General features: G+C 66.5%; 219 protein-coding genes and 2 tRNA genes (2 of these 221 only partly in view). 105 read left to right on the top strand and 116 right to left on the bottom strand.

From position 1 onward, the window contains the following. Positions 1-551: the 5' portion of an isoaspartyl peptidase/L-asparaginase family protein gene (locus tag JX001_RS04610; protein WP_205682482.1), read on the bottom strand. 505 nt of this gene lie to the left of the window's left edge; 551 of the gene's 1056 nt are visible here — the first part of the coding sequence; it begins with the start codon at positions 549-551; the stop codon falls past the left edge of the window. Positions 552-808: 257 nt separating this feature from the next. On the opposite strand from JX001_RS04610, the gene JX001_RS04615 reads away from it, so the two are divergent. Then, positions 809-2473 carry an FAD/NAD(P)-binding protein gene (locus JX001_RS04615; RefSeq protein WP_205682483.1) on the top strand — a complete coding sequence of 555 codons (1665 nt, stop codon included), beginning with the start codon at positions 809-811 and terminating at the stop codon, positions 2471-2473. A gap of 11 nt (positions 2474-2484) precedes the next feature. Then, a complete protein-coding gene (locus JX001_RS04620; RefSeq protein ID WP_205682484.1) occupies positions 2485-2988 on the top strand; it encodes a DUF1543 domain-containing protein in 504 nt (167 codons plus the stop codon). Positions 2989-3004: 16 nt separating this feature from the next. On the opposite strand, the gene JX001_RS04625 is transcribed toward JX001_RS04620, so the two are convergent. The 4 genes from JX001_RS04625 to JX001_RS04640 form a co-directional block, all read right to left on the bottom strand. After that, the gene (locus JX001_RS04625; protein WP_205682485.1) at positions 3005-3190 is read right to left on the bottom strand and encodes a hypothetical protein; all 186 of its coding nucleotides are present in this window, start codon (positions 3188-3190) and stop codon (positions 3005-3007) included. After that, positions 3191-4303, bottom strand: a complete 1113-nt coding sequence (hppD, locus tag JX001_RS04630) for a 4-hydroxyphenylpyruvate dioxygenase (RefSeq protein ID WP_434082628.1) — start codon at positions 4301-4303, stop codon at positions 3191-3193. 155 nt (positions 4304-4458) lie between these two features. Then, positions 4459-5568, bottom strand: coding sequence for a DUF5694 domain-containing protein (locus JX001_RS04635; RefSeq protein ID WP_241004756.1), 1110 nt, complete (start codon positions 5566-5568; stop codon positions 4459-4461). Between the two features lie 134 nt (positions 5569-5702). Continuing rightward, a complete protein-coding gene (locus JX001_RS04640; protein ID WP_205682486.1) occupies positions 5703-6347 on the bottom strand; it encodes an exopolysaccharide biosynthesis protein in 645 nt (214 codons plus the stop codon). A gap of 87 nt (positions 6348-6434) precedes the next feature. On the opposite strand from JX001_RS04640, the gene JX001_RS04645 reads away from it, so the two are divergent. From JX001_RS04645 to JX001_RS04655, 3 genes are read left to right on the top strand one after another with little or no spacing between them, the layout of a single operon-like run. Next, positions 6435-7010 (top strand): YqaA family protein, encoded by a 576-nt coding sequence (locus tag JX001_RS04645; RefSeq protein WP_205682487.1) that lies wholly within the window; start codon positions 6435-6437, stop codon positions 7008-7010. Positions 7011-7049: 39 nt separating this feature from the next. Further along, positions 7050-7595, top strand: a complete 546-nt coding sequence (locus JX001_RS04650; RefSeq protein ID WP_205682488.1) for a disulfide bond formation protein B — start codon at positions 7050-7052, stop codon at positions 7593-7595. A 4-nt stretch (positions 7596-7599) separates the two neighbouring features. Further along, positions 7600-8163, top strand: coding sequence for a demethoxyubiquinone hydroxylase family protein (locus JX001_RS04655; protein WP_205682489.1), 564 nt, complete (start codon positions 7600-7602; stop codon positions 8161-8163). A 159-nt stretch (positions 8164-8322) separates the two neighbouring features. On the opposite strand, the gene JX001_RS04660 is transcribed toward JX001_RS04655, so the two are convergent. Then, positions 8323-9525: an acetyl-CoA C-acyltransferase gene (locus tag JX001_RS04660; protein WP_205682490.1), complete on the bottom strand. Its 1203-nt coding sequence runs from the start codon at positions 9523-9525 to the stop codon at positions 8323-8325. 143 nt (positions 9526-9668) lie between these two features. After that, on the bottom strand, positions 9669-10577 hold the full coding sequence (locus tag JX001_RS04665; RefSeq protein WP_205682491.1) for an SDR family NAD(P)-dependent oxidoreductase: 909 nt from the start codon (positions 10575-10577) through the stop codon (positions 9669-9671). 154 nt (positions 10578-10731) lie between these two features. Here JX001_RS04665 and JX001_RS04670 point away from each other — a divergent pair, with 154 nt between their 5' ends. From JX001_RS04670 to aguB, 6 genes are all read left to right on the top strand, one after another. Beyond that, positions 10732-11886, top strand: coding sequence for an OmpA family protein (locus tag JX001_RS04670; RefSeq protein WP_205682492.1), 1155 nt, complete (start codon positions 10732-10734; stop codon positions 11884-11886). Between the two features lie 48 nt (positions 11887-11934). Then, a complete protein-coding gene (locus JX001_RS04675; RefSeq protein ID WP_205682493.1) occupies positions 11935-12174 on the top strand; it encodes a hypothetical protein in 240 nt (79 codons plus the stop codon). A gap of 239 nt (positions 12175-12413) precedes the next feature. After that, positions 12414-13535, top strand: a complete 1122-nt coding sequence (locus JX001_RS04680; protein ID WP_241004757.1) for a capsular biosynthesis protein — start codon at positions 12414-12416, stop codon at positions 13533-13535. Between the two features lie 172 nt (positions 13536-13707). Further along, positions 13708-16068, top strand: coding sequence for a TonB-dependent receptor domain-containing protein (locus tag JX001_RS04685; RefSeq protein ID WP_205682495.1), 2361 nt, complete (start codon positions 13708-13710; stop codon positions 16066-16068). A 132-nt stretch (positions 16069-16200) separates the two neighbouring features. Continuing rightward, complete coding sequence (locus tag JX001_RS04690) at positions 16201-17220, top strand: agmatine deiminase family protein (protein WP_205682496.1); 1020 nt, start codon at positions 16201-16203, stop codon at positions 17218-17220. Continuing rightward, entirely contained in the window at positions 17217-18080 is an 864-nt protein-coding gene (gene aguB / locus JX001_RS04695) for an N-carbamoylputrescine amidase (protein WP_205682497.1), read from the top strand. The genes JX001_RS04690 and aguB overlap by 4 nt, the downstream gene beginning before the upstream one ends. Before the next feature lie 150 nt (positions 18081-18230). Here the strand turns inward: aguB and JX001_RS04700 are convergent, their stop codons facing one another. Further along, on the bottom strand, positions 18231-18971 hold the full coding sequence (locus JX001_RS04700) for an alpha/beta fold hydrolase (protein ID WP_205682498.1): 741 nt from the start codon (positions 18969-18971) through the stop codon (positions 18231-18233). A 71-nt stretch (positions 18972-19042) separates the two neighbouring features. On the opposite strand from JX001_RS04700, the gene JX001_RS04705 reads away from it, so the two are divergent. The 5 genes from JX001_RS04705 (at position 19043) to rplT (ending at position 22825) form a co-directional block, all read left to right on the top strand. Beyond that, positions 19043-20020, top strand: coding sequence for a glycosyltransferase family 9 protein (locus JX001_RS04705; protein WP_205682499.1), 978 nt, complete (start codon positions 19043-19045; stop codon positions 20018-20020). 125 nt (positions 20021-20145) lie between these two features. Further along, entirely contained in the window at positions 20146-20667 is a 522-nt protein-coding gene (gene infC, locus JX001_RS04710) for a translation initiation factor IF-3 (RefSeq protein ID WP_055752751.1), read from the top strand. Between the two features lie 84 nt (positions 20668-20751). Then, complete coding sequence (locus tag JX001_RS04715; RefSeq protein ID WP_205682500.1) at positions 20752-22056, top strand: MFS transporter; 1305 nt, start codon at positions 20752-20754, stop codon at positions 22054-22056. Between the two features lie 162 nt (positions 22057-22218). Beyond that, entirely contained in the window at positions 22219-22416 is a 198-nt protein-coding gene (gene rpmI / locus JX001_RS04720) for a 50S ribosomal protein L35 (RefSeq protein ID WP_003166435.1), read from the top strand. A gap of 55 nt (positions 22417-22471) precedes the next feature. Continuing rightward, complete coding sequence (gene rplT / locus JX001_RS04725) at positions 22472-22825, top strand: 50S ribosomal protein L20 (RefSeq protein WP_017506327.1); 354 nt, start codon at positions 22472-22474, stop codon at positions 22823-22825. Positions 22826-22916: 91 nt separating this feature from the next. Here rplT and JX001_RS04730 read toward each other — a convergent pair whose 3' ends face one another. Continuing rightward, a complete protein-coding gene (locus tag JX001_RS04730; protein WP_205682501.1) occupies positions 22917-24512 on the bottom strand; it encodes an ATP-binding protein in 1596 nt (531 codons plus the stop codon). Between the two features lie 168 nt (positions 24513-24680). Here JX001_RS04730 and JX001_RS04735 point away from each other — a divergent pair, with 168 nt between their 5' ends. The 6 genes from JX001_RS04735 to JX001_RS04760 all read left to right on the top strand — a co-directional run bounded on the left by JX001_RS04735 (position 24681) and on the right by JX001_RS04760 (position 31840). Continuing rightward, positions 24681-25655, top strand: a complete 975-nt coding sequence (locus JX001_RS04735) for a polysaccharide deacetylase family protein (RefSeq protein WP_205682502.1) — start codon at positions 24681-24683, stop codon at positions 25653-25655. A gap of 175 nt (positions 25656-25830) precedes the next feature. Next, positions 25831-26907, top strand: a complete 1077-nt coding sequence (gene pheS / locus JX001_RS04740) for a phenylalanine--tRNA ligase subunit alpha (RefSeq protein ID WP_091748933.1) — start codon at positions 25831-25833, stop codon at positions 26905-26907. A gap of 4 nt (positions 26908-26911) precedes the next feature. Further along, positions 26912-27298, top strand: coding sequence for a hypothetical protein (locus tag JX001_RS04745; RefSeq protein ID WP_112863480.1), 387 nt, complete (start codon positions 26912-26914; stop codon positions 27296-27298). After that, on the top strand, positions 27295-29718 hold the full coding sequence (pheT, locus tag JX001_RS04750; protein WP_205682503.1) for a phenylalanine--tRNA ligase subunit beta: 2424 nt from the start codon (positions 27295-27297) through the stop codon (positions 29716-29718). The genes JX001_RS04745 and pheT overlap by 4 nt, the downstream gene beginning before the upstream one ends. A gap of 44 nt (positions 29719-29762) precedes the next feature. Then, positions 29763-31103 (top strand): APC family permease, encoded by a 1341-nt coding sequence (locus tag JX001_RS04755; RefSeq protein WP_205682504.1) that lies wholly within the window; start codon positions 29763-29765, stop codon positions 31101-31103. A gap of 125 nt (positions 31104-31228) precedes the next feature. After that, positions 31229-31840, top strand: coding sequence for a DUF1134 domain-containing protein (locus JX001_RS04760; RefSeq protein WP_112863483.1), 612 nt, complete (start codon positions 31229-31231; stop codon positions 31838-31840). 128 nt (positions 31841-31968) lie between these two features. Here the strand turns inward: JX001_RS04760 and JX001_RS04765 are convergent, their stop codons facing one another. Together JX001_RS04765 and JX001_RS04770 are read right to left on the bottom strand one after the other, a co-directional pair. Then, a complete protein-coding gene (locus JX001_RS04765) occupies positions 31969-32862 on the bottom strand; it encodes a Rossmann-fold NAD(P)-binding domain-containing protein (RefSeq protein ID WP_205682505.1) in 894 nt (297 codons plus the stop codon). Positions 32863-32870: 8 nt separating this feature from the next. Beyond that, positions 32871-34103: an NAD-dependent epimerase/dehydratase family protein gene (locus JX001_RS04770; RefSeq protein ID WP_205682506.1), complete on the bottom strand. Its 1233-nt coding sequence runs from the start codon at positions 34101-34103 to the stop codon at positions 32871-32873. A gap of 353 nt (positions 34104-34456) precedes the next feature. Here JX001_RS04770 and JX001_RS04775 point away from each other — a divergent pair, with 353 nt between their 5' ends. The 4 genes from JX001_RS04775 to JX001_RS04790 all read left to right on the top strand — a co-directional run bounded on the left by JX001_RS04775 (position 34457) and on the right by JX001_RS04790 (position 38391). Further along, a complete protein-coding gene (locus JX001_RS04775) occupies positions 34457-35476 on the top strand; it encodes a DUF4167 domain-containing protein (RefSeq protein ID WP_205682507.1) in 1020 nt (339 codons plus the stop codon). 71 nt (positions 35477-35547) lie between these two features. Continuing rightward, on the top strand, positions 35548-36870 hold the full coding sequence (locus tag JX001_RS04780; protein ID WP_205682508.1) for a hybrid sensor histidine kinase/response regulator: 1323 nt from the start codon (positions 35548-35550) through the stop codon (positions 36868-36870). A 45-nt stretch (positions 36871-36915) separates the two neighbouring features. Then, a complete protein-coding gene (locus JX001_RS04785) occupies positions 36916-37590 on the top strand; it encodes a DUF4893 domain-containing protein (protein ID WP_205682509.1) in 675 nt (224 codons plus the stop codon). Between the two features lie 60 nt (positions 37591-37650). Continuing rightward, positions 37651-38391 carry a DUF4893 domain-containing protein gene (locus JX001_RS04790; RefSeq protein WP_205682510.1) on the top strand — a complete coding sequence of 247 codons (741 nt, stop codon included), beginning with the start codon at positions 37651-37653 and terminating at the stop codon, positions 38389-38391. Here the strand turns inward: JX001_RS04790 and JX001_RS04795 are convergent. Further along, positions 38388-38864: a hypothetical protein gene (locus tag JX001_RS04795; protein WP_205682511.1), complete on the bottom strand. Its 477-nt coding sequence runs from the start codon at positions 38862-38864 to the stop codon at positions 38388-38390. The two genes, JX001_RS04790 and JX001_RS04795, sit on opposite strands and share 4 nt — an antisense overlap. An 89-nt stretch (positions 38865-38953) precedes the next feature. Next, complete coding sequence (locus JX001_RS04800) at positions 38954-40594, bottom strand: serine hydrolase (RefSeq protein ID WP_205682512.1); 1641 nt, start codon at positions 40592-40594, stop codon at positions 38954-38956. Between the two features lie 143 nt (positions 40595-40737). Between JX001_RS04800 and JX001_RS04805 the strand changes: the two genes are divergently transcribed. Together JX001_RS04805 and JX001_RS04810 are read left to right on the top strand one after the other, a co-directional pair. Further along, positions 40738-41181: a MarR family winged helix-turn-helix transcriptional regulator gene (locus tag JX001_RS04805; RefSeq protein ID WP_241004758.1), complete on the top strand. Its 444-nt coding sequence runs from the start codon at positions 40738-40740 to the stop codon at positions 41179-41181. A gap of 27 nt (positions 41182-41208) precedes the next feature. Beyond that, positions 41209-42564 carry a S41 family peptidase gene (locus tag JX001_RS04810; RefSeq protein WP_205682514.1) on the top strand — a complete coding sequence of 452 codons (1356 nt, stop codon included), beginning with the start codon at positions 41209-41211 and terminating at the stop codon, positions 42562-42564. Positions 42565-42570: 6 nt separating this feature from the next. Here JX001_RS04810 and JX001_RS04815 read toward each other — a convergent pair whose 3' ends face one another. Further along, entirely contained in the window at positions 42571-44472 is a 1902-nt protein-coding gene (locus tag JX001_RS04815; RefSeq protein ID WP_205682515.1) for a BCCT family transporter, read from the bottom strand. 160 nt (positions 44473-44632) lie between these two features. Here JX001_RS04815 and JX001_RS04820 point away from each other — a divergent pair, with 160 nt between their 5' ends. Then, positions 44633-46924: a TonB-dependent receptor domain-containing protein gene (locus tag JX001_RS04820; protein ID WP_205682516.1), complete on the top strand. Its 2292-nt coding sequence runs from the start codon at positions 44633-44635 to the stop codon at positions 46922-46924. A gap of 22 nt (positions 46925-46946) precedes the next feature. Here JX001_RS04820 and JX001_RS04825 read toward each other — a convergent pair whose 3' ends face one another. Next, positions 46947-47588, bottom strand: coding sequence for a LysE family translocator (locus JX001_RS04825; RefSeq protein WP_241004759.1), 642 nt, complete (start codon positions 47586-47588; stop codon positions 46947-46949). 173 nt (positions 47589-47761) lie between these two features. Here JX001_RS04825 and clpB point away from each other — a divergent pair, with 173 nt between their 5' ends. Continuing rightward, positions 47762-50362, top strand: coding sequence for an ATP-dependent chaperone ClpB (clpB, locus tag JX001_RS04830; RefSeq protein WP_205682517.1), 2601 nt, complete (start codon positions 47762-47764; stop codon positions 50360-50362). Between the two features lie 117 nt (positions 50363-50479). Further along, positions 50480-50956, top strand: coding sequence for a hypothetical protein (locus tag JX001_RS04835; RefSeq protein WP_205682518.1), 477 nt, complete (start codon positions 50480-50482; stop codon positions 50954-50956). A 1152-nt stretch (positions 50957-52108) separates the two neighbouring features. Here the strand turns inward: JX001_RS04835 and JX001_RS04840 are convergent. Together JX001_RS04840 and prmC are read right to left on the bottom strand one after the other, a co-directional pair. After that, the gene (locus tag JX001_RS04840) at positions 52109-52465 is read right to left on the bottom strand and encodes an endonuclease domain-containing protein (RefSeq protein WP_205682519.1); all 357 of its coding nucleotides are present in this window, start codon (positions 52463-52465) and stop codon (positions 52109-52111) included. A 266-nt stretch (positions 52466-52731) separates the two neighbouring features. After that, entirely contained in the window at positions 52732-53643 is a 912-nt protein-coding gene (gene prmC, locus JX001_RS04845; RefSeq protein WP_205682520.1) for a peptide chain release factor N(5)-glutamine methyltransferase, read from the bottom strand. A gap of 62 nt (positions 53644-53705) precedes the next feature. Between prmC and JX001_RS04850 the strand changes: the two genes are divergently transcribed. Continuing rightward, entirely contained in the window at positions 53706-55022 is a 1317-nt protein-coding gene (locus JX001_RS04850; RefSeq protein ID WP_241004760.1) for a YihY/virulence factor BrkB family protein, read from the top strand. On the opposite strand, the gene hslU is transcribed toward JX001_RS04850, so the two are convergent. Together hslU and JX001_RS04860 are read right to left on the bottom strand one after the other, a co-directional pair. Further along, the gene (hslU, locus tag JX001_RS04855) at positions 55012-56313 is read right to left on the bottom strand and encodes an ATP-dependent protease ATPase subunit HslU (RefSeq protein WP_205682521.1); all 1302 of its coding nucleotides are present in this window, start codon (positions 56311-56313) and stop codon (positions 55012-55014) included. The genes JX001_RS04850 and hslU overlap by 11 nt on opposite strands. A gap of 90 nt (positions 56314-56403) precedes the next feature. After that, positions 56404-57387 carry a DUF2268 domain-containing putative Zn-dependent protease gene (locus JX001_RS04860; protein WP_205682522.1) on the bottom strand — a complete coding sequence of 328 codons (984 nt, stop codon included), beginning with the start codon at positions 57385-57387 and terminating at the stop codon, positions 56404-56406. Positions 57388-57525: 138 nt separating this feature from the next. Here JX001_RS04860 and JX001_RS04865 point away from each other — a divergent pair, with 138 nt between their 5' ends. Beyond that, complete coding sequence (locus JX001_RS04865; RefSeq protein ID WP_205682523.1) at positions 57526-58077, top strand: GNAT family N-acetyltransferase; 552 nt, start codon at positions 57526-57528, stop codon at positions 58075-58077. Between the two features lie 65 nt (positions 58078-58142). Here the strand turns inward: JX001_RS04865 and ppa are convergent, their stop codons facing one another. Further along, positions 58143-58703 (bottom strand): inorganic diphosphatase, encoded by a 561-nt coding sequence (gene ppa / locus JX001_RS04870; RefSeq protein ID WP_205682524.1) that lies wholly within the window; start codon positions 58701-58703, stop codon positions 58143-58145. Between the two features lie 139 nt (positions 58704-58842). Between ppa and JX001_RS04875 the strand changes: the two genes are divergently transcribed. Then, complete coding sequence (locus JX001_RS04875; protein WP_205682525.1) at positions 58843-59526, top strand: DUF599 domain-containing protein; 684 nt, start codon at positions 58843-58845, stop codon at positions 59524-59526. 261 nt (positions 59527-59787) lie between these two features. Here the strand turns inward: JX001_RS04875 and JX001_RS04880 are convergent, their stop codons facing one another. Further along, positions 59788-60612, bottom strand: coding sequence for an N-formylglutamate amidohydrolase (locus JX001_RS04880; RefSeq protein WP_205682526.1), 825 nt, complete (start codon positions 60610-60612; stop codon positions 59788-59790). Between the two features lie 112 nt (positions 60613-60724). Between JX001_RS04880 and cpdR the strand changes: the two genes are divergently transcribed. Both cpdR and JX001_RS04890 read left to right on the top strand, forming a co-directional pair. Next, complete coding sequence (gene cpdR / locus JX001_RS04885) at positions 60725-61081, top strand: cell cycle two-component system response regulator CpdR (protein ID WP_017506825.1); 357 nt, start codon at positions 60725-60727, stop codon at positions 61079-61081. 136 nt (positions 61082-61217) lie between these two features. Beyond that, positions 61218-61292, top strand: a tRNA-Val gene (locus tag JX001_RS04890). A gap of 52 nt (positions 61293-61344) precedes the next feature. On the opposite strand, the gene JX001_RS04895 is transcribed toward JX001_RS04890, so the two are convergent. Beyond that, positions 61345-62133 carry a DNA polymerase III subunit epsilon gene (locus tag JX001_RS04895; protein ID WP_241004761.1) on the bottom strand — a complete coding sequence of 263 codons (789 nt, stop codon included), beginning with the start codon at positions 62131-62133 and terminating at the stop codon, positions 61345-61347. Between the two features lie 64 nt (positions 62134-62197). Continuing rightward, complete coding sequence (locus JX001_RS04900; protein ID WP_205682527.1) at positions 62198-62341, bottom strand: hypothetical protein; 144 nt, start codon at positions 62339-62341, stop codon at positions 62198-62200. Between JX001_RS04900 and JX001_RS04905 the strand changes: the two genes are divergently transcribed. After that, positions 62325-63143 (top strand): DUF1345 domain-containing protein, encoded by an 819-nt coding sequence (locus JX001_RS04905; RefSeq protein ID WP_241004762.1) that lies wholly within the window; start codon positions 62325-62327, stop codon positions 63141-63143. The genes JX001_RS04900 and JX001_RS04905 overlap by 17 nt on opposite strands. An 18-nt stretch (positions 63144-63161) precedes the next feature. On the opposite strand, the gene JX001_RS04910 is transcribed toward JX001_RS04905, so the two are convergent. Then, the gene (locus tag JX001_RS04910; RefSeq protein ID WP_055805252.1) at positions 63162-63413 is read right to left on the bottom strand and encodes a DUF2171 domain-containing protein; all 252 of its coding nucleotides are present in this window, start codon (positions 63411-63413) and stop codon (positions 63162-63164) included. Positions 63414-63591: 178 nt separating this feature from the next. On the opposite strand from JX001_RS04910, the gene rsgA reads away from it, so the two are divergent. The 3 genes from rsgA (at position 63592) to JX001_RS04925 (ending at position 66766) form a co-directional block, all read left to right on the top strand. Next, positions 63592-64668 (top strand): ribosome small subunit-dependent GTPase A, encoded by a 1077-nt coding sequence (gene rsgA, locus JX001_RS04915; protein ID WP_205682529.1) that lies wholly within the window; start codon positions 63592-63594, stop codon positions 64666-64668. An 80-nt stretch (positions 64669-64748) separates the two neighbouring features. After that, on the top strand, positions 64749-65072 hold the full coding sequence (locus JX001_RS04920) for a hypothetical protein (RefSeq protein ID WP_055803275.1): 324 nt from the start codon (positions 64749-64751) through the stop codon (positions 65070-65072). Between the two features lie 362 nt (positions 65073-65434). After that, positions 65435-66766, top strand: coding sequence for a site-specific integrase (locus tag JX001_RS04925; protein ID WP_205682530.1), 1332 nt, complete (start codon positions 65435-65437; stop codon positions 66764-66766). Positions 66767-66918: 152 nt separating this feature from the next. Here the strand turns inward: JX001_RS04925 and JX001_RS04930 are convergent, their stop codons facing one another. After that, positions 66919-67569, bottom strand: coding sequence for a YoaK family protein (locus JX001_RS04930; protein ID WP_205682531.1), 651 nt, complete (start codon positions 67567-67569; stop codon positions 66919-66921). Between the two features lie 150 nt (positions 67570-67719). Here JX001_RS04930 and JX001_RS04935 point away from each other — a divergent pair, with 150 nt between their 5' ends. Continuing rightward, positions 67720-68382: a spermidine synthase gene (locus JX001_RS04935; protein WP_205682532.1), complete on the top strand. Its 663-nt coding sequence runs from the start codon at positions 67720-67722 to the stop codon at positions 68380-68382. Positions 68383-68384: 2 nt separating this feature from the next. Here JX001_RS04935 and JX001_RS04940 read toward each other — a convergent pair whose 3' ends face one another. Beyond that, on the bottom strand, positions 68385-68636 hold the full coding sequence (locus JX001_RS04940) for a helix-turn-helix domain-containing protein (protein WP_241004763.1): 252 nt from the start codon (positions 68634-68636) through the stop codon (positions 68385-68387). A gap of 38 nt (positions 68637-68674) precedes the next feature. Beyond that, the gene (locus JX001_RS04945; RefSeq protein WP_205682533.1) at positions 68675-69217 is read right to left on the bottom strand and encodes a hypothetical protein; all 543 of its coding nucleotides are present in this window, start codon (positions 69215-69217) and stop codon (positions 68675-68677) included. Positions 69218-69310: 93 nt separating this feature from the next. Here JX001_RS04945 and JX001_RS04950 point away from each other — a divergent pair, with 93 nt between their 5' ends. The 4 genes from JX001_RS04950 (at position 69311) to JX001_RS04965 (ending at position 72751) form a co-directional block, all read left to right on the top strand. After that, on the top strand, positions 69311-69682 hold the full coding sequence (locus JX001_RS04950) for a DUF983 domain-containing protein (protein ID WP_205682534.1): 372 nt from the start codon (positions 69311-69313) through the stop codon (positions 69680-69682). Positions 69683-69739: 57 nt separating this feature from the next. Continuing rightward, positions 69740-69928 (top strand): helix-turn-helix domain-containing protein, encoded by a 189-nt coding sequence (locus tag JX001_RS16450; RefSeq protein WP_205682535.1) that lies wholly within the window; start codon positions 69740-69742, stop codon positions 69926-69928. 169 nt (positions 69929-70097) lie between these two features. Next, on the top strand, positions 70098-70478 hold the full coding sequence (locus tag JX001_RS04960) for a DUF983 domain-containing protein (protein WP_205682536.1): 381 nt from the start codon (positions 70098-70100) through the stop codon (positions 70476-70478). Beyond that, complete coding sequence (locus JX001_RS04965) at positions 70475-72751, top strand: NADP-dependent malic enzyme (RefSeq protein WP_205682537.1); 2277 nt, start codon at positions 70475-70477, stop codon at positions 72749-72751. Before JX001_RS04960 ends, JX001_RS04965 begins: the two co-directional genes overlap by 4 nt. A 507-nt stretch (positions 72752-73258) precedes the next feature. Here the strand turns inward: JX001_RS04965 and JX001_RS04970 are convergent. The 16 genes from JX001_RS04970 to JX001_RS05040 form a co-directional block, all read right to left on the bottom strand. Continuing rightward, the gene (locus tag JX001_RS04970) at positions 73259-75409 is read right to left on the bottom strand and encodes a heavy metal translocating P-type ATPase (RefSeq protein WP_205682538.1); all 2151 of its coding nucleotides are present in this window, start codon (positions 75407-75409) and stop codon (positions 73259-73261) included. Beyond that, on the bottom strand, positions 75406-76431 hold the full coding sequence (locus JX001_RS04975) for a c-type cytochrome (RefSeq protein ID WP_241004764.1): 1026 nt from the start codon (positions 76429-76431) through the stop codon (positions 75406-75408). Before JX001_RS04975 ends, JX001_RS04970 begins: the two co-directional genes overlap by 4 nt. Positions 76432-76433: 2 nt before the next feature. Next, positions 76434-77666, bottom strand: coding sequence for a c-type cytochrome (locus JX001_RS04980; RefSeq protein WP_205682540.1), 1233 nt, complete (start codon positions 77664-77666; stop codon positions 76434-76436). Further along, positions 77663-78283: a cbb3-type cytochrome c oxidase subunit II gene (locus JX001_RS04985; RefSeq protein ID WP_205682541.1), complete on the bottom strand. Its 621-nt coding sequence runs from the start codon at positions 78281-78283 to the stop codon at positions 77663-77665. The genes JX001_RS04980 and JX001_RS04985 overlap by 4 nt, the downstream gene beginning before the upstream one ends. Next, positions 78280-79884: a cbb3-type cytochrome c oxidase subunit I gene (locus tag JX001_RS04990; RefSeq protein ID WP_205682542.1), complete on the bottom strand. Its 1605-nt coding sequence runs from the start codon at positions 79882-79884 to the stop codon at positions 78280-78282. The genes JX001_RS04985 and JX001_RS04990 overlap by 4 nt, the downstream gene beginning before the upstream one ends. A 15-nt stretch (positions 79885-79899) precedes the next feature. Beyond that, positions 79900-81213: an alginate export family protein gene (locus JX001_RS04995; protein WP_205682543.1), complete on the bottom strand. Its 1314-nt coding sequence runs from the start codon at positions 81211-81213 to the stop codon at positions 79900-79902. 101 nt (positions 81214-81314) lie between these two features. Beyond that, on the bottom strand, positions 81315-81800 hold the full coding sequence (locus tag JX001_RS05000; protein WP_205682544.1) for a methyltransferase family protein: 486 nt from the start codon (positions 81798-81800) through the stop codon (positions 81315-81317). Then, complete coding sequence (locus JX001_RS16370; RefSeq protein WP_255413955.1) at positions 81797-81925, bottom strand: hypothetical protein; 129 nt, start codon at positions 81923-81925, stop codon at positions 81797-81799. The genes JX001_RS05000 and JX001_RS16370 overlap by 4 nt, the downstream gene beginning before the upstream one ends. Beyond that, a complete protein-coding gene (cydB, locus tag JX001_RS05005) occupies positions 81925-82926 on the bottom strand; it encodes a cytochrome d ubiquinol oxidase subunit II (RefSeq protein ID WP_205682545.1) in 1002 nt (333 codons plus the stop codon). Before cydB ends, JX001_RS16370 begins: the two co-directional genes overlap by 1 nt. After that, entirely contained in the window at positions 82916-84343 is a 1428-nt protein-coding gene (locus tag JX001_RS05010; protein WP_205682546.1) for a cytochrome ubiquinol oxidase subunit I, read from the bottom strand. Before JX001_RS05010 ends, cydB begins: the two co-directional genes overlap by 11 nt. A gap of 9 nt (positions 84344-84352) precedes the next feature. After that, entirely contained in the window at positions 84353-85147 is a 795-nt protein-coding gene (locus tag JX001_RS05015; protein ID WP_054764183.1) for a sulfite exporter TauE/SafE family protein, read from the bottom strand. A gap of 8 nt (positions 85148-85155) precedes the next feature. Next, on the bottom strand, positions 85156-86433 hold the full coding sequence (locus tag JX001_RS05020; RefSeq protein ID WP_205682547.1) for an NAD(P)/FAD-dependent oxidoreductase: 1278 nt from the start codon (positions 86431-86433) through the stop codon (positions 85156-85158). Beyond that, on the bottom strand, positions 86430-86852 hold the full coding sequence (locus tag JX001_RS05025; protein WP_205682548.1) for a protein tyrosine phosphatase family protein: 423 nt from the start codon (positions 86850-86852) through the stop codon (positions 86430-86432). Before JX001_RS05025 ends, JX001_RS05020 begins: the two co-directional genes overlap by 4 nt. A 29-nt stretch (positions 86853-86881) precedes the next feature. Then, on the bottom strand, positions 86882-87301 hold the full coding sequence (locus JX001_RS05030) for a DUF6691 family protein (RefSeq protein ID WP_205682549.1): 420 nt from the start codon (positions 87299-87301) through the stop codon (positions 86882-86884). Further along, entirely contained in the window at positions 87298-87732 is a 435-nt protein-coding gene (locus JX001_RS05035) for a YeeE/YedE family protein (RefSeq protein WP_205682550.1), read from the bottom strand. The genes JX001_RS05030 and JX001_RS05035 overlap by 4 nt, the downstream gene beginning before the upstream one ends. A gap of 9 nt (positions 87733-87741) precedes the next feature. Then, positions 87742-88680 (bottom strand): MBL fold metallo-hydrolase, encoded by a 939-nt coding sequence (locus JX001_RS05040; RefSeq protein WP_205682551.1) that lies wholly within the window; start codon positions 88678-88680, stop codon positions 87742-87744. Between the two features lie 104 nt (positions 88681-88784). Between JX001_RS05040 and JX001_RS05045 the strand changes: the two genes are divergently transcribed. Genes JX001_RS05045 through JX001_RS05055 form a run of 3 tightly spaced genes read left to right on the top strand, consistent with a single transcriptional unit; the run spans position 88785 to position 90290 of the window. Then, positions 88785-89444 carry a peroxiredoxin gene (locus JX001_RS05045; RefSeq protein WP_241004765.1) on the top strand — a complete coding sequence of 220 codons (660 nt, stop codon included), beginning with the start codon at positions 88785-88787 and terminating at the stop codon, positions 89442-89444. Next, positions 89441-89869 carry an ArsR/SmtB family transcription factor gene (locus JX001_RS05050; protein WP_205682552.1) on the top strand — a complete coding sequence of 143 codons (429 nt, stop codon included), beginning with the start codon at positions 89441-89443 and terminating at the stop codon, positions 89867-89869. The genes JX001_RS05045 and JX001_RS05050 overlap by 4 nt, the downstream gene beginning before the upstream one ends. Before the next feature lie 25 nt (positions 89870-89894). Continuing rightward, entirely contained in the window at positions 89895-90290 is a 396-nt protein-coding gene (locus JX001_RS05055; RefSeq protein WP_205682553.1) for a cupin domain-containing protein, read from the top strand. Positions 90291-90293: 3 nt separating this feature from the next. Here the strand turns inward: JX001_RS05055 and JX001_RS05060 are convergent, their stop codons facing one another. The 10 genes from JX001_RS05060 to dsbD all read right to left on the bottom strand — a co-directional run bounded on the left by JX001_RS05060 (position 90294) and on the right by dsbD (position 100302). Next, positions 90294-91781: a L,D-transpeptidase family protein gene (locus JX001_RS05060; protein ID WP_205682554.1), complete on the bottom strand. Its 1488-nt coding sequence runs from the start codon at positions 91779-91781 to the stop codon at positions 90294-90296. A gap of 35 nt (positions 91782-91816) precedes the next feature. Further along, entirely contained in the window at positions 91817-92590 is a 774-nt protein-coding gene (locus JX001_RS05065; RefSeq protein WP_205682555.1) for a substrate-binding domain-containing protein, read from the bottom strand. Continuing rightward, the gene (locus tag JX001_RS05070) at positions 92590-93489 is read right to left on the bottom strand and encodes an MBL fold metallo-hydrolase (RefSeq protein WP_205682556.1); all 900 of its coding nucleotides are present in this window, start codon (positions 93487-93489) and stop codon (positions 92590-92592) included. Before JX001_RS05070 ends, JX001_RS05065 begins: the two co-directional genes overlap by 1 nt. A gap of 65 nt (positions 93490-93554) precedes the next feature. Then, on the bottom strand, positions 93555-94205 hold the full coding sequence (locus JX001_RS05075) for a peroxiredoxin (RefSeq protein ID WP_205682557.1): 651 nt from the start codon (positions 94203-94205) through the stop codon (positions 93555-93557). Between the two features lie 99 nt (positions 94206-94304). Then, positions 94305-94829, bottom strand: coding sequence for a DsrE family protein (locus JX001_RS05080; protein WP_205682558.1), 525 nt, complete (start codon positions 94827-94829; stop codon positions 94305-94307). Between the two features lie 26 nt (positions 94830-94855). Beyond that, positions 94856-95473: an SAM-dependent methyltransferase gene (locus tag JX001_RS05085; RefSeq protein ID WP_241004766.1), complete on the bottom strand. Its 618-nt coding sequence runs from the start codon at positions 95471-95473 to the stop codon at positions 94856-94858. An 11-nt stretch (positions 95474-95484) separates the two neighbouring features. Continuing rightward, the gene (locus JX001_RS05090; protein WP_205682559.1) at positions 95485-96912 is read right to left on the bottom strand and encodes a bifunctional metallophosphatase/5'-nucleotidase; all 1428 of its coding nucleotides are present in this window, start codon (positions 96910-96912) and stop codon (positions 95485-95487) included. An 8-nt stretch (positions 96913-96920) separates the two neighbouring features. Next, a complete protein-coding gene (locus JX001_RS05095) occupies positions 96921-97595 on the bottom strand; it encodes a DsbA family protein (protein WP_205682560.1) in 675 nt (224 codons plus the stop codon). A 23-nt stretch (positions 97596-97618) separates the two neighbouring features. Further along, positions 97619-98413 carry a TlpA disulfide reductase family protein gene (locus tag JX001_RS05100; RefSeq protein ID WP_205682561.1) on the bottom strand — a complete coding sequence of 265 codons (795 nt, stop codon included), beginning with the start codon at positions 98411-98413 and terminating at the stop codon, positions 97619-97621. Next, positions 98410-100302, bottom strand: coding sequence for a protein-disulfide reductase DsbD (gene dsbD, locus JX001_RS05105; protein ID WP_241004767.1), 1893 nt, complete (start codon positions 100300-100302; stop codon positions 98410-98412). Before dsbD ends, JX001_RS05100 begins: the two co-directional genes overlap by 4 nt. A gap of 62 nt (positions 100303-100364) precedes the next feature. Between dsbD and JX001_RS05110 the strand changes: the two genes are divergently transcribed. Both JX001_RS05110 and JX001_RS05115 read left to right on the top strand, forming a co-directional pair. Then, a complete protein-coding gene (locus JX001_RS05110; RefSeq protein WP_205682563.1) occupies positions 100365-101018 on the top strand; it encodes a response regulator in 654 nt (217 codons plus the stop codon). Then, complete coding sequence (locus JX001_RS05115) at positions 101015-102346, top strand: ATP-binding protein (protein WP_205682564.1); 1332 nt, start codon at positions 101015-101017, stop codon at positions 102344-102346. Before JX001_RS05110 ends, JX001_RS05115 begins: the two co-directional genes overlap by 4 nt. Before the next feature lie 237 nt (positions 102347-102583). Here the strand turns inward: JX001_RS05115 and JX001_RS05120 are convergent, their stop codons facing one another. After that, complete coding sequence (locus tag JX001_RS05120; protein ID WP_205682565.1) at positions 102584-103429, bottom strand: hypothetical protein; 846 nt, start codon at positions 103427-103429, stop codon at positions 102584-102586. Positions 103430-103792: 363 nt separating this feature from the next. Here JX001_RS05120 and JX001_RS05125 point away from each other — a divergent pair, with 363 nt between their 5' ends. Then, positions 103793-104395, top strand: coding sequence for a GntR family transcriptional regulator (locus tag JX001_RS05125; protein ID WP_205682566.1), 603 nt, complete (start codon positions 103793-103795; stop codon positions 104393-104395). On the opposite strand, the gene JX001_RS05130 is transcribed toward JX001_RS05125, so the two are convergent. Then, on the bottom strand, positions 104344-105051 hold the full coding sequence (locus JX001_RS05130) for a GntR family transcriptional regulator (protein WP_205682567.1): 708 nt from the start codon (positions 105049-105051) through the stop codon (positions 104344-104346). The two genes, JX001_RS05125 and JX001_RS05130, sit on opposite strands and share 52 nt — an antisense overlap. A 245-nt stretch (positions 105052-105296) precedes the next feature. On the opposite strand from JX001_RS05130, the gene JX001_RS05135 reads away from it, so the two are divergent. The 3 genes from JX001_RS05135 to JX001_RS05145 all read left to right on the top strand — a co-directional run bounded on the left by JX001_RS05135 (position 105297) and on the right by JX001_RS05145 (position 108852). Continuing rightward, a complete protein-coding gene (locus JX001_RS05135) occupies positions 105297-105785 on the top strand; it encodes a helix-turn-helix domain-containing protein (protein WP_205682568.1) in 489 nt (162 codons plus the stop codon). A 624-nt stretch (positions 105786-106409) separates the two neighbouring features. After that, the gene (locus tag JX001_RS05140) at positions 106410-107090 is read left to right on the top strand and encodes a lasso peptide biosynthesis B2 protein (protein WP_205682569.1); all 681 of its coding nucleotides are present in this window, start codon (positions 106410-106412) and stop codon (positions 107088-107090) included. Position 107091: 1 nt separating this feature from the next. Then, complete coding sequence (locus JX001_RS05145; RefSeq protein WP_205682570.1) at positions 107092-108852, top strand: asparagine synthase-related protein; 1761 nt, start codon at positions 107092-107094, stop codon at positions 108850-108852. Here JX001_RS05145 and JX001_RS05150 read toward each other — a convergent pair. The 5 genes from JX001_RS05150 to JX001_RS05170 form a co-directional block, all read right to left on the bottom strand. Continuing rightward, on the bottom strand, positions 108788-111265 hold the full coding sequence (locus JX001_RS05150) for a S9 family peptidase (RefSeq protein WP_205682571.1): 2478 nt from the start codon (positions 111263-111265) through the stop codon (positions 108788-108790). The two genes, JX001_RS05145 and JX001_RS05150, sit on opposite strands and share 65 nt — an antisense overlap. A gap of 138 nt (positions 111266-111403) precedes the next feature. Further along, complete coding sequence (locus JX001_RS05155) at positions 111404-114400, bottom strand: TonB-dependent receptor (protein ID WP_205682572.1); 2997 nt, start codon at positions 114398-114400, stop codon at positions 111404-111406. Between the two features lie 82 nt (positions 114401-114482). Next, the gene (locus JX001_RS05160) at positions 114483-115466 is read right to left on the bottom strand and encodes a FecR family protein (protein WP_205682573.1); all 984 of its coding nucleotides are present in this window, start codon (positions 115464-115466) and stop codon (positions 114483-114485) included. A 15-nt stretch (positions 115467-115481) separates the two neighbouring features. Then, positions 115482-115982: an RNA polymerase sigma factor gene (locus JX001_RS05165; RefSeq protein WP_241004768.1), complete on the bottom strand. Its 501-nt coding sequence runs from the start codon at positions 115980-115982 to the stop codon at positions 115482-115484. A gap of 833 nt (positions 115983-116815) precedes the next feature. Continuing rightward, positions 116816-117730 (bottom strand): HEPN domain-containing protein, encoded by a 915-nt coding sequence (locus tag JX001_RS05170; protein ID WP_205682575.1) that lies wholly within the window; start codon positions 117728-117730, stop codon positions 116816-116818. A 256-nt stretch (positions 117731-117986) separates the two neighbouring features. Here JX001_RS05170 and JX001_RS05175 point away from each other — a divergent pair, with 256 nt between their 5' ends. Next, positions 117987-119000, top strand: a complete 1014-nt coding sequence (locus tag JX001_RS05175; protein ID WP_205681960.1) for an IS110 family RNA-guided transposase — start codon at positions 117987-117989, stop codon at positions 118998-119000. Positions 119001-119273: 273 nt separating this feature from the next. On the opposite strand, the gene JX001_RS05180 is transcribed toward JX001_RS05175, so the two are convergent. From JX001_RS05180 to JX001_RS05215, 8 genes are all read right to left on the bottom strand, one after another. After that, a protein-coding gene (locus JX001_RS05180) for an IS3 family transposase (protein WP_205682576.1) occupies positions 119274-120463 on the bottom strand; the annotation gives its coding sequence in 2 pieces (ribosomal slippage) (positions 119274-120211 and positions 120211-120463; 1191 coding nt in all). Positions 120464-120519: 56 nt separating this feature from the next. Continuing rightward, positions 120520-120804: a hypothetical protein gene (locus JX001_RS05185; RefSeq protein ID WP_205682577.1), complete on the bottom strand. Its 285-nt coding sequence runs from the start codon at positions 120802-120804 to the stop codon at positions 120520-120522. Further along, positions 120801-121211 carry a hypothetical protein gene (locus JX001_RS05190; protein ID WP_205682578.1) on the bottom strand — a complete coding sequence of 137 codons (411 nt, stop codon included), beginning with the start codon at positions 121209-121211 and terminating at the stop codon, positions 120801-120803. Before JX001_RS05190 ends, JX001_RS05185 begins: the two co-directional genes overlap by 4 nt. 40 nt (positions 121212-121251) lie before the next feature. Continuing rightward, positions 121252-122109, bottom strand: a complete 858-nt coding sequence (locus JX001_RS05195) for a hypothetical protein (protein WP_205682579.1) — start codon at positions 122107-122109, stop codon at positions 121252-121254. Then, complete coding sequence (locus JX001_RS05200) at positions 122106-122567, bottom strand: Ros/MucR family transcriptional regulator (protein WP_205682580.1); 462 nt, start codon at positions 122565-122567, stop codon at positions 122106-122108. Before JX001_RS05200 ends, JX001_RS05195 begins: the two co-directional genes overlap by 4 nt. A gap of 594 nt (positions 122568-123161) precedes the next feature. Next, the gene (locus tag JX001_RS05205) at positions 123162-124793 is read right to left on the bottom strand and encodes a UvrD-helicase domain-containing protein (RefSeq protein WP_350354492.1); all 1632 of its coding nucleotides are present in this window, start codon (positions 124791-124793) and stop codon (positions 123162-123164) included. Positions 124794-124963: 170 nt separating this feature from the next. Beyond that, on the bottom strand, positions 124964-127099 hold the full coding sequence (locus tag JX001_RS05210; protein WP_205682582.1) for an ATP-dependent nuclease: 2136 nt from the start codon (positions 127097-127099) through the stop codon (positions 124964-124966). 465 nt (positions 127100-127564) lie between these two features. Beyond that, the gene (locus tag JX001_RS05215; protein ID WP_205682583.1) at positions 127565-129325 is read right to left on the bottom strand and encodes a type II toxin-antitoxin system HipA family toxin; all 1761 of its coding nucleotides are present in this window, start codon (positions 129323-129325) and stop codon (positions 127565-127567) included. Positions 129326-129625: 300 nt separating this feature from the next. On the opposite strand from JX001_RS05215, the gene JX001_RS05220 reads away from it, so the two are divergent. Then, on the top strand, positions 129626-131662 hold the full coding sequence (locus JX001_RS05220; protein ID WP_205682584.1) for a hypothetical protein: 2037 nt from the start codon (positions 129626-129628) through the stop codon (positions 131660-131662). Positions 131663-131780: 118 nt separating this feature from the next. On the opposite strand, the gene JX001_RS05225 is transcribed toward JX001_RS05220, so the two are convergent. The 13 genes from JX001_RS05225 to JX001_RS05285 form a co-directional block, all read right to left on the bottom strand. Then, positions 131781-132146, bottom strand: a complete 366-nt coding sequence (locus JX001_RS05225) for a helix-turn-helix transcriptional regulator (RefSeq protein WP_205682585.1) — start codon at positions 132144-132146, stop codon at positions 131781-131783. After that, positions 132136-132321 (bottom strand): hypothetical protein, encoded by a 186-nt coding sequence (locus JX001_RS05230; protein WP_205682586.1) that lies wholly within the window; start codon positions 132319-132321, stop codon positions 132136-132138. The genes JX001_RS05225 and JX001_RS05230 overlap by 11 nt, the downstream gene beginning before the upstream one ends. After that, complete coding sequence (locus JX001_RS05235; RefSeq protein WP_241004769.1) at positions 132318-132623, bottom strand: hypothetical protein; 306 nt, start codon at positions 132621-132623, stop codon at positions 132318-132320. The genes JX001_RS05230 and JX001_RS05235 overlap by 4 nt, the downstream gene beginning before the upstream one ends. Beyond that, on the bottom strand, positions 132620-133231 hold the full coding sequence (locus tag JX001_RS05240; RefSeq protein ID WP_205682587.1) for a lytic transglycosylase domain-containing protein: 612 nt from the start codon (positions 133229-133231) through the stop codon (positions 132620-132622). The genes JX001_RS05235 and JX001_RS05240 overlap by 4 nt, the downstream gene beginning before the upstream one ends. Then, positions 133225-133728, bottom strand: a complete 504-nt coding sequence (locus JX001_RS05245) for a S26 family signal peptidase (RefSeq protein ID WP_205682588.1) — start codon at positions 133726-133728, stop codon at positions 133225-133227. Before JX001_RS05245 ends, JX001_RS05240 begins: the two co-directional genes overlap by 7 nt. Next, positions 133725-134906, bottom strand: coding sequence for a TraB/TrbI/VirB10 family type IV secretion system protein (locus JX001_RS05250; RefSeq protein ID WP_205682589.1), 1182 nt, complete (start codon positions 134904-134906; stop codon positions 133725-133727). The genes JX001_RS05245 and JX001_RS05250 overlap by 4 nt, the downstream gene beginning before the upstream one ends. 163 nt (positions 134907-135069) lie before the next feature. Then, positions 135070-135753 carry a conjugal transfer protein TrbF gene (trbF, locus tag JX001_RS05255; RefSeq protein WP_205682590.1) on the bottom strand — a complete coding sequence of 228 codons (684 nt, stop codon included), beginning with the start codon at positions 135751-135753 and terminating at the stop codon, positions 135070-135072. 2 nt (positions 135754-135755) lie between these two features. Beyond that, on the bottom strand, positions 135756-137123 hold the full coding sequence (trbL, locus tag JX001_RS05260; protein ID WP_241004770.1) for a P-type conjugative transfer protein TrbL: 1368 nt from the start codon (positions 137121-137123) through the stop codon (positions 135756-135758). Positions 137124-137134: 11 nt separating this feature from the next. After that, positions 137135-137299: a hypothetical protein gene (locus JX001_RS05265; protein WP_205682591.1), complete on the bottom strand. Its 165-nt coding sequence runs from the start codon at positions 137297-137299 to the stop codon at positions 137135-137137. After that, positions 137266-138942, bottom strand: a complete 1677-nt coding sequence (locus JX001_RS05270; protein ID WP_205682592.1) for a VirB4 family type IV secretion/conjugal transfer ATPase — start codon at positions 138940-138942, stop codon at positions 137266-137268. The genes JX001_RS05265 and JX001_RS05270 overlap by 34 nt, the downstream gene beginning before the upstream one ends. Before the next feature lie 8 nt (positions 138943-138950). Then, a complete protein-coding gene (locus tag JX001_RS05275; protein WP_205682593.1) occupies positions 138951-139229 on the bottom strand; it encodes a VirB3 family type IV secretion system protein in 279 nt (92 codons plus the stop codon). Then, positions 139229-139549, bottom strand: coding sequence for a TrbC/VirB2 family type IV secretion system protein (locus JX001_RS05280; RefSeq protein WP_205682594.1), 321 nt, complete (start codon positions 139547-139549; stop codon positions 139229-139231). Before JX001_RS05280 ends, JX001_RS05275 begins: the two co-directional genes overlap by 1 nt. Positions 139550-139908: 359 nt before the next feature. Then, the gene (locus JX001_RS05285; protein WP_205682595.1) at positions 139909-142947 is read right to left on the bottom strand and encodes an NACHT domain-containing protein; all 3039 of its coding nucleotides are present in this window, start codon (positions 142945-142947) and stop codon (positions 139909-139911) included. Between the two features lie 132 nt (positions 142948-143079). Here JX001_RS05285 and JX001_RS05290 point away from each other — a divergent pair, with 132 nt between their 5' ends. Then, a complete protein-coding gene (locus JX001_RS05290; RefSeq protein WP_241004771.1) occupies positions 143080-144015 on the top strand; it encodes a hypothetical protein in 936 nt (311 codons plus the stop codon). 17 nt (positions 144016-144032) lie between these two features. Here JX001_RS05290 and JX001_RS05295 read toward each other — a convergent pair whose 3' ends face one another. Next, a complete protein-coding gene (locus JX001_RS05295; RefSeq protein WP_205682596.1) occupies positions 144033-144698 on the bottom strand; it encodes a hypothetical protein in 666 nt (221 codons plus the stop codon). A 200-nt stretch (positions 144699-144898) separates the two neighbouring features. Between JX001_RS05295 and JX001_RS05300 the strand changes: the two genes are divergently transcribed. Next, positions 144899-145252 (top strand): hypothetical protein, encoded by a 354-nt coding sequence (locus tag JX001_RS05300; protein WP_205682597.1) that lies wholly within the window; start codon positions 144899-144901, stop codon positions 145250-145252. Between the two features lie 34 nt (positions 145253-145286). After that, on the top strand, positions 145287-145562 hold the full coding sequence (locus tag JX001_RS05305) for a single-stranded DNA-binding protein (protein ID WP_241004772.1): 276 nt from the start codon (positions 145287-145289) through the stop codon (positions 145560-145562). Between the two features lie 349 nt (positions 145563-145911). On the opposite strand, the gene JX001_RS05310 is transcribed toward JX001_RS05305, so the two are convergent. The 4 genes from JX001_RS05310 to JX001_RS05325 all read right to left on the bottom strand — a co-directional run bounded on the left by JX001_RS05310 (position 145912) and on the right by JX001_RS05325 (position 148864). Next, the gene (locus tag JX001_RS05310; protein ID WP_205682598.1) at positions 145912-147003 is read right to left on the bottom strand and encodes a hypothetical protein; all 1092 of its coding nucleotides are present in this window, start codon (positions 147001-147003) and stop codon (positions 145912-145914) included. Continuing rightward, positions 147000-147770 (bottom strand): hypothetical protein, encoded by a 771-nt coding sequence (locus tag JX001_RS05315; RefSeq protein ID WP_205682599.1) that lies wholly within the window; start codon positions 147768-147770, stop codon positions 147000-147002. Before JX001_RS05315 ends, JX001_RS05310 begins: the two co-directional genes overlap by 4 nt. A 270-nt stretch (positions 147771-148040) precedes the next feature. Further along, a tRNA-Ala gene (locus JX001_RS05320) sits at positions 148041-148116 on the bottom strand. A 286-nt stretch (positions 148117-148402) separates the two neighbouring features. Then, positions 148403-148864 (bottom strand): TIGR02300 family protein, encoded by a 462-nt coding sequence (locus tag JX001_RS05325; RefSeq protein ID WP_055752793.1) that lies wholly within the window; start codon positions 148862-148864, stop codon positions 148403-148405. A 122-nt stretch (positions 148865-148986) separates the two neighbouring features. On the opposite strand from JX001_RS05325, the gene aroA reads away from it, so the two are divergent. The 7 genes from aroA (at position 148987) to mscL (ending at position 154517) form a co-directional block, all read left to right on the top strand. Continuing rightward, positions 148987-150309, top strand: coding sequence for a 3-phosphoshikimate 1-carboxyvinyltransferase (gene aroA / locus JX001_RS05330; RefSeq protein ID WP_434082638.1), 1323 nt, complete (start codon positions 148987-148989; stop codon positions 150307-150309). A gap of 5 nt (positions 150310-150314) precedes the next feature. Continuing rightward, positions 150315-150575 carry a hypothetical protein gene (locus tag JX001_RS05335; protein ID WP_146756771.1) on the top strand — a complete coding sequence of 87 codons (261 nt, stop codon included), beginning with the start codon at positions 150315-150317 and terminating at the stop codon, positions 150573-150575. Further along, on the top strand, positions 150572-150853 hold the full coding sequence (locus JX001_RS05340) for a hypothetical protein (protein ID WP_205682601.1): 282 nt from the start codon (positions 150572-150574) through the stop codon (positions 150851-150853). Before JX001_RS05335 ends, JX001_RS05340 begins: the two co-directional genes overlap by 4 nt. A gap of 100 nt (positions 150854-150953) precedes the next feature. Beyond that, positions 150954-151598 carry a (d)CMP kinase gene (gene cmk, locus JX001_RS05345; RefSeq protein WP_091748855.1) on the top strand — a complete coding sequence of 215 codons (645 nt, stop codon included), beginning with the start codon at positions 150954-150956 and terminating at the stop codon, positions 151596-151598. Between the two features lie 199 nt (positions 151599-151797). Next, entirely contained in the window at positions 151798-153501 is a 1704-nt protein-coding gene (rpsA, locus tag JX001_RS05350) for a 30S ribosomal protein S1 (RefSeq protein ID WP_066552585.1), read from the top strand. A gap of 282 nt (positions 153502-153783) precedes the next feature. Next, complete coding sequence (locus tag JX001_RS05355; protein ID WP_017504364.1) at positions 153784-154074, top strand: integration host factor subunit beta; 291 nt, start codon at positions 153784-153786, stop codon at positions 154072-154074. Between the two features lie 20 nt (positions 154075-154094). Continuing rightward, entirely contained in the window at positions 154095-154517 is a 423-nt protein-coding gene (gene mscL, locus JX001_RS05360) for a large-conductance mechanosensitive channel protein MscL (protein ID WP_112863514.1), read from the top strand. Here the strand turns inward: mscL and JX001_RS05365 are convergent, their stop codons facing one another. After that, positions 154518-155669 (bottom strand): ATP-binding cassette domain-containing protein, encoded by a 1152-nt coding sequence (locus tag JX001_RS05365; RefSeq protein ID WP_205682602.1) that lies wholly within the window; start codon positions 155667-155669, stop codon positions 154518-154520. A gap of 281 nt (positions 155670-155950) precedes the next feature. Here JX001_RS05365 and JX001_RS05370 point away from each other — a divergent pair, with 281 nt between their 5' ends. Then, positions 155951-157885, top strand: a complete 1935-nt coding sequence (locus tag JX001_RS05370) for a peptide MFS transporter (protein ID WP_205682603.1) — start codon at positions 155951-155953, stop codon at positions 157883-157885. A 70-nt stretch (positions 157886-157955) separates the two neighbouring features. Here the strand turns inward: JX001_RS05370 and JX001_RS05375 are convergent, their stop codons facing one another. Next, the gene (locus tag JX001_RS05375; RefSeq protein ID WP_205682604.1) at positions 157956-160025 is read right to left on the bottom strand and encodes a TonB-dependent receptor plug domain-containing protein; all 2070 of its coding nucleotides are present in this window, start codon (positions 160023-160025) and stop codon (positions 157956-157958) included. Between the two features lie 187 nt (positions 160026-160212). Between JX001_RS05375 and JX001_RS05380 the strand changes: the two genes are divergently transcribed. Next, entirely contained in the window at positions 160213-161124 is a 912-nt protein-coding gene (locus JX001_RS05380) for a TraB/GumN family protein (RefSeq protein ID WP_205682605.1), read from the top strand. A gap of 3 nt (positions 161125-161127) precedes the next feature. On the opposite strand, the gene JX001_RS05385 is transcribed toward JX001_RS05380, so the two are convergent. Genes JX001_RS05385 through JX001_RS05405 form a run of 5 tightly spaced genes read right to left on the bottom strand, consistent with a single transcriptional unit; the run spans position 161128 to position 165767 of the window. After that, on the bottom strand, positions 161128-161418 hold the full coding sequence (locus JX001_RS05385; protein WP_205682606.1) for a hypothetical protein: 291 nt from the start codon (positions 161416-161418) through the stop codon (positions 161128-161130). 60 nt (positions 161419-161478) lie between these two features. Then, positions 161479-162909, bottom strand: coding sequence for a metalloprotease TldD (gene tldD / locus JX001_RS05390; RefSeq protein ID WP_205682607.1), 1431 nt, complete (start codon positions 162907-162909; stop codon positions 161479-161481). Positions 162910-162969: 60 nt separating this feature from the next. Continuing rightward, entirely contained in the window at positions 162970-164028 is a 1059-nt protein-coding gene (locus JX001_RS05395) for a flagellar basal body-associated FliL family protein (protein ID WP_205682608.1), read from the bottom strand. 42 nt (positions 164029-164070) lie between these two features. Next, positions 164071-164838: an ABC transporter permease gene (locus JX001_RS05400; RefSeq protein ID WP_205682609.1), complete on the bottom strand. Its 768-nt coding sequence runs from the start codon at positions 164836-164838 to the stop codon at positions 164071-164073. Beyond that, positions 164835-165767, bottom strand: coding sequence for an ABC transporter ATP-binding protein (locus JX001_RS05405; RefSeq protein WP_091748833.1), 933 nt, complete (start codon positions 165765-165767; stop codon positions 164835-164837). Before JX001_RS05405 ends, JX001_RS05400 begins: the two co-directional genes overlap by 4 nt. 164 nt (positions 165768-165931) lie before the next feature. On the opposite strand from JX001_RS05405, the gene JX001_RS05410 reads away from it, so the two are divergent. From JX001_RS05410 to JX001_RS05470, 13 genes are all read left to right on the top strand, one after another. Beyond that, a complete protein-coding gene (locus tag JX001_RS05410) occupies positions 165932-167287 on the top strand; it encodes a hypothetical protein (protein WP_205682610.1) in 1356 nt (451 codons plus the stop codon). Positions 167288-167331: 44 nt separating this feature from the next. Next, a complete protein-coding gene (gene ccmI, locus JX001_RS05415; RefSeq protein WP_205682611.1) occupies positions 167332-168150 on the top strand; it encodes a c-type cytochrome biogenesis protein CcmI in 819 nt (272 codons plus the stop codon). A gap of 70 nt (positions 168151-168220) precedes the next feature. Next, positions 168221-168706: a cytochrome c maturation protein CcmE gene (ccmE, locus tag JX001_RS05420; protein ID WP_205682612.1), complete on the top strand. Its 486-nt coding sequence runs from the start codon at positions 168221-168223 to the stop codon at positions 168704-168706. Continuing rightward, the gene (locus tag JX001_RS05425) at positions 168703-170691 is read left to right on the top strand and encodes a heme lyase CcmF/NrfE family subunit (protein WP_205682613.1); all 1989 of its coding nucleotides are present in this window, start codon (positions 168703-168705) and stop codon (positions 170689-170691) included. Before ccmE ends, JX001_RS05425 begins: the two co-directional genes overlap by 4 nt. After that, entirely contained in the window at positions 170688-171194 is a 507-nt protein-coding gene (locus JX001_RS05430; RefSeq protein ID WP_205682614.1) for a cytochrome c-type biogenesis protein, read from the top strand. The genes JX001_RS05425 and JX001_RS05430 overlap by 4 nt, the downstream gene beginning before the upstream one ends. 108 nt (positions 171195-171302) lie before the next feature. Continuing rightward, positions 171303-172850 carry a trypsin-like peptidase domain-containing protein gene (locus tag JX001_RS05435; protein WP_205682615.1) on the top strand — a complete coding sequence of 516 codons (1548 nt, stop codon included), beginning with the start codon at positions 171303-171305 and terminating at the stop codon, positions 172848-172850. Positions 172851-173208: 358 nt separating this feature from the next. Beyond that, positions 173209-173880, top strand: coding sequence for a response regulator transcription factor (locus JX001_RS05440; RefSeq protein ID WP_017504381.1), 672 nt, complete (start codon positions 173209-173211; stop codon positions 173878-173880). Between the two features lie 139 nt (positions 173881-174019). Then, positions 174020-175447 carry a sensor histidine kinase gene (locus JX001_RS05445; protein WP_205682616.1) on the top strand — a complete coding sequence of 476 codons (1428 nt, stop codon included), beginning with the start codon at positions 174020-174022 and terminating at the stop codon, positions 175445-175447. 4 nt (positions 175448-175451) lie between these two features. Beyond that, a complete protein-coding gene (locus tag JX001_RS05450) occupies positions 175452-178376 on the top strand; it encodes a bifunctional [glutamine synthetase] adenylyltransferase/[glutamine synthetase]-adenylyl-L-tyrosine phosphorylase (protein ID WP_205682617.1) in 2925 nt (974 codons plus the stop codon). A 47-nt stretch (positions 178377-178423) separates the two neighbouring features. After that, a complete protein-coding gene (locus JX001_RS05455; RefSeq protein WP_205682618.1) occupies positions 178424-179053 on the top strand; it encodes an EF-hand domain-containing protein in 630 nt (209 codons plus the stop codon). Positions 179054-179118: 65 nt separating this feature from the next. Continuing rightward, positions 179119-179691, top strand: coding sequence for an RNA polymerase sigma factor (locus JX001_RS05460; protein WP_055752815.1), 573 nt, complete (start codon positions 179119-179121; stop codon positions 179689-179691). Beyond that, positions 179688-180089 carry a hypothetical protein gene (locus tag JX001_RS05465; RefSeq protein ID WP_205682619.1) on the top strand — a complete coding sequence of 134 codons (402 nt, stop codon included), beginning with the start codon at positions 179688-179690 and terminating at the stop codon, positions 180087-180089. The genes JX001_RS05460 and JX001_RS05465 overlap by 4 nt, the downstream gene beginning before the upstream one ends. Further along, positions 180086-180598 carry a periplasmic heavy metal sensor gene (locus JX001_RS05470; RefSeq protein ID WP_205682620.1) on the top strand — a complete coding sequence of 171 codons (513 nt, stop codon included), beginning with the start codon at positions 180086-180088 and terminating at the stop codon, positions 180596-180598. Before JX001_RS05465 ends, JX001_RS05470 begins: the two co-directional genes overlap by 4 nt. A gap of 14 nt (positions 180599-180612) precedes the next feature. Here the strand turns inward: JX001_RS05470 and JX001_RS05475 are convergent, their stop codons facing one another. Then, positions 180613-181293, bottom strand: a complete 681-nt coding sequence (locus JX001_RS05475) for a bifunctional 4-hydroxy-2-oxoglutarate aldolase/2-dehydro-3-deoxy-phosphogluconate aldolase (protein WP_205682621.1) — start codon at positions 181291-181293, stop codon at positions 180613-180615. Positions 181294-181495: 202 nt separating this feature from the next. Between JX001_RS05475 and JX001_RS05480 the strand changes: the two genes are divergently transcribed. After that, positions 181496-182008, top strand: a complete 513-nt coding sequence (locus tag JX001_RS05480; protein ID WP_205682622.1) for a GNAT family N-acetyltransferase — start codon at positions 181496-181498, stop codon at positions 182006-182008. A gap of 73 nt (positions 182009-182081) precedes the next feature. Continuing rightward, positions 182082-182339: an Lrp/AsnC ligand binding domain-containing protein gene (locus tag JX001_RS05485; protein WP_205682623.1), complete on the top strand. Its 258-nt coding sequence runs from the start codon at positions 182082-182084 to the stop codon at positions 182337-182339. On the opposite strand, the gene JX001_RS05490 is transcribed toward JX001_RS05485, so the two are convergent. Then, complete coding sequence (locus JX001_RS05490; RefSeq protein ID WP_205682624.1) at positions 182336-182848, bottom strand: GNAT family acetyltransferase; 513 nt, start codon at positions 182846-182848, stop codon at positions 182336-182338. The two genes, JX001_RS05485 and JX001_RS05490, sit on opposite strands and share 4 nt — an antisense overlap. Before the next feature lie 115 nt (positions 182849-182963). Here JX001_RS05490 and hmgA point away from each other — a divergent pair, with 115 nt between their 5' ends. Further along, positions 182964-184259, top strand: a complete 1296-nt coding sequence (gene hmgA / locus JX001_RS05495; protein ID WP_205682625.1) for a homogentisate 1,2-dioxygenase — start codon at positions 182964-182966, stop codon at positions 184257-184259. Further along, positions 184256-184618 carry a hypothetical protein gene (locus JX001_RS05500; protein WP_205682626.1) on the top strand — a complete coding sequence of 121 codons (363 nt, stop codon included), beginning with the start codon at positions 184256-184258 and terminating at the stop codon, positions 184616-184618. The genes hmgA and JX001_RS05500 overlap by 4 nt, the downstream gene beginning before the upstream one ends. An 80-nt stretch (positions 184619-184698) precedes the next feature. On the opposite strand, the gene JX001_RS05505 is transcribed toward JX001_RS05500, so the two are convergent. The 13 genes from JX001_RS05505 to JX001_RS05565 form a co-directional block, all read right to left on the bottom strand. Further along, entirely contained in the window at positions 184699-185004 is a 306-nt protein-coding gene (locus tag JX001_RS05505) for a hypothetical protein (RefSeq protein WP_017504395.1), read from the bottom strand. Positions 185005-185094: 90 nt separating this feature from the next. Continuing rightward, positions 185095-186066: a glucokinase gene (gene glk / locus JX001_RS05510; protein WP_205682627.1), complete on the bottom strand. Its 972-nt coding sequence runs from the start codon at positions 186064-186066 to the stop codon at positions 185095-185097. A 30-nt stretch (positions 186067-186096) separates the two neighbouring features. Continuing rightward, positions 186097-187998: a phosphogluconate dehydratase gene (gene edd / locus JX001_RS05515; protein WP_205682628.1), complete on the bottom strand. Its 1902-nt coding sequence runs from the start codon at positions 187996-187998 to the stop codon at positions 186097-186099. Position 187999: 1 nt separating this feature from the next. Then, complete coding sequence (pgl, locus tag JX001_RS05520) at positions 188000-188716, bottom strand: 6-phosphogluconolactonase (RefSeq protein ID WP_205682629.1); 717 nt, start codon at positions 188714-188716, stop codon at positions 188000-188002. Further along, positions 188709-190169: a glucose-6-phosphate dehydrogenase gene (gene zwf / locus JX001_RS05525; protein WP_205682630.1), complete on the bottom strand. Its 1461-nt coding sequence runs from the start codon at positions 190167-190169 to the stop codon at positions 188709-188711. The genes pgl and zwf overlap by 8 nt, the downstream gene beginning before the upstream one ends. 48 nt (positions 190170-190217) lie before the next feature. Next, entirely contained in the window at positions 190218-190841 is a 624-nt protein-coding gene (gene hisIE, locus JX001_RS05530; protein ID WP_205682631.1) for a bifunctional phosphoribosyl-AMP cyclohydrolase/phosphoribosyl-ATP diphosphatase HisIE, read from the bottom strand. Between the two features lie 172 nt (positions 190842-191013). After that, on the bottom strand, positions 191014-191781 hold the full coding sequence (gene hisF, locus JX001_RS05535) for an imidazole glycerol phosphate synthase subunit HisF (RefSeq protein ID WP_205682632.1): 768 nt from the start codon (positions 191779-191781) through the stop codon (positions 191014-191016). Continuing rightward, positions 191778-192515 carry a 1-(5-phosphoribosyl)-5-[(5-phosphoribosylamino)methylideneamino]imidazole-4-carboxamide isomerase gene (gene hisA, locus JX001_RS05540; protein WP_205682633.1) on the bottom strand — a complete coding sequence of 246 codons (738 nt, stop codon included), beginning with the start codon at positions 192513-192515 and terminating at the stop codon, positions 191778-191780. Before hisA ends, hisF begins: the two co-directional genes overlap by 4 nt. Beyond that, entirely contained in the window at positions 192509-193111 is a 603-nt protein-coding gene (gene hisH / locus JX001_RS05545) for an imidazole glycerol phosphate synthase subunit HisH (protein WP_205682634.1), read from the bottom strand. The genes hisA and hisH overlap by 7 nt, the downstream gene beginning before the upstream one ends. Beyond that, a complete protein-coding gene (gene hisB, locus JX001_RS05550; protein ID WP_205682635.1) occupies positions 193108-194544 on the bottom strand; it encodes an imidazoleglycerol-phosphate dehydratase HisB in 1437 nt (478 codons plus the stop codon). The genes hisH and hisB overlap by 4 nt, the downstream gene beginning before the upstream one ends. Beyond that, the gene (hisD, locus tag JX001_RS05555) at positions 194541-195848 is read right to left on the bottom strand and encodes a histidinol dehydrogenase (RefSeq protein WP_205682636.1); all 1308 of its coding nucleotides are present in this window, start codon (positions 195846-195848) and stop codon (positions 194541-194543) included. The genes hisB and hisD overlap by 4 nt, the downstream gene beginning before the upstream one ends. Then, positions 195848-196729 carry an ATP phosphoribosyltransferase gene (gene hisG / locus JX001_RS05560; protein ID WP_055752833.1) on the bottom strand — a complete coding sequence of 294 codons (882 nt, stop codon included), beginning with the start codon at positions 196727-196729 and terminating at the stop codon, positions 195848-195850. Before hisG ends, hisD begins: the two co-directional genes overlap by 1 nt. 10 nt (positions 196730-196739) lie before the next feature. Then, positions 196740-197030, bottom strand: a complete 291-nt coding sequence (locus tag JX001_RS05565; RefSeq protein ID WP_017504407.1) for a YerC/YecD family TrpR-related protein — start codon at positions 197028-197030, stop codon at positions 196740-196742. Positions 197031-197256: 226 nt separating this feature from the next. Here JX001_RS05565 and JX001_RS05570 point away from each other — a divergent pair, with 226 nt between their 5' ends. The 12 genes from JX001_RS05570 to JX001_RS05625 all read left to right on the top strand — a co-directional run bounded on the left by JX001_RS05570 (position 197257) and on the right by JX001_RS05625 (position 210412). Continuing rightward, positions 197257-198465, top strand: a complete 1209-nt coding sequence (locus JX001_RS05570) for an NAD(P)/FAD-dependent oxidoreductase (RefSeq protein WP_205682637.1) — start codon at positions 197257-197259, stop codon at positions 198463-198465. 227 nt (positions 198466-198692) lie between these two features. After that, a complete protein-coding gene (locus JX001_RS05575) occupies positions 198693-200114 on the top strand; it encodes a circularly permuted type 2 ATP-grasp protein (protein WP_017504409.1) in 1422 nt (473 codons plus the stop codon). Beyond that, positions 200114-201052, top strand: coding sequence for an alpha-E domain-containing protein (locus JX001_RS05580; RefSeq protein WP_039244207.1), 939 nt, complete (start codon positions 200114-200116; stop codon positions 201050-201052). Before JX001_RS05575 ends, JX001_RS05580 begins: the two co-directional genes overlap by 1 nt. 2 nt (positions 201053-201054) lie before the next feature. Next, the gene (locus tag JX001_RS05585) at positions 201055-201897 is read left to right on the top strand and encodes a transglutaminase family protein (RefSeq protein ID WP_205682638.1); all 843 of its coding nucleotides are present in this window, start codon (positions 201055-201057) and stop codon (positions 201895-201897) included. 79 nt (positions 201898-201976) lie between these two features. Next, the gene (locus JX001_RS05590; protein WP_241004773.1) at positions 201977-202744 is read left to right on the top strand and encodes a proteasome-type protease; all 768 of its coding nucleotides are present in this window, start codon (positions 201977-201979) and stop codon (positions 202742-202744) included. A 95-nt stretch (positions 202745-202839) separates the two neighbouring features. Further along, on the top strand, positions 202840-205113 hold the full coding sequence (locus tag JX001_RS05595) for a TonB-dependent receptor (protein WP_205682640.1): 2274 nt from the start codon (positions 202840-202842) through the stop codon (positions 205111-205113). Positions 205114-205187: 74 nt separating this feature from the next. Further along, entirely contained in the window at positions 205188-205874 is a 687-nt protein-coding gene (locus tag JX001_RS05600; protein WP_205682641.1) for a Fe2+-dependent dioxygenase, read from the top strand. 67 nt (positions 205875-205941) lie between these two features. Beyond that, positions 205942-206619 (top strand): PepSY-associated TM helix domain-containing protein, encoded by a 678-nt coding sequence (locus JX001_RS05605; protein WP_434082629.1) that lies wholly within the window; start codon positions 205942-205944, stop codon positions 206617-206619. A 10-nt stretch (positions 206620-206629) separates the two neighbouring features. Next, positions 206630-207142 carry a DUF2271 domain-containing protein gene (locus JX001_RS05610; protein WP_055752840.1) on the top strand — a complete coding sequence of 171 codons (513 nt, stop codon included), beginning with the start codon at positions 206630-206632 and terminating at the stop codon, positions 207140-207142. A gap of 9 nt (positions 207143-207151) precedes the next feature. Beyond that, entirely contained in the window at positions 207152-207952 is an 801-nt protein-coding gene (locus tag JX001_RS05615; protein WP_205682642.1) for a DUF4198 domain-containing protein, read from the top strand. A gap of 10 nt (positions 207953-207962) precedes the next feature. Then, a complete protein-coding gene (locus tag JX001_RS05620; protein ID WP_205682643.1) occupies positions 207963-209051 on the top strand; it encodes an FAD:protein FMN transferase in 1089 nt (362 codons plus the stop codon). Beyond that, the gene (locus JX001_RS05625; RefSeq protein ID WP_205682644.1) at positions 209048-210412 is read left to right on the top strand and encodes a sulfite reductase subunit alpha; all 1365 of its coding nucleotides are present in this window, start codon (positions 209048-209050) and stop codon (positions 210410-210412) included. The genes JX001_RS05620 and JX001_RS05625 overlap by 4 nt, the downstream gene beginning before the upstream one ends. A 22-nt stretch (positions 210413-210434) precedes the next feature. Here JX001_RS05625 and JX001_RS05630 read toward each other — a convergent pair whose 3' ends face one another. Further along, positions 210435-211832 carry a UDP-N-acetylmuramate--L-alanine ligase gene (locus tag JX001_RS05630; RefSeq protein WP_205682646.1) on the bottom strand — a complete coding sequence of 466 codons (1398 nt, stop codon included), beginning with the start codon at positions 211830-211832 and terminating at the stop codon, positions 210435-210437. A gap of 69 nt (positions 211833-211901) precedes the next feature. Between JX001_RS05630 and JX001_RS05635 the strand changes: the two genes are divergently transcribed. From JX001_RS05635 to ligD, 6 genes are all read left to right on the top strand, one after another. Then, on the top strand, positions 211902-212738 hold the full coding sequence (locus JX001_RS05635; protein WP_205682647.1) for an LD-carboxypeptidase: 837 nt from the start codon (positions 211902-211904) through the stop codon (positions 212736-212738). 265 nt (positions 212739-213003) lie between these two features. After that, entirely contained in the window at positions 213004-214863 is a 1860-nt protein-coding gene (gene dnaG, locus JX001_RS05640; RefSeq protein ID WP_205682649.1) for a DNA primase, read from the top strand. A gap of 74 nt (positions 214864-214937) precedes the next feature. Beyond that, on the top strand, positions 214938-216884 hold the full coding sequence (rpoD, locus tag JX001_RS05645) for an RNA polymerase sigma factor RpoD (protein ID WP_055752847.1): 1947 nt from the start codon (positions 214938-214940) through the stop codon (positions 216882-216884). A gap of 49 nt (positions 216885-216933) precedes the next feature. Beyond that, positions 216934-217113 (top strand): DUF2256 domain-containing protein, encoded by a 180-nt coding sequence (locus JX001_RS05650; protein ID WP_205682652.1) that lies wholly within the window; start codon positions 216934-216936, stop codon positions 217111-217113. A 56-nt stretch (positions 217114-217169) separates the two neighbouring features. Then, the gene (locus JX001_RS05655) at positions 217170-217910 is read left to right on the top strand and encodes an extensin-like domain-containing protein (RefSeq protein ID WP_205682653.1); all 741 of its coding nucleotides are present in this window, start codon (positions 217170-217172) and stop codon (positions 217908-217910) included. A 34-nt stretch (positions 217911-217944) separates the two neighbouring features. Beyond that, positions 217945-220506, top strand: a complete 2562-nt coding sequence (gene ligD / locus JX001_RS05660) for a DNA ligase D (protein WP_205682654.1) — start codon at positions 217945-217947, stop codon at positions 220504-220506. Here ligD and ku read toward each other — a convergent pair. The 6 genes from ku to JX001_RS05690 all read right to left on the bottom strand — a co-directional run bounded on the left by ku (position 220503) and on the right by JX001_RS05690 (position 223662). Next, positions 220503-221369, bottom strand: a complete 867-nt coding sequence (ku, locus tag JX001_RS05665) for a non-homologous end joining protein Ku (protein WP_205682655.1) — start codon at positions 221367-221369, stop codon at positions 220503-220505. The genes ligD and ku overlap by 4 nt on opposite strands. A gap of 69 nt (positions 221370-221438) precedes the next feature. Further along, complete coding sequence (locus tag JX001_RS05670; RefSeq protein WP_017506381.1) at positions 221439-221792, bottom strand: DUF1428 domain-containing protein; 354 nt, start codon at positions 221790-221792, stop codon at positions 221439-221441. A gap of 22 nt (positions 221793-221814) precedes the next feature. Next, positions 221815-222300 (bottom strand): VOC family protein, encoded by a 486-nt coding sequence (locus JX001_RS05675; RefSeq protein ID WP_350354485.1) that lies wholly within the window; start codon positions 222298-222300, stop codon positions 221815-221817. Next, on the bottom strand, positions 222297-222746 hold the full coding sequence (locus JX001_RS05680; protein WP_205682656.1) for a VOC family protein: 450 nt from the start codon (positions 222744-222746) through the stop codon (positions 222297-222299). Before JX001_RS05680 ends, JX001_RS05675 begins: the two co-directional genes overlap by 4 nt. Next, complete coding sequence (locus tag JX001_RS05685) at positions 222743-223219, bottom strand: SRPBCC family protein (RefSeq protein ID WP_205682657.1); 477 nt, start codon at positions 223217-223219, stop codon at positions 222743-222745. The genes JX001_RS05680 and JX001_RS05685 overlap by 4 nt, the downstream gene beginning before the upstream one ends. Then, entirely contained in the window at positions 223219-223662 is a 444-nt protein-coding gene (locus JX001_RS05690; RefSeq protein WP_205682658.1) for a VOC family protein, read from the bottom strand. Before JX001_RS05690 ends, JX001_RS05685 begins: the two co-directional genes overlap by 1 nt. A gap of 58 nt (positions 223663-223720) precedes the next feature. On the opposite strand from JX001_RS05690, the gene JX001_RS05695 reads away from it, so the two are divergent. Continuing rightward, complete coding sequence (locus tag JX001_RS05695) at positions 223721-224404, top strand: winged helix-turn-helix transcriptional regulator (RefSeq protein ID WP_205682660.1); 684 nt, start codon at positions 223721-223723, stop codon at positions 224402-224404. Positions 224405-224408: 4 nt separating this feature from the next. Here the strand turns inward: JX001_RS05695 and JX001_RS05700 are convergent, their stop codons facing one another. Next, positions 224409-224618, bottom strand: coding sequence for a flagellar basal body rod C-terminal domain-containing protein (locus tag JX001_RS05700; RefSeq protein ID WP_161638373.1), 210 nt, complete (start codon positions 224616-224618; stop codon positions 224409-224411). 206 nt (positions 224619-224824) lie between these two features. Here JX001_RS05700 and JX001_RS05705 point away from each other — a divergent pair, with 206 nt between their 5' ends. Further along, a protein-coding gene (locus JX001_RS05705; protein ID WP_205682661.1) for a DEAD/DEAH box helicase crosses the window boundary here: on the top strand, positions 224825-225594 show its 5' end (the start). The gene runs 1129 nt beyond the window's last position; only the first 770 of its 1899 coding nucleotides appear in the window; its start codon is at positions 224825-224827; the stop codon falls past the right edge of the window.

Raw genomic sequence — 225594 nt, forward strand, 5'->3', positions numbered from 1 at the left:
TCGGTCAGGGCCTTGACCAGCCCCTGCCAGCGGCGCTCGGTGAAGAAGAAGGCCGGATCGACCTGCTCCAGCCCGACCGAGGCGGCGAAGGCGTCGGCGCCGGGGCCGATCAGCATGACGTGGGGCGATCGCTCCATCACTGCGCGAGCGGCGGCGACAGGATGACGGGTGGTGGTCAGGCCGGCGACGGACCCGGCGGTCAGGTCCGATCCGTTCATGACGGCGGCGTCCAGCTCGTTACGGCCAGCCGCAGTGAAGACCGCCCCGCGCCCGGCGTTGAACAGGGGATCGTCCTCCATGACCTGAACGGCGGCCTGGACCGCATCCAGCGCCGAGCCGCCGCTTTTCAGCACGGCCGAACCGGCGTCCAGCGCGCCTTTCAGCGCCGCGCGATAGGCCGCGTCCTGCTCGGGCGTCAGGCTGGCCCGCTCGATCACGCCCGCCCCGCCGTGGATCGCCAGCGACCATTGAGGTGCGGCGTCCTGGGCGTGCGCCGAGGACAAAGACAGTGCAAAGAGTGCAATCAGTGCCGAACAGGCGATGCGCATCATGAAATTCCTCCCGGCGCCGGATCAGCCTGACACGACCCCGTCGGCAGGACGTCGGCGCCCGCCACTGTAACCCATGACGGGGTCGTGTCAGGCTGATCGATCAAAGAAAACGAAGCTCATAATCAAGTCGGGCGAATCTCGGCGGTCCTGTGTGCGAAATCGCGCAGATCGAACGTGTTCAGTAGCGTACAGGTGGCTGTTTCGATTGAAAAAACACTCGACATGGCGCCTTTTTGCGCGTCGCGCATTGTGGGCGCATGACTGCATCGATCGCCTTTGTCGGAGCGGGGCCAACCACTCTCTATGCGCTTCACGCCCTGCTGTCCCAAGGCGAGCTGCCGGCGCGCATCACCGTGATCGAGGCGCGCGGCGCTGCGGGATCGGGCAGCCCCTACAGCGCCGAGTGGAACGACCGGGCGATGCTGTCGAACATCGCCAGCGTGGAAATCCCGCCGGTCACGCAAACCCTGGCGGAATGGCTGGCGGCACGGACCTCGGCGGAGTTGCACGCGCTGGACGTCGACCCTGCCGCGCTGGACGAGCGTAGTTTCGTGCCGCGTCTCGCTTTGGGGCGCTATTTCGAGGACCAGTTCAGAGCCCTTGTGGAACGGGCGAGGGCCGGTGGCGTCTCAATCCAGGTGATGACCGACTGTCGCGTCGTCGACGCTGCGAACACGCCGAACGGCATCGAACTGACCTACGTCTCGCCGCCCTCGCTGCGCGCAAGCAAAGCGATCTTCGATCATGTGGTCCTGGCCACGGGCCACCAATGGCCGTCGCGCCAGCAGAGCCGTCCCGGCTATTACCTCAGTCCGTGGCCAGCCTCAGCGCTATCGGAGATTCCCGCGACGGATATCGGCATCCGCGGCTCGTCCTTGACGGCGATTGATGCGGCGGTCGCCTTGGCGGGTTCACATGGCGCCTTCGTCCGTCAAGGCGACCGACTGGTGTACGAACCTGCGCCGGCAACCGAGGCGTTTCGCCTGACCATGATGTCGCGCAAGGGCATCCTGCCGGAAGCGGACTTCTATTTTCCGCTGCCCCACGCGCCGCTGGACATCTGCACGCCGGAAGCGGTCGCAGCCTTGATCGCGCAGGAGACAGGCGGTCTTCTGGATGAGGTGTTCGACCTCTTCCGGCGCGAGCTGATCCAAGCCGATTCGGCTTACGCGGCAGAAACGGCGTTGGGCGAGGCGACGCTGGAGACGTTCGCCCAGGCCTTTTTCGCCCGACGTGCGGCGAGCGATCCGTTCGTCTGGGCCGCGGCGAACCTGGAAGAAGCACGAACCAATCACGCCGCCAGGGTCACGGTGGCGTGGCGCGACGCCATCCTTCGCATGCATGAAGTCGTCGCCGCGATCGTGCCGCATCTGGACGCCGCGCAGTTCGAGCGCTTCAGCCGGGTGTTCAAGCCGATCTTTGTCGATGTCTACGCCGGGGTGCCGCATGAATCGATCGAGCGGATGCTGGCCTTGCACGAGGCCGGCAAGCTGAAGGTTCTGGCGCTCGGCGAGGACCACGCGGTCGATACGCAAAGTCCGGAAGTTGGGGCCAACGTGACGATCGCCGGACGGACAAGACATTTCCCGGTCTTCATCGAGGCGACCGGCCAGCAGGCCTTGGCCGCGATCCAGTTTCCGTTCCTGTCGCTGCTGGAGCAGGGCATCGTTCGCGACGAGGTCGCCAACGACGCCCCCGACGTAGTGCGCGGCATCGCTGTCGATGAGCTGTTTCGACCCGTCGATGCGCCCCTGCCGCCGGACCGGCTGTTTTGTCTGACGCTGCCGTTCCTGATGGGCCGCCACCCCTTTGCGCAGGGCATCACCAGTTCCTTTGAAATGGGAGGGATCGTCGGGCGCAGGCTGGCGTTGGTGGTCAAAGGCGAGGAGAACCCGACCCATCCCGCCGCCTCGGCGGCCTGAAGCGAGACCTAATGAAGCTGTTTGCGATCTACATCGGCGGCGAGCACCCCGGCGCCAACATCGAAGTGCATGATATGCGCTTCATCGCCGCGCCCTCGATCGAGGGCACCTACGACGCTCTGCGTGAACAGTGGTGGGGCAAGACGGGCAGTCTGCACATCGATTGCTGGTCGGAGATTTCACACGCGGACGGCTATGACGTCAGCCTGCGTCCCGAGCCCTACACCGGCCAGGAGAAGCTCTATTATGTGAACCTCGGCGGCTATGACGGGGTGGCCTTCGCCGAGCAGCACCGCAACGTCTTCGTCGTCGCCGAAACCCTTCAGGCCGCCAAGGCGCGCGCCATCAAGCTGGCCTCGGGCTGGAGCGACGCCCACCGCGACGAGATGTATGAGGCCGAACAGGCCTTTGCGCTTCAAGACGCCGCCCAGGCCCAGCGGATGCATATCCATCTGACGCCCCGTCCGATGTCCGGCGACCCGAGCTTCACCTGCCGCTACATGCCGCTTCGCTGAGGCAAGGGGGGCGCCCTCACCCCCGGTGGTGCAGGCGCTTCCACACCTGATAGCCGACGATGGGGGCGAAGCCGCAGAGGAGGGCGGCGATCAGGACCATCCAGAAGCCGCCGCCCAGCCAGTATTCGCCGGCCAGGGCCCCGGCGCCGGCCGCCAGGACCGGGCCGAGCCAAGGCAGCCATGCAGGCGGCCGCATCTTCATTCAGGCGTCGACCTTGATGACGCCGCGACGGATCTGGTCCAGCTCGATGGAGTCGAACAGGGCCTGGAAGTTGCCGTTGCCGAAGCCTTCGTTGCCCTTGCGCTGAATGATTTCGAAGAAGATCGGGCCGAAGGTGTCCTGGGTGAAGATTTGCAGCAGCAGGCCTTCCTCGTCCGAACCGTCGATCAGGATGCGGTTCTTGCGCATCCGCTCCACGTCCTCGCCATGGTTGGGCAGGCGTTTGTCGATCAGTTCGAAATAGGTCTCGATGGTGTCTTGGAAAGCGACGCCGCGTTCCTTCATCGCCTCGACCGTCTCGAAGATGTTCTCGGTCGTCAGGGCGATGTGCTGGATGCCTTCGCCGTTGTAGCGACGGATGAACTCCTCGATCTGGGAGTTTTCGTCCTGGCTTTCGTTCAGCGGGATGCGGATGGCGCGGTCGGGCGCGATCATGGCCTGCGAGAACAGGCCCGTCGCCTTGCCCTTGATGTCGAAATACTTCTGCTCTTCGAAGTTGAAGATCGAGTTGTAGAAGCCCGACCAGGTGCGCATCTGGCCGCGACGGACATTGTGGGTCAGGTGGTCCAGGATCTCCAGGCCCATCGAGTTCTTGCGCTCGGCTTCTTCCCAGCCCTCGATCTCGTCCCAGGCGTCATAGAGCGAGCCGGCGTCGCCGTACTGGTCGATGACATAGAGCAGCGAGCCGCCGATGCCTTGCAGGATGTAAGGATAGTCGTCGCCCAGCGCGCCGCCGGCGGCGTCCGTTGCGGCGACGGCGCCGCGGGCCAGGGCGCCCTCATAGGCGGCCTTGGCGTCGGTGGTGCGGAAGGCCATGCCGTTGGCGGATGGGCCGTGATCCTTGGCGAAGGCCTCGGCCTGACCCTTGGGCGAGCGTTGCACCAGGAAGCTGATATCGCCCTGTTTCAGGCGCACCACGTCGGTTTTGGGGTTCACGTGCGTCTGGGTGAAGCCCATCAGCTCCAAGCGCGAAATCATCGCCTCGGGCTCGGGGCCGGTGAATTCGACGAACTCGAAACCGTCGACGCCGAGGGGGTTTTCGAGGTCCATCTGTTCCGGCGTAGCCAGATCCTGGGGCTGGGTCATGTCGTTCATGGCGCGTCTCCCGCGTAGCTTTTGAGGCGGGCTTAACCGAAAGGGGCCGCCGATTGGCGCGGAACCTAGTCACAGAAGACGACGGAGCCAAGACGAAGCCACGGGGTCGTGATAACGGGCGACCCCGTAAGCCCCCGTTTGCCGTCCTTAGGCGATCAGCGCAGCACGGGCTCGGGATCGACCAGCCGGACGTCGTGCATCTGGTCCAGATAGGCCTCGTAGTAGCCCTTGTGCGAGGCGCCGACGATGGTCAGCATCCGCGTGCCCGGATAGAGGCCCAGGACATCGCGCATATTGGCGACCATGCGCAGGTTGCGGGTCTCCCAGAAGCCGAGGTAGCGGCGGCCGAAGGCCTGCGGCGACGGCTCGACCAGATTGGCGCCGAAATCGGACTGATAGGCCATGGCCGGGACGGTCGGCGCATTGTAGGCGCGGTACATCTGAAGAAGGCCGTCCGGCTGATTCAGGGCGGCGCTCAGCCGTTCGTCTTCCGCCCGACGGGCCGTGCTGGCGGGATTGTCCCAGGCGGCCATGACGGCGTCCTGTGACGCCTTTTTCTCCACGGGGTCCGTCGGGTCCGGCGAATCGGCGGAGTGGTCGTCGACGCTCCACAGCCGTTCCAGTCCCAGGCGCGCGGCCAGGGGGGCGGAAATCAGGAAGGTCTCGTTGGCCTGTTCCTCGATCTGGTTCAGCACGCCGACCAAGGCGTCGTTCAGGCCGTCCCCGGCGATGCGGTCCTGGGCGGCCAGGCGAAGCCACTGGACCAGGGCCGATCCCCGTTCGCCAGCCGCCAGGAAGACCGCCGCCAGATGACGCCGCTGGGCCGCCGTGGGCTGATCGGGCCACTCGGCTAGCAGCCGCTCGGCCTCGGCGTTGGCGGCCGGTACGTCCAGGCCGGTCGCCAGGGCGGCGGGAGCGGGATCCCAGCAATAGGTTTCGACCGTCTCGGCATACCGCGACGGATAGCGACGCAGGCTGTCGCATTGCAGGCCCGACAGGTCCTCCGTCGCGATGGCGGTCGGCTTCCACGCCGCCAGCCGATCCAGCAGCGGCGACAGGCTTTCGACCTTGAAGCCGTCGCCCATGTTCGACAGGTGCGGCGTGCCCAGAACCAGAACCTCGTTCAGCGCGCCGGCGGGCGGTCCCTTCAGTTGATCGGGATGGAAAGGCTGGCGGTAGTCCTGCGCCGCTGCGGGCAGGGCGGTGGCCAGCAGCGCGCCGACGGCGACGAACAGGATGCGGGAGGAACGAAGAGGCAGAGCCATGACACGCCGTGAAAGAAGATTGGGAATGATCGACCGTCGGCCGGTCACGACACCTTCCACGGATCACCGCCCGGGCGCCCGTTAATTCTTGGACATCTAAGGCTACGCTTGCAGGGCTGGAATCGCTGGCTGCGTCAGCCCGGCAGCCAGCGCGTGGCCCATTCGGCGCCCATCAGAAGGCCGGTCCCGAGCGCGCCCAGGATGGTCAGCCACACGGTGGTTACGGCGCAGCCCGCGAGGACGAACAGGCCGTCGCGCTGGATCAGGCCGACCGACAGCAAGGCCAGGGCGATGGACGGGATGGTGTTGGTCAGGGGCATGACGATGGTGACGGTCGCCAGAATCATGAAGACGGCGGCCAGCTTTTCGCCCGGCCCATCGGCGAAGCCGCGAAGACGGGGGCGCGACAGCCGGTCGATCCAGCCCAGTTTGGTCTCGGCGAAATCGGCCATGGCCTTCAGCCACGATCCCTTGCACCGCAGGTTCAGAAACCAGCGCGGCAGCCACGGCTCCTCGCGCCCGACCAGCATCTGGCCGGCCAGCAGGATGACGATCAGCCCGACTACTTGCGGCACGCCGTAAAGGCCCGGCACCAGACAAGGGATGGAGAGCAGCAGGATCAACAGGCCATAGGCGCGCTCGTCCAGCCGGTCGCGGATCTCATGCAGGGTCAGCCCGGCGTCGCCGCCGTCGTCGGCCAGCCGCCGCAGCAGCCGGGTGACGTTGTGGCTGACGTCGTCCTGCTGGACCTTGGACGGGGAAGCGGCGGGGGTCGTCATTAAGGCGCTCTAGCAGGTGGACGTGACGGCCGAGGATGACGCAACGCCGCAGGGGTGCTAACGCGCCGTGCCGCCTTAAGGATCGCCATGCTGCGCAAACTCTATGACCGCGTCTTCGACCTAGCGCGCAGCCGCCATGCGACTAAGGCCCTGGCGGTCGTCTCCTTCGCCGAGAGTTCGTTCTTTCCGATCCCGCCCGATGTGATGCTGGCGCCCATGATCCTGGCGCAGCCGCAGAAGGCGTATTTCTACGCCGCCGTCTGCACTGCAGCGTCGGTGCTGGGCGGGATTCTCGGTTATGCGATCGGCTATTTCCTGACCGATCTGGGCCTGGCGATCATGCGGGTGTTGGGCCATTCGGACGGGCTGGAGCAGTTCCGCGCCTGGTTCGATCAGTGGGGCCTGTGGGTCATTCTGATCAAGGGGCTGACGCCCATTCCCTACAAGCTGGTGACCATCGCCTCGGGCCTGGCGGCGTTCAGCTTTCCGGTCTTCATGGCCGCGTCGGTCGTGACGCGGGGCGGACGGTTCTTTCTGGAAGCGTGGATCCTGAAACGTTGGGGGCCGGCCATGCTGGCGCAGGTCGAAAAGCGGCTGGCGATGTGGAGCGTGATCGGCCTGGTCGCGCTGGTCGGGTTGATCGTCGTCCTGAAGCTTCTGTAAGTCGACGCGGCCGCAGGGGCGGGGTAAGACCGTTTCAAGATGATCGATGTCTATCGCCTTCTGACCCGTTGGTGGACCGCCTTCGCCCTGGCCGCGTCGCTGGCCATGCTGGGCGCGGCCCATGCGTTCGAACGGTTCGCCGGCCTTGCGCCCTGCAACCTGTGTCTGAAGCAGCGCGAGGTCTATTGGGGCGCCGTCGTCGTCGCTGTGCTGGCCACGGGTTGGACCCTGTTCAGCGGCGGACGCCGGGGCACGCCGCGCATCGCCGCCTTCCTGCTGGCGGCCGTGTTCGCGACAGGCGCCATCACGGCCATCTTCCACATGGGCGGCGAATACAAATGGTGGGCGCTGCCTGCGACCTGTTCGTCCGTCGGCGGCTCGGTCGATATGGACAGCCTGACAGCGCTGGCCATGGGCACGGGGCCGGTGACCAAGGTGATCGGCTGCGGCGATGTGGCCTGGAGCTGGCTGGGTCTGTCGATGGCAGGATGGAACGCGATCATCGCCTCGGCGCTTGCGGTGTTCAGCCTGTTGGCGGCGAAACGTCCAAAGGACGCCCGCGCGCCCCGGATCGAAAAGGCCTGATGCGATGAGCCACTCCATTCCCCTCCCTCGTCCCGGCCAAGGCGCTGACAAGGCGCGGATGGACGAAATCCTGCGTGTCGATCATGCCGGGGAATATGCGGCCGTCCTGATTTATCGCGCCCAGAAGGCGGTGTTCGAAGGGCGAAAGGGGCGTGACGGCATCGCCCGTGACCTGTCGGAGATGCAGGACCAGGAGGCGGTGCATCTGGCGCGCTTCGAGCGGCTGCTGAACGACCGGCGGGTGCGACCCACGGTCATGACCCCGCTGTGGCGCATCGCCGCCTCGGCCCTGGGCGCGGGCACGGCCCTGATGGGTGAAAAGGCGGCGCACGCCTGCACCGAGGCGGTCGAGAGCGTGATCGAGAAACACTATGCCGACCAGATCGCCGAGATCGGCGACCGCGATCCGGCCTTGGCCGCCGAGCTGAAACAGTTCCGCGACGAGGAACTGGCCCACCATGACCACGCCATCGAACACGGCAGCCGTGAAGCGCCGGCCTATCGGCTGCTGTCCGGCGTGATCAAGGTCGGCTGCAAGGCGGCGATCAAGATCAGCGAGCGGGTCTGACGCATCTCCTCCCCACCTGTGGGGAGGGGGACCGCGAAGCGGTGGAGGGGCTCTTGAAGTCCCACTGTCTCCTGTAGTCGTCGCAGAACCCCTCCGTCGCGGCGCTAAAGGACCGCCGCGCCACCTCCCCATCGCTGCGCGACAGGGAGGAGATGAAATTCAATAAATCTCGAACAGCCCGGCCGCGCCCATGCCGCCGCCGATGCACATGGTGACGACGCCGTATTTGGCTCCGCGACGCTTGCCTTCGATCAGGACGTGGCCGGTCATGCGGGCGCCGGACATGCCGTAGGGGTGGCCGACGGAGATGGCGCCGCCCGAGACGTTCAGGCGGTCGTCGGGAATGCCCAGAGTGTCCTGGCAATACAGAACCTGGGCGGCGAAGGCCTCGTTCAGCTCCCAGATGCCGATGTCGTCGATGGTCAGGCCGTGGCGCTTCAGCAGTTTGGGCACGGCATAGACCGGGCCGATGCCCATTTCGTCCGGCTCGCAGCCGGCGACCGCCATGCCGCGATAGGCGCCGAGCGGTTGCAGATTGCGCTTCACCGCCTCGCCGGCCTCCATGACGACGCAGGCTGAGGCGCCGTCCGAAAGCTGCGAGGCGTTGCCGGCGGTGACGAACTCGCCCGTCTGGATCTCCTCGCCGCCGCTGAATACGGGCTTCAGGGCCTTCAGGCCTTCCAGCGTCGTATCGGGACGGTTGCCCTCATCCTTGGACAGGGTGACCTCTTTCGATGAGGTCTGGCCGGTGGCCTTGTCCATGACCAGCATGGTGGTGGTCATGGGCACGATCTCGGCGTCGAACCGACCGGCGTCCTGGGCGGCGGCGGTGCGCTGCTGGGATTTCAGCGCATATTCGTCCTGGCGGTCGCGGCTGACGCCGTAGCGGCGCGACACAACCTCGGCCGTCTCCAGCATCGACATATAGATGTGGGGCGACAGCTTCAGCAGCGCCTCGTCCTTCATCCGGTACAGGTTCATATTCTGGTTCTGCACCAGGGAGATGCTTTCCAGCCCGCCGCCGACCGCCATCTTCTGCTGATCGAAGACGACCTGTTTCGCCGCCGTGGCGATGCCCATCAGGCCCGAGGCGCACTGGCGATCCAGGCTCATGCCGGGAACGGAGGAGGGCAGGCCGGCAGCGAGCGCGATCTGGCGCGCGACGTTGGTGCCGGTCGAACCCTGCTGCAGGGCCGCGCCCATGATGACGTCCTCGATCTCTGCCGGATCGACGCCCGCGCGCTGGACCGCATGTTTCACCGCATGGGCGCCGAGGCTTTGCGCCTGGGTGTCGTTGAAGGCGCCGCGATAGGCGCGACCGATGGGGGTGCGGGCGGTGGAGACGATGACGGCTTCGCGCATGAGCTTTCCTCCTGGGCTATCGCCCTTCGGGCTGCTTGAGCCCATTATTGTTTGGCCTACGCGCGTTCGCGCTGCTTGAGGCCGGTTTCCTCTGAAGCGAAGTTAGGCGCCTCACGTCGCGTCAACGCAAGGCGCCTTGTTGTTCAACCGCCGTGGGCCTTCTGGGCCTTAGTCAGTTCGATCATGCCCTGGGCGGCGCCCATGTCCGGCACGATCTCGCCGCTGCGGTCCGAGATGGCGTCGAAGCGGGCGGCGACCTGTTCGGGCGCATCGTCGCCGGTGACGAAATCGCCTTGCGTCAGGGTGACATAGGCGCGCTCGAACCCGCCGGCGCCGGCGGCCAGGATGGCGCGGCTCGGCGCGTCCTTGCTGACCAGGTAAAGCAGGCCGGGGGTCACGAGGGCCGGCGACAGCGCCTCCAGCGGCAGGGCGGCGCCCAGATCCTCGGTCATACGGGTGTGGGCGGTCGGCGCCAGGCAGTTGACGCGGATGTCGTTCTTGGCCCCTTCGATCGACAGGGTCTGCATCAGGCCGACCAAGGCCATCTTGGCTGCGCCATAGTTCGACTGGCCGAAGTTGCCGTACAGGCCAGACGACGAGGTCGTCATCACGATCCGGCCGTAGTTCTGCCCTCGCATGATCTCCCACACCGCCTTGGTGCAGTTGACCGCCCCCATCAGGTGGACATCGACGACGAAGCGGAAGTCCTCGATCTCCATCTTGGCGAATGTCTTGTCGCGCAGGACGCCGGCGTTGTTCACCAGAATGTCGATCCGGCCCCATTTCGCCATGGCCTGATCGACCACGGCCTGGACTGCGGCATAGTCCGTCACGGAGGCCGCATTGGCCATCGCTTCCCCGCCGGCCGCCTCAATTTCCGCCACGACCGATTCCGCCGCCGTCGCCGAACCGCCTGAACCGTCGCGGGCGCCGCCCAGGTCATTGACCACAACCTTGGCCCCCCGCGCCGCCAGCGCCAGAGCGTGTTCGCGCCCCAGCCCGCCGCCGGCGCCCGTCACGACCGCCACCTGTCCGTCAAATCGCATCGTCATAATCGTTTCCTTTCGCAGCCGCCCAATGTGTTGAAACGGCGCCACAGTCGACACAATCGTATCTCAAGCACGGAACCGTGCGCCAGCCACGCCGTTCGGTCGAGTGAATGCTGTGCTATTGCGCAGCTTCGCGCATTCACACAGTGAGGAAGCTATGAAGCTCAAACTTCTCGCCTCCGTTGCCGCCGCCGGACTGTTCGCAGCCGGCGCCGCATCGGCGGAACCCAATGGTTGGTACGGCGCCATCGACGCCGGCTACCACATGATCGACGATATCAACGCTGAATCGTCCACGACCGGCGCCAACTGGAACTGGGAAGTGAACGACGGCTGGGCGGCGTTCGCTCGCCTCGGCTATCGCTTCAACCCGAACTGGCGCGTTGAACTGGAAGGCGGTTATCGCTCGGGCGACATCGGCCGCGTTCGCGCCGTGTCGGGCACGCAGGGCCTGTGCAACCTGACCCCGGCGACGGGCGGCTGCTTCTCGCCCGAAGGCGACATCGAATCCGCCACCCTGATGGCCAACGTCATCTATGACTTCGGTTTCGAATACTGGGGCGTGCGTCCGTTCGTCGGCCTCGGCGCCGGTGTGAACCGCGTTTCGACCGACACCATCGGCGCTCTGCGCGCCAACCGCAGCGCCACCTTCACCGCCGACGACAGCTCGACCAAGTTTGCCGCTCAGGCGATCGCCGGTCTGGCCTGGGCCATCAGCGACCGCGCCAACATCGACCTGACCTACCGGTATCTGACGGGCGACGCCAACTTCGCCTCGACGACGGTCGGCACCGGTCCTGGCGCCGGGCAGTTCGGCGAATGGGACGGCGACTACGACCAGTCGCACACCGTGACCCTGGGTCTGCGCTACAGCTTCGGTGCGGAAGACGCTCCCCCGCCCCCGCCGCCCCCGCCGCCCCCGCCGCCGCCGCCTCCTCCGCCCCCGCCGCCTCCGCCGCCGGTCGCTCAGACCCCGGTCGCTCGCCAGTTCGTCGTCTACTTCGACTGGGATCGCTCGGACCTGACCGCGGAAGCCCGTTCGGTGGTGACGCAGGCCGCCAACTACGCCAAGTCGGGTCGTCCGACGCGCGTCCTGATCGTCGGCTACACCGACACCTCGGGTTCGGCCGCCTATAACCTGGGTCTGTCCAACCGTCGTTCGCGCACCGTCGCGGACGCCCTGGTCGCTCAAGGCGTCAACGGCGGCGTGATCGCCCTCGACGGCAAGGGTGAAACCAACCTGGCCAAGCCGACCGCCGACGGCGTGCGCGAACCGCTCAACCGCCGCGCGACCATCGACATCAACTTCTAAGACTTTCGGGGAGCTGGTTGGGATCACCCAACCAGCGACCTGCGAAGCATGGAAGTCGTCATCTCAAAGACATCGAGCCGTCGTCGCCCTCCGGGCGGCGGCGGCTTTGATGCTAAAAAACAACGTCGAACGCGCCATGTCTCAAAACCCCAGAACTTTGGCCGATTTCGATTGATCGCAAAAGGTGGTCGCGACAAAAGAGCGAAGATGCGCTTTGTTGACGAACCCTTCGGTTGTAATGGCCAAGCCGACCCGGTTTATGTGACGTCATTGGACCGCTGGATGTGATGGTGGACGTGCGTGCGTCTTCTCGAGTTCTGTCGGCGCGTCGTCGTCGGCGCTACCGCTTGCGGGCGGATGGCGTGCGGCCGGGGGTGTCGCTGCGACTGCGTTCAGCGGCACCTGCTCAGACAACGGTAATCTCTGCATGTCCCGCGACACGACAGGGCGGACGGCACGCGCTACCGGGTCGCCGCTTCCTGATCGTTTCCGCCCCCTTCGGATCGTTCGGATCCGCACTGGCCTCGGTGCTCGAATCGCGCGGGGCGGCCGTCAACCGCATGATCTTCAACGCCGGCGATGCGATGAACTGGCGCAGGCCGGGCGGGTTGGTGTTCAAGGACACGGCAAAATCGTGGACCGATGATCTCGCCCGTATCGTCGCGGATTTCAGTGACATCATCGTTTTTGGCGAGGCCGGCGCCTACAACCGCGCGGTTCTGGCCGCATCGGAAAGCCTGAAGGCTCGCGTCTGGGTCTTGGAGAACGGCTATTTCCGTCCTGATTGGATCACCGTCGAACGCAACGGCGTGAACGGCTCAAGCGCCCTGCCACGCTTCCGCGACGGATATCCCGAGCCAGCACCGCAATTGCCCGAGCCTGTCGCAGTCGGAAAAATCCTGCCGCACCATGTCGCCAATATCAGCGCCTATCATACGGTGCAGGTGGCGGGAAAAGCGTTCTTCCCAAACTATACCGCGCCCTATGTGTTCTCCCCGTTGAAGCAGTGCCTGGGCCATGTTCGACGCTACATCAGCCTGGCCTTCCGTCGACCCGAGAATTGCGATGCCGACATCATCCGGGACAGAGGCGAGTTCTTCATCGCGTGTCTGCAGCGGGAGGGCGATGCGCAGCTGCTGCGCTATTCCCGATACGCCGACAATCGCGCCTTCCTGACGGCTGTTATCACCAGCTTCGCCGCAAACGCGGCGCCTGAGATGCGGCTTGTGGTCAAGAACCATCCGCTGGATCCTGGCCTGGTCAATCTTCGCGCGGTCACGATGCGGCTTGCTCAGGAGCATGGGCTGGCGGGACGTGTCGATTTCATCGACGGCGGCAATCTGGCCGCGCTTTGCCGTGCGTCGCGAGGCATGGTCGTCAACAACTCCAGCGCCGCCTTGTCGGCGCTGGGTTTCCATACGCCGGTCAAGGTTCTGGGAGACGCCTTCTTTGACTTCGAGGGGCTGACCGACCAGAAGCCGCTGGACGCTTTCTGGTGCGCGCCGGAGGCTCCCGACAGCGCCTTGTTCACGCGGTTCCGCGCGCATGTAATCGCCCAGAGCCAGGTCAACGGCAACTATCACGAGCCGCATGCGATCCTGCCTACAGCCAATGGGATTGCGGACGTCCTCGAACGGGCGGCTGACTAGCGCTAGTCCTGCGCAGTGTGGCGCCGACACCACCCTCTGGCGCTGTCATATTGCTGTTACATAACTGTCGTCCAAGATTTCAACATGCGCCCTAGAGGGGGCTGGATTGCGACAGGCGATGGACGTCTGCCGCCAAAAGGCCATTGGCGCCGTCCATCTGGGGATAGATGTAATGATTTCTCGCAAAAGCCTGATCTGGGCGACCACCGCCCTCGCCGGCTCGCTGGCCTTCGCCGGCGCCGCCTCCGCGCAATCGACCGGCACGGAAGCGACCGAACTGGACCAAGTCGTTGTCACCGGCCAGCGTGGACCGCGCTCGATCGACGGCGCGATCGTCGCGGAGACGGTGGCGAAGTCGCGGGCCTCGATCACCGAAGAGTACATCTCGACCCAGGCGCCGGGACAGACGATCCTGAACTCGATCAATCTGCTGCCGGGCGTGAACTTCACCAACAATGACGCCTTCGGTTCTTCGGGCGGCGATCTGACGATCCGCGGCTTCGACTCGGCGCGTATCTCTCTTACGCAGGACGGCGTTCCGCTGAACGACACCGGCAACTACGCCATCTATTCCAACCAGCAGCTGGACCCGGAACTGATCAGCCGGGCCACCGTCAACCTTGGAACCACCGACGTCGATAGCCCGACCGCTTCGGCGACCGGTGGTACGGTCAACTATTCCACGCGCCGTCCGGAGCAGGAGTTCGGCGTCATCCTGCAGCCTTCGATCGGGGAGACCGGCTACCGCCGCTTCTTCGGCCTGGTCGACACCGGCGCCTTCGGCCCCTGGGGCACGACCGCCTGGTTCTCGGCTTCGAAGACCGCATATGACCACTTCATCGGCGCCGGCGGCGTCGACAAAACCCAATACAACGCGCGCATCTATCAGCCGCTCGGCGACAACGGCGACTTCCTCTCGCTGACCGCCAACTACAACGAAAACCGTAACAGCTTCATCGCTCGCAAAACGCTCGCTCAGTTTAATGCCGGGACGGCCTACGAGTCGGGCAATACGCTTCCGTCCGCTCTGACGAACATCAACCCCTCGAACACGGGCAACATCCGTGGCGCTTCGCGCTTCACTCTGCGCGACAATCTGGTCCTGACCATCGACCCGTCCTTCCAGTACGTCCTGGCGCACGGCGGCGGCACTCAGACCATGAGCGAAACCGACCCGCAACTGATCGGAAACTCCACCGCAGCCGGCGTCGATCTGAATCGCGACGGCGTGATCAATGGCGCCACGCGGGTCACCCTGTTCCGCCCCAACATCACCAACACCCACCGTTACGCTCTGACCAGCTCGCTGATCTGGGACATCAACGACGACAACCGCCTGCGCCTCGCCTACACCTACGACAATGGTCGTCACCGTCAGACGGGCCAGTTCGGATACATCGACGCTAACGGCAAGCCGGAAGATCCCTTCGCCGGCCGTAACGGAACGCCGATCAATCTGCCGGACGGCACCATTCTGCGCCGCCGCGATCGCCTGTCCTACGCCAAGCTGAACCAGATCGCCGCCGAATACCGCGGCAACTTCTTCAACGACGCGATCAGCCTGGACCTGGGCGTTCGTGCGCCGTACTTCGACCGCGAACTGACCAACTACTGCTACCAGCGCGACACCTTTAACGCCTACTGCACCACCCAGGTGGGCACGCCGGTCGCCGGAACGGACCTCGTCACGTTCCCGGCGTCGTCGATGAACAGCAGTGCGGCGAATCGCTACGGCAAGCCGCGTTCGTTCGAGAAGAAGTATGACGCTGTTCTGCCGAACGGTGGCGTGACCTGGCGCTTCGCCGACCACAACTCGGTCTATGCCAGCTACGCCGAAGGCTTCTCCGCGCCGCGTACCGACGACCTCTACGATGTGGTCGATGTGAACCCGGAACCGGAACGTACCAAGTCCTACGACCTCGGCTACCGCTATCAAGCCGCCGGCTTGATCGGCTCGATCGCCGCCTGGAAGACGGATTACTCCAACCGCATCGTCCGCACCTTCGACGAAGCCGCCGGCCTGTTCCTGACCCGCAACGTGGGCGACGTGACGCTTCAAGGCTTCGACGGCCAACTGGGCTGGTCGCCGTTCGACAAGTTCAACATCACCGGCTCCGTGACCTATACGGACAGCGAAGTGAAGAACAACCTGCCTAACGGCGTGGTGAACGGGGTTCCGGTCTTCATCCAGACCGCCGGCAACCGACTGGTGGAAACGCCGGAGTGGCAATACGGCATGCGGGTCGCCTACTCGGTCGGTCCGTTCGACCTGGGCCTGCAGGGCAAATATGTTGGCGAGCGGTTCTCCAACGACATCAACACCGAAGTCGCGCCGGATTACACGACGTTTGATCTCGACGTTCGTTACAACCTGGCCAGCCTCGGCAATGGCGGTTCGTATATCCAGTTCAACGTGATCAATCTGTTCGACGAAGAATACCTCGCGGACATCTCGACCTCGACCACCGGTTCGGCCAGCTATCAGCTGGGCGCCCCCCGCACGGCGATGGTCACCCTGCGCGCTTCCTTCTAAGGCTCAGCCAGACTGAAATGACGAAGGGCGGTCCGTTCGCGGGCCGCCCTTTTTCGTGGCTGACGTTGAAGTCGGGGGCGCTTGGGGCCATATGGCGCGGCTCCGAGTTCGGCCCTTCTTGAGGACGCCCGCATGACCGATCCGACTGCTGCCGCCATCCCCGCAGAATGGGCGCCGCACCGCGCCATGTGGGTGGGTTGGCCCAGCCATGCGGAATATTGGTTCGAGGCGCTGGAGCAGGCGCAGGACGAGGTCGAGGGTCTGGTGCGGGCTCTGGCCGGACCGGGTCGCGAGAAGGTCAAGCTGATGGTCGGCAAGGCCGAGGTCTTGGCCGACGCCCAGGCGCGCTTTGCGGGCGTGGCGAATGTCGAGGTCGTGCCCGGCGAGTTCGGAGACGTCTGGCTGCGCGACACCGGACCAATCTTCGGCGCGGGATCCAAGACGGCCGCCGCGTTCAAGTTCAACGGCTGGGGCGGCAAATACGACATGCCAGGAGACGACCTGGTGGCGGGCCAGATCGGCCGACATGCGGGCGTGGACCTGACCTGGAACGACTTTGTCATGGAGGGCGGGTCGCTGGATCACGACGGGGAGGGGACCGTCCTGACCACGCGCCAATGCCTGCTGAACCCGAACCGCAATCCGGCCTGGAACCAGGATGAGGCCGTCGCGGCGGGGGCGCTGGAAACGGCGGTCGGCGCCAAGGTGGTGGTGTGGCTGGGCGACGGTCTGCTGAACGATCACACCGACGGGCACGTCGATAACCTGGCGCGGTTCGTCGCGCCGGGCGTGGTCGCCTGCCCGGTCGCCTGGGGGACGAACGACGTCAACGCCGACGTCTATGACGCGACGGCGCGCGATCTGGCCGCCGTGACCGATGCGGCGGGCCGTCGGCTGAAGGTCGTGCGCATCCCGTCTCCGGGGCTGGTGCTGGACGAGGACGAACGCCCGATCCCGGCCAGTCACATGAACTTCCTGATCGCCAACGGCGCGGTGATCGTTCCCACCTATGGCGATGCGCGTGCGTCCGACATGGCCTGTCAGGCGTTGAAGGACGCCTTCCCCGATCGCGAGATCATTCCGCTGCCGTCCAACGCCATCCTGACCGGCGGCGGCTCGTTCCACTGCATCTCCCAGCAGGAGCCCGCATGAGCCGCAACATCACCGTCGCCGGCATCCAGACCTCGTATGGCGAGGACATGCAGGCGAACATCTACAAGACCATCGCCTTCGTGCGCGAGGCGGCGGGGCGGGGCGCGCAGGTGATCCTGCCGTCGGAGCTGTTCCAGGGGCCGTATTTCTGCGTCTCACAGGAAGAGCACTGGTTCGCCCACGCCTATGAGTGGCGCGAGCATCCGTGTGTTGTGGCCATGGCGCCGGTGGCCAAGGACCTGGGCGTCGCCATTCCCGTCTCGATCTTCGAGAAGGACGGGCCGCAATATTACAACTCGCTGGTCATGCTGGACGCCGACGGCGAGGCCTTGGGCGTCTATCGCAAGAGCCATATCCCCGACGGCCCCGGCTATCAGGAAAAATACTATTTCCGGCCGGGCGACACGGGCTTCAAGGTCTGGAAGACGCGCTTCGGCAAGGTCGGGGTCGGCATCTGCTGGGACCAGTGGTTCCCGGAAGCGGCGCGGGCGATGATGCTGAAGGGCGCCGATGTCCTGATGTACCCGACCGCCATCGGCACCGAGCCGCATGATGCGACCCTGCACACGGCCGAGCCCTGGCGGCGGGCCATGCAGGGACACGCGGTGTCCAACGCCGTGCCGGTCGTCGGCGCCAACCGGATCGGTCATGAGCGCGTGACCGAGGTCGGCCAGACCTTCTACGGCCATTCCTTCATCGCCGATCAGCAGGGCGAACTGGTCGAGCAACTGGACGCCGAGGAGGAGGGGGTGTTGGTGCACCGCTTCGATCTGGACGAGCTGGACAAATACCGCGCGGCCTGGGGCTTCTTCCGCGATCGCCGGACGGACCTGTATGGGGCGCTGACGGGGGGCCGCTGACACAATCCTCCCCTGCGTCAGCGGGGGAGGGGGACCATGCGCAGCATGGTGGAGGGGGCGGAGCGCGCAAGGTGCGAGCCGTTCGAAACGAAGATGCGTTCGCCCCCTCCACCGCTTCGCGGTCCCCCTCCCCCGTGAACGGGAGAGGATCTAGGTTCGCATCGCCTCGACCGCCGCGACCAGTCGGTCGAGGTCCGCCGGCGACGAAAGCCGGTGATCGCCCCCCTCGATCAGGTCCAGGCGCACGTCGCCGCCCGTCAGACGTTCGACCAGTTCGACCTGATGTCGCCACGGCACGACGTCGTCGGCGCGACCTTGCAGGACATGAACCGGGGCGGCGATCTCGATCACGCCGTCCAGCAGCAGCCATTTGCGCGCTTCCTCGAACATGCGCCGCGTCAGGACATATTCGCCCAGACCCTCCTCGACGATCAGGGTTTCGCCCTCGCGCAGGATGGCCTGACGCTCGTGGTCCGCCAGGCCGGGCCACATCAGCCGCTCGGTGAAGTCCTGGGCCGGATTGACCAGAACCAGGCCCTTGATCCGATCCGGCCGCGCCAGGGTCGCCAGCAGCGAGACCCAGCCGCCCATCGAGGAGCCGACCGGAATGACCGGGCCGGAAAGACTGTCGATCAGGGCGACGGCGTCCTCGCGCCAGCGGCCGATGGTGGCCTGTCTCCAGTCGCCGGTGGACTGGCCATGGGCGAAATGGTCGTAGCGGACGAAGTTCCAGCCGCGTTCGCGCGCGGCGACGTCCAGGGCCAGGGCCTTGGTCCCCTCCATGTCCGAACGAAAGCCGCCGACCCAGATCACGGTCGGGCCGTCGCCGTCGAGGCGTTTGAAGGCCAGGGTTTCGCCATCGGGGCGGGGCAGGTGCTGGATGTCGGTCATGGCGCCGTTCTGCCCGGACTTTCCGCCGTCGTCACCCTTGACCGCGACGCGCGATGGCGGAACACAGACCCATGCCCGCACCCCAGGTCCTGTTCGTCACCTCCAACCGCATCGGCGACTGCGTCATCTCGTCGGGCGTGATCCGCGAGATCGCGCGTCAGGTCTCTGGGGCCGAGATCACCGTCGCCTGCGGCCGGCCGCCCGCGCCCTTCTTCCGCAATGCGCCCGGCGTGGTGCGCACCATCGTGCTCGACAAGAAGAAGCTGTCCGGCCACTGGCTCGATCTGTGGAAACAGGTCGTCGGCACGCGCTGGGACCTGGTGATCGACATCCGGGGTTCGGCGCTCAGCTATCTGATCCCCGCCAAGCGGCGCATCGTCTATAACCGCTCGTGGGAGACGGGCCTGCGCAAGGTCGAGATGGTGTCGCGCCTGATGGGTTCGCCGACGCCGCTGGATCCCGAAATCTTCCTGGACGATCAGGCGCGGGCCGAGGCCGCCGCCGTGATCGATCCGCAGCTGGCGGGCGGCGCGGGTCCCGGCCCGATCATCGCCCTCGCCCCCATCGCACATCAGCCGGGCAAGAGCTGGCCCGCCGATCGTTGGGGCGCGCTGGTCGAGAAGCTGAAAGCCGAGCCGCGCTTCGACGGCTGGCGCTTCATGCCGGTGGGCGGACCGGGCGACCGGCCGCCCGCGACCCCGGCTCTGGAAGCTGCTGGCCACACCGAGCAAGGAGGGCGCGGCATCGACTTCGTCGGCAAGGGCGACATCTTGGCCTCGGCGGCCGCCATCGACCGGGCCGATCTGTTCGTCGGCAACGATTCGGGTCTGATGCACGTCTCCGCCGCGCTGGGCCGGCCGACCCTGGGTCTGTTCGGTCCGACGGAGTGGTGGCTGTACGGTCCCTGGGGACCCAAGACGCGCACGGCGGCGTCCAACGAGACGCGCGGCCAGTTCGCGCCGATCGAGGACCTGACAGTGGATCACGTCTTCGACGCGGTGCTGGCGCTACATGACGCCTACATCGTCGAAACGCCTGCGAACCCTTGAAAAATCGGGGCTCGCGGCGCATATTGCCGGCCTTGAGGGGAACGTGGCGATCGCCGCGTGCATTCGCTCATCACGACATACGCCTTCTCTGACCACATAAGGAAACGACGCCCATTCGCCGTCCCATGCAAGCGCCACCCGTGAAAGACGGGCCGCGTATGAACCAGGATATCCGCGCCCCTCGCGTTCTGCTCATCGACCAGAACGGCGAAAAACAGGGCGTCATGCCCACCTCTGCTGCTCTGGAAGCCGCCGAGGAAGCCGGGATGGACCTGGTCGAGATCGTCTCCACCTCCGAGCCGCCGGTGGCCAAGATCCTCGATTACGGCAAGCACCGTTTCCAGGAACAGAAGAAGAAGGCCGAGCAGCGCAAGCGCCAGAAGGTCGTCGAGTTGAAGGAGATCAAACTCCGTCCGAACATCGACACCCACGACTATGAGGTGAAGGCCAAGGCCATGCACCGCTTCTTCGAGGAAGGCGACAAGGTCAAGGTCACCCTGCGCTTCCGCGGTCGCGAAATGGCGCACCCCGAACTGGGCATGAAGCTGCTGAACAAGGTCCAGGCCGACTTCGACGAAGTCGCCAAGGTCGAGTTCTCGCCCAAGATGGAAGGCCGCCAGATGATCATGATCCTGGCCCCGCGCTGATCGCGATCCATCGCTGAATACCAAACGCCCCGGTCCCGAGACCGGGGCGTTTTTCTTTGCTGGAGAAACGGCTAAGCGTTGGGAATGACGAACGCCGATACGGTCGCTGCGCGCACCCCGCCGCCCAAGCTTAAGACACCGGCGCTGGCCGTGTTGTTCGCGACGGTGTTCATCAATCTGGTCGGGTTTGGGCTGGTGGTGCCGTTGCTGCCGTTCTTCGCTCAGAGCCTGAAGGCCGACGCGTGGCAGATCACGCTGATGTTTTCGGCCTATTCGCTGGGTCAGTTCTTCGCCGAGCCGTTCTGGGGGCGGTTGTCGGATCGGATCGGGCGAAAGCCCGTGCTGTTGATGACCCTGATCGCCAATGCGTTGGGCTATCTGATGCTGGCCTTCGTGCCCAACATCTGGTTGGCGATCGCGGTCAGGCTGTTCACCGGCCTGGGCGCGGGCAATATCTCGACGGTTCAAGGGTATGTCGCCGATGTGACCCCGCCTGAGCAGCGGGCCGGGCGAATGGGTCTGATCGGGGCGGCGTTCGGCCTGGGCTTCATCGTCGGTCCGGGCTTAGGTGGATTGCTGACGCAGCCGCAGCTGGGACGGTTGGGCTATCAGCTGCCGATCTTCCTGGCGGCGGCGCTGGCGGCGGTTGCGGCGGTCGGCGTGGTCGTCTTCCTGCGCGAAAGCCGGGCCAAGGCCGATCCCGCCGCGCCGCGTCCGGCCTTCCTGGCGGGGCTGAAGGATGCGCGTGACAACGCGGTGGTTTCGCGCGTGCTGGTCGTGACGCTGATCTATATGGCCGGGTTTTCGGCGATGGAGAGCGTGTTCGGCCTGTGGTCCGAGAGCCGCTATCAATGGGGCGCGCGCGAGGTGGGGCTCAGCTTCATGATCGTGGGCATCGTCTCGACGCTGAACCAGGGGTTCTTCGCCGGGCGGCTGGCGCGACGCTTCGGCGAATCGCGCGTGCTGGCCACCGGCATGCTGCTGTTTGGAACCTCGCTGGTGTTGCAGGTGCTGGCGCCGGTCGCGTGGTTTCCCGCGACGCGACTCGAGCTGGGTGCCCTGACGATCCCGGTCGTCCAGGGCTGGATCATTCCGATCGTAATGGCGATTGGCGCGTGCGGCATGTCGCTGGCCATGCCCAACATTTCGGCCATGATCAGCCGCGCCTCGCCGCCTGATCGGCAGGGGGCCATGCTGGGCCTGAACATGGCCTCCAGCTCGGTGGCGCGCATCTTCGGGCCGATGATCGCGGGCGCGCTGTTCTCGGGGCTGGGCCATGACTGGCCCTTCGTGATCGGGGCGCTGCTGACCCTCCCGGCGGCCCTGATGGCGATCAACGCCGGGCGCGTCATTCGCAGCGGCGAGGGCGGCGTCAAAGCCCCGGCCTGACTCGTCTTGCAATGACGGCGCTCTTCACGTAGAAGCCGCGCCTTCGCGTACCGAACCGCCAGGCGAACAGGCATGCCTGGGCGGTTCCTAAACTCTGGAGAGACACCTCCCCACGGGCTCAAGTAGTCCGAAGGACGGTAGCCCTCCAAAAAGGAGACTGAAATGCCGAAACTGAAGACGAAGTCGGGCGCCAAGAAGCGCTTCAAATTCACGGCCACTGGCAAGGTTAAGGCCGGCGTTGCGGGCAAGCGTCACCGCTTGATCAGCCACAACTCGAAATACATCCGCCAGAACCGCGGCACCTCGGTCATGGCCGACGCCGACGCCAAGAAGATCAAATCCTACATGCCGTACGCCTGATCGGCGCGCGCTGTACGACTGATCTCCATCCCAAAGAATTTGAAGGAATAGCGACATGGCTCGCGTTAAACGTGGCGTAACCTCGCACGCCAAGCACAAGAAGGTTCTGGAGCAGGCCAAGGGCTTCTCCGGCCGCCGCAAGAATACCATCCGTACGGCCAAGGCCGCCGTCGACCGCGCCGGGCAATACGCCTATCGCGACCGTCGCGCAAAGAAGCGCAACTTCCGCGCCCTGTGGATCCAGCGCATCAACGCCGCCGCCCGTCTGGAAGGCTTCACCTACAGCCAGTTCATCAACGGTCTGAACAAGGCCGGCATCGAACTGGACCGCAAGGTTCTGGCCGCGATCGCCGCTGACGCGACCGGCTTCAAGGCTGTCGCCGACAAGGTCCGCGCCGCCCTGGCTTAAGGGCCGCGCTCAAGTCGCGAGCGATCGCGTCGCGAGCGTAGCGCAACAAGAATGACGCCCGCTCCGGTTTCCGGGGCGGGCGTTCTTCGTTTCAGGCGGCCTCTGCGACCTCGGCCACACGGCTCTGCGCCAGCACCATGCGGATGGCGTTCAGAAGGGCGTCGGGCTGGATCGGCTTTTGCGCCACGCCGTTCATGCCGGCGGCGATATAGTCCAGCTCGTCGCGCTCGTCGGCGTTCGCCGTCAGGGCCAGGATCGGCAGGTCGCCGGCCGGGCCGGGCAGGGCGCGGATAGCCCGCGTCGCGGCGACCCCGTCCATCACCGGCATCTTGATGTCCATCACGGCCAGGTCGAACGGTCGAGCCCTGACGGCGTCCACCGCCTCTCGCCCGTTCTCGGCCATCTCGCAGGTGCAGCCGAACATCTCCAGCAGTTTGCCGGCGACGAAGCGGTTGGTGGCGTTGTCGTCCACCACCAGCACATGCAGGGTCTCGTGCGGCGTCGGCTCGGCCATGGCCGGGGCAGGCGCCGCGCTCTCGGTCGCGACACGCAGCGGCAGGCGCACCTGAAAGCGCGCGCCGCCCTGGGGCGAGGCGCCCAGCGAGATCGCGCCGCCCATCCGTTCGGCGATCTGTCGGCAGATGGCCAGGCCCAGGCCCGCGCCCGCCCCCTCGCGCCCGGCCTTTCCGGTGTTGAAGGGATCAAAGATGGTCGCGGCCGCCGCCTCGGGCACGCCGGGTCCGCTGTCGTCCACGGTGAAGATCACCTCGCCGTCGGATCGGCTCTCGATCAGGGCGACGACCTCGCCCGTCAGGGTGAACTTCAGCGCATTGCCGATCAGATTGTTCAGCAGCTGCTTCAACCGCATCCCGTCGGCCCGAACGCAAGGAACGGTCAGGTCGGTGCGGATGGTCAGACCGAGCGACTTCTCCTCGGCCCGTGCGCGCCACAGGGCGTCGATGTCGAAGGCGACGGCCGATAGGTCCAGCGGCTCCTCCTCCAGCGTCAGCATGCCGGCCGAGGCGCGCGACATGTCGAGCGCGTCGGTCAGCAGCCGCAGCAGGCTCTGGCCCGAATCGATCACGGTGCGGACGTAGGGACGCAGCTCTTCCTGCTCCAGCTTCTTGTCCATCAGGGCCGCGACGCCCAGCACCCCGTTCAGGGGTGTGCGGATCTCGTGGCTCATCACCGCCAGGAACTCGGACTTGGCCCGGCTGGAGGCGACGGCCTCGGCCTCGGCCAGCGCCAGGTCGCGGGCCAGGGCGCTCATTTCCTCGGCCCGCTGGCGGTGCAGGGCCGCGCCGGCCTGCACCACCTGCAGCGCCGTGCCGACGCCGACGTAGCGGCCGTCCGCCACCACGATGAAGCCCGTCAGCAAGGCGCCCAGTTCCGCCGCGTCATAGGCGTGGAAGAAGGCCTCGGCGCTGGTCGCCGCCTCCGCCACCGGCGCATTGCGATCCATCAGGCTTTCTGCGGGCTTTCGGGCATACAGGGCGCGTCCGAACTCGGCCGCCATCCTCAGGGTGAAGGCGTTGCGTTCGATGATGCCGAGGGGGCGGCCATCGTCATCGACGACAGCCAGGGCCAGGGTGTTCGGCTCGGTCTGGAACCGTTCGAACACATCGGCGCCCGGCGTGGACGGAGCCACAGGCGCGATCAAGTCGACGAAATCACCGATCAGCGGCATCAAGGTCCTCGCAAGTCCGGAGGCCTGATTAGACGGTGATATTTAACGCCAGCTTTGCCGTTCATGAACCTTTCGCGGCGGGTTTTCGACAGTCGATCCGTAGGCGGATGGAAAGTCCGGACTGCGAGCGATATTCCCTCGCGCACGCGACTTCGATAGCCTCGCCGTATGATGCGCACCCTGATCTGCGGCTTGGTTGCCGCCCTCGTTCTTGTCACTCCCGCCGCCGCGCAGGACCGACGCGTGGCCGTGACCTTCGACGACCTGCCGTTCCAGACGGATGCGGCGACCCTATGCGATCCGGCGCGCCTGATGACGATCACCCAGGATTTCGTCGCCATGCTGAAGCCGCTGGACACGCACGGCACAGCCTTCGTCAATGCGGGCAAGGTGTGCGAGGCCGAGCGCGCCACGATCCTGCCGCGCGTGCTGAACGTCTGGCTGGACGCTGGTCTGGACCTGGGCAACCACACCAACACCCATCTGAACATCCACTCGACGACGGTTGAGGCCTATCTGGCCGACGTGGACGCCGGGGCGCCGATCGTTCGGCAGGCGCTTGAGGCGCGCGGCCAGACCCTGCGTTGGTTCCGCCACCCCTATCTGTTCACCGGCGAGACGCAGGAAAAGCACGACGCCATCGCCGCCGGCCTGGCCCAGCGCGGCTATACGGTCGCGCCTGTGACCCTCGACAACAACGACTGGATGTTCGCCGACGTCTATCGCAAGGCCGAGCAGATCGGCGACCAAGCGCTGATGCAGCGCATCGGTCAGGCCTATGTGGCGCATATGGCGACGGTGCTGGACTTCTACGAACCCTACAGCGCAGAGGTGGCGGGCGGGCGTGAACCGGCGCAGGTGCTGCTGCTGCACGCCAACAGCCTGAACCAGGCCTATTATCCGCAGATCCACGCCCTGTATCTGGCGCGCGGCTATCGCTTCGTGCCGCTGGAAGAGGCGCTGGCCGATCCGATCTACGGCCATGCCGACACCTATGTCCGCGCCAACGGAATCTCGTGGCTGCATCGCTGGATGCAGACCGACGGCCGGCCCATCCGCTGGGAGCCGGAACCGCCTGCCTGGATCGTGGCGGCCAACAAGGCGCCGGCGTCGGAACTTCAGGCCATCGCATCGGCCCCTTGAAGGGTGACGAAACGGCTTCCACCCGTCAGGCCTGATCGGCTGAGGGGAAATCGCTTCGCGATTTCGCTGATGCCGTGAATCAGGCCTTTATTTTCACCGTGAGCATGATTCACGCTCCTGTCGGAACCGCGAGGCGGTTCCGTCCGAACCGATCATGCTCTAAGGCACGGGGCAAATGACCGATCTCGCCACACTCGAACTCGACCTGATCAACGCCATCGGCGGCGCGGAAACCGTCGCCGCCCTGGAGGAGGTGCGCGTCGCCGCCCTGGGCAAGTCCGGCTCCGTCTCCGGCCTGCTGAAGGGCATGGGCGCCATGAGCCCCGACGAACGCCGTGAACAGGGGCCGATGATCAACGGCCTGCGCGACCGCGTCGCCGCCGCCATCGCCGCGAAGAAGACCGCGCTGGAAGCCGCCGAACTGGACGCCCGCCTGCTGTCGGAACGCATCGACCTGACCCTGCCGGCGCGTCCGCGCAGGAAGGGCGGAGTCCATCCGACCATGCAGGTGATGGACGAGATGATCGCCCTGTTCGCCGAGATGGGCTTCGCCGTGGCCGAAGGTCCGGACATCGAGGACGACTTCCACAACTTCACCGCCCTGAACTTCCCGCCCAAACACCCGGCGCGGGAAATGCACGACACTTTCTTCCTGAAGCCGGACCCCGAGACGGGCGAGCGGAAGGTCCTGCGCACCCACACCTCGCCGGTGCAGGTCCGCACCATGATGAGCCAGAAGCCGCCGATCCGCATCGTCGCCCCGGGCCGCACCTTCCGCAAGGATTCGGACGCCACCCACACGCCGATGTTCCACCAGATCGAAGGCCTGGTGATCGACCGCGACATCCACATGGGTCACCTGAAGACGACGCTTCAGACCTTCATCGCCCGCTTCTTCGAGCTGGACGCGGTCCAGGCGCGCTTCCGCCCGCATCACTTCCCCTTCACCGAACCCTCGGCTGAAATGGACATCCGCTGCGACCGTTCGGGCGGGAAACTGGTCTTCAACACCGGCGACGACTGGCTGGAAATCCTGGGCTGCGGGATGGTGCATCCCAATGTGCTGAGGAACTGCGGCATCGACCCGGACGAATATCAGGGCTTCGCCTTCGGCATGGGCGTGGATCGGCTGGCCATGCTGAAATACGGCGTGCCGGACCTGCGCCCCATGTTCGACGCCGACACCCGCTGGCTGTCCCATTACGGCTTCTCGGCCTTCGCCGCCCCCAACCCGGCCTCGGGCCTGAGCTGAACCCATGACCACAGTAAACCTGCCTTTCCCGCCCGAATTCGCCCGTCAGCAAGTCTTCGAGGATATCCAGATCCCTTTGGCGGTCTTTTTCCGTCAGTTGGCGATGAGCAATGTCTCCATCGTCGAGGGGCGTGCGTTTCGACGTTGCAAGATCGAGGGACCGGCCGTGATGCTCGTCCTCGACGGCGTGGCTTTCGACGGCTGCAACATGGGGTTCGACGGAGGCGATGTTCGCAATCTGCTGCTTCGTCCGATGGGCAAGAAGGTGATCGGATCCGTGCCGTTCGCCATGTGCCTGTTCGAAAACTGTTCATTCAACGCCGTCGGCTTCACGGGTGAAGACCGTCATCTTGAAGCGTTCCAGTCGGCCTTGAGCGGCGTCCAGCAATGAAGTTCACCCTGTCCTGGCTGAAGGACCATCTCGAAACCGAGGCGGATGTCCATCAGATCGCCGAGGCCATGACCATGGCCGGGCTGGAGGTCGAGGAGGTGCTCGACCCCGCCGCCAAACTGGCGCCCTTCACCGTGGCCAAGATCGTCTCGGCCGAGCGTCATCCCAACGCCGACCGGTTGCAGGTCTGCCAGGTCGAGACGGTCGACGGGATGAAGGAGATCGTCTGCGGCGCACCGAACGCGCGGGCGGGCCTGACAACCATCTACGCCCCCATCGGCGCCTATGTGCCGGGCCTGGGCGTGACCCTGGTCGAGAAGCCGGTGCGCGGCGTGGTGTCGAACGGCATGCTGTGCTCGGCTTCCGAGCTTGAGCTGTCGGACGAGAGCGACGGCATTCAGGAACTGCCGCCGGAGATCCCCGTCGGCACGCCGGTCGCCGGCCTGTTCGGCGCCGAGCCGGTCATCGATTTCGAGGTCACGCCGAACCGGCCTGACTGGCTGGGCGTCGCCGGCATCGCCCGCGATCTGGCCGCCGCCAGCGTCGGCAAGCTGAAGCATTTCGACATCGCCGTGGTGCGCGGGGCCTTCGCCTCGCCGATCAGCGTGCGGCTGGAGGCGCCCGAGATGTGCCCGGTCTTCGCCGGTCGCGTCATTCGCGGCGTCAAGAACGGCCCGTCGCCGGCCTGGCTGCAGAAGCGTCTGACGGCTATCGGCCTGCGCTCGATCAACCGTCTGGTCGATGTAACCAATCTGATCGCCTATGACCGCGCCCGGCCGCTGCACGTCTATGACGTCGCCAAACTGTCGGGAACGGAGATCGTGGTGCGGGCGGGGCAGGTTTCGGCCGCGACCGGCGAGCACGAACATCTGATCGCCTTGGACGGCAAGACCTACGCCGCATCCGCGGCCGACTGCGTCATCGCCGACGCCGGGGGCGAGCGCCCCATCGGCCTGGGCGGCGTCATGGGCGGCGAGAGCACCGGCTGCGACGAGACCACCACCGACGTCTTCCTGGAAAGCGCCTGGTTCGACCCGCTTGTGATCGCCCAGACCGGCCGTGCGCTCGGCATCCATTCCGACGCCCAGTACCGGTTTGCGCGCGGCGTCGATCCGGTCTCGGTCACGCCGGGTCTGGAACTGGCCACGCGCCTGATCCTTGACCTGTGCGGCGGCGAGCCGTCGGAAATCGTCTCCGTCGGCGAACCGCCGGCGAGCCCGGCGCCCTTCGCCTTCGACCCCGCCTATGTGAAGCGCCTCAGCGGCATGGATCTGGCCGACGACCGGATCGGGACCATCCTGGGCCAACTGGGTTTCCTGGTTCAGGCCGCGCCCGCCGGTCAGGCCGAGCCCTGGCTCGTCACCCCGCCCTCGTGGCGTCGCGACGTCGAAGGTCCGGCCGATCTGGTGGAAGAGGTCGCGCGGATCGAGGGCTTCGACAGCCTGCCCGACACGCCCCTGCCCGAGGTCGCCCGCCCCGCCGGCGGCGTGCTGAGCCCCCGCCAGGCCCGCGTCCGCACCGCGCGTCGCGCCCTCGCGGCCCTCGGTTACGCCGAGGCCGTCACCTGGTCCTTCACCAAACAATCGACCGCAGCCCTGTTCGGCGGCGGGGATGATCGGCTGGTGCTGGAGAACCCGATCGCGGCCGATCTGGACTGCATGCGGCCCTCGGCCCTGCCGAACCTGATCCAGGCGGCGGCGCGCAACGCCGCGCGCGGTTTCGCCGACGCCGCCCTGTTCGAGATCGGCCCCATCTATCTGAGCGACGGTCCGACGGATCAGCGCACGGTCATCGCCGGCCTGGTCGCCCCGCACGCCGCCCGTCACTGGGCCGGCGCCGGAGAAGACGCTCTGTTCGCGCTGAAAGCCGACCTGAACACCCTGCTGGAAGAGATCGGCGCCCCGGTCGCCTCGCTGCAACTGGTCCAGGGCCAGAACCGCGACTGGTGGCATCCCGGCCGTTCGGCCCGGCTGCAACTCGGCCCCAAGAATGTGATGGTCGAGTTCGGCGAACTGCATCCGCGCGTGTTGAAGGCGCTGGACGCCGACGGCCCCATGCTGGGCTTCGAAATCGTGCTGGACAACGTGCCGGAGCCACGCGGAAAATCGGGCAAGGCGCGGGGAACCGCCGATCTGTCGGCCCTCATGCCCCTGACGCGCGACTTCGCCTTCGTGGTCGAGGACGCCAAGCCGGTCGGCGATCTGGTCCGGGCCACGACGGGCGCCGACAAGGCCCTGATCGCCGACGTGCGCGTCTTCGACGTCTATCGCGGCAAGGGCGTGGACGAGGGTTTCAAGTCCGTCGCCCTGGAGGTCGTCATCCAGCCGCGCGAGGCCACCCTGACCGAAGCCGAGATCGAGGCCTTGACCGTCAAGGTCGTCGGGGCGGTCGAAAAGCAGGGCGGCAAGCTGCGGGCTTGAGGGGGCGCAGCGCCGTCTTTCGGGCGGCGCGGGGGACATAGGCGATGACGACGGAACCTCAGGCTGCCCAACCGGATCGCGGCCATCTGCTGCGCGTCCTGGGCGTGACGTTCGGCGTCGCCGTCGTGGTCGGCGGCGTCGTCGGTCAGGGCATATTGCGCACGCCGGGCGTGGTCGCCGAGGGGGTTCAGAACCCCACGATCATCATCGCCCTGTGGTGCGTCGCCGGTCTGGTCGCCTGGATCGACGCCATGTCGACGGTCGAACTGGCCGCCTCGATCCGCAAGACGGGCGGCCCCTATATCTTCGCCCGGCGCGCCTTCGGGTCGTTGACCGGCCTCGCCGTCGGCGTCTGCGACTGGCTGGGCAATATGGGCGGCATCGCCTTCATCGCCGTGGTCTTTGGCGAATATCTGCACCGGTTGGGCGTCGCGACCAGCGTGCCCGTCGGCGTCCTCGCCCTGTTGATCGTGGTCGTGGTGGGCAGCGTGCAATGGCTGGGCACCAGGGTCGGCGGTCGGTCGCAGGAGGTCGGCAGCGCGGTAAAGGCGGCCTTGTTCACCGTGCTGATCATCGGCCTTTTCCTGGCGCCGCGCGGCGCGCCCGTGGCGACCGAGATCGCGCCGGCGACGGCGGCGGCCCTGACCTTCGGCGGCATCGTCATGGCCCTGCGGGCGATCTCGGGCACCTATTACGGTTGGAACAGCGCCTCCTACTTCTGCGAAGAGGTGGTGGATCCGGGCCGGACGATCGCGCGGGCCACCTTCTCGGGCATCGCCGTGGTGACGGTGATCTATGTGCTGGCCAACCTGGCCTATCTGAACGTCCTGACGCCGGCCGAGATGGCGGGCTCGAACCTCGTCGCCGCGGATGCGGCCGGTCGGGTGTTCGGCGATGTCGCCGGCCCCATCGTCACGGCCATTTCGCTGGTGTCGCTGGTGACGATCATCAATGCGATGGTCATGGTGTTCCCGCGCGTCCTGTTCGCCATGGCGCGCGAGTATCAGATCTCGGCCCTGACCCGGGTCGCCGCCAACGGCACGCCGCGTCTGGCCCTGATCGCGACCGTGCTGGCCGGCGGGCTACTGGCCACCATCGGGGTCTATGAGACCTTGCTGACCTTTTCGACGTCGCTGCTGGCGCTGATGAGCGTGCTGGTCAACGCGGCCGTCATTGTCCTGAGGGTGCGCGAGCCAAATCTGGAACGGCCGTGGAAAATGCCGCTCTATCCCCTGCCGGCGATCATCGCCTTGGCGATCAATACGACCCTGTTCGTGATCTTCGTGGTCGAGGATCCTTTGACGGCTGGAAAGGCCTTCGGAATGCTGGCGGTCCTGATAGGCCTCGCCTGGCTGCTGGTCCGGCGAAAGCGCGCTCCGGCCTGATCGGCGCACCCTGGTAAGACCCCGTTAACCTTGAAGCCGCAAGGCTGCCGCAAAGGTCGGGGACGGTGAGGCCAAGACCGGCGCGCCAGCCGGCCGTCCTCTCGTCGCCTTTCGGAGCGCCCTCCATGCATCGTCGCCAACTGATCCTTTCGGGCCTCGCCACCGCCGCCGGCGCCTCGTCTCTGGGCGCCTGCGCCTCGGCGCCGCCGCGTGATCCCGCCTATCCGATCCGCTCGGACCAGACGGCCCAGGCCTACAGCTTCGACGAACTGGTTTCGGCCGGCTCGCGCGAGCTGGGCATCGCGGCCGAGGTCGTGGGCGGCGCGATCGAGCGCGTCTTCGCCGACCAGGGCGACCGCCCGACCGCATATATCGCGGGCGAGGAAGGCTCAGGCGCCGTCGTTGTCGGCGCCCGCTACGGCCGCGGCGCCCTGCACATGAAGGATCTGTCGGCCTCCCAGGAAGTGTTCTGGCAGGGCGCGTCTGTGGGTTGGGACTGGGGTGGCAACGCCAGCCGCGTCTTCACCCTGGTCTATGGCCTGTACCATCCCGACATGATCTATCGCCGCTATCCCGGCATTGAGGGCTCGGCCTATCTGGTCGCGGGCCTGGGCGTGAACTATCAGCGCGCAGACGGCATCGTCCTGGCCCCCATCCGCACCGGCGTCGGCCTGCGCCTGGGCGCCAACGTTGGCACCATGAGCTACAGCCGCCAGCGCAATCTGCTGCCGTTCTAGGCCCCTCACCGTTCGTCATCCTCGGGCTTGACCCGAGGACCGGATGATCCGCCGCTTTTGCGAACGGGCGACGCACAGTGCGAAGAACTCCCGGTCCTCGGGTCAAGCCCGAGGATGACGGGGTGTAATCAGCTCACCAATCGCAGCGGCGGCGGCGCGTCCATCAGCGTCGTCAGCCCTTCGCGCCAGCTGGGATAGGCGGGCCGCCAGCCGAGTTCGGCCTTGGCCAGGGCGTTCGAGACGCGCTTGGAATCCAGATAGAAGCGGCGCATCGCCTCGCTGACGCTGTCGTCGGTCCAGTCCACCTGGGGCGGGCGGGGCAGGCCCATCCGATCCGCGGCCCATTCCATCACCACATCGGCGGGCGACGGTTCGTCGTCGGTCAGATTGTAGGCGGCGCCCGGTCGCGGCTGCGCCATCGACGCGAACAGGCCCGAGACGATGTCGTCCACATGGATGCGGTTGAAGACCTGGCCGGGCTTTCTGACCAGCTTCGCCGTGCCTTCTTTCAGCCGCTCGACCACGCTACGCCCCGGCCCGTAGAAACCGGGCAGGCGGAAGATCTGGACCGTCAGCCCCATCCCTTGCGCCCCATCCATCCAATCGCGCTCGGCCCGAACGCGGCGTGCGCCCTCCAGATTGGCGGCGTTCAGCGGCCCGTCCTCGAACACCCATCCGCCGGCCCGGTCGCCATAGACGGAGGTGGACGAGACATAGCCAATCCAGTCGGGCCAGGCATCGCCCGCCAGAGGCCCCAGGGCCCGCAGACCGGGACACCCTTGGGCGTCCGGCGCGGCGGTGATCAGCACGGCCGTCGCCGCCTCCAGCGCCGTCTTTAAGGCCGCCGCATCGCTGGGATCGATGGCCATGATCCCGTCGGCCGCCAGGGCGCGGCGCCGCTCGGGGTCGCGCGAGGTGGCGGTCGCCCGCCCGCCGCGCCGTATGGCCTCCAGCGCCGCCGCCCGCCCCAGATAGCCGCCGCCGAAGACCAGCAGATCGAGGGGAGGGGAGGCGATAGGCATTACGAAACTCAGGCCGTCAGAACTTGGGAAGGTGGAGCGTCGGCTGCCGGCCGCGCCTCATTTTCCAGCGCCTCCGCCCGGCGTTGGTTCCAGGCGGAGACGCACGGCACCCGACCCAGATCGGCCCGGTCGGCATAGCGGCGGGCGATATCCGTGACCTCGTCCATTAGACCCTGCGCCAGGGTGATCGGCTTCAACCCTAGATCCCGGAACTGGTCGTTGGCGACGACCAGATCGTTCTCGTCGGCTTCCTGACGCGGATTGGCGACATTGTGGATTTCGGCGCCGGTCTTGTCGGCGATCATGGCCGCCAGATCGCGCACGCGGCGGCTCTCGGTCATCTGGTTCAGGATCTTGACCCGGTCGCCGCGTTTGGGCGGGTTCTTCAGCGCCAGTTCGACGCAGCGCACCGTGTCCTGAATATGGATGAAGGCCCGCGTCTGGCCGCCCGATCCATGCACCGTCAGCGGATAGCCGACCGCCGCCTGCATCAAAAAGCGGTTCAGCACCGTGCCGTAATCGCCGTCATAATCGAAGCGGTTGATCAGCCGTTCGTCCTGTTTGGTCTGTTCGGTCTGGGTGCCCCAGACGATGCCCTGGTGCAGGTCGGTGATGCGCAGATTGTCGTTACGGGCGTAGAACTGGAACAGCAGGGCGTCCTGCGTCTTGGTCATGTGATAGATGCTGCCCGGATTGGGCGGGAACAGGATTTCCTGCTCGGCGGGGCCGTTGTCGGTCTCCACCGTCACCTTCAGATAGCCCTCGGGAATGCGCAGGCCCGCGGTGCCGTAGCCATAGACCCCCATCGTCCCCAGGTGCGCCAGGTGGACGTCCAGGCCGCTTTCGACGATGGCGGCCAGCAGGTGGTTGGTGGCGTTGATGTTGTTGTCGACGGTGTACAGCTTGTGCCGCGCCGACTTCATCGAATAAGGGGCGGCCCGCTGCTCGGCGAAATGCACCACGCTGTCGGGGGCCAGGTCGCGGATCAGGGCGACCAGACGGTCCAATTCCTTGCCCACCGTCATGTTGACGAAGCCGATGTCGCCGCCGGACACGTCTTTCCACGCCTTGATCCGCTCGCCCATCGTGCGGATCGGCGTCAGGGACTGGACCTCCAACTCGTTGTCGATGTTCCGGCGGCTCAGGTTGTCGACGATGGTCACGTCCCACCCTTCGGCCGACAGATGCAGGGCCGTGGGCCAGCCGCAAAAACCGTCGCCGCCCAGAACCAGCACGCGCATGGGATAGCCTCGTCGTCGTCTCAAAGGTCATGCCTAGCCCAGCCGTCGCGCTTGGCAAAGCGGCGCTGTGCACGGTTCGGTGCGACGCATTGACGAATATCGCTTGGAAAGGCCGCGCACTCGGGTTAAGTCTCTGCCGTCTCCCACTCAATCGCAGCTTTACGGGCGCATACCCGGCTGTTCGCGGCTTGAGCCGGCCATGACGGTCGGTCCCGAAAGGACCGGCGCACCATGCGGGCGACAAGGCATTCCGACAGTTCGACAATCGGGGATCGGCCCCGAGCGAGACGGAACCACGAAACGGACGGAACCGGCCTTCAGGCTTTGGTCCGCCCCTGCACACGGTAGCGCGAATGAGAGATTTCAAGGGCATGAAGCGTCAGCGCGGACGCAATCGGAACAAGGCGGGCGCCAATAACGCCAACAACGCCAATCCGAATCGTTCGTGGGATTCGCAAGGCCCCGAGAACATCAAGGTCCGGGGCAACGCCCAGACGGTGTATGAGCGCTATCAGCAGCTGGCCCGCGATGCGGCCTCCAGCGGCGACCGGGTGCTGGCCGAAAACTATCAGCAGCACGCCGAACACTATTACCGCGTCCTGCGCGCGCTCCAGCCGCAGCGGTCCTTCTCGGACATCGCCGCGCGCGAACAGTCCAATCAGGGCTTCGACATCGACTTCGAGGACGAATCCGGAGCCCAGGCCGCCGCCTTCGTCGCCGCTCAGCAGGCCGCCGACCGTCAGGCCGCGGAGGCTGCAGAGCGCGCCGAGCAGAACCAGAACCGCGATCAGAACCGCGACCGCGACTACAATCGCGACCGGGACCGGGACCGGGACCGTGACAACCGCGACCGCGATCGCGATCAGAACCGTGATCGTGACCGTGACCAGAACCGCGACGGCCAGCAGCCGCGCGAACCCCGCGAGCCGCGCGAGGGCGACGAGGTCCGCGCCGAAGGCGAGGGCGGCGGTCGTCGCGAAAGCCGTCGCGAACGCTGGGAGCGTCGCCGCGAGGAACGCAATCGCCGCTTCGACAATCAGGACGGCGCCCAAGACGGCGCTGAGGGGGCCGCCCCTGCCTACGCCGAGGCCGACCGCGCCGAAGCCGTAAACGAAACGCCCGCCGCTGAAGCCCCTGTCCCTGAAACGCCGAGCGTCGAGGCGTCGGCCGCAGACGAACGTCCCGCACGCCGTCCGCGCCGCACCGCCGCCGCTGTTGCGGCTGACGAGGGCGACGCCCCGACCGCCCTGCCGGGCTTTCTGACCCGCGCGCCGGTGTCGTCGGCCGCGGCCGAGCAAGCCGAAGGCGAGGCGGCCCCGCGTCGCCGTGCACCGCGTCGCAAGCCCGAAGCCGCCACGGCCAGCGAAGACTGACAACAACCCAAGCGGGCGTGTTTACCTGAACGCAACTCCTGCGCGTCATCCTGGTGCGTCGGAGGGGCGTCATGGATTTCGTCTTGCTGGTCCTGTCCCTGGCGCTTGCCGGGACCTGTTCGGGCGTGTGGCTGTGGCTGCGCGCGGATGAGGCGGCGACACGGCTGAAGCGTGAGAACGCCAGGCTCGAGACCCGCCTGGGCCGACAGACGCAAGGGCTGCGCCGGGCCCTGTCGACCGCCGAAGCCGAGGTCGAACGTCTGACCGCCGCCCTGCGCACGCGAGGCGAGGTGATGCAGGCCCTGGGCCGCGAACTGCGCACCCCCCTGACCACCGTCCTGGGCTTCACCCAGCTTCTCCGCCTAAACGATCAGATCGATCCCCTGTCGACACGACAGGATCAGGCCGTCGCTCAGATCGAGGCGGCGGGCGGGGTTCTGCTGGCGCTGATCGAAGAGACGGACGCCTTCATGACGTGCGAAGACGGCGGCGGCGCTCAGGCGACCCACCGCGTCGATCTGCGTCTGGCGCTGCGTCAGGTCTGCGACGGGCTGCAATCCCAGGCGCGAGACGCCGGCGTCGCTCTGGCCTGCCCGCCGGCCGCCCACGGCCTGTGCGTCGTGGGCAATCCCGGCCAGGTCCGCCGGATCCTGCGTCGACTGGTCGAGAACGCCCTTCGTCATTCGTCGCCCGGCGGGACCGTGCGAATGGAGCTGTCGCGTGTCGACGACGACATCCGCCTCGCCATCCACGACGCGAAATCAGGGCCGCAGGGCCAAGGGGCGGAGCGGCTGTTTCGCCCTCTGGACGGCCGTGACGCGCGCGGCGGCACGGGTCTGGGCGTCGCCTCGGCCCAGCGCCTGGCCGAACGGATGGGCGGGACGTTGGCGATGCAGAATGATCCATCAGGCGGCGCCGTCTTCTCGCTCAAGGTGCCTGCCGCGCCGTCCCCCGGCGTGACGCCGGTCGTCGCGCTCTCGAAACCGGCTGTCGCACTCTATATCGAGGACAACGCCGCCAACATCGCGTTGATGCGTCAGGTCGCGCGCGGTCTCGGCCTGACCCTGCATGCCGCGACCACCGGCGCCGAGGGGCTGGATCTGGCGCGCGCGCTCGGCCCCGACTTCATCCTGCTCGACATCGGTTTGCCTGACATGGACGGCTATGAGGTCAAGGCGCGACTGGACGTCGATCCCCTGACGCGGCACGTCCCCGTGCTGGCGTTGACGGCCGCCGCCTCGCCTCGGGACAGCGCGCGTGGGCGCGCTGCGGGCTTCGACGCCTGGCTGGCCAAGCCGCTGGATCTCGCTGCATTGGGCGCGGCGCTGAACGATGTGCTGGACGACGGTTCGGCCTGTCCCGGCCTTGACGACGAGGGGCGCCAGAGGGCCTAAGAGGCTTGAGTTCGCCCGTAAGGTCGCCCCCCAAGGGAAGCGTTGATGCGTCTGTTCATTTCGTCCCGCGCGCTCGTGCGCCGCCTGGCGCCGCTAGCGGCCCTGTGCGCCGTCGCCGCCTGCGCTTCGACCCCGCCGCCGCCACCCCCGCCGCCGCCCGGTGCGGCCGGCGCGCTGATGGACTGGCGCGGCGTCATCACCTCGGCCGACCGGGATCGCTATCGCCGCGTCGACGCCGCCTGGACCCTGGCCCTGCAACAGGCAAAACGTCAGCGCGGCTCCGGCGATCTGAACAGCCTGGGCGATCTGATCGACCCCAAGGCCGACCGTCCCGGCGTCGCGCCGCCGCCCGGCGACTATCGCTGCCGCACCGTCAAACTGGGCACCCAGGGAGGCGAGGACGGGCTGGGCTATGTCGTCTACGGCTGGTTCGCCTGCCGCATCGAACAGACGCCGAAAGGCTTGAAGTTCTCCAAGCTGACCGGCTCGCAGCGCCCCTCCGGTCTGCTCTTTCCCGAAGACGACCGTCATATGGTGATGCTCGGCTCGCTGGCCCTGGCGCAGGAGCCCGCCGCCAACACCTATGGCCGCAACCCCGACCGCGATTTGGTGGCCATCTTGCAACGCATCGGCGAGGCGCGCTGGCGGCTGGTCCTGCCGTGGCCCAACACCGAATCCAATCTGGACCTGATCGAGCTGGCCCCGGCGCCGCGCGGCTAAGGTTCGGCTGAACCTCGGGCGCCCTGTCACGTTCGGTCATGACAACCGATGGAGACGCTGATGCGCCGCACCCCTCTGGCCGTTCTGGCCCTGATGACCACCACGGCCCTGGCGGCCTGTGGCGACAACAGTCCCGCCGCCCCGACCGAGGCCTCGCCCGCCGTCACCACGCCCGCGCCCGGCGTGCCGGCCCAGGCCGCGCCTGAGGCGACGGCGACGCCGCAATCTCAGACGACCCCAGCCGAGGGGATGCAGGGCGGAACCGACGATTGGCGCAAGGTCGCCAACACAGCCGACGCCAGCTTGCTGGGCCGGCTGGACCAGGCCTGGCGGATGGCTCGCGCCGAGGCCGAGGAGGGTGGCTTCTCGCGTCAGGTCGAGGCCTTGGGACCGCTCGCCGACCCCAATGCGGGGCAAAGCGGCCGCGTCCAACCCGGTCAGGGGAACTATCGCTGCCGCACCATCAAGATGGGCAGCCGCAACGGCTCGGGGCTGGCCTATGTCGAATATCCCTGGTTCCGCTGCACGGTCGAACTGACGGCGGGCGGCGACCTGATCCTGACCAAGCTGACGGGCTCGCAGCGGACCCGGGGTCTGATCTACCCCGACACCGACCGCCGCGGCGTCTACATCGGCGCCCAGGCCTGGGGCGCCGACGAGAATCGGTATCCGGCCTACGGCGACAGCGCCGAGCGGGATCAGGTCGGCGTCATCGAACGCATAGGCCAGAACCGCTGGCGCCTGGTCCTGCCCTGGCCCAAGCAGGAAGCCAAGCTGGAGCTGCTCGAGATCACCGGCTAGCGCGCGCCGGTCGAGCGGGCGATCGCGGCGCGCATGCCCTCGGCGTGAAGCGCGCCTGACGGGGCGATTTTGGTGTTCGGCGTTTCGCTGGGCCCCAGATCGGCGGTGCGATCGTCCGGCCCGGTCCAGGTCGGGCTTTCGGCCTTGCGACGGACGGCCTCGCGCAGATTGTCGGTCGCCGTGGCGGACGCCCCGCCGGATTTAGGGCCGGATTTACGCCGGTCCATCTCATCGGCGACGCGAGCGATGGCGTCCGTCAGCAGCGCCTTCTTCTCGCGCGCGCCCGCATCCGGGCCGCTCTCTCCCTCACGAACGCGTCCCCGGATCTGACGCTGCACCCGGTCACGCCGCGCGCGCAGCCGCCCGATCAGGTCGCGCAGTTCCGAGGGCGAGCGCTCGGCCAACGCCTTCGTCTGTTCGACCATATCCGCCTCGTCGCGATCCAGCGCGCGCGGGTTTGGGGTCTTGGACATGACGGTCTCCCTTTCGATTGATGGGAAGACAGCGTCAGGACGCCAGGGCCGTTCCGGTTTGCGACCCTGGGTCACAGGGTCGTCCGAGGTCACACGCGCGTCAGTCTCAGGTCCTGATAGTCGTAGCTGAAGTCGATGTCGGGGCTGACCCCCTTCACCGTCGCCGTCGCCGGTTTGGCCGTCAGGATCGAGAAGGTGACGAAGGCGTCCTCCTCGCGCTTGTCCGGGAAACGGGTGCGGAAGGTCTCGCCGTCGTACGGCTCCAACCAGCCTTGCAGGGCGGGCGTGTGGGTGAAGCTCAGCCACAGGCCGCTCCTCCTGTTTCGGCCGCGTCCCTCGGTCTTGGGCGCAATGACGATGTCGCCGTACCACGGATCGCGCCAGGTCCCCGCGTAGGATTCCAGCGGCATGGACGGGGGCGCGCCGGCCGCCTGTTTGGCGTCGATTTCGGCGGCGGCGGCGATGGATTTCGCATTGCCCTCGGCTTCCAGCTTCTTGGAGTCTGAGATCCAGTCCACATCGACCTTGCCCATGCAGATGTCCGTGATGCCGGACCGCAAGGCGCGCAGCAGGAAGCTCTCCTCGGCGTTGGAGAAGATGCTGAAGCCGGTCTTGCGGCCGGGGATCAGCACCGTGGCGGAAATGCCGCCGGGCGAGCCGCCGCCGTGGCTGGCGATCCGCTCGCCGCGATAGTCCTGAACCTGCAGCCCCATCGCATAGGTCGAGGCGATGGATCGGTTGGGCAGTTCCGCCGTCGGTCCGGCCGACGAGCCGACGATGATGTTGGGGCGATACATCTCGCGCGCCGCATCTTCGGAATAGAGCCGCGTCCCGTCGGGCAGCTTGCCGTCGTTCAGCCGCACGGCGATCCATTTGGCCCAGTCGGTCGGGGTGGTGCAGATGCCCCCCGCCGCCGCCGCCGAATCCCAGTTCCACACCTCGACGATGGACTTGGCGATGGGCGTCATCGCCCCCTGATAGCGCAGCGGCGGGCCGACCCGGCCGTGGGGCAGGGCGGACTTGGACGCATCGGCCAGACGCGCCAGGGGCACGGTCTCGGTCATCCCAACCTTGTCCAGGATGCGCGTCTGGATAAAGGCCTCCCAACTCAGGCCCGATACCGCCTCCAGCACTGCGCCCGCGACCACGAACATCAGGTTGCAATAGTGATAGCGCGCGCGGAATCCGTCCTCGATCGGCACGAAGGCGGCCTGGGCCAGCACCTCGGCGCGGGTGCGATCCGAGTTGGGCCAGAACAGCAGGTCGCCGGCGCCCAGGCCGAACCCGGCCCGGTGGCTCAGCGTATCGCGCACCGTGATGTGTTCGCCGATATAGGGATCGGACAGGGTGAAGCCGGGCAGATAGGTCCGAACCGGCGCGTCCCACTTCACCTTGCCTTCGTCGACCAGGATGGCCAGGGCGGCGGCGGTGACGTTCTTGGTGTTGGAGGCGATGGCGAACAGGGTGTGCTCATCGGCCCGCGCCGGCTTGCCCTGAACCTTGACGCCGTATCCCCGCGCCAGAACGGTCGCCCCGTCCTTGACCACTGCGACGCCCAGCGCCGGCTGATCCGGCCATGCCGCCATGCACTTGGCCACATAAGCGTCCACCGCCGCCGCCAGCGACGCATCATCGTTCGCCGGCGCGCTCTGGGCGAACACGGGTCCCGCCGCCAGCGCCGCCGCGCCTCCGGAAGCGAACAGGGTGCGGCGCGACAGACGAAGGGACATGGCGAACTCCAGCGAAGACCGCCGGACGCTAGCGCCCCGCTAGCCCGAGGCCAAGCGCTGCTGACAAAAGGGGATTGACGATAAATATAAGTGCTTATATATAAGCCCTGATGTTGTCTGCATCTCCAACCCTTGGAACGCTCTTGCGCCATCTGATCGATCTGCTGGACGGAGAGGTCGAGGCGGCCTATGCGGCCTCCAACCTGACCTGGCGTCCCCGCTACACCCCGATCCTGCGCGTCTTGATGCGCGACGGGGGGCAGTCGATCAAGACCATCGCACAGCAGATCGGCATCAGCCATTCGGCCGTCAGTCAGACCGTGACCCAGATGGTCAAGGACGAGCTGGTTCTGCTGAAGCCCGGCGCCGACGCACGCGAGCGGATCGTGATGCTGACCGCCAAGACCGAAGCGATGATCCCCCGCCTGCAACGTCAGTGGACGGCCGTGAACCAGGCGGCCGAGACATTGGATCAGGAGCTGTCGGCGCCCCTCTCCGGCGTGGTCAAGGAGGCCATCGCCGCCCTGACGGATCAACCCTTCGGCCAACGCATACAGGCGGCTGCAAAGACGCAGTCGGCCGTCTAACCTCAACCCCCTCCACCGGAATCTATCATGCAATCTAAGCTGCTCAGCGCCGCTGCGATGGCGCTCGCCCTGATGGGCGGCCAAGGCGTCGTTCCCGACAAGGCCCACGCTCAGGCCCGCCCTCCCGTCGCTTCGTCCGCCGCGGTCGAACTGTCCGCGACCCAGCGCGCTGCGGTCCTGAGCGCGATCCGACAGGCGGTTCGGTCCTCCTACGTCTTTCCCGACCGGGCCCCGGCGATCCTTGCTCGGTTGGACGCCGCCCAGACGTCCGGCCGCTACGACGTGTCCTCGCCCAACGAACTGGCGGGGCTGATCAGCGGCGACCTGCGCGACGCCAGTCAAGACGGTCACGTCTATCTGGAATATGCGCCCGATCGCTTCGCCGCCGCCTCGGCCGGCGCCGACGCGACCCAAGCCCTCTCAGAGATCGACGCCGCGGCCGCCCGTCGCGACAACCATGGTCTCAGCGCCCTGGAAATCCTGCCCGGCAACGTCCGCTATCTGAAGATCGACGCCTTCCATTGGGTCTCGGACGAAACAGGCCGCGCCTATGACGACGCCATGCGGTTCCTGAAGGGCGGCGACGCGGTCATCATCGACCTGCGGGGCAACGGCGGCGGAGCGTCCGAGGCGGTCCAGTATCTGGTCAGCCACTTCCTAAGGGCCGGGACGCTGGAAATCACCTTCCTGAAGGCCGGGCAAGAGCCGGTGCAGACGCGCGCGCTCGACAATCTGCCCGCCGGTCGACTGACCGGCACGCCCCTGTATGTGCTGATCGACCAGGCCTCGGCCTCTGCGGCGGAATCCTTCGCCTATGACGTTCAGCAGTTCAAACTCGGCCGGCTGGTGGGAGCCAACACGGCGGGCGCCGCCAACAACAATGACTTCTTCCCCATCGCGCCGGGCTTCATGCTCAGCCTGTCGGTCGGCCGACCCGTTCACGCGGTCAGCGGCGGCAACTGGGAGGGCGTCGGCGTGGCGCCGGACACCCCGACTTCCTCTGTCCAGGCGCTGGACGCCGCCCAGGCCGAGGCCCTGCGCGCCTTGCTCTCGACGACGACGTCCGACGCCGCCAAGACGGACTACGCCTGGGCCCTGACTGCGGTCGAGGCGCGCCTGAACCCGCCCATGGTCGACGCCGCCCTGCTGCAATCCGCGCCCGGCGCATATCGCAACTATGTGGTCACGATGCAGGACGGCGCCCTGGTCGTCGCCCGTCCCGGCCACCCGCTGTGGCCCGCGCCGCGCAAGCTGCAAGCGCTGACCGCCGACGGCCTGTTTGCGGTCGAGGGTCTCGACGTCCTGCGCATCGGCTTCAAGGACGGCGCCCTGCAACTGTGGTGGAAGGACGAACCCGCGCCGCGCATCATCCCGAAGACCTGATAGGCGCTAGGCCAGTCGCCAGCGTTGAAGCTTTTCCAGCACGTCGGCGACGATCTGGTCGCGGGTGAAGCCGGTGATGTCGTGGGGCCGTTCGCCTTGGCCGGTCTGGGCGGTCAGTCGCCATTCCAGAAGGCGGCGGCCTTCGGGCGTCTCGCGCTGGGTCACGGCGGGACGCGGACGCGAGCGGGCGCCCAGGCGATAGATGAAGGTGCGTTCGCCCTGTTTGACCGTCAGCCAGGCGACGCCGTCGTCGCGCCCGATCTCGGACTCCGCCGCCTCGGCCTCCATGGCGGCGTGAACCGTCTCCAGCGCAGGCAGGCCGTGGCGCTCGATCTCATCGTTGATGTCGTTGCGGCTGGCCGGGGCCAGGATGCGTTTCAGCTGCTGCGCCAGGGGCGCGCCTTCGGTCTCGAGGCTGCGGCCCGCGACGTCGGCGTTCATTTGGCGCACCAGGCCGATCGACAGCAGGATCATGATCAGCACGAAGGGCAGGGCGGCGGCCAGGGTGGCGGCCTGCAGTGCGCCCAGCCCGCCCGCCAGCAGCAGGGTCGCGGCGATCAGGCCCAGCAGCAGGCACCAATAGACCCGCTGCCAGCGCGGCGTGTCGTCGGCGCCGCCGGAGGCGATGGTGTCGATCACCAGGGCGCCCGAATCGGCCGAGGTGACGAAGAAGACCGCCACCAGCAGGATGGCCAGACCCGAGGTGAAGGCCGCGCCCGGCAGTTGCTCCAGGAAGTAGAACAGGGCGGTCGACAGGTCGGCCGAAACGGCGTTGGAAATCGCGCCCGCCGCCTGGCCCATGTCCAGGCTGATCGCCGTATTGCCGAAAACGGTCATCCACAGGAAGGTGAAGCCGGCCGGCACCAGCAGCACGTTCAGCAGGAACTCCCGCACTGTTCGCCCGCGTGAAATCCGCGCGATGAACATCCCCACGAACGGCGACCAGGCGATCCACCAGGCCCAGTAGAACAGGGTCCAGTCCGCCATCCAGGCGCGCGGCTCATAGGCGTAGAGGGTGAAGGTCCGCTCGACGAAATGGCTGAGATAGAAGCCGAAGTTCTGGACCAAGGCCTTGAACAGGAAGCCGGTCGGCCCGACCACCAGCACGAACAGCATCAGCAGCACCGCTAGAACCAGGTTCAGCTCCGACAGACGGCGCACCCCCTTGCCGACCCCGCTCATGACCGAGGCGGTCGCCGCCGCCATGACCACGACGATCAGCCCGACCTGAACCCAGGCCGTGTTGGGAATGCCCAGCAGATAGGTCAGGCCGCTGTTCATCTGCGACACGCCGAAGCCCAGGGACGTGGCGATGCCGAAGGCCGTGCCCCAGATGGCGAAGATGTCGACCGCATCGCCGATCGGCCCGTTGACGCGCCTGCCCAGCAAGGGCGACAGGCCCGACCTCAGCGTCAGCGGCAGACCCTTGCGGTGCGCGAAGAAGGCCAGGCTGAGGCCCACCAGCGCATAGATGGCCCAGGCGTGCGCCCCATAGTGGAAGAAGGTGATGCCCATGGCCTGACGCGCGGCGTCGAAGGTGCGGCCGGCGCCCTCGGGCGGATTGATATAGTGCTGGACCGGCTCGGCGACGCCGAAATACATCAGGCCGATCCCCATGCCGGCGGCGAACAGCATGGCCAGCCAGGACAGATAGGGAAAGTCCGGCTCGGCGTCGTCCGGCCCCAGCTTCAGCGCGCCCGTGGGGCCGATCGCCAGCACCAGCACCAGCCCCACGAAGGCGGCGACCGAGGCGATATAAAGCCAGCCGAAGGTGTCGATCACCCAGGCCTGAACACTCTGGAACAGGCGGTCGGATTCGCCCGGCGCGACGATGGCGACAAGGAGCAGCAGCGCGATGATGGCGCTCGCGCCCCAGAACACGCGGGGGTTCATCTTCGTGGTCAGCATCGGGTCAAAGCGTATGGCGAAGCTGACAGTTCCCAGCTTGGCCACAACCGCGCCGTCTCGATGAAGAAGATGTAACTTTGCGATTCAAAGTAACGTCGATAGTCAGGCTTATCGACGGGCGCAAACAGACGCCCGCGCACTCTTTCAGGATCGCCGGGGCATGACCTCTTCCAAACTCGTTCTCATGCTGGGTGCGGCCGCCGTCGCTCTGCCTGGCGCCGCTCTGGCCCAGACTCAGACGCCGTCTCAGACCCCGCCGATGGCGACGACGAGCCAGCCGGCCGCCCAGACCCCGGCGACGACGGCGCAGACGTCCGCGCCGCGCGCTCAGACGACCGAACCGGCCCAGCAACAGCAGCCCGCCAGCGTCGGCGATGTGGTCGTCAACGCCCGCGCCAATGACGTGCGCACCTCGATCGACTCGGTCAGCTACAGCCTGGCCAATGACCTTCAGGCGACGACGGGCAGTCTGGCTGACGCGCTTCGCAACGTGCCGTCGGTGGACGTGGACCCTGAGGGCAACGTGTCGCTTCGCGGCGACGCCAATGTCACCATTCTGGTCGACGGCCGCCCGTCCGGCATCCTGACCGGCCCCGGTCGCGGCCAGGCCCTGATCCAGCTGCCGGCTAGCCAGTACGCCCGCATCGAGGTCATGACCAATCCATCCGCCGCCTACAGCCCCGAGGGTTCGGGCGGGGTCATCAACCTGATCACCAAGCCCACGGCGCCCAAGCCGGGGACCCAGACGACCGGCTCGCTGCGCGTCAACGTCGGCGACAACGGCCGCTGGAACGCGGGCCTCAGCGGCTCGTACCAGAAGGATCGCCTGACCCTGTCGGGCGACGCCAGCTATCGCTCCGATCCGACCGAACTGACCTTCAACCGCGTCCGCGAACAGCTGGATCCGGTCACCGGCGCGGTGGTTTCGACCACGACCGTCGAACAGCCGGTCGAGTCCGAGCAGAACGGCGCCTTCGCCCGCTTCACCGCCGAATACAAGCTGGACGACAAGACCCAGCTGACCGGCGAACTGCGCGGCGTGGCCTTCGACGGCACGGGGTCGGGCGACGGCCTGTATGAAACCCGCAACGCCGCCGGCGCGGTGACCAGCGCCTATCGCCGGGTCGGCGATTCCGACTTCACCTTCAACAATTGGGGCGCCACGGCGCGCGTGCTGCGCCGCTTCGACGGCGACGGCCATGAGTGGTCCAACGAACTGCGCTACGATTCCAACGCCAACGACACCACCAGCCAGACCCTGACCACCTTCCTGACCCCGGCGCGCGCAGCTCTGTACGAGCGGACCAAAACAGCGGTGGATCAGGTGACCTGGGGCTTCACCAGCGCCTATACCCGCCCGATGTCCGACGGCGGCAAGCTGCGCCTGGGCTATGAGCTGAACGCCCAGCGTCCTGAGCAGGACGCCGAGTTCCTGCGCGGTCCCTCGCAGGCGTCTCTGGCGCCGGTCCCGGCCCTGAACAACCGCTTCGAAGCCACCCAGACGGTGCATGCCCTCTACACCACCTATGAGCGGCCGCTGGGCGAGAAGCTGTCGGCCCAACTGGGTCTGCGGCTTGAGCAGGCGGACATCGAGATCAAGGATCTGACCGGCGGCGCCTCGGCGTCCCAGGACTATTTCCGCGCCTACCCGACCGCCCACGTCCAGTATCAGCTGACGCCCGAACAGACCCTGCGCGCCAGCTATTCGCGCCGCATCCAGCGGCCCCAGCCCAGCCAGCTGAACCCCTTCGTCGTCTATCAAGACCCGCTGAACGTCCGCTCGGGCAATCCGGATCTGGAGCCGCAGGAGACCGACAGCTTCGAGGCCATGTGGCAGATGCGAAAGGGCCAGAGCTTCTATCAGGCCACCGCCTATCTGCGGAACACCGACAAGGCGTTCACAGACGTGGCGTCCGACATCGGCGGCGGCGTCTTCCTGACCCGTCCGGAAAACCTGGGCTCGCGTCGCGACCTGGGCGTGGAGGCGACGGCGAACGGGCGACTGCATCCGACCCTGCGCTACAGCGCCAGCATCAACGTCTTCCGTCAGGAGATCGACTCGGGCGCTGTCGTCGGCGGCGGCGACCGCGAGGCCACCCTGGCCAGCGGCCGTCTCAGCCTGAACTGGCAGCCGACCGCCAAGGATTTCGTCCAGGTCTCCAGCTTCTGGCAGGGCGACAGCCTGCTGGCCCAGGGCCGGCGCGAGGCCGGCGGCATGGTCAATCTGGGCTATCGCAGGAAGCTGAATGAGCAGCTGTCGTTCAACTTCACCGCACGGGATATCTTCAACACCTTCAACACCACGACCATCTACGAGACGCCGCAGTTCCGCGAACGCTCGGAGCAGGACATTAAGCTGCGGGCCTTCTACATCGGCCTGACCTGGAACTTCGGCGGTCCGCGCCGCCAGCCGGAACAGTTCGACTTCTCGACCGGCCCGACCGGGGGCTGACGACCTGACGGGAGATGCGGGCTCAGGTCCGCGTCTCCCAGGCCAGCCAGGCGGCAACCACGATCAGGCCGCCGGCCATCACCGCGCGCAGGGCGCGATCCTGCATCCGAGGCGCCAGCCGCGCCGCGCCCGCGCCACCGATCACGATCAGGCTGTGCACCAGGACGGCGACCGCCAGATGCAGGCTCCCCAGCGTCAGGGCCTGGCTCAGCGGCGCGCCGTGGTCCGGCCGCATGAACGTCGGCAGCAGGGCGACATAGAAGACCGCGGCCTTGGGGTTCAGCAGATTGCCCATCAGGCCGCGCACGAACAGGCCGCTCAGCGAGCGCGCGTCTGGCGTGGGCGCCGCCTCGATCGTCGGCGCGCGCCAGGCCTCCCACGCCAGCCACAGCAGAAACAGCACGCCCGCCCAACGCAGGCCCTGATACAGCGGCGGCCAGACGGAAAAGACTTCCGTCAGCCCATAGGCGGCCGCCAGCATCCACACCGCCAGCCCCAGGGTCACCCCCGCCACAGCCGCGAAACCGGCCAGCCGTCCCCGCGCCAGGGCGACCAGCGCCAGCCAGCCCATGTTCGGCCCCGGCGTCAGCTCGATCAGCGCCACGGCGATCAGAAAGGGGCCGACGACGGCCGGATCGACGGGCCAGGCGGAATGGGCGATCACGAGGCGCTCCTGTTCGCCAGAGCCTAGGCGCGCGGCGGCGAAACGGACAGCCCCGAAAGCCGCCCCGCGGACCCCTTGTGTGACCCGATCGTCACACCCACCTCGATCTCAACGGCGTGCTGCTCAGCAGAGGGTGCGCTGAAATCCATCCGCCTCCCGAGGGGACTGAAACCATGAATCTCGAACTCTATTCCGACCGCGCCAAACAGGCCGTCCAGTCGGCCCAGTCGCTGGCCCTGGCCCGCCGTCACCAGCAGTTCGCACCCGAGCATCTGCTCAAGGTGCTGCTGGAGGAACGCGACGGCCTGGCGCGCAATCTGATCACGGCCGCAGGCGGCGACGCCCGCCGCGCCGAGGCCGATGTCGAAACGGCGCTGAAGAAGCGCGCCCAGGTCACCGGCGGGTCGGGGCAGCTCTATCTGGACGGCGACACCGCACGCGTCTTCGCCGCCGCCGAGGCGGCCTCCAAGACCGCCGGCGACGCCTTCGTCACCACCGAACGGCTGCTGGCGGCGCTCGCCAGGGAAGGCGGGGTTGCCGCCGAGGTGCTGAAATCCTCAGGCGCTACGGCCGAGAAACTGGACGCCGCCATCGCCGAGGTGCGCAAAGGCAAGACCGCTGATTCCGCCGGCGCCGAGGACGGCTACGACGCCCTGAAACGCTACGCCCGCGACCTGACCCTGGCTGCCCGCGACGGCAAGATCGACCCGGTCATCGGCCGCGACGAAGAGATCCGCCGCACCATCCAGGTCCTGGCCCGCCGCACCAAGAACAACCCCGTCCTGATCGGCGAACCCGGCGTCGGCAAGACCGCCATCGTCGAGGGTCTGGCCCTGCGCATCGTCAACGGCGACGTGCCCGAATCCCTGCGCGACAAGACCGTCATGGCGCTGGACATGGGCAGCCTGATCGCCGGCGCGAAGTATCGCGGCGAGTTCGAGGAACGGCTGAAATCCGTCCTATCCGAGGTCTCTGCGGCCGAGGGGGGCATCATCCTGTTCATCGACGAGATGCACACCCTGGTCGGCGCCGGAAAGGGCGACGGGGCCATGGACGCGTCCAACCTGCTGAAGCCGGCGCTTGCGCGCGGCGAGCTGCACTGCGTCGGCGCTACGACGCTCGATGAATACCGCAAGCACGTCGAAAAGGACGCCGCCCTGGCCCGCCGCTTCCAGCCGGTCTTCGTCGCCGAACCGACGGTGGAGGACACCGTCTCTATCCTGCGCGGCCTTAAGGAGAAGTACGAGGTCCACCACGGCGTGCGCATTTCCGACAGCGCGATTGTGGCCGCCGCCACCCTGTCGAACCGCTACATCACCGACCGCTTCCTGCCGGACAAGGCCATCGACCTGATCGACGAGGCCGCCAGCCGCGTGCGCATGGCCGTGGATTCCAAGCCCGAGGCCCTGGACGAGATCGACCGCCGCCTGGTCCAGCTCAAGATCGAACGCGAGGCTCTGAAGAAGGAGACCGACCAGGCCTCCCAACACCGTCTGGAAAAGCTGGAGGACGAGATCGCCGATCTGGAAGGCCAGTCCGACGACCTGACCACCCAGTGGAAGGCCGAAAAGGACAAGGTCGGCCAGGGCGCCCAGCTGCGCGAAACCCTGGACCGCCTGCGCCTGGAACTCGCCAACGCCCAGCGCGCCGGCGACCTGGGCCGTGCGTCAGAGATCGCCTACGGCCAGATCCCCCAGATCGAAAAGCAGCTCGAAGAAGCCGAGGCCAATGAGACCTCCGGCGCCTCAGGTCGTGGGGGCCCCCTGACCCCCGAGGTCGTCGACGCCGAACAGATCGCCGCCGTCGTCAGCCGCTGGACCGGCGTCCCCGTCGACAAGATGCTGGAGGGCGAGCGCGAGAAACTGCTCCAGATGGAGATCGCGCTCGGCGGTCGTGTGGTGGGTCAGGACGAGGCGCTGGCCGCCGTCTCCGACGCCGTGCGCCGCGCCCGCGCCGGCCTGAACGACCCCAACCGTCCGCTGGGCAGCTTCCTGTTCCTGGGCCCGACCGGCGTGGGCAAGACCGAACTTACCAAGGCGCTGGCCGACTTCCTGTTCGACGACGAGGCGGCCATCACCCGGCTGGATATGTCGGAATATATGGAGAAACACTCGGTCTCCCGCCTGATCGGCGCCCCTCCCGGCTATGTCGGCTATGACGAGGGCGGCGCCCTGACCGAGGCCGTGCGTCGTCGCCCCTATCAGGTCGTCCTGTTCGACGAGGTCGAAAAGGCCCACCCCGACGTCTTCAACGTGCTGCTGCAGGTGCTCGACGACGGCCGCCTGACGGATGGGCAGGGACGAACCATCGATTTCAGGAATACCCTGATCATCATGACCTCCAACCTGGGCAGCCAGTATCTGGCCGATCAGGGCGAGGGCGATGACGTCGAGGCCGTGCGCCCCTTCGTCATGGACGCCGTCCGCGCCCACTTCCGGCCCGAGTTCCTGAACCGGATCGACGAGATCATCCTGTTCCACCGCCTGGGCCGCGACCAGATGGGCGGCATCGTCCGCATCCAGCTGTCACGCTTCGAGAAGCTGCTCGCCGACCGCCGCCTGACCCTGGACCTGGACGACAGCGCCCTGGCCTGGCTCGCCGACCGCGGCTACGACCCCGCCTATGGCGCACGGCCGCTGAAACGCGTCATCCAGAAGGACCTTGTCGACCCGATCGCGCGCAAACTCCTGGCCGGCGAGATCGAGGACGGCGGGGTGATCGCCGTCACCGCCGGCGAGGGCGGGTTGGAGATCGGGAAGATGCGGGTGCATTAGGCGTCCGGGAAGTCTGCCTTCCAGACAGCGATAACAAACTACCTAGAGCAGGTTTTCCTACAACCTTGACCGTTGATCGCTTAGGGCTCAAATCTCCCATAGTGGGAGGAGGCGAGGATGAGCGACGGTTTCAATCTGGCAAATCTGAAAAGGGAAATTCTCAGCCGAAGCGAGTCAGACATCTGGGATGCGGCAAAACTCGAATGGGGCTTGGCCTCGGTGTTCGATGCCGATGAGCCTCAACGGTGCCTTTGCGATCACTACCCGATCATCGAAGTCTGTGTCATCCGCAACCGAAAGAATGGAGTTGTCGCGGAAGTTGGAAACGTCTGCGTCACGAAATTTCTTGGGATTAACGCTGATAAGATTTTTGGTGCGATCAAGCGGGTGAAGAGCGACATTGATCGCGCCCTCAATCCAGAAGCGATCGAGCTATTCTACGAGTTGAAAGTTCTCAACGATTGGGAGCGCGGCTATTATCTCGACACGTGGCGAAAGAATGCCGGATTGAGCGTTAATCAGCTAGCTACGCGGCAGAAGATTAACCGCAAAGTCCTTGCTAACATGGCTCGCGCGGAAGCCGCGCTGCGCTAGCTTTTATCATCCCCCGGCAAGTTGTGCCTTCGCGGCGCAGGCCGGGGGATCAGCGGCCTAAGAAAGCAGGACACCGTCGCGAATTCCACCGCTTCCGGCATAGTGCTTGAACAGATCGCCCTCTGCGCCACTGGGTTCCCGTGTCCAACTCCGCTCACCGGAGGACGGCGAAGGAACAAAGCGGGAATATCGCTCGTTTGGCGTTTGCAATCGCAAGGAGAAGCGACGTGGCCAAGAATGAGCAAACCGGCAGTAAAGCGGGCAAGTCCGCATCCAAGGTCCTGAGAGACGGTCGCACCGGAAAGGACTCAAAGAGCGCCGCCGGGTCCGCCCTTTCGCAGCGTCCCGACAAGAAGAAATAGGCTCTGATCCTTCTCCCATTGGGAGAAGGTGGCCGCGAAGCGGACGTATGAGGGTCGGGTGTCGAAGTCGGCGTGAGCCGTCGCACGGGTCGGGCCGCAGCGGATGTCTGTGCGGCGCGCTACCCTCACCCTTTCGCGCAAGGACGACGGCTGCGCCGCCGTGCGCTCAAGCCCTCTCCAATGGGAGAGGGGAGGCCAAAACTTGATCCTTCTCCCATTGGGAGAAGGTGGCCGCGAAGCGGACGGATGAGGGTCGGGTGCCGAAGTCGGCGTGAGCCGTCGCACGGGTCGGGCCGCAGTGGATGGCGGGCGGCGGGCGACCCTCACCCTTTCGCGCAAGGCCGCTCGCTGCGCTCTCGGGCGCTCAAGCCCTCTCCCAATGGGAGAGGGAAGGCCAAAACTTGATCCTTCTCCCATTGGGAGAAGGTGGCCGCGAAGCGGACGGATGAGGGTCGGGCGTCGAAGTCGGCGTGAGCCGTCGCAGCGGTCGGGCCGCAGAGGATGGCGGGACGCGGTCGACCCTCACCCTTTAGCGCAAGGACGACGGCTGCGCCGCCGTGCGCTCAAGCCCTCTCCCAAGGGGAGAGGGGAGGCCAAAACTTGATCCTTCTCCCATTGGGAGAAGGTGGCCGCGATGCGGTCGGATGAGGGTCGGGTGTCGAAGTCGGCGTGAGCCGTCGCATGGGTTTGGCCGCAGAGGATGGCGGGGACGGACGACCCTCACCCTTTCGCGCAAGGCCGCTCGCTACGCTCTCGGGCGCTCAAGCCCTCTCCCAACGGGAGAGGGAGGTCACAGGCCCAGCGTCTTCGCGCGGTCGCGGATGGCGGCGTCGATGCGGGCCGGGTCGGCCAGGGCTTCGGCGTTGGTGAAGCGGATGACGGTCCAGCCCAGCGCCTCGATCGCCTGCTGGCGGTAGTGGTCGTTCAACACGACCTCATCACGCTCATGCACTCCGCCGTCGATCTCAATGACCAGCCGCAGCGGCGCGCAGGCGAAATCCACCACATACCCGCCGATCGGATGCTGGCGACGCACCTTCCAGCCGTCGACGGCGCCGCCGCGCAGTCGCGCCCAGATGCGGTTCTCGGCCAGGCCTCCGCTCTGGCGAAGCCCGCGTGAGCGCGGCGTCAGGCGGCTGGTCGTCATGCGCGGCACTCCTTCGGAGGGCCATCCCACAACCGTCGCCGCCTTTCGGCAAGCAGAACCCGCCAACCAGCGCATCTGCGCCAACGAGAGCGAGCATTTCCAACACCCTGCCGCCCGCCAGCGTCATCCTTCTGCCCACGCCCCCAAACCGTGCGATCCTGTCTCGGTTCGTCCACAGGGGACGCGGCGCACGGTCGGGGAGGGCCAATTCAGACGAATTAGACGAATTAGACGGTGTTTTTTGTCCGCCGACCGTCTGATCTCGGTCAGTCCTGCGGGATCGGATTGGTGCGCGGGTCTGGGCCGTTGGTGACGACGCGGTCGCGTTCGCCCAGGTCCTTGATGATCTTGACGTCGGTGAAGCCGGCGGCCTCGAACAGCGCCTTGACCTGCGGGCCCTGATCAAAGCCGATTTCGACGGCGAAGACGCCCAGCGGCTTCAGGATGCGTTTCACCTCGGGCGCCAGGTCGCGATAGGCCTGCAAGCCGTCGGGGCCGCCGTCCAGGGCCAGGTGCGGGTCGTGGTCGCGGACCTCCGGGTCCAGGGTCGCGATATGGTCGGTCGGGATATAGGGCGGGTTGGACAAGACGAGGTCGAAGCTGGCGTCGCCGAAGCCCGCGGCCCATTCCGTGCGCAGGAAGGTCGCGCGGTCGTTCAGGTCCAGGTTGGCGGCGTTCTCCTTGGCCACCGCCAGGGCCTCGGACGAGATGTCGGTGCCCACCCCGCGCGCGGCCGGCCGCTCGGCCAGAAGCGCCAACAGGATCGCGCCCGAGCCGGTGCCCAGGTCGATGGCGTCGAAGGCCTCGGTCTTGCCGAAGGCCAGCATGGAGACGTCCATCAGGGTTTCGGTGTCGGGGCGGGGGCTGAGGACGTCGGGGGTGACGTTCAGCATGATCTTCCAGAAACCCTTCTTGCCGACGATGCGCGAGACGGGCTCGCGCTTAAGCCGGCGCTCGACCATGGCCTCATAGGCGCTCAGCTGGTCGGCGGTGATGGGCCGATAGGGGTCGGTCAGGATGTCCATGCGGCTGGCGCCGGCGGCGGCCTCCAGCAGCAGGCGGGCGTCGATGGCGGGGCTGTCGATGCGGCCGGTCTTCAGCCGGGCCTGCGCCGCCTTCCAGGCGGTCAGCAGGGTCGGGGCGTCGGCAGCGGACTTGGGCGTGATGGGGTCGGTCATGGGCGTTGATTGGCCCGGCCCGGCGCCGATTTCAAGCGCGACGGGAGGAACGCGAGGCCAGCTTGACCGTTCGCGTCGGGATGACTGCGCGCCGCCCCTCCCGCCTCGCCCCGCTTCGCAACCTGTTCGCCCGGGCGCCTGCCCGGTCGCCAGCGCAGGCCGAGCGCGGCCGGGTGTGGAAGTTCCTGGGGGCCGCCGCCGGGGGGCTGGCCGCCGGGGCCGGCGCCGCCCACCTGCTCTACAGCCAGGGGCACAAGGTCGGGGTGGAGCTGCGCGCCCCCCGCCCCGAGCCCCTGCCGCCCAAGGTGCCCACGCCCGAGGACTATGAGGCCCAGGAGCCCGGTCGCGGCCGCATGGCCAAACGGCCCGAGCACATTCCGCACAAGGGCTGGGTCGACATCGCCTGGCGCACTGGCGGGTCCTACTTCGGCGACCGGGTCGGCTTTGTCGCCGGCGGCGTGACCTTCTTCACCCTGCTGTCGCTGTTCCCGCTCCTGGGGACGTTCGTCACCCTCTACGGCCTTTTCGCCGATCCGGCCGACGCCTGGGGCCGGCTGCAGTTCCTCTACGCGCTCCTGCCGAGCAGCATCGCCGAGTTCCTGGGCGGGGAGATGCAGCGGCTGGCGGCCAACTCCAACAGCCAGCTCACCTTCACCCTGATCTGGACCCTGGCGCTGTCGCTGTGGACCGCCAACGGGGCGGTGAAGGTGCTGTTCTACGGCCTGAACGTCGCCTATCACGAGGTCGAGAAGCGCAACATCGTGCGCTACAATCTGATCTGCATGGTCTTCACCGTCGGGGCCATCGTCGCCGTGATGCTGACCTCGGTGCTGGTCGTCGGCGTGCCGGTGGTGGTGCGGCTGTTCGGGCTGGAGGAGGAGTGGGGCCTGATCGCGCCGCTGCGCTGGCCGCTGCTGCTCGTCGGCTATGTCGCCGCCCTGACCGTCATCTACCGCTATGGTCCCTGCCGCCAGCGGGCGCGCTGGCGGTGGGTCACGCCGGGCGCGATCTTCGCGGCGGTGCTCAGCCTGACCGTCTCCTTCCTGTTCAGCTGGTATCTGTCCAACTTCGTGCGGACCGACAGCTACGGCCCGCTGGCGGCCATGATGGGCTTCCTGCTGTGGACCTGGCTGTCGGTGCAGGTGATCCTGATGGGCGCCGAGCTGAACGCCGAGATCGAGCACCAGACCGCCGTGGACACCACGACCGGCCTGCCCCTGCCGATGGGCGAGCGGGGCGCCAAGGTCGCCGACAGCGTCGGCGCCCGGCGCGGCAACCCCGCCGCTCTCGCCTTCACCCAGCGTCAGGCCGAGCGGGTGGCGGACCGCTTGCGCGGCCGCCAGAACCGCAAGGCCGCCGAGCGCGTCGCTACAGAATGAAGCGGCTCAGATCGACGTCCTTGGTCAGGGCGTCCATCTTCTCGCGCACCGCATCGCCGTCGAAGGTCACGGTCTGGCCCGACAGTTCCGAAGCCTTGAAGCTGGTCTCCTCCAGCACCCGCTCCATCACGGTCTGAAGCCGGCGCGCGCCGATGTTCTCGACCGCGCTGTTGGCCGCCACCGCCGCATCGGCCATCGCCTCGACCGCATCGTCGGTGAAGGTCAGCGTCACGTCCTCGGTCGCCAGCAGCGCCTGGTTCTGACGGATCAGATTGGCTTCCGGCTCGGTCAGGATGCGCTTGAAGTCGTCGCGCGTCAGAGCCTTCAGTTCGACCCGGATCGGCAGGCGTCCCTGAAGCTCGGGCAGCAGATCGCTGGGCTTGGCGACGTGGAAGGCGCCCGAGGCGATGAACAGCACATGGTCGGTCTTCACCGGCCCGTACTTCGTCGAGACCGTGGTGCCCTCGATCAGGGGCAGCAGGTCGCGCTGCACCCCTTCACGCGACACGTCCGCGCCGGATGCGCCCTGGCGAGCAGCCACCTTGTCGATCTCGTCCAGGAAGACGATGCCCTCGTTCTCGGCCAGTTTCAGGGCCTCCTGCGTCAGGCTGTCCTGATCCAGCAGCTTGTCGCCCTCTTCAGCGATCAGGGGCGTCGTCGCATCGCGCACCGCCAGCTTGACGGTCTTGGTGCGCCCGCCGCCCATCTTGCCCAGCATCTCCGACAGGTTCAGCAGGCCGACGTTGCCGCCGCCCGGAATGTCCAGGCCCTGGATCGGCGAGGCGGTGTCCGCCAGCGCGATCTCGATCTCCTTGTCGTCGAGCTCTCCGGCGCGCAGCTTCTTCCTGAAACTGTCGCGCGTCGCCGGCCCCGCGCCGGGTCCGACCAAGGCGTCCAGGATCCGGTCCTCGGCGGCGGCCTCGGCCTTGGCCCGCACGTCTCCGCGCCGGCGCTCGCGCACCATGATCAGCGCGCTTTCGACCAGGTCGCGCACGATCTGATCCACGTCGCGGCCGACATAGCCGACCTCGGTGAACTTGGTCGCCTCGACCTTCAGGAAGGGCGAGCCCGCCAGCCGCGCCAGCCGACGCGCGATCTCTGTCTTGCCGACGCCGGTCGGGCCGATCATCAGGATGTTCTTGGGCGTCACCTCGTCGCGCAGGTCCGCCGGCACGCGCTTCCTGCGCCAACGATTCCTCAGGGCGACGGCGACGGCGCGCTTGGCGTCGTTCTGGCCGACGATATAGCGATCCAGTTCGGAGACGATCTCGCGGGGGGTCAGTTCGGTCATGCGACGCAGATAGGAGAGGCCGAACCGTTGCGGGAGAGGGCAGGGCGTCGCGGCGCGTCCGATTTCTTCATGACCGACGCTTCGCCGACGTCAGGACGCATCCAGATAGGCCGAGGCGTCGACGAAGGCCTGAACCGCAGCCTGATCGGCGTAGTCCAGCTCCAGCATCGCCTTGATCGCTGCGGCCTTGTCCGGCGCGCGGTCGTAGTAGCCGCTGGCGATGGCGTAGCCGACGTAATAGCCCAGGTCGGCCGTCCCGAAGCGGTTGTTCGCCCCGTTGTACAGCCAGCCGCTGAAGTCCTCGCCGTTCATGTCGGCGCGGAAGGCCGTCTTGATCGCTGCGTCATTGGCCGGGCCGTAGGTCACATACGGCAGTTTCGGCAGCCGCCCGGTCGCTTTTTCGGCCACGAAATCGGCGACGCCCTCATAGACGACCTGGGCCAGCAGGGTCTGGCGTTCGCCCTGTTGCTGGGTGTGAACCACCTCGTGGGTCGCCAGCAAATCCAGGTTCTCCAGCGGATCGCTCGCGAAATAGGCGGTGAAGAACCGTTTCAGATTGGGCGGCATCTGCGACAGGTCCACGCTGGCGTCGCCGGTGGCCATCTCCACGCCGATCAGCACCTTGTCGCCCTGGGTCGTTCCCGCCGAACGCAGGGCGCCGACTTCGAAATATACGCCGGCGGGTCGCAGATCGGGATACAGTTCGCGCAGTCGCGCCAGATGAACCTCCAGCCTGTCCAGCGCCTGACCAGCCAAGGCGGTTCGCGGCCGCACCGTGTCCCAATAGGCGGGATAGTCTCGGATCGCATCCAGATAGGTGTCGACCGTATAGGCCTTGGCCTCCATGAAGGCCGCCAGACCCGGCGTGCCCTGGTCGATGTACATCCGCTGGAACAGGTCGCGTTGACGGGCGGGATCGGCTTCGGTGCGCACGGCGTCATAGGCGCTCCAGAACCGCGCGATGTCGCTGTCCACCACCCGCACCTGAGGGACGGGGTCCGGCGACTGGGCCACAGCTGGCGCCGACAGCAGGCAGACGATCGTTGCGGCGGCGGCGGACAGAATGTGGCGCATAGACAGGTCTCCGGCTGACGGGGCGGCATGGGGGCGCAAGCGTGGCCTTGGCTCAAATGAAATAGTCGTAATCATCGGGCGGACTGGAGGCGTCATGCCGCCATGCCCTCGCGCCGTTCCTGCGCTATGGCTTCCGGAATGGAAACGCCCAAACTCGCCCTGACGCCGTTGGAAACCGACCGACTGATCCTGCGCCGTTTCGCGGCGGGCGACGCCGCCGACCTGTTCGCCTATCTTCACCAACCTCGCGCCGCCTGTTTCGCCGCGATGGCGCTTCAGGACATGGCGGCGGCCGAGGCGGAAGTGCTCAAGCGCGCAGCCGAGGGTGAGTATATCGCCGTCCAGTCCAAGACCGACGGCCGTGTCATCGGCGATGTCTTCGCGATGTTCGAGGCGCCGGACACCTGGTCCATCGGCTGGAACTTCAACAGCGCCTATGCGGGCGCCGGCTATGCGTCCGAAGCGGCCCGCGCCCTGGTCGACCATCTGTTCGCGGACAAGGCGGCTCGTCGCCTGTACGCCTATGTCGAGGAAGACAATTTGGCGTCACAGAGGCTTTGCGAACGGCTGGGCATGCGGCGCGAAGGGCTGTTTCGCGAGTTCATCTCGTTCGTGAACGACGCCGCGGGCCAGCCGATCTACGTCAACACGTGTCAGTACGCCCTTCTGCGACACGAATGGCGAGCCTGACGGTCAGCAAAAAGGCGTCCCCTGATCTGAGGACGCCTTAAGGCTTCAAGCGCTTGTCGCCAGTATCAGGCGGCGTTGGCGGCCTTGTTCTTGGCCAGCCTGTCCTGGTGGGCCTGCATGCCCTTGGCGATCAGGTCGGCCGCCTCGCCGGCGTCGCCCCAGCCCTCGACCTTGACCGACTTGCCCTTCTCCAGGTCCTTGTAGCGGGTGAAGAAGTGCTCGATCTGCTCGATCAGGATGGCCGGCAGCTGACGATAGCTGGCGATCTCGGTGTAGTAGGGGTTCAGCTTGTCGACCGGCACGGCCAGGATCTTTTCGTCACCGCCGGCCTCGTCCGTCATCTTCAGCACGCCGATGGGCCGCGAGCGGATGACGCAGCCCGGAACGACCGGCGTCGGGTTCAGCACGATCACGTCGCAGGGGTCGCCGTCGTCCGACAGGGTGTGCGGCACGAAGCCGTAGTTGCCCGGATAGTACATGGCCGTGTGCAGGAAACGGTCGACGAACAGGGCGCCCGAGGCCTTGTCCATCTCGTATTTCACCGGCAGGCCGCCCTGCGGAATTTCGATGATGACGTTGATGTCCCAGGGAGCGTTCGGGCCGACGGGAATGGCGTCGAGGTTCATGGCGGGTCTTTGCTGCGACTGCGAAACTTTGAAAGGCGAAGGGTGATAGGCTCCCCGGCTCGTCACGGCAAGGGCGACATGCGGCGAACACGGGCCCGGCGGACTTGCGTCTCGGCGCATCATCGCGGACATCTGGATCATGACCTGGACCGATTGGGCCGCGCTTGCGCTCTTCTTCATCTGCTGGCTGGGATACAGCCCGATCCTGTCGCTGATCAGCCGCAGGGGCGGTTCACTGAACGAGGACATGGTGCACGTCCGCGCGGTTTGGATGCAATCGATGGCTCACCGCGAAATCCGGCTGGTGGACAGTCAGTTGATGGGCCATTCGATCAACTCGGCGTCCTTCTTCGCCTCGACCAACCTGCTGTTGATCGCGGCGGTGGCGGGCATTCTGTTCGGCGGCGAAAGCGCGCTTCAGGGGTTCGCGGCCGTCGGGGCGGAAAATGTGCCGATGAAGATTCTGGAGGCCAAGCTGGCGCTGGTGCTGATCTGCCTCGCGCGCGGCTTTCTGGATTTCATCTGGGCGCTGCGCCAGATGAACTACACCCTGGCGCTGATCGGCGCGGCGCCGGAGATCCACACCAATACCGACCGCAAGGCCTTCAGCGAGGCGGCGGGACAGCTTCTGAACCCGGCGCTCAGTTCTTTCAGTCAGGGTGTCCGCGGCTATTATTTCGCTCTGGCGGCGGCGGCCTGGCTGTTCGGACCGCTATGGCTGGCGCTGGGTGTCGCCTCGTCGTTCGGCCTTTTGATCTACCGCCAGGAGGCGTCGCCTGCCGCTCGCGCCATACGCAACGCACGGCGGTTGCTGGAACACTGATCAACGCTATTACGCAGTTGCGAAACGAACGCCGCGTCCAAGGTCGGTCTAAATGCCGTCATCATTGGCTTGGCGGGGCCATATTTCCGTAACAAGGCGTGACCGCAGCGGCTTGCATTGGCCTTGACCCATTGTGCATCGCAACCTAAGTTGACCTCTGACGCCTCCGGGCGTCTTGCCCTTCCTGGGCGTTTCCTCCCTATAGACTTTTAATGCCGCACCCTCGGGTGCGGCTTTTTTTTTGATCTGATCAGCGATCAGTCAGGCCGACCACGCGTCCGCGCACAGGGCTGCGATCACGCGCGACAAGGCCTTTTGCGTCTTGGCGTACGTCGCGTTGGGGGCCAGCGTCGTCTCGTCCAGATACAGTTTGCGGCTCAGTTCGATCTGGATGGCCTCATAGCCCTCGTCCGGGCGGCCCCAGCGTTGGGTGGACCAACCGCCGGCGTAGGGATGGTTCTGCGCCACGCGCCAGCCCAAGCCCTCGAACAACTCACGCAGCCGTCGGCTGAGCCGAGCGCTGCACGACGAGCCGTAACGATCGCCCAGCACGACCTCGGCGCCCACGGCGCGCGCCGGCATCGAATGCCAGTCGATCAATACGGCTCGTCCGTGCGTCGCGCGCGTCGTCTGCATCCGTTCGCCCAAGGCTTGGTGATAGGGGGCGTGGACCTTGGCGATGCGGTGCGTGGCCTCCGCCAGCGTCAGCCGGCGCGCGTAAAGCGGCGTCCCGTCGCCGGCCAATCGCGGGATCACGCCATAACCGGCGGCCGTCTTGGCTCCGACCGGCCCGTCCAGATCCGCGATCAGGGCCGGGTCAAGCTCAGAGGGATCACGGTTTAGATCGACATAGGCCCGACCGATCCGGCCTTCGATCAGCGCGGCGCCTCTGCGCGGTCCCTCTGCGATCAAGCGCCCGACCAGGGCGTCCTCGGCGCTTTTCAGGCTGACGCGCGACAGGCCTGGCGCCGCGCCCATGTCGTCGGGATAGAGGTCGCCGGAGTGAGGCGAGGCGAACACCAGCGCCGTCGCAGGCGCGTCCGCCGCCGGGGCGGTGATCGAAAAGCTGTCGCCGCCGTCGGTCATGCCCCCGCTTAGCGCGTTTCGCTGTGGAAGGAAGTCGGCTGACCGGCGAATTTCATCGGCGGTTTACCGTTCGGGCTCTAGGTTTGCGGTCTGTTTCAAGGGTGTTTCTCGAATGGCGCGTATTCTCCTGGCCGAAGACGACGGTTCGTTGCGCGGATTTCTGACGCGCGCGCTGGAGCGGGCAGGGCACCAGGTCATCGACTGCGAGAACGGCGACGACGCGATCGACGCGTTAGAACACGGCCCCTACGACCTGCTGCTGACCGACATCGTCATGCCGGGCGCCGACGGGATCGAGGTCGCCCGCGTCGCCGCCGCCCGCCAGCCCGGCCTGCGCATCATGTTCATCACCGGGTTCGCCGCCGTGGCCCTGACGGCCGCGCAGGCCACGCCGGACGCCAAGGTGTTGTCCAAGCCCGTCCACCTGCGCGATCTGGTCAATGAGGTCGAGCGGATGGTCGCCGCCTGAACCTTTCCTGCGACTGGGCCGAGCGGCGTTTGGCGAGAAATCGCATTCTTGCCGCTAAATCGGCTTGATGCCGACCGGCCTCGCCGCTATACGACCGCTCTTCCCGCTCCGAAGACGTTTTTCGGAGCCCTACGGCGGATGCGTAGCTCAGCGGGAGAGCACCTCGTTGACATCGAGGGGGTCACAGGTTCAATCCCTGTCGCGTCCACCATTTCCCTTTCTTTTCAGCTCAGTCGCCATCAGCCCTGGCTGGCGTTCTCGCGCTAGAGCAGGCGTCCCTGATCCGACGTCCGGACGGCCGTGTCCGTCGTCAGGCCGCGGCGACGAAGCTCTGTCGCGGCGGTGAAGGCGATGTCGATGTCGCGTCCCGACGCCAGGATCTGAAGCCGGTCGGCATCCACCGCGCTCCACGCCTTGCCGCGCTCTGGGCCGGCGGGCACGCGGGGCAGAAGTCCCGGTTCGCGGCTCCAAGCCAGCAGCTGCTCGACGGTCGTTTGGTTCAGCATGTCACGCAGATGGTGGGCGGTGACATAGGCGTCGGGCAGGGCGCGATGCGCCGGCAGGCCTAGCTCATGCACCAACCCCTCGGGCCGGCGCAGATAGCGCAGCATCTGGTTGGAGAAGCGCGGCAGGTCGGGCCACAGCCGCAGGGCGCATTTCCAGGTGCAGATCCACTTTGCGCCGCCTGACAGGGCAGGGGTGCAATACCGCTGCTCGAAGCTGGCGCGGTGAGCCGCCAGGGCGATCACGCCCGCCTCAGGACGAAGGATGGGCGGGGCGACGGCTTTCCAATAGCCGGCGTCCTGAACCCACTCGTCCAGAATGTGATGGACCGCCATGGTGTCGGGCGAAATCGGCCGGCCGGGGTTTACGAAACGGGCGCCGCGCATCGCATCCAGACGCCATAAGCCGACCTCGTCACGCACCACGTCCTGCCAGCCGATCTCGCACACGTCATGAGGGCCGGACCCGGCGGTCTCCAGGTCGATGACGCGGATGCGCTGGGGGGATGGCGTGAAGTCGGTCAGGGCGTCCTCGGCTTGGGCGTTCACACGGGACAACGCCTGGGGCGCCGGATTCGGTCCGGCGCCTGGAAAGACCGCCGACGGTTCGTCGTCAGCTCGGCAGACGGAGCGATCCGTGCGGCATGACGGTCATCACGGCCCACAGACCGACCAGCACCACGGGCGAGGCGATCAGCGCCCGCCGAAAGCGATGCGCTAGATACAGGGCCTCGCCGATCATGATCGACACCAGCATTCGCGTTTCCCCGGAAACGATAAGCGACACCTGTATGACGTCGCCCATAAAGGCGTGCCTCAATGGGACGAAAATCCATCTAGTCGCCGCTGCTGCGCAGGCGGCGTCTTGGCTGGACGTGGGTCGTGGAATGCGCGATCTCGCGATCATGGGATTCCTTGCGCGCCTGTTCCGTCTGCATTTGTCGCTGTGGCTTGGGCTGCTGGTGCTGGCAGCCGTATCGGCGCTGGCACCGGCCACTTTCGGCTGGCCGATGCGACTGGCGGCCGGCTGGGACGCAGGCGTCGCCACCTTTCTCGTCGCGACCTTTGCGCGGATCTTTCGCGCGCGGTCTCAGGAGGCGATGCGACGCCGCGCGGCGGAACTGGATCAGGCCGGCGTTCTGGTCCTGCCGCTCAGCATGGCGGCGGCCGTGGCCAGCGTCGTGGTCCTGGTCCTCGCAATGGTGGCCAGAGACGGCAAGCCGACGGTCGGGCAGGCGGTATTCTCAGTATGCACCGTAGGCCTGTCGTGGCTGTATGTGCACATCATCTTCGCCCTGCATTACGCCCACGGCTTCTACGCGCCGCGCGACGACGGCAAGGGCGATCAGGGCGGGCTGATCTTTCCGGGCGAGGAGGACGCCGACTACTGGGATTTTCTACACTTCGCCCTGATCATCGGCGTGGCGAACCAGACGGCCGATGTGCAGATCTCCAGCCGCAAGCTGCGCGGTCTGGCGACGTTTCACAGCCTGATCGCCTGGTTCTTTAACGCCGTTATCCTGGCGCTGACGGTCAATTTGGCCGCCACGCTGCTTTAGGCACGCGCAGCCGTTAGGTCAGAGATCGACCGGGCGGCCGGATTCCTCTTCTTCAAGCGTGACGGCGACATCGGCGTTGGCCGACAGGCGCACCTTGTCGCCCTCGACGCCGGCGACGAAACCGTTCTCGATATAGTGGTGGTGATCGGCGTGGGCGCCGGTGTTCTCGCGCCGCGTCAGCTTGATCCGGTCGCTCTCGACCCGGTCCACGACGCCGACGTGAACACCGTCGGCTCCGATGACTTCCATGCCTTCCTTGATCTCGCTCATAACCGTTCTTTCCTCGCTGAACATCGTGTCGATAGCGGAGCGCCGCCGACCGGCATTTCGTTCCCGAGGCGCTGGGACGGCGAGCATGCTTGTTCGCGACCCCGCCGACTGGCAAGGCTTTGGGAGAGTGTTCAGCACAAGCCGGCTGAGGAGCGCGAGCGACAGGGATGCCGTTGACTTGATCGAACAGTATGGATGGTCCGAGGTCTGGGCGACGGCGTTTGCGCCGCATGCCCATGCCGGTCACACGCCGGGCCGCGTGATCCTCCAGCATCGCAATGGCTATCTGGTCGTCACGGATGCGGGCGAGCTTCAGGCCAAGGCGTCCGGCCGACTGCGGCACGAAGCCCAGGAGACTGGGCCCCCTGCAGTGGGCGACTGGGTGGCGCTGTCGCCGAACCCTCAGGACGGCGCCGCCACCATCCATGCCGTCCTGCCTCGCCATACGGCCTTCGTGCGGCGGGCGGCGGACAGCGCGCGTCGAACCCAGATCCTGGCGGCCAATATCGACCTGGCCTTCGTCGCCACCTCGATGAATGCGGATCTGAATCCGCGCCGGATACAGCGTTTCCTGGCTGCCGCGATGGACAGCGGAGCGCGGCCTGTTCTTGTTCTGACGAAGTCGGATCTCAGCGCCGACCCCCAAGCCGAGGCCGCTCAGGTGGCGGCGCTGGAGGCGCAGACCCTGGTCCTGACCGTCTCGGCGCGCGAAGGCGTCGGCATGGAGGCGCTGCGTCTTCAGGTGAAGCCGGGCGAGACCTGCGTCCTGATCGGCTCGTCGGGTGTCGGCAAGTCCACCTTGGTCAACGCCTTCCTGAACGAGGATCGGATGGCGACCCAGGCGATCCGCGCATCCGACGACCAGGGACGGCATACCACCAGCCATCGCCAGCTGATCCCGCTGCCCGGCGGCGGTCTCATCATCGACACGCCCGGCATCCGCGAAGTGGGCCTGATCGACGCCGAAGAGGGTGTGGAAGCGGTCTTCGACGATATCGAACACCTGATGCAGGAGTGCCGCTTCACCAACTGCGGCCATGTGAGCGAGCCGGGATGCGCTGTCCAGGCGGCCCTGGCGGACGGCACGCTGGAGGGACCGCGCTGGGCGCATTTCCAGAAGCTGAAGTCGGAACTGGCGGCCGCAGGGGACAAGGCGGAACGGATCGCCAAGGCTGCGGAACGCCGGCGGCTGGGCGGCCTGCAGAAGGTCTATCGCGCGACGAAGCGCAACGATCGGGGCGGGGCCGATCGATAGCGTCGATGGCGCAACCGAATTTCGACGTGTTGCGGGGCCAAACGGGCTAGGTGAAGTCCTTAGACTTAAGAAAGATCACCATGTCCGCATTCACCATCGTCACCACCAGCGCCGTTCAGGGCAGCGAGGCCGCAGAGGTCAACACGCTGACCGACGACTTTTCCGACGCCAGCGAGGCGGTGGGCTATGCACGGCGCATGGCCGACGAGATGATCGACATGGCCGATCAGCTGTTGCTGGATTTCGATTACAGCAACGTCGGCGTCTATGAGGGCGACCTGCTGGACGAAGACGTCACCCCGGATCACCCCGCCCTGATCGGCGTCTGGGTGCTGGATGAAGAAGGCTCGGCCTTCGTGCCGGCCGAAGAGTTCCGCCAGGGATCGACCGAAGTCGAGAACTGATCGGCGGCTATCGCGGCGGGAGGCTCGTGTCGAGCCGCCTGCCGCATTCGTCATCGGACGAGAGACGGGCGCCTAGTCGCGCGCCCAGTGGCGACTTCTGCGGATAGGAAATGTGGGTGAGGATGGACGTCCCTCCGAACACCTTGCGGTGCTCGGAGGTGACGATGGTGGAGCTTAGCGGAGTCGAACCGCTGACCTCTTGCATGCCATGTCGACTTTTGGGTGTTTCAGACGGTTTCATCCGGTTCCAAGTTATTGATAACTTGATATATTGCCATTTTCGGGGACAATAGAAACCGGGGTAACACGAGGGGAATTCTGACCTCTTGTTACCCCTGTGTTACCCCGAAAAAGTGCATTCCATGCCGCGTCTCACACGGAAACTGATTGAAACCCTGGAGCCCCGCGACGGGGAATACAGCGTGCGCGACACCGAAGTCATCGGCCTGGGCGTGCGCGTGCGGCCGTCTGGAGTGAAGAGCTTCATTCTCACCTATCGGCGTGGGGGACAGCTGCGCAAGCTGACCTTGGGGCGTGCTGACGAGGGCTATTCGATTGAGGAAGCCCGGGATCACGCACGCGCGGCTCTCCGCGACGTCCGCGAAGGCGTGGATCCTCAAGCCGTCAAGATTGCGGATCGGCATGCGCTGACGGTCAACGCCATGATCGATCACTATATGGCGGACGGTCCGGCCATGAAGCCGAACAAGAAGCCATCCAGCTGGGACACCAACAGGACTCTGTTTGATTGCCACATTCGGCCGCTCCTTGGGCGCCGGCTGGCGCAGGACTTGACGCGGTTGGATATCGCAAAGTTCCAGCTTGAAGTTTCGCAGGGAAAGACGGCGCGCAACATCAAGACGGGCTATCGCAAGCGCTCGCGCGTGACCGGCGGGAAGAGGGTCGCCGCACTTGCGGTCGTCACGCTCGGCGCGGCCTATGAGTTTGCGATTCTGACCGATCTGCTGAAGGTCAATCCCACCAAGGGCGTCGAACGGTTCCAGACGATCCGGAGAGAACGTTACCTGTCGGACCGTGAAATCGCGGCGATCAGCGAGGCCTTGGCGCAGTTTGAACGGGAAGATCCCCGGCATGCCGTCATGGCCGACACCGTGCGTCTGCTGATCCTCACCGGGTGTCGAAAGTCCGAAATCCTGTCGTTGCGCTGGGACTATGTGGATTGGGACGTGGGATGCCTCCGCCTTCCGGAATCCAAGACCGGTGCGAAGACGGTTCCGTTGGCCGATGCCGCCATCGACCTCCTGCGCCGGCGCTGGGATGAAGGGCGGTCGCCGGAGCCGTCCCGAGGACACAACTCGGGCTACACCTCGTCAGAGGTCGACCGTTCGCCGTACGTGCTTCCCGCCCTGAAAGGTCAGGGGCATTTTGTCGGCCTGCCTCACCTATGGACGAAGGTGAAGGTCAGCGCTGACGAGATTCTTCGTCAGAAGGCGGCCGAAGCCAGTAAGGATCCCCGCGACGTCAGAAGCCTATTGAACGTGAGGCTGCACGACCTGCGCCACAGCTTTGCTAGTTTCGCCATCGCCGGGGGGGCGTCCCTGTTCATGGTCGGCAAGGTGCTAGGACATAAGCAGGCGCGGACCACGGAGATCTACGCTCACCTTAGTGATGATCCCCTCAAGCAGCTCGCGAACCGGACCGCGGCGCGGCTGTCAGAGGCGATGAGGTTCTGAAGGTCGTTTTGTGAGTCAACTGAGACATTCGAGACGTCCGCTCTCCGCCACTCTCAGTCGCCCGTTGCCTCAGCCCGCGAGGTGGCTGATGACTGTGGATGTTGGGTGGTGAGGAGTCCCAAAAAAATGGCGTCGATACAATCGGCCAAGCGTCACTGCCGCTCGACTCGATCCGGCCCGGCGGCAAGCATGAGGACGGTCAAAATGGCCATAGCCATGATCGCGCCGGCGAGCGCCATCATACCAAACCGTTCGTAGGCAAGCGCCCCGGAAACGGCGCCAGCGACCAGACCCAGCCACAGCATCAGGAACGGCGCCCAGCCCATTCGATCCCCGCCAAGAAGGGCTGCGGTTAGTCGCTTTCCGAATTTAACAAGCGTGCCGGTCATGTAGGTCAGTCCGATCCTGACCTCGCCGTCCTCCGCGAAGACGGTGTTTTCCGCGCCCATAGCCAGGACCATCGGAATGGCCGCCAGGCGCCCGGCTCCGAGGCGATCCAGCAATAGCGCCGCAGCGAGCAGGCCTGTCACCAGGGTGAGAACGGCGACTTGTCTGTAGGATTTGCTCATCCGCCCCACCAAAGCGCCGAGCATCACCCCCGCGACAAAGGTCACGAGCAAAAGGGCCGCAAACCCGGCCGCAGACGATCCTTCGGCGATCCCGATGCCGAGGCGGGTCGAGTTGCCGCTCATGAACGAGACGAAGAAGCCGCCGGTCATGAGAAAACCGATCGCGTCGACGTATCCGGCCACGCAGGAGAAGCCGGTGGCGAGAGTTCGGGTCCGGCGATTGTATTGCAGCATAGTGATTTCCGGGCTCGCCGCTTTCGCACATTTCGATGTGATGGCCGAAATTGTCTACTTGACCACAGGAAGCGGCAAGAGTGATATTTAAGACATCATTTCTAAGGTATAAAATCCTTGGATTGAGCTAGGATGTAAAGGGTTTCCGCAATGATCCTGCTTCAGGAGGTGCACGATGGCCATGAGCCGATCCGCGTCACCGAGTCTGTCAAGGACGGAGCGCGCCGCTATTACGTCGGTCCCGCGTTGTATACCGAGGTCGATGCAAAGGGCGACAACCGGCTCGGCTATATCACGGCCATGGCGCGGGAAATGACCGGGGCCTCGAGCCTGCTGCTTCTTGGAACGGCGGGCGGCGCCCTGGCCACGCTTTTCAGTCGCGCGGGCGGCTCTGTCACCGCCATCGACAATCGATCAACGGCCTTCGAGATGGCTCGGAAGTGGTTCCACCTGCCTGACGAGGTGGAATGCATCTGTGCGGATGCCTTGCAGTTCGTGCGCGAAGCGGATCGGCTCTGGGATGCCGTCGCCATCGACGTGTTTCAGGGGACGGAAATCCCCGAAGCTATGTATGCTGCTGACGTCGGGGCTGCACTGGCCAGGATCGTTTCGCCCGGAGGTATTGTGGTCTGGAACGTTGCGGACAGCCAAACCGCTTGGCCGGTCTATGTCATCAGACGCATTATGCGAATTGCAGGCTTCGCTCCTGAGGTCGTCCCCGTGCTCGCCCACGACTTCGGCAACACACTTGTCGTCTGCCGTCGCGTTATGCCGTCGCCGAGCCCGGATACCCGGCCTCGCATCGCTGCCTGACTTCAGTCGCGTTCGAGAAGTCTCACGCCCCGCCCGTGCCCCTCGCTTCGTCCGCCGGGCGTGATCAACTCGACCCCCGCTGTATTCAGAGCATTGACCACCTTTTCGAGACTGTCGACGACCGCCCGGACGACGCCGTCGCTGGCTTCCATGCGCTGAATCGTGGGCAGGGAGAGGCCCGCGAGACGGGCCAAACCCTTCTGGTCAAGGCCGAGCAGCGCGCGCGCCGCCTTCATCTGGGAACCGGTGATCATGCGCCATCTACGATGATGTATGAGGCATCAGCAACTCCCTAGGGAACCGGCTGAACCGTCACACCGCCGTCCGCCATCCGATCGCGCCATCGTCCGTGCTCCTCTGCGGAGCCTGCACTCTCTCTGCCGGGGCCAATACTCGCCCAGCCGGGAGATTGTTTGAGAAGCGCCTTCACGGTCGCAAGAGGGGACGGTCCTTCGAACTCGAGGATCATCTGGTCGTGCCACGCCTGGATAATCAGGGTCGTGGGCGTCAAACGGGTCACCCGAACCTCCCGCGATATCGGAATCGCCGACATACCCGCCGTGGGGTCGAGGAAGATGATCCGCCAGTTGGTGATCACCGCCAGACCGGGCTGGAGCTCCTCTCCGATCTTGCGGGACACGGCCCAACCCTCAAACACCTGCTCGTCGGTCAGAAGCGTCAGCGCCCGCTTCATCTCGATCAAACGGCCGGTGATCTCCACAAGACGGACTCCCTGAACGGACCCCAGCAGGGGCGGTACGACATCAAGCCAGGCACGATTCAGGTGCTTGGCATCATATCGCCAAACGCCTTGGACCGACAAGATGTTGGGCATCTACACAACTACCGAAAACATTACAACTGAGGTTTGACGCATCATTTGGCAGGGTCTAGATATCTCCTTTAAGCCGTGAGGCGGAGAGTTGATGTGCCGACGCCCAACCCGTTCATTTCCGGACTTCGCTGCAAATGTCCCCGTTGCGGCATCGGTTCGGTCTTCTCCGGTTTTCTGACCATCCGGCCGACCTGCGCCCACTGCGGTTTCGATCTTGCGAAGTCCGACCCCGGGGATGGTCCCGTTGTGTTCATTCTGCTGATCGTGGGCTCGATCGGCTGCTTTGGCCTGTTGTTCACGGAGATGACCTTCCATCCCCCGGCCTGGATGGAACTCGCGTTCTGGCTCCCGATGATGGCTGTGCTGAGCCTGGCGGCGCTGCGACCGTTCAAGGCGACCATGATCGCGCTCCAGTTCACCAATGCAGCCTCACAGGCCAGCAACGACGACGGTCGCAATGACTAGGAGTCGAACAGTCGGAACCGCCTCTGGCTTGCCTGCTGATGGAACTGAGGAAGGGCAATGATTTCGGGACAGCAGGTTCGCGCAGCCCGGGCCCTGCTCGGCATCGACCAAAAGCAACTGGCCAATCTGGCCGGTCTCTCGCTGCCGACCGTCCAAAGGATGGAGGCGTCCCGGGGTCGGTACGGGTGGTTGTCGACAGTCTCGAGAAAATCCTGCAGGCGTTCGCGCTCGCGGGCGTCGAAATGATCCCGGATGGATCGCCCAGCTACGGGCGCGGTTGCGGCGTCCGATTGATCGGCCGCATGCAGAAGCCGCGGCCCGAGCGCGATACTGAGGTGCCGCGATCTGCCACTACGCAAAGGGTCGCCACGATCCCGACCGCAGGCCCCGCCGAGACTGTGCAGGAGCGGGAAGGATGACGGGGGACGCGCCCACACGGCGACCGTTCGCAACCGGACTGAAACGGGGCGCGCGGGGTCAATGCCCGAACTGTGGACAAGGAAAGCTGTTCCGGGCCTATCTCAAGATCAGGCCGATCTGCGAGATCTGCGGCCACGACAACGGCCAGTATCCCGCCGATGACGCCCCGCCATATTTCACGATCCTGCTCGTCGGGCACCTCGTCGTCGGGCCCTTGCTGGCCTTCCACGTCATCTTCACCTGGCCACCCTTTCTTGTGCTGGCTGTCCTTCTGCCAAGCCTCACGGCCCTGATGCTCGTCATGCTGCCGGTCGTGAAGGGCGCTGTGGTCGGCGTGCTTTGGAGTGTGGCCGGTTCCTCGAAAGACCGCCAATGACGCCTCAAGACCGCCGTGCGCGCGCCGACCAGGAGGCCCTGGATTTCCACCGATATCCCGCCCCAGGCAAGGTCGAGGTCAATGCGACCAAGCCCATGGCGACGCAACGCGACCTGAGTCTGGCCTATTCACCGGGCGTGGCCGCGCCCGTGCGCGCGATCGCCGATGATCCTTCGACCGCCTACGACTACACTTCCAAGGGCAATCTGGTGGGCGTCATCTCCAACGGGACGGCGATCCTTGGTCTCGGCAATCTTGGCGCCCTGGCGTCTAAACCTGTCATGGAAGGCAAGGCGATCCTGTTCAAACGGTTCGCCGATCTCGACGCGTTCGATATCGAGGTCGATACCGAGGATGCCGACGCCTTAATCGCTGTCGTCCGGCACATCGGCGCGACGTTCGGTGGCGTGAATCTGGAGGATATCTCCAGTCCGGACTGTTTCCGGATTGAAGCCGAGCTTCAGGACCTGCTCGATGTCCCGGTCTTTCACGATGATCAGCACGGCACAGCGATCATCTGTTCGGCCGGACTCCTGAACGCGTGTGAAGTCACGGGACGCAGGATCGAGGATGTGAAACTGGTGCTGTGCGGCGCGGGCGCCGCCGGCCTCGGGTCGATCACCCTGATGAAGGCGCTGGGTGTCAGGGCCGAGAACACGACGCTCGTGGACGTTGACGGGGTGGTCTATTGCGGTCGGACCACCGGGATGGATCAGTGGAAGGCGGTTCACGCCACCAATACGCCGCACAGGACGTTGGCGGAGGCGCTGGTTGACGCCGATGTCTTCATCGGCGTGTCAGCGAAGGGCGTCCTAACCAAGGACATGGTCGCATCCATGGCGGCCAATCCAATCATTTTCGCCATGGCGAATCCGGACCCGGAGATCACGCCCGAAGAAGTCCTCGAAGTGCGCCAAGATGCGATCATGGCGACGGGACGGTCGGACTATCCGAACCAGGTCAACAACATCCTGGGATTTCCCTACATCTTCCGCGGCGCCCTCGACGTCCAGGCCCGGTCGATCAATCACGAGATGAAGGTCGCTGCGGCGCGCGCCCTCGCCATGCTGGCGCGCGAGGATGTGCCGGATGAGGTCGCTCTGGCGTATCAGGGCCGCCAGCTCAGGTTCGGTCGGGACTACATCATTCCATCACCGTTCGACCCCCGGCTGATTTGGTATGTGCCTCCTTTCATCGCCGAAGCCGCCATGGCGACCGGCGTCGCACGGAGGCCGATCGCCGATATGGACGCCTACCGCGCGTCTCTCAGGCGTCGGCTGGATCCATCTGCAGGCTTTCTCCAGGCGATCACTGCCAGCGTCCAGGCGGCTCCCATGCGCCGTGTGGTCTTCATTGAAGGCGAAGAGCCGTCTGTCATCCGGGCGGCCTATGCGTTCGCGGCCGAAGGGCTCGGCATCCCCATCCTCCTGGGTCGCGAGGACGTCATCCGGAGGAATACTTTAGACCTAGGCCTCGAGGGGGCCGCACAGACGTTGGAGACGGTCAACGCGCGCCTGTCCGGGCGAAACGGCGCTTACGCAGAGTTTCTGTATCAACGCCTGCAGCGGCGCGGCTATCTGCGTCGTGACGTCGAGCGTCTCATAAATACTGATCGTCAAAGTTTCGCTGCCGTCATGGTCGCGCTGGGGGACGCCGACGCGCTGGTGACTGGCGTGACCCGCAATTTCGATCAATGCCTCAATGACGTCAGCCGCGCGATCACGCCCGCGCCTGGCGGTCGCCTTATGGGGCTGTCGGTCATGCTTGTCCGGGGGCGCACAGTCTTTGTCGCCGATACCTCGATCTGTGAACTTCCGACCGCCGAAGACCTGGTGGCGATCGCCCGGGAAGCCGCTTCGGCGGTCCGGCGGCTCGGCCACGAGCCGCGGGTGGCCTTTCTTTCGTCGTCGAGCTTCGGCCACCCCCACGGCGAGCAGCCCTTGCGTGTCCGGCGCGCCGTGGAGTTGATGGACGAGCAATCCGTCGACTTCCAATATGAGGGCGAGATGCCGCCGGACGTCGCCCTCGACGCCAGTCTGTGGGCCAACTATCCGTTTCAGCGGCTGACCGAGCCCGCCAACCTGTTGATCATGCCTGCGATACATTCGGCGACGATCTCGACCAAGCTGGTTCAGGCGCTGGGCGGCGCGACCGTGGTGGGCCCCATTCTGTTCGGACTGAGCAAACCCGTTCAGATCTGCCGGCTCGGCGATTCCGTCACCGCCATCCTGACGATGGCGACGCTGGCGGCCTTTCAAGCGCGTCACCCCTGATGATTTCTTGCGTCAGCCGCAGGGTGGTTCGGAAGGTGAACAGGACTAGAGCTTCTGAGATGTGCGCTCAATCCTAGCGTTGATCTCTGCAAAGGCCCGAAATATAGCGGATGCTGTGTTCTCCATCCAACCGAGGTTTGAGAAATATTCCAACCACAGTCTGCGCTTAGGTTTCGCAGGATCGAGCCGCTGAATGGATAGGTCCAGCTTTTTTGCTGGATACGCAACGGATAATATGAAGTTGTAAAGAAACGTTTTAAGTTCTTATGCAATCTCTTAGAAGTGCGCAGAGCAGGTATGAGGAAGCGGCTTCTGACGAGGTCATTGCTGTGTGAACAGCGAACCTAGCCACTTGCTTAAGACGGTAAGCCCCCTAAGCCTCACGGCTTTGATCGGTGAGGCCGCCACCGGATTTGATCGCTGCCGAGGTGCAAACCCTCTGATGCATGGCCACATAGAGGTCCGGTCCAACCTCGGGCTCAAGGCAAAGTATGATCTTGGCGGTGGCTATCGACCCATGCCGAGTGACGACGTAACGCACAACAGCCGCGTCCGTGGCCCGCGCAGCGCATTCAGCATCACCAGCAGCGAACTCGCGGTCATGGCGACTGCGGCCCCCAAGGGCGACAACAGGCCCAAGGCCGCCAGGGGCAGAACGACGATGTTGTAGGCGAGGGCGAGAACCACATTCTGGCGGATGGTGCGTCGCGTCTCGTCAGCCAGGCTCAGCGCCACATCGACTTGCTCAAGACCGCCCCTCAGGATGACGATCGCCGCCGTGGCCGTCGCGGCCGGATGCGCCCGGGCCACCGAGACCCCGCAGGCGGCTGCGGTCAGGGCGGGGGCGTCGTTCACGCCGTCGCCGACGAAGAGCACAGCTCCGCTCGTGTTCCTGACCCTGTCGGCCTTGTCGGCGGGGGTGCAGCCCCAATGGACCGCAGAGGCGTCCAAACCGATCCGCTGCGCGACCGCCAGAGCCGGCCCCTCGGCGTCGCCGGTGGCCATGACGACCCGCAATCCCCGCCGCTTGAGCCGCGCCACGCCGTCAGCGGCGCTGGGGTCCAGCGCATCGGCGAGCAGAAGATCGCCGATCGCGAGACCATCCAGGGTGACCCGAAGACGCGTTTCTCCCTCCAGGCTTGGGACGCCGCCGACATGAATGTGGGCGCCGTCCGCCAGGGTCGTCTCGGCGCCGCGATCCAGGCGTCGGCCGCCGACCACGACCGCGTCGTCGATCGGCGCAGCGGCGACGACGGCCTGCGCGAGGGGATGGGCGACCCCTGTCTCCGCACGCGCCGCCAAATCCAGCACCTGCGCTGCGGACCAGCCGGGGCAGGGCGCGATGGCGACCACTTCGGGGCGGCCCAGGGTGAGGGTCCCGGTCTTGTCCAAAAACACAGTGCGCAGCCCGGTCATGCGATCGACCACGCCAGGATCGGAGAACCGCACACCGTGTTCGGCGGCTTTGGCCGAGAGCCGCGCCTGAGCCAGGGGCGCGGCCAGGGCCAGAGCGCAGGGGCAGGCCGCCAGGAGCACGACCAAACCACGCATCACCGCCTCGCCGACGTCGGCCGTGAGCGCCAGTGTCGCCGCCGTCACCAGGACGGACGCCAGGATCAGGCCCTGGGTCAACGCGCCGGCCAGACGGGCGATCCGGTCCTCGTCACCGCCGCGCGTCGCCAGTTCGAGGGCCACCCGTCCGCCCATCCGATCCACGTCTCGATCCCCGGCGTCGCGGTCGACCGAGACTTCGATCATCCGGTCGAGGTTCACGGCCCCCGCGCTGATGCGATCCCCGGGAGTGATGGCGCGCGGCGCGGACTCGCCGTTCAGCACGGCCGCATTCAGACGGCTCTCGCCGGCCACAACCCGGCCGTCGACGGTCGCCACGGCGCCGGCGGGGATCCGCACGCGATCGCCGAGGCGAAGGCTGGCGTTGGGCGCCGCCTGCCAGCCGTCCGCCTCCCGCCAGACCAGGGCCGTGTCGTCGAACAGACGGCCCATGGCCACCACGGCCTGGGCGGCCCCGCGCCGGATGTGGGTCTCGATCAGACGTCCGGTCAGAAGCAGCGTGATCAGCATCACCGCCGTGTCGAAGTAGACGTGACGATCGCCGGCCATCAGATGAACGAGCGAGGCCGACACGGCGCCGCCGACGCCGAGCGTGACCAGGAGGTCGAGCCCGGGCGCGCGCAGGCGCACGGATCGGATCGCCATGCGGCCGATGTCCCAACCGCCATAGAGGAGCGCCGGCAGGGCCAGCAGACCGCTGGCGACGGCCAGTCTCCAGGCGAGATCCGCACCGAGGCTCGGCGTCACATAGAGCACGATCGCCGCGACCATCGCCCACATGCCGAAGGCGACGGAAACGGCGAGCCTGAGCGTCAACTGGCGGATCTGACCGTCGAACCGGTCCACCGCATCCTGGGGGTCGGCGCGCTCGATCAGGCGATAGCCGGCCTGACGGACGACGGTTCGAAGATGCGCGAGGTCGCAGCGCTGGGCTTCCCATCGGACCAGGGCCGAGGCGGAGAGGTGATGGACCCGGGCGAGGAGGACGCCGGGGGTTTCGCCAAGCCGACGCTCCAGACCCCGCGCGCACCCGCCGCAAAAGAGGCCGTCGACGGCGAACAGTTGTTGGCGCGGTTCCGCGCTCAAGGCCGAGCGCGGGTGGTCGGTTCAGGCGTGCCCACCCCGATCAGACGGCCCTGATAGGTCCGCCCGTAAAACGTTTCCTCGCCGCCGTGGTTTTTTTGCGCCGTCTCCTGCACCGTGCCGGTCTGGCGAGGGTCCTTGGGCCGCTCTTGGCTGTTGATGAAGGCGGCGACATCCCAGGCCTGCTGGTCGGTGAGACGATCGCTCTGGCCAAGCGGCATATTGGCCTTGATGAAGCCGGCGGCGGTGTTCACCCGCGCCATGCCGGCCCCCCAGTTATAGGACCGGGGTCCCCAGAGCGCCGGGAAGACCGGGCGCCCATTGAGGTCGTATTGCCCCTGGCCGTCCGCCCCGTGGCAGGTCGCGCAGTTGGCGGCGTAAACCTGTCTCCCTCGCGCCGGGTCGTATCCCGCTGCGGTTTTTTCAAGCTCCGGATAGCCGGCGCCCTCCAGGTCCACGCCCGTCGGGGCCCCGCTGGCGAGCCAATGCATATAGATCTGCAGGTCTTTGTAGACGTCGTCCCCGGGCGGCGGCGGTCCTCCGGTCGGCGAATGCTGGGCGTTCATGGAATAGGTGAAACAGCCCTTCACCCGGTCTTCCATGGTGTTGATCTGCTTATTCTTGGACCGATATTTGGGATAGACGGTCCAGGCCGCCCACATGGGCGCCGAGTTGGGCCGTCGGCCGCCGTCGAGATGGCAGTTCGAGCACGACAGGTTGTTGCCCACGAAATCCGAGGCATTGGCTGACGTGTTCATGAAGATCGCCTGGCCGCGTCGGATCGCATCACCTTCCGGTCCGTCGGGAATGGCGCTGTCCGGCGGCGGCTGGAACAGGGCCGCATTGACCTTGTCGTCGCCGTCGGCTTCGCCGGCCTTGCGATCCCGCAACCAACCCGCGTCAAAGGCGTAGGCGGCGATCGCAAACAGGGCGAAGCCGCCGCCGACGGCGTAGATCACATCGCGGGCGAACCGGCCCTTGGCGGGCCGGTCCTGCGGAGCGGGAGGCGGAGCGTCGTCATCCATGGTCATCGCCTTTCATTATCGGAAACGGCCGGCACCGGCGGAAGGGTTGCAAGATAGTCGGCGACCGCGCGGCGGTCTGCGTCGGACAGATTGCGCGCGACCTCGTTCATCAACTGGACGTCGGAGTTGTCGCGCTCGCCCCCGACCCAGGCGGCCAGCTGAGAGGCCGTATAGGCGGGGTGCTGGGCGGCCAGGGAGGGGAAGTTCGGCGCCACGCCGAAGCCCGACGGGCCGTGGCAGCTGAAACAGGCGGGAAGGTTCTTGGACCAGTCGCCGTGCAGCGCCAACTGCTCCCCGCGCGCCATGTCTCCGCCCAGCTCCGGCTGCGCGGTGGAAGGCGTGCGAAGCGCCGAATAATAACGCGCGAGACCGCGCCGGTCGGCGTCGCTTAGGGCCCCGGCGACAGTCTGCATGGTCTCATTGCGGCGGCGGCCCGAGACATAGTCCTGCAGCTGTTTGACGATATACCCCTGCGGCAAACCCGCGAGCCGGGGCACGTTCGCGCCGCCCTCGCCCGCGGCGCCGTGACAGGAGGCGCAGGCCCAGGCTTCACCCTGGCCCTGTGTGACCAGGCGCATCACGGCGGGATCGTCGAAACTGGAAATCCGGACAGGCCCGACCGATGGCTGAGGCGCCAGACCGGGGTCGACGACCCGCGCGAGCTCCTCGCCTCCGCGCCAGGCCCCGCGGCCGCCGAAACGTTCACGCTGCGCCGCCACGAAGGCCGGCGTGATCTCTTGGTCGTCGCCGCCCCAGGTCTGGCGAACATGGCTGGCGACCCGCGCCAGTTCGGCGTCGGACAGCACGCTGGCGAAGCTCGGCATATGGCCGTCGAACACCTTGCCGCCGACATCGATCGGCCCGTCGATGCCGTGAAGCAGGATCTGCACGATGACGGCCGGATCGGCGGCGACGAACCGGGATCCCGCCAGCGGCGGGATAGCGCTTCTCACGCCCGCAGCATTGGGCTGATGGCAGGTCGAACACCGCGCCTCGAACACCTGAGCGCCGCTGTTCAAGGCGAGGGCGGGCGTCTCTTCGATCTGCTCGGCGCGTTCTTCACGTCCGACGCCGACGGCCTGGGCGTTGTCCCATAAGGTGACCGCGCCCCAGATCGCCAGGGCGATGGCGATCCAATAGACCGGCAGCGGAATGCGCCGGAACTCCTCGTAGGGTTCGAAGGCCTCGTCCGGTTCGCGGGGCTCAGGGGCGTCGGGCGGCCCTTTGCGGATCATTTCGGCTCGCCCTTTTCGCTGTAGCCGTCGTCGCGGACAGCGGTGGGCGGGGCAGGGAAGGTGCGGTCCAGACTGCGCAGATAGGCCACAAGGTCGCGCGCCTGCGGCCTCGCCACCACGACCTTGCCCTTGGGCGCATAGCGTTCCGGAAGCGCGACGACAACGTCGCCCGGCGCGGCCTTGTCCTTGATCTCGAACAGATAAGGATAGGCCGGCATGATGCTCCAGTCGTAGATCGCGCGCGGCTGATAGAGATGGGTCATGTGCCAGCCTTCGCTCGGCAGCCGGGCGCCCACATTCTGAAGATCCGGCCCGGTGCGCATGGTGCCGAGCTGGTGGGGTTGGTCGTAGAAATAGTCGGAGGCCACCGCCGCCCGTCCCCAGCCCCGTTCGCCATCCGGCGCCTGGTCCAGGGCGCGGGGCTGCTGGCTGTGACAATAGACGCAGCCCTCGGAGACATAGACCGCCCGTCCCCGGAGCTCCGCCTCTGTGTAGGGCAGCAGACCCGGCGTGGGCGCTTCTCCGCGGATCTGGATGCCGGGGAGGATGACCAGCATCAGGGTGGCGAACGCCAGGATGGCGAGGGCGAAGATGCCCAGAGGGATGACGCGGTTCATGCTGCGGTCGCCGGAACGGTGTCAGTGGGCGCGGTGCCAGCCTGAGGGGCGCGTCCCTGCGCCAGCAAGGCGACGAAATGGCCCGCGAAGATGAGATGGCCCAGCGTCATCAGCGCGCCGCCGACAGAGCGGGCCTCAAGATAGGGCGCCAGAACGGTGACGCTGTCGGCGAAGGGGCGCGTCGCGTCCAGCATGGCCAAGCCTTGCAGCACGCCGCCGATGGTCAGGGCGAAGAAGTAGATGGCGAAGCCGACGACCACGAGCCAGAAATGGACCTTGATCAGGGCCGGCGCAGGCCATTGCCGCCCCGTCAAGCGCGGCCCCATGTGGTAGACCGCGCCGAACATAATAAAGGACACAAAACCATAGGCGCCCAGATGGGCGTGGCCGACCGTATATTGGGTGAAGTGGGTCACGGTATTGACCGTGCGCAACGCCTCGATCGACCCCTGGAAGGACGCCAGGGTGTACATGACCGCCCCAAGCGAGATGAACCGCAGAGGAACCGAGGCCTTGAAGGCCCAGAGGTTGCGGGCGACCGTGACGTGCTGGTTGATGGCCACGGCGATCACAGGCACGAACATCATCACACTGTGGACGATCGACAGGGTCACCACCCAGGTCGGCACCGGACCGCCGATCAGATGGTGGATGCCGACCTGACTGTAGAACAGCGCCAGCGCCCAGAAGCCGAGCAGCGACAGACTATAGGAGTAGATCGGCTTTCCGATGATCTTGGGAATGAAATAATAGGCTGCGCCCACGCCCAGCGGGGTCAGCCAGAGCCCCAGCACATTGTGGGCGAACCACCAGTTGACCGTCGCCTCCTGCACGCCCGAATGGATGCCCGGCAGATTGGCGATGAAGAACAGGACGGGAAACCAGCACAGCGCGCCCAGATAGTACCAGCCGGTCACATAGATATGGTCGACGTTGCGCCGCAGCGCCGTATGGAGAAGCGGCCAGACGAAGAAGGTGCCGGCCAGGGCCAACAGCCCATCGATCTGCCAGGGAATCTCCAGCCATTCCTCGCCGTCCGTCCAGCCTGAGGCGATCGCCAGGGCGCCGCAGGCTACGGCGACGTTCCAGAGCACGGCCCCGATCACCGGCAGGCGCGGATGTCGCAGCGCGGTGTGGAAGATGCGCGGGGCGATCCAGAGCGCCACGCCGATGCCGGTCATCGACAGCCAGCCGTAGATCACCAGGTTCAGGTGAAGGGTGCGAACCCGGCCGAAGGTCAGCGGGCCGATGTCCGTCAGCCAGTCCGGCCAATGGAGCTTCAGCGAGGCCATCAGGCCGAAGATCGAGCCGATGACGAGCCAGGCGATGCCGCTGCCGATAAGGATCGTCACAGGGCGGCGCGAAACCGCATCGATGCCCTCGCGCTCGGTGTCATAGTGATGCGGCCCGACGGACTGGGTGTCCTCGCCGGACATCGTCGCATCGTCGGGCGTTCCGGCCTCCCCGGGCGTGAAAACCGTATAGGCCTGCCCCTGGTGCAGTTGGAGCTGCCGGTTGGTCACCGCCCAGATCAGAAAGGCCAGGGCCAGCAGCGACACGAGGAAGCTGAGCGCCAGCAGGAGGCCGATGGTTACCGACATGGGGCGAGGACTCCGTCAGAAGGCATAGGTCACGTCCACATAGCCGTAGGTGGTGTCGTCGGCCGCCGGCGCGTTCGGCGCATCGGTCAGGGCGCGGCCCTTGAAGAGCCGGGCGCCGCCGGTCTCCAAGGTGACGTCAGGGGTCAGCTTGTAGCGAACCCGCGCCTCGATTTGGGTTCCGCCAAAGCGGCCGCTGTCGCCCGACGGGTCGACGACCCCCGTCGCGCCCAGGCTGTCGCGCGCGTCTTCCAGCCAGAGTCCCCGCATAGCGACGAAGCCGTCCAGCTTGCGGTTAGGCTTTACCTCCAGACGTATGCCGGGCGACACGAGGTTGGCGCGTGAGACCGCGCCGTAGAGACCGGCGGGGCCGAACTCGAAGCGTCGTGCGCCATAAAGGGTGTCGAACCGGCCATAGTCCCCCTGGCCCCCGTCACCCGTGACATAGTCGAACTGGGCCGCCAGTCGCGGCGACCATTGGCGCCTGAAGGTGCGGCCTGCCTCCAGATGAAGGAAGCCGGCCCTGACCTCCACATCCTGGGTGTCTGCGGGCGAGGCAAAGCGGCGGACCTGGCCGACCTGAGCCGCCGCCTCGACCTCAACATCCCATAGCCCGGCCGCCGGCGACTGGCGCCAACGGACGCCGGGCGTCGCCAGCCGGCGGTTGCGGGTCTGCTGGTCCGCGTCATCGCTTTCGGTGAGGCCGAGGACATAGAGGTCGAGCGACAGCCGCTGGCCGAGGTCGCGAGTCCAGAACAGGCCGGCGAACTGAAGATCGGCATCCTCGCGATCCCACGCGACCCGGTTGTCCTCGATGGCGGCCCTGTCGTCCGGCAGCCGCACCTGCGGCATGACCCAGAAGGCCGTCAGCGCCCCGTCGGCCAGGGGCGTGTCGAAACGGGCGCCGGTATAAGCGTTTGTGGTGTTGCGGAAGTTCTGGCGAGAGACGAAACGCTTGGATCCCAGGTCCATGGTGAACCGGCCCAGCTGCAATGTCCGCGCGTCTCCCGCGCCGAGACGGACTTTGGCGTAAGCCTGCACCAGCTCCAGCGCATTGACCTCGCCGACGCCGACCGACGACCGCGGCCCCTGACCGAAAGCCCGGGAATCGAACAGCTCGCCGCCGAACGTCACGCGACCCACATACCGCTCGACGGCCAGCGTCAGCCGCGTCGTCAAAACGGCGTCGCTCGGCTCCGCCGTTGGACGAAACTGGCCAGACAGCGTCTCTCCGCGCGCTCGCGCTGACCCGGACACACGCCAGCCGTTGTCGGCGACCGCCTGCTGCCCGCTGGCGGCGAGGGCGCCGCTCATGAGGATAGAAATCAGCACCGGACACGCGTTCCCATGGCTGGCGCGGGCCTCTTGATGTCTCCCATCGGCGTTTCCTGCTGCGTTTTGTCGCAACAAGCCGGGTCAAGCTTAAGTCAGCCTTAAGGTGACCGCGACGGCGTCCGGCGCCCAAACCAGCGGTGCACGCGATCGGCGTAGGCCGACCAGGCTGACCCGAAGAGGAGCGCCAGGTGTCGTTCCTCGCGCCGGATGGCGAGACGGTCGGTGGCGAAGGCGGCGACGGGGGCGGCCACGAAGAACGAGGCGTTGTCGAACAGGCCCCCGAGGCCGAGCAGCAGCAGGCCGTTGGCGAGATAGATCGGGTTGCGGCTCCAGGCGAACGGACCGGTCGTGACCAGGGCGGTCGCCGCCCGGTGCGGCAGGATGTTGGCGCGCCGCCGCCGCATCTCCAGCATGGCCCAGAGGTCCAGACCAAGGGCGAGCCCGACCAGAAGGCCGCCGGCGGCGAAGGCGCCGGGGAAGAGGGCGGGCGGAGTCCATAGACGCGCCGTGATGAGCGCGACAAGGACGGCGCCGCCCGTGATGAGCGGCGGCCAGGGCCAGCGGTTCGGCGCCTGCGGCCTCACCCGCCGGCCAGCTTGAGAACGCCGCGCAGCAGATAGGCGACGACGCCCAGGACGCCCACGCCCAGCACCCAGAGGGCGACGAACCAAAGGCCCTGCCGAAGCCCGTTTGTTGAGCCGCGACGCATCAGTGGTAACCGTCGTCGCCGACCTTGCCGCGAAACACCCAGTAGGCATAGGCGGTGTAGGCTAGGATGATCGGGATCAGGATCAGGGCGCCGACCAGCATGAACAGCTGGCTGGAGGCGGGGGCGGCGGCCTGCCACAGGGTGATCTCGTCGGGCACAGCGTAGGGGAAGACGCTGACGCCCAGCCCCGCGAAGGTGACGGCGAACAGGCCCAGAGACAGCAGGAAGGGCCAGACCTCACGCTTCTGACGCATGGTCCAGAAGAAGGCGGCTGCGACGATCAGAACGAGCAACGGCACCTGGGCCGTCAGAAGCACGCCGGGCCAGTCGAACCAGCGCCGGGCGTATTCGCCGTCGAGGAAGGGGGTGGCCAGGCTGACCGCGCCAATCATCAGCAGGGTCGCCGGACCCAGTTTCCAGGCCTGGGCGCGGGCGTGGGCCTGGAGCGCGCCCTCCGTCTTCATGTTCAGCCAGGTGGCCCCCAGAAGGGCGTAGCCGACGACGACGGCGGCGCCGGTCAGCAGGCTGAAGGGGCTGAGCCAGTCCCACCAGCCGCCGCCGTAGGCGCGGCCCGACACCTCGACCCCTTGCAGGATGGCCCCCAGGGTGACGCCCTGGGAGAAGGCGGCCAAGAGGGAGCCGCCGAAGAAGGCGACATCCCAGACGGGCTTGGCCCGTACCGTACGCCAGCGGTATTCAAAGGCGACGCCGCGGAAGACCAGGCCCAGCAGCATGGCGATGATCGGCGTATAGACCGCCGGCATCAACACGGCGTAGGCGAGGGGAAAGGCCGCGAACAGGCCGCCGCCGCCCAGGATCAGCCAGGTCTCGTTGCCGTCCCACACCGGAGCGATCGAGTTCATCGCCTTGTCGCGCTGATCGCCGGCCTTCAGCGTCGGGAACAGGATGCCGACGCCCAGGTCGAACCCGTCCATGACGATATAGGCGAAGACGGCGAAGGCCAGCAGGCCGGCCCAGACCAGGGTCAGATCAACGCTCATGATCGGTCTCCTCGCCGGTCGGGATGGGGCGGTCCGGGTCGATGGCGGGGGCGGGGGTGATGCCCGCCGTGCGGATCGGGGTTTCCGCCACGCCCGGCTCGTCCCGGTGCGGCGCATGGCTCATCAGACGCAGGATGTAGAAGACCCCGGCGCCGAAGACGGTGAAATAGACCACAGCGAAGGCGGCCAGGGAGGTTGCGACGGCGGGCGCCGCCAGGGGCGCAGCGCTGTCGGCGGTGCGCAACAGGCCGTAGACGGTCCAGGGCTGACGGCCGACTTCCGTGGTGATCCAGCCGGCCAGCACGGCGACGAAACCCATCGGTCCCATGACCAGGGCGAAGCGGTGCAGCCAGGGGGCATCGTAAAGGCGTTTGCGCAGCCGGGCGTACAGTCCCCACAGTCCCAGCAGCAGCATAGCCATGCCTAATCCCACCATGACGCGGAAGGACCAGAAGACGATCTCCACCGGAGGCCAGTCGGCGCGGGCGATGGTGTCGAGACCGGCCAGCGGAGCGTTCGGATCGTGCTTCAGGATCAGGGACGACAGCTTCGGAACCTCGACGGCCCCATGGACGGTGGCGGCCTCGCGATCGGGCAGGCCGAACAGGATCAGCGGCGCCCCGTCCGGGTGGCTTTGGAAATGGCCTTCCATCGCCATGACCTTGGCGGGCTGGTGCTCCAAGGTGTTCAACCCGTGCATGTCGCCGATGAAGATCTGCACCGGAGCGGCGACCAGGATCATGCCCATGGCCATGGCGAACATCTTGCGCGCGCCCTTGTTGGTCCGCTCCTTCATCAGGTGCAAGGCGCCGACCGCGCCCACCACCAGACCGGTCGTCAGATAGGCCGCCAGCAGCATGTGGGCGAGGCGATAGGGGAAGGACGGGTTGAAGACGATCTTGAACCAGTCGGCCGGGATGAACTGCCCCACCTCGTTGATGGCGTAGCCTTGCGGCGTCTGCATCCAGCTGTTGACCGACAGGATCCAGAAGGCCGAGGCGAAGGTGCCGATGGCGACCATCAGGGTGGCCAGGAAGTGCAGCTTCTTGCCGACCCGGTTCAGGCCGAACAGCATCACGCCCAGGAAGCCCGCCTCGAGGAAGAAGGCGCTGAGCACCTCATAAGCCATGAGGGGGCCGATGACGGGTCCGGCCTTGTCGGAGAAGACCGACCAGTTGGTGCCGAACTGATAGGACATCACCAGACCGGAGACGACGCCCATGCCGAAGGCGACGGCGAAGATCTTCAGCCAGTATTTGAACAGGTTCAGATAGAGCTCGCGCCCCGTTTTCAGCCACAGGGCCTCCAGCACGGCCAGATAGCTGGCCAGGCCGATAGAGAAGGCCGGGAAGACGATGTGGAAGGCGACGGTGAAGGCGAACTGCATCCGCGCCAGGATCAGGGCGTCAAAGTCCATGGTGATGTCTCAACCAATCAGGCCGAGCGCGCCGGCGCTGCGGTAAAGCATATAGAAGGCGACGACGAAGATCAGCCCGGCGAAGACGGTGTTCAAGACGCCTTTTTGTCCCGACAGCGCCTTGGCCAACCGCGCGCCGACGAGGCCGCCCAGTACGCCGCCGCCGATGAACACCGCCGCCAGGGGCCAGTCGACCCAGCCGTCCAGGGCGTAGTTGAAGGCCGTGGTCAGGCCGAAGGCGGTGACGCCGACAAGCGATGAGCCAACCGCATAATAGATCGGCATCCGGGTCGAGAACATCAGGCTAGGCACGATCAGGAAGCCGCCGCCGATGCCGAAGAAGCCCGACATCACGCCCGTGGCCAGCCCTGTGCCGACGAGCTTAGGTGCATTGCGGCGATCAAGCTGAACGTTCGGGTCGCCGCCGGCGGAGCGGCCCCGCAACATCAGTACGCCGACGACAAGCATCAGGACGGCGAAAAGGGCCAGCAGCTTCTGACCGTCCACGGCCTTGCCCAGGCTCGAACCCAGAAAGGCTCCGAGCACCCCGGCGACCGCGAACAGACTGGCGATTTTCCATTTCACCGTGCCGTGGCGGGCATGATTGATCACATTGGCGAAGGCGTTGGCGGCCACGGCGAAGGCGCTGGTGCCGATCGCCAGATGCGGCTCCTTGACCCCGACCAGATAGACGATCAGCGGCACGGCCAGGATGGACCCGCCGCCGCCGACCAGGCCCAGGGTGAAGCCGACGAGCGAGCCGGCGCCGGCGCCGAGGCCGTACTGCAGCGGAGACAGGTCCATGATCAGGCTCAGGCGACAGCAGGGCGAAGCTGGGGGGCGGGTTCGATGTGGTGGGGGCCGGCCAGCCATTCGCGACCGCGCAACATCCCAAGCCAGTAGATTTCGGGCAGGGCCTGGGCCTTCAGATGCCAGGCCAGACGGGTCGGCTTGGTCCCGTCGAGCATCCATTTCGGGAAGCTGGGCAGGAGCTTGCCGCCATAGCCGAACTCGGCCAGCACGATCTTGCCGCGCTCGACCGTGAGCGGACATGAGCCATAGCCGTCATAGACCGCCCGAATCGGCTGGCCGTCCAGCAGCGACAGGATGTTCTCGGCCACCACGGGCGCCTGTTTGCGGGCGGCCGCAGCAGTCTTGGCGTTGGGCGCCGAACAGGCGTCGCCCAGACCGAAGACGTTTTCGAACCGCTTGTGGCGCAAGGTGGCGTCATCCACCTCGATCCAGCCGCTTTCGGCGGCCAGCGGACTTTCGCGAATGAAGTCCGGCGCGGTCTGCGGCGGGCAGACGTGCAGGAAGTCGAACTCGCGCCGAACCTGACTGACTTCGCCGTCCGCGTTCGTCACGGCGAAGGTCGCCGTCCTGGCAGGACCATCCACCGCGACCAGCTTCGATCCGAAGTTCAGGTCGATGCGGTATTTGCGGACATATTCCATCAGGGCCGGGACGTAGTCCTTGACCCCGAACAAGACCGGCCCGGCGTTGTGGAATTCGATCTCGATGTCGTTTCGGCCGTGATCACGCCAGAGATTGGCCGACAGATACATGGCCTTCTGGGGGGCGCCGGCGCATTTGATCGGCATGGGCGGCTGGGTGAAGATCGCCCGGCCGCTCTGCATCGCCTGCACCAGCTTCCAGGTGTAGGGCGCGGTCTCATAGCCGTAGTTGGACGTGACGTTGTTGCGCCCAAGGGTTTCGGCCAGGCCCGGAATGGCGCCCCAGTCCAGCTTCAATCCCGGCGCTGCGACCAGCATGCGATAGCCGATCCAGCGGCCGTCGGTCAGTTCGACGCGATCATGGATGGGGTCGAAAGCCGCGACCGAACCCCGCACCCACTGGGCGCCTTGGGGGATCAGGTCCTCGGTGCGGCGCCGGGTCCGCTCGGGCGTGAAGACGCCGGCGCCGACCATGGTCCAGCCAGGCTGATAGTAGTGATGTTCGGACGGCTCGACGATGCGGACGTCGAGACCCGGGCGACGGCGCAGGAGGCTGGCGGCTGTGGCGATGCCGGCGGATCCACCGCCGACGATCAGGACATCGCAGGACTCCAGGGGGGCGTACTGGGCGCTCACGACGCGGGCCCCTCAAGACGGGGACGCAGGGCGCCGAGGTCGTAGCCGGCGCTCCTGGCGCGGGCGATCAGATGATCAGGAGTTTGTGCGCTGGCGTTCGCCAGCGCCCACAGGGTGGTCGTGCGCGTGCCGGTGCGGCAGAAGCCGAACACAGGCTGGGGCAGGTTGGTCAGAGCCTCGCGGAAGTCCGCCACGTCCTGGTCGGAGATGGCGCCGCCGACCACGGGGACATGGGCGAAAGCCAGTCCCGCAGCCTCGGCGGCCTGGCGCAGATCTTCGGCGCTGGGCTGGCCGGGCTCTTCGCCGTCGGGTCGGTTGGAAATCACCGACCGGAACCCCTGGGCCGCGATGGCGGGCAGGTCTTCCGGGGCGATCTGGGGCGAGGCGGACAGGGCCTCGTCCAGGGGGCGAATATCCATGGCTTTGTCTCCCTAGGGTCTTTTCTGGTTCAGGCGTTTCGGTCGAGCGTCAGGCGGAACAGCGCCATGCCGGCCACGAGGGCGCCGACGAAGACGAAGGCCTGCCAGGCGCCGGTCGTCAGCGCCGCCAGCGCGGGGCCGGGGCACAGGCCGACCAGGCCCCAGCCCAGGCCGAACAGGACGGCCCCGCCGACCAAGGGGGTGTCGATGATGCGGCTCTCAGGCACATGGAAGGTGTCGGCCGCGACCGGAGCATCCATGCGCCGGCGGGTCAGATAGGCGATGGCGGAGGGGATCAGCGCCCCGCCCATGACGAAGGCCAGCGAGGTGTCCCACGCGCCCGTCACATCCAGGAAGGCCAGGACGCGCGCCGGGTTGATCATATCGGACACCACCATGCCGGCGCCGAACAGCAGGCCGCACAGGACGGCGACGATCAGCCGGTTCACGCCAGGCCTCCCAACAGGTGGCGGGTGACGAAGACGGTTAGGGCCGCAACCGCCATGAAGACGCCGGTGGCGACGATGGAGCGGGGCGACAGGCGGGCCAGGCCGCAGACGCCGTGGCCGCTGGTGCAGCCCGAGCCCCAACGCGTGCCGAAGCCGACGATCAGGCCGCCGAGCACCAGCAGCCAGATCTCCGAGGTGATCTGCACCTCGGGCCTGCGGATCAGCGCCGAGGCGAGGGCCGCTCCGCCCAACAGGCCGGCGATGAAAAGGAGGCCCAGGGTACGCGGCGCGCCTTTCGACAGGCTGGTTGCCGCCGCCGTTAGGCCCGAGATTCCGGCCACGCGCCCGTTCAGCAACAGATAGAGACCGGCGGACAGGCCGACCAGCAGACCGCCGGCCAACGGCCAGACGAAGGGGAGGGGCTCAAGCATCTGACCGCCTCACATCGCGTTCAGCGGGACCTTGAGGTAGCGCACCCCATTGTCCTCAGGCTCGGGCGGACGGCCGCCGTTCATGTTCACCTGCACTGATGGCAGGATCAGCTTGGGCATGGGCAAGGTCGCATCCCTCTGCGTCCGCATGGCCACGAATTCATCCTCGCTGACACCGTCACGCACATGGATATTGCCCGTGCGCTGAGCGCCGATCGTCGTCTCCCAGGCGAACTCGTCCCGCCCGGCGGCCTTATAGTCATGGCACAGGAACACCCGCGCCTCGTCCGGCAGGGCGGTCAAACGATGGATGGAGCGATACAGCGTCCGGGCGTCTCCGCCGGGGAAGTCGCAGCGCGCGGACCCGTAATCCGGCATGAACAGGGTGTCGCCCGGGAAGACGGCGTCGCCGATGACATAGGCCAGACAGGCCGGGGTGTGGCCGGGCACATGCAGGACCGTGGCCTTGAGCCCGCCGATCTCGAACCGGTCGCCGTCGTTGAACAGATGGTCGAACTGGCTGCCGTCGCGGCGGAAGTCGGTCCCTTCGTTGAATATCTTGCCGAAGACCGCCTGGACGGTGAGGATCTCATGGCCGATGGCCAGCTGACCGCCGAGCTTTTCTTGGAGATAGGGCGCCGCCGACAGGTGATCGGCGTGGGCGTGGGTCTCCAACAGCCACTGGACCGTGAGACCTTCGGATTTCACGTAATCAATGAGGGCGTCCGCCGAGGCGTGGGCGGTGCGGCCGGACGCCGGATCGTAGTCGAGCACGCTGTCGATGATGGCGCAGACGTCGGAGCCGGGATCGCGCACGACATGGCTGACGGTGAAGGTGGCCTCGTCGAAGAATGACCTGACGACAGGGCGCTGGCGAGGATCGCCCAGCGCGGCGCGCACGATGTCGGCGGCGTGGTCGCGGGTGGGATCGGGGATGGGCGAGGACATGGCGTGTCTCCGTTTCGGTGACTCAACACATATACCCATTCATAGTTCGTGCAAGTATGTATTTTAATGTAGCGGAAACGGTGGGAAGCGCTTAGCTTGCGGCTATGGAAACGATCGACACCGGGCCAGCCGTCTATCCCCCCGCAATGCGCGCCCTGCGCATCAACGATACGGCGCCGGACTTCAGCGCGCGCACGACGCAGGGCGAAAAGCGCCTCAGCGACTATCGTGGACGTTGGCTGGTTTTGTTCTCGCATCCAGCGGACTTCACGCCGGTCTGCACCAGCGAGTTCGTGGCCCTGGCCCGGCAGGCCGAGGCCTTCGCGGCGATCGAGTGCGATCTGATGGCCCTGTCGGTGGACAGCCTCTATTCGCACCTGGCCTGGCTGAAGGACATCTATCGCCGCTTCGGCGTGAAGGTGCCGTTCCCGATCATCGAGGATCCCTCCATGGCCATCGGCCACGCCTTCGGCATGGTGGACGCCGGTTCGAGCGACAGCGCGACGGTGCGCGCCACCTTCGTGATCGATCCCGAAGGCGTGGTGCGCGCCATCAGCTGGTACCCGATGAACATCGGCCGCTCGGTTGATGAACTGCTGCGCCTCGTCACCGCCTTGCAGACCTCGGACCGCGAGGCGGCCTCTACGCCGGCGGGCTGGATGCCCGGCGACGCCCTGCTGGAGCCGGCCGCCACCACCCTCGACGCCGCCATCGCCGACGGTGAAGGCGATGCGCCTTGGTATTATCGCGAGCGCCGCGCATGACCGACGATCAAGCGGCCGCCATGGAGCGGTTGAAGGAAAAGGCGCCGGAGGCCGCAGAGCTGTTGCGGCAGCTGGCCAACGCCAACCGGCTGCTGATCCTGTGCCATATCGCCGAGGAGGAGCGCTCGGTCGGTCAGCTCGAGGCGGACCTGGGCATCAAACAGCCGGCGCTGTCCCAGCAGCTGGCTGAGCTGCGCCAGTACGGTCTGGTCAAGACGCGTCGTCAGTCGCGCTCGATCTTCTATTCGATCGCCGACGAGCGGGCCCAGGCGGTCATGGGCATGCTCTACGAAATCTTCTGCGGCGATGCGAAGGCGGTCGGCGCGCGCGCCGCTGCCGCTGCCGCTGACGCGCCCCGCCCATCGACCCCGGCGCGTGGCGACACGGCGCAATTCGCGCGTATCACCGCCGTCGCACGTCGCTGACGGCCAACCCGCGCAGGAGAAACCCATGAAGGGCTTCATCGACAATATCGAACGTCTGACCGAGGAGAACACAGACTTTCGCCGTGTTCTCTATACCGGCCACAATCTGCAACTCGTCCTCATGGCCATTCCGCCCGGTCAGGAGATCGGCGAAGAGGTCCACGACGACCGCGACCAGTTCTTCCGCATCGAGGCCGGCGAGGGCGAAATCTGGATCGACGGCGTTCGTCACGCGGTGAAGGCGGACGACGGCGTCATCGTTCCTCAGGGGGCGCGCCACAATGTGGTCAGCACGGGTTCCGAACCGCTTCGGCTCTACACCCTCTACGGTCCGCCAGAGCATCTCGAGGGGACGGTTCACGTCACAGTGGATGAGGCCTCTGCCGACCACGAGCATTTCGACGGCCGCACGACTGAATAGCCGCTAGGGGCCGACGTCGTCCGCATCGGCGCGTCGGTCGTCGGGCCGTGGCAGGTTGAGAGCGATACCCAGGGCCTCCGCCAGCCGGGTGTCGCGACGATAGATGTCATCGCGAAAAGCGACGCGGCCCTGGCCGTCCAGGAAAGCGGTCCAATACAGCAGGCGTACGTCGATCGGCCGACCGGTCGCCACCCGGACGGTCTCGCCGCTGTCCAGCGCGGCGTCGAATCGGGCGAGCCTTGCGGGGTCGGGCGCGAGCAGAAGCCGAGCGAAGCCGACCGCGTCCTGCACCCGCACGCAGCTATGGCTCAGATGCCGGAAGCTCTGGTTGAACGCGCCCCGCGAAGGGGTGTCGTGCAGGAAGATGGCGTAGCTGTCCTGAAGCTCGAACTTGACCTGGCCCAAGGCGGCGTTCGGACCCGCGCGCTGCACCACCATGCCGTTCTGGATCGTCATGTTGCGCGCCCGCATATAGGCGGCGCCGCGCGGCAGGATTTCGCGCTGGGCGATGGAGGTCGGCACCGTCCAGGGCGGATTGGCGACGACCGAGGCGAAGGGCCGTTCGAGGCTGGGCGTCGCATTGTCAGCATCGCCCGTCACCACTCGCATCGAATGCACGGGGCGTCCGTCCTTCCAGTAGACCATGATGGAGGCGGCGGTGTTCACCTCAATCCGTTCCGGCGCGACGTCCCGCTTCAGCCAGCGGCGGCGTTCCAGATTGAGCGCGATCTGGCGCGCGCGGGCCTCGGCTGAAATCGACAGCGCCCGCTGGGTCGCCGGGCCGATGCGGGCGTCCGTCTCCAGGCCGTGGCGCACCTGGAACGCCCGAATGGCCTCTTGAAGCACCGATCCGTAGTCACCGCCGGACGAACCCACCATCGAGGCGGCGGCGTCGCTGAGATCACCTTCCACCCTAAGGCGTGGCAGGAGGGCGGGAAGGCGGGGGTCCGACGCAAACGGTTCGATCGTCGCGCCCAGGGCGAAGGCCGGCCAGCCGCCGCGATCGGCGATGGCGCGATAGCGGAGGAAGCCGTCGCACAGGCCCTGATAACCGCGGTCCTGGGGCGCGAGGCCGGCCATGGTCTCGGCCAAGGTTCCGTCATCGACCGCCTTCGCCAGCAGCGGCGGCGTATCGACCTGGTTGCGACCCATTTCCCAAAGGGTCTCGACTGATGCCGGGTCGACCCGACCGTGGGCGAGCGCCTCGGCCAGGGTCAGGATGGCCTGGGTCAGTTCGGCTTCGCTTAGGGCGAGGCCGTCGGGCGCCGCTAGGCCGTGGCGGTCCGCCAGGGCCAAGGCGTCCATGGCTTGCCGGCGCGATGGCCCCGACCAGGCGGGACGACCGCCTCGGGCGGCGTAGAAGGCTCTGGTCAGGGCAGTGATGTTGAAGGATGCGGGTGCGGCGCGCGCCGCCGTCGAGGCCCAGAGCGGCGCTGCGGCCGCCGCCAGCAGGTGTCGACGGTTCAAGGTGACGGAGCGACGGTTGGCCATGCCGCGGATAGGTCGGCTCCAACCTTAAGGCAGGCTTAAGGTTGGCCGGTCCGCCAGCCCCAACGCGCGAAGATGGCGGCCCCCTCGTCGGACTTCAAAAAGTCGAGGAAGGGCTGGGCGTCGGCGTCCTGGCGGCCAGTGTCCGTCACCACGGCGCCGGCGTCGCGGTAGATGCGATAGGGCTCTTCGACCTCGACCACATCAGCGAGGGTCGGATTGGCGACCTGCCAGATGCCCCAGATGATCCACGCGTCCAGCGTCGGGTCGTCAATCCAGGCCTGGCGGGCCTCGGCGCTGTTGCGGGCATAGACGACGATGTTGTGACGCAGCGCCCGGACCTTGGCGATGTCGCCGGTGCGGCCGGCCATATCCTCCCACAGGCCGTTCTGGCCCGCGCCATTGACGACCAAGACCCGGCGACCCGGCTGGAAGAGATCTTCCAGGCCGCCGATGCCGTCCGGATTTCCCGGCCGCACGAGGATAGAGGACGTCCGCAGATAGAGCGGCTCGACCGCCTCGGCGCGGATGCGTCCGTCCAGAGCGCTGACGAAGTCGGTCATCATCGTCTCCGAGCCGGAGAAGATCAGGTCGCCGTCCGCCTTGGCCTGATCAAGCCATTGGGGCGTCGGTCCAGCGACGACGGCCACCGCGCGACCGGTACGCGTTTCATAGGCCTTCGCTGCGTCACGCATGGCGGGGGCGGGGCCGCCGGGACCGTAGACATGAAGAGGATCGGCAGGCGACTGCGCCTGGGCGGCCAGGGCCGTCGCGCTTAAAAGGGCGACTAGCGCCAGTGTGGAAGGACGCATCAACGAGTCTCCTGGGGCGGGGCGAAGTGATTGGCGGGGATCTTGAAATAGATGCGGCCGTCCTCGGAGGGCGGCGGCAGGACGCCGCCGCGAATGTTCACCTGAAGCGCGTAGAGCATCAGGTTCGGCAAGGGCAGGGTAGCGTCCCGCCCGTCACGAAGCCGAACGAAATCCGCCTCGCTCCGCCCGCCGCCGACATGGATATTGTCCGCCTTCTGCTCACGCACAGTGCTGAAGCAGGCGGGCTCGCGGCCATCGGGGCCATAGTCGTGGCCGACGAAGACGCCCGTGTCCTCGGGCAAGGCCAGGATGTCTTGGATGCTTTCGTAGAGCGCCTTGGAGTCGCCGCCCGGGAAGTCGGCGCGCGAGGTGCCCGCATCCGGCATCATCAGAGTGTCGTGGACGAAGGCGTTGCCGCCAATCACATAGGTGATGGACGCCAGAGTGTGGCCTGGGGAGAAGATGACCCGCCCCGGCAGGTCGCCGACGGCGAACGCATCACCGGCCTGGAAGAGTCTGTCCCACTGGCGACCATCGGCCGGGAAGTCGTCGTCCAAGCCGTAGATGTCCTTCCACAGCCTCTGGACGCCAACCACTTTCTCGCCGATGGCGGTTGGAGCCTCTAGCTTCTCGTTGAGATAGGGCGCGGCCGAGAAATGGTCGGCATGGGGATGGGTGTCCAGCAACCATTCGACGGTCAGGCCCTCGGCCTCGACGTATTTGAGAATGGCGTCAGCGTTGCGCGTCGATGTCGCCGCCGCCTTCTCGTCGAAATCCCAGACCGGATCGATGATCGCGCATTTTCGGGTGCCCGGGTCGGAGACGACGTACTGCCAGCTGCCGGTCTTCTTGTCGTGAAGCGCCGCGATGCGGGCCCCGCCGTGTTCGATGATCTGCATGAAGGCTCCGTTTGACATCGTTGAGAGAAAGGCCGGACCCCTTTCGCGGTCCGGCCGGCGTCTGATCAGGCGGCTTTCGGGGCGTCGGGGAGGTCGCGCGTCGAAAAGTACCAGTCGGTGTAGTCATAACCCTCCGAAGCGCGGGCTTCGGCCGCCTCGGCGGTCTTGGGCGGGGGGACGATGGCGGGTTGGCCAGGGCGCCAGTTTTCAGGCGTTGCGACCCCGTTGGCGTCGGACGCCTGCAGGGCGGTGAGAAGCCGGACGAACTCTTCAATGCTGCGGCCATTGCTCATGGGGTAGTAGACCATGGCGCGCAGCTTGCCTTCCGGATCGATCAGGAAGGTGGCGCGAACGGCCGAGGTGTCGGCGGCGCCGGGATGGATCATCCCGTAGGCCTGGGCCACTTCCATCTTCAGATCCTCGATGATGGGGAAGGGGATTTGGACGCCGAACTTCTCCTTGATGTTCCGCGTCCAGGCCAGATGAGAGAAAATACTGTCGATGGAGAGCCCCAGGAGCTCGCAATTCATCGCGGCGAATTCATCCGCGTGCTTGGCGAAGCCAATGAACTCGGTCGTGCAGACCGGGGTGAAGTCCGAGGGGTGGGAAAAGAGGATCAGCCATTTGCCGCGGTAATCGGCCAGGCTGCGATCACCGTGGGTGGTGCGGGCGCGAAAGTCAGGGGCGGGTTCGTTGAGGCGGGGCAGTCCAGTCATGTCGTTGTCTCCTTCAGACAGCCCACCAAACACTTACATACATACTTACACAAACGAATAGTTCTTATGGCCAGGAAAGGTTCCGCCTATGCCGGTCCGTCAGTTCACAACCAAGGCATATCCTGCCTGTTGGTGGTGGATGACCGTCATCAGGGCGGCGAGGTCCACGGTCACGCCCGGCTCCAGTTCGGCTGGCGTAATACCTGCGCCCGCCATGGCCTGACCGCACAGCCGGACCTGAACGCCGCCGGCGATAAGAGCGCGTATCAGGGCGCTGTTGGGATTGATGTCGCCCTTGCCGCGCGCGGCCCAGGCGGCATCGGAGAGAACCCCAAGGGTGGCGGCGCCATGCAGCACGACCACGATCTGACGATGGTCGGCATCGACGCCGCCCGCCGCCAGCATATTCGCCAGCCGCGCGACACGATCCAGCCCCTTCAACACCTTGTCGTCCGGACCGCCCTGGGAGACGTCGAAGATGACCTGGTAGACGCGCGACGGATCCGGCTGTTCGCCGGCCTCGGGCAGAGGTTTGAAACCGCCAAAACCTGAGACGGCCTGAGCGAAGCTGGGGGAGGCCGCAACGGAGGCGGCCAGGGTCAAGGCGAGGAGGAGGGTCTTCATGGCGGGCTCCGATGCGAGGCGATGGGTCAGGGGCGACGGGCGATCAGGTCGATGAGGGCCGAACGGCCACAGTGGCCTGCGCCCTCCGAGACGTCGCTGTCGTGGCCTCTCAAATGCAGAATATCGAAGTCGGCGAAGGCGTCGCGGAGCAGCGCCTCGGTGTAGAGGTTCTCGACCTGCCCCGGGCCGCCCGTACCATAGGCGATCTGTTCCGGCCGATAGCCCTGCAGCAGGACCAGGCCGCCAGGCTTCACCGCCGCCTTCATACGCTCGAAGATCCGGTCGCGCCGGGCAGGCGGGGCGAACTGAATGAAGACGGCGACCACGACGTCGAAGGCGTCCTGCGGCCAGGCCCAGGTTTCGAGATCCGCCAACTGAGCGTCCAGCGCGACCCCGCGTCGCTTGGCCAGGGCGAGCGCCTTCTCGATCGCGCGAGGGGCGATGTCGGTGGTCGTGACGGTCAGGCCCTGTTCGGCGAGCCATACGCCGTTTCGACCCTCGCCGTCGGCGACCGCCAGCGCCGTCATGCCCGGCGTCAGTCGATCGATTTGGGCGGCCAGAAAGGCATTGGGGGCTTCGCCGAACAGATAGTCCTGACGGTCGTAGCGGGTGTTCCAGAAGTCGCGCGCGGTGATGGGGTCCATAAGGGTGTCTTTCAGATGATCAGGACGCTGGCGGGCAGGTCGGTCTCGCCGGGTGTATGATCGGCGAACCAGGTCTCCAGCGCTTCAACAGCGGATATGCCCAGCGTCTGGCGATCGCGGCCGTAGCGTTTGGGCACGCCCTGGGCGGTGATGAAGGCGACCCGGTAATCCCTGTCCGGCTCGATCGGGCGACCTCCGATCAGGAGGCGGTCGAGGCGCTGCCCCTTCGGATTCTCAAGCTTGACGAAAGCCGTCAGCCCCCGGCAGCGTTTGATATAGCCGCCCATCTGCTCATACGGGTCCGCGGCGAAGGTGCGCTCCAGATTCTCTTCGAGCATGGCCTTCAGCTCGGCTCCTGTCAGCGTCGTGCGCGAGATCGGGGGATTCATCGGCACGATGTTGTAGAGGTCGCCCAAGGTGACCGGACCCGGGGCGACCGGCGCGCCGTAGCGCCAGCCGTTAGAGAAGGCGACCTCGACCTCGGCTGCCGTGGCGACCGCCGCCAGAAGAACGTCGTCCATAGGCGCGCTGGCCATGGCGTAGCGATGCAGGGGCAGGGCCGTGCGGCCGACCACGCGCGCCAGACGCTCCCGCTCGGGAGCCAGGGCCGTCTCCACCAAGCCGGCGACGTGATCGTCTTCGGGGCCAGGGTCCACGGCAATGAGCCGATGCCGCCGCAGGGATACGCGGCCGTCTGCAATCTCCAGATCAAGCCGACCGACATAGGCGCCGTGGCATCCGGACTGGATAATCAGGGTGTCGCCGACGCGCGCCGGTTCGTGCAGGCGGTTATGGGTGTGGCCGCTCAGGATCACGTCGAGGCCCGGCGTTTCCGCGGCCAACTTCAGATCCTGTGGAAAGCCCAGGTGCGACAGCAGCACGACCAGATCGACCTTCTCCTCCCGGAGCCGGTGCAACTGCTCGCGGGCTTCGGCCACCCCCATTTCAAACCGCACGCCTTCGGAGAAGGCAGGGGGCATGGTCTTGTCGACAATAGGACAGGCCAGGCCGATCACGCCGATCCTCAGACCACCGCGCTCGAAGATGCGGCGCCCTTCGAACACCGGCGCGCCGTCGTCTTTGCGGAAGACGTTGGCGGCCAGAACGGGATAATCGAGCCTTGAAGCGAGCGCCTTGAATCCCGCAGGCCCATAGGCGAATTCCCAGTGCGCTGTCATGGCGTCGATCTTCAGGGCGTTCATGATCGGAACCAGCGCCTCGCCCCGGCTGGCGACGGCGACCCGCGTGCCGTGGAAGGTGTCGCCGTTGTCCAGGGTCAGGCACGGACCTTCGGCGCGCGCCTCTTCGAAGATGCGGGCGATGCGGGCGACCCCGCCCAGCCGCTCGAACCGCCAGCCGCCTTCGGTGCGCACCAGTTCGGGATGCGGCTCGAGGTAACCGTGCAGGTCGTTCAGCTGGAGCAGGGTCAGGTCGGTCATGGTCGGTCTCAGCGCAGCGGTTGTCCGGAACGAATACGACCGATCACGGCCTCCAGTTGCGCCTGGGGCATGCCGCCAGGGATCAGATTGCCGTTAATGATAAAGGCGGGCGTGCCCTGCAGGGCCAAAGCCGCCGCCTCTCGGCCATTGCGGTCCAGCACGGCGTCGATGTCTGCGCGGTGATCGGCCAGGTCCTGGTTCAGGCGCGCCATGTCTACGCCGGCCGACTGGACCAGACGCGTGATGTCCGCCTGGTCGGCGATGCGCGACGGCGACAGCATGAAGGCGTTATGGACGGCCTCATACTTGCCCTGATAGCCGGCGGCCAGGGCGGTCCGGGCGGCGGTCTCCGAGACGTCGCCGAAGATCGGCCAGTCCTTGTACAGGACGCGAACCTTGGGGTCCGCCTTCAGCAGGCCGTCGATCTCGGGCTGCATCTTCTTGCAGTAGGGGCAGTTGTAATCGACGAAGCCGATAATGGTCACATCGGCGTTCTCGGCGCCGATGAAGGGCGCGGCCGGATCCCGAAGCAGATCGTTGAAACCGACCTGGGCGATGGCGGGCATGTCCTGTCCAGAGGCGGCGGCAGGGCTGGCGGGCGCCGCGCCGTTGTCAGCGTCGGCGGGGCCGCAGGCGGCGAGCGCCAGAACGGCGGCGAGAGCGGGGGCGAAGGTGCGGTTCATGAATGCTCCGTGGGGCGAGGGGGTCAATGCAGACGCGCGATTTCGGTCGCGATCTGTTCGGGGGCGATTTCCCCCATGTGGGCCTTGGCTAGACGGCCGTCGGCGTGGAGGAACAGGGTCACCGGAATGCCGGCCGTGCCGTAGTGGCGCGGCACCGCCATGGCCTCGTCGAACAGGACATGGTCGAGCGCCAGTCCCTGGCTCTGGAGGAAGGCGCGAACGCCGGCCTCGCCCTCGCCCTGGTTGACGAAGAGGAAGCGCACGTTCGGATGAGCTTTCTCGGCCTGAGCCAAGGCCGGCATCTCTCGTCGGCATGGCGGGCACCAGGTGGCCCAGAGATTGATCACCGTGGGCCGGTCGCCCGGAGCGGAAAGGTCGACGGGCGGGCCGTCCATCGCCGCCAGCGTCAGGGCGGGCGGCGCCATGGGCTGCGTCGCCGACGCCAATTGATGGGCGGTCGTCCAAACCAGGGCGCTGGCCAGGACAGGCGCAATGGCCCAAGCGCGTTCGCGCGGGGTGCGCAGCAGCAGGAAGGTGGCCAGGATCACGACCGGCGCGACCCAGATCCAGCTGAACCCGCCCTGCCAGACCGCGAACGCCCGCCACGGGTCGGCGCCGAAATACTCCCAATGCGTCGCCACGTGACCGAGGCGGGCGGCCGCCAGACCGCCGAACACCAGAACGGTGCTCCACAGGTTGAAGCGCGGGCTGACACGGCTGGCCAGCAGTCCGGCGCCGATCATGAAGACGAATACGCCTGCGATGATGGCGAACCGTTCGCCCGACAGGACGAGCGGACCCAGGGTGATGGCGTTCATGCGGCGGCTCCGGCGCTCTGCAGGGCGGAGGCGACGTCTTCGGCTGACATCTCTCCGATCAACCGGCTACCCGGCGCTTCAGTCGCCGAAGGCGACAGGAAAATCATCGTCGGCGGCCCGACCACCCCGTGCCGCTCAAGAAGCGCGCGCGCCTCGGGGGTGCTGCGCGTGACGTCGACCTTGATCAGGTCGGTTTCCGAAAGGCCGGCGATCACGGCGGGGTCCTCGAACACCGTCCGCTCGATCACCCTGCAGCTGACGCACCAGTCGGCGGTGAAATAGACCAGGGCGGGACGTTCGCGGGCGCCGGCATCGGCGACGGCGCGGTCCAGCGCGGCCTGATCGAGCACGACCGCCGCGGTCTCCACCGGCGCGTCGGCTGTGACTCCGGCGGGACGCGCCAGGGGTTCGAGCGGGCGCCACGGGTCGTCCGCCCCGAGACTAAGTCCGACCAGCTGTAACAGGCCCCAGGTCGCGGCCGCCAGGCCGGCGACGCGGGCGACGCCGCTTCTCAGGTTTGGGCTGAGGGGCTGGAACAGGCCGAGGGCGGCAGCCAGACCGAGCGCCAGCGCCGCGCCGAGAACCAGCGTCGCCGTCGGCGGCAGGATGCGGCCGGCCAGCCACCAGGCCATGCCCAGGAAGATGAAGCCGAACAGCATCTTGACCCGGTCCATCCACGGCCCAGCCTTGGGCAGGAAGCGCGCGCCGACCGTGCCGAACACGATCAACGGCACCCCCTTGCCCAGGCCCAGGAAGAACAGGGCCGCCGCGCCCAGCCCAACGTCGCCGGTCTGGGCGATGTAGAGCAGGGCGCCCGCCAGGGGCGCGGTGACGCAAGGCCCCACGATAAGGGCGGAGACGAAGCCCAGACCTGCGGCTGAGGGCAGGGAGCGCCGCCCATCGCCGCCGTCGCGGGAGAGGCGGCTGGTCCAGGCCGAGGGCAGTTGCAGCTCGAAGCCGCCGAACATCGACGCGGCGAGGATGACGAAGACGACAGCGAGCGCGCCCACGGCCCAAACAGACTGGAGCGCCATCTGCAGGTTCTGTCCGGACCAGGCGGCCGCGACGCCCAGGAGGGCGAAGGCGATGGAGAGGCCGAGCACATAGGCGACCGAGAGCGTCAGGCCTCGGCGCGTACCGCGCCCGTCCACGCCGCGTCCGATGACGCCAGCCAGAATCGGATACATGGGAAAGACGCAGGGCGTGAAGGCCAGCAGCACGCCGAAACCGAAGAAGGCGAGGAGAACCCAGGTCGCCCCGCCCTGCAGCGCCAGACGATCGACGAAGCCCGGGTTGGCGTCCAGAGTGACCGCCGGCGATGATGCGACCGGCGAAGGCGCCGACGCGCCCTCCTGACTCGCAGCCGCGGGTAGAGCGTCAGGCGCCTGGATCGCCAGCATGGCGGCGGCCTGTGCGGTCTGCGCATCGGCCTCCCGCGCGGCCACGTCGGACTGCGGCCGGGTCGGCACGTCGATGGTGCGTGTCATCGGCGGGTAGCAGATCGAGTCCTCGAGGCAGCCCTGATAGGTGATGTTGACCGACGTCGGCTCGCCCGCCTGCGTCAACGTCCGGGCCGACAGGGTCGCGCGACCTGCATCATGCCAGACGTCGACGACGCCGAAGCCCGGATCGTCCTTGGTTTCACCAGCGGCCAGTTCAAGCAGCAGCGACTGTTTCCCGCCCGGCGTGCTGGCGACGGTGTGATCGCGATAGAGATAGTGGCCGGGCGCGATGTCCCAGGCGAAGGCCAGGTCGCCGTCAGCCTCGCGCGTCACCGTCAGGGCGAAGGCCTTGTCGGGCGAAAGCGGAGCCTGACCCAGAGCCGAACCCGGCAGGGCGAAGGACAGGATTGCGAGAGCGGCGGGCAGCAGTCGGCGGAAAAACCTCATGGCCATCTCGTCGGCAAGCGAGCTTAAGTCAGGCTTAAGCCGGAGCTTGCACGTCACACCGCATGAGATTGCTCGCCATAGAAGACGATCCCGTTCTCGCCGACGGTCTGCAGGTCGGGCTCAGCGCTTGCGGCTGGACGGTCGAGGTCGTCGGGCGGGTGGAAGACGCCCTTGCGGCGCTTGAGAGTTCGGCGTTCGATGCGGTCGTGCTGGACCTGGGCCTGCCCGACGGCGACGGACTTTCGGTGCTGCGCTTTGTTCGCGAGCGCGACATGGATGTCGGCGTGGTCGTCTTGTCGGCGCGCGACGACAGTCGGGACCGCATTCTGGGTCTGGACGCCGGCGCAGACGACTATGTCGGCAAGCCGTTCGATCTCGACGAACTGGCAGCGCGATTGCGCGCGGTGCGGCGTCGCCTGCTTGGACGCTCGACACCCGCCTTGCGCCACGGCGGGGTGACCGTCGATCCCAAATCCCGCCTGGCTTGGCGTGAAGACGGTGACCTTCCCCTTTCGAGACGTGAGTTCGCCATTCTGGAAGCCCTGATGGAACGACCCGCGCAGGTGCTGTCGCGCAGTCAGTTGGAAGAACGGCTCTACGGCTGGCAGGAGGAGATCGGCTCCAACGCCGTAGAGGTGCATATCCACTATCTACGGGCCAAGTTGGGAGCGGGCTTTATCCGCACCGTGCGCGGCGTGGGATACACCCTGCAATGAGCTCGATCCGCCTGCGTCTGTTCGCCACTCTCGCCCTCGTGACCGCTCTGGTCTGGGGCGGCGCCGTCTTCTGGGTCGAAATCCAGACCCGGGCCGAAGTGCAACGGGTGCTGGACCGCCGCCTGATGGAATCGGCTCGTATGGTCTCTTCCCTGATGCAGGCCGGAAGCGTCCGTCCAGCGATCCAGGCCCCGGACACTGGGGCGGCCGATGTTTACGACCGTCAGCTCTCCTGCCAGATCTGGTCGCTGGAAGGCGATCTGATTGGTCGGTCGCAAAGCGCGCCTGCCGAGCGATTGTCCGAAGGAGCGGACGGGTTCTCCGAACGTACGATCCGGGGCGAGCGCTGGCGCGTCTACACGGTGCACGACCGTGACGCCGGTTTCAGGGTCATGGTCGGGGACAATCTGGCTGTCCGCGAACATTTGGTCGGTAATGTCGTCACCGCCTTGATCGGTCCAGCAGTCCTCGGCCTGCTGGCGCTGGGTGTGCTGATCTGGTGGTCGGTCGGACGGGGGCTCGCGCCGATCCGGCAAATGACCCGCAGTCTTGCGGTACGGGACGCCGAGGATCTGACCGCGCTGGACGTATCGCCGGACGCTCGCGAACTCCGTCCCTTTGCCCTGGCGCTGAACGACCTGATGTCACGCCTTGGCGCAGCGCGGCGTCGCGAGGCCGAATTCACAGCCGCCGCCGCGCACGAGTTGCGTACGCCTCTGGCAGGCTTGCGCGTCCAGGCGCAGATTGCGGCGTCGTCTTCGGACCCTGCCGTTCGAAGCCGCGCGCTGGAGCAAATCCAGACTTCCGTCGATCGCACCGCCCGCCTCGTCACAGGACTGCTCGCCCTCGCGCGCGAAGACGACATGCCGGTCGGTCTAGAGGATCGCCGTTGGGTGTCGCTTCGTTCGCTGTTTGCAGGAGCGGAGGGGGATGGTCGGGTGACCTTCGTCGAAGGTGACGCGCTGCTCCACGTGGATCCGGATCGCTTCAGTGCAGCGGCCGCCAATCTCCTCGCCAATGCGCAGGCGCACGCGGCATCCTCGATCCTGATCAGCTACGATCCGACTTCGGGACGCTTGATCGTCGAGGACGACGGACCGGGGGTGGCCTTCTCGGATCTGCATCGGTTGGGCAGGCGCTTCTTTCGCGCGTCCAATGCGCCTTCAGGGGGAAGCGGTCTGGGCCTCTCTATCGTCCTCGCGACTGTGAAGGCCCATGGGGGGCAGGTGCAGTTTCTGCGATCGGCAGGTGGGGGCCTTCGTATTGAGGTGACAATTCCGGAGCAAGCGCAAGGACCAATGCATAACTCAGGCAAGCCGGTCGATTGACGAATATATCGGCATGCCGCGCCTTAAGCTAAAGCGCCCGCTAAGGTTCGATGACGGCTGTCGAAGCCGGCGCTGGCCGAATGTCCGCTTCAGGCCTGCCAACCAATGTCCGCTGCTGGCGCTTTTAAGATGTCAGCGGGAGTCACCTAGGATGAGGGTGTCCGCAAATCCTCCCCCGACTGCGGATCGGCGTGACCCTGACCACGCCCCGGAGAAGACGGCTTTTCTTCCCGCCGCTCAGAACGGCGAGACGGCGGTGTCGATTCGTTCGACAAGCATTCGGAACAGGTGGGCGGTCTCGCTGACATAGGCTTTGGTGAAGACGGTGAGTCTCTCGTTGGCCTTGTCGCGGCCGTTGCGGTGGACACAGTCATGCCGGTGCTGGATCGCGGTGAAGAGCTTTTCGCGCTGGTCCTGATCCTTGAGAACTTCGATCTCCAGGGCGGTGCGGTAAAGCACATCGACCTTGGCGAGGTTGTGATACCGGATGTCCGCCAGATAGGCGCTGACGCGATCGCGGATGAGTTCGGGGCTGGCTTCGATCTCCGCCAGGGTGAACTTCTCCTTGGCCAACTCCCTGTCGCCGGCGAGCAGTCGGCCCAGCGGTTTCGGATCGGCGAGCACCGCCTTGAGCAGGGTGTCGCCGAGAAACGCCTCCAACGCGGCGACGTGCTGGGAGAAGACCATCCGGTTCAGCAGGGCGCCGCCATCGTCCGAGCCATGGGTCTCCAGATAGGCTTGGGCCTGTTCGAAAGACTCCTTCCAGATCGAGAACGGATCATCGGGAAGGACATAGTCCGACCAGTCGTCTTCCTCGGGCGAGTAGAAGGCGGTGTCCGCCGAGACGTGGGTCTCCGGGTGCTCCTTGAGGGTGACTTCGCAATCGCCCGCGCTGTTGATCACATAGGCCTCGAAGAGCGAGGCGCAGACCGGGCACTGCACCTCCGTTTCGCCCTCGGAGTTCAGGTCCGACATGCGTTCCGCCCCACCCCAGTCCGGTTCGGGAACATCGACGGCCGTGGACGCATAGGCCGCGCACTGCGGGCAGGTGAACTGGACGTGCGTCTCGAAGCGCTGGCTCACGGGTCTGGTCCTCCGGCATTGCCGCACCTCCGGGGCGCGGATCGGTCCCAACTAGCGCGGCGGAATGCAAACCTCGAGCCCCAGGCCGTGTGCGTCGCGTGGAGGACGCCGAAGCGGCGTCGCGTGCGTCCCCATGCTGAAGCGTCAGCCCCAACCGGAAGGGTGAGCAGTAGTCTTGAAGATGAAAAGACGCTGAAGCGCCTCGGTTACATGCAGAAACCCGCAACATTATTGCGGGATGACCGCAACCTTATCGCGTGCAGAATATAACCTTGCATTGTGTGAAAAATATTTGCAGTATTCTGAGCAATCGGACCGGCTCCCCCCGTTTCCCGGTCCGCCCAAGACAGTGTTGAGGGCGTCATGCAGGCTTTCGAACCCCGCGATCCCTATGGGGCCGCTCTGGGGGCTGTACAACGGTTTGCGGCTGCCGGACGGTTCCTGCCGGGCGAGCCGATCGTGGTGACGGACCTGGCGGCCGAGGTCGGGCTCAGCGCCACGCCTGTGCGGGAAGCCCTGGCATGCCTCGCCGGCCAGGGTCTGATCGAGCGCCGTCGGGGTCGCGGCTATTTCTATCCCGCCCTCGACGCCGCCGAGATCATTGATCTGTTCGAGCTCCAGCTCGCCTACCTTAATGCCGCCCTGACCCTCTATCCCCGCGGGCTGACACCGTTGCGCAAGGCTGTCGTCGCCGTCGATCCCCTGGCCGGCGTCCAGGCGCTCTTCGACGCCGTCATCGCACAGTCCTCGAACGCCGCCCTGATCCTGGCGCACCAGCGCGTCGTCGATCGGTTGAAGGCGGTGCTCACGGCGGAACGCGGCCAGGACGACAGCGACGGAGCGATGGTCCGGACGATGGTTTCGATGATCGTCGAGGGTCGCATTCCAGACCTGCTGGGTCAGCTTGACGCCTATCATGAGCGGCGATGCGCGCGTGTCCCGGCGCTTATGTCCGAGGCCCGCTGATCTCCCCGCGCATCGTCCGCGTCCGGCGCAGCCGGGCCGGTCTGACCACCACTGAGCACCAGGGCGACCAGGGCGCCGGCCGCGCCGATCCGACGGTCATGGTAGCGATCCAGGGCGATGCCAAATCCGGACGCGGTTTCGTCGGCGTAGGCCGCATAGAGGGCTTTCGCCTCAGCGCCGAGGTCGTCGAACAAGACCGCCTCGAGCCGTCGCACGAGATCCAGTTGCCCGCTGACCTTCCGATACGCCTCGCAGAGGACCTGGTTGCCTGCACTGCAGACGATGGCGGCGAACAGCCGATCCACGGCCACGAGGGGGGTAGCCGCCTCGAACGGCGGCGCGGGCGGCCGCAGCGATCCAAGGGCCCGGACATTGGCCTCGACGGCGATACGCACATAGTGGGCCTGCATGGCGTAGCGGTCGCGGGCGGCGGCGGCGTCGAGCCGCAGGGTGACGTATCCGCCCGAGGCGGCGCGCTCGACGAGACCTTCTCCGCTGAGACGCGCCAGGGCCTCGCGGACAGGGGTGGTGGACAGGTTCAGCCGAGCGGCCTCGTCCTGGACGATGACCGGCGCCCCGCCGGCCAGAACACCCAATTGAATCCGTTCCCGCAGGGATGTGAGCGCCTGGGTGAACGGGTCGCGGTTACGCGCCATGACCAGATCCCGATCTTCCCGGCGCCCCCGCCGGCTCCTGATCGTCCGTCGCTCTATCGTTCCCCACAGAGGCGAAACCGTCTGCGAAAATCTTCGTCGGGAACGCCGCCATACGGTTGTATCGCGCCCGCCGCTTTTTTGCGGGTCGGCCACCTGATTCCGCAATCATCGAAAAAAGTCGCACACGCCAGCATTGATCGGACTGGCCGAACACAGCACCTTTGGAGGAGAAAGGTCGAACGCCTATGCCGCCCGATCCACCGGAAAAGTTGAGTGATGCACGGCTGATCGGCCTGGCGGCGCGGACGGTGCGCCGCGCCCGCAACATGACCGCCCAGCAGGTGGCGACGGCGATGAACCTGCCGCTGCGGACCTACGAATATTTCGAGGCGGGATCCGGCCGGGTGAACCTCGACTATGTCCACCGCTTCGCCCTGGCGACCAACTGCGATCCCTGGTCCCTGCTGTTGGGACCGTCGCTGGGCTCGGTGGAGTTCGCCCGCCAGACGGCCGACACCAAGTTGATGCTCATCTTTCTCATCGCCCTGGGCGAGTTCGTCGGGGCGATGGGCGATCGCCTGCTGACCTTGGATCCGCGTGCGCTGATCGAGGCCTTCACCGACACCTTCCGCCGGCTCGAGGAAGAAAACCGGATCAAGAGCGAGGAGACCGAGGCATGGCTGGACGCGGGCCGCGACCGTCTGGCGGGCAAGCCGCCGGAAGACGAGGGTTGAACCGCCGCAGCTGAAATACACGACAGATATAGATTGCCACCCTGCCCGGGCCGGGCGCTCCATGACCTGCCGCATTCCGCGGCGACAAGCGAATGGAGGCTACCATGACCAGCACCGTTCAGATTCGACTGATCGGCTTCGGACCCGTCACCGCCCTTACCCGGGGCGCGATCGTCGGGCCGCCGCTGGAGATCGAAGAGACGCCGTTCGACGGCGTAGCCTGACGGCAGGGACGAGCGTCGCTCGCGGCGCTCGTCTTTCGCCCACATCCGCTCCATACGCTTCCGCCGCCCGACGTCCGTCGCGGCGGCTTTCTTGCGACTGACGCTCTGAACCGAAGCCCCAGCCGCAACCCCAAATACACGACAGATATAGATTGCAGCCCGAGGCCCACGAGCGGCTCCATCAACAGCCGCAATCCTGCGGCGTCACAAACCAGGAGGCTCTCATGACTGGCATCCCCCCCATCCGACTGATCGACCTCGGTCCCGTCAGCGTTCTCACGAGAGGCGCGCTCATCGGCCCGCCGCTGGAGACCGAGGAAATGCCGTACGACGGCGGGGCCTGATGGCCCGGGGACGAACGCCGTCCGGCGCTCGTCCCTCGCCGCCGCGTGTGTGCACCATGCAGAACCAAATCTCCGATCCCATGCCCTCACCCGAGCCGGAGGGCGTTGTCGCCTACCTCTCGCAACATCTGCATTTCGCGGTCGTCGACGAGGACGTCATTGTCCTGGACGAGCGGACAGACGCCTACAGCTGCCTGCCCGGGGCCGGCGCAGTGATCCAGGTCCATGGCGAACGGATCGTCGGTCCCAGGTCGGTCATCGCCCAGCTTCGTGAGGGCGGCTTTCTCGGCGATCCAGGTCCAGCCCGAGTGAGGGCGCCGCCCGCGCCCACACGAGCGCTTCCCCTTGCAATGTCATCTGAGCTGAACCTGATCGCAGCAACGCGGTTCTGGTGGTCCTGGTGGCGCGAGGGACGGCGGTTTGAGTCCAGATCCCTCGCAGACCTTCTCGCCACCCATCGCCGACGCGCCCGATCTCCAGGTCTTCCGGACGTCGAGATCGCGAGACTAACGTCGACCTTCGTCCGGCTTCTTCCCTGGGCTCCTGGACAGGGCGCCTGCCTGTACCGCGCCCACCTTCTGCGAACCCTTATCCGGGACGCGGGCGGGGACGCGCAATGGGTGTTCGGCGTTCGCACCTGGCCCTTCGCCGCCCATTGCTGGCTACAGGTCGGGGACGCGGTCCTCGACGACGAACCGGATCGTGTCGGCGTCTACACCCCGATCATGGTGATCTGACGTGGGGCATTTTCTGCATCTCGCCTGGTCGGACACCAGCCGCGTTGATCTGGCCAAGGCCCTCGTCGCCAAGGCTCAGGTGGAGGGCTTCACCCCGATCCAAATCATGGACCAGGCCTGGCTTGGAGTCCGCGGGCCCAGACCACCGAGGCTTCATCAACCCGGAGGCGACGATCTTATTGTGCTCGGCGATCTGTTCGATGCTCTCGACAACGATCAATGCGCGATCCCTAGGCGCGGTGAGGACGCGGATCGCGCCCGCGCTCTGATCCGTCGACACTGGGGGCGCTATATCGGGCTATTCAGGACCCCCCGTGGTCAAGTCCGGCAGATCGTCCGGGACCCGTCGGGCGCCCATGAATGTGCGGCGTGGCGGCGTGAGGGCGTCCAGATCGTCACCTCTGAACTTTCCGACTGGCTGATGGCGCTGGCGGCGCCCCCGGTGCAGATCGATTGGGATCGGATTGGCGGCCTCCTGCGTGATCCGATCAATGCGACCGCCGCCAGTCCGCTCATTGGCATCCGGATCGCCGAAGCCGGCGATCTAACGGATCTCAATGCTGAGCGAGTTACTCCGCTCTGGCGGCCGGTCGACTTTACCGACGCCGTTACGACGGATCCGAAGGAGGGGGCCGCGAGCCTTAGGGATCGGATTGATGGCTGCCTCGCGGCGTTCGCCAGCGTCGTTGATCGGCCGGGCGTTGAGGTGTCCGGCGGACTCGATTCGGCGATCGTCGCGGGGTCCTTCAAGGCGGCGGGCGCTTCGCCAAGGCTCTGGTTCAACATGTTCGGCCCGTTTGCCGAAGGCGACGAGCGCCGGTTCGTTCGCGTCCTGGGGGATCGCCTCGGATTCGAACCGCACTGCGTCCAGAGGGCGGTCAAGGCGATGACGATGGAGGGGTTCGACATCACCGCAAAAGGACCGAGACCTGGCGTGAATGGCCGGGATTATTCCTTCGACGCCGCCGTCGCCTCAGCCTGTCTGGCTCATGGGGTCGACGGGCTGCTGACGGGAAAGGGCGGCGACGGCGTCTTTTTCCAGATGGGCGTCCCGGAGATCTTCGTCGATGTGCTCCGCGAGCGCGGGATCAGAGCGGTGTTCAGCCCTGCTCTGCCAAAACTGGCGAGGTGGACGCGGCGCTCGACCTGGTCACTCCTGAAGACCGCCATGACGACTCCCAGGCGATTTCCGCTCGATCGGTCGGCCAGGGCCTTGTCGATCTTCAATCCCGACAGCGTGTCACCTCCAGGCGACCAGGCGCTGCACCCTTGGCTAAAGGGTCTGGAGGCCGTCCCGCCGGCCAAACGCCTTCAGGTGGAGTCCGTGGCAGCCGGCCTCGCCTACCAGAGCCAATGCCGACGGACGGAAGCGGCTGATCTGATCCATCCGCTGCTTTCTCAACCGGTCGTCGAGCTGGCCTTGGGGCTGTCCGTGCCCCTCCTGACGGATGACGGTCAGGCCGACCGGAGACTGGCGCGAGCCGCCTTCGCCGATCGCCTGCCGCCGGAGATCCTCCACCGTCGGTCCAAGGGCGAGATGACCGCCTATTTCGGACGCCAGGCCGCCGCCAGCCTTCCCTTCCTGCGAGAGTATCTGCTCGAGGGTCGGCTCGCGTCGCGCGGGATCATCGACCGGGCCAGGACCGAGGCTTTGCTCGACGTCGATCGTCTGCTCTGGAAGGGCAGCGTGCCGGATTTCACGATGGCGGCGGTGACGGAGAGCTGGATTCGACGCTGGGAGGCGATCGGGGCTGCGGCGTGACGGCTGGCACCCGCGCACCCGCGCCGAGTGTGCGGTCGAGGAAGATCACGATCTGGGCGTAGAGATCGCGGATGTTGTCCGGGCTCCAGAGGTGATGGCCTTCGCCCCAGTAGGTGAGGAGCCGCGCATCCTTGTTTTGACGCCAGAGCGCCGAGAACATGATCTCCGACTGGGTGCTTGGCAGAAGGTCACGGTCTCCATGAACGAGGAGCACGGGCGCGGTGATCCTGTCCGCAGCAAACAGGGGACTGTTACGCACATAGCGGTCGGGCGCGGTCCAGGGCGGGGCGCGCATGCGCCCCTGGCTCTCTTCGGCCCAGCCGATGCGTTGGCGGAGCGACAGGCCAAACTCGGGGTTGTCACGGTTGGACGGCGAGAATTCGCCCCACGCCGTTGCGAGATCCGACAGGCCGGCCACGGCGATGATGGCCTTGAACCGATCCGTTTGGGTGGCGGCGACCAACCCCACATAGCCTCCGAAGCTGTGGCCCCAATGGGCGATCCGGCCGGGGTCCAGATCCGGGTACTGGGCCAGGGCGGCGTCCACGACCGCCAGGACGTCCTTCGCGTAGTCCTCCGCCGGCTCCTTGTCCCGGTCGAGGGCGAGGACTGGGATAAGCACGGCGTATCCGCCTCCGACCACAAGGTGGGGATTGGCCCAGGCGTTGAGCGTTGCAGGTTCAGCCGGCGGGGCGGCGGGGCCTCCCGGATAGGACAGGACGACGAGAGGCGTCTTCTCGCCCTGCCAGCTGCGGGGGCGATAGAGCCAACTCGTGCGCTCGCGGCCGTCCGGGCCGAGGTGACGCACCGGCTCGGGCGGCGGGAAATCGACCTCGGCCAGGTATTGGTTGATCGTTGCGAGGGTCCTTGGAGGACGGCCTGGCTGCTCCAGTCGCAAGCGCTGCACGCCGTTGTCGACCGAGCGTGTGATGACGCCCAAGGCTCCCGCGTACACTCCGAACCGCGCGTCTTCTTCGACGACCTCAACCGCGGGATCGAGTCCGGGCCGCAGGACGGCGCCGGCCGGCGTTCGCACCGCGAACCAGGACCGGCGCGGGGGCGAGTTGCGTTGATGGCGCTGCGAGTCCAGGTAGCCCGCCCCGTCAAAGCCGCTCAAAGTTCCTGCGGCCGCCGCCAATGGGTCCGCTTCGCCCGCAGCGGTCACCGCCCAGGGCCGGCCACCCGCGAGGAGTAGAAGGCGCTCACCGTCGATTGCGCCGATCTCGGACGAGGGCTGGGCCAGAGCCTCTGTCAGGTTGACCGGCCCGCCAGCGCCGAGCCGGTGCCAGTCGTCGCGCGCCGTCGACGGAGATCGTCCAAAGAGGATCGGACGGTCCCCGAGCCAGTCCGCATAGACGGTATTGAAGGCGGCGACCCCCCCGCCTGTGTAGGGCTTGAGGTCGCCCAGCGCATATCGCTCCGCCGCGCCGGTCGTCGGGTCGAAGGCGACGAGATCGCCTGCCGTCCAGCCGGCCGAACCCCGCGTCCAGACCAGCAGTCGGTTTGAGAGGGGGGACCAGCTGAGGAGGCTGGGTGCGACGTCCGCCTCGCCCAGGGGCGAGGACAGGTCGCCGGTTCTCAGGTCGCTGAGGCGGAGACGCCGCTCGCGGTCGATCGCCTGGGGCTCAAAGGCCCCGGCGGGATCAAAGGGGGCTGCGGCGCCCGTCTCGACCAGTGCCAGGTGGTCGCCGTCCGGGGCGAGTTCGAGGTCGTAGAACCGGCCGGCGGCGACCGTCGTGAACCGGCCGGTCGCCACATCCAGGCGAACCGCTTGGTTTTCGGGCATCTCGGGCATGTCCGCGGCGAAGGCGCCGCTGCCGAGCGTGGTCCGTTGCGCCGGCCCGCCAGCCTCCGTTGCGCGCCAGCGGGCGGCGAGGGCCCTTACGCCACGTCCGCCGCTGTCGAGCCATTGGGGGAGGGACCCATCAGGTCTGATCAGCAGGACAAGCTCGTCGTCCGAGCGCCACTGCGCCGCCTGGCCGAAGGTCGACAATTCCGGAGTCGGGGCGAACCATCGGACGGTCCGCGCTGGCATCTCGACGACCCCGGCCTGCCAGCGGCGGTCGCGCAGCCGGAAGACCAGAAGTCTGCGCCCGGATGGCGACCAAGGGCCGAGCACATGGCCGTCGCCCTCGCTTTCCGCCAGAAGCCGGCCGGCCGGCCGATTCCCGGCGAGATCGACCACCTCGAGACGGCTGACGGTCCAGGGATTGCGCAGACCGAACGCGAACGCGGTCGCGGACTCATAGGCTGGACGGTGCTCGAAGATGGCCCATCGCCCTGTGGGATCGACGGTTGCATTACCGAATGACTCGGCGGCGAGCATGTCATCCACCCGGTAAGGTCGGCGTGGGCTCAATGCCGCCGGCGGCGAGACGGCATCAGCGGCGACCGTCACGCCGTCCTGCACCATGGATCGCGCTGATGTTGGGATGGTCAGGCCCGCCGCCAGGGCGGCGGCGAGCGAAACAGCGAGAATGCTACGGACAGGCGCGCGCCACCTGGCGGACGCCGTCGGGCGTCCGCTCACAGTCGAGTTTGACATGGCGACCTACCAGCGCTTGATCAGCTGGAAGGCGGCCACCCGGCCCAGCGGCCCGGCCTGACCCGGGTCGAAACCAAAGCCCTGAGGCGAATCGTAGAAGGGCGGATCCGCGTCGAACAGGTTTTGGACCGTCAGGGCGACCTCGATCCCTTCGGCCAGGCCGCGCCCGACGCCCGCCCAGCGAACCTGCAGGTCCGCCGTGGTGAAGGCATCGATCGTCCGTCCAGCGACATCGCGATAGTCGGAAGCGTGGTTGACGCCGATCCGCGTCGACCAGTCACCGCGAGTCCAGGTCGCGGCGGCCTGGGTGCGCAGATCGACAGGGAAGCCGACGAGACCCAGGACATCCTCGCGGGTGGCGACGGGCGTCACACGCCGGCTGTAGTCCAGCAGATACGAGGCCGAAACCGAGAGACCGAAGGCGTTGTCACCCAGGGCGAAGTCGAAGTTGGCTCCGAGGTCGAAGCCCTCGACGGAGAGCTCGCCCGTGTTCGCCCATCGGCCGTCGAGGATCACCGAATAGGCCGACGCCGGATAGAGACTCGGCGACGTGAAGCGAGGGTCCGCCAGGAAGGCCTGGACGCGCGCCAGATCGGCGGGGTCGCCCGGTGTCAGACGCGTGACGAAAGGGGCCAGGCTGGGATCGACGAGGATGCTCGTGATGTTCTCAATCGCCGGTCGGCCGATCTTGTTCTCGAACCGGATATCGAAATAACCCGCACTGAAGCGCAGCCCGGGGCGCGGCGCCCACTCCATGCCGACCGTCAGACTCTCGGCGGTCTCAGGCTCCAGATCCGTATTGCCGCCGGACTGCAGGATGGCCACGCGGCTGACGCCTGAGTCGGCGACCGTCAGAGGACCGAGCTGCACACGATCGAACACCTCGGTGAGCGCGGGCGCCCGAAACGAAGTCCCCCAGCTCGCGCGAACCGTGACCGGCTCGGACGGCTGCCAGATCAGGCCGATCTTGGGGTTGGTGGTCGAGCCGACGTCGTCATAGTGCTCGGCGCGGCCGGCGAGAGTGAGCTCGAGACGCTCGATCCCCGGCAGGGCGTTTGCGGGGCCGACCAGGGGAATTCGCGCCTCGGCGAAGACCGCGCCGATGTCACGCACCTGGGGATCGCCGATGGTGACGACCGGCGCGAGGCCTGAGGCTAAGTTGCGACTGCGACGGTTGAACGCTTCGCGCCGGAACGCCGCCCCCACCGCAATCCGCAGATCCCCGCCGGGTAGAGTCAGGGGCGATCCATCCAGCATCAGGTTGGCCGAGCTGATCCGGCTACGATAACGGGACCAGGTGTAGCCCTGAGAGATGAAGTCGAGAACCGCCTCGCCGTTCGCGTCGCCTGATCCGAAAGGATTGAAGTAGCCGTCCCGCAGCGCGCTGTAGGGCGTAGCGAGATTGTCGGCGGTGTTTCCGAGCGCCTCGGCCAGGAAGGTGCTGTTCAGCTGATTGTCCGTGCCGCCCTCGCTCAGCTCCTCGGCGAAGGCGCCGTAGGCTTCCAGCGTCCAGTCTCGAGGCAGTGCGATCTCGATCCCGGTGGTGCCGCCCAGGCTTCGCGAGACGCCATAGCTTTCCGTCGGGCCCAGGTCGCCGATGAAATTGTAGGCGATCAGGTGAGAGGCGGCGCCCGTCGGCGAGACGAAGAAGGGGTTGGCGCGGCCGACGGTGAGGATGCTGACAGGGGCCAGGTTCGCGTACTCATAGGCCCGCCGACTGAAGCGCGCGTCCGCCGAGATTTCCACATGCGAGCCGAGGGTCTGTCGTACGCTGGCGTAGGCGCTGTGACGCTCCTGGAGCGGGAGGATGTCGACGCCTGCCCGACGATTGCCGAGATTGGCGCCGCCGGTCTCGAAGTCGGCCGGAGTTCGCGCCGTTCCGTCCGGCCCGGGCCGGATCGCATAGGTGCTGCGATAGGCGCCGCGCGCGGCGTCGAAGACCACGATACTGCCGGGCGGCCCATAGAAGCTGCGCCGGTCCGTCCCGCCCCAGGGCCTGAGGTCGCCTGTCGCCGTGTAGTCCCGGTCGGCTGAGTTCAGGGGAGACTGATGCTGGTACTCATAGGACAGGAGCGCCGACCCGCCCTGCCATCGCGTCCCGACGAGATGAGACGCCAGCAGGTCTTCGCCTCCGCCTCGGGCCGCTGAGGCGCGCAGTCGCGTCTCCTGCCCCTCGTAGGTCCGCCGAAGGATGACGTTGACCACGCCGGCGACGGCGTCGGATCCATAGAGGGCCGAGGCTCCGTCGAGCAGGACGTCGACACGCTCGACCGCACCGCCGGGGAGCGCGGAGACGTCGGCGAACTCACCCTTCATGCCTGTACCGGCGAGACGTCGCCCGTTGACCAGCACCAGCGTGGCGTCGGCTCCCAGTCCCCTCAGATTGACGCCCGTCGCCGTCGCCGTGTTGCTGCCGAGGGAGTCGGCGCCGAGCAGCAGGCTGTTGGGCGTGGCGTTGCCGGAATAGGACTGCGGCAATCGGACCAGCGCATCGGCGACCGTGGCGTCGCCGCGTCGGTCGAGCTCCCCACGCGAGATGACCGTGACCGGAGACGGGGACCTGCCTGGCCCCCGCAGCAGCGTGCCGGTCACGATCACCTCGTCGATCTCGGTCGCCTCCCCTGGGTCCGCCTGGGCGTTGATCGATCGGCGCAGTACGATCACGCCGGGACGACTGCGCGACCAGCGGATGCCGGTGCCTGCCAGCAGCCGCTGGAGCGCGGCCTCGGGCGGGTGACGCCCCGCGACGCCCTGTGTGCGCAGCCCGGCGACGAGATCGGCCGTGTAGAGCAGTTGCACATTGGCCTGTCGGGCGTAGGCGACGAGGGCGGCGTCCAGCGCCCCTCCGGCGATATCAAAGTCGCGGGCTGCACCGGCCGGACCGGCCTGGGTCTGGGATCGCGGGGGCTGAGCCGTTTGAGCGCGCGCGTCCGGCGCCAAGGCTGCGGCGACGATGGGCAGGAGCGCGACGCCGGCAAGCAGGCTTCGGGTGCGGATGGTCATGAGCAAGGTCCCCTCCGACGCAAGGGCGCGTCGAACAGGAGACGAAAGGACGCCGGCTCATCTGAGTTGAGAGCCGAAATTATTATCCGCCGACGGAGCGCGCCGTCAGTCGGACGCGGCCGTCGGCCTCCGCTTGGGCCGTCAGGTCGAACAGGTCCGCCACGGCGGCCACGAAGGCCTCGCGATCGCCGGTGGCGAAGACGCCGTTGACCGGGACCGCGGAGATGCGGCGGTCCGCCAGAACGATCTTGTCCGGGAGATAGCGATTGACCTCGGCGATCGCCTCGCCGAGCGGCGTGTCCCGGAAGACCAGACGGCCCTCGGACCAGCTGGTCTCGACGGCCGGATCCACCATGACGGGGGTTGCGTCGGGACGGACCGTCCGCACCTGCTGACCGGGAGCCAGACGCCACTGGCCCGCTGCGGTCCGTGCGTCCGTGACCGCGACCGCGCCCTGGACCAGGGTGACCTGGGCTCCGACGGCCTCGCGCCGCACGTCGAACACCGTCCCCAGGGCGGTGACCTGTGTGCCCCCCGCCTCGACCCGGAAGGGCCGCGCGGCGTCGTGGGCGACGGTGAACAGGGCCTGGCCCTGCTCCAGCACGATACGGCGTTCGCCGGAGGCGAACCGCACGCGCAGGCGCGTGTCGGTGTCCAACTGTACGCGGGTGCCGTCGTCGAGGGCGACGGTCCGCCGGCCCCCGACCTCGGTCTCGTAGACGCCCCGGTTCGGCAGCCAGAAAAGAAGGGCGACGGCGATCGCCGCCGCGGGGACAAGCGCCAGCGCGGCAGGGATGAGGCGTTGGGATTCCGCGCGGCGCGCCCGGGGCTTTGAGGCCCGGAGCGTAGCCTGGGTCAGGGCCTGAATGTCGGGGTCCGACGACAGGGATCCGGTGGTTCGCCACAGCGCCTCGACCTTGCGATAGGCCTCGGCGTTGCCCGCCGTTTCGCGCCAGGTCTTGAACGCATGGAGCGTATCGGCCGACACGGGGCGCTCCCCGAGGCGGACGTGCCATTCGGCGGCTTCACGGTCCGCAGCGCCGACCGCGCTTTGCGGGTCGCTCATGGCGTTCCCCATCGGCTACAGCCGCAACTGGGCTGCGCAGTGTTCGAGGGCCTTACGCATCCGCCACTGAACGGTGGTGACGGGGAGGTTCAGACGCTCGCCTATCTCCTGATACTCCAGATGGGCGAAACGGCTCAAGACAAAGACCTCCTGCAGATTGGGCGGCATCGACAGAACGATCTGCTTGAGGAGGACGGCATCGATCTGGGCCGCCGGATCCGCCTCCGGATCCGCGCCGACCCGATCGCTCGACGCCAGGGGACGCGGCCCTCGGCGGCGGGCCCGGTCGATGACGAGATTGTCGACGATCCTGAGCAGCAGCGCCTTGGGGTGTTCGATCCGCCCGTCGCGGCTGTAGGGCGCCGCGCGCAGCCAGGCTTCCTGGGCGAGATCCTCTGTCTCGTCTCCAAAGCGCTTGCGCAGACGTCCCTTCAGCCAGCCGGAATAGGCGCGATAGAGGTCGTGGAGGCCGGCGTCGGCCGCCTTGTCTCCCACACCTCCAGTTCGATCCGACACGGGCTCGCCTCCAGATGACGAGGCGAGCCCGGCCGAAGCACCGGGTGTTGAGACCATGCTTGAGGCATGCGCCGACGCCTTTAGCCTCCAGGGGCTTGTCCCGGAGGCCTGGACATACGCGCCGGCCACGCCGCTGCCGCGGAGCGAAGATATCGAATGATCGTCTCAAGCGAGGTTCTCACGCCTCGACGCCACCCGAGGGCGACGCACCCAAAGCTTGAATCAAGGGCGCGGGGTTTGCAAGCGGGGTGAACGAACGGCTTTGTCCCCGTTACCGACATTGCGGAGCCCTGCCCACTAGTTGATCCATGGACGTGCAACCTGATCTTCGCCAGCAGCAGGACATGGACAGTGATGGCTCTGCGAGGGCAGCTCATAACCTATAATATGACCCGGCTTTCGGGGGCTTATTATATGTTGGAGACGAGGTGCGACCCCGCTGTGGACGCAAGGAGTGAGCCCGCCAGAGGGGCGATGCGCCGTACGGCAAGAAGCCCATCTCTGTCGGAGAAACGTCGGGATGACGATTTATGAGGGCCTCTGCGGCCGCGACGGAGTCACTCGTTATGCCGCGCTGGTTCAGAAGGGGGCCTAGGCAACGGTAATGCCATCTCAAACGAGAAGGACCGCCCTTTTGCACTCCTCCCGAAGGCGGATCGTGTGGCGGCCCGTGACGCCGTTCAATTAGCTGGCCGGCGGTTAGGTTCAAGTGAAAAGCGCCGCGGCTCAGCGCCCCGATGACAGGAAATTGCGGCACAGCTTATCATGTCGTCTGTCGGGGTGGGCAACCGGAGCGGGATAACGAGATACGAATGCGCGGGTAGCCAGGGACATCAGGTGCTCACGGCACCCTTCAGGCCAGCGATCCGCTCTTCACAGCTCCGGATGACCAGATCGCGCAGGTTTCGCGCGCACGCCGAGATCGCGTCCAGGTCCTCTGCGCTGACGTCGTACTGGTCTGAGTATCGGGCCTCGACATAGGCGCGCTTCAGGGTTTCGAAGCGTCGCTTGTCGATGCGCTGCTCTCGCGGCCAGGCCTCCACAAGGCGTTTGTCGACGTCTTCCGCTAGGGAGCGGAGGAATTTGATGTTGTGGGATCGCGGGAAGTAGAACGTGTGGACCAGCAGGAAGCAGATGTAGGCGCGTTCAGCGGCCTGATGAAGATTGTATGCTGCGTCCTTCCTGTTGCTCCGGCCAATGTAGAACTCAGCACCAGCAAGCGACTCTTCGATCTTCAGATACCACGTATTGAAATATTGCTCCGCCATCTCGACGGCGTCCTTGGGTGTCATCGGTTTGGGCACAGCCAACGGATGGCCCGGCAACTCGTAGAGCATGACCCCGTCGCGGGCGATGTCGGTCCAGAAGTATTCGCCCCGACCCAGCGCCTGGTTCACCTCGGCCAGATCGTGGACGATGATATTGACGATGCGGCCGACGGACGGGTCGCGCAGGATCCGGTTCTCGGCTTCCCACCAGTAGTCGGCGATATCGGTCAGTTTCGGATGGCTGACGATGATGAGCAGGTCGAAGTCGGACAGATAGCCGTTGTCCGGCTCATCGACCCAGTCGTCGCGAGCATAGCTGCCGAACAGGATGATCTTCAGGACCTGTCCGCCCTTGCGCCATTCCGACGTACCGCCGGCCCCTTTGCGGAGGGCGGCCTCGAACTCGGTCAGCAGCGTCGTGCGGACCTGCGCGAGCTCCTGCTGCTGCCGTTCGGGGAGGTGATTGAGGACCGTCTTCATCGCGACAAGTCTAGCGAGAAAGCCCTGGTTTGCGCACCTGTTTTAAGGTCAAGGCAACACCGACGCGGGGGAGCGCGGCCGAATCGCAGGTCAAAAGGCTACCTTTGACTCGATGCAGCGGTTCGCAACGTCTGCTTTTGGGTGACGTCAACGGGGGGCTCGGACCTTCGCTGTGACGTGATGGTGTGGACGACCTCCACCTGACCAGCTTTTCTGGGGTGTCGTCATCAGGGACGTCACGTCTAGGAGCGGTATCATGCAGACCATCGCTGTCGTCGGGCTCGATCTGGCGAAGACTGTTTTTCAGGTTCACGGAGTTGGGGCTGACGGCACTGTCGTCGTGAGGCGGCAACTGCGACGCGGCCAGGTCTTGGGCTTCTTCCAGTCGATCGGCCCCTGCCTCGTCGGCATTGAAGCGTGCGCCTCTGCCCACCATTGGGCGCGTGAGCTGATGGCGATCGGCCACGAGGTGCGGCTCATGCCGCCAGCGTATGTGAAGGCCTATGTGAAGCGCGGCAAGACCGACGCCGCCGACGCTGAGGCAATCGCCGAGGCCGTTACACGGCCGACCATGCGGTTCGTGGCCGTGAAGTCCAAGGCGCAGCAGGCTGTGTTGATGCTGCACAAGACCCGGGATCTCCTGGTTCGCCAGAGAACGATGCTGATCAACGCTCTGCGGGGCCACCTCGGAGAGTTCGGCATCATCGCCCCTCAAGGCCCGGCGGGGGTGCAGGCGGCTCTCAGGGCTCTTCGGGAAGAGGAACAGGATCTGCCCGATCTGGCGCGTGCCGCGCTGGGAGGCCTGGCAGACCAGCTTGACCATCTCGGCGCAGAGATCGGACGATTGGAACGCCGGATTCTTGAGTGGCACCGCCAGGATGAGACGAGCCGGCGGCTAGCGACCATCCCGGGCATCGGGCCGATCACCGCCAGCGCCATGGCCGCCAGCGCGCCGGATCCGACGCTGTTCAAATCAGGCCGGCAGTTTGCGGCTTGGTTGGGGCTCACCCCACGCGCCAACAGTAGTGGCGGAAAGGAACGCCAGGGCGGCATCAGCAAGATGGGCGACAGCTACCTTCGACGCCTTCTGGTCGTTGGGGCGACGGCTGTCCTGCGAATGGCCCGCCAGCGAGGACGCGAGGGCTGGGTGGGCAATCTGCTCGAACGCAAAAAGCCCAAGGTCGCCGCCGTAGCCTTGGCCAACAAGACCGCTCGCATCGCCTGGACCCTGATGGCGCGACAGGAGGACTACAGGCCCATGACGGCATAGAGATCGGCCCGGTCTTCACCAGGGACCGACGCCGCAGACGAAGAGTGGTGAGACGTGATGACGAACCGGCCGCAGCCGGGGACAGGTGAAACCCAGGGGGTCAGAGCGCCTTGAGCGCGTTGACGTGATTAGGGAGCCCGTCCGCGGACTTCATCAAGGCCAGCAGCGCACACAGCTGCATCAACAGGCCGAACACATGACTGCACTCGACCGAGCGCCAACGTCGTTTTCACTCTTGCGTCTGGGAGGTCGTCCACACATGACCCCCGTTTCTCATCCAGCCATAGCGAGAGTCCTCGGTTGATCTGAGCCGTGATTGGCTGGGGTGGCAAGAGGCCGGTCTGCGCAGCCATCAACCAGCGCAGCAGACCGGCCGCTGCGTCCGGTGAGCGCCTGGGCGTAGGCCTTCGGGGTCAGCCAGCCGAGCTTCGAGTGCGGCCGGGTTTCATTGTAGTCGCGCCGCCAGGCTTCCAGCACGACCCGTGCATGCGGCAGGGAGCGGAACAGCGTCTCGTTCAGCAGTTCGTCGCGCAGCCGACCATTGAAGCTCTCGTTGAAGCCGTTCTGCTGAGGCTTGCCCGGCGCGATGTAATGCCAGCCCACGCCGGCGTCGTCGGCCCAGGCCAGGATGGCGTTCGAGGTCAGCTCCGTGCCGTTGTCGCTGACGATGGTCCCCGGACGCCCGCGCTGCTGGATGATGACGTCCAGCTCGCGCGTGACCCGTTGGCCCGATAGCGAGGTGTCGGCCACCAGCGCCAGGCACTCGCGGGTGCAGTTGTCGATCACGGTCAGGATACGGAAGCGGCGGCCGTCGGTGAGCTGGTCTGACACGAAGTCGAGCGACCAGCGCTGGTTCGCGACCAGCGGCGTCTCCAGCGGACGTCGCGTGCCCATGGCCCGCTTTCGACCGCCGCGCCTGCGCACCGTCAGCCTCTCCTCCCGATAGATCCGCTGGACCCGCTTCTTGTTGACCGCATGCCCCTCGCGCCGAAGCATCACGTGCAGGCGTCGATAGCCGAACCGCCGACGCTCCTGGGCCAGGGCCTTCAGCCGGTCACGCAGGACGCCGTCATCCGGCCTTGTGGCCCGATAGCGAACGCTAGCTCGATCGGTGCCCAGCACCCGGCACGCCCGCCGCTCGCTCATCTCGTAGACCGACTGCAAGTGCGCTGCCGCCTCTCGATGCGCAGCGGGCGTCACCACTTTTTTCCCAGCAGATCCTTCAGCGCGACGTTGTCCAGCATCGCGTCCGCCAGCATCCGCTTCAGCTTGGTGTTCTCGTCCTCCAGCGCCTTCAGACGCCGAGCCTCCGACACGTCCATGCCGCCGAACTTGGCCTTCCACTTGTAAAAGGTCGCCGAGCTGACGCCGTGACGCCGGCAGACCTCCGCCGTCGCAACGCCCGCCTCCTGCTCACGCAGGATCCCGATGATCTGCTCTTCCGTGAACCGTGATCGCTTCATTCTGTCCGTCCTTTCAAGGGGCGGACTCTAGCTATTCCTGGAGGAGTTTCAGGGGGTCACGTCAAGGGAATACGCGCCCGTTTCATCGTGGACACGCCCGCCGCGAGCGCTTCATCGATGCTCTTGAAGACCCGTCGCGGCTGATGCTCATAACCGCTCTGTCTGGTGGTGAAGACGACATAGGCCTGACCGGGGGCGAGATTGCAGAGCCCGCGAAGCTGATCAAGGTCCACCACCACTTTGTCGTTGGGGTCTTCATGACGCTTGGTCGTCTTCGACATCATGCTCAATGTCGCGATGACGAAGGCGACGCCTAGAATGATACCGATGAACGTCATCATGGTTTGCAGTTCCCCGCCCGCCCCTCGACCACCCGCATCATCGCATATTCGAGAAAGCTCTTCTGAGCATTCGCCTCAGCCCCATCCGCTGTCTGATAGGCTTCACCAGTGGTGGCGCGCCCCACTCTGATTGCAAAATCGTAGCTGTCGGCACGGTATAGGCTGACGGCCTTTAGAACCTCGCTCTCGCAAGCTTGAACGACAGCACGGGCGACGATGTCAGCAGCGTCTTTCGAGGGTGCGAGACGATAGGCATTGCGATGCAGGCACGCTTCGGCATTGATTTTCGTCCACGGGAGCGTGTCGGACATTTTCAGCATCTCGACCGGATCGGCGACAGTCGTGGGTTCGAAAATCGCCTGACAGATCGAGTTGGACTGGCCGCATCCGACCAACGAGAGGGCCAAGAGTCCAACAAAACACTTCCTCATCCCCAAACCCCGTCGTTCAGTATCGCAGTTGAAGGAAAGGCGTGACGCCGAACCGGGGGAACGATGGCGGGCTCCGTACCGCGTTCATAAGGTCCCAGTGCATCCGCACCGCGATCGGGTCTGCGATCCCATCGGGTAGTTTCCACCGATAGATCGGGAAGGCGTCTTCGTAAGCCCGTTCACGTTCTGGCTGGAGGTAGCTCCAAATCTCCCACCTGATCTCGTTCAGATGCCAAGCGATCGTGGACGCGTGGTAGCGGAGGATGTCTTCGAAAAACTGCTCTTGGAAATCCGGGATGATGGCCACGGCTTCATCCTCAGTGATCGTCTCGCCGTGATCCTTCAGCAGTTTCGTAAGCTGACCGATTACGTGTTTGAGGCGTCCGACACTGTGTTTTGCAATGTCACCGGTGATCTTCAGATAGGTGATGCGTCGGATCGTCATCGGAATGTGGAGGTCGATCTCACCCAGGTGGACCTCCGGAATGTCGGCCTCGACATCGAGCCAATCGGCGAAGGCATCAACCGCACGTCTGAGATGGTGACCGTCTAGACCTAGTTGCGGATTGGCCGTCACGCGACGGAGATGAACCAGGAAGGTGAGCTCACTCTTCCTCTCGGAGTTCTGGTTAGCCTTGGGCTCGAAGAACGACCCGCCCGGTTGCGATAGGAAGTCCGCTAAAAGGATGTTGAAGAGAGCCGCCGATGGAGGGTGATTGAACTGAAGGTTCGTGTCTCGGGAGGTGATCACTTCGCCAAAGATCGACAGGTTCACCATAGCCCCAATCATGTCGAGCGCGGTTCGCAGGACCACAACCTCTTTCTCAATCGCCGCCGGCCCCGCGACCGGTTCGGTCGGCTCTACTTCGCTCATTTTTTGGGACGACCGCGCGCCTTTGCGGGAGCCGTTGCGTCGGATTTGGAATTCCGCCCCTTCGCGCCCAGACCAATCGCTTTCGCCATCTCCGAACGCGCCGCCGAATAGGCCGGAGCAACGATCGGATACGTCGAAGGGAGGCCGTAGCGATCACGGTATTCGTCCGGCGTCAGACCGTTCGTGGTCAGGTGACGCTTGAGGGTCTTGTAGGTTTTGCCGTCGATGAAGCTGACAAGACCGTCGTCAGTCATCGACTTGCGAATCTGGGCTGAGGAAGCCCGGTCATAGGTCTCGACCGGTTCCGGCTCAGGCTGGCCGACGTTGGAGAGTGCTGCGTGAGTGGCCGTGATCAGCGCGCCCACTTGATCTGGGTCCAGGCGATTATTCGAAAGGTAGTTCGCGACGATCCCAACGGTCATGTCGAGGATGTCGGCGGTTTGAGTTTCTTGAGTCATTGGAGCCCTTTCTCTGAGCCGCAACTTACACGGCCTCAGACCTCGCTCTAGGCCTCACGGATAAATATCGACGAACGCCATTCGAAGATTAAAGCGGGGGAGCTGTAATGAGCGAAGACAACGCCGATATCGTCGTCATCAAAACACTTCTGTCCGACCCGGCACCGCCGTCTTGCCCGCCTCCTGGGCGCTAAGCGCAGCCGCAAGGCCGCTGAATGTGAAAGGCCCCTCGTCGAAGCGACGCGCTCAACGAAAGTCGGCTTTCAGGCTTGGTCCGGGTGTCTGCAAATGGCGCATTTCAGACCTGTTGCTCTAGCAGCCAAGTCTGACTGAGGCCGCGTAAAAACTCGGAGCAACCAGTTTTATTGGAAATTACTTTGCTATTATTCGCGAATAAGCAATCAGTATAGAGAACTTCTGCCGAATATACTCGCCTGATTGGCGACGTTTTGCCTTCGCTTTTTGCGGAGACGATTTTTTACACAGCCTCGAATCATTGCGGCGGTTCAAAGCTCCGCTCTGGGGTACCCAGCTCCGCAACTGTCTCCTCGCCGGAGTTGATGTAGTCATCGAACGTCTTGTCGAGTTCCGGCTTCACGCCTCTTCGTCCGGAATGGGGTCGTAGGCGAACGGGTAAGCGGCCAGCACGTCGGTGGGGTTGTAGGGGTCGCCGCGCCAATTCACCCGCCCAGTCTCGGAGATGAGATGAAGGTTTTTGCGCGCCCTTGAGCAAATGACGTAGAGCAGCTTATTGGCGCTATCGACATGCGCATCGTTGGAGTTCGGCACCATGCCCTGCAGCAGGGCGAAGGAGATCACGGCGTCGAACTCCGCGCCCTTCACTTGATGGATGGTAGAGATGGTGATGCCCGACCGGCTGGCGAACACCCGGCGGAACATGGCGATGTCGGTGATGCCTTGGAGACCGCCGCGCTCAAGGCTCTCGATCCGCTTTTGCGAGTCCCCAACAAACATCTCCCGGTGCTCGGCAAGGTTGGGGTAGTCGGCCAGTTCAAGACCAAGCTGGAAGAACAGCTCATCGAAAAACAGGTCGAGGTAAGTGAGGCCATCATCCTCACCGATCTCGATGGAGTTGCAGGTGCGCAACAGGCTCTTGCGCGAGATGTTTTTCACGCTGACGCCGGCATGCTCCATCTCGGCGATCACTTCCCCTGCCCAGCGCAAACGGCGGACATACAACTGGGGGGACGGCTCAGTCAGCGCGAGACGCGCGAGCTTGTAGAAGAAGTTGTCGATATTTCGAGCGAACGGGGCGATCCCCGGCCCGTCGAAGCTGTATTCGGGCAGGGCTGCAACAAGTCGGCGGGTGACGACCGCGAGAGGTATCCACTGCGGGCCGACTATGCAGATTTCGCGGGGGGCGATCCCGGCGGTTTCTATGTTGTAGCGCAGCAGCCCAATCAGGGCGTCTTCAAGGTCACGAGCCTCGGTCACGTGATCATAGGTAATCTTGCTGGGAAACAGCCGATCCTTCCCCTCGGCGCTGATTGCAGCCGGCATCACATGGTAGTTGCTGAAATAGCCAACGATGCGCTCGGACGACCGGTAGTTTACCGACAGGCTCTTGGCTGTGAACGGCGCGCCGCAATCCGCCGCAAACTGCGCCTGGGCGATGGCGTAACCTCCAAGCGAGCCGAAAATGGCTTGGTTCGCGTCGCCGACGACGAAGGCGTTGGTCCGGCCAACCCCGGCCCTCATGATGTGGGCGACGATGTCGTACTGGATTTCTTTGGTGTCTTGGTACTCGTCGATGAGGACGAAGCGGAACATCTGGCTAAGCAGGATGGCGATCGACGGCACGGTCGAGATGAGCTCGTGCGCAAAGCGCAGGATCATCTCGAAGTCGATCTGCCGGTTCGCGTGCAGGTCCTCCCAGTACCAGCCAAGCACCTCCATGACGGCGGGCTGAAAGCCGGCATCGATGCCGCGCAGTTCGGGGCCCCGGCTCGTGTAGTTGTAGGCACAATGAAAGGGGCTGACGCGGTGTTGTGACGCTTGGCAATGCTCGGCCAGACGGCGCTCGGTCTCGTGCGCGTCAATCACTCTGAACCCATGCTGTAGAGCCGGGTGGTAGATGCCGTAAGGGCGAAGAATCCAGTCGAGACAGAAGCTGTGAATGGTCCCGATCCAAAGCTGGTCGGTATCGACACCGAGCGCCTCGATGCGGTCGTAGATCTCGTCCGCTGCGCGGTGGGTGTAGGTGATAGCGACGACGTGCTACTTGTTAGTCGTCAGGCGGGAGAGTTCGAGGGCGGCCTTGTACGTCAGAGCGCGTGTTTTCCCGCTACCGGGACAGGCTGTCAGAAAGACATTGCCCGGCGTTGTGATCGCGTCGACCTGTTCAGCGTTCAGGTCATCCTCTGGCCAGGCGAACGTCATGTGGCGTGGTTCAACACCCTGCCAATCTGATCGGCGGGGAAAGCCGCGTTCATTTCACCAAGCAGAGCGGGAAGGTCGAGCTCGCCGTCGCTGTAGCGCCCGACATGATCGCGCATGACGGCCACCGCCTGCGGGTCAACCAAGTCGGATTTCTGGAGAAGGTCGAGGCGGTAGCGCATGATGCTGGCGACGATGGCCGGCGTGGGGCGGTGCGCGGTGAACAGGGCCTCGGCGACATAGTCCGGCAGGGCCGTGTTGGCGTCGATTTTCTTGGCAACCTGAATAGCGAACCAGCCCTTGCCCGCATACTTTGCCACGGCCAGAACCCGGCGCCCGTAATGCGTGAGGTTGCCGGACTGCAAATCTTCGGTGGCAGCCGCGATGGTCCCCGGATCGCTGTAGACATCGGGCAGAGCGGCGACTACGGGCCGGTGATTGCCCGCCGCGATGAAATCGACCTCAAAGGTGTGAGGGGCGTAGTGGACAGTGACCCAAGGATTGCCGGCCGCGAAGCCGTCGAGCCTGATCTTCCTGCCTTGACCCGCTTCATGCGAGCGGCGCGCCTTGTCCTTCGCCTTCTTCGTTGGCTCGTCGTCAAGCGGGTTGGCGACCGTATCGATGAAGGCGGCGTCTAGATCGGTGATGATGGCGCAGCGCTTCTTCAGGCGCTCTTCGTGGAAGACCACCGCGACGTTCTCAAAGCCGGTGCTGCCGATGTTGATGAGGCTGATGCCCAGCTCGTCGAGGCTCACCCCCAGCACCTCCTTCACGAGAGCGGGCAGCAGTATTTCCTCGGCGTCGCCTTCGACCATCACGACGCTCTTGGCGAAGAGCAGGTTGCTGCGGACGGCATCCATATAGCGTTGCAAGCCGCGCACCTCATCCGGCGGCAAATTCGCGGCTGGCTGATAGGCCTCACAGCGGCCTTCCATGCGGCCGAGCACGTTGACGTTCTCGACGTTGCTCACTTCGGAGATATGCGAGGAGTGAGTCGAGTAAATGACCTGGGTGTCCGGATACTTCAGCCGGTCGAACAGCGTCTTCTGGATGTGGGTGTGGATATGCGCCTCCGGCTCCTCGATGACGAGGAAGTTGGCGCAGACCTGCTTCTCCTTTTGGTAGCGGAAGTGCAGGAGCTTGAGCGTCAGATAGATGAGATTGGCACCACCCAAGCTTAGCTCGTGGATCGCCCCCTCATGGCCATCGTGATTCTCCCCGACGAAAAGCCGCAGCGACTGAAACAGCTTCTCTGCGTCGTTGGGGACGCCTGAACGAACCCAGAGGTCGGCGGGGGAGTAAGTCTCCCCCGCCGCGTCCCGGATCGTCTGGCGAATATCGCCCCGGATCGTGCCCACATCATCGAGGCGTTCAATGGCCGTGTTCAGATCACCGACCATCGCCGTAATCGGCTCGAGAGCGGCCTGATCAATCTGGCCGCTCTTGCTGCGCAGAAGGGTCAGCAGCGGGTTCGTGCGGTTGTTCTGAAAATCGGTAACGACGTCCCGCAGGGCCTGTATGAAGGTGAAAGACACCTCTTTCTCAATGGAGAGGATTTTGGGTGCCCGTGCGCCGATTTCCGGCGGCTCCATCTCGGTTGGAAACCGCACCGCCTCGAAGTCGCCAACAATCGCCCGGTACTGTTCGGGATCGGTCAGATCGGCCGTGCTCTTGCCGGTGAACATCGCGTCGTAGTCGTCCAGCGTGATGGTGCGGCGGAGCTGGGCGAGGCCTTCATGGTCGCCTTCGTCGAGCTGCGACAGACGCAGCCGAATGGCCGTGTTGGGCCGGAAAATGAGGCTGTAAGTCGCACGCCCTACCTCCTCTTCCTCGACGTTGCCGGTGCCGTGCAGGAAGAGCGCCTGGACGGCCTCGTCCTGAGACACCTCCTCGAACTCCAGCCCAATGACGATCCAATGGCCGCGCCACTCTCCCAAGCCACGGTGGAAGTCGCTTTGATCGAGGCGGCGCGCCATGCGCAGCATGTCGTCGTCCAGCAGCAGCCGCATGGCGCGAAACAGGTTCGTTTTGCCCGTTCCGTTCTCTCCGATGACTGTGTTGATGCCCTTCTTGAAGTGGACGTTTGCTGCCGCGAAGTTGCGGTAGTTGACGAGCCTAAGGCTAGAAATGTGCATGCTGCCCCAACGCCCGGTCTGTCAAAGTCAACGCCAGCATAGGTCACATTTCGCTGTTGAGCAGATCAAAGTTGAGGCCAAGGCCGGCGCGGCGTGCGTGGGGCGGTCACGCTGGGGCGGCTAAGTGTTGCGCCGCGCCCGAGCATCACCAACGGGGGCGCAAGCGGGCACATGTGGTAGGACGGCCGGGGGTCACCTTCTCGGCAGCGTTCCGGCTTCCGCTACTGGCGCATCAGCGACATGACGTTTGCGGAAGCAGCGGCGACCCTCTTAGTCCAAGCGGACGTTGGAATGTGCGCCGGGCGTTGAGAACATGTGAGAGTCGCATGCGCCCGCGCCTTTAGCCGAAGCCTGGACATACGCGTGGGCCGCACCGGGCTGGCGCAGCTTAGGCGACGGACCTTTCATGGCGAACTGGAATTTGGCGCCGTCTCCTGCAGCGCGGAGCCTTTGGTGTAACTGGCCCTAAACAAAAGGCTCCGCGCGCTGGCGGACGATTTCGGAGATCCGGTCTCGGATACGATCGGCGCCGGGGGCGATCCGTTCCGGCACCGGCAGGGCTTGCAGCCCCTCCACGGTGCGCCGGGCGCAGTCGGCAGTCAGTTGCGCGGCTCGAGCGACCGGGAGGTCGATGGTGCGGGCGAGCGCCTCGAAATCGTCGGGTGTCAGCCGGTCTCGTTTGCCGTTGAGGGTCAGAGCCATCTGATCGTTGTCCAGGCCGGGGAATATCCGCGTGGTGACGGCGTCATAGACCGGGGCGAAGCGCACCTCGTCGAAGCGGTCGCTGCCGGCGTCGGCGACCTTCAGCAGGGCCAGGTTCTTCAGGTGCATGTCTCCGTCGGCAATGAGCCAGGCGAAAACCGCCCGCCGGTACAGGATCTCCAGATCCTGCGCCGGGTGTGTCGACAGGGGGCGCAGTCCACGCGCCATGCGTTCGATGGAGCCGTCGTACTTGCGCAGGGGCGGCAGTTCGAGGATCGAGCAGAAATCCTCCAGCGCGTATCGGCGTGCGTCGTTGTCGGTGCGGCGGATGTCGAAACGCTCGACGACAAGGGCCGGGCGCATGCCGTCCGGCATGGGAACAAGGGCGGCGTCGGGCGTTTCGAAACCGGCGGCGCGAGCGAGCGCCAACCCCATCCATTCGACGATCGGCAGGTCTTCGAAGCCGTTGGTGCCCGCCGGCTTCAGGATATGAGTGAAGGGCGCCCCCGTCGCCGGGATGAGCTCGCCGCCCGTCGTCAGGCACATAGGCGCCTTGATCTGGATACCGGAGAGACGCGGCGTGTCGCGGGAGGCAAACAGCTTGGCTAGATTGGCCTGGAAGCTCTCTTCGAGGGATCGACGTGTCGGACCCTCGTAACGGCCGGTGAGGACCCCGTCGTCGATATGCTGCGCCAGACGGCCCTGAAGGACGTCCGGGGTCACTTCAGCCAGCTCGGCCAGGTCGGCGACGATGGCGATGTTCGACATGTAGCGCCGGCCTGTGCGCAAGGCTTCACGCTCGTCCCGCGCGTCCAGAACCTCGGCAAGCCAACCCTCCGGCAATAGGGATTCGATGAAGGGGGGGAGGCTTCCGGGACGGGTCGGGCGCACCAGGGGGGGCTGGCCCTCGGCGGTGGCTGCCCAGCGCCACTCCACGCCGTCATGGGTCAGTTCGCCGACGGGCGCGCCATGCCAGGCGACCGTCAGACCCACCCGGGCCGCATTCGCCGGGGCCTGGGCGGGATGGGCCGCGTCGAGGAAGAGCTCGGCGGCCTCGGCCTCTCGAATCCACCGGATCAGTCGCCCGAGCACCCACACGGCGTCGGCGGCCCGGCGCGCGTCGCCGTATTCTTCTATCAGACGCTCCGCCATCCGGCGGCGCATGAGGGGGTCGATCGCGCCGGCATGCTCGCTTCGGATGCGGAAGGCCTCCAGAAAACGCTGGCGAGGCGATGACGCGGTCATATGGATTTCGCCCATCGTGTCAGCAACGATGGCGGGCACGGTGGAGGGCGCGTCCGGCCCCTGGTTCTGAATGATCTCTAGGCCCCGGATGCGGGTCCGCTGGTTGCGACGCCCGCTTAGAAATAGCCGGCCGTCCGCCGTGGGCGCCAGCAGGAGAGCCGAGGCGCCGGACAGATAGGCGCGCGGATAGAGATAGGCGGCGATCCGCACGGCGTGCGCCATGACCACGGCGTCGATGTCGTCGGCCGCGTCCACATAAACGCCGCGGACCAGGGCCACGAGATCACCTGCTTGGGCGGCCGCGTGGGCACGGGCCCGATCAATCGTCTCACCCACCAGATGTAGAGCCATAACTTTCCCGCACTTCACATACGAGAAAGTTAGGCGCTCAGGACCTAACTGTCAGCGCATAATGCAAGAGAAGGTCGATAAATGAAGGAGGTAGCGAAACGTTTCAGCTTGAACGGATAATAGTTTGCGAAATTTCGGCATCTATGGCATTGATATTCGAGAAAGGTGTGTGCGATGACCTATCCTGTATCCGGTGAAGCCCTCCGCTATGTCCGCGATCAAGCGCGCATGAGTCAAACCCAGCTGGCCAAGGCGATGGGCACGGTCGCCAGCGTCCTGTCCAAGCTGGAAAAGCTCGACGAGGTCGAAGCCGAACTCGCGCAACGCTATTTGAACGCAGTCGACACGCACCTCGCCCGGGAAGCCCTGGATCACTACGGTCGAAACTGGCGTCGCAGCACGCCGCCGTCCTTCCTTCATCCCGACCGCGAGGCGCTCTGGCTCTTCGACATCGCGGCCCGGGACCTGGACGTCTTCGAGGCCGAACGGAAGGATCCCATCCTGCGCGGCCACATCGACCTGCTCCGCGAAGACCTCCGCGCTGCGGAAACCTACCTGGATCGGCGCGACCACACGGTCGCATGGATCGGCGACATCGGCGTCGGCAAGACCACCGCCCTGTCGCACGCCGTGGGCCTGCTGGTCGGAGACGGTCGGAGCGGGCGTCGCCCGGCCTTCCCGGTCGGGCCAGGCCGCACCACCGTCTGTGAGACGGCCATCCGCGTCGGCCCCTATGGCGTCCTCGTCGATCCCATGGAGGAGGAGCAGGTGGTTCGTCTCGCGCGCGATCTGGTGGCCAGCCTCGCGCCGGATGCTTCAGGGATCGCCGTACCCGCGGAATTGGCGCGGTTGATCCGCGCCATGGCCGACATGAAGGTCACGAGCCGTGTGGACGGGGACGAGGTCGTCACCATCGATCCGATCGCCGATCTGCTTGCTTCGGGGGTAGGCATCGCCGAGGTCGCGGATCGCGTCGTGGCAGGAATGAACCTGTCCGACCGGACGGAGCGTCAACTCATCCAGGCGGAGGGCAGCGAAGACGGCCTCACATGGATTTCCCGCTTGGTCTCGGCGATCAATAGCGGGACCGATCCTCGCTTCAGTGTTCCGACCCGCATCACCGTTCTCATGCCCTCGGACCGCCTCAAGGCCGACGGACAGATCCTCTCCGTCATCGACACGCGCGGCGTCGAGGGCGTCACCCAACGCAAGGACATCAGCCAGCACGCCGAGGAGATCCGGACGCTGATGGTTCTGTGCACCAAGTTCGCCGATGCGCCCAACGCCACGGTGCAACGACATCTTCAGGATTCCTACGACGCCGGAACGGGGGCTGCGGATCGCCACCGGCAGTGCATTCTGGTTCTGCCGCGTGGCGATGAGGCACTCGAGACCCCCGGCCCGGACGGGCCGGTCTCCAGCCGACTACAGGGCTATGCCGTCCGACGCGCGGAGGTGAGGCAGGCGCTTGTCGGCGCCGGACTGCCGCCGACGCCCACCTATTTCTTCGACGCCCGCAATGACGATCCCGATCAGATCTGGTCGGACCTGCGCGCCCAGATCCAGCGCATGCGGAATGACTATGCCGCTCGGGGGCGGGCCGCCGCTGCGGGCGTCCGCAATCTGATCGAAAACGTGGATGACGTCCGCGCTTCCGAAGCCCGTCTGGACATAGAGGTCGAGCTGGCCCGCCTGCTCGGCGAGGTCGGACCGCTTATGCAGTCGGTGCGCCCGCCGCACCAGAACCTCATCGAGCAACTGGCGGTGGGCCACCACAGCTCGATCGCCGCCTCGATCTACCGCCGGGGCGACTGGGAGAATTTCGCATTCGACCACATTCTCGGCATGGGGGTCCGGATCGACGCCAACCTGCGCACCCAGCGCGATACCCACAGGCTCGAGTTCCGGTTCAAGGATCTCGAAACCAAATATCACGACCTCGAAAGCGTGTTGGTGACGATCCAGTCACTGAGGATCCGTCTGTCCGAAGGGCGTCAGGAGTTTCTCTCAGCCGCCCGGCTGATCGGCGCGGACGCCTATGGGCGTCTGCTGGCCGGCGCCGATCTCTGGCCGGAAGCCGCCAAGCGCTACGGAATGGGATCTGGATACAAGCGCGATGTGGCTGAGCTCTGGCGTGCGTGGTTCGAAACCACGCCGGAAGCCCAGGACGTTCGAGTCGCCGTGGACGCCCGCCTGCAGGATGCGTGGTCGACCTGGGTGATCGAGCCCCTGCGGCAGGCCGTGAGGGCGGCGCCGACCCCGTAGAAAGACACGATATAGGGGCAGCTCAGGGAGCCATGGGACGCTGGCCCTTGTGCGGACGCGACGCCGCTGGAAGCGGCCTGATCTCGAAGTCGAAATCGACTGCCGGTCCGCATCGATCTCAAAAATCGAAGCCGAGCTGACCCTCGGCGAGGGTTGATCGCGGTCGCCGCGCAGGTCGGTGTTGGTGGTGGGGCGACGGCATCGCCGCAGAGGGCGCCGATTCAGGGGCCGCCGTCTCAATAACGCGGACTTCCGAAAGACGCGGCTTGGCCGCAGCCCGCCGGGTCGGGATCGGGGCGCCCCGGCTCTCGTTCCAGGCGGCGATGTCCCGTTCTCGCCAGGCCACCCGGCCGGGTGAAATCGGCACCGGGTCGGGGAAATCCCCGGCCTGACGCATGCGCCACGCCGTCGTGCGGCCGAGACCCGTGAGGTTGCGCACCTGACGCCAGCTGAGAAACCGGTCCAGCCCTCGCTCATGGGCCATGACGCTGCTCCAGAAGCGAGACCGCACGATCGCCCATGACCGTAGCGAGGGCCGCCGCGTCGTTCGCCGCATCGAGCGGGTCGCGACTCCACCAGACCAGAAGGACGGCCTTGAGCGGGTAACTGACTGAGGGATCATTCAGCAGGGTCTCCAGGCTGGGGCGTTCGGAGATCATGATGCGGCCTCGCGGCGGGCCTCGCGCCGTAGGCGCTGGCGCTCACTGGAAGAGGCGACCGGCGTGGTGATCTGGGACTGAGCCCAGAGATCGAGCAGGTCGAGAGGGTAGAAAGGCTTGTTCCGGATGTGCCGGCAAGGCGGCCCGCCCGAGCCGGTGGAATAGGCCCGGGCCAGGGTCGTGGGCTTCATACGGATGCCTTTGCCCTTGAGAAAGGCCGAGGCCTCCGCTCGGGTCAGCAGGGTCTCCGCTGTCGCGGGCGCTTGATCGTCGCCATGGCGGGGTTCTGTCACGAGTGTCATAGCGCGGCCTCCGCCGGACTGCATTCCCGCGACGACCGGACCCCGCGACCGGCCGTCAGCGCCAGGTAGCAGTTGATCACGGTCACGACGTAGTTCTGGGTCTCGGTGATGTTCGGAATCCGGCCCAGCCGGGCGACCCGATCGGGACCGGAATTATAGGCCGCGAGGGCCAGGCGCAGATCGCCGAAGCGGAGGATCTGGCGGGCGAGGTAGTCGGCGCCGCCCCGCAGGTTCTCGTAGGGGTCGAACCGGTTCCGAACGCCAAGGTCGGCGGCGGTGCCCGGCATCAGCTGGGTCAGGCCGCAGGCGCCCGCGTGGGAGCAGGCCTGGGGCCGATAGGCGCTTTCAACCACGACCAGGGCGTGGAGCAGCTTGCGGTCCAGGCCATGTCGGTCAGCCGCTTCAGCGATGGCCTCGGCGAAGGGTTGGTCCAGATCCGCGAGACGGACGGCTTCCACACCGGCGACGTGGGACGTCGTGGCGTCCACGGCGGCGCCGACGAACAGGTCCCCGCCGGCGAGGCGCCAGTCGATGCGTGTCTGGGCGGCGGCCGGCGACGTCGCCGCGAGCACGACGAGGGCGGCGATGGGAAGGCTGTATCTCACCATGTCAGGGTCTCCCGGTAGACGCCCTCGATCTGGGCGGTCGTGACCGGCCCGAAGTACCGGCTGTCCAGGCTGGACGGCGTGTCGCCGAGCAGCAGGCGTTCGTTCGCGGCGAGCCTGCGGCAGCCCCGCCAGGCCGGGAGAGGCGCGCCGTTGCGGTCCCTGTCGTGGATCCGGACGGTGCGCATCGGGGCGATCATCCAACGGCCGTCCGAGCAGACGGAATCGCCCCCCGTCGCCGCCACCCGTTTGATCAGGCGCACCTCGGGCGGCATGCCCTGACGCGCCAGATAGGGACGCACGACGGCTGGCTGGCGAATGGCGACGACCGCGCCCCGCGAGATTTCGGCGGCTGCCGTGCGGACATAGACGCCCTTAGGCAGGCTCGGGCTTTCATTGATGAGCGCGAGGGCGGGCCGTTGTCCCGCGATCGCGCCGAACGCCAGGAGGCCGACGGCGGGCGCCACGGCGGCCGTGAGAAGACGACGGAAACGGGTCATCGGCGATAGGGCTCCAGAATGAGATCACGGGTGATCATCACCCGGACCGGTGCGCCTGCCCGGACGCGGATGGACGGCTGGACCCCGAGCTCGCGGTCGATGAGCCGTCCCCCGACCTGGGAGGCCTCAATGGACGCGGCGCTCCCCGCACTGGCGGCGAACGACCGATCGTCTGATCCGCCCCGCGCCAGCTCGCCGAGGGTGGTGACGGCGCCGGCGAAGAGGGTCGCGACGCCGAGCGGCCAGAGACGCCGGTCCACCTCGCCGCGGACCCCGACGGCCCCTTGCGCATCGACGCCGGGCTCCTCCGAGAGGATCAGGCTCTTGCCGTTGGGAAGGATCAGCCGGTCCCAGACCAGAAAGGCCCGACGATCGCCATGGGCGCTCTCGCCTTCGTGGCGTCCGATCAGCCGCGTCCCCTGCGGGACGACGAGATGACGTCCGGTGATGGAATCGAACACATTCTGGCTGACCGTGGCCACGACGGGACCGGGACGGGACGTGTCGACCGCCGTGAGCAGAACGCCCGGGATGACGGCTCCGGCCTTCAGCTCGTAGGGGGATACGGGCGCCAGCAGGCCGTGTGGACTGTAGATCGCCCCATAGTCCCGCATCGCGGGCGAGGGACTCGGGTCTGATCGGCCGGCGGTCTGGACGGTTCCGCTTCCCGGGGCGCCGTCGAAGAAAAGCCCCGAGGCGGCTGCCTGGTCCGCCGGTCGCGGCGCGCGGGGAGCCGTGCTGTAGTGGGGCGCAGGCACGCGCGCGGGCTGTGGGGATGCGACGGTCTCTCTCGCCTCGGGCACCGCGCCCCGGCGCTCCGGCAGGGTGTCAGCCTGGGCGAGGCGATCATAGCTCGCCGGCTGGTCGGTCACGCGATCCGAAGGCCGGACGCTGCCTCGCGCCTCGCCTGCGCCGTCGGCGTCCGCCGCGTCACGAGCCTGGCGCGTCATCTGCGGCTGGACCACGAAGGCCCAGGCCAGAGATCCGGACACGAGCAGGGCCGCAACCAACACCGCCCCCTGGACGACAGGCTTGCGGATGCGAACGGCCCCGGGACGCGGCGCCCGTCCCATCAAGGGCGGCGGCGGGGCCTTGGGAGCCGTGACGGGCGGCGGGGTCGCCGGTGTGTGCGTGTCGTGTTGAGTTCCAGCGGTTTCAGCGCTGTGAGGATCGGTCATCGGACGGCTCCCGTTAGGCGGCGGATATGGACGATCTGCGGTCGACGATCCGCGAGACCGATCTGCGTGGGGAGCGCGGTCGGTTCCACGCCGCCGTCGGCCCCACGAAATATCGCGCAGCCGGAAAGCGCAAAGGCGAATGTGACCGTGACAACGGTCCCGATCAGGAAGCGTCGGGGGTCCATGAGACATCCTCGATCTTGAGGCCAAGGGGATTGCGCATCAGTTCCGCCTCGTTGCGCGGCGGCTGATGGGCGACGGTGATGAGGGCGCGCCAACGCTCGGCCCCGGCTTGCTGACCGTTGACGAAGCGGGTCTCTCGCCACTGCAGATCGAAGGTTCGCTCGCTGCGGCGGACCACATTGAGCACCTCGACATTGACCGCTTCCCGGCCGGCGTCGGCGAACGGGTCGTTGGCCTGGGCCCAGTCGTTCAGGAAGGCGGAGGCCTTGGGGGTCAGGAGGTCGTAGGCCCCCAGCCAGTTCTGACGGATCACGATCGGATCGATCGACTTGGACCGCACGTCCCGGATCCACTGAGCGAGCGCATAGCCGGTCTGGGCCTCGGTCGGCTCATAGCGGCCGTCCAGGGCGGTGATCTTCTGGGTCTGTCCCCAGTCGGACACCTCGACGACGAAAGGCCGGACCACGGCGCGATCGGCCTGGGCCCACCAGCCCGCGCCGAGGAAGGCCGCCAGGGCGAGATTGGCCAGGGCGATGCGGCGCCAGTTGCGCGCGTGGGCGATGGAAAGACCCATCCGGTCGTCCCAGACCTGACCAGCCCGCTGGTAGGGCGTGGCCTCGGGGGACGCGGTCAGGGCGCGTTTGGGTTTGAAAAAGGGATGCATGCTCAATCCTCGGGTCTGACGGTGGGTTTGAGGGCGCCGCTGTTCTCTCCGGCCGGCATCAGGGCGCGGGCTGAGTTGGCGATAAAGAAGGCCTGGAGAGCAGCGGATCGGCCGGCGGCGCGACCGCTGCCTGCACCCAGCGTTCTCTCCTCCGACAGGGAAGGCCGGGCGCGGCTCTCGGCGTCAGGCGCCGACTTGCCGAGGGACGGCGCCGCGGCCGACCGACCGGGCGACTCATCAGCGGACGACGTTGACGTTGACCGCGATGGCCCCGAGCCTGCTGGCGAAGAGCCGGACGCGCGGGAGAGGGGTGGAGGCGCCGCACCACCGCTGGAGCCCGGCGCGGGGCCTGGTGAAGGTCTCGGTCCGCCGCCCGGCGGAAAGCTCCCGGACGAGGGTCCGCTTCCTGATGAGCGCGCTGCGGAGGCCGCGCCTGCGGCGGCTCTGGACGACCCGCTGACGGCGGCGGCTCGCCCGGCCATGGCTCCGGCCCCCGCCACGCCGCCCGCCACGAGGGCGCCGGCGCCGGCAACAGCCAATCCGCTCGTCAGAGCTGCGCCCGCTCCCAAGGCCGGCCCGCCGGTCACAAGGGCCGAGGCGAGGTTCGGGATGAAGATGGCCAGCATGGCCAGCAGCAGGGCGGCGACCAGAATGGTCAGGGCCTCGTAGATGTCAGGATTGGCGGAGGGCTGGAGCTGGTCGAAAATCGTCCGTGCGCCCGAAACGACGATGGCCAGCGCCAACACCTTGAGCCCGGAGGAGACGACGTAGCCGAGCGGCCTCTCAGCCAGAAAGGCGGTCTTGTTCCAGATGCCGAACGGCAGGAGCACGAAGCCGCCCAGGGTGACGATCTTGAACTCCAGCAGAGAGACGATGATCTGCAGGGCGAGTATGGCGAAGGCCAGCATGATGCCGATCATCGCCAGGCCGAGGATGAGGGCGTCGGCCATATTCCCCATGACGTCGAGCGGGTTCTCGACCGGCGCGGGTGTCTCGCCCAGCGCCTTCACGATCTCCCAGCCCTGCTGGAGGATGGCCCCCGGATTGAGAAACTCCGCGCGCGACAGGGAGCCTCCGCCGGCGGTGAGGCCGAGCTCGAGGAAGCCGGCGTAGATCGTCTCCGACAGGGCCTGCCAATCATTGATGAGCCAGGCGAAGGCGCCGATCAGCAGCACCTTGCCGAAACCGGCGGCGAGGATTTCCCGGTTGGGGGAGAGCGCCCACTGGATGCCCGTCAGCGCCACCACGAGCGCGATCAGCAGTCCGAAGACGCCGTTGACCGAGCTGGACAGGGCGTCAAAGCCGGCGGTGACGGTGTTGGAAAACACCACCATCAGCTCGTTCGGGGTCTCCATTCCGGGGCCGGCCATGACCGCTCTCCTCAGTCCCGAGCGTGGGGCAAGGGGTTGAAGGACGGGGCGGCCGGGGTGGAGGATCCGCCCTCCCAAAAGCGGCGCCGCGCCTCGATCGCGGCCTCCCGGTCGGCGGCCTGACGCGCCGCGCCCTCGGCCATCAGCCGGGACTGCGCCAGAAGCAGGGTCCGCATGCTGGCCAGATCCTCCGCGAGGACGGACAACATCTGGGTCGAAGACTGGATCGCGGCCGTCTCGCCCTCCGCCGCCTCGCTGGCGGCCATAGCGCCCCGGAGACGCCCGTCCCGACTCCGGGCCAGCCGCTCCAGCTCGGCCGCCGTCCGCGCCAGATCCTCGGCGGTCCGTCGGGCGGTCGTGGAGCGCTCGGCGCCGAGCGCCGTGAGATCCGAGAGAGACAGGTCGTCTGGATACAGATCGGCGAACTGCCGCTGGACCCCGTCGAGGGTCGATGCCGTGCCCCTGAGCCGGTCGGCCCCACGACCATGGCGTGGCCAACGTCGCCGACATGCAGGGAGAGCCGGAAAGGCGTGGACCCGCTGGTCCGCGCGACCGCCAAAGGCGGCCCTTGCAGACGCGGGTCTGCGGTCGGCCCGGCCCAGACGGCGGAGACCGGAAGAAGGTCGGCGAGGTTCAGGGTGGAGACCAGCGGCCGGCGGACGTCCGCATAGGGCTCGCCCGGCAGGGAGCCGAGCCAGGCCTCGACCGCATTCAGATCTTCGGTCCGGGCGACGAAGCCCTGGGCGTTCAGCGTCGCCTCGATCGCCCGCGCCTGCTCCGCCGCCCGGTCGGGGTCGCGCGCCGTCACCGTGATCGTCGTGGTCAGATAGCCATAGGCGCAGGCATCCGAGCCGAGCGCCTCCAGGGCGCCGTCGCACTCGTCAGTCTTGGCGGCCGCGTCCGTGTCGAGGAGCGGAACTTCCTCCTTGGTGATCGCCTCGCGCAACAGGACGCCGACGCCCTTGCGCTTGGCGAACCACCTCTTGCGCAGCTTGACCAGCTCGACCTCGGCGTCCGCCTTGTCGAGGCCGATCCAGCGGGCGCTCCAGCGATAGGGAAACGGCAGAGCGCCGAGGGCGTCGAGCAGCCCCGGCCGCGTGCTCGCCGGGAGACCACGCACCGAGACCACCTTGAGTGTCCGGCCGTCGAGCGTGGGCGCCACGCCGCCCAGAAGGGGTGCATCGGCCAGCCAGGCGTCGAGGAACATCGGCGTAGCGGGCAGTTCGAGGCGGACGGTTCGGGGAGAGACGCAGTCATGGAGCCAGGTCAGGATCTCCGCATCGTCCAGCATGGCGACTTCCGGAAGGGCGTCGGCCAGAAGATCGACGATCTGTGCGGTCTCGCGCGTGAAGGCGTCCAGCGCGTTGCGCCAGTCGCGGCTCGCCGGGTCGGCTCCGTCGAACAGGACCCGCTCCATCCGGCGGGTCTGATCCGCTGGCGGCAGCCAGGTCAATGCGGCCCGGTAATCGGTCTCGTAAGCCGGCTCGCTGGTCTCGAAGAGGGTGCGGCGCTCGGCGTCGATCAGCCAGGCGGCGGCGATCTCGAACTCGCTCTTCGGATAGGCCTGGGCGGGACGACGACGCGCCTCCACATGCAGACACCACCCGCTGCCAAGACGTTTGAGGGCGTTGTTGAGCCGCGCCCGGACCGACATCAGCTCCAGATCCGAGGCCGACTCGAGGTCGGGCCCCCGGAAACTCAGGCCGCAGGTGAAGGACCCGTCCTTGTTCAGCACGACCCCCGGCGCGACCATGGCCGCCCAGGGCAGATGATCGGCGAGGAGCGCGGGTCGCCTACGATGTTCATCCAGAAAGCGCATGATCAGTCTCACGCATCGAGATGGCCGGGCAGGGCCAGGTGGCGGCGAAGCACGTCGAAGAACCGCTTGTCGGCCCGCGCGGCGTAGAGGCCGATGGCGTGGGCGACCGCCCACCACAGCAGACCGAGCCACCAGATCCGCAAAGCCAGCCCCAGCACCACTGCGACGGTGCCCATCAGGATGGCGTAGTCCCGTGGCATGCCCGCCAGGGTCACGGGCTCCGTCAGGGCGCCGGCGACCGGCAGATCCCAACCGGCCGGACGGTGATCGGACAGCGCGTCGGGCATCAGCCGATCTCCGCTCCGCCGGCGAATCCGAAGAACTGCAGGAAGAAGGTCGAGGCGGCGAAGGCGATCGACAGGCCGAACAGGATGCCCAGCCCCCGCCGCATGGACGAGCCGTTCTCGCTCATGGCCACGCCGGCTCCGAAGAGCACCACCGCCACGACGGCGGCGGCCTGGACCACCGGGCCGGTGATGGATTCCACGATCTGCTGAAGCGGGCCTTCCCAAGGCATCCCGGATCCGCCCGCAATAGCTTGGCCAGCGATGAGAAGGCCGCAAGTCACCGTCGCGGCCGACAGGCCGCGTTGAAGTAAACGCGTCATGGTTTGAGTTCCTGAAGCCGATGCGCGATGGTTTGCGCTGACGGTCATAAGGAAGTCAAAGTATCCACAGACCGTCAACGCGTCCTGTGAATATATTATCCGAGTGATAGAAGTTGGATCGCGGGCGATTCGAATTTCATAGTCGGACTATGTATTCCGACTTGCAGGCGACTTGCATGTAACAGCGCTGTTTGCCTGCCAAGCAAGGGTTTCGACCGATTCCGCCAGACTATCGCCTGGGTTTCCGGGCGATGCTGCGGCAATATTTGACCGGGTGTCAGCCGGTCAGCAGGGTCTCCGGCGCCTGCAGAATATTGACGCCAAGACCGATCAGCCTCTTCCGCGACCCCTCAGCTCACTCACGACGTGAGCTGAATCTCGCGAAAGATCTCGCCTTGCTGCAGCGCGGCGCTGCGGCGATCACCGAGATCTACCAACTGATCCAGGATCTGGAGCAGCTTGAGCGCTAGGTCTTGAGACAACGGTGCCGCCCGCTCCGAGAAGATCTGCACCAGACCGGCAATCCTCGCGGCAAGGGTGGTCCCATGCCAGCCCGGCAGTTCCTCGCCATTGCCGAGCCTAAGGACGGCCAGCGTCAGGTCGGCGAAATGCTCCGGCGGGTAGTGATCCCTGGCGCGTTCGCACAGGGTCAGGAACTGGGTCATCACGAAGGGAGACCAGCCTGCCGCCGCTACGAATTTCGCGACGTGGCACAGCACCAGCCCGACATCTCGCCAATCCCCGTTGACGAACCGGGCGGCTCCGCCAGCGAGGTCATCGATCTGGACGAACAACAAAGCTTTCACCAGCGCGGGTTGGTCGAACCCGTGGAGTTCTCCCGCGCGGTAGCTGGTTCGAGAGAAGACGGAATCCTTCAGCAGCCGATCAAGACAGACATCGAGAACCTCCATCACGTGTGCGGGCGGCAAGGGGGCGTCGAAGACAAGGACCGCGACGCAAGTATTACCGTCGATGATCCGCCGGATGAGCGTATCGAGGTCCGCGCCTTCGGAAAGCTGATCGACTGCCCAGTCTTCGAGCGCCAGATAGCCGGAGCCGAGTGCCTTGGGTCCCTGCAATCCGCGCGACCAGAGATATTCGCGCTCACCGCCCCAGAAGGTCTGACGTCCCCACGGGAAATCCAGGACGATCGGGATCGGCGTGCCCGGCGTTTCGTAGTCGAGGGTGTGCAGCTGTCGCCACGCGGTGATGGCGTGGTTCGACAATTCGGTCAGGAGCCGGATCGCCTCATCTGGCGCGTGCTGGAATAGGGCAAGATAGGGCTGCCTCATTGGAGAGGCCGGGAAGAAGTTCTTCATACCCCGGTCGAGGGCGAGACTCTTCCAATCATGGTACGAAAAGGATCGGGAGCCGAGCGACATGCCCAGCCCGTCAGCCACCCTCTGCTGATCGACGGTCCGTTCCGCTTCGGGAATGGCCAGCGCTTCTTGGCGTCGCTGGGCAGCGCGTTCATTCTCCCGAAACTCACGCTCCTGCTGATCGGCTGGCAGCTCCTCCCTCAGATGCTTCAGGGTCACTTCAACAAGGAGCGATCCATGTGTTTCGGCCAGGATGGGCGAAAAGGCGACCACTTCCTCGAACTCAGGCTCATCGATGTCTTCGGACGCGACAAGCGCGCTCAGATAGGCGGTGGCGTGATCGGAATAGGAGCGGGCGGCACGCAGGATGAGGGTGACATACGCGGTCCGGCGAGAGCCGCCGTCCTGTCGCCGGCGCCATCTCGAGATGCTGTCGTCAGAGCCGTCTCCCAAACTGGAAAGCCACCGACCGACCACGGTGAGCAGGCCGTCGGAAACAGGGTTCTTCATGTCAGCGAACATGTTCTGCCAGACGGTGAAGACGGCCGTGACCTGGGGCTGTAGCCGGATCGGAACCCGGTCGATCCGCTCGACCAAGAACCAGATCAGGCGGGCCCAGCTCTCAACATCCGACGGCCAACCCAGGGAGTCCGCCATCCGGATCCGGGTCTCCGGGGGCAGGTCGCCGCCGATGACGACGGGGTTCGGCGTGGTTCTCTCGGCCTGGAACCAAACCAACGCCTTGTAGAGCCACGCGCCCTCATTCACGAAGACCACATCCTCGTAGGCTTTCGCTTCGTTCGGAAAGACCGTCGAGCCGATTGGGCCTAGGAGCCAAGCCCTGACCCACTGACTGCGGATCGGCTGGGTCGAAAGGTTCTCAAGGGTGGCCACCCACTGTTCTGACGGGAACAGGGATTGGGAGAAGAGCTCCACGATCCGCGCAAACGCCGGCGGCTGGCCTGCCTCGACCAGTTCATCCGGCCAGTCATCAGCGCGATCGACGAGGGTCTGGAAGAAGGCCCATTCGAAGAAGATGTCATGGGCGAAGCGCAGGGAGACGCCCGGAACGACGAACTGGAGGATTCCGTCGGAAACGAGATCAGGGATTTGCTCAACGGTGCTGGTCTGCAGTCCGGCGATCGCGATCGGCTTGCTGAGCGCCCGGGCCCGCCTGCGTCCCAGATCAACGATCGCGCGTTGGCGAAGAAGAGCGTCCTTGCCGTCCGCGGCGTACCCGCCGTTGAGCCACCAGTTCCGGATCAGATCCACCTCGGAATGGAGCACGGTCGCGTCGCCGCCCGCCGTGCTGGCCTGTTGCAGGATCTTGGCGAAGAACGGACGTCTGGCGATTTCCCGAACAGCCCCTTTCGAGGTCAGGACCGGTTGCAGAGAGGGGATGTCCGAGGCCAGCGCCGCCGCTTCGGGATCGTCTAGCTCAGGCGCCTCGAGTGTCTGGACGCCGAGCGTCGACAAAGCGCTGCCCAGCCAGTTGCGCAAGGGGCCGATCCCGGTGTCGCGCAGCGTCATCACGATGCGCCAGTCTTTCAACCCCTCCACCGTCCCGACGGCCCGGACGACGTCGAGCACGACCCCCCGATGCTCCTTCTCAATCCGGTCCACACCGTCAATAAACAGCGTCGGGGTGCCGACGGAGCCGACTTCAGCCATCAGGTCGTCGAGCGATGCCGCGGTCAGGCCGTTGGCGGCGGCGAAGGACGCCCAGCTGGTCCCGGACAGACGGTCATGTTTCAGGAAAAGAACCGGCCCTTGCGCGAGCGCGTCCTCGATCTCCATCCTCAGGAGCACGGATTTGCCACTGCCCGGCAGGCCGGTGATCTGGACCAGTCGACCCGCGGCCATCTTTTCAATCAGCGCTTTGCGCAAGGCGGCGCGTGGCACGGTGACGCCGCTCACATCCTTTTCGATGTCGGAGACCCAGGCCTGCGAGAGTTCGGACAGTCTCAGCAGATCGGGTCTAAGGCCGCCCAACCCCCGGAGGGGCGCGACCGCCTTGACCTCCCTGAGCAGTCTCGGTCGGTCGAACACGCCGGCGGCCTTGGCCGCAAGGCCGCCCATATGGCACAGCCGCGACAAAAGGAGGGAAGCCTGACCCGCCGCCTCATCCGTCAAAGCTTGTGCAGCGCGCGCGACGCCGTCCGAACGCGCGCGAGACGCCGACGACTGGAAATCGAACTCGATCAGCGCGAAGTGGCTGATAAGCCGGTGGAGCTCCCCATCCTGTCGGGCCTCCTCGAGCGCGCCGCCGCCTCAGGCGATCTGGATCGCGGGCTTGAGGATATCCAAGCCGAGGCACTGGCCGTCCTGGAGGAGGAGGTGATCCGAACGGATGTCTCAACCGAGGCCGAAACGGCCTTGGTCACCTTCGAGTTGAAGGTCCGGCGCGAGCTGGTCAGCTCGGACGCGGCCCTGAGCGGCGCGGAGGGCGCAGCCTTCCGCCTCGTCGTGAACGCGCGTTCGGGGCGCGCCGCCCTGGCCGAGTTCGGCCTGACCACCACCACCGACGACGACCGGCTCGTGCCGGCTGTCCGCCTGTTGCGGCCCGACCAGCATCAGGTGACGCCGGAGAAGGTCTTTGCGGAATCGGCCTGGTCCGAGACCGACGAGGCGGGATGGCGCGCCGTCTGGGACGCCGAGGTCGCCGCGACCGATCCCTGGCGGACGCGGCGCCTGACCCTGGCGACCGGTCTTCTGCTGCCGATCTGGGGAAAGCTGCCGTCCAAGGGCTGCTCGGTGCGCCGGGTGCGGGCACCGGACGGTCGGCGTTGGCTGGGGCGCGTGCTGGATGAGGTCCAGGCCGCCAGCCTGAAGACAGCGCTCGGCTTGACGGCGGTCGGCGACGCCTGGGCTGACGGCGGACGTACTGCGGCGGCTGTGCTCGACCGCAATGTGCAGCTCGCCCTCACGGGCGGGCTGTGGCTGAAGCGGTCGCGTGTCATGGACCGCTGGCGGCTGGAGGTGGTCGGCGGCCGGACCGACCGCGACGCGCTGGTGGCGCTGGGCTGCTTCGTCGAGATCATCGCCTATGCGCCGCGGGTCTTCATCCCTGTGGATCGGCCCGAGATCGTGGAGTCGGTGCTTCGCCGCCACCGGGTACAGTCGACGTTGGAGGGCGCGGCAGCCTGACGACAGATCACGGCGTATCAGTCGTAGCCGCCTCTGGCCTTCTTACCAGTCTTGGATTTAGTCGTCGCGGTCTCGCTCGATCTGGCGGCGCGCGGCAGCTTTTGGTCGTCAGGTCGGGTCTTTTTCCAAAAGGCGTTCAGCCGCTTGCGATTGTCGCGGACACATCGGATCGCCGCTGCCTCGCCCCGGAGATTCCTTGGCCCGGCGAGAACCTCAGGGTCCTTCTCGATGGAAATGGTGATGTGGCGACCCTCGAGCGCGACACGCACATGCGGGCGCCCGCGGTGTTTGGACTCGTCGTGGAAGATGTCTATCCGGAAGTCCGTGATGTCCTTCACGTGCTTTTCGTCGAGCCGATAGACGGCGTTCGTCGGTTCGTCCGCGAGCGCCGCGTCAAAGTCCTCCCAAACCTGGCGCGCCAACTTGGGCGGCAGGGCATGGCCCGACCCGATCGGAACCTGGTCGTCGCCCTGCAGCATCCGCGCCAGGGCCCCGGCGACCTCCCCGCGGTCCTCGCCCAGAAAGAGCAGGATCTCCGCTGCCAGCGGAGTGCAGACTCGTCGCGCCTCGTTGAGGTCGGCGACCCCCGCCTTCACCGATGGCGCCATGAGGCGGCCGATCACAGCGCCCATCCGGCGCTCGATCTCGGGAGACTCCGGCAGCTCGCCGAGTGGATCGGACATTATCTCGTCTTTCGGCATCGGGTCTTCAGTCCTCTCTGGTCGTGCGGGTCCGGCGGCACCCACTTTTCGAGATCCATGTGGGAAGACGCCGCGATCGGGCAAAGGCCCGCCGCGAAAGGGAGTGAAGGAAGGGAGGTCTCGGCTGAAGCGGGACTGGGGAGATCGGCTCCCCGGCGGCTTCGGATCAACAGGAGACTGACATGCAGACCATGGTGTTCACGGGCCGCCTCGCGGCCGACCCCCAGATCAGCGACGACTTCGGCAAGGCGGTCTTCCGCCTGCTCGAGCAGCGCGGGACCGACAATGCCGGCAAGCCTCGGCTGGTTGGCGTCAACTGCGTCAGCTGGTCGAAGGGCCTGAACGAGAAGGTCATCGCCCGGGGCTTGGCCCAGGGATGTGAGGCCGTCGTCATCGGCGCCTTCATCGACACCGCCTACACGGCACGGGACAGGTCGGAACGGACGGCCAAGGAGCTGGTGATCAACCGGCTCACCGTCCTCGACTGGGCCGAGGACCGCCAGCCCGAAGCGGCGGACGACCGGGTCGCCGCCTGACCCTCCCTTCCACTCATCACCAAGGAGACTGATCATGCAAACCCTCACTCTCGAAGGCTATCTGGCCGCCGATCCCTCGATCCTGGCAGCGCAGGGCTCAGGCAAGAAGCGCGCGAGCTTCCGCGTCCTGGAAACCACTCGCTTCCGACGCGCCAATGGCGAGCCCGGCGAGCGCACCACCGGCTTCAACTGCATCTGCTTCAACGAGGCGACGGCTGAGAACTACATCCAGCCTTACGCCCGCAAGGGCAGCCGCGTCGTCATCCAGGGCCATGTCGAGAACGACAGGGCGCCAGAGCCAGACCTCTGACGCCGCGCTCAAGGACAAGCACCAGGCTGTCCGGCGGGGCGCCCGCCGCCTCGTGTCGGTCCCAAAGCTCGGCAATGTAAGCCGCGGCGTCTGAGACCGAGAATTCTCCGGCTTCGCTCCGCCGTGACTTCGCCTGGACGAAAGCCCTGTCCTGGGCGCCGATCAGATCGAAGTCGTCATGCGCTTCCGGGGTCACTGCCCCGAAGGGCGAGGCTCCGGTCCAGCCCTGAACAGCGAGAAGCGCGCCCACGGCGTCCTGGTAACGGAACCCTCGCCCGGCTCTGGACCCGGCCGGATTGATTGGAGACTTGGCCACTTGCGGCTCCTTTGCTGAACCAAGTCGCGAAACCTAGTCGCCTGCCCGTGTGAGGGCTCTTATCGCCTCGACCGCCTCTTCGAGATCGCTGACGACATGGCAGTCGTTGAGGGCGAGGAGGTCCAGTTGCTTGCGCCTGACCAGATCATGCAGCGGCCGCTCGGTGAGGAACGTATCGCAGTAGCCCAAAGCGGCTGCGGCATGCCGGAAATCGTAGAAGTCATTCGGTTTGAAGCGACGCGCCTTATCCACCCGCATTGCGGCATGAAGGGAGGTCTCGATGTGGAGCGTGCGAACGACGCGCTGGCCCATGCCGGCGTTGAAAGCCCCGAGAAGGGTGTTTAGCCCGATGTTTTTCAGGGTCGTCCACTTCTCAGCGTCATCTGGGTGGGGCCTTTCGACACCATCCTTCTCGGCCATGGCGCAAAGCGCGTCCGCAGCCAGCGTCCCACACACGCGGATCGCGCCTCTGAGCTCGATCTCGTACGCCCGCTCGAAACTCGTGATCTCATCAGCATGGAGATCGCGGTTGATGTTCGTCTCCGAGCTCAGCGCGACGTAAGGGTCGATCGGTCGTGGCTGATTTCCGATGATCTCAATCAATCTCAAGAGGGGCGTGTCCCACAGCTCATCGATCCAGCGCCTTTGAAGATCCAGCAATTGGGTCGGATCCAGGGTGTCGATGACAGGATGGGTTTCACCCAGGACCAGCGCCGCTCTGGTCCAAACGATCTCGGCCATTTCGTAAAGCTCTCCGGACCGTTCTAGGAGCCGGTGGAACGCCGCATAGATTTCGGCGCCAACACGGCGGTCCCACACCATCAGGGAAACGCCGAGACTCAGCTCATCGCAGAGGCGGGCCGTGCCAATCCGGCGATCCTCCGAATAGGGCTGTTTCATCAGCTCCAGGAAAATGTTGTCGGCGATCGGGCACACCAATGCGCCTTGGCGCACGCCACGTCGAAGCAGATGCAGCAGCTTCAACGCTGGCGCGTCCTGCCTCAAACCCAAGGCGGCGTCGCGAACGATGATCCAGTACATCAGGTCGAGATAGACTTTTCGACGCGGCGCTATTGTCCGGCCAAGTGCGATCTGTTTCGACTTTACGTAGGCCTCAATCGTCAAATGGCTTGTCCGGGAATCGTACGCACCAAGGCCGCGAACCGCTTTTGTGCTGCGATCCGGGTCAGGTGAAGCTCCTCGAACTTGCGGTCGATAGCCACATGGCCGCTCACGCCGAGAGCATCGTAGTGAGCTTCAAAAGCGTCGCAGGCTTTGATGAGCGCGTCCACAGCCTCCGCGACGGGATCAGCCGCAGTCTTTTCCTCAAGCCAGGCCTCTAGGCTCAGGCCGGACTTTTCGGCGCGTCGCCTCTCGTAGGCTTGTTTGGACGGTGTGAGGGAGGCTTTGAGCCGCTCGAGGCGCGCGGCATGCGCTTTCGGGCCGTATATGTTCATCCGGCTGTTACGTGGTCGGAGATCGAAATCGAAGTCGGCAGGCCGAGTCGGGTCGGCAACGAAAACGATCTGCTTCTCGAAGCGCGGCTTCGGGGTGATGTCGAAGAGAATCCCATCCGGAGCGCGCCACACGCAGTGGAACTCGGCCGTGAGCAACGCTGAAGCCCATTCCCAGATCGTCCAGCCGTAAACAGCCTCTCCACCATCCGCTTCGACCTTCAGGCGGACGCCGTCGCTACACCATCCATACCGCCCGCAGGCGTCGTCGATGACAGGCACGAGGAGGGGGGTGGTCTCGGAGAGCGTTGCCGCGAACCGTTCCACCTCGGCCGTAATGCCCTGCGGCGTCGTTTCGGTGACCTTGGAGGCGTTGTTCCGTTCGTCGGTCAGCCTCTGCGCTGCATCTGCGCGAATCTCGTCGTCAGTCATCTTCATGGCGGCTCTCAACAAGGGGATCGCAGATGTCGGGAGATTCCGGCAATGGGGCGTCTCCACCAGTTGCGCACACGCAATGCGGCCTGAATCAGAGAGTGGCGTATGGGCCGCCTCACGATGAGCGCGTGGATAGCGGTTTCTTTAGCTTGGAACCGGACAGGCGCGATCGAAACCCGGCGAAACGAAGAGAAAATAATAACGCTGTTCGTTACCCCGGTGTTACCCCAAAGCAAAAGGGGTTAGCAGCGGAACTGCTAACCCCTTGGAATTTGGTGGAGCTTAGCGGAGTCGAACCGCTGACCTCTTGCATGCCATGCAAGCGCTCTACCAACTGAGCTAAAGCCCCGGACCTGTCGGTCTGGATCGCCCGGTTCATCTTGCGATGGCCCCCGGCGAGGCGGCGGAAACTAGGTCAGGCCTTTTCTGCGATCAAGCCCGTTTCGAGATTTATTTTCACCGCGTTCCCAAGGGTGAAAATACGCAGGTTTTTCAAACCGAAAGGTATGAAAGGCCTGCTGTCCCGCCGCGTCTCCCTAACGGGAAATGCGGCGGGTGCAACAAGAATCTGAGCCTATCCACAAGCCCCGAAGAAGACGGGCCTCATGTAGCGCGAAGCGCGATAGGCCCGAAAATCAGTCGTCGTCGCGCGACGGCTTGGCGATCTCGTCGTCGATCGAGTCGTCGTCTTCGTCTTCGATGAACGGCACGGAGTCGTCATCGTCGTCGGCCAGCAGATCGTCGTCGCCGTCGGTAGAGCCCATGCCGGCTTCTTCCGAGGCGTCAGCCGGAGAGTCTTCGTCCTCGTCGTCCGGGGTCAGGATCGGCTCGTGGCCTTCCTCGTCGATTTCCGGCGTCTTGACGTCGTCTTCCTCGTCCTCGTCGCCGTCGACCTTCTTGTCCTTGACCTGGTCTTCCGTGTCCTCATCGTCGGACGGATAGCCGGGACGGGCGCGGCGGCTGCGCAGCTTCATCGCCTCTTCGGGATCGAAGTCGGTTCCGCATTTGGGGCAGTGTGCAGGGCGACGGTTCAGGTCGTAAAACTTCGCCTGGCAGTTGGGGCAGACCTGTTTGGCGCCCAGTTCGGGATTGGCCACGTTTGGATGCTTTCAACGGGTTGAATTCGGGGCGGTCCCTTGCCACCCCTTTGACCCGCTGTCAAAAGCTGTCTTTCGCGCCGCCCGCGCGGCCATTCACACAATACAGCCTGAAGCGGGTGATCATGCCGTCCCAACTGACTTCGCGCCGCGCATCCGCCCTGACCGGAAAGGTCCGCGCACCGGGCGACAAGTCGATGTCGCACCGGTCGATGATCCTGGGCGGAATAGCGTCGGGCGTGACCGAGGTCGAGGGTCTCCTGGAAGGCGACGACGTCCTGGCCACCGCCCGTGCGGTCGAAGCCTTCGGCGCCAAAGTCGAGCGGACCGGCGACGGCAGATGGCGGATCGAGGGGGCGGGCGGCTTTAAGACGCCGGCTTCGGTGATCGACTGCGGCAACGCCGGAACCGGGGTGCGCCTGCTGATGGGGGCGGCGGCCGGCTATCCGCTAACGGCGACCTTCGATGGCGACGGCTCGCTGAGAAAGCGGCCGATGAAGCGGGTCACGGGACCCTTGGCGGACATGGGTGCGGCGTTCGACTGGCAGGCGGCCGAGGATCGGCTTCCTGTGGCCCTGACGGGCGGGACGTTGAAGGCCATCGACTATGTGCAGACGGTGGCTTCGGCCCAGGTGAAGTCGGCCATCCTGCTGGCGGGTCTGAACGCCGAGGGCGTCACCTCGGTGGTCGAGCCGGAAAAGAGCCGGGATCACACCGAGCGGATGCTGCGGGCCTTCGGCGCCGAGGTGGGCGTCGAGCAGAGGGGCGAGGGCTGGAAGGTGACGCTGAAGGGCGGTCAGGCCCTGACCGGGACCTTCGTCGCCGTGCCGGGCGATCCGTCTTCGGCGGCGTTTCCACTGGCGGCCGGTCTGATCGTGCCGGCGTCGGAGGTCACGGTCGAGGGCGTGATGCTGAACCCGCTTCGCACCGGCCTGTTCGACACATGGATCGAGATGGGCGCCGACCTGACCATCACCAACCGGCGCGAGGCCGGGGGCGAAGAGGTCGGCGACATCACCGCCCGTCATTCGTCCCTGAAGGGCGTGGTCGTGCCCGAGGATCGCGCCGCCTCGATGATCGACGAATATCCGATCCTGGCGGCGACGGCCGCCTTTGCGGACGGCGTCACCGTCATGCGCGGCGTGGGTGAAATGCGGGTCAAGGAAAGCGACCGGATTTCGCTGATGGTCGAGGGGCTGCGCGCCTGCGGTATTCAGGTCGAGGAGGAGCCGGAAGGCTTCATCGTCACCGGCGCCGGCCAGGGCAGGTCGGTGCGTGGAGGCGGCCTGGTCCACACCGCCCACGACCACCGCATCGCCATGAGCCATCTGGTCCTGGGCCTGGCCGCCGAGCAACCGGTCTCGGTCGACGAGCCTGGGATGATCGCCACCAGCTTCCCCGGCTTCGTCGAGATGATGAACGGCCTGGGCGGGCGTATAGTGTGAAGCCCGTGCGCGACGTCGTCGGTCGAGGCATCGCGGTCCTTGGTCTTCTGACCTGTCTGGGCGGAGCCGGCTGGACGGCTTGGATCGTCTGGCAAGGGGTGACGACAGGCCGGGTCTCGGGCAAGCATGGCGCCGTGCATCTCAGGGCCGAGGGCGACGCCTTCTTCTATTCGACCGTGGCGCTGAGCGGCGTCGCCTGTTTGGTTTGGCTGGGTTTGGCGGCCTTCGCGGTCGTGGTTCTGGCGCGTTGGAAGGCATGGTCGTGAACCGGCCGGGGCCGTCGGGCTGGATCAAGCCGATCCTGACGCTGGCGATCGCGATCCTGATCGGCTGGTTCTGCGTGATCGGAGCCCGAGAAATCGTCCAAAGCCTGGATGCCGGGGTGCTGAACAACCGAAAGGGGCCGGACGTTCTGTTGGCGGACCGACCCCTGCTGTATTGGAGTTTGGTCGGCTTCTATGTGGCGTCGGTTGCGGCCGGGGCGGGCCTGGCGGTCCTGCTGGCCGGCCTTGCAATTCGTGATTTGGTCGGACGCCGAGACTGAGGCCTGCGGCTGGATTGGTCGGGCGATCCTCGCTATCAGGTTCGGCCTCCCGTGCGTTTGGGATCGAGATTGAAATGCGCCACGCGCTGCGGAGACCTGCTTGACCCTGATCATCGCCGTCGACGGACCGGCCGCCTCTGGCAAGGGGACCATCGCCGCGCGTCTGGCCCAGACCTATGGTCTGCCGCATCTGGATACGGGGCTGCTGTACCGGGCCGTGGGCGCAAAGGTGCTGGCGGACGGCGGATCGCTGGATGACGAGGCCGCGGCGACGCAGGCGGCGCGGGGCCTCGACGCGGCGGGCCTGTCGGACGATCCGCGCCTGACGACAGGTGAGGCGGGAGAGGCCGCCAGCCGTGTCGCCAGCTTCGCCGGCGTTCGCGCGGCTCTGCTGGAGCTGCAGCAGGCGTTCGCGGCCCAGGCGAGCGGCGCGGTTCTCGACGGACGCGACATCGGCACGGTCATCGCGCCGAACGCTCAGGCCAAACTGTTCGTCACCGCGACGCCCGAGGTGCGGGCCACGCGCCGCTGGAAGCAGCTGACGGCGCGCGGATCGGACATCGCCTTTGACGCCATGCTGGCCGACATCCAGCGCCGCGACGAGCGCGACGCCGGGCGCGGGGCGGCCCCGATGGTCCAGGCCGATGACGCGGTCTTGCTGGACACGACCGATCTGGGTATAGAGGCCGCCTTCGATGCGGCCCGCCGTATCGTCGAGGCGGCGCGCGCGAAACACGGTCTCTGACCTGCCCTCGCAAATCCAACGCTCCCACCCTCGGCCTCCGCGGGCGTTTTGATCGTTCTGAACGGTCTCGCATCCCGACGACCTGATTCCATCTTTTCCCATCGCCCCGCGCGCCGCCTTTCGCTGCGTCAGGGGTCCACCTCGCGCGGGATCGTCCTTCGGTCACGCGCCATAGCCCCACTGGAAACACCAGAGCTTCATGTCTGATACTCTCAACCCCACGCGCGACGACTTCTCGGCGCTGCTCGACGAACAACTGTCGGGTCGCGACTTCGGCGAAGGCCAGGTCGTCCACGGCCGCGTCGTCGGCATCGAAAAAGACATCGTCATCATCGACGTTGGTCTGAAGACCGAAGGCCGCATCGCCATGCGCGAATTCGGCCAAGGCGACGACGGCGCCCTGCCCAAGGTCGGCGACAACGTCGAGGTTTACCTGGAGCGCGTCGAGAACGCCCTGGGCGAAGCCGTCATCAGCCGCGACAAGGCCCGTCGCGAAGAAGCCTGGACTCGTCTGGAAGTCGTGTTCGCCGAAGGCCAGCCGGTCAACGGCGCCATCGTCGGTCGCGTGAAGGGCGGCTTCACCGTCGACCTGGGCGGCGCCTCGGCCTTCCTGCCCGGTTCGCAAGTCGACATCCGTCCGGTCCGCGACGTCGGCCCGCTGATGGGCAAGGAACAACCCTTCGCCATCCTGAAGATGGACCGTCCGCGCGGCAACATCGTCGTGTCGCGTCGCGCCATCCTGGAAGAAGCCCGCGCCGAACAGCGCACGGAACTGGTCGGTCAGCTGGCCGAGGGTGAAGTCCGCGAAGGCGTCGTCAAGAACATCACCGACTACGGCGCGTTCGTCGACCTGGGCGGCATCGACGGCCTGCTGCACGTCACCGACATGTCGTGGAAGCGCGTTTCGCACCCGAGCCAGGTTCTGGCCGTTGGCGACACCGTCAAGGTCCAGATCGTCAAGATCAACCCGGACACCCAGCGTATCTCGCTGGGCATGAAGCAACTGCAGTCGGACCCCTGGGACGGCGTGGAAGCCAAGTATCCGGTCGGCGCCAAGTACACGGGCCGCATCACCAACATCACCGACTACGGCGCCTTCGTGGAGCTGGAAGCCGGTGTCGAGGGCCTAGTGCACGTCTCGGAAATGTCCTGGACCAAGAAGAACGTCCACCCCGGCAAGATCGTCTCGACCTCGCAGGAAGTCGACGTCGTGGTTCTGGATGTCGACGCCTCCAAGCGCCGCATCTCGCTGGGCCTGAAGCAGGCTCAGGACAATCCGTGGGACGCCTTCGTCGCCAACAACCCGATCGGTTCGACCGTCGAGGGCGAAGTCAAGAACGCCACCGAGTTCGGCCTGTTCATCGGCCTGGACAACGACATCGACGGCATGGTGCACCTGTCCGACCTCGACTGGTCGGTGTCGGGTGAAGAAGCCATCCAGCGCTACCGCAAGGGCGAGATGGTCAAGGCCAAGGTCCTGGACGTCGACGTCGAGAAGGAACGCGTCTCGCTGGGCATCAAGCAGCTGGGCGGCGATCCGATCGGCGAGGGCGACACCTATCGTCGCGGCCAGCAGATCACCGTCACCGTGACGGCGATCGAGTCGGGCGGCATCGAGGTCAAGTTCGGTGAAGACGACGCGCCGGTCACGGCCTTCGTTCGCAAGTCGGACCTGTCGCGCGACCGCAACGAGCAACGTCCGGAACGCTTCGCCGTCGGCGACCGCGTCGACGCCATGATCACCGCCGTGGACAAGGCCTCGCGCCGCGTCTCGGTGTCGATCAAGGCGCTGGAAATGAAGGACGAGCAGGAAGCCATCGAACAGTTCGGATCGTCCGATTCGGGCGCTTCGCTGGGCGACATCCTGGGCGCCGCGCTGAAGAACGCCGGCACCAAGGAGTAAGGCCCAAGCCGAAGGGCGCACCGCGTCCTTCGGCCGCCTCGCTCAAGCCGCAGAGCGCCGCGCGCTCTGCGATAGCGACAAAGACTGAGGGCGGCGGGAGCGATCTCGCCGCCCTTTTCTCTGTTTGAAACATCGCTGTGTTCGGCTCCGGACATTTTTCTTGCGAATGACGCGCATCTTTGTCGGATAAGGGCTTTTTCGAGAGCCGGTCGGGGGTTAGGGTGTCGCTCTGGATCGACGGCGGGCGAAACGGCCTGTCCAAACGAGCTGGCAGGGGCGCAGATGATCAAGTCCGAACTGATCGAGAAACTTGCAGCGGAAAACACCCACCTGACTCACGCCGAGGTGGAACGGCTGGTCAATGCGATCCTCAACACCATGACGTCGGCCCTGGCCGACGGCGGCAGGGTCGAGCTGCGCGGTTTCGGCGCCCTGTCGGTGCGATCGCGCCCGGCGCGTGCGGGTCGCAATCCGCGCACCGGCGAGACCGTCGACGTGCCCGCCAAGGCCGTCCCCTTCTTCAAGAGCGGCAAGGAGCTGCGCGAGCGGCTGAACGCCTCGGGCGACGCCTGATCGTCATTTAAGGATACCCTATGGGCCTGCTTTCGGAATTCCGCGAGTTCGCGGTCAAGGGCAATGTCGTGGACCTGGCGGTCGGCGTGATCATCGGCGCCGCCTTCAACGGCATCGTCAAAAGCCTGGTCGATCAGGTGGTGATGCCGCCGATCGGTCTGATCACCGGCGGCATCGATTTCTCCGAACTGGAATGGGTGCTGAGGGCCGAGAACCCGGCGACCGAGGCCGTCGAGAAGGTGGCGATCCAATACGGCGCCTTCCTGAACACCGTGATCCAGTTCCTGATCGTGGCTTGGGTCGTCTTCCTTGTGGTCAAGGGCATCAACGCCCTGCGTCGTCAGGAAGCCGCCAAGCCCGATCCGGCGCCCGCCGCGCCGACGGCGACCGAAGCGCTGCTGGCCGAGATCCGCGACGAGCTGAAGGCCCGCCCCAACGCCTGATCAGGCCTTGGACACGAGCCCGCCCAAGGTTGGGCGCGTGATCGCGGCGGCAGCCAAGGGTTTGGGCATCGGCGGCGTGCGCCAGCAGATGCCGTAGTCGCCGTCGAACGGCGTCGGCGTCCAGGCGGCCGCCAGTGCAGGATCGTCGATGATGGCGTGGCAGTGTCCCCAGCCGCCTTCGCGCCGCGCCGTCTTCGCCAGATCGCCCAACTGCGCCAGCAGGCGCGGCGTCACCACCTGCAGCCGCACCTTGGCGGCTCCCAGCGCGCGGGCGTTGTCGATCAACGCCCGGGTCAGAAGCGCAATCGCCTCGGGCGCCGTCTCCAGCGCGATCAGATCGATAATATCCAGATAGGGCGGCTCGATCAGGCTGGTCTTGGTCATCTGCGCCATGGCCATCCCGACGATGCGGCTGTCCCTGACGCAGGCCAGCATGACCGGCGGCAGGGTCAGGTCGGGGTCCGCCAACCGCCAGCGCAGGATTTCCGGACTGCGATCCGCCAGCAGACGATCTTCTTGCGACAGCCGACGCCAGAAGTCCGCATAGGGCGAGACGTCCGACAGATCGCGCAGCACCGTCACCCCTGCCGGCAGCACCAGCGGCGTCTGGCGAAACACGCGCCCGTTCATCAGCCGTTCGCCCAGTCGCGCGGCGGTCTCGGCGGAGGTGCGGCCCAGCAGCAGGCGCAGCCCTCGACCCTGAGCGCAGGCCAGACGGTCGGTGATCCATGACAGCTTCAGTCCATGACTTTCGGCCGGCCAGGGCTTCATGTCGAACAGGCAGTACAGCGGCGCCGAGCGAGCATTGGCGTTGAAGGTGTAGCGGGCGAACAGCCCTGGCTGTTTCAAAAAGGTGCGGATCAGCGGGCGGCTGGCGCCCTTCTGGCTGGGCGGCACGATGATCGAAAAGCCGGTGGCGCCGAAGTGGTCCTGGGCGCCGTAGCGAAACCGCTGGATGAAGTTGCCCAGCATGGCGACGGCGTTGTCGTTCTCGTCGGCGACCACCCAGCCGGCCGGCGCGCCAAGCATCAATCGCGCAGGATTGGCCTCGAGCCAGCGCCATCCGGCCGGCGACCGCTCGGGCCAGCCAACCTGACGATGCAGCCGGTTCAGCGCCGCATGGTCGGGAGCGTCGATCGGTCGGACAGACATCTGGCGCTCCTTCCCATTATGAAACCGTGTGCGTTTCTGACGAACGACCTAGCAGGATATACGCCACCAGACATCACTCAGGGTTGTCTTTCGCTTCCTTCACGCGTCGCCTGGCCGCCCCCGCGACAGCCTTAACACTTGTTCGGATTCGCCCGCTGTGCTGGGTATGCGCCTTTCGCGCGCCCGATAAGCGGCGCGGCAGTTGGGAGTGAGCCGTTGAGGACGGATTTGGGGAAGGCGCGACTTACACGACGCGTGAAGACGATTAGGGGGACGCGCGCATGAACATCGTCGTCGCCCTTGGACTGATCATCACCTTCGCCACGGGCGTGCCGGTGCTGATGCAGATCCTCAAGAACCACCCGCGCGGACTGATCATCCTGTTCTTCGCCGAGATGTGGGAGCGGTTCTCCTACTACGGCATGCGCGGCATCCTGATTTTCTTCCTGACGCAACACTTCCTGTTCGACGACGCCATGGCGGGGTCGACCTACGGCTCCTACACTTCCCTGGTCTATTTGCTGCCCCTGCTGGGCGGCATCATGGCCGACCGCTTCATCGGCACGCGTAAGGCCGTCGCTTTCGGCGCCCTGCTGCTGGTCGCCGGTCACGGCATGATGGCTTTCGAGGGCCGTCCCGCGACCGAAACCCTGACTTATGCCGGTCAGACCTATCAGATCGACGCCGAAGGCCGCGGCGCGGCGCGTGAAGTGTCGATCGTCGTCAACGGCCAGAAATACGCCTTCGAGGCGGCCGAGAACGGCCTGGCGATCGAGAACCTGCCGGCCGCCTCGCCATTGCCGGCCGTGCTGCCGACCGGCGAATACAAGATCGACGCGACCCGCGACATGGCGGGCGTGAACGTCTTCTATCTGGCGGTGTCCTTCATCATCATGGGCGTCGGCTTCCTGAAGCCCAACATCTCGACCATCGTCGGACAGCTCTATCCGCAGGGCGATCCGCGTCGGGATTCCGGCTTCACCCTCTACTATTACGGCATCAACCTCGGTGCCTTCTGGGCGGCGGTGCTGTGCGGCCTTTTGGGGCAGACCGTCGGCTGGTGGGCAGGCTTTGGTCTGGCCGGCGTCGGCATGGCGCTGGGCTGGGTGGTCTTCGTACTGGGCAAACCCCTGCTGCAAGGCAAGGGCGAGCCTCCGGCCGAAGCCAATCTGAGCAAGCCCATGCTGGGTCCGATCAACCGCGAATGGTCGATCTACCTGCTCAGCATCCTGGGCGTCGGCGTCGTCTGGTTCATGGTTCAGCGCAACGCCCTGGTGGGTTGGGTTCTGGGCGCCGCCACCGTCGCGTCGCTGCTGTTCATCCTCTACGTCATCGTCAAGGTTTGCGAGAGCAAGGCGCAGCGTGAGCGGATGATGCTGGCGATGGTGCTGATCTTCGGGTCGGTCGTCTTCTTCACCCTGTTCGAACAGGCCGGAACCTCGCTGAACCTGTTCGCCGACCGTAACGTCGATCTCAGCATCACCCCGCAGGCGTTCCAGCTTCTGGGCGTCACCGTCGGCACCCCGGCCCAGATCGCCGCCGCCGGTCTCAGCACGTCGGGTCCCTGGATCGACGCCACCATCACGGCGGCCCAGACCCAGTCGTTCAATGCGGGTTTCATCCTGATCTTCGCACCGATCATGGCCGCGCTCTGGTCCTTCCTGGGCAAGCGCAACCTGGACCCCAACCCCACGCTGAAGTTCGGCCTCGGCCTTCTCCAGGTCGGACTGGGCTTCATGATCGTGGTGTGGGGCGCCGGCATGGCCAACTCGGCCTTCCAGATGCCGCTGCTCCTGCTGGGTCTGCTCTATCTGTTCCACACGACCGGCGAGCTGTTCCTGTCGCCGGTGGGCCTGTCGGAAATCACAAAACTGTCCGTCGCCAAGGTGGTCAGCTTCATGATGGCCGTCTGGTTCCTGGCCAGCTCCATCGCCCAATATGTCGGCGGCTGGATCGCCGGCCTAGCGGGCACGGAAACGGTGGGCGGCCAGGTGTTGAACCCGGGCCTTGCGCTGCAGACCTCGCTTGAAGTGTTCAAGCTGTTGGGTCTGTGGGGCATGGGTATCGGCGTGGCCTTCATCGTCGTCAGCCACTTCATCAAGGGCTGGTCGCACGGCGCCAACGACGGTGATGATCACCCTGGCCCTGTGCTGAACGATCGCGGTCAGGAAGACGGCAACGTCGCCCGTCCTGCGGCCTCGACGCCCAGCCACTGATCGACGCCTGATCAAGGAAAAGCCCCGGCGGAGCGATCCGCCGGGGCTTTTTGCTGCGCTGATCTAGGCCTCAGAAGGTCTTGCGGACCCGCAACGAGACGAAGGTGCGCGGGTCGATGGAGCGCTCCTCGACGAAGGCCACGGTGCGCGGATTGCGTGTGGCGTAGACCGTGCGCTGCTGTGTGAAGTCGTCCCACAGGTTCAGCTGGGCGCGCAGCGACAGGGTCGGGCTAGGCTTGTACTCGACGAAGGCCTCCAGATAGTCCGCGCCGCGCCAGGCGAAGGTCTGGTCCGGATCGTAGGTCGCCTGGCCCAGACGCGGCAGCCAGTTGATCCCCCACTGGGTCTTCCACGAGGTGATGTCCTGCTGGAAGCCGACATTGGCCTGGCTGGCGCGCACGCCCGAGATGCGGCGGTCCTCGCCCGTCGTCGGGTCGGTGACGCTGGTCTTGTTCCAGTCGTTCTTGAAGGTGAAGCGGGCGCCCGAAATCCCGACCTTGTCCAGCGGCACCACGACGTTCAGCGACAGCTGATCCAGCGTTCCGTCGCCGATGTTGCCGGTCGCCGACAGGCCGCCGGGCAGGGGAAGGCGGTCGATCACGTCGATGATGCGGTCGTGGCGATAGCCGATCGAAACTACGCCCTCGCCCCAGAAGCGGCGTTCGTAGGACAGTTCGGAAATCCAGCGCTGCTCCGGCTCCAGATCGACGTTGCCGCCGAACACCGTGCCGTCGCTCAGCTCAGCCGAGGCGGCGAAGTCGCCGAAGTCCAGCTGACCCAGTTCGCGCTCGAAGCGGAAGCGCAGTTGGTTGTTCGCCATCGGCGTCCAGGTCGCCAGCAGGCGCGGCTTGGCGAAGAAGAAGCTCTTTTCCTGATCCGCATCGCCCGACTGGCTGATGGTGGAGGCTTCCAGGCGGACGCCGCCTTCCAGCGTCAGCTTCGGATTGATACGCCAGGTCGCCTTGGTAAAGGCTTCGCCGCGCGTCTCCTCGACCTTGACCGAGGCGCTAGGCAGCGGAACGTCGACCCCGCCCACCGTGAAGGCCTGGTTCACGTCCAGCATATTGTAGGCGATCTCGGCCCCGGCCTCGATCGTCAGGGCGGGCGAGCGTTCGTGACGCACCAGGGCGCGCAGAATGGATTCCGACGAGTCGCCGTTGGACTTGAACTGCTGCTCCGGCGCCGCCGTCCCGTTGAGCGTCTCGTTGCTGCCCGACACGCTGTCGAAGCTTGAGAACTCGTGGATCAGACGCGTCTCCAGCGTCCAGCGCGGGTTCAGGGTGCGGGTCCAGGTCAGGCCCAGCTCACCGGAATCGCCGTCTTCGGCGTAGTCGCTGCGGCGCAGCGAGGTGGGCGACGAAAGCTCGGTCCAGTTCTGATAGTCGTTCAGACCATAACGGGCGGTGCCTTCCAGCTTTCCGCCAAACAGCGGGCCGGTGTAGTTGCCGCGAATGCTCTGGCCGCCGCCCCAGCCGTCGTTCTCGTACCGCTCGTCGCGGATGACATCGCCGGCGGCGTTGCGACGGATCGACCGGCCGACGCCGTTGGAATCGCTTGATCCCATGCCGTCCGACAGGGTCACGCCCCAGCTGCGATCGCCCTTGTTCTGCGTGAACTGATAGGAGCCGCCGTAGATGTCATGGCCGCCTTCGAACAGCATGGCGTTCCAGGTCAGAATCGACTGGCGGCTGTCGGTCGTCTTCAGGATGACGTTCACGACGACGGAATAGCCCTGCATGTCGATGCCCGCCGCACCGCCCCGGATCAGTTCGATGCGCTCGACCTGATTGGCCAAGGTCCGGCCCAGGACGTTCGAACCCGAATCGTTCTTTGAGGCGGGACGGTTGTTGTTGATCAGCACATTGCCGACCGCCCCTTCGAAACCACGCGCGCCCGATCCGTTGTCGATGGAGAAGCCGGGGACGCGGTTGACCATGTCGAGCGCCGTATTCGGGCGCTGGGCGGCGAAGAAGTCCGGCGTGAAGACCAGCACGCCGCGCTGGCTGGCGTCGGCCAGGGGCGCCTGGTTGGTCGGGCCGGTCGGCACGGGGGCCTCGGCGACTTGGGGCTTGTCACCGGCGAATGCGGCGCCGGCGGTGAAAAGCAGGGCGGTGCTGGCCAGCAGCAGGGTCTTTGTCATTGGTCTTCCCCTCGGGTGTTGGCGAGAGGTGTGCCGATCCGGCGCATTCATCTCCAGTTACAAGGCCGCAAGGTGGATTAAATCCACGACATCATTACAGCGATTTCATTAAACCAGTGACAGTAATGAAGTTTACAGCGGTGTAATGATCAGACGCTCTTCTTCTCTATTGCTTTTACTTGCCGCGATGACGCTGACGACCGCGCCTGCCGTCGCGCAGGACGCGCCGTCGGACGCCGTCGAGGATATCGTCGTCACCGCCCGCCGGATCGAGGCGCCGATGTGGGAGGTGCGGCGCGGCGACAGCGTCCTGATCCTGGTCGGATCGATCGACGGTTTGCCCAGAAAGATGGCGTGGCGCACCGACGCTCTCATCTCAGCGGTTGATCGTGCGGACCGCGTTCTGTTTCCCGTCGAGGGGCGGGCCTCGCTGGCCGATGTGGGCCGGCTAATCTGGCGCTTTCGGACGCTGACCCGTTTGCCGAACGGGCGCACCAGCGCCGACTATCTGTCACCGGACCTTGAGGCCCGGGTCGAAAGCCTGACAGGCGAAGGTCCGACCCGCGACAGCATGCTGATCCTGTCGGGCGATCTGATGGAACTGGGCGGCTACAGCAGTGGAGGGCGTCCGGTGTCCGGCCTGGTTCGTCAGGCGACGCGCGCCAATCGCACGCCCGCTGAACCCGTCGGCATCTTCAGGGGTGACGAGCTGATCGAAAAGGTTCTGACGACGCCGCCCGAACACTATCTCGGCTGCATCGACGCTGCGGCGACGGCGGCCGAGGCCGGGGTCGAGGCGGGCGCGCAACGTGCGGAGAACTGGCGTCTGCGCCGGATTCCGGCGGTGTTGGATTCGCCCCTGGAAAAGGCGGCCACGGCCTGTTCCTACTGGTCGGTGATGGCCCAAGCGGACGATCTGCGTCGGATATGGAATACGGCGGTGGACAAGGCGCTGGCCGAAGCCGGGGTCACCGTCGCTATCGCGCCACTGCGGCTGTTGGCCGAGCCGAACGGCGTGCTGGATCGGCTGGAGGCGGAGGGGCTGGAACCGATCGGTCCCGAATGGCGCCCCTCCGCCCCCACTCAATCGGCGCGCTAGAGGTTACTTGCGTTCCGGAACGGCGTCGCGCGCGGCTTCGCCGATGTTGTCGGCGGCGTTGCCGACGCTCTCGGCTGCGCCGGCGATGGCGTTGTCCTTCACCGCGTCGCTGCGGTTCATGTTCATCAGGAAGTAGCCGATCACCAGCACGGCCAGCAGGCCGACGATCAGGGCGACGATGGCGCCCATGCCGCTGCCGCTGCGGCGCTCAACAACTGTCGTCGGGGCGGCGCTGCTTTCGCTGATGCGCTCGACGCGGCCATCGGGATGTTCGACGGTACGTTCGGTGGTCATGGTGTGTCCTCTCCAGTGATGGCGGGGAAACACCCGTTGCAGCCATACGGTTCCGCTGGCCTAGACCGCCGTGCCGCCGACAGTCAGACCGCCGATCTTCAAACTTGGCTGGCCGATGCCGACGGGCACGCCCTGTCCGGCCTTGCCACAGACGCCGACGCCCGGATCGAAGGCGAAGTCGTCGCCGACCATCTGAATCTTGGTCAGGGCCGTGGCCCCGTCGCCGATCAGGGTCGCGCCGCGCACCGGAGCGGTGATCACCCCGTCCTCGATCAGATAGGCCTCGTTGCACTGGAACACGAACTTGCCGTTGGTGATGTCCACCTGGCCGCCCGAGAAGTTGGCGGCGTAGAGGCCGCGCTTCGTATTGGCGATCATGTCGGCCCTGGAATCCTTGCCGCCCTCCATGAAGGTGTTGGTCATGCGCGGCATCGGCATATGGGCGAAGGACTGGCGCCGGCCGTTGCCGGTTGCGGCGACGCCCAGCTGCCGCGCCGACAGCCGGTCGTGCATCAATCCGACCATGATCCCGTCCTCGATCAGCACGGTGCGCGAGGTGGGCGTGCCCTCGTCATCGACCGACAGCGATCCGCGCCGTCCGGCGATCGAGCCGTCATCGACCACGGTGACGCCGGGGGCGGCGACCCGCTGGCCCATCATGCCGTTGAAGACCGACGAGCCCTTCCTGTGGAAGTCGCCCTCGAAGCCGTGGCCGATGGCCTCGTGCAGCAGGACGCCGGGCCAGCCGGCGCCCAGGACCACGTCCATCTCGCCCGCCGGACAATCGACGGCGTCCAGATTGACCAGGGCCTGACGCAGGGCCTCGTCCACCTGGGCCTGCCAGCGTTCGGGCGCGACCCAGGCTTCGAACCCGGCCCGGCCGCCGGCGCCGGACGAGGCGCTCTCGCGCTTGCCGTTCTGTTCGACGGTGACGGAGACGTTCAGACGGACCAGGGGGCGGATGTCGCGCACCGCCCGTTCGTCCGCGCGCAGGATCTCGATGGCGCGGCGTTCGCCGATCAGGGAGGCGGACACCTGGACCACACGCGGATCACGGGCGCGCGCCCAGGCGTCGATCTCGGCCAGCAGGGCGATCTTGTCTGAGAAGGCGGGCGAGGCGAGGGGATCGACCTCGCCATACAGTTTCTGATTGGTGGCGCGGGGGCCTTCGGCGACCCGGGCCTCATGCCCCTGTTTGGCCAGAGCCGCGCTGTCGGCGGCGCGACGCAGGGCGGCGGCCGAGAATTCGTTGGCGTGGGCGTACCCGGCGGTCTCGCCCGCCACGACCCTGAGGCCGAAGCCCTCGGTCGCGTCATAGGCGGCGGACTTCAACCGGCCGTCGTCGAACACCAGGCTCTCGCTCTCGGACCGCTCCAGGAACAGTTCGCCGTCGTCGGCGCCGGCCAGGGCCGTTTTCAGGATCGACAGGGCTTCATCGGTGTCGACGCCGGCGGCGTCGAGGATGGGCGGCGGGGAGGCGTGAACGGTCATGGCCTGTAGGTAGGGGCTGAAGGCCGTTTCGTCACCTGCCCCGGCGCGCGAAACCGCCGATCAGTCCAGCGGCTGAGGCCGCGTCACCACCGGACCGTCGGGATCGCTGCTTGACGGACGTGCAGCGGTCGGGGCGGGCGTCGGCGCCGTGGGCACGATCACCAGCGGTTCGGTCGTGCCCGTCGGCGCCGGCGTGGACGGCGCCGGCGGGGTGGTCGTGGGCGCACGCGTCGTCGGTTGCGTCGTTGCGGCCGGTGTCTGGGTCTGGTTCTGAGTGCGCGGCGCGGCCGTCGTGGAGCGTGGCGTCGTCGTTGCAGGCGTAGAAGCGGCGGGGGCGGGCGGCGTGGTTGTGGTCGTCGCGGCTGGCGCGGGCTGTTCGGTCGCGACGACAGGGGCGGCGTCGGCAGGAATCGTATCGGCCGGCGGGGCGGTCAGAGGCGTATCGGCGGCGACGGCGGGCGTGGACGTCGCCGGGGTCGAGGCGGGACGCATCGCGAACCACAGGCCGCCTCCGACGACCAGCAGGGCGACGACCCCGAGCCCGACATAGAGCGGCAGGCGCGAGGTCTTGGCGGGCGCACGGGCGAAGCTGGGCGTGATCGGCGCAGCGGCCGGCGCGATGGCGGGTCTGGCCGCGACCGCTGGGGCGGCGGCGACGGGTTCGGTCGCGACCGGCTTCGGCGCAGGGGTCGGCGTCGTCTCGGGCGCGGGCAGGGGCCGCACGGTCAGATCGGGTTGAGCGGCCGGCGCCGGCTGCGGCCTGGACTGCGGCGGCGTCGGAGCCTGGGGTTGAGGCTGGGCCTGGGCCGGGCGCGCCGTCGGGATCAGCGAACCGCCGAGGATGCTTGCCCCCTGCGGACGGGGCGCGGGACGCGGCGCCGGATTGGCGGGCGTCGTCTGACCCTTGGCCGGCGCGACGCCGGAGGCCAGGCTCTGGGTGTGGATCGAGGCCTGCTGTTGTTGCGGCGTGGGCTTGCGCGGCGGCGGATTGGGAATGCGGTCCAGCGGGTTGGGCGCGACCGGCACCGGCCCGACGTGGAAGGTCGTCGCGGGCATACGGCCCCAGGTCACCGGCTTGCGGGCGAAGGGCTGGGGCGGGGTCTTCTGGTCGTCGGACATGGTCTCCTCAATCGCTGGCGATCTGGCCCGTTTCGTGACGGATCAGTTCTTGAGCCGGTAGCCGGTCTTAAACATCCACATGACGATGCCCAGGCAGACGGCGAAGAAGGCCAGGGTGGCGGCGACGCTGACGCCGATGGCCACATCGCCCTGACCATAGAAGGCCCAGCGGAAGCCCGAGATCAGATAGACCACAGGGTTGAACAGGGTCACCGTGCGCCAGCCGTCAGGCAGCATGTCGATGGAATAGAAGGCGCCGCCCAGGAAGGTCAGGGGCGTCACGACCAGCATCGGGATCATCTGAAGCTGCTCGAACCCATTGGCCCAGACCCCGATGATGAAGCCGAACAGGCTGAAGGTCACCGAAATCAGGATCAAGAAGGCCATCATCCAGACTGGATGCAGGATCTGCAGCGGCACGAAGAAGGACGCCGTCGCCAGAATGATCAGGCCCAGCACCGCCGACTTGGTCGCCGCCGCCCCGACATAGGCCAGCACGATCTCCAGCGACGATACCGGCGCCGACAGGATTTCGTAGATCGTCCCCGTGAACTTGGGGAAGTAGATGCCGAACGAGGCGTTGAAGATCGATTGGGTGAACAGGCTGAGCATGATCAGGCCCGGCACGATGAAGGCGCCGTAGGGCACGCCGTCCACCTGTTGCATCCGGCTGCCGATCGCGCCGCCGAAGACGACGAAATACAGGGCCGTGGTGATCACCGGTGTGACCACGCTCTGCCACAAGGTGCGGAGCGCACGCGCCATCTCGAAGCGATAGATGGCCCAGACGCCGTATCCGTTGAAGGTCATGCCGCGGCTCCGTTCTGGTGGACCAGGCTGACGAAGATGTCTTCCAGCGAGCTCTGGCGAGTGTTCAAGTCCTTGAAGCCGATGTTCAGCGCCTCAAGCCGGCGGATCAGCGAGGGCACGCCCGTATCGTCGGCGTTGGCGTCGAAACTGTACTCCAGCTCGCCGCCCTCGTTCTTCAGCGTCAGGTCCCAGTCGGACAGGTCGGCGGGCAGGGCGCCCAACGGTTCGATCAGGTTCAGCGTCAGGGTCTTCTTGCCCAGCTTCTTCATCAGGGCCGACTTCTCCTCGACCAGGATCAGCTCGCCCTTCAGGATCACGCCCACCCGGTCGGCCATTTCCTCGGCCTCCTCGATGTAGTGGGTCGTCAGGATGATGGTGACGCCCCGCTCGCGCAGCTTTCTGACCATGGCCCACATGTCGCGGCGCAGCTCGACATCGACCCCGGCGGTCGGCTCGTCCAGGAACAGGATGTCCGGCTCGTGGCTCAGGGCCTTGGCGATCATCACCCGCCGCTTCATCCCGCCCGACAGGGTCATGATCTTGGCGTCGCGCTTGTCCCAAAGCGACAGGTCCTTCAGCACGCCTTCGATGAAGGCGGGGTTCGGCGCCTTGCCGAACAGGCCCCGACTGAAGGTGACGGTGGCCAGCACGGTCTCGAAGGCGTCGGTGGTCAGCTCCTGCGGCACCAGACCGATCTTGGTGCGGGCGGCGCGGAAATCGGACTGGATGTCATGGCCGTCGGCGACCACGGTCCCGGTCGTGGGCGTGACGATGCCGCAGACGATGGAGATCAGCGTGGTCTTGCCCGCGCCGTTCGGTCCCAGCAGGGCGAAAATCTCGCCCTTGTTGATCGTCAGGTCGATGCGCTTCAGGGCCTGATGCCCCGACTTGTAGGTCTTGGTCAGGCCGTCGATCTCGATTACGGGCATGGGCTTTCCTTTCCGGCGCGCGCGGCGGCGCGGGCCGGGTGTGGCGGCAATATGGCGTGCCTGACGCCTGACTCAAGTGGCGGCGACGCTCAATAGACGCCAAGTCGTTGTTAACCCGATTGTCGCACGGTGCCGGCCTGAGTTGAGTTTTGGCAGGAGCTTTCGTGCCGTCCCTGTCTGCCGCCCACCACGCCGCTCTGACGGCGATCGTCGAGGCCTGTCCCGACGCTTCGCTGGGGATGCTGGGCGCGGCTGTGGCGGCGCTGAAGGGCGACAAGGCGGCCGAACTGGCGAACATCGTCGCCGCAGAGGCGCGCGATCGCGCCCGTCGCGGCACGGCCTTCGCCCCCCTGCTGCCGCTCTTTCAGCCGCGCGCCGACGGCGTGCCGGCCCTGGTCTTTCCGGCTCTTGTCCTGAAACGGGTCTGGCGCGAGGCGGTGCAGGGCGAGGAGGAGTTCCTCCCGCTGCTGGACGGCGCGGTCACGATCGACGGCGAATGGACCTTGGCGGCCGACCGCCTGTGCGCCAAGGCGGCCGCCGTGCTGCGCGACCGGCCGCGCGACGTTTGGCCCGAGTTTCAGCGCCCCGCCGACGACCAACCCCCAATCACTCCGACCGAACTGGCCGGCTGTTTCGACCTGACGCCTCTGGTCCGCGGCGCCTTGCCGCGTCTGCCCGTCTGGCTGGAACGCCCCGACGACAATCAGCTGGCGGGGCTTCGGCTGCTGATCGAGGACTGTATGACGATGTCGCCGGACGGCGGGCGGCGCATGATCGACATCCTGTTCGCCCATGTGGCGGACGCCGATCGGATGCTGCGGGTCGTGACGCGGACCAGCCGCTTGGCCGACCGCGAAATCACCCTCAGCCATTCCGACATGGGCGTCTTCGTCGAGCGGCTGCTGACCTCCGTTCAGGCGCGGGTGCAAAAGATCGCCGGCGTGGTCCGTTCCTCGCTGGGCGAGACGGCGATGCTGGGCGTGGTGGACGACGTCAACTGGTGCGCCGGCGTGTTGGCCGAGATGGACCTCAGCCTGCAGGTGCGGCCCGATTCCAGTTGGGGCAAGGCGGCGCGGATGGCGCGGGTCCAGGTGTCGGGCCAGCTTTCGGGCCTCATGAAATCCGCCTCCAGCGCTGTCCACGCCGCCCTGCCGATGAAGCGCCAGGTCATCACCGGCCGGATGACGCGGATGTCGCCCTGGCTGGAGGCGCCGGCCGAGGGCGAACCGATCGAGGCGGCGGCGGCCCTGCTGGCGGCGGTGGCGGCCCTGCGCGGCGCGGCCGTTACCTTCGGCTGCGAGGCGGATCGCTCGGGACTGAAGGCCGAACTGACCGACTACCTCTCCACCTGGTCCGACGAGGCGCTTAACAGTCTGTCGGACGGCGAGGCCGAAAATCCCGACCATGTGCTGCGTCTTATCGGGGTCGCGGCGCGGTTCCTGACCGTGATCGAGGCGCTGGAGGCGGCGCGCGCGGTCAGGCGACGGGCGGCCTCGGCCGAAACGGCGCGGCTGGGCTGAAACGACGCCTCGCCGGACGTTCGCGGATGGGTTAGACGGCGAAGATGATCGTGTTCTGGACAATGACGGGACTGGCGGCGGCCCTGGCCGCCCTGCTGGTGCTGACCGGCGCGCGACGCGGCGCGGATCCGGCGGCCGGGGCTGAAACCCAGGCCGGCTCGCGCGAGATCGAGGAACTGGATCGGCTAAAGGCGCGCGGCCTGCTGGACGAGGCGGCCTACGTGGGCGCGCGCGCCGAGGCGGGGCGGCGGCTTCTGGCCGTTTCGGCGACCACGACCCCGGTGGCCGGCGCCCGAGATCGGTTCTGGGTGCTGGGCGGGATTGGCGTGACGGTCGCGGGCGCGCTGGGCCTCTATGTCTTCACCGGCTCGCCCGGCCTGCCGGATCAGGCCTATGAGCGGCGTGTCGACGACTGGGCGGCCAATCTGGATCGGCTGGAGCCGGCGCAATTGGCGGCGGTGACCGCGCGTGTCGTTCAGGAACGGCCAAAGGATCGGCAGGCGTTGGCCATGCTGGGCGCGGCCCGGTTCGCCGCCGGCGATCCGCTGGGCGCCTCCTCAGCCTTTCGCCGTCTGATCGCCCTGGACCCCCGTGACGCCCAGGCCTGGGCGCGGCTGGGCGAAAGCCTGGTCGTCGCCAACGACAACCAGATCGGCGGTGATGCCGAGGCCGCCTTCCGCGAGGCCTTGAAACTGGACCCCGACCAGCTCGGCGCGCGCTTCTTCCTGGGCGAGGCCGCGTTGCGGCGCGGCGACGCCGTCGAGGCCCGCACCCTGTGGACGCCTCTGATCGCCGCGCTCGACCCTGCCGATCCGCGCCGTCTGGATCTGGAACGCCGACTGCCGAAGGGCGGCGCGCAATGACGCGTTGGTCCTGCGCGACGACGGCGGTATATGCCGCCGGCCCGTCCCTGGAATCCGGAATGTCCGTCGCATGAGCTGGCTGCCCAAATCGCCGAAGGCGCGTCGTCGCCTGTGGGTCGTCGCCGCCGTGGCGCCGATCCTGGCCTTGGCGGTCGGCCTGTCGCTGTGGGCGATGCAGGACAGCGTGACCTTCTTCTACTCGCCGTCCGAGGCCACCGCCGACAAGGCGCCGGAGGGCCGCAACATCCGCCTGGGCGGACTGGTCGAGGCCGGCAGCGTGCAAAAGACCGGCGACGGCGTGGTCGCCTTCGTCGTCACCGATAACGCCGCGACGACCCGCGTCGTCTATCACGGCGACCTGCCCGATCTGTTCCGCGAAGGGCAGGGGATCGTGGCGCAAGGGGCCTTCGGCCCCGACCGCACCTTCCACGCCAGCCAGGTCCTGGCCAAGCACGACGAGAACTATATGCCGCGCGAGGTCGCCGACCGTCTGAAGGAAAAGGGCGAGTGGCGGCCTGAGACGGCGCCGGCCGTGACCAAGTCCGTCCCCCTATGATCGCCGAGCTTGGGGCCTTCGCCCTGGCGCTGGCGCTGGCGCTGTCGATCCTGCAAACGGGTCTTTCGGCGGCCGGACGCGCGCGTCGCAGCCCGGTCTTGGCCGGGGCCGCCCAGGGCGCGGCTTTGGCGGCGGCGGCGGCGGTCGCGCTCAGTTTCGTAGCCCTGATCTACGCCTTCGTGGTGTCGGACTTTTCGGTTTCCAACGTCGCGGCCAACAGCCACACCGACAAGCCGATGCTCTACAAGGTCGCCGGCGCCTGGGGCAGCCACGAAGGCTCGCTTCTGCTTTGGTGTCTGGTGCTGACCGTCTTCGGCGGGGCGCTGGCGCGGGCGCGCGGCCTGCCGTTCGGGCTGAAGGCCTCGGCCGTGGCGGTGCAGGGCGCGCTGGGCTCGCTGTTCCTGGCCTTCGCCGTCTTCACCTCCAGCCCCTTCACCCGCCTGGACCCTGCGCCGTTCCAGGGCGCATCGCTGAACCCGCTGTTGCAGGACCCGGCGTTGGCCGTGCATCCGCCGTTGCTCTACGCCGGCTATGTCGGGTTCTCGGTCTGCTTCTCCCTAGCCGTCGCAGCCCTGATTGAGGGGCGGGCGCAGACCGCCTTCTGGCCTGCCTGGGGGCGCTGGGTCCGACCCTGGGCGTTGGCCAGTTGGGCTTTCCTGACCGTCGGCATCACCTTGGGCTCCTTCTGGGCCTATTATGAGCTGGGCTGGGGCGGTTGGTGGTTCTGGGATCCGGTCGAGAACGCCTCCTTCATGCCCTGGCTTGCGGGCGCGGCCCTGTTGCATAGCGCGGTCGTGACCGAGCGGCGCGGCGCACTGGCGGGCTGGACCGTGTTTCTGGCCCTGCTGGCCTTCACCTTCTCCATGCTGGGCGCCTTTTTGGTGCGCTCGGGCGTGCTGACATCCGTCCATGCCTTCGCCGTCGATCCCCAGCGCGGGCTGATGCTGCTCGCCATTCTCGGAATCACGGCCGGCGCCGCCTTCGCCCTGTTCGCCTGGCGCGCGCCGCAGCTGAAGGGCGGGGGCCTGTTCGCGCCGGTCAGCCGCGAGGGGGCGCTGGTGCTGAACAACCTGTTCCTGACGGCGGCGGCCGCGACCGTGCTGCTGGGCACTCTCTATCCGCTGATCCTGGAAGCGGCGTCCGGCGCGACCATCTCGGTCGGCCCGCCCTATTTCGCCGCCACCTTCACCCCGCTGATGATGGTCGCCTTCCTGATCCTGCCGGCCGGCCCGTTGCTGGCCTGGAAGCGGGGCGACCTGCCCGGCGCGATGCAGCGCCTGGCCGTCGCGGCGGGTCTGGCGATCGTCGGCGCCCTGGCGGCCTACGCCCTGTGGGAGCCCAGGAAGGCCTTCGCCGCAGCCGGGATCGGCCTGGGTCTGTGGCTGATCCTGGGATCGCTGTTGGAAGTCGGCGAGCGCTCCCGCCTGTTCCGCGCCTCGATGGCCGAGACGGTGCGCCGACTGAAGGGGCTACCGCTGGGCGCCTGGGGCATGACTCTGGCGCATTTGGGGCTGGGCGTCTTCATCCTGGGGGCGGTGGTCGAGACGGGCTTCAAGGCCGAGGCCGCCCGCGCCGTCTCACTGGGGCAGAGCGTGTCCGCCGGCCCCTGGACCGTCACTCTGGACGACGTCCGCGTCGTCGAGGGACCGAACTATCTGGCCGAGCAGGGCCGACTGACCGTGCGCGCCACGAACGATCAAGGCCGCGCCAGCACCGTCACGGCCGAGCGCCGCTTCTTCCCCGCCGGCGGCCAGACCACCACCGAGGTCGGGCTCGATTTCCGGGGCCTGGACGACGTCTATATCGTGATCGGCGAACGCGCGGGCAGTCCCGAACAGCCGGCCTGGGTCGTGCGTCTGTACTGGAACCCCTGGGCGCGACTGATCTTCCTGGGGCCGATGATCATGGCGCTGGGCGGGGTGCTGTCGCTGCTGGATCGTCGTCTCAGGCTCGGCATCGGCGCGCGCCGGCGCAAGACCGCATGAAGCGCTTGCTAGTCCTAATGGCCGCGCCGGTGCTGGCGCTGATGCTGACGGCGGCAGAACCGCCCGCCGCACCCGACCGCCCCTTGCCCGATGCGACCCAGGAGGCCCGGGCCCAGGCCCTGTTCAAGAATGTGCGTTGCGTCGTCTGCCAGCACGAGGCCATCGCCGACAGCCCGGCGGGCGTCGCCGGCGACATGCGCCGCCTGATCCGCGAGGAGATCGCGGCCGGCGCGTCGGATCAGGCCGTGCGCGACGATCTGGTGCGACGCTTCGGAGACTATGTGCTGTTCACCCCGCCGGTCCGGGCGGGGACCTGGCTGCTGTGGTTCGGCCCGTTCGCCTTGGTGCTGCTGGCCGTCGCCGTTCTGGCCCTGCGCGCACGCCGTCGTCCGGTTGAGGCCGTCCCCCTCACGCCAGAAGAAGAACGCCGGCTGGACGAAGTTCTACGAAATGAGAAGCTTCGCCGCGATCCTGACGCAACCTCGCCTCACGACGGGCGCTAGTCGAGATCAACGATCGGCGGTCGGGATTGGCGCAACGCCGGTTCGGCCTATATCAATCGCGAAACCGGCGCCCGTCTGGCGCTGGACAAGAGGATCGCAAGGACCACGATGCTGAAGCGCAAGGAGTTCATTCTCGGGGCCGCGGCCGGCCTGACCCTGGCGGCGGCGGCGACCGCCGGCGGCGTCATCACCTGGCCCGGCGCGCATGCGGAACCGCAGGCGGTGAACCGGATCACCCCGGTTCCGGCCAACGGCGACGCCTTCACGCCCCCGCCGGGCGCGCCCAGCAGCTTCGCGACCATCTTCGACCAGGTCTCGCCCGCCGTCGTTCAGATCGACGTGACGGTCAAGGTGGACCAGCCCCAGGGCGGCGCCTTCCAGATCCCCGGCCTGCCGTTCCAGTTCGTGCCGCCGCAAGGCCGTGGCGGCCAAGGCAATGATGAGCCGCAGACGACCCAAGGCGCCGGCTCAGGCTTCTTCATCTCGCAGGACGGCTTCATCGTCACCAACAACCACGTCGTCGCCGACGCGACCGAGATCAAGGTCAAGATGTCGGACGGCCGCGAACTGCCGGCCCGCCTGATCGGCCGCGACGAAGCCACGGATCTCGCCGTCATCAAAGTTGAGGGCAACGACTTCAAATACGTCAGTTTCGAAGAGACGGCCGATCCGCGGGTGGGTGATTGGGTCATCGCTGTCGGCAATCCCTTCGGCCTTGGGGGCACCGCTACGGCGGGCATCGTTTCGGCCAAGGCTCGCAATCTTCCGGGGGCTGAAAGTGCCTACACTGACTTCCTTCAGATCGACGCTGCCATCAACCGCGGCAACTCTGGAGGGCCTACCTTCGACATCCACGGCCGCGTCATCGGTGTGAACTCGGCCATTTATTCCCCTACCGGCGGATCGGTCGGCATCGGCTTCGCCATCCCCGCCGAGGTAGCAAAACAGATTACGTCTCGCCTTATGCGTGGGGAGACGATTGAGCGGGGCTATCTCGGAGTTCAAATCAGCACGCCAAACGAAAAAGAGCTTGGGGCTCTTGGCCTGCCAGCTACGCAGAAGGGGGCCTTGGTCGCCAGCGTCACCGAGAATGGTCCGGCGGCACGCGCCGGTCTGCGTTTCAGTGACGTTATTGTTTCGCTTAATGGTGAGCCGATTGACTCCTCGACGAAGTTGACCCGACTGGTTGGCGCCGCCGCGCCGGGCGATACGCTACGTATGGAGATTATCCGGGACGGCAGGCGTCAGATGATCACTGCAAGGTCAGCGATGCGACCCTCGGAATCCGAATTAAATAGACAAGAAGATGGCGCTCAAGGATTTGCCCCTAATGAAGGGGCGGGTGCTTCGGTCACGGTCGAGGGTTTGAATCTCACTCCTCTGACACCCATCTTACGTCAACGCCTAGGCGTGCCGGCCACCGTGGACGGCTTGGCTGTCACAGGCGTTGAAGAGGGTGTTGATCCGCGATTGTCACAGGGCGTGGTTATCCAACAGGTTCAGAACACGCCCGTTCGCACGGTCGGAGAGTTTCGAGCCGCCATAGACGCGGTCAAAGCTTCTTCACGTCCCGGCGCCTACTTGTTGTTGTGGGTTAAAGGAACGGGAAATGTTCCATACGTTCTTGATTTGAGTTCAGCACAAACGAAAAAATAAACCCCTCTTGACTCCCGATTTGCCAGCGCGCAATCCTTGGTGGCATTTTGACCTAATGGAGGTTTCAAGATGAAAGCGGTTCTTGCTGCATTGATGGCTGCATCGTGCTTAGTTAGTATTCCTGCTGGGGCGGAGGCTCAATCAGGAACATACGTTTGCTATAGTTACTTCAATACCGTTCGTGGCCAGACATATCAGAGGTGTGGAACGGTAATGCCTAGCGGAGAGTTTCGGGTGTTCTATGATGGTCCAGCGTTGGTGCGAACCTAATCTTAATCATCCTTAATGTTCGTCAGGTTTTGAGATCGCCGCCGATGCGCTACCATCGGCGGCGATTTTGATTCCGGGAGGGGTTTCGATGCGGATTCTGGTGGTCGAGGATGACGCCGAGGCGGCGACCGCCATGGTGCGGGGCCTTTCCGAAGCCGGACATGAGGTCACCCACGCCGTGGACGGCGCCTTTGGCCTGCTGGAGTCGCAGAAGGGCGGCTACGACGTCTATGTGGTGGACCGGATGATGCCGCGCCTGGACGGCGTCGGCATGGTCGAGACGGTGCGAAAGGGCGGCGATCAGACGCCGGTCCTGTTCCTGTCGGCCCTGGGCGAGGTCGAGGACCGGGTCACGGGCCTGAAGGCCGGCGCCGATGACTATCTGGTCAAGCCCTACGCCTTCGCCGAACTGATCGCGCGCGTCGAGGCCCTGGCGCGTCGTCGCGAGACCGGCGGGGTGCAGACCGTGCTCAAGGTCGGCGACCTGGAAATGAACCTGATCGGCCGCACGGTGCATCGCGGAACGACCGAGATCGATCTTCAGCCGCGCGAGTTCCAACTGCTGGAGTTCCTGATGCGCCACGCCGGCCAGTCGGTGACGCGCACCATGCTGCTGGAAAAGGTCTGGGAATACCATTTCGACCCCCAGACCAACGTCATCGACGTCCACATCAGCCGCCTGCGCTCCAAGATCGACAAGGGCTTCGACCGCGCCATGCTGCAGACCGTGCGCGGGGCGGGATATCGCTTGGAGGCGTGACTTGAGATCCTCCCCCGCAATGCGGGGGAGGGGGACCGCCGGCACGGCGGTGGAGGGGGAGACCCCAGACACCGGCGCTGAAGCCGCCCCCTCCACCACTTCGTGGTCCCCCTCCCCCGTGAACGGGGGAGGATTTTAGGTGCGCCTTCCCTCCCTCCTTCGCCGCACGCCTTTCCGGCTGACGCTGCTGTTCCTGGCGCTGTTCGTGGCGGCGGCGGGGGCGATCCTGGCCTATGTCTATTTCGCCTCGGCGTCGGAGGCCCAAGGTCGGGCCAAGGCGGATGTGGAGATCGAGCTGGGCGCCCTGACGGCGATCCACCGCACGCGCGGCATCGACGCCCTGAACCAGGCCTTGGTCGAACGCTCCATCCGGGGCGGGCCGTATCTGTATCTGCTGACCGACAAGGCCGGAAAGACGATCACCGGCAACATCACCGAATCCCCGATCGACATCGACCTCAGCCTGCCGGCCGGCGCCAGCGACTGGGAGACCTTCCGCCTGACCGACACGGACGCCCAGGGCAAGGTCCAGCGGCGTCGCTCCATCGGGGTGATCACCACCCTGGCCGGCGGCGAACATTTGTTCGTCGGTCAGGACATCGGCGACATCGAGGCCTATCTGGCGCGGCTGACCCAGGCCCTGTGGGGCGCCATGGCCCTGGTCATGCTGCTGGGCCTGGCGGGCGGTCTCTACATCAGCCGGCGAGTCGAAAACGCCATGGCCGGGCTGAACCGTGTCGTGCAGTCGGTGCAGGACGGCGACCTCAAGGTCCGTGCGCCCGTGCGCCACACCGGCGACGAACTGGATGAGCTGGGCCAGGGGCTGAACACCATGCTGGATCGGCTGGAGGCGTCCATGTCTTCCATCCGCCACGCCGGCGACGCCATCGCCCACGACCTGCGCTCGCCTCTGACGCGGATGCGGGCCAAGCTGGAGGTGGCCCTGATCGACGCCGAGGCGGGCAAGATCGACGGGGTCGACGCCCTGGGCATCGCCTTGGACGAGGCGGACCATCTGCTGAAGACGTTCAACACTGTCCTGGCCATCGCGCGGCTTCAGGCGGGCGGGGCGCCGGATCCCAAGGTCATGGACGCCGCCGACCTCGCCGCCGACATGGCCGAGCTTTATGAACCCGCAGCCGAGGACAAGGACATCGACTTCTCGTCCGAGGTCGAGAACGGGCTGATGATCGAGGGCAACCAGCCCTTCCTGGCCCAGGCCCTGGCCAACCTGATCGACAACGCCATCAAATACACCCCCGCCGGCGGGGCGGTGAAGCTGCGCGCGCGCCGTCGCTCGTCGGGCGAGATCGAATATTCCGTCACCGACACCGGACCGGGCGTGCCGGAAGAGGACCGCGAGCGGGTGGTCCAGCGGTTCGTGCGTCTGGACAACAGCCGCACCGAACCCGGCTCGGGCCTGGGGCTTTCGTTGGTCACCGCCGTCGCCGAGGCGCACGGCGGACGGGTCGTGCTGGACGAGGGCCCCGGCGCCTACGGCGACTTCGGACCGGGGTTACGGGTGGCGCTGGTGCTGCCGCCGGCCTCGACCGGGATGAGCGGATGATGTGATGGCCCATCCAGAAACCTCGATCCCGCTGGCCTACAGTCTCACGCCCGCCGGTCCGGTCACAAACATCGCCGCCGCCGACCGCCTGCACGAAACCCTGATCCAAGCCGCCGACGCCGACGGCTGGCGCGATGCTCTGGGCGCCGCCTGGCCCGCCCTGGCGCCCGTCGCCGGCGCTTCGCCCTATCTCGCCGGTCTGATGCGGCGTCGCCCCGAACATCTGCGAAGCCTGCTGGAAGCCGACCCGGTCGAGGCGCTGGAACGGATCATTCGCGACACGGACACGCTGGACGCCGAGCCGGATGCGGTGCGCGCCCCGCTGCGGGTGCTGAAGGCCGACCTTCACCTGCTGACCGCCCTGGCCGATCTGGGCGGGGTGTGGGATCTGGATCAGGTCACCGACGCGCTGTCCCGGTTCGCCGACGCCTCTTGCCGGGCGGCCCTGCGCGCCGTCGCCGCCGAACAGAGGGCGCGCGGCCGGCTGATCTCGCCGCCCGGCGATCCGCGCGGCCCCATTCCCGGCCTGTTCGGCCTGGCCATGGGCAAACACGGCGCCAACGAACTGAACTATTCGTCCGACATCGACATCTCCCTCTTCTTCGAGCCGCGCCTTATGGGCCTGGCTCTGCGCGAGGGCGAGGAGATGCAGGACTTCGCCAATCGCGTCGGCAAGGGGATCGCCGGCCTGCTGACCGAGCGGACAGGCGACGGCTATGTCTTCCGTGTCGATCTGCGGCTGCGGCCCGATCCGTCCTCGACCCCGCCGGTCGTCGCCGGGCCGATGGCCTTGGCCTATTATGAGAGCGTCGGCCAGAACTGGGAGCGGGCGGCCTTCATCAAGGCGCGTCCAGTGCTGGGCGACATGCGCGCGGCGGGCCGGTTCCTGAAGGCCATGATCCCGTTCATTTGGCGCCGCAGCCTGGACTACGCGGCCGTGCTCGACATCCAGTCGATCAAGAAACAGATCCACGTCCACAAGACAGGCGAGGGGCTGCAGGCCGCCGGGGCCAATCTGAAGCTGGGACGCGGCGGCATCCGCGAGATCGAATTCTACGCCCAGACCCAGCAGCTGATCCTTGGCGGCCGCGATCAGGCTTTGCGCAAACAGCGCACGCTGGAGGCGTTGAAGGCCCTGGCCGACGCGCGCCATGTGCCCCAGGCGGTCTGCGAGGAACTGACCGCCGCCTATGTCGAGCTGCGCGGGCTGGAGCACCGCGTGCAGATGCTCGACGACGAGCAGACCCACCGCCTGCCCGAAGACGCCGAACGCCGCGCCGCCGTCGCCGCCTTGGTCGGTTCGGATGATCTGGCGGCCTTCGACGCCCGGGTCGAGGCCCTGCTGGCGCGGGTCAACGCCCGCTATGGCGAACTGTTCGAGGGCGGCGAAGATCTGGACTCCAGCTACGGCAGCCTGGTCTTCACCGGGGTCGAGAACGATCCCGAGACGCTGGAAACCCTGCGTCGCATGGGCTTTTCCGAGGCGCCGTCGGTCGCTGACACCATCCGCAGCTGGCACCACGGCCGCATCCCGGCGACGCGCACGGCGCGGGGGCGCGAACTGTTCACCCGCCTGGCGCCGCGCCTGCTGGAGGCCCTGGCCCGATCCGGTGCGCCTGACGAGGCGTTCCGCCGTTTCGCGGTCTTTTTCTCCGGCCTGGCGGCGGGCGTGCAGGTCCAGGCCCTGTTCCTGAACCAGCCCAAACTGTTCGAGATGGTGCTGGGCGTCATGGCCTTCGCACCGCGTCTCGCCCGGACGCTTGGCCGGCAACCGGCGGCGCTGGACGGGGTGCTGGACGCCCGCTTCCTGGTCGATCTGTCCGAAGAGACCGGCCTGACCGAACAGATGCTGCGTGAGGCCGGCGAGACGGAGGATTTCGAAGGGGCCATGAACGCCGTGCGCCGCCTGCATCGCGAACAGATGTTCCGCATCGGCATCCACGCCTTGACCGGTCGGGCGGGGGCAGAGGCGGCGGGCCGCGCCTACGCCGCCCTGGCCGACGCCGCCATGCGCACCCTGTCGCCCGCCGCCCTGGCCGAGACCGAACGGCTGGGCGGCGCCTTTCCCGGCGCGGTGGCGGTGGTCGCCTTGGGCAAGGCCGGTTCGCGCGAGATGACGGCCGGATCGGACCTCGATCTGATGACCTTGTACGAGGCGCCGCCCGAGGCGACCTCCGAGATCAAGGGCTGGACCGCCGACGTCTTCTACGCCCGCTTTACCCAGCGGCTGATTGCGGCCTTGTCGGCGCATACGGCGGAAGGCGGACTCTATGAGGTGGACATGCGCCTGCGCCCCACCGGCTCCAAGGGGCCGGTTTCGGTGCGGCTGAAGGCGTTCGACGCCTATTACGCCAAGGAGGCCGAGACCTGGGAGTTCATGGTCCTGACCCGCGCCCGCGTGGTCTGGGCCAGCGATCCCAAGTTCGGCGCCCAGGTTTCGGCCGCCATCGAGGCCGCCCTGCGTCGCGCGCGTCCCGGCGTCGATGTCGCCGCCGATGTCCGAAAGATGCGTAGCCTTATGGATCGCGAGCGTCGCCCGCACGGCTTCTGGGATCTGAAGCTGTCGCCGGGCGGACAGGTAGACGCCGAGTTCGCGGCCCAGTTCCGCCAGCTTCAGGCTGCCGCCATCGGCGAGCCCTTGACCCTGTCGACGCTGGAGGCGCTCCACGACGACCCGGTCCTGGCCGAGGCCTGGCGCGTGCAGCAGCGCCTGGCCCATCTTCTGGCCGCCGCCTTCGAGGGGCGGGTCGATCCGGAGGGCGAGCCCGGCGTCTTCCAGCTGCGCCTGGCCGAGGCCGCCGGCGCGCCGGACTTCGACACGCTGAAGATCGAGCTGACCGACCTGCGCGCGCGGGCGCGAAAGGCCTTCGAGCGGGCGGTTCCAGCAGGCCGCGACGGAGAATCCGCAACGCCGCGTTCAATCTCCTGACAGGGCAATGTCAAAGGGCGCCAAACGCGCCCGTGGAGATGATCGAGATGAGAAACACCTTTCTGACCGGCCTGGGCGTCATCGCTCTGGCCGCCGCCGCCGGCGCCGCGACCGCACAGGTTCCGCCGGCCCCCGCCGCTGGCGCCCCCGCTCCGCATCATGCGCGCGCGGATGCGAACCGCCAGATCACCCGCGCCGAGTTCGTCGATGCGCGCATCGCGCGTCTGACCGCGCTCGATACGAACCGCGACGGCGTGGTCAGCCCAGAAGAGCGCGCCGCCGCCATGCAGGCCCGTCGCGCCGGACGCGCGGGCGACCGGTTCGCCAAGCTGGACGCGAACGGCGACGGCTCCATCAGCCGCGCCGAGTTCGACGCCGGCCATGCCGCTCGCCCGGATCGCGCTCCGCGCGCGGAGCGCGCCGGTGATCGTGAGGGCCGTCGCGGCGGCGCGCATCACGCCATGCACGGACAAGGACGCGAACGCGGGCCGGTGGTGATCGCCGAAGCCTCCGCCAAGCTCGGCGAGCGGTTCGACAAGATGGACGCGGATCGTGACGGCGTGATCTCCGCCGACGAGCGCCGGGCGGTCATGTCCGCTCAGCGTGAGCAACGGCAGGAACGCCGCGCGGCCCGCCAGGCGCAACAACCCGCTTCCCCCGTCCCGGCTTCGGAGTAAGACGGTGTCGGGGTCGGCCGTCGTGAACGCACCGGTCCCTTTCGTCAGCAGCGGAAGAGGCAGGTTTGGTCGCGATCGTCGACCCCGACGAAGATCTGGTGCGACGCGTGGGGCAGGGCGACCCGGCGGCGGCGCAGACGCTCGTCTCGCGCAAGCTGCCGCGCATCCTGTCGCTGGCCCAGCGCATGCTGGGCGATGCGGTCGAGGCCGAGGACGTGGCCCAGGAGACGATGCTGAAGGCGTGGCGTCAGGCGCCAAAGTGGACGCCCGGCAAGGCCCGGTTCGACACCTGGCTGCACCGGGTCGCGCTGAACCTCTGTTACGATCGGCTGAGGCGTCGGCGCGAAATCCCGACCGACACGCCGCCGGATCGTCCCGACGAAGGCCCGGCGCCGGATCGCGGTCTGCTGGCGGCCGAGACGGGCGTGCGGGTCACGGCGGCCCTGAAACGTCTGCCGGACCGACAGCGCGAGGCCATCGTCCTGTGCCATTATCAGGAGCTGTCGAATATCGATGCGGCGGCCCTGATGGAGATCAGCGTCGAGGCGCTGGAGAGTTTGTTGTCGCGCGGTCGTCGCGCATTGCGTCTGGCCCTTTCGGACATCGGTCCGGGGTCGATTAGAGGAGACGGACGATGAAGGCGGAACGGTTGCACGAACTGGCGGACGCCTATGGCGCCGACCTGCGTCGGTGGCCCGCGTCCGAGCGCGCCTTCGCCGAAAGCCTGATCGCCGCCGATCCATCGCTGAAGGCGGTGCTGGATCAGGCGGCCGCGCTGGACGCTCTGCTCGACGCCGCGCCCAGACCTGTCCCGTCCGCCGCCCTGACCGCGCGCATCCTTGCGGCTGCGCCCCGGGCGAAAAGCCGTCTGGGTAAGGCGATCTGGTACCTCGGCGCCGGCTGGGCCGCCGCGGCCTGTGCGGGCGTGGTCGCCGGCGTGGGCTTGACCACCCATCTGACCGCCGACGCGCGCGCCGATGCGGTGCTTTACCAATCCTCGCTGACGAGCGTGGATGACACGGAACTGCTGGGATGACGTCCAAGAGCCTGAAGATCGCCTTGGCCGTCTCGGTGGCCCTGAACCTGTTCGCCGTGGCGGGCGGGGTCACCTATGTCGTCAATCGCGACCGGATCGAACGCCGGATCGAGGATCAACGCCGTCCGGGGCGCGAGGGACCGCTGGCCGAGGTGCTGGCCGATCTGGATCCGGCCGTGCGCCAGCGCGTGCGCACCTCTCTGCGAGAATCGGCCCTAGCGGCGCGTCCTGATTTCGAAGCGGCCCGCGCCGCCCGGCGCGAGGCCATCGACGTCGCCGGTCAACCGACCCTGGACGCGGCCCGGGTCGAAAGCTTGCTGGAGCAGTCCAGAGCCGCCGAGATGCGGGGCCGCACGCGCCTGGAAAACGGCGCGGTCGCCGTGCTGGCGACGCTGACGCCCGAGGAGCGCAAGGCCCTGGCCCCGATTCTTCAGCGTAAGGGCAACGCCCGTCGCGCCGTCGCGCACGGGCCGGATCACCGTCAGCCGGACGACCGCGCGCCCCGCTGACGGCGCTTCAGCGCTTAGCCTTTTCTGGACGCGCGGAAGGCGGCGACGGCGTTCACCGCCGAGCGCACCGACGCCTCGATGGCGGCCCAGTCGCCCGACTTCACGGCTTCATCGGTCACCAGTTTGGAGCCCATACCCGCCGCGACGATGCCCGCGCCGAACCATTTGGCGATCGACGCCTCGTCCGGATCGACGCCGCCGGTGGGCATGATCTTGACCCAGGGCATCGGGCCCTTGACCGCCTTGACGAAGTCCGGGCCGCCGACCGACGAGCCGGGGAACAGTTTGACGATATCGCAGCCCAGTTCGTGCGCCTCGCCGATGTCGGTCACCGAACCGCAGCCGGGGAAATAGGCGACCATGCGCCGATTGCAGACCTTGGCCACGTCGGGGATCAGGCAGGGGCTGACCACGAACCGCGCGCCCCGGTTCAGATAAAGCGAGGCTGTCCCCGCATCGACGACCGAGCCGATGCCCAGCACCACGTTTGGGTCGGTCTTGATCAGTTCGCGGTTGATCTCGCCGAACAGGTCGCAGGCGAAGTCGCCGCGATTGGTGAACTCGACCACCGGCGCCCCGCCGCGCGCGCAGGCGCGGATGACGTTCAGACTGACCTCGGCGTCGGGATGATAGAAGACCGGGCACACGCCCTGGGTCTGAAGCGCCTGAAGCACGCTGACGCGATCATGGGCCATGTCTGTCTCCTGATGGTCCCGATGGGAAGGATCGTGGGACCGTTCGGCCTTCTGCTTATCGCACGCTCGGGCTAGGCCAAAGCCTGTGCAGACTGCTTCGCCTTTAGGCGACGGAACATATTGTTTCATTCGATGGTCTTGATCGAGGTCAAGGCGCGACGGCGGCGAAAGGCCGAGGGTTTTGGTGCAAAAGGAGAACCCCATGACTCTGCTCGATCGCGAACGGCTCGTCACTCGCACAGGCGTGCGTCTGGAGGTGCGTGCGGCGCGCGCCGAGGATGAACGCGCTCTGGCCGCCTTCTTCGCCAAGGTGACGCCCGAGGATATGCGGTTCCGCTTTCTCTCCACCAAGGGCGCGCCCGGTCACGACCAACTTCTGGCCCTGCTCGAAAAGCCTTCGGGCGATGGCGAGAGCCTGATCGCCTGGGGCGAGGACGGCACCGTCACGGCGACCGCCGTTCTGGCCGGCGATGCGGCGGGCGAACGGGCGGAGGCCGCCATTCTGCTACGGGGCGACCTGAAAGGGCAGGGGATCGGCTGGACCTTGCTGGAAAGATTGGTTTCGGAAGCGCGGACCCGCGGCTATGCGGTCCTGGAATCGCTGGAGGATCGCGCCAACCACGCTGCCCTGCAGGTCGAGAACGATATGGGGTTCGATCTCGCGCCGGTCGAGGACGACCCCACCCTGGTCTGGGTCAGCAAACGGCTGCGCTAATCAGCGCCGTCAGGCGTTTCAGCGGCGGTCCCCATCGGTTAGAAGGCGTCCAAACTGCAGGAAAGCCACGGCCATGATGACCGCCATCTTCGTCTTCATCAAATGCGAGCTGGGCTACGCCAACGACGTGGCGGCCGATATCGTGGACAATGTCGAGAACGTATCGGAGGTCTATTCCACCTCGGGTCAGCACGACCTGCTGGCCAAGTTCAACCTGCCGCGCGACGCCGACATCGGCACCTTCGTGACGAAACAGGTCCAGACTCGCCCGCACGTGCGCGACACCTTCACCGTCATCACCTTCTCGCCCTTCCTGCCCTCGAAGGCTTAGGCTTTGCGGGGGCTGGCCTTGCGCTTGACCTCGTCCTTGCGCTCCTCGGCCTCGTCGTCGTCGCCGACCTTTTCCTCGACCGTGGCCGACAGGCGCTGGAAGACGCCAAGGCCCACCAGAACCAGCACCGCGGCGATCAGCAGGGCGGTGGGATAGAGCAACTGCGCCACGTCCTCGCGCGCCGTCTTGAACACCACCACCAGCGCTCCCAGAAACAGCGCGATGACGATGGTCGACAGGAACTTCGTCAGGCTGCGCCGGGCCTCGGCGGCGCTGCGACGCTCATTTCCGCGCCGCACCTCGTCCTCGAAGATATATTTGGCCACGTCGAAGACGGCGATGGCGACGATGACATAGCCCAGCACGTCCAGAACCGCGTCGGCGCCGGATTTGTCGGGCGAGCCGATGCCGTGCAGCGCATCCTTCACCCCGAACCCGATCAGGGCCATGGCCGCCAGCAACAGCAGAAGGCTGGCGAAGGCGAACACCGCCCGGGTCAGATAGGTCATGAAAATCCCTCCGCGAGGCCACAGCAACGCGCCAACCGCCAAGCTGTTGCCTGACGGGCAAAGGGTGACGCTGGCGCCGGGGACGGCTAAACGAGGGAGCATAGGGAGACATGATATGACGCGATCCAACGCGCCCGCCTACATGACCGGTTTCGGCAATCATTTCGCGACCGAGGCCGCGCCCGGCGCCCTGCCGGTGGGTCGCAACTCGCCGCAGAAGACGCCGATGGGCCTGTATGCCGAACAGCTGTCCGGCACGGCCTTCACCGCCCCGCGCGCCGAGAACCGTCGTAGCTGGCTCTATCGTCTGCGTCCCTCGGCCCAGCATGGGCCTTACACCCCCTTCGATCAGGGGCGGGTCCGCTCCGGTCCGTTCGACGAGACGCTGCCCAATCCCAACCGGATGCGTTGGGACCCGCTGCCGATGCCGCAGGCTGCGACCGATTGGGTCGAGGGGCTGACGACCTATGGCGGCAACGGCGAACCGGACGGCGGGGCCGGGTCGGCCATTCACCTGTATGTCGCCAACCGGTCGATGACCGACCGGGTCTTCTATGACGCCGACGGCGAACTGCTGATCGTGCCCCAGGAGGGGGCGCATCGCTTCGTCACCGAGTTCGGCGTGATCGAGGCCCAGCCGGGTCACATTGTCCTGATCCCGCGCGGCGTGCGGTTCCGCGTCGAGGTCGAGGGGGACGTGCGCGGCTATGTCTGCGAGAACTACGGCAGTCCGTTCCGCCTGCCGGATCTCGGCCCCATCGGCGCGAACGGCCTGGCCAATCCGCGCGACTTCGAGACGCCGGTTGCGGCCTATGAGGACGTGGATCGCCCGACTGAGTGCGTCCAGAAATACGGCGGTCGCCTGTGGGCCACGACCTTCGATCACAGCCCGCTGGACGTCGTCGCCTGGCACGGCAATCTGGCGCCCTGCCGCTATGACACGGCCCGGTTCAACACGATCAATACCGTCAGCTACGACCACCCCGATCCGTCGATCTTCACCGTCCTGACCAGCCCGTCGGAGACGCCGGGCACGGCCAATATCGACTTCGTCATCTTCCCGCCGCGCTGGATGGTGGCCGAGGACACCTTCCGCCCGCCGTGGTTCCATCGCAACGTGATGAGCGAGTTCATGGGTCTGGTGACGGGCGCCTATGACGCCAAGGCCGGCGGATTCGCGCCAGGCGGCGCATCGCTGCACAACCGCATGAGCGGCCACGGCCCCGATCAAGCCAGCTATGACGGCGCGATCAAGACTGAACTGAAGCCGCACAAGATCGAAAACACCCTTGCCTTCATGTTCGAGACGCGCATGCCGATCCGCGTCACGAAATGGGCGTCGGAATCACCGCAGATGCAGCTCGACTACGACGACGTCTGGTCAGGCTTCACCAAAGGACAGATCTCATGATCCGCATTTCCCTCATCGCCGGCGTCGCGCTTCTGGCCGCCGCCTGCGCGCCCCAGACCTCTGGCGCGGCGTCGGATGCGCCGATGCAGAGCGCCGACGCCGCGTCCTGCGCCACGCGCGGCGGCACGATGAAACAGGTCGGGCGGATGCAGTCCTGGCAGTGTGTCATCTCTTACGCCGACGCCGGCAAGCGTTGCACCGACGGCGATCAGTGCCAAGGCGACTGCCGCATCGAGGGCAACGGCGGCGTGGCGCCGGGGACGGCGACGACCGGCGTCTGCCAGGCGACCAGCGACCGCTTCGGCTGCAATACGACGGTCGAGGACGGCAAGGCCGGCCCGACCCTGTGCATCGACTGAGAACGCAGGCACGAAAAAGCCCCCGTCGTGAACGACGGGGGCTGATCCATCCGTAAACGGATTTAGTGGGTCGCCAGACCTTAGTGGGTCGAAGGCGTGTTGGCGGTGGTCATGCCGCCGTCGGCGTTTCCGGCTTTCTGCTCGACCATGTCGGCCTTGCGGTCCGCGTTTTGCTCGACCTGATCGGCCTTGTCGTTCAGGGCCTTTTCTTGCGCTTCGTTCGAAGTGGCGGCGGCCTGTGCTTCGAGCTGATCGGCGCGGGCTTCACCCGTCGCTTCGATGGCGTCGGCTTGCTTTTCAGCGGCCTTGTCGGCGGCGCTTTCACCGCAGGCGGCGACGCCGGCCAGCATGAAGACCGAAGCGGCGGCGATGGCGAACTTTTTCATGTGAGTTTCCTCTCCTAGATGGAAACACACAAACGCCACGGTGACGGTTCGGTTCACGCCGCCGTGAGATTTTCGTGATCGCTCGTCGCGTCAGCCCTCCGACTGGGCGAAGGCGACCCGCGCAGCGCCCAGCAGGGCGGCGTGTTTGTGCATGATCACCTTGGTCGGAATGTCTTGCATATACTCCTTGAACCGGCCCTTGCGCTCGAACCGCTGACGGAAGGGGCTGGCCTTGATGAAGGGCAGGATGCGCGGAACAATGCCGCCGGCGATATAGACGCCGCCGCGCGCGCCGGTGGTCAGGGCGATGTCGCCGGCGACCGCGCCCAGGATGGCGCAGAAGCGGGCCAGGGTCGCGCCACACGGGCTGTTCGGATCCGCCAGGGCCGTTGCAGTGATCTGAGCGGGATCGTCAATGTGGGTCTCGCGCCCGTCGATCTCGGCCAGGGCCCGGTGCATGTTCAGCAGGCCCGGACCGCAGATCAGACGCTCGATCGACACCCGGTCATAGCGGCGACGCAGAATGCGCAGGATTTCATCCTCAACCGGATCGCCGGGGGGGAAGCAGGCGTGCCCGCCCTCGGACGGCATGGCCATTTCCTTGCCGGCCGCATCGCGCACCAGGGCCGAGACCCCGAAACCGGTGCCGGGGCCGAGCACCGCGACGGTGCAGTGCGGATCGCCGTCGACTGGACCGCCTAGGCTTTCCAACTGGTCTTCCGGCACGACGGGCGCGCCCCAGGCCAGGGCCTCGAAGTCGTTGATCAGCTTGACGGGTTTCAGGCCCAGGGTCTGAAGCTCCGCCTCCGACACCTGCCAGGGCGAGTTGGTCAGGTCGATGGCGCCGTCCGTGACCGGACCGGCGACGGCGATCACGCCGCCCGTCGGCTTGACCTCGCAGCCGCCGATGAAGGCGGCGACGCCTTCCAGGAAGGTCGGATAGGTCTCGGCCGGGAAACTCTCGTGATGGTCCAGCACGGGTTTGCCGTCGACCATGCGGGCCACGGCAAAGCGGGCGTTCGTGCCGCCGACATCGCCGACGAGAAGGGTCTTGTCATTCATTGGGTCGTTTCCTGCGCTCGGTTCGGTGGATCAGGCGTCCACAGTCCGATCGACGAAGTTGGGATTGGGCGGGGTGTCGTCGTTGCCGCGCGAACCGGTCGGCAGGGCGAAACAGACCGTCGCCCCCTGTTCGGCCGTCGTGACCACATGGCGGAAGGCGCCGAACAGTTCACGGCCATAGCCCCAGGACGAACCCTCGGCGTTGGCGGCGGACCGGGCGGCCAGCGGACGAGCGGTCAGGTCGGGAACGCCGACGGTGGTCAGAACGCCAGCCTCGGCGTCCAGGCGTATGATGTCGCCGTCCTGAACATGGGCCAGCGGACCGCCGGCCAAGGCCTCCGGGCTGACGTGGATGGCGGCGGGCGTCTTGCCGCTGGCGCCCGACATGCGGCCGTCGGTGACGAAGGCGACCTTGAATCCCTTGTCCTGAATGACCGACAGGGCCGGCGACAGGCTGTGCAGTTCGGGCATCCCGTTCGCCTTGGGTCCTTGGAAGCGCAGAACAACGACCACGTCGCGGAACAGCTTGCCGTCTCGGAAGGCTTGCAGCGCGTCTTCCTGGGTCTCGAACACGGCGGCAGGCGCCTCAACGATGCGGTTCTCGGGTTTGACGGCGGAAATCTTGATGACCGCGCGACCCAGGTCGCCCTGAACCAGACGCAGGCCCCCCTCCTTGTCGAAGGGGTTCGAGGCTGGGCGCAGGATATCGAGATCCAGGCTCTCCGCGACCCCGTCGCGCCAGACCAGTTCGCCGTCCACCATCGACGGTTCCTGGAAATAGGCCTGGATGCCCTGACCCATGATGGTCGTAACGTCGGCGTGGATGTTGCCTGCCCGGGCCAGTTCACGCGCAATGAAGGCGACGCCGCCGGCGGCCTGGAAGGCGTTCACATCCGCCGAGCCGTTGGGATAGACCCGCGCCAACAGCGGCGTGACCGACGACAGCTCGTCCATGTCGGTCCAGTCGATCAGCACGCCCGCCGCCCGCGCCATGGCGACCAGGTGGATGGCGTGATTGGTGGAGCCGCCGGTGGCCAGCAGGGCCACGATCATGTTGACGATGGACTTCTCGTCGATGACGTCGGCCATGCGGCACTCGCCGCTGCGCGCCAGTTCGACCGCCCGTTTGGCCGCCGCCGCGGTCAGGGCGTCGCGCAGACCGGTGTCGGGATGGACAAAGGCGGTGGAGGGCATGTGCAGTCCGCCCAACTCCATCATCATCTGGTTGGAGTTGGCGGTGCCGTAGAAGGTGCAGGTGCCGGGCGAGTGATAGCTGCCGATCTCGCTTTCCAGCAGGGTCTGACGATCGACCTTGTTCTGCGCATATTCGGCCCGGACCCTGGCCTTCTCCGCATTCGGAATGCCCGATGGCATCGGACCGGCCGGGGCGAAGACGACGGGCAGGTGGCCGAAGGCCAGGGCGCCCATGAACAGGCCAGGAACGATCTTGTCGCACACGCCCAGCATCAGGCCGGCGTCGAAGGCGTCGTGCGTCAGGGCGATGCCCGCCGACATGGCGATCAGGTCGCGGCTGAACAGCGACAGCTCCATGCCGGGACGACCCTGGGTGACGCCATCGCACATGGCGGGGGTGCCGCCGGCGACCTGGGCCGTGGCGCCGACCTCGCGCACGGCCTTGCGCACCACGTCGGGGAAGCGCTCGAACGGCTGGTGGGCCGACAGCATGTCGTTATAGGCGGTGACGATGCCTAGATTGGGCTTGGACCCGTCCATCGCCGTCAGCTTGTCGGCGATCGTCTGGCCCGCGAAGGCGTGGGCCCAGTTGGCGCAGGACAGTTTGGCGCGGCCGGCGCCGCTGTCGCGCGCCGCGTCCATGCGACGGATGTAGTCGGCGCGGGTCTCGCGGCTTTTCTCGACAATGCGGGCGGTGACCGCGGCGACCGTAGGATGCAACTTGGATTCGGGGGCCATATCAGCCTTCCTCCGTCCACAGAACTTCAAGGGGAACGCCGGCAGCGATCAAAGCGGCGATGGGCTGGGTCTTGGGATCGCCTTGGTACTGTTCTTCGAAGACGAGACGCTTGGCGGCGCCCTTCAGGCCCAGGATCACCCGGCCCGCAGACATCAGATAGGGCAGGTTGATCGACAGCCGTTCGAGCGTCGGCGCCATGCCATCGCGCCCATGCGGCACGCCCAGAACGGTCGGCTTCAGCGTCGGGGTCAGCAGCGTCTTCAGCGTCGGGCTTTCGGGGAACATGGAGCAGATATGGCCATCCTCGCCCATGCCCAGAAGCACCGCATCGAACCGCCCGCCGGCATCGCCAAGGGCCTTGGCCGCCACGATGGCCGCACGGTCCACGGTGACCTCGGGCGTATAGAGCGGGATGAAGCGTGCGGCGGCCGCCTTGTCCTGAAGAAGCACGTCGCGGATCAGCCGGGCGTTCGATTCCGGCGAGGTTTCAGGCACATAACGCTCGTCCACCAGGGTCACGGCGATTTTCGACCAGTCCAGATCGGTCGCCGCCAAGCGGCGGTAGACGGGCGCTGGCGTCGAACCGCCGGGACCGGCGAACAGGGCCCGGCCATGGTCGCGGACGGCCGCGCCAAGAGTTTCGGCCAGACGCGCGGCGATGGCTTCGGCCCAGGTCTCGACGGAGTTGAAGGCTTCGATGGCGGGGGTCTCAGACATCGGTGGTGTTCCAGTCGCGGCCGGTGCGGGCCATCAGCATGTCGGCGCTTTCGGGACCCCAGGTTCCGGCGACGTAGTCGTCGGGCTTCAAGCCGGATTCGGCCCAGGCCTCGGACACCTCGTCCACCCATTTCCAGGCCTGCTCAGCCTCGTCGCGTCGCACGAACAGGGTCGAGTCTCCGGCCATCGCGTCCAGCAGCAGCCGCTCATAGGCGATGCGGCGGCGCGGCGGGGCGGCGGACTTGCCGTCCACCCCCCACGACAGGCTCATCTTGATCGGCTGCAACTGCATGCGCTGATCCAGGCCGGGGCGCTTGTTCATCACCGTCAGAGAGATGTCTTCCTCGGGCTGCAGCTCGATGATCATCCGGTTGGCCTGAACCTCGCCACGGTCGTCCCTGTCGAAGATCGAATGCGGCACCGGCTTGAACTGGATGACGATCTCGGTGCGCTTCTCGGGCAGGCGCTTGCCGGTCCGCATGAAGAAGGGCACGCCCGCCCAGCGCCAGTTGTCGATGTCGGCGCGCACGGCGACGAAGGTTTCGGTGTCGGACGGCTGGCCGCGCTCCTCGTCATAGCCCTTGGCCGGCTTGCCCTCCGAGACGCCCGCCACATACTGACCCCGTACGGTCACGCGCTCGACCTCGTCCACCGTGACGGGCCGCAGCGACCGCAGCACCTTGACCTTCTCGTTGCGCACCGAGTCGGGGTCCAGGTCGCTCGGCGGCTCCATCGCCACCAGACACAGCAGCTGCAGCATGTGGTTCTGCAGCATGTCGCGCAGGGCGCCGTATTCGTCATAGTAGGGCCAGCGATCGCCGACCCCCACCGTCTCGCCGATCGTGATCTGCACGTGGTCGATAGACAGGTTGTTCCACAGCGGCTCGAAGATCGTGTTGCCGAACCGCAGAGCGATCAGGTTCTGGACTGTCTCCTTCCCCAAATAGTGGTCGATGCGGAAGACCTGGTTCTCGCTGAAGGCGTGGGCCACGGCGTCGTCGATTTCGAGGAAGGACTTCAGATCGCGCCCGACCGGCTTTTCCAGCACGATGCGGCAGTTCTTTTCGGCCAGACCCGCCGCCTTCATCGCCGTGACGATGCGGGCATAGAGCGAGGGGGATACGGCCAGGAAGGAGGTGATCTCGCTGTCGCCGACCTTGTCCTTCAGCGGCTTCAGGCTTTCGGGCGAGGTGGCGTCGACCGCCAGATAGTCCAGGCGGGCCTTCATCCGCGACCAGCTGGCTTCGTCCCAGACCTTGTCGGCTTCGGCTCGCGCCTTCACCGCCTCATGCACCTTGGCGATATAGTCGTCGGCGCTCTCTTCAGAACGCGCGGCGCCGATGATCTTCAGCCCTTCAGGCAGCAGGCCGTCGTGTTCGAGAAAATAGAGCGACGGCAGAAGCATGCGCATCGCCAGATCGCCGCCGCCGCCAAACAGAATGAGAGCCGCCATGTCTTGTCCCTCGATGATCCCATTTGTCGGGACGCACGCCTTTACGGTCTAGCCGCTGTCTTTGGCCGCTTCCGCTCGCGAGGCCAACACGTCCAGCACGTCCTGAAACACCATGTTACGGGCATGGAGAAGAACGAGCAGGTGATAGATCAAATCCGCAGCCTCGCTGGCGAGTTCCTCGTCCGGGCCGGCGACGCCGGCCAGAGCGGTCTCCACGCCCTCCTCGCCGACCTTCTGGGCGATGCGTTTGGGCCCCTGTGCGATCAGTCGGGCGGTCCAGCTTTCGGACGGATCGGCGGCGGCCCGTTCGGCGATGGTCCGTTCCAGCCGGGCGATCCGACCCAGGCCCGGCGCGTCGGCCTCTGCGAAACAGCTCGTCCGGTTCAGGTGGCAAGCGTTTCCGACCGGCCTGACGCCCAACACGATGGCGTCGGCGTCGCAGTCGGCCGTGATGGAAACGACGTGAAGCCGGTCGCCCGAGGTCTCGCCCTTTCTCCACCGCCCTCCGCGCGAGCGCGAGAAGAAGGTGGCCTCGCCGGATGCGATCGTCTCGTCCAGCGCCGCGCGATCCATATAGGCCAGGGTCAGGACCTGCAGCGTGGCGGCGTCCTGCACCACGACGGGGACCAATCCGGCGCCCTTGGCAAAGTCGATGGTGTTCGGGTCGATCATGGTCGTTGTTCCTGATCCTCCACCGCGAAGCGGGGGAGGGGGACCGCGCGCAGCGCGGTGGAGGGGGCGAAATCGGGCTGGATGTCGCACGTCTGGCGATGGAGCGCGGGTCCGCCCCCTCCACCGCTTCGCGGTCCCCCTCCCCCGTTTCGCTGCGCTTCTCGGGGGAGGATCATATGCGCATCTCCAACCCTTGCTGCGCCAGATAGGTCTTCAGGTCCGGAATGGCGATGGCGCCAGTGTGGAAGACGCTGGCGGCCAGGGCGCCGGAGACGTCGGCCTGCTCGAACACAGCCTTGAAATGCTCGGGCGCGCCGGCGCCGCCCGAGGCGATCAGGGGAATGGCCAGACGTGCCCGCGCGGCGGACAGTTGCTCGATGTCATAGCCGCGCCGAACCCCGTCCTGATCGATGCAGTTCAGCACGATCTCGCCGGCGCCCAGGCTCTGCGCCTCGTCCAGCCAGTCCAGGGTGCGTTTGCCGGCATGACGGCGTGCATCGGGGTCGCCGGTATATTTGTGGACCACCCAGTCGCCGTCCTCAAACCGGCTGTCGACGCCGACGACAACGCATTGGCTGCCCAGCCGCGCCGCCATGTCGGCGATTAGTTCGGGCCGTTCCAGAGCCGGGGAGTTGATCGAGACCTTGTCCGCTCCGTGGTCCAGACAGCGCGCCGCCTGATCCACGCTGCGAATGCCGCCGGCGACGCAGAAAGGAATGTCCAGCAGTCGGGCGATGTCCTTGATCCAGCCGTAGTCCAGCGTCCGCCCTTCGGGACTGGCGGTGATGTCGTAGAAGACCAGTTCGTCGGCGCCCGCATCGCGATAGCGTGCGGCCAGCTCGGCCGCATCGCCCATGTCAGTGTGACCGACGAATTTCACGCCCTTGACCACCCGGCCGTCCTTCACGTCCAGGCAGGGGATGATCCGCCGGGCGGTCATATCGTACGGGCCGCTGCGATCGCCTCGGGCAGGGTGAAGCAGTTCTCGTAAAGCGCGCGTCCGACGATGGCACCGTGACAGCCCAGCGCCTTGACCGCCGCGATGTCGTCCAGCGAGGAAACGCCGCCCGAGGCCTGCAACACCAGATCCGGCCGACGGCTGCGGATCTCGGCTAGCAGGTCCAGGTTCGGCCCGGTCAGGGCGCCGTCACGACCGACATCGGTCACCAGCAGGTGTTTGGCCGTCCCCTTGGGATACCGATCCAGCGCCTCCCAAAGCGTCATGCCCGAGGACTGGGTCCAGCCCTTCAGCGCCGGGACCGGCACGCCGCCCTCGATCTTGACGTCCAGGGCCAGGGTGATGCGCTCGACGCCGAAGGTGTCCAACCAGTTGGCCACCGCCTCAGGCTGGGTCACCGCCAGCGATCCGACCACGACGCGCGACACGCCGGCGTCCAGCAGCTTTTTCACATCGTCGGCGCTGCGCACGCCGCCGCCGGACTGAACCTTGACGTCGATGGCCTGGGTCAGCTCACCGATCAAAGCATGCTGACGCGCCTCGCCCGCCTCGGCTCCGTCCAGATCGACGATGTGAATCCACTCCGCGCCCTCGGCCGCGAAGGTCGTCAGGCGGGCGGCCGGCTGCTGGTCGTAATGCGTCACCTGGGCGAAGTCGCCGTGCATGAGGCGCACACAGACGCCGTCCTTCAGGTCGATGGCGGGGTAGATCAGCATGACAGGCCCAGGAAGTTCTTGAGGATGGTCGCCCCGGCCTCGGCCGAGCGTTCGGGGTGGAACTGGCAGCCCCAGCGGTTGGCCGATCGAACCACAGCCGGGACGACGCCGCCATAGTCGGCGCGCGCCAGGGTCGCCGGTCCGTCGCGACAGACGAAGCCGTGGACGAAATAGGCATAGGCGCCGTCGGCAACGCCCTCCAGCAAGGGGTCGTCGCGGTCGCGCGTCAACCGGCTCCAGCCCATGTGCGGCACCGGCAGATCGCCCGCAGGCTTCAGCCGGGTCACCGCGCCGGGAATGAGACCCAGCAGATCGACGCCGTCGCCCTCGTCGCTCGATCCGAACAGCAGTTGCTGACCCAGGCAGACACCCAGCAGGGGGCGTGGGAAGGCGCGGATCGCCGCGATCAGACCCAGGTCCGACAGGCGCTTCATGGCGTATCCGGCCGCGCCGACGCCGGGCAGAATGACCCGTTCAGCCTCGGCGATCACGGTCGGATCGTCGGTCAGGCGCACGGTCGCGCCGAGCCGCTCCAGTGCGAACTGGACCGAGGCGACATTGCCGGCGCCGTAGGCGATGACGGCGACCTCGGTCACAGAACACCTTTGGTGGACGGCACGGCGTCGCCCTCGACGCGGATGGCCTGGCGCAGGGCGCGGCCGAAGGCCTTGTAGACGGCTTCGGTCTTGTGGTGGTCGTCCTGGCCCGTGACCTTGATGTGGACGGCCGCGCCCATGGCCTCGGCCAGCGACCGGAAGACGTGGGCGGTCAGGTCGGTGCGGTAGTCGCCGATGAAGGGCGTCTCGAACGCCCCCTCGAACAGTGGATAGGGGCGGCCGGACAGGTCGATGGAGACCGTCGCATTGGCCTCGTCCATCGGCAGGACGAAGCCGTAGCGGGCGATGCCCTTGCGCTCGCCCAGCGCCTGTTTCAACGCTTGCCCCAGGGCGATGGCGCTGTCCTCGATCGTGTGGTGCGGATCGGTGTGCAGGTCGCCTTCGCATTGCAGACGCAGCGAGAAGCCGCCGTGGGCCGCGATCTGCTCCAACATGTGATCGAAGAAGCCGACGCCGGTCTCGATCTTCACCGGACCGGGCGCATCCAGATCGACGGCGCAGACGATGCGGGTTTCCTTGGTGTCGCGCACCGCCTGACCAACGCGCGCCGGGCGGCGCTTGGCGGGCGTCAGGCCGAAGGCGGCGAGCAGCCGGTCGTTGACCTCGGACTTGATCGAGATCGGCAGGCGCAGACGCTCGCCGGACAGATCGGCCTCGACGCCGTAAGCCTTAAGCCCTGCCAGAGCGGCGGCAGGCTCCTCGGGGCGGGCCATGATGATGGGACCGACGCCCGGTTCGACGGGCATCTGGCGACCCAGTTCGCGCACGACCCGTTCGCGCTCGCGCCGGACCGAGGCGATCCGCTCGGCGGTCTCGATCATCCGCGACGGATCGAGCGCCTGCATCGCCAGCCGCACCAGCGGTTCGGGCAGGGCGTAGGGTTCCAGCACCGACGCCAGACGCGCCAGGGTCTGGGCTTGGGCGATCGCCGCGCCGACCCGGGCGCCGGCTAAGCCATAGGCCAGGGACAGGCTGCGCAACACAATCAGGTTCGGCTGATCGGCGACGACGGTCACGGCCGAGACGCTGTCGGAGAACTCGATCAGTCCTTCGTCCACCACCAGCAGGGCGGGGGCGACGCGGGCAGCCATTTCGCCGACGGCTTCGGGCGAGCCCAGGGCGCGGATGACGACGATATTTTTCTCTGGGGCCGTTTCGCCCTTGGCCGGATAGATGGCGGCGAGACTGTCATAGGGTTCGGCCTTCGGGGCCTCGACCGATCCCCCGTCGCGAGCGGCGAGGCGCCAGGCCAGTTCCAGCCCGTGGGTCAGGCCGCGCACCGGCAGCACCTGTTCGGCAGGCACGCCATAGACGGCGGCCATGCGTGCGGCGAGGGCGGAGGCGTCGCCGGGATAGCGATCCAGACCTTCGCCGCCGGAAACCAGCGGCGGATAAGGAGCGGACACGGTCATCCTTCGGCCCTCAGATCGGCGGCGCGGGCGTGGGCTTCCAGCCCCTCCATCCGGGCCAGACGGGCGGCGATAGGGGCAAGCTGACGGGCCCCGGCCTCGGTCACCAACTGGACCGACATGGTGGTCATGAAGCTGGCGGTGGTGACGCCGCCCAGGGTGCGAGCGCCGCCGTCGGTCGGCAGGACGTGGCTGGGACCGGCGGCATAATCCCCCAGCGTCTCGGCGGCGAACCGGCCGACGAACACGGCCCCGGCGGCCTTGATCGAATCGACCAGCGGCTCGGGATCGTCGATCTGGATCGCCAGGTGTTCGGGGCCATAGAGGTTGGCGACTTCTGCGGCCGCGTCGAGGTCGCGCACCAGGATGGCGCGGGCCTCGTTCAGAGAGGCGCGGGCGATGGCTTCGCGGGGCAGGGTTGCGACCTGAACCTCCACCTCGCTCAGGATGTAGTCGATGGTGGCGCGGCTGGTGGAGACCAGCAGAACCTGCGCATCCGCATCGTGCTCGGCCTGGCTGAGCAGGTCGGCGGCGGCGATCTCGGGCGCGGCGTCGCGATCGACGATGACCATCAACTCCGACGGGCCGGCCGGCATGTCGACGGCGGGACCGCCTGGCAGGGCGGAGGCCTGCTTCTTGGCCTCGGCCACATAGGCGTTGCCGGGTCCGAACAGCTTGTCACAGGCCGGAATGACCCCGTCTTCCAGTTCGACGCCGAAGGTCAGGGCGGCGATGGCCTGGGCGCCGCCCATCAGCCAGATGGCGTCCAGTTCCGCCTCTGCGGCGGCCAGGATCATGGCGGGGTGGATGCCGCCCTCCTTGTTCGGCGGCGTGACGGCGACGCGCTGGCCCACGCCCGCGACGCCGGCCGGAATGGCCAGCATCAGCAGCGAAGAAAACAGCGGCGCGGTGCCGCCCGGAATATAGAGGCCGGCCGAGGCGATGGGGCGCCAGGCCAGTTTGGACCGCACGCCAGGCGTCGTCTCGACGAAGGGTGTGTCCTCGGGCCGGGTCGCCTGGTGGAAAACGCGCACATTGTCGGACGCCATGCGCAGGGCGCGCACGTCGCCGGGCGGCAGGGCGTTGCGCGCATCGGCGACGGCCTCGGGCGTGATGGCGATGCGACGGGGCGGCGCCTTGTCCAGCTTCAGGCACCAGTCGGTCACGGCCGCGCCGCCGCGCTGGCGCACGTCGTCCAGGATGGTGCGCACGACCTCGGTCACGTCGCCGGCGGTGCGTTGGGCGGGGCGGGCCAGGGCGGCCGTCTTGCCGGCCGCGTCGAGGGAAGACCAGTCGATGCGCTTCATCACATCATCTTCTCGATCGGCAGGACCAGGATGGCCGAGGCGCCGGCGGCCTTCAGCTTTTCGAGCGTCTCCCAGAAAACGGCTTCCTGGCAGACGGCGTGGACGGCGACCGCGTCGTCGCGACCCATCAGGGGCATGACCGTGGGCGAGCCGGCGCCGGGCAGGATGGCGGTGATCTCGTCCAGGGCCGAGCGCGGGGCGTTCAGCATGACGTATTTGGCGCCTTGCGAGGACACGACGCCCGCCATCCGCTCGATGACGCTGTCCAACAGCTGCTGCAAGGCGGGTTCAGGCGCGACGGGCGATTGAATCAGCACCGCCTGGCTTTCCAGAACCGTATCCTTGGCCCCCAGGCCGTTGGCCTCCAGCGTCGCGCCGGTCGAGACCAGGTCGCAGATGGCGGCGGCCAGTTTCAGCCGGGGCGCGACCTCGACGGCCCCGCGCATGACCACGATGTCGGCCTTGACCCCGCGTTCGTCGAGGAAGCGGCGCAGGATCTTGGGATAGGAGGTGGCGATGCGCAGACCGTCCAGCGAGGCCGGACCGTCGTAGGCCAGCGTCGGAGGCGTGGCGATCTTCAGCGTGCAGCGACCGAAGCCCAGCGGCATGACGATCGAGGCGTTCGGCCCGCCGTTGCGGCCTTCCTCCAGCACGTTCTCGCCGACGATGCCCAGGTCGCAAACGCCGTCCGCCACGAAGGTCGGGATGTCGTCGTCGCGGACGCGCAGCAGGTCGATCGGATAGTTCTCGACCCGGTACAGCAGGTCGTTGTGACCCTTGACCCATTTAAGGCCCGCGTCGCGGATCAGGTCGAGGCTGCGGTCGGCCAGACGGCCGGATTTCTGGACGGCGATGCGAAGCCGGCCCTGCACGGTGCTCATATTCGGATACTCAGTTCTTGTTCTTCAGGCGGTCCAGGGCGAGGCGATAGCCCTGATGCGGCATGTCTTTCAGATAGCGGGCGACGCGAACGACTGTGGTGGGGCTGGCATGGGCCTCTGCGGCGATCTCGCGATAGGATTTGCCGCCGGCGTCGAGCAGGCGCGCGACCTGCCAGCGCTCGGAGAAGGCGCGTAGTTCCGCAGGCGTGCAAAGATCGGCCAGAAAGGCGTCGATCTCGGCGCGCGTCTGCATCGACAACAGGGCGTCATGCAGGTCGTCACGGGCGGGCGGGGTCGTCATGCGCGTTCCACTATGATGTAACGGTGGAACAGTCAAGGGGCGTTCGTTTCCTCCCTGCGAAGCGGGGAGGGGGACCGCGCGAAGCGTGGTGGAGGGGTTCTTGAAGTCCCACAGATGCTTGTGATGCGGTGAAGAACCCCTCCGTCACGGCGCGAAGGCGCGCCGCGCCACCTCCCCGCTTCGCAGGGAGGAGACAGATCGTGCGTGGCGCACTATCTGCGTCTTTATGACCAAGGTTCTCATCATCGGCGCGGGACACGCTGGCGGCTCCATCGCGGCTTTCCTGCGGCAGTATGGGCATGAAGGCCCCATCGTGCTGGCGGGCGAGGAGGATGCGCCGCCGTATCAGCGGCCGCCGCTGTCCAAGGCTTGGCTCAAAGGGGAGGCGGATCTGGAGGCGCTGCTGCTGCGGCCTCTGAGTTTCTACGCCGAGCAGAACATCGACTTCCGACCCTCGACGATCGCCGTGTCGGTGGATCCGGCAGCGAAGACGGTAGCCTTCCACGACGGGTCGTCCGAGACCTACGACATTCTTGTGCTGGCGACCGGATCGACGGCGCGTAAGCTGCCGGTTCCGGGCGGGGACCATCCCGATCTGCTGGAACTGCGCACGATGAAGGACGCCGAGCGACTGAAGGCGGTGCTCGGGCCCGGCAAGCGTCTGGCGGTGGTCGGCGGCGGATATGTGGGGCTGGAGGCGGCGGCGTCGGCGCGGGCCCTGGGCGGCGAGGCGGTGGTGATCGAGCGCGCGCCGCGCGTGCTGGCGCGGGTGGCGTCCGAGACCTTGTCGATCTTCTTCACGGCGCAGCACCGGGCGCACGGCGTCGAAATCCTGACCGACGCTGAGGTGGCCGCCGTGGCCCGCGACGGCGTGAGCCTGGCCGACGGATCGGTGGTGTCGGCGGATGCGGTGTTGGTGGGGGTCGGCGCCCTGGCTTGCGACGCCCTGGCGCGATCGGCCGGCCTGACCTGCGACGACGGCTTGGTGGTGGACGCCGAGGCGCGCACCAGCGACCCGGCGATCTTCGCCATCGGCGACATGACCCGACGACCCATTCCGGTCCACGGCGGCGTGCATCATCGGCTGGAAAGCGTGCCCAACGCCCTGGAGCAGGCCAAACAGGCGGCCGCGGCCATCGTCGGACGGGCCGGACCCCCGCCAGAAGTGCCGTGGTTCTGGTCTGACCAGTATGACGTCAAACTTCAGATCGCCGGCCTGCCGTTCGACGCCGACCGACAGGTGGTGCGTGGCGACCCGACGGCGTCGGGCTTTGCCGTCTTCCATCTGAACGGCGACCGCATCGTCTGCGTCGAGGCCGTCAACGCTCCGCCCGAGTTCATGGCCGGTAAACAGTTGATCGCCAAGGCGACGCCTGTGGACGTGGACAAGCTGGCCGATCCGGCGGTGTCGATGAAGGCGGTGGCAGCGGACTAGTTTGTCTCCTCCCCACTTGTGGGGAGGAGGACCGCGCAGCGGTGGAGGGGTTCTTGAAGTCCCACAGGCGCAAGTGATGCAGTGAAGAACCCCTCCGTCACGGCGCAAGATGCGCCGCGCCACCTCCCCGCTCCGCGGGGAGGAGACAACGTCGCCGCAGTGCAACAAAACTGTTGCGCTTTACGTTCGTGACCGTTCAAGCTGCGACTTCAACGCGGCGGGGGCGGATGACGAGAGCTTTCGACGAAATGAACGGCGGCGGATCGGGTGCGATCCGCGACAGCTACAAGACGCTGGCGGCGTGGCTGGAAAACGCGCCGGCCGATCTGCTGCAAGCGCGCTCGCGCCAGGCGGAGCTGTTCTTCCGCCGCATGGGCGTGACCTTCGCCGTCTACGGCGACGAGGAATCCAACGAACGGCTGATCCCCTTCGATGTTGTGCCGCGCATCATCGGCGCGGACGAATGGGGCGGTCTGGAAAAGGGGCTGAAACAGCGCGTCACCGCCATCAACGCCTTCCTGAAAGATATCTATGGACCGCAGGACTGCATCAAGGCGGGCATCGTCCCGGCCGATCTGATCCTGACCAATCCGCATTATCGGCCGGAGATGCAGGGGCGTCGTCCACCGGGCGACGTCTGGTGCCATATCTCGGGCGTCGATCTGGTGCGCACCGGCGAGGACGGCTTCTACGTTCTGGAAGACAACTGCCGCACGCCGTCGGGCGTCTCCTACATGCTGGAGAACCGCGAGATGATGATGCGGCTGTTCCCCGACCTGTTCGCGGAGCACGCCGTGCGGCCTGTCGAAATCTACACCGACATGCTGCTGCGCTCGTTGCAGGCGTCCGCGCCGGCAGGGGCGGGGGCGGACCCGACGATCGTCGTGCTGACGCCCGGCCCCTTCAACTCGGCCTACTACGAGCACAGCTTCCTGGCCGACAAGCTGGGTGTGGAGCTGGTCCAGGGCACGGACCTGTTCGTCAATGACGACACGGTCTTCATGCGCACGACCGAGGGGCCAAAGCGCGTCGATGTCATCTATCGCCGCATCGATGACGACTTCCTCGATCCCCTGACCTTCATGCCAAACTCCACAATCGGGGTGCCGGGGCTGATGTCGGCCTATTTCGCCGGGCGGGTGACCCTGGCCAATGCGGTCGGGACGGGCGTGGCCGACGACAAGGCCGTCTATACCTACATGCCCGAGATCATCCGCTTCTTTACGGGCGAGGATGCGATCCTGCAGAACGTGCCGACCTGGCGCTGTCGCGAGCCGGACGCCCTGAAGGAAGTGCTGGATAAGCTGCCGGAACTGGTGGTCAAGGAAGTTGGCGGATCGGGCGGCTACGGCATGCTGGTCGGGCCGACCTCGACCAAGGCCGAGATCGAGGATTTTCGCGCCAAGCTGATCGCCGATCCCGACGACTTCATCGCCCAGCCGACGCTGAGCCTGTCGACGGCCCCAACGCTGAACGGCGGCGCCCTGTCGCCCCGCCACGTCGACCTCAGGCCGTTCGTCCTGTCCAGCCCGGCCGGCGTGCGCGTCGCGCCCGGCGGCCTGACGCGGGTGGCGCTGAAGGAAGGGTCGCTGGTGGTGAACTCCAGCCAGGGCGGTGGAACCAAGGACACCTGGGTGCTGGACAACTGATGCTTTCACGCACCGCAGACAGCCTCTACTGGACCGGCCGCTACATGGAGCGGGCGGACTTCCTCGCCCGCATTCTGGAGGCGGCGATCCGTCTCGCCGCCTTGCCGGCCAAGGATCAGGCCGCCGTCACCGCCTGGGCGGGGGCCATCGCCTCGTCGGGGGTCAAGGCCGGCTTCGACGCGACCGGCCGGACCGTGTCGGAAAAGTCCGTGCGGGAATATCTGGCCTTCGGCTTCGACAATCCGACCTCGATCAAGGCCTGCATCACCAAGGCGCGGACCAATGCGCGCTCGGTGCGCACCGCCCTGACCATCGAACTGTGGGAGGCGATCAACGGCGCCTGGAACGGTCTGAACGAGCTGGGCGAACCGACCAAGCGCGACGACTTCACCAACTTCCTCGACTTCGTGAAATCGACGTCCCTGGCGGTTGAGGGCGCGTCGTCGCGGACCATGCTTAGGAACGACGCCTACTGGTTCCTGAGACTGGGCATGGCGATCGAGCGGGCCGACAACACCGCACGCCTGCTGGACGTGAAATATCACCTGCTGCTGCCGCCCGGCGAACGGGTGGGCGGGCAACTGGACTACTTCCAGTGGACGACCCTGCTGCGCGAGGTTTCGGCATTGACCGCCTATCGCTGGGTTTACCGCGAAAGCGTTCGGCCTTGGCTGGTGGCGGACCTGCTGGTGCTGAACCGCCAGATGCCGCGCTCGCTGGCCTCGTGTCAGGGCATGATCGTCAGCTATCTGGAGAAGCTGGCCACCGATTACGGGCGACGCGGCCCGGCGCAACGGCTGGCCTCCAATCGCCTCAGCCAGTTCAACGAGGCCAAGATCGAGGACATCTTCCAGTCCGGCCTGCACGAATACATTCAGGGCTTCCTGAACGAGAACAACGCCTTGGCCGCGGCCGTCCACGAACAGTATCTGGTCTGACCATGCGGATCCGGATCGATCACTCCACCCGCTACGCCTACGCCCGGCCCGCGCGCTTCATCGTCCAGATGCTGCGCCTGACGCCCAAGTCGTGTGAGAGCCAGCAGGTCCGCGACTGGCGGATCGAAACCGATGTGGACGCCCGGCTGCGGCGCAGCGAGGACGCGTTCGGCAACATCGTTCACAGCCTCTACACCGAGCGGCCGACCGACGCCCTGACCATCCGCGTCACCGGCGAGGTCTCGACCGTCGAGACGGGCGGCGTCGTGAAAGGGCAGGCCGAACGCCTGTCGCCCATCGTCTATCTGCGCGACACCCCGATGACCAAGGCCGACGCCGGCATCGTCGATTTCGCCCGCTCCATTCCTGAGGGCGCGACGCTGGGCCGGATGCATCAGTTGATGGGCGCGCTGAAGGATACGGTGGCGTTCGAGGTCGGCTCGACCTCCGCCTCCCACACCGCCGCCGAGGCCTTTGCTCAGAAGCGCGGCGTCTGTCAGGACCATTCGCAGATCTTCATCTCGGCCGCACGCCTGCTGGGCGTGCCGGCCCGCTATGTCTCGGGCCACCTCAGCCGTCAGGACGGACGCCACGATCAGGACGCCGCCCATGCCTGGGCCGAGGCCTGGGTCGAGAACCTGGGCTGGGTCGGGTTCGATCCCGCCAACGGCATCTGTCCGACCGAACACTATGTTCGGGTCGCGGTCGGCCTGGACGCGCGCGGCGCCACCCCGATCCGGGGCACGAGCTATGGCGGCGGCCAGGAGCAGCTGACCGTCGCTCTGAATGTGCGGCCGGTGCAACAGAGCCAGCAACAACTGCAATCCAGTGGATGGCCCCGATAGGCATGACGCGCGAATCTGTTAGCGTCTGGGGATTCGCAACGCGGGGAGCGAATAGAGCGAAGTGACCTATTGCGTAGGCATGCTGGTGGACGACGGGTTGGCGATGATCGCCGACACGCGCACCAATGCGGGCGTGGACAACATCTCGTCCTATCGCAAACTTCACATCTACAAGTCGCCGGGCGAGCGGATCCTGGCGGTCGCGACGGCGGGCAATCTGTCGGTCACCCAGACGGCGCTGGCCATGGTCGCAGCTGGGGTCAAACTGCCGGACTCAACTGAGCTTGAAACGCTCCAGACCGCCCCGACCCTGTTCCGCGCCGCCCAACTTCTGGGTCATGCGATGGCCAGCGTGCGCGCCAGCATCAATACGCCGCCGACGCCGACCGCAGACGGGTTGAACGTCACCGCCTCCATGCTGCTGGGCGGTCAGATCGCCGGTGGCAAGATGGGGCTCTATCTGATCTACGGGCAGGGCAACTTCATCGAGTGCGGGCCCGATACGCCCTATTTGCAGATCGGCGAGCTGAAGTACGGCAAGCCTATTCTGGACCGCGCCCTGCACAGCTCCACCTCCCTGTCCGAGGCGGTGAAGCTGGGGCTGATCTCGTTCGATTCGACCATCCGCTCGAACATTGCCGTCGGGCCGCCGCTGGACCTGATCGTGATGAAGCGCGACCAACTGATGGGCACGGCGCGGCGCATTGAGGCGGATGATCCCTATTTCCGCGATTTGGGCCGGCGTTGGTCCGAAGCCCTGGCCGCCGCCCACCGCGCCATGCCTGATCCGACCTGGCTGGATATCGACACGTCGGCGCCTCAGAGGAGCATAAGCGCCGTCGGCTAATTAAGATTGCGATTTGTTCGCAATTGTCTTGTGCCTTCCTGTCGAGCTGGTTATTGCGAGCGCATCGCAAAATCAGACCAAAAGGTCGCAAGACTATGTCCGAATCCCGCGCCGCCGCGCTCCGCTCGCTTCTCTTCGCCTCCAGCGCCGCCGGCATGCTGGTCGCCGCCCCCGCCATCGCCGCTGATGTGACCGCTGAGGACGGCGTGGTCGTCACGGCCGACCAGTCCCAGCCCGCCAATCTGGGCACGATCGACGTCAATGGTCAGTTCAAGAAACGAGAGCCGCAAAGCCCGGAGTTCGTCGCGCCTTTGGTGAACACCCCCCGTGCGGTCACCATCATTCCTGAACAGGTGATCACTCAAACGGCGGCGACGTCGCTTGAAGACCTGTTGCGCAACTCGCCAGGTATCACCTTCGGCGCGGGCGAGGGCGGTCAGCCGCTTGCCGACCGACCGTTCATCCGGGGGCAGTCCTCGGCCAACAACATCTTCGTCGATGGCGTGCGTGACGCCGGCGGTCAGCAGCGCGAGGTCTTCGATTTGGAGCAGGTCGAAGTGATCAAAGGGGCCGATTCCGTCTATTCGGGTCGTGGTTCCGGCGGCGGCAGCATCAACCTCGGCTCCAAACAGCCGCGGCTGACCGATTCCGTCAGCGCCAGCGCGGGCGTGGGCACGGACAGTTACTATCGCGCCACGGTGGACGGCAACTGGCGCTTGAACGAGACCAGCGCCTTCCGCCTGAACCTGCTGGCGACCGAGGGCGATGTGCCGGGTCGTCGCGAGGTGGACTTTGAAAAATATGGCTTGGCCATGGCGCTCGGCCTTGGTCTGGGAACCGACACCTCGGCGACGATCAACTATTACCGTCTGAGAGCTGATTCGATGCCCGACTACGGCATTCCGCTGGATCGCAAGCTGGACAACAACTGGGCGATTCAGACGACCGACAGCCGCATCCTGAACGTCCCTTACGACAGCTTCTACGGGCTGAAGGCGCGCGACTACATGCGTAATGAGGTCGACAGCGTCACGGTCAAGTTGGAACACCGATTCAGCGACAGCCTTTTCTTGCGCAATCTGACCCGTTATTCCGAGACGCTGAACGATTACGTCGTGACCAACCCGGGTGACGGCGGCGTGGCTGTTCTGGTCGGCGACACCTGGTGGATGAGGCGAGGCCTGAAGTCTCGATGGAATCCGGCGGAGACCTTCGCCAACGTCACGGATGTGTACGGCGATTTCACCACGGGCGCGCTGAAGCACAGCTTCGACCTGGGTGTCGAATACACCCGCGAGATCAATCGCAACGCCTCCCACACGATCACCACCACCAGTGGATCGACCTGTCCAGCTGAACTGGGCGGCTTCGACTGCACGCCGGTGTATGACCCCAATCCAAGCGACCCTTGGAGCGGCTCCATCACGCGGGGCGCCGAAACGCACTCCAACACCACGAGCTGGGGCGTATATGGGGCGGATTCGATCGCCTTCGGCGCGAACTGGGTGCTGAACCTGGGCGTGCGCTACGACCGATACGAGACCGAAGGCAGCGCGATCGCGCGCGGTCAAACGACCCCGACCTTCGGCGAGTTCGAATGGGACTTCGTCAACTATCAGGTCGGGCTGGTTTACAAGCCGAGCGAGAACACCAGTCTGTACGCCTCCTACTCGACCTCTTCGACCCCGCCCACGGTCTCGGGCGGCGATCAGAACGGCGCCACCGGCGGCCAAGGCAGCGGCAATCTGTCCGGACAGGTTCTCGACCCTGAAGACACCGAAAACTATGAAATCGGCGCCAAGGCCGAACTGTTCGGCCAGAAGCTGAGCCTGAGCGGGGCCCTGTTCCGAACGACCCGCAAAAACGCACAGATCCTGATTTCCGATGGGGTCTACGCCCAGGCGGGCGAGGTCGAGGTCAAGGGGCTGGAACTCGGCGTCTCGGGCAACATCACCCCGTCCTGGAGCGTGTTCGGCGGCTACACCTATATGGATTCCGAACTCGTGCGCGGCGCCTACAACAACGCCAATGTTGGTGACCCGCTGGCCAACACGCCCAAGAACAGCTTCAGCCTGTTCACCACCTACCAGCTGTTGTCGAAGTTGAGCGTGGGCGGCGGCGTCTATTACGTAGACGACCGGTTCGGCGGCAACCAGGGCGGGGCCGGGGGCGGAACGGCGCGGGTCTATGCACCCAGCTACACCCGCCTGGACCTGTTCGCCGCCTATGATCTGACGGACCGCGCGACGCTTCAGCTGAACGTCAAGAATGTGACGGACGAGGAATACATCATGCGCACCAACGGCGTTCACCACGCCGATGTGGCCGCAGGTCGCCAGGCCATCCTGGCCCTGAACCTGCGCTTCTAAAGGCCGCTTCCCCGGCCTAGTCTGACGGCCCCGCAATCCCCGCGGGGCCGTTTCGTCTTTCAGCGAGAACGCCTGTGCTGCTGCAGATTCCGGAAGTCTTCTCCAAGGCCGAGGTCGCGGCTCTGCGTGCCCGGCTGGACGCCGGGCCGTGGGCGGACGGCAACGCCACCTCCGGCCATCAATCGGCGACGGCGAAGAAGAACCTGCAATTGCCCGAAGAGTCGGACGTGGCGAAGGAGGTCTCGGCCCTGATCGTCCAGGCGCTGAACGCCAATCCGATGTTTGTGGCGGCGGCCCTGCCGCACACGATCTTTCCGCCCCTGTTCAACCGCTACGAAGGCGGGGGCGAGTTCGGCCTGCATGTCGATAACGCCATCCGCCAGTCCCGCAACGGCGGGGCGATCCGCATTCGCAGCGACCTGTCGGCGACCTTGTTCCTGTCCGAGCCCGAGGACTACGACGGCGGCGAACTGATCATCGAGGAGATGTACGGGGCGCAGGCGATCAAGCTGCCGGCTGGCGATCTGGTCCTCTATCCGTCGAAGAGCCTGCACCGCGTCACGCCGGTGACGCGCGGGGCGCGGGTGTCGTCCTTCATGTGGATGCAGAGCCTGGTGCGCGACGACGCCGATCGCGAGACCCTGTTCCGTCTGGACATCGCCACCCAGCGCGTGGCGACCGAGAGGGGACCGAAGGATCAGGCGGTGATCGAATTGACCGGCGTCTATCACAATCTGCTGCGGCGCTGGACCGAGCTCTGACGCCCAAGGCGCTGCGACGTCGCTAAATGCTATTGCAACCCGTTCGCAACAATGGCACAGCGAGCTCGTGACCGAACTCGCCACACAGCGTCAGGCCGAAACCGCAGCCAAGGGCCTGAAACCCAAGGCGGCGCTGAACGGCGCACGGTCGTTCTGGCTGAAGCAGCTGCATAGCTGGCACTGGATTTCAGCGGCGGTCAGCCTGGTCGGAATGATTCTGTTCGCGGTCACCGGAATCACCCTGAACCATGCGGCCTCGATCCCCGGCGATCCGGTTACGGTCGAACAGACCGCGACCTTGCCGGCGCCCCTGCTGCAGCGGTTGGCCAGTTTCCCGCAGGAGACGACCGAGCCTGTCCCCGACGCCGTCGCGCGCTGGGCGTCCGAGGCGCTCAAGGTCGAGATCGCCGGCAAGCCGACCGAGACGACGGCGCAAGAGGTCTATGTCGCCCTGGCCATGCCTGGCGGCGACGGATGGGTCACCATCGACCGTGCGACCGGCGAGACCCTGCACGAGAAGACGACGCGCGGCTGGATCGCCTACCTCAACGACCTGCACAAGGGTCGCAACGCCGGCGTGGTCTGGTTCTGGTTCATCGACGTGTTCGCGGCGGCCTGCGTCATCTTCGCCGTCACAGGCCTAGGCCTGATGCTCCTGCACGCCAAGGGTCGGCCCTCGACCTGGCCGCTGGCGGCTCTGGGCCTGCTGATCCCCGTCGTCATCGCCCTGATCTTCATTCACTGAGAGTTTTCCGATGCGCCTTCTTCCCGTCGTCATCACCACCGTCGGCCTGGCCGCCGCCGCTGCGCCCGCCATGGCCGCCGACCTGACGGTGTCGGTCGAGATTCCGCGTCTGAACACCGCCTCCTATCATCGCCCCTATGTCGCGGTGTGGATCGAAAAGCCGGACCAATCCGCCGAACGCACTCTGGCGGTCTGGTATCAGCAGACCCGGAATAACGAGGGCGACGGCAAGGACTGGCTGAAGGATCTGCGCACCTGGTGGCGCAAGGGCGGTCGGGCCATGAGCCTGCCGGCCGACGGCGTATCCGGCGCCACGCGCGCGCCGGGCCGCCAGACCGTCACCGTGCCCGCCGCCCGGCTGCGCAACCTTCAGCCCGGCCAGTACAACATCGTCGTCGAGGCGGCCCGCGAACTGGGCGGACGCGAGGTCGTGCGCGTGCCCTTCCGCTGGGGCGCGGCCAACACCGGCGCCGGAACCGGCTCCACCGAACTGGGCGCCGTGCGCGTCGCCGTCTCTCGCTGAGGATTGACCATGAAGAAGACGATCGCCCTGCTGACGCTGGCCGCAGCACTGGCCGCCCCCATGGCCGCCCAGGCCCACCGCGCCTGGCTGGCGCCCACCGCCACGACCCTGTCGGGCACGGACGCCTGGGTCGGATTCGACGCCGGCATGTCGAACCAGGTGTTCAACCCCGACCACGCCGCGATGCGCCTGACCGGCCTGACCATCACCGCGCCGGACGGCTCGGCGGTCCGGCCCGAGAACGCCATGCAGGGCCGCTATCGCTCGACCTTCGACGCCCATCTGACCCAGAACGGCACCTACAAGATCGCCAATGTCATGGGCGGCGTCATGGCCAGCTACACCCTGAACGGCGAACAGAAGCGCTGGCGCGGCGCGGCCTCGGAATACCCGGCGGGCCTGCCCGAGGGCGCGAGCAATGTTCAGGCGACCCGCACCGCCAGCCGGATCGAGACCTTCGTCACCCTTAACAATCCGACCGACACCGTCTTCAAAACGACCGGCGAGGGGCTTGAACTGGTTCCCGTCACCCACCCGAACGATCTGGTGGTGGGCGAGCCTGCCACCTTTAAGCTGCTGAACAACGGCCAGCCGGCGGCTGACATCGACGTCACCGTGGCGCGCGGCGGTCTGCGTTACCGCGACAACCCCGAAGAATCGACGGTCAAGACCAACGCCGAGGGCGCCTTCACAATCACCTGGCCGGAAGCAGGCATGTACTGGCTGAACGCCTCGGTCCGCACCGAAGGCCAGGGCGAAACGCTGGGTTCCAACGCCAGCTATGTGGCGGCGATGGAAGTCCTGCCCTAAGCGAAGGGCCATGTCCGACATTCCCCCCTCGCGCGGTTCACGCGCCGCCCCGCCCACGGTCAATATCGGCGACCGCGCCGACAACCGTGTCCTCGTGCCCGCGATCGAAGGCGCGCCGCCCCGTCCCCCTAGCAACCTGATTCGCTCGCTGGGCGGCCAAACCATGGGCACGACCTGGAGCGCGCGCGTCATCGCCCCGCCAGGCGTCGGTGAGGCCGAGGTCCAGGCGGCAATCGAAGAGGAGCTTGCGACCGTCGTCGGTCTGTTCAGCCCGTGGGAGCCGTCCAGCGAGATCAGCCGCTTCAACACCGCGCCCGCCGGCGTCTGGGCCGTATCCCAGCCGTTCTGGGATCTGCTGGATGCGGCGATGACCCTGGGCGACGAAACCAACGGCGCGGTCGATCCGACCCTGGGCGCCTTGGTCGATCTGTGGGGCTTCGGCCCGCCCGGACCGCGTTCGGCCTTGTTGCCCGTCCCGGCCGAAGAAGAGATCGCCGCGGCTGCGGCCGTGTCGGGCTGGCAAAAGCTGCGGCTGAACGGCGATGCGCGCGCGGTTATGCAGATGGGCGGGATGAGGCTGGATTTCTCCGGCATCGCCAAAGGTCATGCGGTGGATCGCGTGTCCGACCGCCTGATGGCGATGGGCGCGACCTCGCACCTGATCGAGATTGGCGGGGAGCTGAAGGGGCGCGGCGTCAAGCCGGACGCCCAGCCGTGGTGGGTCGAGATCGAGCGGGTCGAGGGTTCGCCTGCGCCCCACACCGTGGCGGCCCTGTTCGATCTCGCCGTGGCGACCAGCGGCGACTATCGCCGCGCGTTCCGCCATGACGGGCGCCTTTATCCCCATACGATCGACGGACCGACCGGTCGTCCGGTCAGCAATAATCTGAGCTCGGTCACCGTCCTGCACCCCTCGGCCATGATGGCCGACGCCTACGCCACGGCGTTGACGGTCATGGGGCCGTTTGACGGACCGGACTACGCCGAGGCCGTGGGTCTGATGGCCCATTTCGTCGAACGCACCGAGCGCGGGCCGGTCGAGCGGATGTCGCCGGCTTTCGCCGCTCTGCTTGACGACGACGGAGATCGTCCGGGGTGACAGCCGATCCGCAGCGCTGGCTGTGGGCGGTCGGGGCCTTGGCGCTTTGGCTGGCCCTGATCGCCGTCATCGTCTGGCGCGAACGCAAGGCCAGGGCGGCGGCCCACGCGCGGTCTGATGCTCTGGCGGGAGCAGGTGAGGGACGGCCGGTGCTGATCGCCTTCGCCAGCCAGACGGGCTTCGCCGAAGAACTGGCGTGGATGACGGCGCGGTCTCTGGGCGATGGCGGCGTGGGTGCGCGGGTGCTGTCCTTCGCCGATCTGGATGTGCAGACGCTGAAGTCGACGGACCGGGCGCTGCTGATCGTCTCCACGACGGGCGAGGGCGATCCGCCAGACAGCGCCGCCAGGTTCGTGCGTAAGGTCATGGGCGAGGCGACGGACCTGTCGAAGCTGCGCTTCGGTCTGCTGGCGCTGGGCGACCGCAGCTATGATCAGTTCTGCGGGTTCGGCCATGCGGTCGACGGCTGGCTGAGACGCGCGGGCGCCGAACCCCTCTTCGACATGGTCGAGGTCGACAACGGCGAGGCCGGCGCCATCCGCCACTGGCAGCACCAACTGAACCAGATCACCGGCAGCGTGACGGCCCCCGACTGGACCCCGCCCGCCTACGACCCCTGGCGGCTGGTCGAACGCACCCTCGTCAATCCGGGCAGTCCCGGCGGCGAGGCCTATCATCTGGCGTTCGAGGCTGTGGGCGCGACGCCCGACTGGTCGGCCGGCGACATCGCCGAGGTCGGCCTGCCTGAGCGTGACGGCGTCACGCCGGGTTCGCGCGAATATTCCATCGCCTCCCTGCCGTCGGACGGTCGGGTCGAGTTTCTGATCCGCCTGATGCGCCATCCCGACGGCGCCCCGGGTCTGGCGTCGGGATGGCTGACGCAAGACCTGGCGCTGGGTGATCAGGTCGGAATGCGCCTGCGCGCGAACCGCAGCTTCCACGGCCCGGCGGACGAAACGCCGATGATCCTGATCGGCAACGGAACAGGCATCGCTGGTTTGCGCGCGCATTTGAAGTCGCGCACGGCGTCGGGCGGGGCCTGGCTGCTGTTCGGAGAACGGACCCAGGCGCACGACGCCTTCTTCGATGCGGAGTTGCAGGCCTGGCTGGCGTCGGGCGTGCTGCGGCGGCTTGATCGGAGCTTCTCGCGCGATGCGGGCGACGGCAGATATGTGCAGGACCTAGTAGCGGCTGCAGCCGACGAACTGCGTGCCTGGGGCTCGCGCGGCGCGGCGATCTACGTCTGCGGCAGTCTGGAAGGCATGTCGCAAGGCGTGCATGCCGCGCTGGAAAGCGCGCTGGGCGCGGACGTGGTGCTGACCCTGCTGGAAGACGGCCGCTACCGCCGTGACGTGTACTGAACCCCGTCTTTGCCGATGGGGGCTACTGGCCTAGTCGCCCCAACAGTTCCGCCGCGAAGGTCGACAGGGTGTCGTCGCGCGCGCCCATGACGATGACGCGATCGCCGGGCTTGGCGATCTCGACGACCCGGTCGCCGCAGTCCGCGCGCGTCGCCAGCGCCTCGGCCTGACGGCCGGAGGCGCGGACGCCGGAGGCGATGTCTTCCGATCCCACGCTGCGGTCGGTGGTGCCGCCGTAATAGACAGGCTCGGGCATCAGCAGCACGTCGTCCTCGCGCATCAGGCCGGCGAAACCGTCGATGAACTCGGACTTCATCAGCTTCAGCGGCCCGAACCCATGCGGCTGAAACAGGATCAGCAGCCGGCCGTCGAAGGCGTGCAGAGTCTTCAGCGTGGCCGCGATCTTGTCCGGGTTATGGGCGAAGTCGTCGATGACAGTGATGTCGCCCGCCGTTCCGACCACCTCCATCCGGCGCCGGATGCCGGCGAAGGTCTCCAGCGCCTTGACCGCCTCGGCCGTCGGCACGCCAAGCGCCCGGGTCGCGCCCAACGCGGCCAGGGCGTTGGCGACATTGTGCGCGCCGGGCACGTTCAGGACCACGTCGTGTTCGCTCCAGCCCTCGATCAGGCGAAACCGCATGCCCGTCGGCAGGGGCTGAAGATCGTGGCCGGACAGGTCGGCCTTCTCTTCGCCCAGGCCGAAGGTGATCGCTTTCCCAGCCGGCAAGGTCTGGGCCAGGGCCGCCGTCTCGGGATTGTCCAGGTTCAACACGGCCGTCGTCGCCCGCGCGGTGAAGCCGCCGAACAGGTCGCGCAGCTCCTCCATCGACTTGTGGTCCAGCGAGATGTTGGACACCACCGCCACCGTCGGATCGTAGCGGGCGATGGAGCCGTCGCTTTCGTCCACCTCCGACACGAACACGTCGGGCCCGCCGATCAGGGCGCTGGCGAACGGATGGTCGGCGTCGGCGAAGTTCTTCATCACCGCCCCGTTCATGACGGTCGGCTCTCGGCCCGTCTGATGCAGGATCCAGGCGATCATGCCGGTGATGGTGGACTTGCCGCTGGTGCCCGCAACCCCGACCGAGGTCGGGGCGGCGTTGAAGAGTTCGCTGAGCAGTTCGGGCCGGGTCTTGATGGTTGCGCCCGCGCGCCTGGCCGCGCCAATGTCGGGCACCGTCTCCTCAATGGCGCCGGTGGCGATGACGGTCTGATCCGCGCGGGTCACGCCCGATCCGTCCTGGGGATACAGGGTCACGCCGTGGGCGCGCAGCCAGTTGAACTTCTCGGGCGTACGGCCCTGATCCAGCGCCCGGTCCGATCCTTCGATCACGGCGCCGCGCGCCTGGACGATCATGGCCAGGGGCAGCATGCCCGACCCGCCGATGCCGCAGAAGAAATAGGAGGCGTCTTGGTTCATGCCCCCTTAGAACAGGGGATCGGGCCGGTCCGCCAGTAGGGGATCGCAAAAACGACGAAGAAGACGGACGTGGATACCAATAGCTTCAAGATCGGCGTCGTCTGCGCCAGTTCGCGCTTCTCGAAAGAGCGCGCCGAGGCGGTCGAGGCCTGGATGGCGCACAACCATCCCGACCGCGATGTCGCCGTCGTCTTCCACCCCGCCTGTTTCCTGAAACACGGTCATTTCGCCGGCGACGACCGGGCGCGCGCCGACGCCTTCGTCGCGTTCGCCAACGATCCCCGCATCGACGCCATCTGGTTCGCGCGCGGCGGCTACGGCTCTTGTCGCATCGCTGATGCGGTTATCCCGCGCCTGGACGCCGTCGCCCGCAAGAAGCGCTACATGGGGTATTCCGACGCCGGCAGCCTGTTGGCCGGAATGTACAAGGCCGGGTTCCAGCATCTGGCGCACGGACCGATGGCCTCGGATTCGGTGCGCGACGACGCGACCGCGCGCGGCGCCCTGTCCTGGCTGACCACCGGACGCACCGACTGGATCGAGCCGTCGCTGGCGACCGATCCGCGCCCGGCCGTCGCCTTCAACCTGACCATCCTGAACGAACTGACCGGCACGCCGCTGGAGCCTGATCTGTCCGACCACGTCCTGATGTTGGAGGAGGTGTCCGAGGCCGCCTACCGAATCGACCGAATGATGTTTCACTTGACCAGCCAGGCCAGCATTCGTCGTGTAGCCGGGATTCGCCTGGGACGGGTCTCGGACGTCACGCCAAACGATCCCGATTTCGGTCAGACACCGGAGGAAATTGTTCGGTACTGGTGCCTGCGTTCGGGCATACCCTTCCTGGGAAGCGCCGATATCGGGCATGACGCCGCCAATAAGGTCGTCCCCTTCGGTCGCCCTTGAGGCGAACGACGCGCGACGAAAAGGACACAGTCTCGCCTCTATTCGCTATGGCGGAGCCGCCCGCCTCTCGACAGAACGGCGGTCCTGACCTCAGATGCCGGTCCGCGAGGCGTTAGGACTTCGTTAGCCAAGGCGTTGGGGGACGCTGCGGTTTGCGCCTTCTGCGATGCGGCGGTTCGTTCGGATATCGGGGGATGCCCGGACGAGCCGCCTGATCGTCTTCCCATCCATCGACGTTGAGGGCCGCAGGGCTTAAGGATCGCGGGTGCGTTTCGACGAAAGATTCATCGATGAACTGAAGGCCCGCCTTCGGCCGTCCGACGTGATCGGGCGGACGGTGAAGCTGAAACGTCAGGGCCGCGAATATGTCGGTCTGTCGCCCTTCTCGAAGGAGAAGTCGCCGTCCTTTTTCGTCAATGACGACAAGGGTTTCTTCCACGACTTCTCGTCCGGCAAGCATGGCGACATCATCTCCTTCTTGCAGGAAACCGAGCGGCTCAGCTTCGTTGAGGCGGTGCAGCGCCTGGCCGGCGAGGCGGGGATGCAGCTCCCGGCCGAAGACCCCAAGGAGGCCGAGCGCGAGCAGAAGCGGGCGGGTCTGTCGGACTGGATGGACCTGGCCCAGAAATGGTTCGCCGCAAACCTGCGCCGCACGCCGGGCAAGGCGGCGCGCGAATACCTGGACAAGCGCGGCCTGCCCGAGGATCAGTGGGAGCGGTTCGGCCTGGGCTATGCGCCCAACGACCGTGAGGGGCTGAAGCAGGCGTTGGTCCAGCGCGGCGCCAAGCCCGCCGAACTGGTCGAGGCCGGGCTGTTGATCTCGCCCGAAAGCGGCGGCCAGCCCTATGATCGCTTCCGCGACCGGCTGATGTTCCCGATTCTGGATGCGCGCGGCCGGATCGTCAGCTTCGGCGGCCGGGCCATGAACCCCGACGACCGGGCGAAATATCTGAACGGCCCGGAAAGCCCGCTCTTCCACAAGGGCGCGACCCTCTACGGCCTGCCCGAAGCGCGGCGCATACTGGGGGCGGAATCCAAGAACGACCAGGCCATCATCGTGGTTGAAGGCTATATGGACGTCATCGCGTGCCAGCGCGCGGGCCTGCCGGCCGTGGCGCCGATGGGCACGGCTCTCACCGAGGAGCAGATGGAACGGCTGTGGCGCGTGTCGCACGAGCCGATCCTGTGCTTCGACGGCGATGCGGCGGGACTGCGCGCCGCCTATCGCGCGATCGAACGTTCGCTGCCGCTGCTGAAGCCAGGGCGCTCCTTCCGGTTCGCGCTGCTGGGCGCCGGGCAGGATCCCGACGACATTCTGCGCGACAAGGGCGCGCCCGCCCTGCGCCAGGCCCTGACCGAAACCCATGGGTTCGCCGAGGTGCTGTTCCGCCGTGAACAGGATCTGGAGCCGCTGGACACGCCGGAGCGCAAGGCCGGTTTCAAGGCGCGACTGAGAAACACCGCCTCGGCCATCCAGGACAAGGATCTGGCGGAGCAATACCGCCGCGACCTGTTCGACCGTTTCGACGCCCTGTTCCCCCGCAGCCCTCAACGCGCGCCCTGGACCCAGGGGCAGGGCAAACGCGGTTTCGGCCCGCCGCCCAAACTGGGTCAGACGGCCGAGGGCGCCCAGGCGATGCAGTCGCTGTTTCGCGCCATCGAGCCCGTGCCGGCCGCTCTGGCCCACGGCGCCATCGACGACCCCGAACGGATGGACGACCATCTGGAGGAGATCGCCGCCCACGGATTCGGCGACAAGGGGCTGGATGGACTGGCGCAGGAGCTGGTTCGCCTGCGTCTGTCGGGACATAGCCTTGACTCCGCCGCCCTGCGACGCCATCTGGCGCAATCGGGTCATGATGCCTTAGTGCGCGAGGTCGAGAAGGCGGCGGCAAAGTCCGGCGCGCCATTCCTGGCCGCAAATGCGCCCCTCGCCGAGGCAAGGGTCCGATGGTCGCAGGCGTTCGACGCTTCGACGCGGGTCGCCGCGTTGGAGGACGCCTTGGCCCATGCACGTGATGTGCCTGGGCAGGATGAGGCGTTCCGCCGGCTGAAGGCCGAGCGGGATGCGCTTCGCCGTGCGATCAAAGCCGGGACGATTTGGGAAGACAGCGCGGGCACGTAACCTTACGGCACGCCAAGCATTGTATTTTTCGCCGGGGCGGACTGATCACCCTCTCGGCTGGAGACAGACTGACTATGAACGCACAGACCGAGACGCAGGACACCGAGGTTTCGACCGATGGGCCCCTGCTCGATCTGACGGACGCCGGCGTCAAGAAGTTCATCAAGCAAGCCAAGGCGCGCGGCTATGTGACGATGGAGGAGCTGAACAAGGTCCTGCCGTCCGAAGAAGTCACGCCCGACGCCATTGAAGACACCCTGGCGATGCTGTCCGAAATGGGCGTCAACGTCGTGGAGGCCGAGGAGGACGCGCAGGAGCAGCAGTCCACCGACGTCGCCGCCGCCGCTGGCACCGCCGTGGCCGAAACGCCCGCCAAGTCGGCCTATGACCGCACCGATGACCCCGTGCGCATGTATCTGCGCGAGATGGGTTCGGTCGAACTGCTGAGCCGCGAAGGCGAAATCGCCATCGCCAAGCGGATCGAGGCCGGCCGCGACGCCATGATCTCGGGTCTGTGCGAAAGCGCCCTGACCTTCGAGGCCATCATGGTCTGGCGCGACGAGCTGGAAAATAACCGCATCCTGCTGCGCGAGGTCATCGACCTGGACGCCACCTATGGCGTTCTGAACCCTTCGTCCCTGCCGGGCGCCGCCCAGCCTGAAGGCGAAGAGGAAGAAGAGGCCGAGGAAAAGCCGGCCGCCGAAGACAAGCCTGAGTCCGACGACGACGATGACGACGATTTTGACGACGGCGGCGGCATGTCGATCTCGGCGTTGGAAGCCGAGTTGCGCGACGGGGTGATGGACGTCCTGAACGCGATCGCCGCCGACTTCGGCGCCTTCCGCGCCCTGCAGGACAAGCTGGTTCAGACCCGCCTGAAGGGCGAGGTGCTGAGCGCCAAGGATGAAAAGGCCTATCAGGCGCTGACGACGTCCATCTCGGACCGTCTGAAGACGATGAAGCTGAACAACAATCGCATCGAGGCGCTGGTCGAGCAGCTCTATGCGATCAACAAGCGCCTGATCGGTCTGGAAGGCCGTCTGCTGCGTCTCGCCGACAGCTACGGCATTTCGCGGCCCGAGTTCCTCAAGGCCTATTTCGGCTCCGAGCTCGACCCCACATGGACCGACCGGATCAAGGATCAGGGCGTGCGCTGGACCAAGTTCAGCGAGAACGAAGCCAGCCAGATCGCGACCATCCGTTCTGACGTCGCCGCCGTGGCGCTGGAAGCCGGCCTGCCGATCGACGACTATCGCCGCATCGTCCAGACGGTGCAGAAGGGCGAGCGCGAAGCGCGGCAAGCCAAGAAGGAAATGGTCGAGGCCAACCTGCGCCTCGTGATCTCGATCGCCAAGAAATACACCAACCGCGGCCTGCAGTTCCTGGACCTGATCCAGGAGGGCAACATCGGCCTGATGAAGGCGGTCGACAAGTTTGAGTACCGCCGCGGCTACAAGTTCTCGACCTACGCCACTTGGTGGATTCGTCAAGCGATCACTCGCTCGATCGCCGACCAGGCGCGCACCATCCGCATCCCGGTGCACATGATCGAGACGATCAACAAGATCGTCCGCACCAGCCGCCAGATGCTGCACGAGATCGGCCGCGAGCCGACGCCGGAAGAGCTGGCCGAAAAGCTGGCCATGCCACTGGAGAAGGTGCGCAAGGTTCTGAAGATCGCCAAGGAGCCGATCTCGCTGGAAACCCCCATCGGGGATGAGGAAGACAGCCACCTGGGCGACTTCATCGAGGACAAGAACGCCGTCCTGCCGATCGACGCCGCCATTCAGTCGAACCTGCGTGAGACCACCACCCGCGTTCTGGCGTCGCTGACGCCGCGTGAGGAGCGGGTGCTGCGGATGCGCTTCGGCATCGGCATGAACACCGACCACACGCTGGAAGAGGTCGGCCAGCAGTTCTCGGTCACCCGCGAACGCATCCGTCAGATCGAGGCCAAGGCGCTGCGCAAGCTGAAGCACCCGTCGCGGTCGCGCAAACTGCGGTCCTTCCTGGACAGCTGATACTATCAAGGGCGGCTCCGACGGGCCGCCCTTTTGCTTGGCAGGCGACATGGCCCGAAAGCACGTCAATCTCGGTACGGCGCCGGCCAAGTCCGACCTGCCGCAAAAGCGCTGCGCCGCCTGCGGTCTGCCGTTCGCCTGGCGCAAGAAGTGGGCGCGGGACTGGGATCAGGTGCGGTTGTGTTCGGATCGCTGCCGGGCCAAGGGTGCGTCCGAAGACCGCCGATAGATGGCTCTCCGCCTCGTGACTACGGCGGCGTCGGGAATCAGCTAAGCGTCGCGACCATGCACTCCGTGTCGCGTATCTCTCCCTTTCTCATCGGCCTCGGCGTCCTGCTGATCCTCAGCGGCTGCGTGCGGCGGCCGCCCGAGCCGTTGCGGCCGTCCCCCTATCCGTCGCGCACCGAGGCGCCCTTGGTCGGGGGGCTGGTGGACCGAATGATCGACGGCGGGACCCAGGCCCTGGTCGTGCGCGAGGGGAATGATCTGGGGCGCTGCATGGCCGAGCTGACCGCTGCGCGCGTGCGCTTCAGTCCCGTGCCGGATCGCCAGAACACCGCGACCTGCGGCCTGAGCAACGGCGGGGTGCTGGGCGCCGACCTGGGGACCGTGGCGCGCATGGCGCCGGGCGACGTGGAGATGACCTGCCAGACGGCGCTGGCGCTGAGCATCTGGCGTCGTCAGTCGCTGGAGCCGGCGGCGCGCGAGATCCTGGGGTCGGACGTCGTGCAGATCGACCACATGGGGGCCTACGCCTGTCGCAACGTGAACAACGGCGTGGGCTCCAACCGCATCAGCGCCCATTCCCAGGCGGCGGCGCTGGACTTCGCCGGGGTGCGGCTGAGGGACGGGCGGCGCATCACTGTGACGAAGGACTGGAACGGCGACACGCCCGAGGCGCGCTTTCTGAAGCGTATCCGCGACGACGCCTGCCGCATCTTCGGCACGACGCTCAGCCCCGACTACAACGCCGTCCACTACGACCACCTGCACCTCGAGGCGACCGACACGCGCTTCTGTCGCTGAGGCAACGCTTTGGCGCGGGGCGGATTACGCCCCTATGCGCGGTGAACTGAAGACCTATCAGGCCAAGCGCCGGTTCGGCGAAACGCCCGAGCCGAAGGGCGCCAAGGCAAAGCGCGCGAAGGGCGGCTTCCGCTACCTGATTCAGCGCCATGCCGCGACGCGACTGCACTATGACTTCCGCATCGAGGCGGACGGGGTGCTGAAATCCTGGGCCGTGACCAAGGCGCCGTCGCGCGACACAGCGGTGAAGCGGCTGGCGGTCGAGGTCGAGGATCATCCGCTGGATTACGGGTCGTTCGAGGGGACGATTCCCGACGGCAACTACGGCGCCGGCACGGTGCAGATGTGGGATGTCGGCACCTGGGAGCCGCAGGAGCCGGACCTGGAGGCGGCCTGGGCCAAGGGTCAGATCAAGATGATCCTTCACGGCGAACGGCTGAAGGGCAAATGGGCGCTGATTCGGCTGAAGAGCGATCGGGGCAAACCCTCCAAACGCAACAACTGGCTGCTGCTTAAGGAGAAGGACGACTTCGCCGTGGCGGGGGAGGGCGATGCGCTGGCCGAAATCGACGCCTCGGTGACGACCGGGCGGTCGCTGGCCGAGATTGCGGACGGGACCAAGCAATGGACGGCGTCCAAGCCGACTGGGCGTAAAGGCCCGGTCAAGCCCAAGCCCCCGAAAGCGGCGGCGAAGGCCAGGAAGCCGCCGGCCTTCGTGCCGATCCAGCTGTGCAAGGTGACTGACCATCCGCCGGGCGGGACGGGCTGGGCGCACGAGATCAAGTTCGACGGCTATCGCATCCAGATCGGCGTGGGCGGCGGTCGGGCGGTCTTGCGGACACGCAAGGGTCTGGACTGGAGCGACAAGTTCCCGGACCTTGCGGCGGATGCGGCGACCTGGCCCGACGCGGTGATCGACGGCGAACTGTGCGCGCTCGACGACGATCACATGCCGGACTTCGGGGCGTTGCAGGCCGCCATTTCGGACGAGAAGACGGAAGGCCTGGTCTATTTCGCCTTCGACCTGTTGTTCGAGGGGGCGGAGGATCTGCGCAAACTGCCGCTGTCGCATCGCAAGGCGCGGCTGCAGGCCTATGTGGACAGGATCGGAAAGGCGGCCGCAGGGCGGCTGCGCTACGTCGAGCATTTCGCCTCGACCGGCCAGGCGGTGCTGGAGAGCGCCTGCCGGATGGATCTGGAAGGCGTGATCTCCAAGAAGCTGGACGCGCCCTATCACGCCGGGCGGTCATCAACCTGGCTGAAGTCCAAATGCCGGGGGCGCGACGAAGTGGTGATCGGCGGCTGGTCGTCCGAGGGCGGCACGCGGTTCCGCTCTCTGCTGGTCGGGGTCAGGGAAAAGGGCGGCCTGCGCTATCTGGGCCGGGTCGGGACCGGCTATGGCGAGGCGGTGACGAAAACGCTTGTTCCGGCGCTGAAGGGCGTGGCGGCGGAGAAGTCTCCCTTCGCCGGGGCGGGCGCGCCCAAGGCGGCCAACGACATCCATTGGGTCAAGCCGGTGCTGGTCGCCGAGGTCGAGCACGGCGGCTATACCGAATCCGGATCGCTGCGGCAGGCGGCGTTCAAAGGGTTGCGAGAAGACAAGACGGCCGCAGAGGTCACCGAGCCGCCGCAGCCGCCCACGGACATGGGCGACGCGAAGAAGACCATGACGACGGTGCGACCGGCTGGAAAGCCGGGCAAGGTGGTCGTGGCGGGCGTGACCCTCTCCAGCCCCGATAAGGTGTTGTGGCCCGCCGTCGGCGACCGGCCGGCGATCACCAAGGCCGATCTGGCCCGATATTATGAAGCGGCGGCCGAGCGGATTCTGCCCCATGTGACGGACCGGCCGACCTCGATCATCCGAGCGCCCGAGGGGATCGGCGGCGAGACCTTCTTCCAGCGTCATGCCATGGCGGGGTCGAACCCGCGGCTGAAGCTGATCGACGTCAAAGCCCGCACCCCTTACGTCGCCGCCGTCGATGGCGGCGGCCTGGTCGCCATCGCCCAGTCGGGCGGGCTGGAACTCCACCCCTGGGGCTGTGCGCCTGGCCAGCCGGAAGTGCCTGAGCAGATCACCTTCGATCTGGATCCGGACGAGGGGCTGGACTTCGCCGACGTCATCGCCGCGTCCAAGGTCGTGAAGGCGAAGATCGAGGCGCTGGGTCTGGCCGCCTTCGTCAAGACGACCGGGGGCAAGGGGCTGCACGTCGTCGTGCCGATCAAGACCGACGCCCGCTCGCGGGTGACCTGGGATCAGAACAAGGCCTTCGCCAAGGCCGTGGCCGAGTCCATCCGCGCCGAGGCGCCGGACCGGTTCACCACGACCCTGGCCAAGAAGGCGCGGGGTGGGAAAATCTTCATCGACTATCTGCGCAACGGGCGAATGGCGACGGCGGTCGCGCCCTGGTCGCCGCGCGCACGGCCGGGGGCGGGGATCGCCTTGCCGCTGTCGTGGGGGCAGGTGAAGGTTGGGCTAGATCCCTCCGCATTCAACCTTTGGACCTATGCGGCCTTGCTGAAGAAGCCCGATCCATGGGCCGATTTCCGCGCCTCGGCGGTCAGTTTGAAATCGGCGCTGAAAAAAATGGGCGTCTAGGCCGCTGTCTTCTTCTTTGCCGCAGCCCTCTTGGGCGTCGCCTTCTTTGCCGGGGCCTTCTTTGCGGCCGGCTTCTTCGTCCCCGTCGCCGACCCTTTCAGGCTGTTTCGCAATGCGGCCATCAGGTCGATGACATTGGTGTCGTCAGGTTCGGCGACATCGATCACGCCCTTGCCGCCCTTGGACTTGGCCTTGATCATCGCGCGCAGGGCGTCGTCGTAGCCGTCCTTGAAGTCCGTCGGGTCGAAGTCCGCCTCCTTCTGCCCGATAATGCGCGCGGCGATCTCGACCATGTCGGGATCGGCCTTCACTGTCGGAATGTCGTCGAAGTATTCGTCGGAATCGCGCACCTCGTCATGGGCTCGCAGGGTATAGGCGATCAGCCCCTTGCCCCGGACTTCCAGCGCCAGCTGGCGCTCCTTGCCGCGCAGGACCAACTGACCCAGCGCCACCTTGCCCTGTTTCTTCATGGCGTCGCGGATGACGGCGAAGGCCTCGACGCCCGCGCCTTTCTCGGGAACCACGAAGAAGGGATCGTCCCAATACAGTCGGTCGATGTCGTCCTCGTCGACGAACTTGTCGATCGAGATGGTCTTGGTGCTCTCCAGCTTCACCTTGTCGAAGTCGGCGTCGTCGAACAGGACATATTCGTCCTTTGACACCTCATAGCCGCGCACCAGATCGCTGCGCTCGACCGGCCCGGCGTCCGGGTCGGTCGGCACCATGCGGATGCGATTGTTGGTGTCGGGATTGATCAGGTGAAACCGCACGTCGTTCGTGCTGGTCGTCGCCGTGTAGAGGGCCACCGGACAGGTGACCAGCGACAGCTTCAGATGTCCTTGCCAGGTAGGGCGGGCGGCCATGTCGATTCTCCTCGATCCGTGACAATGCGTCAGGGCGATTTGCGTTCGAACAGGGCCGCCGCCTGGGCATCAGGCCTTGCCTTCGAAGGCGACGCTGAAGCCGCCCCACATCATGCGCTTGCCGTCGAAGGGCATGTCCATGTTCGCAAAGTCGGGGTCGTCCTGCATCTTGCCGAAACAGGCGTCGGCTGTGGCGCGGTCGGGCCAGGTGACCCAGGAGAAGACGACGACCTCGCCCTCTTGCAGCTTCACCGCCATGGGAAAGCTGGTCAGCTTGCCGTCCGGCACGTCCTCGCCCCAGGTCTCGACCTGCGACAGGGCGCCGTATTTCTGAAACAGGGGCCAGGAGGCCTCGGCGGACTTGACGTAGCGCGCCTTGTCCTCGGTTTTCACGGGGGTCAGGAAGCCGGTCACATAGGTCATCGGTCGTCTCCTCTTTCTGGATTCAAACGTCGGCGACGGCGCGGTCCAGCGCCGCGATGTCGATCTTGATCATGCCCATCATGGCCTGCATGGCGGCCTTGGCGCGCGCGGGGTTCGGATCGGTGGTCAGTTCCATCAGGCGACGAGGCGTGATCTGCCACGACAGACCCCAGCGGTCCTTCAGCCAGCCGCAGGCGTTCTCGCTGCCGCCGTCGGCGAGCAGGGCGTCCCACAGCCGGTCCGTCTCGGTCTGATCCTCGGTCATCACCATGAAGGAGACGGCCTCGGTGAAGCGAAAGTTCGGTCCGCCGTTCAGCGCCAGATACTCGCGACCCGCCAGCACGAACTGCACAGTCAGCGCCGATCCTTCAGGACCGGAGGGCGTGTCGACCGGCGAACGGTTGACGGCGGTGATCCGACTGTCGGGCAGCAGGCTGACATAAAAGGCTGTCGCGGCCTCGGCGTCGCCGTCGAACCACAGGCAGGGAATGATCTTGTCGGCCATCATCCGCGCTCCTGCGGGAAGGTGTTGACCAGCCAGTCCTTGCCGAACCGGTCGCGCGCCATGCCGAAGCCGGGGGACCACGACGTGGCGGCGAAGGGCATCTGGACCAGGCCGTCTTCGCTCAGCCGGTCGAAGATTTGGCGCGCCCGGTCGGCGGTATCGAAATGCAGGGCGATGGCGGTCTGGGTGGGCGGCGTGCGCCGGATTTCGGTCCCCGAACCGCCCGCGTCGGCGCAGACGCCCGGCGGATTGTCGGATCCCATGATCGCCTGGTCGCCGACCTGCATCCACGCGTGGGCGATCTTGTCCTTCCAGTCGGGGCCGACCGGGGCGTCGGGCATGTCGCCGAAGGTGATCAGGTTCAGTTGATCGGCGCCCAACACCTCGGCGTAAAAACCGAAGGCTTCGCGCGCATTGTCTTCGAACGTCAGATTGGGGGTGATCTTCATTGGGTTTCTCCTGTCGCCTGTTCTGTCTCTGCAAGAACGGCCAGCTGATCGGCGACCGCGCCCCAGCCCTGTTGGAAGCCCATGGCCTTGTGGGTCTCTGCGGCTTTTTCGTCCCAATGCCGGGCCGTGGCGGTGTAGCGGGTTCCGCCGGCCTCGGGTTCGAAGGTGTCGATGCGGACGAAGTTCATGTCGCCGGCCTGCGGAACCCAGCCCTCGGTGAAGGCCCCGGTCGAGACCAGTCTGCGGCCCGGAACGACCTCCAGAAACACGCCGGAATAGGGATGCCGCTCGCCCTCTGGCGAGGCCAGTTCGACATTGGCCCGCCCGCCGACGCGCAGGTCCCAATCCACGACCGGCGTGGTCCACGGGCGAGGACAGAACCACTCGCCGGTGCGCTCGGTATAGATCTTCCACACCGTTTCCGGTGAGGCCTTGATCAAACGGCTGATGCTCAGTTCGCGACTGTCACCCATTACGACACCATGGCGTTGGCGGCGAAGGCTTCGGGACCGGCGGCGACGGCGGCCGGGTCCATCCACATCGGTTCCCAGATGTGGCCGTCTGGGTCGGCATAGCCGCGACAATACATGAAGCCGCGATCCTGAATTGGATTGGGGTCCATTATCCCGCCCGCCCCACCCGCGCGTTCGACCACTGAATCCACAGCCTCCCGGCTGTCGAACGAGATGCACAGCGCCATCTGCGCCGAGGCATGGGCGTCGGGGATCGCTCGGTCGGTGAAGCTGCGCCACTTGTCGTGGGTCAGCAGCATGACGTGGATCACGTCCGACACGACCATGCAGGCGGCCGTATCGTCGCTGAACATCGGGTTCCTGATCGCGCCGACGGCTTCGTAGAAGGCTATCGACCGGGGCAGGTCGGCGACCGGCAGGTTGATGAAAATCAGCTGGGCCACGGCGTTTCCTCTCCTTGTTATTTGCGAAACCTGACTCCGATGATTACCATAGTCAACTATGAAGTTAGAAAAGATAACGGATAAGGCGGGCCGAAAATACCACGATGCTTGCGGCGCTGCGCACGGACTGGACCTGATCGGCGAACGCTGGGCTCTGCTGGTGATCCGCGAGCTGATGATGGGTCCGCGCCGGTTCGGCGATCTGCGAAAGGATCTCCACGGCATTTCCGCGAACGTGCTGACCCAGCGACTGGAGGGGCTGGAGGCTTCGGGCATCGTGACCCGCCGCAAACTGCCGCCGCCCGCCTCGGTCCAGGTCTATGAGCTGACGCCCTGGGGATACGAGATCAAGCCGGTCTTCATGGTGCTGGGCGGCTGGGCCGCGCGCTCGCCTCGCCACGACCCGACCCTGCCGATCAGCGCGGTGTCGATCATGCAGTCGTTCGAGACGATGTTCGATCCGGCCCTGGCCGGAGACGCAGCGATGACGGTCGGCTTCGTCTTCGGCGACGAACCTTTCGTCGTTCAGATCGAGAAGGGCACGATCACGACCCGCCGCGGCGCCACGGACGCCGCCGACGTCGTCCTGACGACCCAACCCCCGCTGGTCGCGGCCTGCGTCTACGGCAAGGTCCCGCCCGCCGCCTTCGAGGCCGACGGCCTGATGACCCTGACCGGCGACCGTGCCGTGTTCGACCGCTTTGCGGGCTTCTTCAACCTGCCGGAGAAGGCGCCGGTCTGAGGCTTCAGGCCAGCATGTCCAGCAGCGTCCCGGTCATGTCGTCGGCGGTGCGCAGAACGGCGGCGTTGGCGCTGAAGGCGGTCTTGGCCTGGATCCGCTCCACGGTTTCCTCGGCGAGATTGTCCAGCGGCGCGGTGGCGGTGCGGCGCGCGCTGTTGTCGAACCGGTTCTGCGCGGTCGTCATTCCGGCGGCGGCTATGGAAAGCGCTTGCATGGCGAAGCTCCGGACGCGGTGGGTTCGATCGCCAGACTGCGTCTTTCAGGTCAACGTCGCCTGAAGGAACAGGGTGAACGGCGTTTTCCGCCCCGCTTGCGCCCTTATTGATGTATAGAGCGCCATCATTCGCCCGGCCTGAGGTCTGACCTCGGCCGGGCGCGGTCGTTTCGGCGACCGCCCTTGTCCGTTGTCCCAGGTTTCCTATGCCCTTTCCCGCCGTCCATCCCGCGCTCGACCGCGCCCTGATCAACAAGGGCTATGCCGAACCCACTCCGGTTCAGGCCGCCGTCCTGGAGGCGGAGCATGCGGATCGCGACCTGCTGGTCTCGGCCCAGACGGGTTCGGGCAAGACCGTGGCCTTTGGTCTGGCCGCTGCGCCTACCCTGCTGGGCGACAAGCCGATCTTCGGCCCCGGCGGCGCACCGCTGTGCCTGGCCATCGCGCCCACGCGGGAACTGGCCATGCAGGTCGCGGCCGAGCTGCAATGGCTGTACGCCGACTCCGGCGCCAAGATCGCCACCTGCGTCGGCGGCATGGATGCGCGCCGTGAAGCCCGCGCGCTCAGCTTCGGCGTCCACATCGTCGTCGGCACGCCCGGCCGCCTGAAGGACCACATCGATCGGGGCAATCTGAACCTGTCCGAGCTGAAGGTCGCCGTCCTCGATGAGGCCGACGAGATGCTGGACATGGGCTTCCGCGAAGACCTGGAGCACATCCTGGACCAGGCGCCGGCCGAACGCCGCACCCTGCTGTTCTCGGCGACCATCGCGCGCGAGATCGCCACCCTGGCCAAACGCTATCAGAAGGACGCGGTCCGCATCGACGCGACCGACAAGACGCGCCAGCACGCCGACATCGAATACCGCGCCTATCGCATCGCGCCAAACGAGATCGAGCACGCGGTGGTCAACACCCTGCGCTGGTTCGAGGCGCCGCGCGCCATGGTCTTCTGCTCGACCCGCGACAGCGTGCG

It is taken from the genome of Brevundimonas fontaquae (assembly GCF_017086445.1).
In the GTDB taxonomy this organism is placed as follows: Bacteria; Pseudomonadota; Alphaproteobacteria; order Caulobacterales; family Caulobacteraceae; genus Brevundimonas; species Brevundimonas fontaquae.

Excerpts from the sequence above, each read along its gene's own strand:
- JX001_RS05450 (WP_205682617.1), top strand. The coding sequence starts at position 175,452 with ATGGCCCATCCAGAAACCTCGATCCCGCTGGCCTACAGTCTCACGCCC.
- JX001_RS04755 (WP_205682504.1), top strand. The coding sequence starts at position 29,763 with ATGACGACGGAACCTCAGGCTGCCCAACCGGATCGCGGCCATCTGCTG.
- cpdR (WP_017506825.1), top strand. The coding sequence starts at position 60,725 with ATGGCGCGTATTCTCCTGGCCGAAGACGACGGTTCGTTGCGCGGATTT.
- JX001_RS04985 (WP_205682541.1), bottom strand. The coding sequence starts at position 78,283 with ATGAACCGCGTCATCCCTCTGGGCATCTTCGCCCTCGCCATCCTGGCG.
- JX001_RS04835 (WP_205682518.1), top strand. The coding sequence starts at position 50,480 with ATGAGCGACGGTTTCAATCTGGCAAATCTGAAAAGGGAAATTCTCAGC.
- JX001_RS05470 (WP_205682620.1), top strand. The coding sequence starts at position 180,086 with ATGACGTCCAAGAGCCTGAAGATCGCCTTGGCCGTCTCGGTGGCCCTG.
- JX001_RS04945 (WP_205682533.1), bottom strand. The coding sequence starts at position 69,217 with ATGCCCAACATCTTGTCGGTCCAAGGCGTTTGGCGATATGATGCCAAG.
- JX001_RS05210 (WP_205682582.1), bottom strand. The coding sequence starts at position 127,099 with ATGCACATTTCTAGCCTTAGGCTCGTCAACTACCGCAACTTCGCGGCA.
- JX001_RS05250 (WP_205682589.1), bottom strand. The coding sequence starts at position 134,906 with ATGACCGATCCTCACAGCGCTGAAACCGCTGGAACTCAACACGACACG.
- hisA (WP_205682633.1), bottom strand. The coding sequence starts at position 192,515 with ATGCTGATCTACCCCGCCATCGACCTGAAGGACGGCGTCTGTGTGCGC.
- JX001_RS05025 (WP_205682548.1), bottom strand. The coding sequence starts at position 86,852 with ATGGATATTCGCCCCCTGGACGAGGCCCTGTCCGCCTCGCCCCAGATC.
- JX001_RS04810 (WP_205682514.1), top strand. The coding sequence starts at position 41,209 with ATGCAATCTAAGCTGCTCAGCGCCGCTGCGATGGCGCTCGCCCTGATG.
- JX001_RS05240 (WP_205682587.1), bottom strand. The coding sequence starts at position 133,231 with ATGGTGAGATACAGCCTTCCCATCGCCGCCCTCGTCGTGCTCGCGGCG.
- JX001_RS05500 (WP_205682626.1), top strand. The coding sequence starts at position 184,256 with ATGATCCGCATTTCCCTCATCGCCGGCGTCGCGCTTCTGGCCGCCGCC.
- hisD (WP_205682636.1), bottom strand. The coding sequence starts at position 195,848 with ATGAAGCGCATCGACTGGTCTTCCCTCGACGCGGCCGGCAAGACGGCC.
- JX001_RS04775 (WP_205682507.1), top strand. The coding sequence starts at position 34,457 with ATGAGAGATTTCAAGGGCATGAAGCGTCAGCGCGGACGCAATCGGAAC.
- JX001_RS05040 (WP_205682551.1), bottom strand. The coding sequence starts at position 88,680 with ATGTCCTCGCCCATCCCCGATCCCACCCGCGACCACGCCGCCGACATC.
- JX001_RS05585 (WP_205682638.1), top strand. The coding sequence starts at position 201,055 with ATGCGGATCCGGATCGATCACTCCACCCGCTACGCCTACGCCCGGCCC.
- JX001_RS04795 (WP_205682511.1), bottom strand. The coding sequence starts at position 38,864 with ATGTCCAAGACCCCAAACCCGCGCGCGCTGGATCGCGACGAGGCGGAT.
- JX001_RS04935 (WP_205682532.1), top strand. The coding sequence starts at position 67,720 with ATGATCCTGCTTCAGGAGGTGCACGATGGCCATGAGCCGATCCGCGTC.
- JX001_RS04765 (WP_205682505.1), bottom strand. The coding sequence starts at position 32,862 with ATGCCTATCGCCTCCCCTCCCCTCGATCTGCTGGTCTTCGGCGGCGGC.
- JX001_RS05400 (WP_205682609.1), bottom strand. The coding sequence starts at position 164,838 with ATGACCTTCAACGGATACGGCGTCTGGGCCATCTATCGCTTCGAGATG.
- JX001_RS05630 (WP_205682646.1), bottom strand. The coding sequence starts at position 211,832 with ATGAACCAAGACGCCTCCTATTTCTTCTGCGGCATCGGCGGGTCGGGC.
- JX001_RS16450 (WP_205682535.1), top strand. The coding sequence starts at position 69,740 with ATGATTTCGGGACAGCAGGTTCGCGCAGCCCGGGCCCTGCTCGGCATC.
- JX001_RS04900 (WP_205682527.1), bottom strand. The coding sequence starts at position 62,341 with ATGCTGGTGTCGATCATGATCGGCGAGGCCCTGTATCTAGCGCATCGC.
- hisF (WP_205682632.1), bottom strand. The coding sequence starts at position 191,781 with ATGACCGCCCGGCGGATCATCCCCTGCCTGGACGTGAAGGACGGCCGG.
- JX001_RS04655 (WP_205682489.1), top strand. The coding sequence starts at position 7,600 with ATGAGCCACTCCATTCCCCTCCCTCGTCCCGGCCAAGGCGCTGACAAG.
- JX001_RS05490 (WP_205682624.1), bottom strand. The coding sequence starts at position 182,848 with ATGACCTATCTGACCCGGGCGGTGTTCGCCTTCGCCAGCCTTCTGCTG.
- JX001_RS04875 (WP_205682525.1), top strand. The coding sequence starts at position 58,843 with ATGACCTGGACCGATTGGGCCGCGCTTGCGCTCTTCTTCATCTGCTGG.
- JX001_RS05010 (WP_205682546.1), bottom strand. The coding sequence starts at position 84,343 with ATGGACTTTGACGCCCTGATCCTGGCGCGGATGCAGTTCGCCTTCACC.
- JX001_RS05245 (WP_205682588.1), bottom strand. The coding sequence starts at position 133,728 with ATGACCCGTTTCCGTCGTCTTCTCACGGCCGCCGTGGCGCCCGCCGTC.
- zwf (WP_205682630.1), bottom strand. The coding sequence starts at position 190,169 with ATGGCGGCTCTCATTCTGTTTGGCGGCGGCGGCGATCTGGCGATGCGC.
- JX001_RS05405 (WP_091748833.1), bottom strand. The coding sequence starts at position 165,767 with ATGCCCGTAATCGAGATCGACGGCCTGACCAAGACCTACAAGTCGGGG.
- JX001_RS04990 (WP_205682542.1), bottom strand. The coding sequence starts at position 79,884 with ATGTCGGTAACCATCGGCCTCCTGCTGGCGCTCAGCTTCCTCGTGTCG.
- pheT (WP_205682503.1), top strand. The coding sequence starts at position 27,295 with ATGAAGTTCACCCTGTCCTGGCTGAAGGACCATCTCGAAACCGAGGCG.
- cydB (WP_205682545.1), bottom strand. The coding sequence starts at position 82,926 with ATGAGCGTTGATCTGACCCTGGTCTGGGCCGGCCTGCTGGCCTTCGCC.
- JX001_RS05300 (WP_205682597.1), top strand. The coding sequence starts at position 144,899 with ATGCAGACCATGGTGTTCACGGGCCGCCTCGCGGCCGACCCCCAGATC.
- JX001_RS05675 (WP_350354485.1), bottom strand. The coding sequence starts at position 222,300 with ATGATGGCCGACAAGATCATTCCCTGCCTGTGGTTCGACGGCGACGCC.
- rpoD (WP_055752847.1), top strand. The coding sequence starts at position 214,938 with ATGAACGCACAGACCGAGACGCAGGACACCGAGGTTTCGACCGATGGG.
- JX001_RS05455 (WP_205682618.1), top strand. The coding sequence starts at position 178,424 with ATGAGAAACACCTTTCTGACCGGCCTGGGCGTCATCGCTCTGGCCGCC.
- JX001_RS05440 (WP_017504381.1), top strand. The coding sequence starts at position 173,209 with ATGCGGATTCTGGTGGTCGAGGATGACGCCGAGGCGGCGACCGCCATG.
- JX001_RS05235 (WP_241004769.1), bottom strand. The coding sequence starts at position 132,623 with ATGACACTCGTGACAGAACCCCGCCATGGCGACGATCAAGCGCCCGCG.
- JX001_RS05570 (WP_205682637.1), top strand. The coding sequence starts at position 197,257 with ATGACCAAGGTTCTCATCATCGGCGCGGGACACGCTGGCGGCTCCATC.
- JX001_RS05575 (WP_017504409.1), top strand. The coding sequence starts at position 198,693 with ATGACGAGAGCTTTCGACGAAATGAACGGCGGCGGATCGGGTGCGATC.
- JX001_RS05280 (WP_205682594.1), bottom strand. The coding sequence starts at position 139,549 with ATGACGCGTTTACTTCAACGCGGCCTGTCGGCCGCGACGGTGACTTGC.
- JX001_RS04815 (WP_205682515.1), bottom strand. The coding sequence starts at position 44,472 with ATGCTGACCACGAAGATGAACCCCCGCGTGTTCTGGGGCGCGAGCGCC.
- ccmI (WP_205682611.1), top strand. The coding sequence starts at position 167,332 with ATGATCGTGTTCTGGACAATGACGGGACTGGCGGCGGCCCTGGCCGCC.
- JX001_RS05385 (WP_205682606.1), bottom strand. The coding sequence starts at position 161,418 with ATGACCACCGAACGTACCGTCGAACATCCCGATGGCCGCGTCGAGCGC.
- JX001_RS04685 (WP_205682495.1), top strand. The coding sequence starts at position 13,708 with ATGATTTCTCGCAAAAGCCTGATCTGGGCGACCACCGCCCTCGCCGGC.
- rpsA (WP_066552585.1), top strand. The coding sequence starts at position 151,798 with ATGTCTGATACTCTCAACCCCACGCGCGACGACTTCTCGGCGCTGCTC.
- JX001_RS04940 (WP_241004763.1), bottom strand. The coding sequence starts at position 68,636 with ATGATCACCGGTTCCCAGATGAAGGCGGCGCGCGCGCTGCTCGGCCTT.
- JX001_RS04800 (WP_205682512.1), bottom strand. The coding sequence starts at position 40,594 with ATGTCCCTTCGTCTGTCGCGCCGCACCCTGTTCGCTTCCGGAGGCGCG.
- JX001_RS04840 (WP_205682519.1), bottom strand. The coding sequence starts at position 52,465 with ATGACGACCAGCCGCCTGACGCCGCGCTCACGCGGGCTTCGCCAGAGC.
- JX001_RS04625 (WP_205682485.1), bottom strand. The coding sequence starts at position 3,190 with ATGAAGATGCGGCCGCCTGCATGGCTGCCTTGGCTCGGCCCGGTCCTG.
- glk (WP_205682627.1), bottom strand. The coding sequence starts at position 186,066 with ATGAATGACAAGACCCTTCTCGTCGGCGATGTCGGCGGCACGAACGCC.
- JX001_RS05195 (WP_205682579.1), bottom strand. The coding sequence starts at position 122,109 with ATGAGCGAAGTAGAGCCGACCGAACCGGTCGCGGGGCCGGCGGCGATT.
- JX001_RS04620 (WP_205682484.1), top strand. The coding sequence starts at position 2,485 with ATGAAGCTGTTTGCGATCTACATCGGCGGCGAGCACCCCGGCGCCAAC.
- JX001_RS05275 (WP_205682593.1), bottom strand. The coding sequence starts at position 139,229 with ATGCCCGACGCGCTGTCCGATCACCGTCCGGCCGGTTGGGATCTGCCG.
- JX001_RS05070 (WP_205682556.1), bottom strand. The coding sequence starts at position 93,489 with ATGCAGATCATCGAACACGGCGGGGCCCGCATCGCGGCGCTTCACGAC.
- trbL (WP_241004770.1), bottom strand. The coding sequence starts at position 137,123 with ATGGCCGGCCCCGGAATGGAGACCCCGAACGAGCTGATGGTGGTGTTT.
- JX001_RS04975 (WP_241004764.1), bottom strand. The coding sequence starts at position 76,431 with ATGGATGACGACGCTCCGCCTCCCGCTCCGCAGGACCGGCCCGCCAAG.
- JX001_RS04735 (WP_205682502.1), top strand. The coding sequence starts at position 24,681 with ATGATGCGCACCCTGATCTGCGGCTTGGTTGCCGCCCTCGTTCTTGTC.
- JX001_RS05430 (WP_205682614.1), top strand. The coding sequence starts at position 170,688 with ATGAAGCGCTTGCTAGTCCTAATGGCCGCGCCGGTGCTGGCGCTGATG.
- JX001_RS05700 (WP_161638373.1), bottom strand. The coding sequence starts at position 224,618 with ATGCAAGCGCTTTCCATAGCCGCCGCCGGAATGACGACCGCGCAGAAC.
- JX001_RS05125 (WP_205682566.1), top strand. The coding sequence starts at position 103,793 with ATGCAGGCTTTCGAACCCCGCGATCCCTATGGGGCCGCTCTGGGGGCT.
- JX001_RS04780 (WP_205682508.1), top strand. The coding sequence starts at position 35,548 with ATGGATTTCGTCTTGCTGGTCCTGTCCCTGGCGCTTGCCGGGACCTGT.
- JX001_RS05680 (WP_205682656.1), bottom strand. The coding sequence starts at position 222,746 with ATGAAGATCACCCCCAATCTGACGTTCGAAGACAATGCGCGCGAAGCC.
- JX001_RS04905 (WP_241004762.1), top strand. The coding sequence starts at position 62,325 with ATGATCGACACCAGCATTCGCGTTTCCCCGGAAACGATAAGCGACACC.
- JX001_RS04785 (WP_205682509.1), top strand. The coding sequence starts at position 36,916 with ATGCGTCTGTTCATTTCGTCCCGCGCGCTCGTGCGCCGCCTGGCGCCG.
- JX001_RS05595 (WP_205682640.1), top strand. The coding sequence starts at position 202,840 with ATGTCCGAATCCCGCGCCGCCGCGCTCCGCTCGCTTCTCTTCGCCTCC.
- JX001_RS05065 (WP_205682555.1), bottom strand. The coding sequence starts at position 92,590 with ATGCGTCCTTCCACACTGGCGCTAGTCGCCCTTTTAAGCGCGACGGCC.
- JX001_RS05080 (WP_205682558.1), bottom strand. The coding sequence starts at position 94,829 with ATGAAGACCCTCCTCCTCGCCTTGACCCTGGCCGCCTCCGTTGCGGCC.
- JX001_RS05130 (WP_205682567.1), bottom strand. The coding sequence starts at position 105,051 with ATGGCGCGTAACCGCGACCCGTTCACCCAGGCGCTCACATCCCTGCGG.
- JX001_RS05375 (WP_205682604.1), bottom strand. The coding sequence starts at position 160,025 with ATGACAAAGACCCTGCTGCTGGCCAGCACCGCCCTGCTTTTCACCGCC.
- JX001_RS05315 (WP_205682599.1), bottom strand. The coding sequence starts at position 147,770 with ATGAAGATGACTGACGACGAGATTCGCGCAGATGCAGCGCAGAGGCTG.
- JX001_RS05580 (WP_039244207.1), top strand. The coding sequence starts at position 200,114 with ATGCTTTCACGCACCGCAGACAGCCTCTACTGGACCGGCCGCTACATG.
- JX001_RS04920 (WP_055803275.1), top strand. The coding sequence starts at position 64,749 with ATGTCCGCATTCACCATCGTCACCACCAGCGCCGTTCAGGGCAGCGAG.
- JX001_RS05095 (WP_205682560.1), bottom strand. The coding sequence starts at position 97,595 with ATGAACCGCACCTTCGCCCCCGCTCTCGCCGCCGTTCTGGCGCTCGCC.
- rplT (WP_017506327.1), top strand. The coding sequence starts at position 22,472 with ATGGCTCGCGTTAAACGTGGCGTAACCTCGCACGCCAAGCACAAGAAG.
- JX001_RS04640 (WP_205682486.1), bottom strand. The coding sequence starts at position 6,347 with ATGACGACCCCCGCCGCTTCCCCGTCCAAGGTCCAGCAGGACGACGTC.
- JX001_RS05200 (WP_205682580.1), bottom strand. The coding sequence starts at position 122,567 with ATGACTCAAGAAACTCAAACCGCCGACATCCTCGACATGACCGTTGGG.
- JX001_RS04745 (WP_112863480.1), top strand. The coding sequence starts at position 26,912 with ATGACCACAGTAAACCTGCCTTTCCCGCCCGAATTCGCCCGTCAGCAA.
- JX001_RS05150 (WP_205682571.1), bottom strand. The coding sequence starts at position 111,265 with ATGGTGCAGGACGGCGTGACGGTCGCCGCTGATGCCGTCTCGCCGCCG.
- JX001_RS04670 (WP_205682492.1), top strand. The coding sequence starts at position 10,732 with ATGAAGCTCAAACTTCTCGCCTCCGTTGCCGCCGCCGGACTGTTCGCA.
- JX001_RS04770 (WP_205682506.1), bottom strand. The coding sequence starts at position 34,103 with ATGCGCGTGCTGGTTCTGGGCGGCGACGGTTTTTGCGGCTGGCCCACG.
- hslU (WP_205682521.1), bottom strand. The coding sequence starts at position 56,313 with ATGACCGAACTGACCCCCCGCGAGATCGTCTCCGAACTGGATCGCTAT.
- JX001_RS05170 (WP_205682575.1), bottom strand. The coding sequence starts at position 117,730 with ATGAAGACGGTCCTCAATCACCTCCCCGAACGGCAGCAGCAGGAGCTC.
- JX001_RS04650 (WP_205682488.1), top strand. The coding sequence starts at position 7,050 with ATGATCGATGTCTATCGCCTTCTGACCCGTTGGTGGACCGCCTTCGCC.
- JX001_RS05475 (WP_205682621.1), bottom strand. The coding sequence starts at position 181,293 with ATGGCCCATGATCGCGTCAGCGTGCTTCAGGCGCTTCAGACCCAGGGC.
- JX001_RS04705 (WP_205682499.1), top strand. The coding sequence starts at position 19,043 with ATGCCCGCACCCCAGGTCCTGTTCGTCACCTCCAACCGCATCGGCGAC.
- JX001_RS05610 (WP_055752840.1), top strand. The coding sequence starts at position 206,630 with ATGCGCCTTCTTCCCGTCGTCATCACCACCGTCGGCCTGGCCGCCGCC.
- JX001_RS16370 (WP_255413955.1), bottom strand. The coding sequence starts at position 81,925 with ATGCGTCGCGGCTCAACAAACGGGCTTCGGCAGGGCCTTTGGTTCGTC.
- JX001_RS05075 (WP_205682557.1), bottom strand. The coding sequence starts at position 94,205 with ATGACTGGACTGCCCCGCCTCAACGAACCCGCCCCTGACTTTCGCGCC.
- JX001_RS05295 (WP_205682596.1), bottom strand. The coding sequence starts at position 144,698 with ATGTCCGATCCACTCGGCGAGCTGCCGGAGTCTCCCGAGATCGAGCGC.
- tldD (WP_205682607.1), bottom strand. The coding sequence starts at position 162,909 with ATGACCGTTCACGCCTCCCCGCCGCCCATCCTCGACGCCGCCGGCGTC.
- JX001_RS04730 (WP_205682501.1), bottom strand. The coding sequence starts at position 24,512 with ATGCCGCTGATCGGTGATTTCGTCGACTTGATCGCGCCTGTGGCTCCG.
- JX001_RS05380 (WP_205682605.1), top strand. The coding sequence starts at position 160,213 with ATGACGCTGACGACCGCGCCTGCCGTCGCGCAGGACGCGCCGTCGGAC.
- JX001_RS05055 (WP_205682553.1), top strand. The coding sequence starts at position 89,895 with ATGAAGGGCTTCATCGACAATATCGAACGTCTGACCGAGGAGAACACA.
- JX001_RS05590 (WP_241004773.1), top strand. The coding sequence starts at position 201,977 with ATGCTGGTGGACGACGGGTTGGCGATGATCGCCGACACGCGCACCAAT.
- JX001_RS04865 (WP_205682523.1), top strand. The coding sequence starts at position 57,526 with ATGGAAACGCCCAAACTCGCCCTGACGCCGTTGGAAACCGACCGACTG.
- hisIE (WP_205682631.1), bottom strand. The coding sequence starts at position 190,841 with ATGATCGACCCGAACACCATCGACTTTGCCAAGGGCGCCGGATTGGTC.
- JX001_RS04790 (WP_205682510.1), top strand. The coding sequence starts at position 37,651 with ATGCGCCGCACCCCTCTGGCCGTTCTGGCCCTGATGACCACCACGGCC.
- JX001_RS04965 (WP_205682537.1), top strand. The coding sequence starts at position 70,475 with ATGACGCCTCAAGACCGCCGTGCGCGCGCCGACCAGGAGGCCCTGGAT.
- hppD (WP_434082628.1), bottom strand. The coding sequence starts at position 4,303 with ATGAACGACATGACCCAGCCCCAGGATCTGGCTACGCCGGAACAGATG.
- JX001_RS05505 (WP_017504395.1), bottom strand. The coding sequence starts at position 185,004 with ATGAAAAAGTTCGCCATCGCCGCCGCTTCGGTCTTCATGCTGGCCGGC.
- JX001_RS05110 (WP_205682563.1), top strand. The coding sequence starts at position 100,365 with ATGAGATTGCTCGCCATAGAAGACGATCCCGTTCTCGCCGACGGTCTG.
- JX001_RS05620 (WP_205682643.1), top strand. The coding sequence starts at position 207,963 with ATGTCCGACATTCCCCCCTCGCGCGGTTCACGCGCCGCCCCGCCCACG.
- JX001_RS04660 (WP_205682490.1), bottom strand. The coding sequence starts at position 9,525 with ATGCGCGAAGCCGTCATCGTCTCCACCGCCCGCACCCCCATCGGTCGC.
- JX001_RS05220 (WP_205682584.1), top strand. The coding sequence starts at position 129,626 with ATGAGTCAAACCCAGCTGGCCAAGGCGATGGGCACGGTCGCCAGCGTC.
- JX001_RS05035 (WP_205682550.1), bottom strand. The coding sequence starts at position 87,732 with ATGCTTGAGCCCCTCCCCTTCGTCTGGCCGTTGGCCGGCGGTCTGCTG.
- JX001_RS05015 (WP_054764183.1), bottom strand. The coding sequence starts at position 85,147 with ATGGACCTGTCTCCGCTGCAGTACGGCCTCGGCGCCGGCGCCGGCTCG.
- JX001_RS05465 (WP_205682619.1), top strand. The coding sequence starts at position 179,688 with ATGAAGGCGGAACGGTTGCACGAACTGGCGGACGCCTATGGCGCCGAC.
- infC (WP_055752751.1), top strand. The coding sequence starts at position 20,146 with ATGCAAGCGCCACCCGTGAAAGACGGGCCGCGTATGAACCAGGATATC.
- mscL (WP_112863514.1), top strand. The coding sequence starts at position 154,095 with ATGGGCCTGCTTTCGGAATTCCGCGAGTTCGCGGTCAAGGGCAATGTC.
- JX001_RS04930 (WP_205682531.1), bottom strand. The coding sequence starts at position 67,569 with ATGCTGCAATACAATCGCCGGACCCGAACTCTCGCCACCGGCTTCTCC.
- hisG (WP_055752833.1), bottom strand. The coding sequence starts at position 196,729 with ATGAGCACCGTGCAGGGCCGGCTTCGCATCGCCGTCCAGAAATCCGGC.
- JX001_RS04980 (WP_205682540.1), bottom strand. The coding sequence starts at position 77,666 with ATGATCCGCAAAGGGCCGCCCGACGCCCCTGAGCCCCGCGAACCGGAC.
- JX001_RS05135 (WP_205682568.1), top strand. The coding sequence starts at position 105,297 with ATGCCGCCCGATCCACCGGAAAAGTTGAGTGATGCACGGCTGATCGGC.
- JX001_RS05100 (WP_205682561.1), bottom strand. The coding sequence starts at position 98,413 with ATGAACGCCATCACCCTGGGTCCGCTCGTCCTGTCGGGCGAACGGTTC.
- JX001_RS05355 (WP_017504364.1), top strand. The coding sequence starts at position 153,784 with ATGATCAAGTCCGAACTGATCGAGAAACTTGCAGCGGAAAACACCCAC.
- hmgA (WP_205682625.1), top strand. The coding sequence starts at position 182,964 with ATGACGCGATCCAACGCGCCCGCCTACATGACCGGTTTCGGCAATCAT.
- JX001_RS04715 (WP_205682500.1), top strand. The coding sequence starts at position 20,752 with ATGACGAACGCCGATACGGTCGCTGCGCGCACCCCGCCGCCCAAGCTT.
- JX001_RS05480 (WP_205682622.1), top strand. The coding sequence starts at position 181,496 with ATGACTCTGCTCGATCGCGAACGGCTCGTCACTCGCACAGGCGTGCGT.
- JX001_RS05270 (WP_205682592.1), bottom strand. The coding sequence starts at position 138,942 with ATGCGCTTTCTGGATGAACATCGTAGGCGACCCGCGCTCCTCGCCGAT.
- JX001_RS04665 (WP_205682491.1), bottom strand. The coding sequence starts at position 10,577 with ATGACGATGCGATTTGACGGACAGGTGGCGGTCGTGACGGGCGCCGGC.
- edd (WP_205682628.1), bottom strand. The coding sequence starts at position 187,998 with ATGGCCCCCGAATCCAAGTTGCATCCTACGGTCGCCGCGGTCACCGCC.
- JX001_RS04760 (WP_112863483.1), top strand. The coding sequence starts at position 31,229 with ATGCATCGTCGCCAACTGATCCTTTCGGGCCTCGCCACCGCCGCCGGC.
- JX001_RS04675 (WP_205682493.1), top strand. The coding sequence starts at position 11,935 with ATGGAAGTCGTCATCTCAAAGACATCGAGCCGTCGTCGCCCTCCGGGC.
- JX001_RS05365 (WP_205682602.1), bottom strand. The coding sequence starts at position 155,669 with ATGTCTGTCCGACCGATCGACGCTCCCGACCATGCGGCGCTGAACCGG.
- JX001_RS05155 (WP_205682572.1), bottom strand. The coding sequence starts at position 114,400 with ATGACCATCCGCACCCGAAGCCTGCTTGCCGGCGTCGCGCTCCTGCCC.
- JX001_RS05160 (WP_205682573.1), bottom strand. The coding sequence starts at position 115,466 with ATGAGCGACCCGCAAAGCGCGGTCGGCGCTGCGGACCGTGAAGCCGCC.
- JX001_RS05115 (WP_205682564.1), top strand. The coding sequence starts at position 101,015 with ATGAGCTCGATCCGCCTGCGTCTGTTCGCCACTCTCGCCCTCGTGACC.
- JX001_RS04615 (WP_205682483.1), top strand. The coding sequence starts at position 809 with ATGACTGCATCGATCGCCTTTGTCGGAGCGGGGCCAACCACTCTCTAT.
- JX001_RS04860 (WP_205682522.1), bottom strand. The coding sequence starts at position 57,387 with ATGCGCCACATTCTGTCCGCCGCCGCCGCAACGATCGTCTGCCTGCTG.
- dsbD (WP_241004767.1), bottom strand. The coding sequence starts at position 100,302 with ATGAGGTTTTTCCGCCGACTGCTGCCCGCCGCTCTCGCAATCCTGTCC.
- JX001_RS05225 (WP_205682585.1), bottom strand. The coding sequence starts at position 132,146 with ATGGCCCATGAGCGAGGGCTGGACCGGTTTCTCAGCTGGCGTCAGGTG.
- JX001_RS04645 (WP_205682487.1), top strand. The coding sequence starts at position 6,435 with ATGCTGCGCAAACTCTATGACCGCGTCTTCGACCTAGCGCGCAGCCGC.
- ccmE (WP_205682612.1), top strand. The coding sequence starts at position 168,221 with ATGAGCTGGCTGCCCAAATCGCCGAAGGCGCGTCGTCGCCTGTGGGTC.
- ppa (WP_205682524.1), bottom strand. The coding sequence starts at position 58,703 with ATGAACCTCGACGCCATTCCCGTCGGCCCGAACGCTCCCTGGGACATC.
- JX001_RS05685 (WP_205682657.1), bottom strand. The coding sequence starts at position 223,219 with ATGGGTGACAGTCGCGAACTGAGCATCAGCCGTTTGATCAAGGCCTCA.
- aguB (WP_205682497.1), top strand. The coding sequence starts at position 17,217 with ATGAGCCGCAACATCACCGTCGCCGGCATCCAGACCTCGTATGGCGAG.
- prmC (WP_205682520.1), bottom strand. The coding sequence starts at position 53,643 with ATGACCGACCCCATCACGCCCAAGTCCGCTGCCGACGCCCCGACCCTG.
- hisB (WP_205682635.1), bottom strand. The coding sequence starts at position 194,544 with ATGACCGTGTCCGCTCCTTATCCGCCGCTGGTTTCCGGCGGCGAAGGT.
- JX001_RS05090 (WP_205682559.1), bottom strand. The coding sequence starts at position 96,912 with ATGACCGACCTGACCCTGCTCCAGCTGAACGACCTGCACGGTTACCTC.
- JX001_RS05650 (WP_205682652.1), top strand. The coding sequence starts at position 216,934 with ATGGCCCGAAAGCACGTCAATCTCGGTACGGCGCCGGCCAAGTCCGAC.
- JX001_RS05485 (WP_205682623.1), top strand. The coding sequence starts at position 182,082 with ATGATGACCGCCATCTTCGTCTTCATCAAATGCGAGCTGGGCTACGCC.
- JX001_RS04960 (WP_205682536.1), top strand. The coding sequence starts at position 70,098 with ATGACGGGGGACGCGCCCACACGGCGACCGTTCGCAACCGGACTGAAA.
- JX001_RS05615 (WP_205682642.1), top strand. The coding sequence starts at position 207,152 with ATGAAGAAGACGATCGCCCTGCTGACGCTGGCCGCAGCACTGGCCGCC.
- JX001_RS05655 (WP_205682653.1), top strand. The coding sequence starts at position 217,170 with ATGCACTCCGTGTCGCGTATCTCTCCCTTTCTCATCGGCCTCGGCGTC.
- JX001_RS05305 (WP_241004772.1), top strand. The coding sequence starts at position 145,287 with ATGCAAACCCTCACTCTCGAAGGCTATCTGGCCGCCGATCCCTCGATC.
- JX001_RS05565 (WP_017504407.1), bottom strand. The coding sequence starts at position 197,030 with ATGACGACCCCGCCCGCCCGTGACGACCTGCATGACGCCCTGTTGTCG.
- pheS (WP_091748933.1), top strand. The coding sequence starts at position 25,831 with ATGACCGATCTCGCCACACTCGAACTCGACCTGATCAACGCCATCGGC.
- JX001_RS05285 (WP_205682595.1), bottom strand. The coding sequence starts at position 142,947 with ATGGGCGGCCTTGCGGCCAAGGCCGCCGGCGTGTTCGACCGACCGAGA.
- ligD (WP_205682654.1), top strand. The coding sequence starts at position 217,945 with ATGCGCGGTGAACTGAAGACCTATCAGGCCAAGCGCCGGTTCGGCGAA.
- JX001_RS05265 (WP_205682591.1), bottom strand. The coding sequence starts at position 137,299 with ATGCGGACCCTGCTTCTGGCGCAGTCCCGGCTGATGGCCGAGGGCGCG.
- JX001_RS05370 (WP_205682603.1), top strand. The coding sequence starts at position 155,951 with ATGAACATCGTCGTCGCCCTTGGACTGATCATCACCTTCGCCACGGGC.
- clpB (WP_205682517.1), top strand. The coding sequence starts at position 47,762 with ATGAATCTCGAACTCTATTCCGACCGCGCCAAACAGGCCGTCCAGTCG.
- JX001_RS05050 (WP_205682552.1), top strand. The coding sequence starts at position 89,441 with ATGACCGACGATCAAGCGGCCGCCATGGAGCGGTTGAAGGAAAAGGCG.
- JX001_RS05185 (WP_205682577.1), bottom strand. The coding sequence starts at position 120,804 with ATGATGACGTTCATCGGTATCATTCTAGGCGTCGCCTTCGTCATCGCG.
- JX001_RS05230 (WP_205682586.1), bottom strand. The coding sequence starts at position 132,321 with ATGATCTCCGAACGCCCCAGCCTGGAGACCCTGCTGAATGATCCCTCA.
- JX001_RS04700 (WP_205682498.1), bottom strand. The coding sequence starts at position 18,971 with ATGACCGACATCCAGCACCTGCCCCGCCCCGATGGCGAAACCCTGGCC.
- JX001_RS05395 (WP_205682608.1), bottom strand. The coding sequence starts at position 164,028 with ATGTCCGACGACCAGAAGACCCCGCCCCAGCCCTTCGCCCGCAAGCCG.
- JX001_RS05670 (WP_017506381.1), bottom strand. The coding sequence starts at position 221,792 with ATGACCTATGTGACCGGCTTCCTGACCCCCGTGAAAACCGAGGACAAG.
- JX001_RS04880 (WP_205682526.1), bottom strand. The coding sequence starts at position 60,612 with ATGACCGACGGCGGCGACAGCTTTTCGATCACCGCCCCGGCGGCGGAC.
- pgl (WP_205682629.1), bottom strand. The coding sequence starts at position 188,716 with ATGTCTGAGACCCCCGCCATCGAAGCCTTCAACTCCGTCGAGACCTGG.
- JX001_RS04690 (WP_205682496.1), top strand. The coding sequence starts at position 16,201 with ATGACCGATCCGACTGCTGCCGCCATCCCCGCAGAATGGGCGCCGCAC.
- JX001_RS04925 (WP_205682530.1), top strand. The coding sequence starts at position 65,435 with ATGCCGCGTCTCACACGGAAACTGATTGAAACCCTGGAGCCCCGCGAC.
- JX001_RS05060 (WP_205682554.1), bottom strand. The coding sequence starts at position 91,781 with ATGGCCAACCGTCGCTCCGTCACCTTGAACCGTCGACACCTGCTGGCG.
- JX001_RS05175 (WP_205681960.1), top strand. The coding sequence starts at position 117,987 with ATGCAGACCATCGCTGTCGTCGGGCTCGATCTGGCGAAGACTGTTTTT.
- JX001_RS05425 (WP_205682613.1), top strand. The coding sequence starts at position 168,703 with ATGATCGCCGAGCTTGGGGCCTTCGCCCTGGCGCTGGCGCTGGCGCTG.
- rpmI (WP_003166435.1), top strand. The coding sequence starts at position 22,219 with ATGCCGAAACTGAAGACGAAGTCGGGCGCCAAGAAGCGCTTCAAATTC.
- trbF (WP_205682590.1), bottom strand. The coding sequence starts at position 135,753 with ATGCATCCCTTTTTCAAACCCAAACGCGCCCTGACCGCGTCCCCCGAG.
- JX001_RS04635 (WP_241004756.1), bottom strand. The coding sequence starts at position 5,568 with ATGGCTCTGCCTCTTCGTTCCTCCCGCATCCTGTTCGTCGCCGTCGGC.
- ku (WP_205682655.1), bottom strand. The coding sequence starts at position 221,369 with ATGGCCGCCCGCCCTACCTGGCAAGGACATCTGAAGCTGTCGCTGGTC.
- JX001_RS05045 (WP_241004765.1), top strand. The coding sequence starts at position 88,785 with ATGGAAACGATCGACACCGGGCCAGCCGTCTATCCCCCCGCAATGCGC.
- JX001_RS04910 (WP_055805252.1), bottom strand. The coding sequence starts at position 63,413 with ATGAGCGAGATCAAGGAAGGCATGGAAGTCATCGGAGCCGACGGTGTT.
- JX001_RS04820 (WP_205682516.1), top strand. The coding sequence starts at position 44,633 with ATGACCTCTTCCAAACTCGTTCTCATGCTGGGTGCGGCCGCCGTCGCT.
- JX001_RS05085 (WP_241004766.1), bottom strand. The coding sequence starts at position 95,473 with ATGGACCCCATCACCGCGCGCGACTTCTGGAACACCCGCTACGACCGT.
- JX001_RS05435 (WP_205682615.1), top strand. The coding sequence starts at position 171,303 with ATGCTGAAGCGCAAGGAGTTCATTCTCGGGGCCGCGGCCGGCCTGACC.
- JX001_RS05695 (WP_205682660.1), top strand. The coding sequence starts at position 223,721 with ATGAAGTTAGAAAAGATAACGGATAAGGCGGGCCGAAAATACCACGAT.
- JX001_RS05140 (WP_205682569.1), top strand. The coding sequence starts at position 106,410 with ATGCAGAACCAAATCTCCGATCCCATGCCCTCACCCGAGCCGGAGGGC.